The organism is Azospirillum sp. A29 (genome assembly GCF_042604625.1).
GTDB classification, from domain to species: domain Bacteria; phylum Pseudomonadota; class Alphaproteobacteria; order Azospirillales; family Azospirillaceae; genus Azospirillum; species Azospirillum palustre.
In genome coordinates this window covers 173,009-398,076 of sequence record NZ_CP170460.1, presented here as the reverse complement: position 1 = coordinate 398,076, position 225,068 = coordinate 173,009, and the positions used below count along the sequence as shown (strand labels likewise).

At 68.0% G+C, this 225,068-nt stretch carries 204 protein-coding genes (1 of these 204 cut by a window edge); 83 read left to right on the top strand and 121 right to left on the bottom strand.

Features of this window, described 5'->3' with window-relative positions:
• The 10 genes from ABNQ38_RS01725 to ABNQ38_RS01680 all read right to left on the bottom strand — a co-directional run.
• Window positions 1–444 carry the beginning of an AAA-associated domain-containing protein gene (locus ABNQ38_RS01725; protein WP_377805379.1) on the bottom strand. It extends 864 nt beyond the left edge of the window, so the window shows 444 of its 1,308 coding nt (coding positions 1–444); its start codon is at window positions 442–444; the stop codon falls past the left edge of the window.
• A 13-nt stretch (window positions 445–457) separates the two neighbouring features.
• Entirely contained in the window at window positions 458–2,218 is a 1,761-nt protein-coding gene (locus ABNQ38_RS01720; protein WP_377805378.1) for an ABC transporter permease, read from the bottom strand.
• A gap of 517 nt (window positions 2,219–2,735) precedes the next feature.
• The gene (locus ABNQ38_RS01715; protein ID WP_098736456.1) at window positions 2,736–3,434 is read right to left on the bottom strand and encodes a response regulator; all 699 of its coding nucleotides are present in this window, start codon (window positions 3,432–3,434) and stop codon (window positions 2,736–2,738) included.
• The gene (locus tag ABNQ38_RS01710) at window positions 3,431–6,172 is read right to left on the bottom strand and encodes a DUF4118 domain-containing protein (RefSeq protein WP_377805377.1); all 2,742 of its coding nucleotides are present in this window, start codon (window positions 6,170–6,172) and stop codon (window positions 3,431–3,433) included. Before ABNQ38_RS01710 ends, ABNQ38_RS01715 begins: the two co-directional genes overlap by 4 nt.
• Window positions 6,173–6,304: 132 nt before the next feature.
• The gene (locus ABNQ38_RS01705) at window positions 6,305–6,925 is read right to left on the bottom strand and encodes a K(+)-transporting ATPase subunit C (protein ID WP_377805376.1); all 621 of its coding nucleotides are present in this window, start codon (window positions 6,923–6,925) and stop codon (window positions 6,305–6,307) included.
• A gap of 10 nt (window positions 6,926–6,935) precedes the next feature.
• A complete protein-coding gene (gene kdpB, locus ABNQ38_RS01700) occupies window positions 6,936–9,044 on the bottom strand; it encodes a potassium-transporting ATPase subunit KdpB (protein ID WP_377805375.1) in 2,109 nt (702 codons plus the stop codon).
• A gap of 14 nt (window positions 9,045–9,058) precedes the next feature.
• Entirely contained in the window at window positions 9,059–10,768 is a 1,710-nt protein-coding gene (kdpA, locus tag ABNQ38_RS01695) for a potassium-transporting ATPase subunit KdpA (RefSeq protein ID WP_377805374.1), read from the bottom strand.
• Between the two features lie 13 nt (window positions 10,769–10,781).
• Window positions 10,782–10,871, bottom strand: coding sequence for a K(+)-transporting ATPase subunit F (locus ABNQ38_RS01690; RefSeq protein ID WP_109448108.1), 90 nt, complete (start codon window positions 10,869–10,871; stop codon window positions 10,782–10,784).
• A 270-nt stretch (window positions 10,872–11,141) separates the two neighbouring features.
• Window positions 11,142–11,351: a hypothetical protein gene (locus tag ABNQ38_RS01685; RefSeq protein ID WP_377805373.1), complete on the bottom strand. Its 210-nt coding sequence runs from the start codon at window positions 11,349–11,351 to the stop codon at window positions 11,142–11,144.
• Between the two features lie 198 nt (window positions 11,352–11,549).
• Window positions 11,550–12,149 carry a gamma carbonic anhydrase family protein gene (locus tag ABNQ38_RS01680; RefSeq protein WP_377805372.1) on the bottom strand — a complete coding sequence of 200 codons (600 nt, stop codon included), beginning with the start codon at window positions 12,147–12,149 and terminating at the stop codon, window positions 11,550–11,552.
• Window positions 12,150–12,415: 266 nt separating this feature from the next.
• Here ABNQ38_RS01680 and ABNQ38_RS01675 point away from each other — a divergent pair, with 266 nt between their 5' ends.
• Genes ABNQ38_RS01675 through ABNQ38_RS01665 form a run of 3 tightly spaced genes read left to right on the top strand, consistent with a single transcriptional unit; the run spans window position 12,416 to window position 14,602 of the window.
• On the top strand, window positions 12,416–12,742 hold the full coding sequence (locus ABNQ38_RS01675) for a hypothetical protein (protein ID WP_377805371.1): 327 nt from the start codon (window positions 12,416–12,418) through the stop codon (window positions 12,740–12,742).
• Window positions 12,739–14,310 (top strand): PepSY-associated TM helix domain-containing protein, encoded by a 1,572-nt coding sequence (locus tag ABNQ38_RS01670; protein ID WP_377805370.1) that lies wholly within the window; start codon window positions 12,739–12,741, stop codon window positions 14,308–14,310. The genes ABNQ38_RS01675 and ABNQ38_RS01670 overlap by 4 nt, the downstream gene beginning before the upstream one ends.
• A complete protein-coding gene (locus ABNQ38_RS01665) occupies window positions 14,303–14,602 on the top strand; it encodes a DUF3325 family protein (RefSeq protein WP_109050939.1) in 300 nt (99 codons plus the stop codon). The genes ABNQ38_RS01670 and ABNQ38_RS01665 overlap by 8 nt, the downstream gene beginning before the upstream one ends.
• A 29-nt stretch (window positions 14,603–14,631) precedes the next feature.
• Here ABNQ38_RS01665 and ABNQ38_RS01660 read toward each other — a convergent pair whose 3' ends face one another.
• Together ABNQ38_RS01660 and ABNQ38_RS01655 are read right to left on the bottom strand one after the other, a co-directional pair.
• Window positions 14,632–14,841, bottom strand: a complete 210-nt coding sequence (locus tag ABNQ38_RS01660) for a hypothetical protein (protein ID WP_377805369.1) — start codon at window positions 14,839–14,841, stop codon at window positions 14,632–14,634.
• Window positions 14,842–15,006: 165 nt separating this feature from the next.
• The gene (locus ABNQ38_RS01655; RefSeq protein WP_161958024.1) at window positions 15,007–15,858 is read right to left on the bottom strand and encodes a LysR family transcriptional regulator; all 852 of its coding nucleotides are present in this window, start codon (window positions 15,856–15,858) and stop codon (window positions 15,007–15,009) included.
• A gap of 311 nt (window positions 15,859–16,169) precedes the next feature.
• Between ABNQ38_RS01655 and ABNQ38_RS01650 the strand changes: the two genes are divergently transcribed.
• A complete protein-coding gene (locus ABNQ38_RS01650) occupies window positions 16,170–16,547 on the top strand; it encodes a cytochrome c family protein (protein WP_109050936.1) in 378 nt (125 codons plus the stop codon).
• Window positions 16,548–16,615: 68 nt separating this feature from the next.
• Here ABNQ38_RS01650 and ABNQ38_RS01645 read toward each other — a convergent pair whose 3' ends face one another.
• Window positions 16,616–17,212, bottom strand: a complete 597-nt coding sequence (locus ABNQ38_RS01645; protein ID WP_377805368.1) for a TetR/AcrR family transcriptional regulator — start codon at window positions 17,210–17,212, stop codon at window positions 16,616–16,618.
• Window positions 17,213–17,366: 154 nt separating this feature from the next.
• Here ABNQ38_RS01645 and ABNQ38_RS01640 point away from each other — a divergent pair, with 154 nt between their 5' ends.
• The 10 genes from ABNQ38_RS01640 (at window position 17,367) to ABNQ38_RS01595 (ending at window position 28,577) form a co-directional block, all read left to right on the top strand.
• Window positions 17,367–17,765, top strand: coding sequence for a RidA family protein (locus ABNQ38_RS01640; protein ID WP_377805367.1), 399 nt, complete (start codon window positions 17,367–17,369; stop codon window positions 17,763–17,765).
• 113 nt (window positions 17,766–17,878) lie between these two features.
• Window positions 17,879–18,214: a hypothetical protein gene (locus ABNQ38_RS01635; RefSeq protein WP_377805366.1), complete on the top strand. Its 336-nt coding sequence runs from the start codon at window positions 17,879–17,881 to the stop codon at window positions 18,212–18,214.
• Window positions 18,215–18,429: 215 nt separating this feature from the next.
• Window positions 18,430–18,864, top strand: a complete 435-nt coding sequence (locus ABNQ38_RS01630) for a DUF4399 domain-containing protein (RefSeq protein WP_377805365.1) — start codon at window positions 18,430–18,432, stop codon at window positions 18,862–18,864.
• A 38-nt stretch (window positions 18,865–18,902) separates the two neighbouring features.
• Window positions 18,903–19,484 carry a DUF4399 domain-containing protein gene (locus ABNQ38_RS01625; protein ID WP_377805364.1) on the top strand — a complete coding sequence of 194 codons (582 nt, stop codon included), beginning with the start codon at window positions 18,903–18,905 and terminating at the stop codon, window positions 19,482–19,484.
• 67 nt (window positions 19,485–19,551) lie between these two features.
• The gene (locus ABNQ38_RS01620) at window positions 19,552–21,111 is read left to right on the top strand and encodes a DUF4384 domain-containing protein (RefSeq protein WP_377805362.1); all 1,560 of its coding nucleotides are present in this window, start codon (window positions 19,552–19,554) and stop codon (window positions 21,109–21,111) included.
• 116 nt (window positions 21,112–21,227) lie between these two features.
• Entirely contained in the window at window positions 21,228–22,046 is an 819-nt protein-coding gene (locus tag ABNQ38_RS01615) for an OmpA family protein (protein ID WP_377805361.1), read from the top strand.
• Between the two features lie 26 nt (window positions 22,047–22,072).
• Window positions 22,073–22,450: a hypothetical protein gene (locus ABNQ38_RS01610; RefSeq protein ID WP_377805360.1), complete on the top strand. Its 378-nt coding sequence runs from the start codon at window positions 22,073–22,075 to the stop codon at window positions 22,448–22,450.
• 27 nt (window positions 22,451–22,477) lie between these two features.
• Window positions 22,478–23,599 carry a DUF4384 domain-containing protein gene (locus tag ABNQ38_RS01605; protein WP_377805359.1) on the top strand — a complete coding sequence of 374 codons (1,122 nt, stop codon included), beginning with the start codon at window positions 22,478–22,480 and terminating at the stop codon, window positions 23,597–23,599.
• A 7-nt stretch (window positions 23,600–23,606) separates the two neighbouring features.
• Window positions 23,607–25,526, top strand: coding sequence for a CHASE2 domain-containing protein (locus ABNQ38_RS01600; protein ID WP_377805358.1), 1,920 nt, complete (start codon window positions 23,607–23,609; stop codon window positions 25,524–25,526).
• A 261-nt stretch (window positions 25,527–25,787) separates the two neighbouring features.
• Complete coding sequence (locus ABNQ38_RS01595; protein WP_377805357.1) at window positions 25,788–28,577, top strand: SUMF1/EgtB/PvdO family nonheme iron enzyme; 2,790 nt, start codon at window positions 25,788–25,790, stop codon at window positions 28,575–28,577.
• Window positions 28,578–28,583: 6 nt separating this feature from the next.
• Here ABNQ38_RS01595 and ABNQ38_RS01590 read toward each other — a convergent pair whose 3' ends face one another.
• The 6 genes from ABNQ38_RS01590 to ABNQ38_RS01565 form a co-directional block, all read right to left on the bottom strand.
• Window positions 28,584–29,309, bottom strand: a complete 726-nt coding sequence (locus tag ABNQ38_RS01590) for a hypothetical protein (protein ID WP_377805356.1) — start codon at window positions 29,307–29,309, stop codon at window positions 28,584–28,586.
• Window positions 29,310–29,413: 104 nt separating this feature from the next.
• The gene (locus tag ABNQ38_RS01585) at window positions 29,414–30,124 is read right to left on the bottom strand and encodes a Crp/Fnr family transcriptional regulator (protein ID WP_377805355.1); all 711 of its coding nucleotides are present in this window, start codon (window positions 30,122–30,124) and stop codon (window positions 29,414–29,416) included.
• Between the two features lie 268 nt (window positions 30,125–30,392).
• Entirely contained in the window at window positions 30,393–30,740 is a 348-nt protein-coding gene (locus tag ABNQ38_RS01580) for a hypothetical protein (protein ID WP_377805354.1), read from the bottom strand.
• A 33-nt stretch (window positions 30,741–30,773) separates the two neighbouring features.
• Window positions 30,774–31,238, bottom strand: a complete 465-nt coding sequence (locus ABNQ38_RS01575) for a hypothetical protein (RefSeq protein WP_377805353.1) — start codon at window positions 31,236–31,238, stop codon at window positions 30,774–30,776.
• Window positions 31,239–31,454: 216 nt separating this feature from the next.
• Entirely contained in the window at window positions 31,455–31,997 is a 543-nt protein-coding gene (locus ABNQ38_RS01570; RefSeq protein ID WP_377805352.1) for a hypothetical protein, read from the bottom strand.
• Window positions 31,998–32,112: 115 nt separating this feature from the next.
• A complete protein-coding gene (locus ABNQ38_RS01565) occupies window positions 32,113–32,478 on the bottom strand; it encodes a hypothetical protein (RefSeq protein WP_377805351.1) in 366 nt (121 codons plus the stop codon).
• 104 nt (window positions 32,479–32,582) lie between these two features.
• On the opposite strand from ABNQ38_RS01565, the gene ABNQ38_RS01560 reads away from it, so the two are divergent.
• Window positions 32,583–33,485 carry a LysR family transcriptional regulator gene (locus ABNQ38_RS01560; protein WP_377805350.1) on the top strand — a complete coding sequence of 301 codons (903 nt, stop codon included), beginning with the start codon at window positions 32,583–32,585 and terminating at the stop codon, window positions 33,483–33,485.
• Between the two features lie 40 nt (window positions 33,486–33,525).
• Here ABNQ38_RS01560 and ABNQ38_RS01555 read toward each other — a convergent pair whose 3' ends face one another.
• Entirely contained in the window at window positions 33,526–33,933 is a 408-nt protein-coding gene (locus tag ABNQ38_RS01555; protein WP_377805349.1) for a hypothetical protein, read from the bottom strand.
• Window positions 33,934–34,282: 349 nt separating this feature from the next.
• On the opposite strand from ABNQ38_RS01555, the gene ABNQ38_RS01550 reads away from it, so the two are divergent.
• The 3 genes from ABNQ38_RS01550 (at window position 34,283) to ABNQ38_RS01540 (ending at window position 38,630) form a co-directional block, all read left to right on the top strand.
• The gene (locus ABNQ38_RS01550; protein WP_377805347.1) at window positions 34,283–36,154 is read left to right on the top strand and encodes a diguanylate cyclase; all 1,872 of its coding nucleotides are present in this window, start codon (window positions 34,283–34,285) and stop codon (window positions 36,152–36,154) included.
• A 172-nt stretch (window positions 36,155–36,326) separates the two neighbouring features.
• Entirely contained in the window at window positions 36,327–38,093 is a 1,767-nt protein-coding gene (locus tag ABNQ38_RS01545; RefSeq protein WP_377805346.1) for an SLC13 family permease, read from the top strand.
• A 105-nt stretch (window positions 38,094–38,198) separates the two neighbouring features.
• Window positions 38,199–38,630 carry a CBS domain-containing protein gene (locus ABNQ38_RS01540; RefSeq protein WP_244592406.1) on the top strand — a complete coding sequence of 144 codons (432 nt, stop codon included), beginning with the start codon at window positions 38,199–38,201 and terminating at the stop codon, window positions 38,628–38,630.
• A 28-nt stretch (window positions 38,631–38,658) separates the two neighbouring features.
• Here ABNQ38_RS01540 and ABNQ38_RS01535 read toward each other — a convergent pair whose 3' ends face one another.
• Genes ABNQ38_RS01535 through ABNQ38_RS01525 form a run of 3 tightly spaced genes read right to left on the bottom strand, consistent with a single transcriptional unit; the run spans window position 38,659 to window position 43,388 of the window.
• Window positions 38,659–39,243: a DUF533 domain-containing protein gene (locus ABNQ38_RS01535; protein WP_377805344.1), complete on the bottom strand. Its 585-nt coding sequence runs from the start codon at window positions 39,241–39,243 to the stop codon at window positions 38,659–38,661.
• Window positions 39,244–39,250: 7 nt separating this feature from the next.
• Window positions 39,251–39,637 (bottom strand): response regulator, encoded by a 387-nt coding sequence (locus ABNQ38_RS01530; RefSeq protein WP_377805343.1) that lies wholly within the window; start codon window positions 39,635–39,637, stop codon window positions 39,251–39,253.
• Window positions 39,630–43,388 (bottom strand): PAS domain-containing protein, encoded by a 3,759-nt coding sequence (locus ABNQ38_RS01525; protein ID WP_377805342.1) that lies wholly within the window; start codon window positions 43,386–43,388, stop codon window positions 39,630–39,632. Before ABNQ38_RS01525 ends, ABNQ38_RS01530 begins: the two co-directional genes overlap by 8 nt.
• 208 nt (window positions 43,389–43,596) lie before the next feature.
• On the opposite strand from ABNQ38_RS01525, the gene ABNQ38_RS01520 reads away from it, so the two are divergent.
• Complete coding sequence (locus tag ABNQ38_RS01520) at window positions 43,597–45,048, top strand: aldehyde dehydrogenase family protein (RefSeq protein ID WP_377805341.1); 1,452 nt, start codon at window positions 43,597–43,599, stop codon at window positions 45,046–45,048.
• Window positions 45,049–45,335: 287 nt separating this feature from the next.
• Here the strand turns inward: ABNQ38_RS01520 and ABNQ38_RS01515 are convergent, their stop codons facing one another.
• Window positions 45,336–46,328: a choline ABC transporter substrate-binding protein gene (locus tag ABNQ38_RS01515; protein ID WP_377805340.1), complete on the bottom strand. Its 993-nt coding sequence runs from the start codon at window positions 46,326–46,328 to the stop codon at window positions 45,336–45,338.
• Window positions 46,329–46,383: 55 nt separating this feature from the next.
• Window positions 46,384–47,925 carry a choline-sulfatase gene (betC, locus tag ABNQ38_RS01510; protein WP_377805338.1) on the bottom strand — a complete coding sequence of 514 codons (1,542 nt, stop codon included), beginning with the start codon at window positions 47,923–47,925 and terminating at the stop codon, window positions 46,384–46,386.
• 111 nt (window positions 47,926–48,036) lie between these two features.
• Here betC and ABNQ38_RS01505 point away from each other — a divergent pair, with 111 nt between their 5' ends.
• Window positions 48,037–48,975, top strand: coding sequence for a choline sulfate utilization transcriptional regulator (locus ABNQ38_RS01505; protein WP_377805337.1), 939 nt, complete (start codon window positions 48,037–48,039; stop codon window positions 48,973–48,975).
• Window positions 48,976–49,003: 28 nt separating this feature from the next.
• Here the strand turns inward: ABNQ38_RS01505 and ABNQ38_RS01500 are convergent, their stop codons facing one another.
• The 9 genes from ABNQ38_RS01500 to ABNQ38_RS01460 form a co-directional block, all read right to left on the bottom strand.
• Window positions 49,004–50,782, bottom strand: a complete 1,779-nt coding sequence (locus ABNQ38_RS01500; protein ID WP_377805336.1) for a chloride channel protein — start codon at window positions 50,780–50,782, stop codon at window positions 49,004–49,006.
• Window positions 50,783–50,830: 48 nt separating this feature from the next.
• On the bottom strand, window positions 50,831–51,754 hold the full coding sequence (locus ABNQ38_RS01495; RefSeq protein WP_377805335.1) for an aminotransferase class IV: 924 nt from the start codon (window positions 51,752–51,754) through the stop codon (window positions 50,831–50,833).
• An 80-nt stretch (window positions 51,755–51,834) separates the two neighbouring features.
• Window positions 51,835–52,662 (bottom strand): amino acid ABC transporter ATP-binding protein, encoded by an 828-nt coding sequence (locus ABNQ38_RS01490; RefSeq protein WP_377805334.1) that lies wholly within the window; start codon window positions 52,660–52,662, stop codon window positions 51,835–51,837.
• Window positions 52,663–52,688: 26 nt separating this feature from the next.
• Window positions 52,689–53,354 carry an amino acid ABC transporter permease gene (locus tag ABNQ38_RS01485; RefSeq protein ID WP_377805333.1) on the bottom strand — a complete coding sequence of 222 codons (666 nt, stop codon included), beginning with the start codon at window positions 53,352–53,354 and terminating at the stop codon, window positions 52,689–52,691.
• Window positions 53,355–53,366: 12 nt separating this feature from the next.
• Window positions 53,367–54,032: an amino acid ABC transporter permease gene (locus ABNQ38_RS01480; RefSeq protein ID WP_377805332.1), complete on the bottom strand. Its 666-nt coding sequence runs from the start codon at window positions 54,030–54,032 to the stop codon at window positions 53,367–53,369.
• 66 nt (window positions 54,033–54,098) lie between these two features.
• A complete protein-coding gene (locus tag ABNQ38_RS01475; RefSeq protein ID WP_377805331.1) occupies window positions 54,099–54,962 on the bottom strand; it encodes a transporter substrate-binding domain-containing protein in 864 nt (287 codons plus the stop codon).
• Between the two features lie 58 nt (window positions 54,963–55,020).
• Window positions 55,021–55,737: a GntR family transcriptional regulator gene (locus ABNQ38_RS01470; protein WP_377805330.1), complete on the bottom strand. Its 717-nt coding sequence runs from the start codon at window positions 55,735–55,737 to the stop codon at window positions 55,021–55,023.
• 136 nt (window positions 55,738–55,873) lie between these two features.
• The gene (locus ABNQ38_RS01465) at window positions 55,874–57,469 is read right to left on the bottom strand and encodes a gamma-glutamyltransferase family protein (RefSeq protein WP_377805329.1); all 1,596 of its coding nucleotides are present in this window, start codon (window positions 57,467–57,469) and stop codon (window positions 55,874–55,876) included.
• 136 nt (window positions 57,470–57,605) lie between these two features.
• Window positions 57,606–58,514 carry a LysR family transcriptional regulator gene (locus tag ABNQ38_RS01460; RefSeq protein ID WP_377805328.1) on the bottom strand — a complete coding sequence of 303 codons (909 nt, stop codon included), beginning with the start codon at window positions 58,512–58,514 and terminating at the stop codon, window positions 57,606–57,608.
• A gap of 164 nt (window positions 58,515–58,678) precedes the next feature.
• Between ABNQ38_RS01460 and ABNQ38_RS01455 the strand changes: the two genes are divergently transcribed.
• The 6 genes from ABNQ38_RS01455 to ABNQ38_RS01430 all read left to right on the top strand — a co-directional run bounded on the left by ABNQ38_RS01455 (window position 58,679) and on the right by ABNQ38_RS01430 (window position 64,540).
• Window positions 58,679–59,779, top strand: coding sequence for a PotD/PotF family extracellular solute-binding protein (locus ABNQ38_RS01455; protein ID WP_377805327.1), 1,101 nt, complete (start codon window positions 58,679–58,681; stop codon window positions 59,777–59,779).
• Between the two features lie 127 nt (window positions 59,780–59,906).
• Entirely contained in the window at window positions 59,907–60,980 is a 1,074-nt protein-coding gene (locus ABNQ38_RS01450) for an ABC transporter ATP-binding protein (RefSeq protein WP_377805326.1), read from the top strand.
• Complete coding sequence (locus ABNQ38_RS01445) at window positions 60,977–61,828, top strand: ABC transporter permease (protein ID WP_377805325.1); 852 nt, start codon at window positions 60,977–60,979, stop codon at window positions 61,826–61,828. Before ABNQ38_RS01450 ends, ABNQ38_RS01445 begins: the two co-directional genes overlap by 4 nt.
• Complete coding sequence (locus ABNQ38_RS01440; protein WP_377805324.1) at window positions 61,828–62,625, top strand: ABC transporter permease; 798 nt, start codon at window positions 61,828–61,830, stop codon at window positions 62,623–62,625. The genes ABNQ38_RS01445 and ABNQ38_RS01440 overlap by 1 nt, the downstream gene beginning before the upstream one ends.
• 50 nt (window positions 62,626–62,675) lie before the next feature.
• A complete protein-coding gene (speB, locus tag ABNQ38_RS01435) occupies window positions 62,676–63,728 on the top strand; it encodes an agmatinase (RefSeq protein ID WP_377805323.1) in 1,053 nt (350 codons plus the stop codon).
• 275 nt (window positions 63,729–64,003) lie between these two features.
• Window positions 64,004–64,540 (top strand): HD domain-containing protein, encoded by a 537-nt coding sequence (locus tag ABNQ38_RS01430; protein WP_377805322.1) that lies wholly within the window; start codon window positions 64,004–64,006, stop codon window positions 64,538–64,540.
• An 11-nt stretch (window positions 64,541–64,551) separates the two neighbouring features.
• On the opposite strand, the gene ABNQ38_RS01425 is transcribed toward ABNQ38_RS01430, so the two are convergent.
• Complete coding sequence (locus ABNQ38_RS01425) at window positions 64,552–64,929, bottom strand: hypothetical protein (RefSeq protein ID WP_109050894.1); 378 nt, start codon at window positions 64,927–64,929, stop codon at window positions 64,552–64,554.
• Between the two features lie 279 nt (window positions 64,930–65,208).
• On the opposite strand from ABNQ38_RS01425, the gene ABNQ38_RS01420 reads away from it, so the two are divergent.
• On the top strand, window positions 65,209–65,706 hold the full coding sequence (locus ABNQ38_RS01420; RefSeq protein WP_377805321.1) for a nuclear transport factor 2 family protein: 498 nt from the start codon (window positions 65,209–65,211) through the stop codon (window positions 65,704–65,706).
• Window positions 65,707–65,776: 70 nt separating this feature from the next.
• On the opposite strand, the gene ABNQ38_RS01415 is transcribed toward ABNQ38_RS01420, so the two are convergent.
• The 3 genes from ABNQ38_RS01415 to ABNQ38_RS01405 form a co-directional block, all read right to left on the bottom strand.
• Complete coding sequence (locus tag ABNQ38_RS01415; protein WP_377805320.1) at window positions 65,777–66,592, bottom strand: MetQ/NlpA family ABC transporter substrate-binding protein; 816 nt, start codon at window positions 66,590–66,592, stop codon at window positions 65,777–65,779.
• Between the two features lie 84 nt (window positions 66,593–66,676).
• Window positions 66,677–67,114, bottom strand: coding sequence for a hypothetical protein (locus tag ABNQ38_RS01410; protein WP_377805319.1), 438 nt, complete (start codon window positions 67,112–67,114; stop codon window positions 66,677–66,679).
• A 78-nt stretch (window positions 67,115–67,192) separates the two neighbouring features.
• Window positions 67,193–68,551: an Nramp family divalent metal transporter gene (locus ABNQ38_RS01405; RefSeq protein ID WP_377805317.1), complete on the bottom strand. Its 1,359-nt coding sequence runs from the start codon at window positions 68,549–68,551 to the stop codon at window positions 67,193–67,195.
• A gap of 114 nt (window positions 68,552–68,665) precedes the next feature.
• On the opposite strand from ABNQ38_RS01405, the gene mntR reads away from it, so the two are divergent.
• A complete protein-coding gene (gene mntR / locus ABNQ38_RS01400; RefSeq protein ID WP_109050890.1) occupies window positions 68,666–69,103 on the top strand; it encodes a manganese-binding transcriptional regulator MntR in 438 nt (145 codons plus the stop codon).
• A gap of 6 nt (window positions 69,104–69,109) precedes the next feature.
• Here the strand turns inward: mntR and ABNQ38_RS01395 are convergent, their stop codons facing one another.
• A complete protein-coding gene (locus ABNQ38_RS01395) occupies window positions 69,110–69,742 on the bottom strand; it encodes a response regulator (RefSeq protein ID WP_377805316.1) in 633 nt (210 codons plus the stop codon).
• On the bottom strand, window positions 69,739–71,073 hold the full coding sequence (locus tag ABNQ38_RS01390; protein ID WP_377805315.1) for an ATP-binding protein: 1,335 nt from the start codon (window positions 71,071–71,073) through the stop codon (window positions 69,739–69,741). The genes ABNQ38_RS01395 and ABNQ38_RS01390 overlap by 4 nt, the downstream gene beginning before the upstream one ends.
• Before the next feature lie 478 nt (window positions 71,074–71,551).
• Here ABNQ38_RS01390 and ABNQ38_RS01385 point away from each other — a divergent pair, with 478 nt between their 5' ends.
• Both ABNQ38_RS01385 and ABNQ38_RS01380 read left to right on the top strand, forming a co-directional pair.
• The gene (locus ABNQ38_RS01385) at window positions 71,552–73,468 is read left to right on the top strand and encodes a methanol/ethanol family PQQ-dependent dehydrogenase (protein WP_377805313.1); all 1,917 of its coding nucleotides are present in this window, start codon (window positions 71,552–71,554) and stop codon (window positions 73,466–73,468) included.
• A 73-nt stretch (window positions 73,469–73,541) separates the two neighbouring features.
• On the top strand, window positions 73,542–74,222 hold the full coding sequence (locus tag ABNQ38_RS01380) for a pentapeptide repeat-containing protein (protein WP_377805312.1): 681 nt from the start codon (window positions 73,542–73,544) through the stop codon (window positions 74,220–74,222).
• 16 nt (window positions 74,223–74,238) lie between these two features.
• Here ABNQ38_RS01380 and ABNQ38_RS01375 read toward each other — a convergent pair whose 3' ends face one another.
• The 4 genes from ABNQ38_RS01375 to ABNQ38_RS01360 all read right to left on the bottom strand — a co-directional run bounded on the left by ABNQ38_RS01375 (window position 74,239) and on the right by ABNQ38_RS01360 (window position 77,664).
• Window positions 74,239–74,436 (bottom strand): hypothetical protein, encoded by a 198-nt coding sequence (locus ABNQ38_RS01375; RefSeq protein ID WP_377805311.1) that lies wholly within the window; start codon window positions 74,434–74,436, stop codon window positions 74,239–74,241.
• Between the two features lie 3 nt (window positions 74,437–74,439).
• Window positions 74,440–76,362, bottom strand: coding sequence for a ferrous iron transporter B (locus ABNQ38_RS01370; RefSeq protein WP_377805310.1), 1,923 nt, complete (start codon window positions 76,360–76,362; stop codon window positions 74,440–74,442).
• Window positions 76,363–76,398: 36 nt separating this feature from the next.
• Entirely contained in the window at window positions 76,399–76,776 is a 378-nt protein-coding gene (locus ABNQ38_RS01365; protein WP_377805309.1) for a ferrous iron transport protein A, read from the bottom strand.
• A 696-nt stretch (window positions 76,777–77,472) separates the two neighbouring features.
• Window positions 77,473–77,664: a hypothetical protein gene (locus tag ABNQ38_RS01360; protein WP_377805308.1), complete on the bottom strand. Its 192-nt coding sequence runs from the start codon at window positions 77,662–77,664 to the stop codon at window positions 77,473–77,475.
• Between ABNQ38_RS01360 and ABNQ38_RS01355 the strand changes: the two genes are divergently transcribed.
• The 5 genes from ABNQ38_RS01355 (at window position 77,663) to ABNQ38_RS01335 (ending at window position 83,999) form a co-directional block, all read left to right on the top strand.
• Window positions 77,663–79,048, top strand: coding sequence for an MFS transporter (locus ABNQ38_RS01355; protein WP_377805307.1), 1,386 nt, complete (start codon window positions 77,663–77,665; stop codon window positions 79,046–79,048). The two genes, ABNQ38_RS01360 and ABNQ38_RS01355, sit on opposite strands and share 2 nt — an antisense overlap.
• Before the next feature lie 117 nt (window positions 79,049–79,165).
• The gene (locus tag ABNQ38_RS01350; protein WP_377805306.1) at window positions 79,166–80,320 is read left to right on the top strand and encodes an alpha/beta fold hydrolase; all 1,155 of its coding nucleotides are present in this window, start codon (window positions 79,166–79,168) and stop codon (window positions 80,318–80,320) included.
• A gap of 11 nt (window positions 80,321–80,331) precedes the next feature.
• Complete coding sequence (locus ABNQ38_RS01345) at window positions 80,332–80,964, top strand: histidine phosphatase family protein (protein WP_377805305.1); 633 nt, start codon at window positions 80,332–80,334, stop codon at window positions 80,962–80,964.
• Between the two features lie 85 nt (window positions 80,965–81,049).
• Window positions 81,050–82,726: a methyl-accepting chemotaxis protein gene (locus ABNQ38_RS01340; protein ID WP_377805304.1), complete on the top strand. Its 1,677-nt coding sequence runs from the start codon at window positions 81,050–81,052 to the stop codon at window positions 82,724–82,726.
• A 148-nt stretch (window positions 82,727–82,874) separates the two neighbouring features.
• Complete coding sequence (locus ABNQ38_RS01335; RefSeq protein WP_377805303.1) at window positions 82,875–83,999, top strand: malate/lactate/ureidoglycolate dehydrogenase; 1,125 nt, start codon at window positions 82,875–82,877, stop codon at window positions 83,997–83,999.
• A gap of 10 nt (window positions 84,000–84,009) precedes the next feature.
• Here the strand turns inward: ABNQ38_RS01335 and ABNQ38_RS01330 are convergent, their stop codons facing one another.
• Window positions 84,010–84,441 (bottom strand): DUF1810 domain-containing protein, encoded by a 432-nt coding sequence (locus tag ABNQ38_RS01330; protein ID WP_377805302.1) that lies wholly within the window; start codon window positions 84,439–84,441, stop codon window positions 84,010–84,012.
• A gap of 77 nt (window positions 84,442–84,518) precedes the next feature.
• Window positions 84,519–85,532, bottom strand: coding sequence for an NAD(P)-dependent alcohol dehydrogenase (locus ABNQ38_RS01325; RefSeq protein WP_377805301.1), 1,014 nt, complete (start codon window positions 85,530–85,532; stop codon window positions 84,519–84,521).
• A 79-nt stretch (window positions 85,533–85,611) separates the two neighbouring features.
• Here ABNQ38_RS01325 and ABNQ38_RS01320 point away from each other — a divergent pair, with 79 nt between their 5' ends.
• Window positions 85,612–86,589, top strand: a complete 978-nt coding sequence (locus ABNQ38_RS01320; RefSeq protein ID WP_377805300.1) for a LysR family transcriptional regulator — start codon at window positions 85,612–85,614, stop codon at window positions 86,587–86,589.
• A 12-nt stretch (window positions 86,590–86,601) separates the two neighbouring features.
• On the opposite strand, the gene ABNQ38_RS01315 is transcribed toward ABNQ38_RS01320, so the two are convergent.
• Together ABNQ38_RS01315 and ABNQ38_RS01310 are read right to left on the bottom strand one after the other, a co-directional pair.
• Window positions 86,602–87,747, bottom strand: a complete 1,146-nt coding sequence (locus ABNQ38_RS01315; RefSeq protein WP_377805299.1) for a hypothetical protein — start codon at window positions 87,745–87,747, stop codon at window positions 86,602–86,604.
• Between the two features lie 14 nt (window positions 87,748–87,761).
• A complete protein-coding gene (locus ABNQ38_RS01310; RefSeq protein ID WP_377805298.1) occupies window positions 87,762–89,015 on the bottom strand; it encodes a polysaccharide pyruvyl transferase family protein in 1,254 nt (417 codons plus the stop codon).
• Window positions 89,016–89,738: 723 nt separating this feature from the next.
• Between ABNQ38_RS01310 and rpoH the strand changes: the two genes are divergently transcribed.
• Complete coding sequence (gene rpoH / locus ABNQ38_RS01305) at window positions 89,739–90,686, top strand: RNA polymerase sigma factor RpoH (RefSeq protein ID WP_377805297.1); 948 nt, start codon at window positions 89,739–89,741, stop codon at window positions 90,684–90,686.
• Between the two features lie 38 nt (window positions 90,687–90,724).
• On the opposite strand, the gene ABNQ38_RS01300 is transcribed toward rpoH, so the two are convergent.
• The 3 genes from ABNQ38_RS01300 to ABNQ38_RS01290 all read right to left on the bottom strand — a co-directional run bounded on the left by ABNQ38_RS01300 (window position 90,725) and on the right by ABNQ38_RS01290 (window position 93,023).
• Window positions 90,725–91,180 (bottom strand): hypothetical protein, encoded by a 456-nt coding sequence (locus ABNQ38_RS01300; protein WP_174474757.1) that lies wholly within the window; start codon window positions 91,178–91,180, stop codon window positions 90,725–90,727.
• 155 nt (window positions 91,181–91,335) lie between these two features.
• Window positions 91,336–92,115 carry a class I SAM-dependent methyltransferase gene (locus ABNQ38_RS01295; protein WP_377805296.1) on the bottom strand — a complete coding sequence of 260 codons (780 nt, stop codon included), beginning with the start codon at window positions 92,113–92,115 and terminating at the stop codon, window positions 91,336–91,338.
• 44 nt (window positions 92,116–92,159) lie between these two features.
• Window positions 92,160–93,023 (bottom strand): MipA/OmpV family protein, encoded by an 864-nt coding sequence (locus ABNQ38_RS01290; protein WP_377805295.1) that lies wholly within the window; start codon window positions 93,021–93,023, stop codon window positions 92,160–92,162.
• Window positions 93,024–93,434: 411 nt separating this feature from the next.
• Between ABNQ38_RS01290 and ABNQ38_RS01285 the strand changes: the two genes are divergently transcribed.
• The 3 genes from ABNQ38_RS01285 to ABNQ38_RS01275 are packed head-to-tail and all read left to right on the top strand — an operon-like array spanning window position 93,435 to window position 96,261.
• Window positions 93,435–94,748, top strand: coding sequence for an NAD(P)/FAD-dependent oxidoreductase (locus tag ABNQ38_RS01285; protein WP_377805294.1), 1,314 nt, complete (start codon window positions 93,435–93,437; stop codon window positions 94,746–94,748).
• Entirely contained in the window at window positions 94,697–95,479 is a 783-nt protein-coding gene (locus ABNQ38_RS01280; RefSeq protein ID WP_377805293.1) for a lysophospholipid acyltransferase family protein, read from the top strand. Before ABNQ38_RS01285 ends, ABNQ38_RS01280 begins: the two co-directional genes overlap by 52 nt.
• Complete coding sequence (locus ABNQ38_RS01275; RefSeq protein WP_377805292.1) at window positions 95,476–96,261, top strand: glycosyltransferase family 2 protein; 786 nt, start codon at window positions 95,476–95,478, stop codon at window positions 96,259–96,261. The genes ABNQ38_RS01280 and ABNQ38_RS01275 overlap by 4 nt, the downstream gene beginning before the upstream one ends.
• Here ABNQ38_RS01275 and fabG read toward each other — a convergent pair.
• From fabG to ABNQ38_RS01175, 20 genes are all read right to left on the bottom strand, one after another.
• Entirely contained in the window at window positions 96,242–96,961 is a 720-nt protein-coding gene (fabG, locus tag ABNQ38_RS01270; protein ID WP_377805291.1) for a 3-oxoacyl-ACP reductase FabG, read from the bottom strand. The two genes, ABNQ38_RS01275 and fabG, sit on opposite strands and share 20 nt — an antisense overlap.
• Window positions 96,958–97,407, bottom strand: a complete 450-nt coding sequence (locus tag ABNQ38_RS01265; RefSeq protein ID WP_377805290.1) for a hypothetical protein — start codon at window positions 97,405–97,407, stop codon at window positions 96,958–96,960. The genes fabG and ABNQ38_RS01265 overlap by 4 nt, the downstream gene beginning before the upstream one ends.
• The gene (locus ABNQ38_RS01260; protein ID WP_377805289.1) at window positions 97,398–98,210 is read right to left on the bottom strand and encodes a beta-ketoacyl synthase chain length factor; all 813 of its coding nucleotides are present in this window, start codon (window positions 98,208–98,210) and stop codon (window positions 97,398–97,400) included. The genes ABNQ38_RS01265 and ABNQ38_RS01260 overlap by 10 nt, the downstream gene beginning before the upstream one ends.
• Window positions 98,210–99,403, bottom strand: coding sequence for a beta-ketoacyl-[acyl-carrier-protein] synthase family protein (locus ABNQ38_RS01255; RefSeq protein WP_377805288.1), 1,194 nt, complete (start codon window positions 99,401–99,403; stop codon window positions 98,210–98,212). Before ABNQ38_RS01255 ends, ABNQ38_RS01260 begins: the two co-directional genes overlap by 1 nt.
• Before the next feature lie 10 nt (window positions 99,404–99,413).
• Window positions 99,414–100,223, bottom strand: coding sequence for a class I SAM-dependent DNA methyltransferase (locus ABNQ38_RS01250; protein WP_377805287.1), 810 nt, complete (start codon window positions 100,221–100,223; stop codon window positions 99,414–99,416).
• Window positions 100,216–101,025 carry a polysaccharide deacetylase family protein gene (locus ABNQ38_RS01245; protein WP_377805286.1) on the bottom strand — a complete coding sequence of 270 codons (810 nt, stop codon included), beginning with the start codon at window positions 101,023–101,025 and terminating at the stop codon, window positions 100,216–100,218. Before ABNQ38_RS01245 ends, ABNQ38_RS01250 begins: the two co-directional genes overlap by 8 nt.
• Window positions 101,018–103,378, bottom strand: coding sequence for an MMPL family transporter (locus tag ABNQ38_RS01240; protein ID WP_377805285.1), 2,361 nt, complete (start codon window positions 103,376–103,378; stop codon window positions 101,018–101,020). The genes ABNQ38_RS01245 and ABNQ38_RS01240 overlap by 8 nt, the downstream gene beginning before the upstream one ends.
• The gene (locus tag ABNQ38_RS01235; RefSeq protein ID WP_377805284.1) at window positions 103,375–103,980 is read right to left on the bottom strand and encodes a LolA-related protein; all 606 of its coding nucleotides are present in this window, start codon (window positions 103,978–103,980) and stop codon (window positions 103,375–103,377) included. Before ABNQ38_RS01235 ends, ABNQ38_RS01240 begins: the two co-directional genes overlap by 4 nt.
• Window positions 103,964–104,941 carry a hypothetical protein gene (locus tag ABNQ38_RS01230; protein WP_377805283.1) on the bottom strand — a complete coding sequence of 326 codons (978 nt, stop codon included), beginning with the start codon at window positions 104,939–104,941 and terminating at the stop codon, window positions 103,964–103,966. The genes ABNQ38_RS01235 and ABNQ38_RS01230 overlap by 17 nt, the downstream gene beginning before the upstream one ends.
• A complete protein-coding gene (locus ABNQ38_RS01225) occupies window positions 104,938–105,273 on the bottom strand; it encodes a hypothetical protein (RefSeq protein ID WP_377805282.1) in 336 nt (111 codons plus the stop codon). The genes ABNQ38_RS01230 and ABNQ38_RS01225 overlap by 4 nt, the downstream gene beginning before the upstream one ends.
• A 12-nt stretch (window positions 105,274–105,285) precedes the next feature.
• Window positions 105,286–106,659, bottom strand: a complete 1,374-nt coding sequence (locus ABNQ38_RS01220; RefSeq protein ID WP_377805280.1) for an AMP-binding protein — start codon at window positions 106,657–106,659, stop codon at window positions 105,286–105,288.
• A gap of 10 nt (window positions 106,660–106,669) precedes the next feature.
• Window positions 106,670–107,314 (bottom strand): hypothetical protein, encoded by a 645-nt coding sequence (locus ABNQ38_RS01215; protein WP_377805279.1) that lies wholly within the window; start codon window positions 107,312–107,314, stop codon window positions 106,670–106,672.
• A complete protein-coding gene (locus ABNQ38_RS01210; protein ID WP_377805278.1) occupies window positions 107,314–107,589 on the bottom strand; it encodes a phosphopantetheine-binding protein in 276 nt (91 codons plus the stop codon). Before ABNQ38_RS01210 ends, ABNQ38_RS01215 begins: the two co-directional genes overlap by 1 nt.
• 432 nt (window positions 107,590–108,021) lie before the next feature.
• The gene (locus ABNQ38_RS01205; RefSeq protein ID WP_377805277.1) at window positions 108,022–108,996 is read right to left on the bottom strand and encodes a carbohydrate kinase; all 975 of its coding nucleotides are present in this window, start codon (window positions 108,994–108,996) and stop codon (window positions 108,022–108,024) included.
• A 14-nt stretch (window positions 108,997–109,010) separates the two neighbouring features.
• Window positions 109,011–110,486 (bottom strand): mannitol dehydrogenase family protein, encoded by a 1,476-nt coding sequence (locus tag ABNQ38_RS01200; protein ID WP_377805275.1) that lies wholly within the window; start codon window positions 110,484–110,486, stop codon window positions 109,011–109,013.
• Between the two features lie 189 nt (window positions 110,487–110,675).
• Entirely contained in the window at window positions 110,676–111,461 is a 786-nt protein-coding gene (locus ABNQ38_RS01195) for an L-iditol 2-dehydrogenase (protein ID WP_377805274.1), read from the bottom strand.
• Between the two features lie 14 nt (window positions 111,462–111,475).
• Window positions 111,476–112,504 (bottom strand): ABC transporter ATP-binding protein, encoded by a 1,029-nt coding sequence (locus ABNQ38_RS01190; RefSeq protein ID WP_377805273.1) that lies wholly within the window; start codon window positions 112,502–112,504, stop codon window positions 111,476–111,478.
• A 13-nt stretch (window positions 112,505–112,517) separates the two neighbouring features.
• Window positions 112,518–113,348 (bottom strand): carbohydrate ABC transporter permease, encoded by an 831-nt coding sequence (locus tag ABNQ38_RS01185; RefSeq protein WP_377805272.1) that lies wholly within the window; start codon window positions 113,346–113,348, stop codon window positions 112,518–112,520.
• 2 nt (window positions 113,349–113,350) lie between these two features.
• Window positions 113,351–114,223: a carbohydrate ABC transporter permease gene (locus tag ABNQ38_RS01180; protein ID WP_377805271.1), complete on the bottom strand. Its 873-nt coding sequence runs from the start codon at window positions 114,221–114,223 to the stop codon at window positions 113,351–113,353.
• A gap of 128 nt (window positions 114,224–114,351) precedes the next feature.
• Window positions 114,352–115,662, bottom strand: coding sequence for an ABC transporter substrate-binding protein (locus ABNQ38_RS01175; RefSeq protein WP_377805270.1), 1,311 nt, complete (start codon window positions 115,660–115,662; stop codon window positions 114,352–114,354).
• A gap of 451 nt (window positions 115,663–116,113) precedes the next feature.
• Here ABNQ38_RS01175 and ABNQ38_RS01170 point away from each other — a divergent pair, with 451 nt between their 5' ends.
• Window positions 116,114–117,319 (top strand): ROK family transcriptional regulator, encoded by a 1,206-nt coding sequence (locus tag ABNQ38_RS01170; RefSeq protein WP_377805269.1) that lies wholly within the window; start codon window positions 116,114–116,116, stop codon window positions 117,317–117,319.
• A gap of 10 nt (window positions 117,320–117,329) precedes the next feature.
• Here ABNQ38_RS01170 and ABNQ38_RS01165 read toward each other — a convergent pair whose 3' ends face one another.
• Window positions 117,330–118,826 carry a PLP-dependent aminotransferase family protein gene (locus ABNQ38_RS01165; protein WP_377805268.1) on the bottom strand — a complete coding sequence of 499 codons (1,497 nt, stop codon included), beginning with the start codon at window positions 118,824–118,826 and terminating at the stop codon, window positions 117,330–117,332.
• A gap of 131 nt (window positions 118,827–118,957) precedes the next feature.
• The gene (gene ccoG, locus ABNQ38_RS01160) at window positions 118,958–120,439 is read right to left on the bottom strand and encodes a cytochrome c oxidase accessory protein CcoG (protein ID WP_377805267.1); all 1,482 of its coding nucleotides are present in this window, start codon (window positions 120,437–120,439) and stop codon (window positions 118,958–118,960) included.
• Between the two features lie 310 nt (window positions 120,440–120,749).
• On the opposite strand from ccoG, the gene ABNQ38_RS01155 reads away from it, so the two are divergent.
• The 4 genes from ABNQ38_RS01155 to ABNQ38_RS01140 all read left to right on the top strand — a co-directional run bounded on the left by ABNQ38_RS01155 (window position 120,750) and on the right by ABNQ38_RS01140 (window position 125,452).
• Entirely contained in the window at window positions 120,750–121,115 is a 366-nt protein-coding gene (locus ABNQ38_RS01155) for a DUF1289 domain-containing protein (protein WP_377805266.1), read from the top strand.
• Window positions 121,116–121,204: 89 nt separating this feature from the next.
• Entirely contained in the window at window positions 121,205–123,148 is a 1,944-nt protein-coding gene (locus ABNQ38_RS01150) for a TonB-dependent receptor plug domain-containing protein (protein ID WP_377805265.1), read from the top strand.
• A gap of 2 nt (window positions 123,149–123,150) precedes the next feature.
• Entirely contained in the window at window positions 123,151–123,681 is a 531-nt protein-coding gene (locus ABNQ38_RS01145; RefSeq protein WP_377805264.1) for a YfiR family protein, read from the top strand.
• Window positions 123,682–123,700: 19 nt separating this feature from the next.
• Window positions 123,701–125,452 (top strand): ATP-binding protein, encoded by a 1,752-nt coding sequence (locus tag ABNQ38_RS01140; protein WP_377805263.1) that lies wholly within the window; start codon window positions 123,701–123,703, stop codon window positions 125,450–125,452.
• On the opposite strand, the gene ABNQ38_RS01135 is transcribed toward ABNQ38_RS01140, so the two are convergent.
• The 6 genes from ABNQ38_RS01135 to ABNQ38_RS01110 form a co-directional block, all read right to left on the bottom strand.
• Window positions 125,439–126,233 carry an alpha/beta fold hydrolase gene (locus ABNQ38_RS01135; RefSeq protein WP_377805262.1) on the bottom strand — a complete coding sequence of 265 codons (795 nt, stop codon included), beginning with the start codon at window positions 126,231–126,233 and terminating at the stop codon, window positions 125,439–125,441. The two genes, ABNQ38_RS01140 and ABNQ38_RS01135, sit on opposite strands and share 14 nt — an antisense overlap.
• 58 nt (window positions 126,234–126,291) lie before the next feature.
• Window positions 126,292–126,981, bottom strand: coding sequence for an ABC transporter permease (locus ABNQ38_RS01130; protein WP_377805261.1), 690 nt, complete (start codon window positions 126,979–126,981; stop codon window positions 126,292–126,294).
• A gap of 2 nt (window positions 126,982–126,983) precedes the next feature.
• Window positions 126,984–127,700 carry an ABC transporter permease gene (locus ABNQ38_RS01125; RefSeq protein WP_377805260.1) on the bottom strand — a complete coding sequence of 239 codons (717 nt, stop codon included), beginning with the start codon at window positions 127,698–127,700 and terminating at the stop codon, window positions 126,984–126,986.
• 5 nt (window positions 127,701–127,705) lie between these two features.
• Window positions 127,706–128,545 carry a transporter substrate-binding domain-containing protein gene (locus ABNQ38_RS01120; RefSeq protein WP_377805259.1) on the bottom strand — a complete coding sequence of 280 codons (840 nt, stop codon included), beginning with the start codon at window positions 128,543–128,545 and terminating at the stop codon, window positions 127,706–127,708.
• A 153-nt stretch (window positions 128,546–128,698) separates the two neighbouring features.
• Window positions 128,699–129,556 carry an ABC transporter ATP-binding protein gene (locus ABNQ38_RS01115; protein WP_377805258.1) on the bottom strand — a complete coding sequence of 286 codons (858 nt, stop codon included), beginning with the start codon at window positions 129,554–129,556 and terminating at the stop codon, window positions 128,699–128,701.
• Between the two features lie 138 nt (window positions 129,557–129,694).
• Complete coding sequence (locus tag ABNQ38_RS01110) at window positions 129,695–130,144, bottom strand: Lrp/AsnC family transcriptional regulator (protein ID WP_377805257.1); 450 nt, start codon at window positions 130,142–130,144, stop codon at window positions 129,695–129,697.
• A gap of 133 nt (window positions 130,145–130,277) precedes the next feature.
• On the opposite strand from ABNQ38_RS01110, the gene rocF reads away from it, so the two are divergent.
• Both rocF and ABNQ38_RS01100 read left to right on the top strand, forming a co-directional pair.
• Window positions 130,278–131,228, top strand: a complete 951-nt coding sequence (gene rocF / locus ABNQ38_RS01105; protein ID WP_377805256.1) for an arginase — start codon at window positions 130,278–130,280, stop codon at window positions 131,226–131,228.
• A gap of 13 nt (window positions 131,229–131,241) precedes the next feature.
• A complete protein-coding gene (locus tag ABNQ38_RS01100) occupies window positions 131,242–132,312 on the top strand; it encodes an ornithine cyclodeaminase (RefSeq protein ID WP_377806211.1) in 1,071 nt (356 codons plus the stop codon).
• Between the two features lie 50 nt (window positions 132,313–132,362).
• Here the strand turns inward: ABNQ38_RS01100 and ABNQ38_RS01095 are convergent, their stop codons facing one another.
• From ABNQ38_RS01095 to ABNQ38_RS01045, 11 genes are all read right to left on the bottom strand, one after another.
• Window positions 132,363–133,967 carry a Na+/H+ antiporter gene (locus ABNQ38_RS01095; RefSeq protein WP_377805255.1) on the bottom strand — a complete coding sequence of 535 codons (1,605 nt, stop codon included), beginning with the start codon at window positions 133,965–133,967 and terminating at the stop codon, window positions 132,363–132,365.
• Window positions 133,968–134,026: 59 nt separating this feature from the next.
• Window positions 134,027–134,473, bottom strand: a complete 447-nt coding sequence (locus ABNQ38_RS01090; protein ID WP_377805254.1) for a DoxX family protein — start codon at window positions 134,471–134,473, stop codon at window positions 134,027–134,029.
• Between the two features lie 89 nt (window positions 134,474–134,562).
• Window positions 134,563–136,452 (bottom strand): amidohydrolase, encoded by a 1,890-nt coding sequence (locus ABNQ38_RS01085; protein ID WP_377805253.1) that lies wholly within the window; start codon window positions 136,450–136,452, stop codon window positions 134,563–134,565.
• A gap of 107 nt (window positions 136,453–136,559) precedes the next feature.
• Window positions 136,560–136,841: a XapX domain-containing protein gene (locus tag ABNQ38_RS01080; RefSeq protein WP_377805252.1), complete on the bottom strand. Its 282-nt coding sequence runs from the start codon at window positions 136,839–136,841 to the stop codon at window positions 136,560–136,562.
• Between the two features lie 81 nt (window positions 136,842–136,922).
• Window positions 136,923–137,609 (bottom strand): hydrolase, encoded by a 687-nt coding sequence (locus ABNQ38_RS01075; protein WP_109447953.1) that lies wholly within the window; start codon window positions 137,607–137,609, stop codon window positions 136,923–136,925.
• A 157-nt stretch (window positions 137,610–137,766) separates the two neighbouring features.
• Window positions 137,767–138,603, bottom strand: coding sequence for an alpha/beta fold hydrolase (locus tag ABNQ38_RS01070; RefSeq protein ID WP_377806210.1), 837 nt, complete (start codon window positions 138,601–138,603; stop codon window positions 137,767–137,769).
• 456 nt (window positions 138,604–139,059) lie between these two features.
• Window positions 139,060–140,232: a Gfo/Idh/MocA family protein gene (locus ABNQ38_RS01065; protein ID WP_377805251.1), complete on the bottom strand. Its 1,173-nt coding sequence runs from the start codon at window positions 140,230–140,232 to the stop codon at window positions 139,060–139,062.
• Window positions 140,229–141,296 (bottom strand): sugar phosphate isomerase/epimerase family protein, encoded by a 1,068-nt coding sequence (locus ABNQ38_RS01060; RefSeq protein ID WP_377805250.1) that lies wholly within the window; start codon window positions 141,294–141,296, stop codon window positions 140,229–140,231. Before ABNQ38_RS01060 ends, ABNQ38_RS01065 begins: the two co-directional genes overlap by 4 nt.
• Before the next feature lie 97 nt (window positions 141,297–141,393).
• Complete coding sequence (locus tag ABNQ38_RS01055) at window positions 141,394–142,386, bottom strand: substrate-binding domain-containing protein (protein ID WP_377805249.1); 993 nt, start codon at window positions 142,384–142,386, stop codon at window positions 141,394–141,396.
• A gap of 24 nt (window positions 142,387–142,410) precedes the next feature.
• Window positions 142,411–143,436 carry an ABC transporter permease gene (locus ABNQ38_RS01050; RefSeq protein ID WP_377805248.1) on the bottom strand — a complete coding sequence of 342 codons (1,026 nt, stop codon included), beginning with the start codon at window positions 143,434–143,436 and terminating at the stop codon, window positions 142,411–142,413.
• Complete coding sequence (locus tag ABNQ38_RS01045; RefSeq protein WP_377805247.1) at window positions 143,396–144,898, bottom strand: sugar ABC transporter ATP-binding protein; 1,503 nt, start codon at window positions 144,896–144,898, stop codon at window positions 143,396–143,398. The genes ABNQ38_RS01050 and ABNQ38_RS01045 overlap by 41 nt, the downstream gene beginning before the upstream one ends.
• Before the next feature lie 256 nt (window positions 144,899–145,154).
• On the opposite strand from ABNQ38_RS01045, the gene ABNQ38_RS01040 reads away from it, so the two are divergent.
• Window positions 145,155–146,384 carry an ROK family protein gene (locus ABNQ38_RS01040; RefSeq protein WP_377805246.1) on the top strand — a complete coding sequence of 410 codons (1,230 nt, stop codon included), beginning with the start codon at window positions 145,155–145,157 and terminating at the stop codon, window positions 146,382–146,384.
• Here ABNQ38_RS01040 and ABNQ38_RS01035 read toward each other — a convergent pair.
• The 3 genes from ABNQ38_RS01035 to ABNQ38_RS01025 form a co-directional block, all read right to left on the bottom strand.
• Complete coding sequence (locus ABNQ38_RS01035; protein WP_377805245.1) at window positions 146,362–148,464, bottom strand: methyl-accepting chemotaxis protein; 2,103 nt, start codon at window positions 148,462–148,464, stop codon at window positions 146,362–146,364. The genes ABNQ38_RS01040 and ABNQ38_RS01035 overlap by 23 nt on opposite strands.
• 379 nt (window positions 148,465–148,843) lie before the next feature.
• A complete protein-coding gene (locus tag ABNQ38_RS01030) occupies window positions 148,844–150,256 on the bottom strand; it encodes a DUF5666 domain-containing protein (protein WP_377805244.1) in 1,413 nt (470 codons plus the stop codon).
• Window positions 150,253–151,161 (bottom strand): DUF6502 family protein, encoded by a 909-nt coding sequence (locus ABNQ38_RS01025; RefSeq protein ID WP_377805243.1) that lies wholly within the window; start codon window positions 151,159–151,161, stop codon window positions 150,253–150,255. The genes ABNQ38_RS01030 and ABNQ38_RS01025 overlap by 4 nt, the downstream gene beginning before the upstream one ends.
• A gap of 221 nt (window positions 151,162–151,382) precedes the next feature.
• On the opposite strand from ABNQ38_RS01025, the gene ABNQ38_RS01020 reads away from it, so the two are divergent.
• Complete coding sequence (locus tag ABNQ38_RS01020) at window positions 151,383–152,213, top strand: hypothetical protein (RefSeq protein WP_377805242.1); 831 nt, start codon at window positions 151,383–151,385, stop codon at window positions 152,211–152,213.
• 72 nt (window positions 152,214–152,285) lie between these two features.
• Here ABNQ38_RS01020 and ptsP read toward each other — a convergent pair whose 3' ends face one another.
• Window positions 152,286–154,889, bottom strand: a complete 2,604-nt coding sequence (ptsP, locus tag ABNQ38_RS01015) for a phosphoenolpyruvate--protein phosphotransferase (protein ID WP_377805241.1) — start codon at window positions 154,887–154,889, stop codon at window positions 152,286–152,288.
• A gap of 331 nt (window positions 154,890–155,220) precedes the next feature.
• Here ptsP and ptsG point away from each other — a divergent pair, with 331 nt between their 5' ends.
• The 3 genes from ptsG (at window position 155,221) to nagA (ending at window position 159,406) form a co-directional block, all read left to right on the top strand.
• On the top strand, window positions 155,221–157,005 hold the full coding sequence (gene ptsG, locus ABNQ38_RS01010; RefSeq protein ID WP_109048750.1) for a PTS glucose transporter subunit IIBC: 1,785 nt from the start codon (window positions 155,221–155,223) through the stop codon (window positions 157,003–157,005).
• A 179-nt stretch (window positions 157,006–157,184) separates the two neighbouring features.
• Window positions 157,185–158,246 carry an SIS domain-containing protein gene (locus tag ABNQ38_RS01005; protein WP_377805240.1) on the top strand — a complete coding sequence of 354 codons (1,062 nt, stop codon included), beginning with the start codon at window positions 157,185–157,187 and terminating at the stop codon, window positions 158,244–158,246.
• The gene (nagA, locus tag ABNQ38_RS01000; protein ID WP_377805239.1) at window positions 158,246–159,406 is read left to right on the top strand and encodes an N-acetylglucosamine-6-phosphate deacetylase; all 1,161 of its coding nucleotides are present in this window, start codon (window positions 158,246–158,248) and stop codon (window positions 159,404–159,406) included. The genes ABNQ38_RS01005 and nagA overlap by 1 nt, the downstream gene beginning before the upstream one ends.
• Before the next feature lie 76 nt (window positions 159,407–159,482).
• On the opposite strand, the gene ABNQ38_RS00995 is transcribed toward nagA, so the two are convergent.
• Together ABNQ38_RS00995 and ABNQ38_RS00990 are read right to left on the bottom strand one after the other, a co-directional pair.
• Window positions 159,483–160,151 (bottom strand): HAD-IA family hydrolase, encoded by a 669-nt coding sequence (locus ABNQ38_RS00995; RefSeq protein WP_377805238.1) that lies wholly within the window; start codon window positions 160,149–160,151, stop codon window positions 159,483–159,485.
• A 51-nt stretch (window positions 160,152–160,202) separates the two neighbouring features.
• Window positions 160,203–160,961 (bottom strand): GntR family transcriptional regulator, encoded by a 759-nt coding sequence (locus ABNQ38_RS00990; RefSeq protein WP_377805237.1) that lies wholly within the window; start codon window positions 160,959–160,961, stop codon window positions 160,203–160,205.
• A 219-nt stretch (window positions 160,962–161,180) separates the two neighbouring features.
• Between ABNQ38_RS00990 and ABNQ38_RS00985 the strand changes: the two genes are divergently transcribed.
• Both ABNQ38_RS00985 and nagE read left to right on the top strand, forming a co-directional pair.
• Window positions 161,181–162,089, top strand: a complete 909-nt coding sequence (locus tag ABNQ38_RS00985; protein ID WP_377805236.1) for an N-acetylmuramic acid 6-phosphate etherase — start codon at window positions 161,181–161,183, stop codon at window positions 162,087–162,089.
• Window positions 162,090–162,147: 58 nt separating this feature from the next.
• Window positions 162,148–163,623 (top strand): N-acetylglucosamine-specific PTS transporter subunit IIBC, encoded by a 1,476-nt coding sequence (gene nagE / locus ABNQ38_RS00980; protein WP_377805235.1) that lies wholly within the window; start codon window positions 162,148–162,150, stop codon window positions 163,621–163,623.
• Window positions 163,624–163,706: 83 nt separating this feature from the next.
• On the opposite strand, the gene ABNQ38_RS00975 is transcribed toward nagE, so the two are convergent.
• On the bottom strand, window positions 163,707–164,462 hold the full coding sequence (locus ABNQ38_RS00975) for a GntR family transcriptional regulator (RefSeq protein WP_377805234.1): 756 nt from the start codon (window positions 164,460–164,462) through the stop codon (window positions 163,707–163,709).
• Between the two features lie 291 nt (window positions 164,463–164,753).
• On the opposite strand from ABNQ38_RS00975, the gene ABNQ38_RS00970 reads away from it, so the two are divergent.
• From ABNQ38_RS00970 to ABNQ38_RS00950, 5 genes are all read left to right on the top strand, one after another.
• Window positions 164,754–165,758, top strand: a complete 1,005-nt coding sequence (locus tag ABNQ38_RS00970) for an ABC transporter ATP-binding protein (RefSeq protein WP_377805233.1) — start codon at window positions 164,754–164,756, stop codon at window positions 165,756–165,758.
• A gap of 59 nt (window positions 165,759–165,817) precedes the next feature.
• On the top strand, window positions 165,818–167,131 hold the full coding sequence (locus ABNQ38_RS00965; RefSeq protein WP_098736328.1) for a PotD/PotF family extracellular solute-binding protein: 1,314 nt from the start codon (window positions 165,818–165,820) through the stop codon (window positions 167,129–167,131).
• A 208-nt stretch (window positions 167,132–167,339) separates the two neighbouring features.
• Window positions 167,340–168,257, top strand: a complete 918-nt coding sequence (locus ABNQ38_RS00960) for an ABC transporter permease (protein ID WP_377805232.1) — start codon at window positions 167,340–167,342, stop codon at window positions 168,255–168,257.
• A gap of 3 nt (window positions 168,258–168,260) precedes the next feature.
• Complete coding sequence (locus ABNQ38_RS00955) at window positions 168,261–169,088, top strand: ABC transporter permease (protein ID WP_377805231.1); 828 nt, start codon at window positions 168,261–168,263, stop codon at window positions 169,086–169,088.
• Between the two features lie 13 nt (window positions 169,089–169,101).
• Entirely contained in the window at window positions 169,102–169,806 is a 705-nt protein-coding gene (locus ABNQ38_RS00950; RefSeq protein WP_377805230.1) for an aspartate/glutamate racemase family protein, read from the top strand.
• 13 nt (window positions 169,807–169,819) lie between these two features.
• Here the strand turns inward: ABNQ38_RS00950 and ABNQ38_RS00945 are convergent, their stop codons facing one another.
• Window positions 169,820–171,367 carry an FAD/NAD(P)-binding protein gene (locus ABNQ38_RS00945; protein ID WP_377805229.1) on the bottom strand — a complete coding sequence of 516 codons (1,548 nt, stop codon included), beginning with the start codon at window positions 171,365–171,367 and terminating at the stop codon, window positions 169,820–169,822.
• A gap of 327 nt (window positions 171,368–171,694) precedes the next feature.
• Here ABNQ38_RS00945 and ABNQ38_RS00940 point away from each other — a divergent pair, with 327 nt between their 5' ends.
• Together ABNQ38_RS00940 and ABNQ38_RS00935 are read left to right on the top strand one after the other, a co-directional pair.
• Complete coding sequence (locus ABNQ38_RS00940; RefSeq protein WP_377805228.1) at window positions 171,695–173,017, top strand: amidase; 1,323 nt, start codon at window positions 171,695–171,697, stop codon at window positions 173,015–173,017.
• 367 nt (window positions 173,018–173,384) lie between these two features.
• Entirely contained in the window at window positions 173,385–174,305 is a 921-nt protein-coding gene (locus ABNQ38_RS00935; protein ID WP_377805227.1) for a hypothetical protein, read from the top strand.
• Between the two features lie 42 nt (window positions 174,306–174,347).
• Here ABNQ38_RS00935 and ABNQ38_RS00930 read toward each other — a convergent pair whose 3' ends face one another.
• The 5 genes from ABNQ38_RS00930 to ABNQ38_RS00910 all read right to left on the bottom strand — a co-directional run bounded on the left by ABNQ38_RS00930 (window position 174,348) and on the right by ABNQ38_RS00910 (window position 181,362).
• Window positions 174,348–175,703: a sigma-54-dependent transcriptional regulator gene (locus tag ABNQ38_RS00930; RefSeq protein ID WP_377805226.1), complete on the bottom strand. Its 1,356-nt coding sequence runs from the start codon at window positions 175,701–175,703 to the stop codon at window positions 174,348–174,350.
• Window positions 175,639–177,564: an ATP-binding protein gene (locus tag ABNQ38_RS00925; RefSeq protein ID WP_377805225.1), complete on the bottom strand. Its 1,926-nt coding sequence runs from the start codon at window positions 177,562–177,564 to the stop codon at window positions 175,639–175,641. Before ABNQ38_RS00925 ends, ABNQ38_RS00930 begins: the two co-directional genes overlap by 65 nt.
• Before the next feature lie 75 nt (window positions 177,565–177,639).
• On the bottom strand, window positions 177,640–178,920 hold the full coding sequence (locus ABNQ38_RS00920; protein WP_377805224.1) for a dicarboxylate/amino acid:cation symporter: 1,281 nt from the start codon (window positions 178,918–178,920) through the stop codon (window positions 177,640–177,642).
• Between the two features lie 113 nt (window positions 178,921–179,033).
• A complete protein-coding gene (aspA, locus tag ABNQ38_RS00915) occupies window positions 179,034–180,449 on the bottom strand; it encodes an aspartate ammonia-lyase (protein ID WP_377805223.1) in 1,416 nt (471 codons plus the stop codon).
• A gap of 223 nt (window positions 180,450–180,672) precedes the next feature.
• Window positions 180,673–181,362: an MOSC domain-containing protein gene (locus tag ABNQ38_RS00910; RefSeq protein ID WP_377805222.1), complete on the bottom strand. Its 690-nt coding sequence runs from the start codon at window positions 181,360–181,362 to the stop codon at window positions 180,673–180,675.
• Between the two features lie 232 nt (window positions 181,363–181,594).
• On the opposite strand from ABNQ38_RS00910, the gene otnI reads away from it, so the two are divergent.
• Window positions 181,595–182,377 carry a 2-oxo-tetronate isomerase gene (gene otnI / locus ABNQ38_RS00905; protein ID WP_377806209.1) on the top strand — a complete coding sequence of 261 codons (783 nt, stop codon included), beginning with the start codon at window positions 181,595–181,597 and terminating at the stop codon, window positions 182,375–182,377.
• A gap of 13 nt (window positions 182,378–182,390) precedes the next feature.
• On the opposite strand, the gene ABNQ38_RS00900 is transcribed toward otnI, so the two are convergent.
• Both ABNQ38_RS00900 and ABNQ38_RS00895 read right to left on the bottom strand, forming a co-directional pair.
• The gene (locus tag ABNQ38_RS00900) at window positions 182,391–182,831 is read right to left on the bottom strand and encodes a GNAT family N-acetyltransferase (RefSeq protein ID WP_377805221.1); all 441 of its coding nucleotides are present in this window, start codon (window positions 182,829–182,831) and stop codon (window positions 182,391–182,393) included.
• Window positions 182,832–182,981: 150 nt separating this feature from the next.
• Entirely contained in the window at window positions 182,982–184,001 is a 1,020-nt protein-coding gene (locus ABNQ38_RS00895; RefSeq protein WP_377805220.1) for an NADP-dependent oxidoreductase, read from the bottom strand.
• Between the two features lie 90 nt (window positions 184,002–184,091).
• On the opposite strand from ABNQ38_RS00895, the gene ABNQ38_RS00890 reads away from it, so the two are divergent.
• Complete coding sequence (locus ABNQ38_RS00890) at window positions 184,092–185,042, top strand: LysR substrate-binding domain-containing protein (protein WP_377805219.1); 951 nt, start codon at window positions 184,092–184,094, stop codon at window positions 185,040–185,042.
• Here the strand turns inward: ABNQ38_RS00890 and ABNQ38_RS00885 are convergent.
• From ABNQ38_RS00885 to ABNQ38_RS00875, 3 genes are all read right to left on the bottom strand, one after another.
• Window positions 184,991–186,241, bottom strand: coding sequence for a YbfB/YjiJ family MFS transporter (locus tag ABNQ38_RS00885; protein WP_377805218.1), 1,251 nt, complete (start codon window positions 186,239–186,241; stop codon window positions 184,991–184,993). The two genes, ABNQ38_RS00890 and ABNQ38_RS00885, sit on opposite strands and share 52 nt — an antisense overlap.
• 85 nt (window positions 186,242–186,326) lie before the next feature.
• Entirely contained in the window at window positions 186,327–186,929 is a 603-nt protein-coding gene (locus tag ABNQ38_RS00880) for a TetR/AcrR family transcriptional regulator (protein WP_377805217.1), read from the bottom strand.
• A 178-nt stretch (window positions 186,930–187,107) separates the two neighbouring features.
• Entirely contained in the window at window positions 187,108–188,478 is a 1,371-nt protein-coding gene (locus ABNQ38_RS00875; RefSeq protein ID WP_377805216.1) for an FAD-containing oxidoreductase, read from the bottom strand.
• 214 nt (window positions 188,479–188,692) lie between these two features.
• Between ABNQ38_RS00875 and ABNQ38_RS00870 the strand changes: the two genes are divergently transcribed.
• From ABNQ38_RS00870 to ABNQ38_RS00845, 6 genes are all read left to right on the top strand, one after another.
• Complete coding sequence (locus tag ABNQ38_RS00870; protein ID WP_377805215.1) at window positions 188,693–190,378, top strand: ATP-binding protein; 1,686 nt, start codon at window positions 188,693–188,695, stop codon at window positions 190,376–190,378.
• Between the two features lie 5 nt (window positions 190,379–190,383).
• Window positions 190,384–191,043 carry a response regulator transcription factor gene (locus ABNQ38_RS00865; RefSeq protein WP_377805214.1) on the top strand — a complete coding sequence of 220 codons (660 nt, stop codon included), beginning with the start codon at window positions 190,384–190,386 and terminating at the stop codon, window positions 191,041–191,043.
• 157 nt (window positions 191,044–191,200) lie between these two features.
• Window positions 191,201–191,575: a response regulator transcription factor gene (locus ABNQ38_RS00860; protein WP_377805213.1), complete on the top strand. Its 375-nt coding sequence runs from the start codon at window positions 191,201–191,203 to the stop codon at window positions 191,573–191,575.
• A 138-nt stretch (window positions 191,576–191,713) separates the two neighbouring features.
• Window positions 191,714–194,347: an ATP-binding protein gene (locus tag ABNQ38_RS00855; protein WP_377805212.1), complete on the top strand. Its 2,634-nt coding sequence runs from the start codon at window positions 191,714–191,716 to the stop codon at window positions 194,345–194,347.
• Between the two features lie 92 nt (window positions 194,348–194,439).
• A complete protein-coding gene (locus tag ABNQ38_RS00850) occupies window positions 194,440–195,933 on the top strand; it encodes an ATPase domain-containing protein (protein WP_377805211.1) in 1,494 nt (497 codons plus the stop codon).
• Window positions 195,934–195,990: 57 nt separating this feature from the next.
• A complete protein-coding gene (locus ABNQ38_RS00845) occupies window positions 195,991–197,574 on the top strand; it encodes a response regulator (RefSeq protein ID WP_377805210.1) in 1,584 nt (527 codons plus the stop codon).
• Between the two features lie 7 nt (window positions 197,575–197,581).
• Here the strand turns inward: ABNQ38_RS00845 and ABNQ38_RS00840 are convergent, their stop codons facing one another.
• Window positions 197,582–198,487, bottom strand: coding sequence for a LysR substrate-binding domain-containing protein (locus ABNQ38_RS00840; protein ID WP_377805209.1), 906 nt, complete (start codon window positions 198,485–198,487; stop codon window positions 197,582–197,584).
• 92 nt (window positions 198,488–198,579) lie between these two features.
• On the opposite strand from ABNQ38_RS00840, the gene ABNQ38_RS00835 reads away from it, so the two are divergent.
• On the top strand, window positions 198,580–199,470 hold the full coding sequence (locus tag ABNQ38_RS00835) for an aldo/keto reductase family oxidoreductase (RefSeq protein ID WP_377805208.1): 891 nt from the start codon (window positions 198,580–198,582) through the stop codon (window positions 199,468–199,470).
• A 52-nt stretch (window positions 199,471–199,522) separates the two neighbouring features.
• On the opposite strand, the gene ABNQ38_RS00830 is transcribed toward ABNQ38_RS00835, so the two are convergent.
• Window positions 199,523–200,719 carry an MFS transporter gene (locus tag ABNQ38_RS00830; protein WP_282187170.1) on the bottom strand — a complete coding sequence of 399 codons (1,197 nt, stop codon included), beginning with the start codon at window positions 200,717–200,719 and terminating at the stop codon, window positions 199,523–199,525.
• A 153-nt stretch (window positions 200,720–200,872) separates the two neighbouring features.
• Here ABNQ38_RS00830 and ABNQ38_RS00825 point away from each other — a divergent pair, with 153 nt between their 5' ends.
• Window positions 200,873–201,649 (top strand): AraC family transcriptional regulator, encoded by a 777-nt coding sequence (locus ABNQ38_RS00825; protein ID WP_377805207.1) that lies wholly within the window; start codon window positions 200,873–200,875, stop codon window positions 201,647–201,649.
• A gap of 12 nt (window positions 201,650–201,661) precedes the next feature.
• Here ABNQ38_RS00825 and ABNQ38_RS00820 read toward each other — a convergent pair whose 3' ends face one another.
• The gene (locus ABNQ38_RS00820) at window positions 201,662–202,549 is read right to left on the bottom strand and encodes an SDR family oxidoreductase (RefSeq protein WP_377805206.1); all 888 of its coding nucleotides are present in this window, start codon (window positions 202,547–202,549) and stop codon (window positions 201,662–201,664) included.
• Window positions 202,550–202,652: 103 nt separating this feature from the next.
• Here ABNQ38_RS00820 and ABNQ38_RS00815 point away from each other — a divergent pair, with 103 nt between their 5' ends.
• Both ABNQ38_RS00815 and ABNQ38_RS00810 read left to right on the top strand, forming a co-directional pair.
• Entirely contained in the window at window positions 202,653–203,510 is an 858-nt protein-coding gene (locus ABNQ38_RS00815; RefSeq protein WP_377805205.1) for a helix-turn-helix transcriptional regulator, read from the top strand.
• Between the two features lie 25 nt (window positions 203,511–203,535).
• The gene (locus ABNQ38_RS00810) at window positions 203,536–205,053 is read left to right on the top strand and encodes an AMP-binding protein (protein WP_377805204.1); all 1,518 of its coding nucleotides are present in this window, start codon (window positions 203,536–203,538) and stop codon (window positions 205,051–205,053) included.
• A 22-nt stretch (window positions 205,054–205,075) separates the two neighbouring features.
• Here ABNQ38_RS00810 and ABNQ38_RS00805 read toward each other — a convergent pair whose 3' ends face one another.
• Window positions 205,076–205,501 carry a PAS domain-containing protein gene (locus ABNQ38_RS00805; RefSeq protein WP_377805203.1) on the bottom strand — a complete coding sequence of 142 codons (426 nt, stop codon included), beginning with the start codon at window positions 205,499–205,501 and terminating at the stop codon, window positions 205,076–205,078.
• Window positions 205,502–205,535: 34 nt separating this feature from the next.
• Entirely contained in the window at window positions 205,536–206,456 is a 921-nt protein-coding gene (locus ABNQ38_RS00800) for a PDR/VanB family oxidoreductase (protein ID WP_377805202.1), read from the bottom strand.
• Window positions 206,457–206,698: 242 nt separating this feature from the next.
• Here ABNQ38_RS00800 and ABNQ38_RS00795 point away from each other — a divergent pair, with 242 nt between their 5' ends.
• Complete coding sequence (locus tag ABNQ38_RS00795) at window positions 206,699–207,334, top strand: SH3 domain-containing protein (protein WP_377805201.1); 636 nt, start codon at window positions 206,699–206,701, stop codon at window positions 207,332–207,334.
• 62 nt (window positions 207,335–207,396) lie between these two features.
• Here ABNQ38_RS00795 and ABNQ38_RS00790 read toward each other — a convergent pair whose 3' ends face one another.
• From ABNQ38_RS00790 to ABNQ38_RS00775, 4 genes are all read right to left on the bottom strand, one after another.
• A complete protein-coding gene (locus ABNQ38_RS00790) occupies window positions 207,397–208,968 on the bottom strand; it encodes a GMC family oxidoreductase (RefSeq protein WP_377805200.1) in 1,572 nt (523 codons plus the stop codon).
• 77 nt (window positions 208,969–209,045) lie between these two features.
• The gene (locus ABNQ38_RS00785) at window positions 209,046–209,600 is read right to left on the bottom strand and encodes a twin-arginine translocation signal domain-containing protein (RefSeq protein WP_377805199.1); all 555 of its coding nucleotides are present in this window, start codon (window positions 209,598–209,600) and stop codon (window positions 209,046–209,048) included.
• 51 nt (window positions 209,601–209,651) lie between these two features.
• Window positions 209,652–210,047: a VOC family protein gene (locus tag ABNQ38_RS00780; protein WP_377805198.1), complete on the bottom strand. Its 396-nt coding sequence runs from the start codon at window positions 210,045–210,047 to the stop codon at window positions 209,652–209,654.
• A gap of 33 nt (window positions 210,048–210,080) precedes the next feature.
• Entirely contained in the window at window positions 210,081–210,488 is a 408-nt protein-coding gene (locus ABNQ38_RS00775; protein WP_377805197.1) for a c-type cytochrome, read from the bottom strand.
• A 525-nt stretch (window positions 210,489–211,013) separates the two neighbouring features.
• Between ABNQ38_RS00775 and ABNQ38_RS00770 the strand changes: the two genes are divergently transcribed.
• The 7 genes from ABNQ38_RS00770 (at window position 211,014) to ABNQ38_RS00740 (ending at window position 219,951) form a co-directional block, all read left to right on the top strand.
• On the top strand, window positions 211,014–212,678 hold the full coding sequence (locus ABNQ38_RS00770) for an aromatic/alkene/methane monooxygenase hydroxylase/oxygenase subunit alpha (protein ID WP_377805196.1): 1,665 nt from the start codon (window positions 211,014–211,016) through the stop codon (window positions 212,676–212,678).
• Window positions 212,679–212,771: 93 nt separating this feature from the next.
• Window positions 212,772–213,830, top strand: a complete 1,059-nt coding sequence (locus ABNQ38_RS00765) for an NADH:ubiquinone reductase (Na(+)-transporting) subunit F (protein ID WP_377805195.1) — start codon at window positions 212,772–212,774, stop codon at window positions 213,828–213,830.
• Between the two features lie 45 nt (window positions 213,831–213,875).
• Entirely contained in the window at window positions 213,876–215,015 is a 1,140-nt protein-coding gene (locus ABNQ38_RS00760) for an aromatic/alkene monooxygenase hydroxylase subunit beta (RefSeq protein ID WP_377805194.1), read from the top strand.
• A gap of 45 nt (window positions 215,016–215,060) precedes the next feature.
• The gene (locus ABNQ38_RS00755; RefSeq protein WP_085086548.1) at window positions 215,061–215,417 is read left to right on the top strand and encodes an MmoB/DmpM family protein; all 357 of its coding nucleotides are present in this window, start codon (window positions 215,061–215,063) and stop codon (window positions 215,415–215,417) included.
• Between the two features lie 130 nt (window positions 215,418–215,547).
• The gene (locus ABNQ38_RS00750; RefSeq protein ID WP_377805193.1) at window positions 215,548–217,188 is read left to right on the top strand and encodes a molecular chaperone GroEL; all 1,641 of its coding nucleotides are present in this window, start codon (window positions 215,548–215,550) and stop codon (window positions 217,186–217,188) included.
• A gap of 225 nt (window positions 217,189–217,413) precedes the next feature.
• Entirely contained in the window at window positions 217,414–219,507 is a 2,094-nt protein-coding gene (locus tag ABNQ38_RS00745) for a sigma-54-dependent Fis family transcriptional regulator (RefSeq protein ID WP_377805192.1), read from the top strand.
• A gap of 63 nt (window positions 219,508–219,570) precedes the next feature.
• Window positions 219,571–219,951: a ribbon-helix-helix domain-containing protein gene (locus tag ABNQ38_RS00740; protein ID WP_377805191.1), complete on the top strand. Its 381-nt coding sequence runs from the start codon at window positions 219,571–219,573 to the stop codon at window positions 219,949–219,951.
• 14 nt (window positions 219,952–219,965) lie between these two features.
• On the opposite strand, the gene ABNQ38_RS00735 is transcribed toward ABNQ38_RS00740, so the two are convergent.
• Complete coding sequence (locus tag ABNQ38_RS00735) at window positions 219,966–220,856, bottom strand: LysR family transcriptional regulator (protein WP_376964766.1); 891 nt, start codon at window positions 220,854–220,856, stop codon at window positions 219,966–219,968.
• Window positions 220,857–221,040: 184 nt separating this feature from the next.
• Here ABNQ38_RS00735 and ABNQ38_RS00730 point away from each other — a divergent pair, with 184 nt between their 5' ends.
• Window positions 221,041–222,147 carry a 4-oxalomesaconate tautomerase gene (locus ABNQ38_RS00730; RefSeq protein WP_377805190.1) on the top strand — a complete coding sequence of 369 codons (1,107 nt, stop codon included), beginning with the start codon at window positions 221,041–221,043 and terminating at the stop codon, window positions 222,145–222,147.
• A 29-nt stretch (window positions 222,148–222,176) separates the two neighbouring features.
• On the top strand, window positions 222,177–223,556 hold the full coding sequence (gene dctA / locus ABNQ38_RS00725) for a C4-dicarboxylate transporter DctA (RefSeq protein WP_109048803.1): 1,380 nt from the start codon (window positions 222,177–222,179) through the stop codon (window positions 223,554–223,556).
• A gap of 73 nt (window positions 223,557–223,629) precedes the next feature.
• Here dctA and ABNQ38_RS00720 read toward each other — a convergent pair whose 3' ends face one another.
• From ABNQ38_RS00720 to ABNQ38_RS00710, 3 genes are read right to left on the bottom strand one after another with little or no spacing between them, the layout of a single operon-like run.
• A complete protein-coding gene (locus tag ABNQ38_RS00720) occupies window positions 223,630–224,292 on the bottom strand; it encodes an HAD family hydrolase (RefSeq protein WP_377805189.1) in 663 nt (220 codons plus the stop codon).
• 43 nt (window positions 224,293–224,335) lie between these two features.
• On the bottom strand, window positions 224,336–224,695 hold the full coding sequence (locus ABNQ38_RS00715; protein WP_377805188.1) for a type II toxin-antitoxin system RelE/ParE family toxin: 360 nt from the start codon (window positions 224,693–224,695) through the stop codon (window positions 224,336–224,338).
• On the bottom strand, window positions 224,692–224,946 hold the full coding sequence (locus ABNQ38_RS00710; RefSeq protein WP_098738398.1) for a type II toxin-antitoxin system ParD family antitoxin: 255 nt from the start codon (window positions 224,944–224,946) through the stop codon (window positions 224,692–224,694). The genes ABNQ38_RS00715 and ABNQ38_RS00710 overlap by 4 nt, the downstream gene beginning before the upstream one ends.
• Window positions 224,947–225,068: the final 122 nt, after the last annotated feature.

Here is a 225,068-nt window from a genome sequence, read left to right as displayed (position 1 = left end):
CTGGCGCATGCCGCCGGACAGCTCCTTGGGATAGGCGGATTCGAAGCCGGACAGGCCGATCAGGTCGATGGCCTCCTCGGTCCGCGCCTCGGCCTCGCGGGCCGGAACTCCCTTGGCCTTCAGGCCGGCCATGACGTTCTCCCACACCGTCAGCCAGGGGAAGAGCGCGAAGGTCTGGAAGACCATCGCCACCCCGTCGGTGGGGCCGGCGACCGGTTTGCCATGATGGTGGACGGAGCCGCCGGTCGGCTTGACCAAGCCGGCGACGATGCGCAGCAGAGTCGACTTGCCAGAGCCGGAGCGGCCGAGCAGCCCGACGATCTCGCCGTCGCGCAGGGTCAGATCGACGTTGTCGAGCACGAGGTAATCCTGCCCCGACGGCTTGGCATAGGCCTGACGGACGCCGCTCAGTTCGAAGATGGTGGTGTTGCGGGTGTTCAGCATGGCAGGGTCCCCCTCAGGCGAGGCGCAGGCGGCGCTCGGCGAACGCATAGAGCGGACGCCACAGCAGACGGTTGAACAGGATGACGAACAGCGACATGACGGCGATGCCCAGCACGATGCGGGGGTAATCACCGGCCTCGGTGGCCCGGGCGATGTAGCTGCCCAAGCCATGGGCGGTCAGCCGGGTGTCGCCCCAGTTCACCGCCTCTGCCACGATGCTGGCGTTCCACGACCCGCCGGACGCGGTGACCGCCCCGGTGACGTAGTAGGGGAAGACGCCCGGCAGCATGACATCGCGCCACCATTGCCAGCCGCGGATGCGGAAATTGGCCGCCGCCTCCTTCAGGTCGCCGGGAAAGGCGGTGGCCCCGGCGATGACGTTGAACAGGATGTACCACTGGGTGCCGAGGATCATCAGCGGGCTGAGCCAGACATCCGGGTTCAGGTCGAAGCGGACGATGGCGACCACCGCCACCGGGAACAGCAGGTTGGCCGGGAAGGCGGCGAGGAACTGGGCGGCCGGCTGGACCTTTTCTGCCAGCCGGGGGCGCAGCCCGATCAGCACCCCCAGCGGGACCCAGACCAGCGTCGCCACCGCGATCAGCACGATCACCCGCAGCAGCGTGGCGCCGCCGAGCAGAAGCACGGTGCCGACATCGCCCCAGTCGACGCCGGACGAGACGAAGGCGATCATCGACCAGCCGGCCCACAGGCCCACCACCGTCAGCAGCAGGTACCAGACCACGTCGACGGCCCGCGCCGGCACCCGGTCGAGCAGCCCGCCGACCGTCCGCAGGCCGCCTGCCGCACCGCGGCGCGCACCGCCCACCGGCAGGCGCAGCCAGACCAGCCGGCCGAACAGGCGGTCGAGCGGTGCGAAGACGGCGCGGAAGAAGCGGGTGCGCTGGAACAGGGTGAGCAGCCAGGACTCCGGGACCTCCTGCGCTCCGGTCAACTCGACCCTGAACTTGTCGGCCCAGGCGACCAGCGGACGGAACAGCAGCTGGTCATAGGCTAGGATGACCAGCAGCATCGCCAGCACTGCCCAGCCGACGGCGTCCAGCCGCTGCCCGTCGATGGCCTTGGCGAGGTAGGAGCCGATGCCGGGCAGAGTGATGGTGTGGTCGCCGACGGTGATCGCCTCCGATGCGACGACGAAGAACCAGCCGCCGGACATCGACATCATCATGTTCCACACCAGCCCAGGGGCCGCATAGGGCGCCTCCAGCGTCCAGAAGCGCTGCCAGCCGGAAAAGCCGAAGCCGGTCGCCGCCTCGTCCAGGTCGCGCGGAACGGTGCGCAGCGACTGGTAGAAGCTGAAGGCCATGTTCCAGGCCTGGCTGGTGAAGATGGCGAAGATCGCCGCGCATTCTGCTCCCAGCACGCTGCCCGGGAAAAGCCCCAGGAAGAAGACGACGGTGAAGGAGATGTAGCCGAGCACGGGCACCGACTGGAGCACATCCAGCACCGGGATGAGCAGCATGCCGGCCCGCCGGCTCTTGGCCGCCAGCGTGGCATAGGTGAAGGTGAACAGCAGCGACGCCACCATCGCCGCCAGCATCCGCAGGGTCGACCGCAGGGCGTATTCCGGCAGCATCCAGGGGTCCAGCGTGACCGGCACCTCCTCGACGCTGTTCAGCGGCAGGGCCATCTGATGGCCGCCGATGGCGAGCAGGGCCAGCAGGCCGATGACCAGCGGCAAGGCGACAACGTCCCACCGGTTCGGCGCGGCGTCGGTCGCCTTCACCGAAACATTCGTGTTGATCCAGACCATGACTATCCATCCTGCGGTCCCGTCGCGGGATCGGCCGGCAAGGAAAACGGTGGCGGCGCGGCAGAGGCGCCGGTGCGGATTTTCAGGAGGAGTGGCGTGGAGTCAGCGACTTGGCGGGCGCAGGTCGCCCGTCACGGAAAAGCACACGCGCCCGTCGGGGCGGCGGCGCATGGAAACCGGGATGGTGAGGAGCTTCACCATGGTCCACCTCTGATCGGCCCGAAGACGACGGGCCGCGGGTGGACCCCTTCAAGAGGTCAGCCCGCGAACGGCGTCGTCAGGGGAATGTGAGTAGATCGACTACTGGGGCTGTCCATCTCTTGCCTTTTCGATCCGGCCGCTGGCCCGGCGGGTGGGGCGGAGGGAACGATCATGCGGTGACGATGCCGCCCCTCTACTCCCCTGGCCGGCCAAGGTCAAGAGCGGGAATCGACCTGCAATCACCCGTCATCGAATCGTCATGAAACCATGTGCCGGCGGCCGTCGCGGGGCGGTCGGCGGGGAAAGCGCGGTCGCTTCAATCGGGTGCGCGCAGACGGTATCCGACCCCCGTCTCGGTCAGGATGTGGTGGGGCCGCTCGGGGTCGGGCTCGATCTTCTGCCGCAACTGACGGATGTAGATCCGCAGATACTGGATGTCGGTTTCGCCGCCCCACACCTCCTTGAGGATGAAGCGGTGGGTCAGCACCTTGCCGGCATGCGCCACCAGTAGCCGCAGCAGGTCGTATTCGCGCGGCGACAGCTTCACATCCTCGCCGCGCACGGTGACGATGCGCCGGACCAGATCGACCGTCAGGTCGCCGCTGCGGAACAGCGGCCGTTCCCCCTGCTGTTGCAGCTTGTGGCGCATGGCCGTGCGGATACGGGCCAGCAGTTCCTCCACCCCGAACGGCTTGGTCACATAATCGTCGGCTCCGAGATCGAGCGCCTCGACCTTTCCGGCCTCGTCGACCCGGCTGGACAGCACGATGATCGGCAGGGTCACGCCGCTTCCGCGCAGGCGACGGATGACCTCCAGCCCGTCGATGCCCGGCAGCCCGAGATCGAGGACCAGCAGATCGGGGGAGCGCCGCCGCACCTCCTCCAGCGCCTTGGTCCCGTCCTCCGCCTCGACGATGTCGTATCCCTGGGCGGTCAGGCTGGTGCGCAGAAAGCGCCGGATCGGCGGTTCGTCATCGACGACGAGCACGCGCAGCGGGATGGAGTCCGATTTCATGCCGCGGCTTCCTCTTCATATCCGGACATGTCGGCTGCCTTGGGGAGGGTCAGGGTGAAGACGGCGCCGCTCCGGTCGCGGCGGTTGCCGGCCGTGACCGTCCCGCCCATCGCCTCGACGAAGCCCCGGCAGATCGCCAGCCCCAGCCCAGTGCCGGCGCGCTGCCGGTCCTGGGCATGGACACGGTAGAACTTGTCGAAGATGCGCTCCACATCCTCGGGCGGTATGCCGCCGCCCTCGTCCAGCACCTCGATGCGGACGAAGGCGGCGTCCTGCCGTCCGCGCACCGTGATCGTCGAGCCGGCCGGCGCGTATTTGCCGGCATTGTCGAGCAGGTTGAACAGCGCCTGCTCGATCAGCACGGCATCGATGTCCACCATCGGCAGGCCGGCGGCTAGATCGACCTCGACCCGATGGCCGGCGAGGATGCGGGACACCCGCTCCAGCGCGCTGCCGACCACCTCGGACAGGTCGACCGCACCGGTGCGCGGCCGGATGGCCCCGGATTCCAGCCGGGTCATGTCGAGCAGGTTGGCGATGAAACGGTTGAGACGCTCCGCCTCCTCCTGGATGGTCGCCGCGAGGTCGCGCCGGTCCTCCTCGTCCATCATCGGTCCATAGCCGACGAGGCTGGTCGCCGAGCCCAGGATGGAGGCCAGCGGCGTGCGCAGGTCGTGTGAGATCGAGGTGAGGAGGGCCGAGCGCAGCCGTTCGGTTTCCGCCGCCAGCTTGCTGCGGTCGACATCCTCGGCCAGCGTCACCCGTTCGATCGCCAGGGCGGCCTGATCGATCAGCGCGTCGAGAAGCCGGCGCTCATCCGGCGTCAGGTAACCGCCGGTCCGCCCCTTTCCGCCGCCGGTGTCGATGCCGACCACCCCGACGACGCCCCGCCCGGTGCGCATCGGCAGGAACAGCCACTTGGCGCCGGGCAGCGTGTCCGCGCCCTTGCCGGTCGGCCGGTTGTTCTCCCAGGCCCACACCGCCGCGGCCAGATCGGCATCCTCGATGACATCCTCCGGCGGATAGCCGGCCCGGACCGCCACGCTCCCGTCCTCGGGCAGCAGCAGGACGACATGGACCTTCAGCATGGCGGCGATCTGGTAGGCGGTGGCCCACAGCAGATCGTCCATGGTCACCACGCCGGCCAGCTTGCGGCTGAACTGGTAGAGGTCTTCCGTCGTCTTGGCGCGCAGCCTCGCGGTCACCGCCTGGGCGCGGACACGGGCGGTCAGGTTGCTGGCGATCACCGAGACGACGGCGAAGACCAGCAAGGCGACGATGTTCTCCGGATCGGAAATGGTGAAGGTGTAGAGCGGCGGCAGGAAGAAATAGTTGAAGGCGAGAACACTGATCACGCTGGCATAGAGCGACGGGGCCAGCCCGCCGGTGACGGCGCTTGCCAGCACGGCGGTCAGGAAGACCAGCGCCATGTTGTTGAGCGCCAGCACCCGATGCAGCACATGCCCGGCGCCCAGCGCCGCCGCGACATAGCCCGTGCTGGCGACGTAGGGCCACCATGCGAAGGCCCGCTGCCGGGCCGCCTCCGTCCTGACCGTTCTGGCGGGAAGCGGGGTGCCGGAACTGGCAGCGATGACGTGCACGCTGATGTCGCCCGCCCGGCGGATCAGGCTGTGCGCCACGGACCCGTGCAGCAGTTCCGACCAGCGCGGACGGGTGGATTTGGCGATGACGATGTGCGTGACGTTGTTGGTCAGCGCATAGTCGACGACGGTGTCGGCGATATCGCTGCCGGGCAGCGTGACCGCCTCGCCGCCCAGCCGCTCCACCAGGCGCAGCGTGTCGGCGATGCGGTCGCGGTCGGCTTCGCTCAGGCGCAGCGCCCGGCTCGTCTCGACATGGATGGCGCCCCAGCGGGCGCGCAGCCGCTCTGCCTGACGGCGGGCGTAGCGCACCAGGGCGCCGCCGCTGGCGTCCTCGTTGATGCAGACCAGCAGCCGCTCGCCGGCAGCCCAGGGGCCGGAGATGGCGTGCGCCTGCATGTGGGTCAGCAGTTGCTCGTCGACGCGGTCGGCGGTGCGCCGCAGTGCCAGTTCGCGGAGTGCCGTCAGGTTTCCGGGCGAGAAATAATGCCGGATCGCCCGCTCGGCCGTGCGCGGGACATAGACCTTGCCCTGCTGGAGGCGCTGGATCAGGTCGTCGGGCGCGATGTCGATGACCTCGATGTCGTCGGCCCGGTCGAGGATCGAGTCCGGCACCGTCTCGCGGACGCGGACGCGGGTGATCTTGGCGACGACGTCGTTCAGGCTCTCGACATGCTGGATGTTCAGGGTGGTGTAGACGTCGATGCCGGCGGCCAGCAGTTCCTCGACGTCGAGATACCGCTTCGGATGGCGACCGCCGGCGGCGTTGGTGTGGGCCAGCTCGTCGACCAGCACGATCTTCGGGCGGCGGGCGAGGATGGCGTCCACATCCATCTCGGTCAGGACATGGCTTTTGTGCTCGATGGTGCGGCGCGGAACCACCTCCAGCCCGGCGACCAGCGCCTCCGTCTCGCGCCGGCCGTGGGTTTCGACCACCCCGATGACGATGTCGACGCCATCGCGGCGCTTGGCCTGGGCGGTTTGCAGCATCTCGAAGGTCTTGCCGACGCCGGGGGCGGCACCAAGAAAGATCTTGAGCCGTCCCTGCGCCTCCTTCGCCGCCTGGCGCAGCAGCGCGTCGGGAGATGGCCGGCCGGCGCGGTCGCCCTGAATGCGGTCGCCCTGTTCGTCGGTCATGGCATCGTCCCCTTCCCCTCCCCCCGCTCCAGAAGCGGTCCCAAACCCGGCCGCAAGCCCGGCTATGGCTTACTCCGCCGGCCGTTGCGGGGATAGCCGATTCCGACAGTCCCGTTGCACTGCCCCCGCCGGTTACTTGCCTCCTGCTGTTTTGCCGGCCGTCCGATCCAGGGCGAGGTTGAGCGCCAGGACGTTGACGGTCGGCTCGCCCAGGAAGCCGAGCGGGCGCGGGGTGGTGGTATCGGCGACCAGCTTGCGTACCGCATCTTCCGTCAGGCCGCGGGCCTTGGCGACGCGCGGCACCTGGAAGTCGGCGGCGGCCGGCGACAGGTCGGGGTCGAGACCGCTGCCCGATGTGGTCACCAGTTCCACCGGGACCGGGACGCCGGGATGTTCGGCCTTCAGCTTTTCGGCGTCGGCCTGCACGCGGTCGACCAGCGTCCTGCTCGTCGGGCCGAGGTTGGAGCCCATCGAGTTCGCCGCGTTGTAGGGGGCCGGCACGGTCTTGGCCGGATCGGCGGGGTCGGCGCCGGTGGTGGCCGAGGGGCGCGGGTGGAAATAGCCCGCGCCGGTGAAATCCTGCCCGATCAGGCTGGAGCCGACGATTGTCCCGTTCTGCTCGATCAGGCTGCCGTTGGCCTGATGCGGAAACAGGACTTGCGCGGCGCCGGTGACGGCCAGCGGATAGGCAAGCCCGGTGATTGCCGTCAGGGCGACGGTCATCACCAGGGCGGGACGCAGATCCTTCAACATGACAGGCTCCTCAAACAAGGCCGGCGGCGGTGACGATCAGGTCGATCGCCTTGATGCCGGCGAAGGGCACCACGAGGCCGCCCAGGCCGTAGATCAGCAGGTTGCGGCGCAGCAGCGAGGCGGCACCGACGGCGCGGTAGCGCACGCCGCGCAGGGCCAGCGGGATCAGCGCCACGATGATCAGCGCGTTGAAGATGATTGCCGACAGGATGGCGCTTTCCGGGCTGTGCAGCCCCATCACGTTCAGCGCCTGGAGCTGCGGGTAGAAGGCGAGGAACATCGCCGGGATGATGGCGAAATACTTCGCCACGTCGTTGGCGATGGAGAAGGTGGTGAGCGCCCCGCGGGTCATCAGCAGCTGCTTGCCGATCTCGACGATCTCGATCAGCTTCGTCGGGTCGCTGTCGAGATCGACCATGTTGCCGGCCTCGCGTGCCGCCACCGTGCCGGTGTTCATCGCCACCCCGACATCGGCCTGGGCCAGCGCCGGCGCGTCGTTGGTGCCGTCGCCGCACATGGCGACCAGCTTGCCCTTCGCCTGTTCGTCGCGGATCAGCTGGAGCTTGGCTTCGGGCGTCGCCTGGGCGAGGAAATCGTCCACCCCGGCCTCGGCGGCGATGGCGGCGGCGGTCATCGGGTTGTCGCCGGTGATCATCACCGTGCGGATGCCCATCTGGCGCAGGGCGGCGAAGCGTTCGCGGATGCCGCCCTTGACGATGTCCTTCAGGTGGATGATGCCGAGCAGCCGTCCGTCGCGCGCCACCGCCAGCGGCGTGCCGCCGGCCTTGGCAACCCGTTCCGCGATGGCGAGGATCTCGCGCTCCGCCGGGCCGGCGGCCGGGTGCAGCGTGGTGACCCCGCGCCCGCCGGCCACGGCGACGCGCTGCGCCCCGTTGACGTGGGCCAGAACCGCGTCCACCGCACCCTTGCGGATCACCGTGCCGTCGGTGTCGATGCCGCTGATGCGGGTCTGGGCGGTGAAGGGGACGAAGTAGGCGTGCATTTCCTCCATCCTGCGGGCCCGGATGCCGTAGTCCTCCTTGGCGAGCACGACGATGGAGCGGCCTTCCGGCGTCTCGTCGGCCAGCGAGGCCAGTTGGGCGGCGTCGGCCAGTTCCTCCTCGCCGACGCCGGCGACCGGCAGGAACTCGGCCGCCTGGCGGTTGCCCAGCGTGATGGTGCCGGTCTTGTCGAGCAGCAGCGTATCCACGTCGCCCGCCGCCTCCACCGCCCGGCCGGACATGGCGAGCACGTTGAAGCGGACCAGACGGTCCATGCCGGCGATGCCGATGGCCGACAGCAGAGCGCCGATGGTGGTCGGGATCAGCGTGACGAACAGCGCCACCAGCACCAGCACGCCGACCGAACCGCCAGCATAGGCGGCGAAGCTGGGGATCGTCGCCACCGCGATGACGAAGACGATGGTCAGCCCGGCCAGCAGGATGTTCAGCGCGATCTCGTTGGGGGTCTTCTGGCGCTGGGCGCCCTCCACCAGCGAGATCATGCGGTCGAGAAAGGTCGAGCCGGGGGCGGCGGTGATGCGCACCTTGATCTGGTCGGACAGCACCTGGGTCCCGCCGGTGACGGCCGAGCGGTCGCCGCCGCTCTCGCGGATGACCGGAGCGGATTCGCCGGTAATGGCGGCCTCGTTGACCGAGGCGACGCCCTCCACCACCTCACCGTCGGACGGGATGATGTCGCCGACCTCGACCAGCACGAGGTCGCCGGGCTTGAGGGCGGTGGCGGGCACCGTGCGGACGGTGCCGTTTTCCAGCTTTTTGGCGCTGGTCTCGGTCCGGGTCTTGCGCAGGCTGGCGGCCTGGGCCTTGCCGCGTCCTTCCGCCACCGCCTCGGCGAAGTTGGCGAAGATCAGCGTGAACCACAGCCAGACGACGATCTGGATGGCGAAGCCGGAGACGCCGGCACCGCTCACCGCGTCGCGCAGGACCAGCAGGGTGGTGAGCGCCGCCACCACCTCGACGCAGAACATCACCGGGTTGCGGATCATCTGGCGCGGGGAAAGCTTGGCGATGGAGCCGCCGATGGCCGGCACCAGGATGGCGGGATCCAGCAGGGTGCTGGCTGAAGACCGGCCCAACCGTTTGCTTTTGGCATGCATGGGAGCGTTCCCGATCAGAAGAGGGTGCCGGCGGTCATCGCCAGATGCTCGACCACCGGGCCGAGGGCGAGAGCCGGGAAGAAGGTGAGGCCGCCGACGATCAGGATGACGCCGACCAGCAGCCCGACGAACAGACCGTCATGGGTGGGGAAGGTGCCGGCCGAAACGGGCGCACGGGCCTTGGACGCCAGCGAGCCGGCAATCGCCATCATCGGCACGATGACCAGGAAGCGGCCGACCAGCATGGCGATGGCCAGCGTGACGTTGTACCAGGGCGTGTTGCCGGTCAGTCCGCCGAAGGCGCTGCCGTTGTTGGCTGCACCCGAGACATAGGAGTAGAGCGCTTCGGAGAAGCCGTGCGGCCCGGCATTGGCCATCGACGCGGTGCCGGTGTCGAGCACCACCGCCACGGCGGTGAAGCCCAGCATCATCAGCGGCAGGCAAAGGATGGCGAGCATGGTCATCTTGACCTCCTTCGCCTCCAGCTTCTTGCCGAGATATTCCGGCGTGCGGCCCACCATCAGTCCGGCGACGAACAGCGCCACGATGGCGAACAGCAGCATGCCGTAGAGGCCGGCGCCGACGCCGCCGACGATGATCTCGCCCAGCATCATGTTGATCATCGGCACCATGCCGCCCAGCGGCATGAAGCTGTCATGCATGGCGTTCACCGCACCGCAGGAGGCGGCGGTGGTGACGGTGGCGAAGAGCGCCGTCGCGGCGATGCCGAAGCGGGTCTCCTTGCCCTCCATGTTGCCGGCGCTGCCGTCGATGCCGAAGGACGTGAAGGCCGGGTTGCCCTGCGCCTCGGCCCAGTAGGCGACGCCGACGCCGGCGACGAACAGCAGGCCCATGGCGGCCAGGATCGCCCAGCCCTGGCGCTCGTCGCCGACCATCCGGCCGAACAGGTTGGTCAGCCCGGCGCCCAGCGCGAAGATCGACAGCATCTGGACGAGGTTGGTCAGCGCGTTGGGGTTCTCGAAGGGGTGGGCGGAGTTGGCGTTGAAGAAGCCGCCGCCGTTGGTCCCCAGCATCTTGATCGCCTCCTGCGAGGCGACGGGGCCGAGCGAGATGGTCTGCTTCGCCCCTTCCAGCGTGGTGGCGTCGACAGCACCCACCAGCGTCTGCGGCACGCCCTGCCAGACCAGGAACAGCGCATAGACGATGCACAGCGGCAGCAGGACATAGAGGGTGGCGCGCGTCAGATCGACCCAGAAATTGCCAACCGTGCGGGCAGAGCTGCGGGCGAAGCCGCGGACCAGCGCCACCGCCAATGCGATGCCGGTGGCGGCCGAAACGTAATTGTGGAAGGTCAGCCCGGCCATCTGCACCAAATGGCCCATGGTGGTCTCGCCGCCGTAATTCTGCCAGTTGGTGTTGGTGGTGAAGCTGGCCGCGGTGTTGAAGGCGAGATCGGCGGGCACCGCCGCCATGTCCTGCGGGTTCAGCGGCAGGACATCCTGGAGGCGTTGCAGGGCATAGAGCAGCAGCATACCGGCGGCGCTGAACAGCAGCATCGACACGGCGTAGGTCACCCAATGCTGCTCGGTGCGCTCGTCGACGCCTGCCAGACGGTAGAGGGAGCGTTCGACGGGTCCCAGGATGGGGGAGAGCAGTGTGCGCTCGCCGGCGAAGACGCGCGTCATGAAGCCGCCCAGGGGCCGCGTCATCGCGACGACCAGGGCGAGGAAGACCAGGATCTGGATCCAGCCGTTGACGGTCATGGGATGGGTCTCCTCAGAACCGTTCGGGGCGGATCAGGGCATAGACCAGATAGACCAGCAGTCCGGCGGTCACGAGGCCGGCCAAGGCATAATCGAGAGACATGGCGCCGCTCCCCTCACAGCCGGTCGCAGGCATGGACATAGGCGACCGCCGCGGCGAAGAAGCCGACGGTGAGCGCAAGAAACAGCAGGTCGAGCATCGTAGGGGTCTCCGGAATTGCGTCCCCCTCGCCTTGACGGTGGCGGGGAGGTCCGACCCTGTGAGGGTGCGCCGGAGCCGCGTATAGATTCGATGGGGGACGGCAGGGCCGGAAAATATACGGCCCGTATATGCCGCTGGCCGTCCGGGCATCCGCGCGACCGCCTTCGCCGGTCAGGCCCCGATCCACAAGGCCAGCACCTGCAGGGCAAAAGCGATCAGCAGGAATGCGGCGACGGTGACCGCCGCCTCGCCCAGCACTGCGCGTGGGGAAGGGAATGCCTCATGGGAGGGGGCGGCCGATGTCCGCGGATCGCAGTCTTCCATGCGCGCCGGGGCAGGCATGGTCCGGTCGAGCAGCGCGAGAGGCGATTTTCCTTGCATGACAGCCTCGCAGTCCAGAGGCGGCCAATGGCCGCTATCCCACTGAGAAGAAGGCCACGGGGCATATAAATGCGATGGGGGGCGTGACGTCTGGAAATATACGGCCGCGCTATACGCGGGCTCGGTCAGGGCTGTCGGCGGTGCCGCAACGGGCAGGTGGGGCGACGTCCGTTCGGATCGAACGCCGCCCCGGCCCTGTCATCCGCGTCCCGACGCAGCCCGTGCCAGGCCGGCATAGTGGCGCACGTCGAAGGCGATGAACTCCACCTCGGCGTCGGTGACGTCGCGCAGATGCCTGGCCGGACTGCCCGCCCAAAGCTGGCGGGCGGGGATGCGCTTGCGCGGGGTCAGCACCGCGCCGGCCGCCAGCATGGCGCCGCTTTCCACGACCGCCCCGTCCAGCACGATTGCGCCGATGCCGACCAGACAACCATCCGCCAGCGTGCAGCCGTGCATCCGCACGCCATGGCCGATCACCACATCGGCGCCGATGACGGTCGGATACTCGTTCAGCATGACATGGATGATGGTGCCGTCCTGGATGTTGGTGCGTGGCCCCACCGTGATGCTGTGGTCGTCGCCGCGAAGCACGCAGCCGTACCAGACGCTGGCCTCCGCCCCGATGGTGACGTCGCCGACCACCACCGCGCCGGGGGCGATGTAGGCGTCGGCGGCGATGCGCGGCCATACTCCCTTGACGGGCTGGATGATGGCGCCGGGGTGACGGGCGAGCAGAGCCTCCCCGGTTTCGAAGGCCCCGGTTTCGAAGGTCGCTTCGGTTACACTCTCGGTGGTCATTGGTTCTTGTCCTTTTTGGCCCTGCCGGGTCTTGGATCCGGTCGGGAAACAGCCGGTCGATGTCGGCCCGAGTGTAGCCCAGTCCGGCCGGCAGCGTCGCGCCCCTGCGCGGTTCCAGTTGGCGGTCGCAGGCTGTCCGTCTTTCTCCCCCGGAAAGAGAAGAATCTTGCAAATGAGAATCAGTATCATTATCAAGGTTAGGGCTGCGTGGACCGCGTCGGGGGCGTTGGAACTTTGGCAGGCACAATGGCGGGGGGACCATCGCGATGAAGACTGCCGGGCAGTCCGGACAGGTTGAGGGACGGGCTGCGCTGCCGCGCCTGCGCACCGCCGCGCGCGTAGCGGCGGCGATGTTCGGCGCCTATGGCTTCGCCTGGGGCCTTGCCGCCTTCGGGGCGGAGTTGGGGGCGCTCGCGGGCATGGCGCCGGCGGAGGCGGTCACCGCCTCCAGCCTGCTGGCCCTGGTGGTGCTGCCGGTGGCGTCGCTGTGGGCCTTCGCGGTGCCGAGGGTTACGGTCGGCTGGGCGGTGCTGGGCGGCGGCGGGGTGCTGCTTATCGCGGTCTCGCAGTTTGACGGTCTCGCCGGGCCATGACGACGAAGAAACGCAAGCTGATCAGCCCGGCGTTGCGTGCCGCCATGCTGTGGCCGCACACCTGGGCGGGGGTGACGCTCGGCGGCCTGCTGATGCTGATCTTCTTCATGGGATCGCTGGCGGTTTTCGCGTCGGAGATCGACCGCTGGATGATGCCCGCCACCCGCGTCGGTGCGGTGGAGACCGGGCCGGCCTCGCTCGACCATGGGGTGCTGCCGGCGGTGGAGAAGCTCGCCGCCGGGCGGGCGGTGCGCGACTGGTATGTGCAGTTGCCGGACGAGCGGCGGCCGGTGATGGCGCTTCAGCTTCGGACCGAGACCGGCAATGCCGGCGGCATGGCGACCAGCGATGGCCAGTTGCTACCGCCGGTCGGGACGCTGGGAGGCACCTATTTCTTCTATCCACTGCACTACAGCCTGCATCTGCGGGCGGGCTTCATCGGCTATTGGATCGTCTGCTTCGCGTCGGTAGCGATGCTGGCCGGACTGATTTCCGGCGTCATCATCCATGCGCGGATCTTCAAGGATTTCTTCACCTTCCGCAGCTGGGGGCAGTTCCGCCGCTCCCTGCTCGACCTGCACAATCTGACGGGCGTGCTGGTCCTGCCCTTCCATCTGATGATCACGATCACCGGGATCGTCATCGTCCTGCCCATCGTGCTGCCGGCTGGCGTCCAGGCGCTGTATGGCGGCGATGTGCGGCGCTTCTACGACGATGCGCTGGGCAACTACAGCCGTCCGCGCAGCGGCATCGCCGCCCCGCTGGCGCCGCTCGATCCGATGGTAGCGGAGGCCTGCCGGCTGTGGGGCGGGGGCGAGCCGGCCGTGGTGTTCGTCTACAATGCCGGCGATGCCGCGTCGGTCGTCCGCATCAACCGTGCTCTGCGAGACCGCATCAGCCTGGATGTCCAGCCGGTCTTCTTCGACGGCGTCACCGGACAGGTGCTGAAATACCAGCGGCCGGGGCCGGTGGTGGCGACCCACCGGGTCCTGTCGGGGCTGCATTTCGCCGCATTCGACCATTGGCCGCTGCGCTGGCTGTATTTCCTGTTCGGGCTGTCCGGCTGCGTGCTGATCGGCACCGGCATGCTGTACTGGATGGAGAAGCGGCGGGTCGCCCATGGGGTGAGGCCCGGCGTCGGCTGGCGCAGCGTCGCCGCCATCGCCTGCGGCAGCACCTCCGGTATGCTGATCGCCACGCTGGCGATGATGGCGGCCAACCGGCTGCTGCCGGCCGGCATCCCGTCGCGGGAGTTGGTGGAGGTCGGCCTCTTCTTCCTGATCTGGATCGGGAGCGCCGTCCATGCCGCCGTCCGCACCCGGACGGACCCGCCCTGGAGCGAACAATGCACCGCGGTCGCCCTGCTGGCCGCGTCCTGCGTGGCGCTGAACTGGATCACGACGGGGGAGCATCCCATCCGTGCCGTAGCCTCCGCCGACTGGGCGGTGCTGGGCGTCGATGCGGTGCTGGCGCTGACCGCCTTCGCCGCGTGGCGGGTGTCGCGGCGGCTGGCCCAGCGGCCCGATCCCGAACTCTCAACCCTGGCGAAGGTGACCGACCATGCCTGATGCCCTGATGCTGCCCGGCCTGTTCGGGCTCTGCTACGTCGCCTTCGCCGCCCTTGCCCTGTCGGTGGAGCGGCATTGGCGCGACCTTGTCGAGTCCAGGCGGGGGCCGCCGCGCCGCACGGTGTTCCGGCTGCGGCTGGCGGCGCTGCTGTGCCTGGCGGCGGCGCTGTCGGTCGCGGTCCGCCATGACGGGACGGGCTTCGGCCTCCTGCTCTGGGCGCTGGCCTTGAGCGCCGGTGCGCTGGCGGTCGCCGCCACTGTCACTTGGAGGACACGGTCCGCCCGCGGCTGAACGTCTTAGTAGCGGCGGGGGCGCCGGACTTACATGCGCATCATGCGGAAAATGGCGATGAACATCACGACCACGCCCACCTCGGCGGCGGTGGCGAGCCAGGCCGGGTGAAAGAGGATGCCGAACGGCATGATCAGCAGCAGGATCAGCGACGGAAACACGATGTAGGGGGACTCGAACCGGCGGAACTTTGTATCCGCCGCGGTGCCTTCTTCTTCGAGCAGGGACGGCTGCGCCAATTGCGTGGACATCGGATCGGGACCTTCGGTCTTCGGTTTGGATGAGCGGGCATCCGGGACCCCCGGCAGCGATGCCGGATGGGGTCCAAATGCCCGCGAAGCCGATCCTAGGCAGCGCCATTCATCGCAAAAAGCGAAATAAACCGATAGATTACATCGGTTTTATCAAAGTGAATCGCGGGCGCCGGCCGGTTCGCCCAGGATGGCCTTCAACCCGGTGAGGGCCGGGTCGATGATGGCGTCGTCGGCATCGGTCGGGTAGGCGGCATAGATGGGAAGGCTGAGCGGCCGGGCTTCCGGCAGGATTTCCCCCTTGCCGGCATCGATCAGCGGCTGGACCAGCTGGCGGGGGAAATGCCCGGTGCCGCCGCACTGCTTGACATAGTCGAGCCCGAGCGTGCCGACGCCGATCGATACCGGGGCGGCCTGCACGTCCGGGCGATGCAGCTGCACATTGCGGCGAAAATCGTCGCCCCAGTCGATGTGGACATAGGGTTCCTCCAGGTAATCCTCGACCGCCGGCATGCGGAAGAGAACGAGCTCCTCCTCGAGCAGCAGGCGGATCGACAGACCTGGCAGGGCACGCGGCGAATAGAGGACGGCGACGTCCAGCGTCCCGTCCTGAAGACCTTGCAACAGCCCGTTCGGCAGGCCGACGTCGCAGCGCAGGGCGATGTCGTTGGCGTTGCGCCGCATCCAGGGAATCCAGCGGTACAGCAGGCGGTTCCACAGGCCGGCCTCGCTGCCGATGCGCAGCAGCGCCTTGTGGCCGGCGGGCAGGGTGGCCTCCTGCCGGGCCTGCTCCCACAGGCGGAGGATCGCCGCGGCATGACGCTGGAAACGCAGGCCGGCGCTGGTCAGCGTGGCGCCGGTCTTGTTGCGCACGAACAGCCGGCAGCCAAGCTGCTGCTCCAGCTGCTGAATGCGCGTGCTGACCGTCGACTGGGTCACATGGAGCCGGTCGGCCGCCGCCATGAAGCTGCCTGCCGCCGTGACCTCCAGAAATGTCCGGGCCATTTCCGTATCCATGATACCTCGCTCGAAACCCCGCCTCCACGGACGGGGAGCAAGACCTACGCCATCGGCAGCTTGATCGCGACCAGCCGGTGTGAGACGATTCGTCGCATCCACTGGATGCAGCCGCGACCGGCGGTTCCCCTAATGCGGCAGGATGGTATCGGAAAAACCGATGACAACCATCGGGTAAATTCGCTTCCTGGCCTCATTGGCCGCCATTAGCTTCCGCTTGCTCGCCGGAAGGAAGCCCGACCAATTTTCTCGGTTGGCCGGAGACAACGTTGAGAAATGGGAGTTTCGCTGTGTCCGTCATGCGCAAGATTCTGTTGGCCTCCGTCATTCTGATTTCCGGTGGAACCGCTGCCGCGCAGGCCGCGGACGGCGATGCCGCGGCGGGCAAGTCGGTGTTCAACACCTGCAAGGCCTGCCACACCATCGAGGCCGGCGGCCCCAACCGCGTCGGCCCGAACCTGCATGGCATCGTCGGCCGCAAGGCGGGCAGCGTCGATGGATTCAGCTATTCCGCGGCGGTGAAGGATGCTGGCTATGACTGGGACGAGCAGAAGCTCGATACCTATCTGAAGGATCCGAAGGCGGCGCTTCCCGGCAACAAGATGGCCTTCGCCGGCGTCAAGGACGACGCCAAGCGCGCGGACCTGATCGCCTATCTGAAGAGCGAATCCAAGTAACCGCTGATCTGGCTGAAACATCGTCCTGTCTGTCGCCGCAGCCCCGCCGATGCGGGGCTGCGGCTGTTTCAGGATGGGCGTGCCAGCAGCCCTTCCGCCAGGGCGCGGAACGCCTCGACCGCCTTGGCGAGAACAATCTGCGGATCGGGGCTGGCGGCCACCCAGAGTGCGGCATTCAATGCCGCCCCATTCAAGAGCCGGGCGGCCGCTTCGGGGTCGATGGGTCTGACGACCCCCTGCGCGATCAGCCGTTCCACCGTTTGCCGCGTCATTTGAAGGCAGCCGTTCTGGCTTGGCCATTGCGAGGGGTCGCCCAGGAAGGCCGGTCCATCGAGCAGGACGATGCGCTGGACCTCGGGCTCCAGCGCCATCTCGATGTAGGCCACACCTTCGGCCAGCAATCCGTCCCAGCCGGTTCCTGCCTGGGCGCCGATGTCGTGCGCACGCTGTGCCATCTCCGTGTCGAGTTGGTCGACCACCGCCTGGAGCAGCCCGCGCTTGTCGCCGAAATTGTGATAAAGGGCGCCCCGCGTCAGCCCGGCCTCGGCCGTCAGATCGTCCATCGATGCGGCGGCGAACCCCTGTTCGGCGAAGGCCTTGCGCGCGGACGCGATCAGCTTGGCGCGGGTTTCCTCCATCATCTCGGATCGCTTTTTGGCGGCCATGGGCCTTCTCCGGAAATTTCCGCATACGGTGCGTATGTGAATTGACATACGCACCGTATGCGTGTTGTGGTTCGCATACGCGGCGTATATCAACTTGCGACCGCGCTGTGAAGCCCGATGCCGGATATTCCGGCAGTCAAGGAGGACCACGACCATGGCCAAACGCGACGCGATCACTCCGGCCAACCGGCACGCGCTCTACGAAAAGCACCGCTACTCGGCGGCGATACGCTCGAGCGATCTCCTGTTCGTATCGGGGCAGGTCGGCAGCCGCGCGGACGGTTCGCCGGAACCCGACTTCGAGCAGCAGGTGCGGCTGGCCTTCGACAATCTCGCCAATGTATTGAAGGCCGCCGGTTGCACCTTCGACGATGTCGTCGACGTCACCACCTTCCACACCGATCCGGCCAAGCAGTTGGAGGCCGTCATGAAGGTGCGGGAGACGGCGATCGGAGATGCTCCCTATCCCAACTGGACTGCGGTCGGGGTGACCTGGCTGGCGGGATTCGATTTCGAAATCAAGGTCATCGCCCGTATTCCCGAGCAGGCATGAGCCTTCGCAGCTTTTTTGCCCGCCGTTGTGGCCCTGCTCACAGCGGCGGGCGGATGGCCTGCGGCAGGATGGGGCCATGCCGCCCCTGGCCCCGTTCGCGGAGGAAAGCCCCGATGCGCAGCCTTGCCGCCGTTACCCTTTGCCTTTCCGCTCTCGTCGCGATCACCGCCATTGTCCGGCCGGCCGCCGCTTTCGAGGTGCAGTCCGGTGGCGTGCCGCTTTCGGCCGCGGCGGTTTCCCTGTTGGGGAACCGGGTCGGCAACGCGCCGCCCAATGTGGCCGGTCCCGTTGGCGCTTTCCCGCCCTGGATGGGGAACGGCCGGACGAACGGCCCCTCCCTGGCGAACGGCGCGATGGGCGGCGGACTGCAGTTGCCGGGGCGGGCCGGCGGTGTGGCAACTGCGGACCGGGCGGCGATGAACGAGCAACTGTTCGGGATCAAGCGCTGAAAAGGTCGCCTGTCTGTCTTCCCTGAGCCGTCCTCACCCGCAATGGTGGGGATGGAGAAGACGATTATCCGCCAATTCGGAAGGGTGTGGCGCAGGAGCGGGTTGTTTTCCAACGGGATGGGATTACCCAAGAATTCGGGGGAACCCTGCTTCGCGGTCGAAGACTAAGATCGATGGCATCCGACAAAGGGCAATGAAGAAAACAGGGGGAAATCATGCTGCGGACTGCCGTGATCGCAGTCGGCACCCTGCTGCTTCTGCCGCTGTTTCTGGCTGGGCAGGGAATGGCTGACCGGGCGAAAGCGCCCGATGACGCGCGTGCCTACATCCTGTGGCCTCCCAACGGGACGGTCATCAATGGCGGGAAATTCTGGGTGCGCATGGGGCTCCAGAACATGGGGATTGCACCGGCCGGCATAAGCCATGCCGACACCGGGCACCATCACCTGCTGATCGACACCGAACTGACGAACCCGGACGAGCCGATCCCCAACGACAAGCAGCACCTTCATTTCGGTGCCGGCCAGACCGAAGCGCGGCTGGAGCTTCCGCCCGGAACCCACACGCTTCAGATGGTCCTGGGCGACGCCGACCACATTCCGCACAACCCGCCGGTGATGTCCGAGAAGGTGACCATCACCGTCCGCTGACCGGAGCCGTTCGCTTCGTCCCTGCCAGGGAGGGCACCATGACATCGAATTCGTGCGCGCTTACGACCGCTCGCCGCCTGCAACCGGTTCTGGGCGCGGTGTCCTGCGCGGTGCTGTGGGGAGTGCTGTCGCTCGCGCTGGTGACGGTCACGGCGACGCCCGCGGCTGCGGCGGACGCATCCGCCCAGCAGAAGGCCGGCCAGAAGGACAGCCAGAGCGACTCTGGCGCCGCGCCGCGGACGCCCGGCCGAAAGGATGCATGGCTCTACATCGGCTGGCCCAACAACGGCCAGGTGGTGGGGACGCGCTTCAAGGTGTGGTTCGGGCTGCGCAATTTCGGCGTCGCGCCGGCCGGCATCCACAAGGACGGCACCGGCCACCATCATCTTCTGATCGACACTGACCTCAAGAATTTCAACGAGCCGATCCCCAGCGACAAGCAGCACCTTCATTTCGGCAAGGGCCAGACCGAAACGATCCTAGAACTGCCGCCCGGCCGCCACACGCTGCAACTGGTCCTGGCCGACGCCGACCATGTGCCGCACGACCCGCCGATCATGTCGAAGAAGATCACCATCACGGTCCGCGCCGACCGCAGCCCGCAACTGTCGGCGCGGTGACCGGTCCTGAGCCGGCCTGACGGCGCAGGCAGCAAGCCGGACCACAAACCCACAGGAGACAGCGCCGATGAGCATGGTCCGGTTCCTTGGTTCCGCCGTGGTTTCCGTCGGCCTGACGCTGGCGCTCGGCGGCTGCTTCACCTCCGGCGAGATGGCCCGCGTGGTGCAGCAGCCGAAGACCCCGGCCGTCCGCACCATCAGCAGCTTCAGCGAGGCGCTGCGCTGCATGGACACGCTGCTGTGGACCCATGGCAAGCACGACATCTACATCACCGCCAACGGCCTGCCCGACGCCACCGGCCGGGTCGCCGGCGGCACGAAGGAAATGCTGATCACCGCCGTCTCGCGGATGTCGGAAACCTCCAACGCCTTCCGCTTCGTGGATTTCGAGCCGGCGCTGGACGACGTCAACGCGCTGTACTGGATGATCGGGGTGCAGCCGAACTTCCGCGCGCCCTCCTACTACATCCGCGGCGCCATCACCCAGCTGGACGACAATGTGGTCAGCGAGGCGGCGGGAGCCGGACTGTCGCTGCCCAAGCTGGACATCGGCGTGTCGGCCGATCAGGTGGTGTCGATGGTCTCGGTCGACCTCAATGTCGGTGAACTGGTGACGCGCCAGATCATCCCCGGCATGTCGGCGTCCAACACGCTGGCGGTGGTGTCGTCCGGGCGCGGTGCGGATACCGGTGGCGTCATCGGCAAGGCCGGCCTGTCCTTCAACATCTCGCTGAACCGGTCGGAGGGGCTGCACCAGGGGGTGCGCACGCTGGTCGAACTCAGCACCATCGAGGTGCTGGGCAAGCTGACCCGCGTGCCCTATTGGCAATGCCTGGGCATCGACCAGACCAACCCCGCCTTCATGGCGGAGGCGCGCGGCTGGTTCGACGGCATGGCTCCGTCGGAGCGCGTGACCTTCACCCAGCGCGCGCTGTCGGCGCAGGGCTATTACGACGGGCCGGTCAACGGGCAGCTCGACCAGCGGACCGCCGAAGCGGTCGGCCGTTTCCAGGCGGACAGCGACCTGATCGCCACCGGCCGCATCGATTTCGACCTCTACCAGCGCCTGCTCGCCAAGCCGCCCGGCCAGGGTGGGGCGTCGCCGGCTAGGCTACAGAGCGTCAGCAATGCCGGGGGCGAAGGGTTGCCCCGCGCCCAGCCGTCGCCGTCCCGGCTCGACCTGCTGCTGTCGTCGGACCGCGGGCCGGCACCGCGCTACCGCGCCGGCGAGGCGCTGGTGGTGCGGATGCAGCCGACGGCGGACGGCTTCGTCTATTGCTACTACCGCGATGCCGCCGGCACGGTGTCCCGTATCTTCCCCAACCGCTTCCAGCCCGACGCTTTCGTCGAGGCCGGCCGGCAGGTGGAAATCCCGCCGGGGGTGCAGAAGCCCTTCAACCTGCGCATGGACCGGCCCAACGCCGAGGAGATGGTCGCCTGCGTCCTGTCGCACGACGAGATCGGCGTGCGGATCCCCGAGGCGTTCAAGAGCGAGGATTTGCAGCCCATACCCGGTGCCGCCCTGGATGACGTGATCAATGCCTTCGCGACCGCCAAGGGCAGCGATGCCCGCGCCAAGCGGCTGACGGTGAAGGTGCTGCCCGGCACGCTGGCACAGGGGGAGTAACCTCGGGCGAACCGCCGGAATCGGGGGTCGACTGTTGTCCGGCTCACAGCGCGGGGCAGGGTGGTGGCGATAGAACCAGGGCAACGCCGTTCCTTCTCCTGCCCATGGAGCCTGACATGACCAAGTCCATCCTGTCCCATACCCTGGCCCATACGCTGGTCGCCACCCTGCCGATGCTGGCCGCCGCCTGGGCCGGTCCGGTGTTCGCCCAAACGGTGGAAGGGTCGGGCTCGTCGAAGGTGATGATGTTCGACCGGCCGCCCAGCGTGGAGGAACTGCGCGAGGTGGTGGCGCCGGAACCCAAAATCCGCACCCGCAGCATCGAGATCATCGGCGGTGCGGCCGGTGCCGCCGCCAAGCGGCCCCGGCCCATCGACGAGATCAACTACGGCACGGCGCCGATCCCTTCCGCAGCGCAGCCGGCTCCGCAGCCCGAGGTGCAGCCCGTTGCCCAACCGGCGCCCCAACCTGCTCCGCAAGCCGCACCCAGCCGCCCGGTCCACAAGCAGCGCCGGCAGGAGGTGCGCACGGAGGCCCCGGCTGCCCAGATGGCCACCGCCGAGCCGCCCACCGCTCCTGTCGCTCAGGAGCAGGGCGCCGCACCGCAGGCCTTCGGCTTCCGCATCAACTTCGCGCTCAACTCCGCCGAAATCCCGGCCGAGTCCGCCTCCTACATCGACGCCGTCGGGGCGCTGATGAAGGAGGATCCGACCCTTGGGTTAACGGTGGAGGGTCACACCGACGCCAGCGGCAGCCTTTCCCACAACATGCTGCTGTCGCAGCGCCGCGCGGTGTCGGTCGGCGAATATCTGGTCCGCGTCCATCGGATCGACCCCAAGCGCATCACGGTGGACGGCAAGGGCCCGACGGCGCCGATCGCTGCCAACCCCTATGACGGCCGCAACCGGCGCGTCGAATTCAAGCCGACCCATTGAATGCGGCCCGAACGGAGGGGAATGCCATGAAACACGCTCTGCTCCTCGCGGCCTGCCTCGGTCTTGCCGCCCTATGGCTCGCCGGTGCTGCCGATGCCACGGTTGTCCGCAAGAAGGGGGCCGACACGTCGGGCGCCACCAGCGGCGGTGTTGCGGGCGGCGTGGATGTCGCCCCATCCGGCAAGCGGGTCCGTGTCCAGTGCTGGCAGGACGGCCACAAGATCATCGACGAGGAGGACCTTGCCGTCGTCTCGCTCAGCATCGCCAGCCAGATGAACGGGCTGCGCTTCCGCCGCAACGGCGGGACGGACGGAGCGGTGTCGGTGGTGACGCAATCCCGCACTGCCTGCCTGCTCGCGCCCGATGACGGGGCCGCCACCGGCAAGAGCCGGAACCGCGACTGATCCTTTCAAATCCAGGAGGTGACCATCATGCCGAAGAGACGCTTTTCTTCTTTGCTGGGAGCCGCCGCCGTCCTCGCCCTCGGCTTCGGCCAGGAGGCCGCGGCGGAGGGCGTGGTCGTGGCGTCGAGCGCGCCCGGCTATGTCCAGGGCCAGCTCGTCGCCGACGGGCAGGCGGTCAGGCTTCCCGACGGGGCGAATGCGACGCTGCTGTTTGCCAACGGGCGCCTTCTGCGGCTGCGCGGTCCCTATGACGGGGTTCCCGGCCAGACGGCGGACGGTGCCGTGTCGGCCCGTGCCGGTCCCGGCGATGACCGGTTCATGCAGAGCGACCTCGGTGCCGCGCGTGCACTGGGAAATCCGCTGGATGCGGCGCTGGAGAAGGCGCTGGCCATCGACCCGTCGGCATCCGGCACGCAATGCGTCAAGGCCGGCAGTTCCCCCCTGCTGCGGCGCCCGGCTGAGCCGGGACTGGACCGGTTGACGTTGCAGGCCGGTGGAGAGCGCGCGGCGGTCGAATGGACGAACGGCAGCCCGGCCCCCTGGCCGCGGAGCCTGCCGCTCGCGGACGGAACGGACATCGGCATGCTGCGGCCGGATGGCACACCGGTCGGCACCCTGCATCTCCGCATGGTGGAGGCCGCGGGCGGCGCGGCGCTGGCGGTCGGCCTGGCATCGGCCGGCTGCGCCGGGCAGAGCGGGGCGGCGATGGCATCCCTGCGCGACGCGATGGTGCCGCTCGACGTCTTTCTGTCAGCCGATCCGGCCGGCAATGCCGCCTACCGGCCGGGCGAGGACATCCGCCTGCTGGTGCAGACCGACCGTGACGCCCATCTATATTGCTATCTGCGCAACGCGCGCGGCCAGCTGATCCCGATCTTCCCGTCCGGTGCCACGATGAGCGCCCGGGTGATGGGCAATGTGCCAATCAGCCTGTCCGGCGATCGCATGCCGCTGCGCGCCGGGGATACACCCGCCGATCTGGAGGTGCGCTGCATCGCCACCAGCCGCAATCTGGACGGCGAGATTCCCGGCCGCGATGCCGCCTTCCGCCCTTTGGCCGAGGATGCCGCCGGCCAGCTCGACCGCGCGGTGTCCCGCCTGCGCGAGACGGAGGTGGCCTCCGCGCAGCTGATCCTGAAGGTTCGGTGAGGAGCGGATGGACGGCCCGCCGGCGAACCCCAGGGAAGGGCCGCAGCCTCCCGCCGTTGCGAAACCGGCGGTGCGCGACCCGCCGCCGGACCGTCGCGGCTGGTCGCGCCGCTGGCTGCCGGTGGCCGTCATGCTGGCGGGTGCGGTGCTGGCGCTTGCCGCCACGCGGCTGGTGCCGCCGCTGCGCACCGCCGACGAGAGCTTGAGCGACCGGCTGATCGCCGCCGCCGCCCCGGCGCAGCCACAGCATCCGGCCGTCGCGCTGGTGCTGTTCGGCGAGGACAGCTTCGCCGGTCTTGCCTGTCGGTCGCCGGTGGATCGCGGCATGCTCGCCGACATCGTCGGCGTGTTGGCGGCGGCCGGGGTCCGCGCCATCGGCATCGACGTGCTGTTCGACCAGCCGAGCCTTCCGGCCTTGGACGACCGGCTGCGCCGTACCATGCTGGGCGCTCCGGTTCCGGTGGTGGCGATCACGGCGCTGGAGCAGACGCCGCTGACCGAGCGGCAGCGCCGTTTCCTCGACGGCTTCACCGACGGGATGCCGCGCGGCCATGCCAATCTGGCGAAGGACCGGCTGGATGCCGCTGTGCGCTGGCATGTCCCCTTTGGCGGCGACGGCACGCCGAGCCTGCCGGTTCAGCTTGCCCGCCTGGGCGGTGTGTCGGTTGTGCCGGGCGAACCCTTCCGCATCGACTGGCATGGCCGACCGGACGGCTCGACCGCCCCGTTTCCGATCTATCCCGCGGAGACTGTCGCCGTTCTGCCGAAAAGCTGGCTGGCCGGGCGGACGGTGCTGGTGGGCACGGCGCTGGCCGGTATCGATCAGCATCGGACGCCGCTGTCGTCGGCCGGTGCGTCGACCCCGGGGGTGGAGATCGAGGCGCATGTGCTGGCCCAGCTTCTCGATGGGCGGAGCAGCCCGCGCCTGCCGTTCGCGGGCGAAGCGGCGCTGGCGCTGCTGATGGCGGCGGCCGGGGTGGCGGTGGCGCTGGCCGGATTACCCTTGTGGCTGGTGGCGGCGGCCGGGTTGCTTGTGCCGGCTGCCGCCTGGACCGGTGCCAATGCGCTGTTCGCGGCGGGCGGGCCGCTGGTGCCGCTGGTGGCGCCGTCGCTGGCCTGGGGGGCGGGGCTTGCGGCCATGACCGTGCAGATGTCGCTGCGAGAACGGGCGGACCGGCGCGTCATGATGCAGCTGTTCGCCAACCATGTCTCCCAGCCGGTTGCGGAGGAGATCTGGCGCGAACGTGCAACCTTCATGACCGGCAACCGCCCGCGCCCGCAGCAATTGACCGCCACCGTGCTGTTTTCCGATATCGAGGGCTTCACCACCATCTGCGAGGCACTGGAGCCGGAACCGCTGATCCGCTGGCTGGAGGGCTATCTGGATGCGATGGTCCACATCGTCACCGCCAATGACGGGGTGGTTCTGCGCTTCGTCGGCGATGCGATTCTGGCGGTGTTCGGCGCGCCGGTCGCCCGCAGCACGCAGGACGAGATCGACGCCGACGCCCGCCGTGCGGTCTGTTGCGCCTTGCAGATGGGCCGGGAGCTGGTGGCATTGAACCGGCGGTGGCAGGCGGAAGGACTGCCGCCGGTCGGCATCCGGGTCGGCGTCCACACCGGCCCGCTCGTCGCCGGCAGCCTTGGCGGGTTGCGGCACAGCGAATACTCGCTACTCGGCGACACCGCGAACACCGCCGCCCGCCTGGAGGCCTACGGCAAGCTGGTCGATGCCTGCACGTCGCGCCATTGCCGGATCATCGTCGGCGATCCGACTTGGCAGGCGGTGCGGCAAGGGGGGCAGCAGGCGGCGGGCGTCCGCTGCACGGCGCTGCCGGTGGGGGAGGTCGCGCTGAAGGGCAAGGTGAAGGCGGTGCGGATCTGGCTGTTGATCGATGATGAAGACGCCGATAGCCGTCGGCGATAATCATCAGCATTAATCCTCGATACATGAAGTAATCACTTCGGCCTGCCACCCCCTCTTTTGCCGGGTTCGGGCTCAAGGGGCGGCTTGGAATGGGTTTGAGCCATGGTATGCTTCCTTCCATCCATGGCGGGCTGCCGGCAATTTCCGAAATCGATTCGAACAGCCATCCGCTATGCGCCGCAAGCTTCGCCGGTGAGCCTACAGGTCGCATGCGACCGACCACGGAGTGCGGCGCCTCTTTGCACGGGTACGGAGGCGGGGATGGTGAAACCGGTCGGACCCTGCCGGACGATGGTCGCGGTGCTGCTCCTATTGCTGGCGGCTGGGCTGCTGGCGCTCATGGGCCTCGGCGGGGGAGCGCTTGCGGCCGGTCCGGCCACCACCGGACAGACGCCGGCCGGTGCCGCGGCGGAAAGCCGGCTGGCGCTGGTGATTGGGGTCAGCAATTACCGCAATGCGCCGGAACTGGTGAACCCGCGCAACGATGCGAAAGCCATCGGCGACGCGTTGCGGGCACTGAACTTCACGGTGGACGAGCAGTACGATCTGGATGCCCGCGGTTTCGCCACCGCCTTGCGCCAGTTCGGCCTGAAGGCTTCGCAGGCCGACGTGGCGGTGATCTTTTACGCCGGGCACGGCATCCAGGTGAACGGCGTCAACTATCTGTTACCAGCCGACGCCCAGCTGGAACGCGAGCGCGATCTGGTCTATGAGGCGATCCCGCTGAACCTGCCGATGGGCGAACTGGCGGGAGCGCGCAAGCTCGGCATCCTCATCCTCGACGCCTGCCGCAACAATCCCTTCGTCGACCGCCTGACCCGCAGCGGCTCGAACCGCAACCAGGCGCATCCCGGCTTCGGCAGCGTCGACGACACGCCGAGCGACACGCTGGTGGCGATGGCGACCCGCGCCGACCAGCTGGCGGAGGACGGCACCGGCGACCACAGCCCCTTCAGCGCGGCGCTGCTCCAGCATCTCCAGACGCCGGGGCTGGAACTGAGCCTGTTCTTCCGCAATGTGCGCGATACGGTGAAGCAGGCCACCAACGGGCGGCAGGAGCCGTTCGTCTACGGGTCGCTCGGCGCAACGCCCTTCTACTTCAACCCGCGCCCGCCCAACCGGCCGCCGGTGCTGGGGGAGTTGCGGGCGCTGACCGTGCTCGACCGTGCCGGCGCGGAGCCACTGGGGGCCGGCAAGCCGACCGATCCCGACGACGACCAGATGTATGCCCGCATCACCGGACTGCCGCGCGGCGGCACCGTCCGCGTCGGGGAGCGCAGCGTGCTGATCGGCGACTACCTGACAGTGGAACAGCTGGCGGCCACCAGCTTCAAGCCGGACGGCAGCTTCCGCGGCGATGCCGGCGCCTTCGAGTTCCTGGTGGCCGACGGGCGCGGTGGCATGACCACCGGTGCCATCCCGGTTACCATCAAGCCGAGCAACCAGCCCCCGGCGGTGGTGGCGGAGCGCAAGCTGCGCGTCGCCGGCAACCCGATGGGGATCGACGCCCCGTCCGACCCGGATGGCGACCCGCTGACCGTCACCGTCACCGCCGTGCCGGAGCGCGGCAGCGTCCACAATGGTGCGGCGGTGGTGAAGTCGGGCGACCGGTTGACCGTCCAGGCGCTGACCGGCCTGACCTTCGACCCGGAGGCCGCCGCTCCCGGTCCCGCCGGCACCTTGCGCTACAGCGTCGATGACGGGCGTGGCGGCACCGCCGCGGCGAGCGTGAGCGTGGAGATCGCGGCGCCCGGCACCGCGCCGGTGGCCGAGCTGGAGGACAGTGTGTGGAAACGCATCCAGTCCAGCAAGGAGCCCGGCGACTATCAGGCCTTCCTGCAACTGTTCGGCAGCGGCAATTACGCGCCGTTGGCCCGTCGGCAGCTTGAGGCGCTGAAGATCGCCGGCAAACCGGCGGAGCCGCCGCCAAAGGCGGAAGCCAAGCCGGAAACGGCGATGGGACCGGGGCTGGAGCCGGCCGAACCCGGACGCTACACCGTCACGGCGGACGGCATCCTGCGGGCGACGCCGGCCAATGGCGGGGCGCGGGTCGGCCGGGTGGCGCGCGGGGCGGCGGTGCAGGTGCTCGGCCGCGTGTTGGAGGGCGGGTGGTACCGCATCGCGCTGGAGGACGGCACCCAGGGCTTCGTCGCCGCCGCGCTCTTGAAGCGTGAAGCGCCACCGGCGCCGGCAGCGGCCCAGGTCGCCGCTCCACCGCCGGCCGAGCCGCAGGTGGCGGCGACCGCGCCGCCGGCAGCGCCACAGCCTGCGCCGCCAGCTGCGCCGTCAACTGCGCCATCCGGGCCGACGAACGGCACGGCGCGCAATCATGGCTCGGGCAACAGCTTCCAGGATTGTCCGACCTGCCCGGTGCTGGTGCGCGTGCCGGCCGGCAATTTCATGATGGGGAACGACAAGGGCGACCCGTCGGAACGGCCGGTCCACCGCGTCACCATCGCCAAGCCCTTCGCGCTCGGCATGTATGAGGTAACGGTCGGCGAATGGCGCGCCTGCATCCAGGAGGGCGGCTGCACCGACATGCCGCGCATGACCAACCCGACCGATGGAACCCCCGTCCACAATCTACATTGGCAGGATGCGCAGGCCTATGTGGCCTGGCTCAGCCGCAAGACCGGGCAGCGCTATCGCCTGCCGAGCGAGGCGGAATGGGAATTCGCCGAGCGGGCGGGCACCGCCACACCCTTCTGGTGGGGGGCGGAGGAGGGGAACCATGCCGACTGCGACGATTGTGGCGGTCCGCACGAGCATCTGACTCCGGCCGCCGCCGGCAGCTACAAGGCCAACCCGTTCGGGCTGCACGATATGAACGGTGGCGTGGCGGAATGGGTGGCCGACTGCTGGAACAAGAACTACCAGGGCGCCCCGGCCGACGGCAGCGCCTGGACGCAAGGAAACTGCCGCAAGCGGGTTCTGCGCGGCGGGTCCTGGCGCGACAAGCTGGAGGCCATCAATGGAACGATGCGCAACAGCTATGACATCGACGTGCGCTATCTCACCAACGGCTTCCGGGTGGCGCGGGAGGTGAACTGACGGGGATCAGCGCTGGACCGTGACCGTCGTCTGGGTCGCCCGGTTGCCCTTGCCGACGGCGGTGTTGGTGGTGGTGTTCACGTTGTTGAACTGGACGCCGCCATGGGCCAGCGCCGCGGGCAGATGCGGCAGCGGTCCGGCTGTGCTCATCAGCATATCGAGCGTCGAAGGCCCGGCCGGCTTGGCGGTTGGAGCGGGGGCCGGAGCGGGGAGCGGGGCCGGTTCGGGCGCCGGTGCCGGGGCGGCGGTCTCCACCGGGCCGGCGCCGGCCGCTGCGGTGCCGTCGCCGAGCTGCTGCTGGCTGATGTTGCCGTCGCCGAAGGCGAAGTTCAGCGCGCTGTTGAAATTGTTCACGATGAAGGGCGCATCGATGATGGTGAAGCTGGGATCGACCGGCTGCACCGGCGGCTGACGGCTGGCGGCCAGCGGCTGCCCCTTGTTGAAGCCGGCGAGATAGCCGGCATCGCCGCGGATGCGGGTGATCGCCTGCTGGTTCACGGAAGACCGGCGCACGGACGGGTTGGTGACCATCGCGCCGGGAGGGGCGCCGCGGGGCGTCGGATTCACCGACACCGGCAGCCGAGGTGTCTGGGCGAAGGCCTGCGCCATCGCCGCGCCGGGGATCGGACCGGGCGGAAAGGCGATGCCGCCGGTGACCTGTGCCGCGGCCGTCCCGGCGGTCAGCAGCAGGGCAGCGAATGCAGGCAGAAAGACGGTGCGGGACGACATCATTGCTGGGCTCCCTCAGTGGCTGACGGCCGGGTGTGGGGAGCATCTTGAGGCTGATCGTAAAAGCGCGCTGTGGCGCGGCTCACAAGCGGCGCCGGATTGGCGTATCAGCCGCAGCAGTCTGCGATGTCGTCCAGGGCGTCGGTGTCGCGGATGACGATATAGCCGGCGTCCATCTCGATCACTCCGGCACGCTGCCACTCGTTCAGCAGCTTGTTGACGCTTTCGCGCGAGACGCCGACGAGGCAGCCCAGCTGCTGCTGCGACAGCTTGATGTCCAGACGCAGCCCCTCCGGCCCCAACTTGCCGAAGGCATCGCCCAGCCGTTTCAGGGCGCGGGCGAAGCGGGACGGTGCTTCGAGGAAGAGGGTGTCTTCGAGATGCTCGCTGGTCTGGCGCAGCCGTTGGCACAGCACGCTGATGATGCGGAAGGCCAAATCCGGCCTTGCCGTCAGCATCGGCATCAGCTGCGACCGGTCCAGAACCAGAAGGTCGGTTTCCTCCAGAGCCACCGCGTCGGCGGTGCGCGGCTCGCCATCCAGCAGGGCGATCTCGCCGAACAGGCCGCCCTTGTTGATGATGCTCAGCACCAGTTCCTTGCCGTCCATGGAATGGCAGCAGATCTTCACCCGGCCGCGGATGACCGCCATCATGCTGTCGCCGGGATCGCCCTTCTGGAAGATCATGGCGCCGCGCGCGTGGTGGGACAGCCGCGCGGCGGTCGCCAGACGGTGCCTTTCCTCCCGCTCCAGATGCTTGAGCAGGAAATGTCCGGCAAGGACGAGATCCTTGTCGAAGTTGATCCGTATCGCGGTCATGGCGGCCTCTTGGCTGAGCTTCGGCTGACGGCGCGGGGGTGACTACTTCGGTCGTATCGATGCGGGGAATGGTACGCCGGCAACCGACCCGACCCCCGCCGTCAAAGGCGGTACGCCGTCGTTGGCGCTTCTGCCCCGTTCGTGCACGGGTCGGATACGAAAAGGGCGACCGGCGTCTGCCGGCCGCCCTTCGATTGCGGGGGGTGCGGTGGATCGTCTTTAGCGGAAGATTTCCTTCGGCTTCTCCGGTTTCGCGGCTCGGCGGGGATCAGTCGATGTCCGGATCGTCATCGTCCTCCAGGATCAGGGAGTGGGCCCGATGGTCGAAGGGGAACCCCCGGCGCTCGAGCAGGCTGTGCAGATCGGGAGCGATCGGGCGGGGAAGCCGTTGGATTTCCGCATCCGGAACGGCTTCCGACTGCGGGTCGGACGGGGTGGCCGAACAGCGGGTCCGGCCGTTGTGCGTCACGCAGCTGAGCGTCCCCGAACCTCGCATGCAGACGGTCTTGCCGTTGACCGTCTGGCAGGAGAGGGAGTCGGCCTGCACCGAGGCCGAAACGGCCAGGACCAGCAGGGCGGGTGCGGCGAGAGCTAGGAGTGTCGGGAGCTTCGGCATCGGTGGCCTCCGGGATTGGAGGGAAAGGAGCGCTCAGCGGCGAAGGCCGGTCAGCGATTGGGCGGCGCTGTTGCCGATCCCGGCGGTGACGTTGGTGCCGACCCCGACATTGGTGCTGACCAGGGGGCCGCGGCCGCTGAAGTTCAGCCCGACCTGCACACCGCTGCCCTGGATGCCCAGCAGCCTCTGACCGGCGTTGTTGCCGATGCCGGCGGCGACGTTGGTGGCGGTGCCGACATTGGTGCTGACCAGCGGGCTGACGCCGCGGATGGGAGCGCCGCCCCCGCCCTGAAGGAAAACGCCCTGCTGCTGTGCCGAGTTGCCGATGCCGGCGCCGACATTGGTGGCGTTGCCGACGTTGGTGCTGACCAGTCCGGGTACCGCCATCATCGACGGCATGCCGGGGCCGGTCATGGGGCCGACGGGCTTGTTTTGCGCCAGGGCGGGAGTGGCGAGCAGCATGGCGGCGAGGGTGCCCAGAACACAGGTGCGGATCATGGTGGGATTTCCTTCGGTTGGAGATGGGGTTCGGTGGCGTCCTTGTGGAGAGCTTAAGTGAAGTGCCCGAACGGCTTCTGTGAGTTGCCCCACAACGGCCGGCGGATTTCCCTCTGAAGTGCGGAGCGGGCCTCCGGGGCTGACGGCGGGCAAAAAAATGCTCCAGCCGTTGCCGGCCGGAGCGAGGTCAGGGAGGAAGCCGGGAGGCGGGGGTGGTCAGCGCTGCTTAACCAGGGCGCTCTGTCCGGCGAAGTTGCCGACGCCGGCCGACAGGTTCTGCATGTTGCTGCGGTTGGAGGGCCCGAGCAGCCCGCCCGAACGCTGAAGCACCGTGCCGCTCTGCAGGGCGGTGTTACCGATGCCGGCCGCGGTGTTGCCGACGTTGGCGGCGCTACCGCCGCTCAGCAGGCCGCCGCTCCGCTGCATCACCGTCGCCATCTGGCCGGCGTTGTTGCCGATGCCCGCCGCGGTGTTGCCGATGGTGGCTGCCGAGCCGCCGTTGAACAGGCCGCCGCTGCGCTGCTTCACGAAGGCTTCCTGGTTGGCCGTGTTGCCGATGCCGGCGGCGAGGTTGGACACGGTGGCGCTGTTCGGGCCGGCGAAGGGGCCCTTGGACTTCTGCATGACCAGCGCGCTCTGGTTGGCAGTGTTGCCGATGCCGGCCGCGGTGTTGGAGATGTCGGAGATGTTCTGGGCCATCGCCGGGGCGGCGAACAGGGCGAGCGAAGCGAAGCCGGTCAGCAGGGCGGTGCGGATCATGGTCTGTCTCCTGTTTTCGGGGCCGCGGGGTGCAGCGTGTTGCCGATGGACAGACCCTACCCAAGCGCCGGATTCCCGGATGTGAGCCGCACCACAAACATCGGCGTTTTGTCGATCAGCGCTGTTTTGTGCCGGGAAGCGCCTCCTGCCAGTGCGGATGGGTGACATAGGCGGTGAGGGCGCCCTGCGCGTGCGAGCGGATGGTGACGGATGACCCCTTGGGCATATAGACGATCTCGCCCGTACCGGCGGTGACCGTACCGGCGTCGGAGGTGACGGAGATTCGGCCTTCCAGCACCACCATCACGTCGTCGACGGCGATTTGCTCGTCGATGCTCTGGTCGGGTGCGTAACGGCCATAGCCGATGGTGACAGGCCCGCCATGGCGCTGGTCGACTGCGTTGCCGACGAACACGTCGGCCTGCTGGCCGGGCGTGCGTTCAAGCTGGATATCGGTGACGGCGAATTTGCGGACGGTCATTTGCATTTCCCTGGAATGGTGGGTCCGATCACCCTCAGCTAGTATCCAGGGCGCTCCGTCATAAGGCGGCTGCGGTGCAACAGGGTGGTGGGTGGCATTCAGCAATGCGAAGGCGATTGAAGCCGGGGGAATATGCGGAGGTGCGGGCCTTCGTCGCGGTGGCGGAAGCGTGCAGCTTTCGCCGGGCGGCGGCCGAACTGGGGCTGACGCCGTCGACGCTGAGCCATGCGATCCGCGCCTTCGAGGATCGGCTGGGCCTGCGGTTGCTGAACCGGACCACGCGGGCCGTGACGGTGACGGAAGCCGGTGCCAAGCTGTTGCAGGATCTGCGTCCGGCGCTGGCGCTGCTGGACGAGGCCGTCGCTGCGGCCGGCATTCCGGAGGACGCGCCGGTCGGGACCGTGCGGCTTGCGGCACCCCGGCTGGCGATCCAGATGCTGGTGGGGCCGGCGATCCGCCGGCTTGCGCGCGAGTTTCCGCATGTCACGCTGGACGTGCGCACGGTCGAATGGCCGGGCGACCTGACCGACGGGTTCGATCTGGGCATCCAATATGGCAACGAGGTGGCGCAGGACATGGTCGCGGTGGCGCTGACCAAGCCCTTCACCACCGCGGTCGTCGGTTCGCCCGGCTATTTCGCCGATCGTCCGGCCCCGCTCCATCCCTCCGATCTGGTGCGTCACCGTTGCATCGGCTGCCTCAGTGGTCCCGGCGGAGCGCTCTATCGCTGGGCCTTCGAGCGCGACGGGGAAATGGTGGTGCTCGACGTCGACGGCACGCTGGTCACCGACGATGCCGACCTGATGCTGGATGCTGCAATCGGCGGCGTCGGCCTGTGGCACGGCATTGATCAGGTCGTGCAGCCGATGATCGATGACGGGCGGTTGCTGCGGGTGCTGGCCGACTGGTCGCCGACCTTTGCCGGCTTCCACCTCTATTACGCGGCGGGCGCGCCGCTGTCTCCAGCCGTGCGCGCCGTCGTGGATGCGTTGCGGCGCAAATGCTGAGCGCCGTCCGGGCCTGGAACAGTCCGGAAGCGCCGCGGGCTCACTCTGCCGCGGTCATTGCCCGCGCCGTCGGTTGCGGCAGCTTGCCGGACCGGAAGACCAGGACGGAGAACAGCCCAAGCGAGCCGAGCAGGAGCAGCGCGCTGACTGCGGCGACCGGCTCGAACGCGGCATAGCCGAGATGCAGCGCCGCGACCGCGACCGTGAGGAAGGCGGTGCCGACACTCCAGACGACGATCTGGGTCATCGCAAGACGGCTGGTTTCCAATGCCGGATGCAGGCGGTAAAAGACGCCGAACAGGAACAGCGACACCCAGCCCAGAAGATTGAGGTGCGCATGGGCCGGCATCAGGGTGTGATCCTGCGATGCCGCCATTCCGATGCCCATGCTGAGGCCGGCGATTGCGAACAGGCAAGCCACCTTGAAACTTGTGGATGAAGTTTTCATTGCCCTGACTCCGATTTCCTGCCCCGTAAAGGTTCGTATTCGAACGATGTCAGAGCACGAATCGGGAGTCCATGGAAAATCTTATGATAACCATTTAGATATCGTGAGCGGTTATTTTAAAAAATCCCGAATATCATCCAGGATACTACGCTCTCTCAAGTTATGGCTCGCCACAACAACTTGTGCCATGGGGCCGGATGGACAGTAAGCCGATACCGTGAAACGAATGCTTGGCGGCACCGGACGATTGCCGAGGGCCGGGCGTTCGGCGACTGCGGTTGGTCCCAATTGCGTGCCCAGCCTATCGGCGGGCATGGTTCCCTCCGAACGCTGTGCGATACGGGGCGCCATGAAGCGGGTATGGGTCGCCACGACCCTCGGACTGATCATCCTGTTGAACGGCGTGCTGGGTGGCCTGCTCTCGGCGGAGCGCAGCGCCAGCATCCAGTCCATGGTGGATTTGGCCTCGCTCACCACGGCCCACAGTGCCGAGCATATGGACGAGGTGCTGGAGATCGCGGACCGCACCATTTTCGTCGTGTCGGAGTTCATGCGGGTTTCCGAACGGATCGCGGACCTCGAAGAGTTCGACATCCATCGTCTTCTGGTCCATCAGCACCGGATCACACCGATCCTGCGAAGCCTTTTCGTCGTCAAACCGGACGGGCGCCTGACCCACGACTCCCGCACGCCGCACCCCGTTGGCGTCGATCTGCATGACCGCGATTATGTCCAGTATCATTTGAACGGCGGTGCGGACATCCTGTTCATCGGAAAGCCGGTCATCAGCCGGACCGACGGCCAATGGATGGTGCCGGTCAGCCGCCGGGTCGAGGACCGGTTCGGCCGCCTCGTCGGAATCGTCTCCGCAGCGCTCGACCCGGAAATCTTCTCCGCGATGCTGAAGGCATATCCGCTGCCAGAGGGCATGCAGGCGGCAATCGTTTCGCCGTCCGGTTTCGTGTTCGGATGCCTGCCCAGCATGGACTGCCTCGGCCGCTCGGCCGGCGACTGGCCGCTGTTCCTCCACCATGGGCAGGAACCGGGAACGACCACCAGCACGACGCGAGGCTCCATCCTGCCGGGTGTGGCCGGCCCCGGCGCCTATCAGGTCAGTCCCCGCTACGGCATCATCGCGGCGGCGAACATCGAAACCCGGGAGGCGATCGGCGGCTGGCTCGGACGCCTGCCGGTCTTTTTCCTGCTGGATCTGGTGCTGAGCGGCGGCGGAGCGGCACTGTCCGCCATTCTCTACCGTCAGGTCACCCGGCGGCGGCGGGCGATGCTCCAACTGGCCGAAGCCAACGCCCGGCTGGAGCAGCGTGTGGTGGAGCGCACGGCCGCCCTACAGCGCAGCGAAGAGCGGCTGACCGCCTTCGTCTCCACCGCGCGCGATGCGATGCTGGTGGTGGACGGCTCCGGCATCATCCAGTTTCTCAACCCTGCCGCAACGACCCTGTTCGGCTATGCCGCCGAGGATCTGATCGGCCGGGCCATCGACCTGCTGCTGCCATGCCAATTGCGCGACCTGCAGGACCCCGCTCATTTCGCGCGCCACGGACTGGGAGAAAAGGCTGGTGTCCGTGAACTGATGGCGCGCCATCGCAGCGGCGTGGAGTTTCCGGTCGAACTCACGCTCGGCGCGTCGCACAGCGAGGGAGAGGCGATCTATGTCGGCGTGCTGCGCGACATCCGCGAGCGCAAGCTGCAGGAAGAGAGGCTGTGGGAGCTGGCCAACCTGGATCCGCTGACCGGGCTGCTGAACCGTCGTGCCTTCATGGGACGCGGCGCCGAGTTGCTGGAGGAGGTCTGGCGGCAGAGCCGGCCGGTCAGCGTCCTGATGATCGACGCCGACCATTTCAAATCGATCAACGACGGCTTCGGGCATCAGGCCGGCGACGACGTGCTGCGTATGCTGGCCGACATCCTCCAGGCGGCGGTGCGCGGCGACGATCTGCTTGGGCGGCTGGGCGGCGAGGAATTTGCCATCATCCTGCCGGGCGCCGACGGTCCCGACGCCGACCGCATCGCCGAGCGGCTGCTGGCGGACGTCCGTCAGGCGCGGGTGGCCGTGCCGGGCTGTATGCTGGCCATCACCGTCAGCATCGGCATCAGCGTGATGCGGCGGCGCAGCACGCTGGACGACCTTTTGGCGGCGGCGGATCAGGCGCTGTATGCGGCCAAGACCGCGGGGCGGGACCGGCGGGCCATCGCCGCCTGAGGGGCCGCACGAGGGTGCTGTGCGGGGGGCCGTCCCAAGAGGCAACCTGAAAGTGCAGTCCGAAGCGACGGACGATGCGCATCCTGGTCATCAGGGCCTGAGCGCAGGCTTTGCGGGAACGCCGGTGGGGGGCGCGGGGTTACCCTCGGGCACCTCAACGAACGGACCCCAGATGACCCTTCAGCAGTTCATGTCCTTCGCGCTGGTGGGCATCGTGGTGGCGATGCTGATCTGGAACAGGTGGCGGTTCGACGTGGTTGCGGTGCTGGCCCTGCTGGCCGGCGTGTTCCTGGGGCTGATCCCCGCGAAGGACGCCTTTTCCGGCTTTGCCGACGACATCGTCATCATCATTGCCTCCGCCCTGATCGTCAGCGCCGGGATCGCCCGGTCCGGGGTGATCGACGCGCTGGTGCGTCCGGTGGCGGCGAAGCTCAGCACGCCGACGCGTCAGATCGCCTTCCTGTGCGGATCGGTGGCATTCATGTCGGCGCTGATGAAGAACATCGGCGCGCTCGCTATCTTCCTGCCGATCACCATGCAGCTGGCGCGGCGGCATCGGACGGGTGCGCACCGGGTGCTGATGCCGATGGCTTTCGCCTCGCTGATGGGCGGGCTGATGACGTTGGTCGGCACCTCGCCCAACATCATCGTCTCGCGGGTGCGGACCGAAATTGTCGGCCAGCCATTTTCCATGTTCGACTACCTGCCGGTCGGGCTGGGCATCACGGTCGTCGGGCTGCTGTTTCTGACGGTCGGCTGGCGCCTACTGCCTCAGGACCGCAGTGGCGCCCGCTCGGCGGAGGAGACCTTCGCGGTCGAGAATTACGCCAGCGAAATGAGGCTGCCGGCCGGGTCCTCCTTCGTCGGGCGCACCGTCCGCGACGTGGAAGCCCTGGCGGAGGGCGAGGCGCAGGTAATCGGCCTGATCCGCGAACGCTTCCGCCGCTATGTGCCGGACAAGCACTGGACCCTGATGGCCGACGATGTGCTGGTCCTGGAGGGCGACGCTCCCGCCCTGCAACGCCTCGTCCAGGGTGCATCGCTGGAGCCGCTGGGCATTCTTGAGGGGTCGGAGGGCGAACTGCTGGCGGTGGAGGCGGTGGTGACGCCGGACTCGCCGCTGGCCGGCAAATCGGACCGCTATCTGGATCTGCGCCGGCGTTTCGGCGTCAGTCTGCTGGCGGTCAGCCGGACCGGCGAGCGGCTCGCCCGGCGCCTGCATCATGTGACGTTCAGGGAGGGCGACCTGCTGCTGTTGCAGGTGCCGGCGGAGCGCTATCCGGATGCGCTGGCCGATGCCGGCCTGATTCCGCTGGCGGAGCGCAGGCTGCAACTCGGCCGGCGACGTCCGGTCTGGGTGCCGGTCGGCATCCTGGTCGTCACGATGCTGGTCCTCGCCTTCCATCTGGCACCGCTGGCGGTCACCTTCCTGGCGGCGGCGGCGGCGATGATCGTCACCGGCGTGCTGAGCGTCGAGGATGCCTACCATGCGGTGGAATGGCCGATCATCGTCCTAATGGCGGCGCTGATCCCGGTCAGCGGTACGCTGGAGAGCACCGGGGCGACACAGGTGATCTCCACGCTGCTGGCCGACGCCGCGCGTGGTCTGCCGGCGGTGGCCTGCGTGGCGCTGATCATGGCGGCGGCGATGGCGGTGACCCCGTTCCTGAACAACGCCGCGACGGTTCTGGTGATGGCGCCCATCGGCGCGGGCATGGCGCAGCAGCTGGGACTCAGCCCCGACCCGTTCCTGATGGCGGTTGCAGTCGGCGCCGGCAGCGATTTCCTGACGCCCATCGGCCACCAGTGCAACACGCTGGTCATGGGTCCGGGCGGCTACCGGTTCGGCGATTATCCGCGGCTGGGCGTGCCGCTGTCGCTGATCATCCTGGCGCTCGGCACCTGGCTGATCGTCATGGTCTGGCCGCTGGGCGGCTGAGAGGAGCGGCTGAGCGGGGCGGGGAACAACGGGAAGCGGGCTCCGTTGCCCAAGCCCGGCCCCAGGTCAAATGTCCGGATGGCCCGAACAACGAGGATCACGACCGTGCTGGTTTCCGAGATCATGGCGAAGGCGCTGGAGTTCATTTCGCCCGACGCCACCGTGCAGGACGCCGCGACTCTGATGGGGGAACTGGATGTCGGCGCCCTGCCGGTCGGATCGGCCGACGACCTCGTCGGCATCCTGACCGACCGCGACATCCTGTTCCGCGTGGTGGCGGAAGGCGGCGACAACACGCGGGTGCGGGTGCGCGACGTGATGTCGAGCGCGCTGTTCAGCTGCCGCGACACCGACACGCTGGCCACCGCCATGGACATCATGGGTGCCTATCATGTGCGCCGCCTGCCGGTGCTGGACGAGGGCGGGGTGGTCGTCGGCTGGCTGACGCTGAGCGATATCTCGCGCCGCATGCTGCTGGACACCGACACCATCCGCGAGGCGCTGAGCGAACTCAGCGCCAGCGGGCAGGATGTGTGAGGGAAGGACGAAAGTCCTGCTATTCCCTTTACAGCCGCAGCCCCATCTGCCGGTTCAGCCGGACAACCAGATCGGCGGGCAGGCCCAGGCGCTGGGCGAGATAGCGCAGGTAGGAGCGGTTGATCGGCGCGTTCTTGTCGACTGTCGCCAGGGACACGGCGTAGAAACGCGCGGCCAGCCGCGGGGTGTCGATCCGGCGGACCAGCTCCTCCAGGCATTGCGGTTCGTCCACCAACTGCTCCAGCCGGCTCCGGGCCTCCTCGTCGAGGCTGCTGGTGCCGAGCCTGCTCCTGATCCGGCCACGTTCAATCGCATCCAGCTCACCGTCGGCCTGGGCGGCGGCCGACATGGCAAGGACCAGCAGATGGGTCTCGTCCGCGTCGGCGGTCCGGAAGTCGGTGGGCGCGCGGTCGAGCAGCTGGTGGCGGTTGCGCAGATGGGCGTCGAGGATCTGCCGGCCCAGCATCGCATGCAGCGCCGGCTCGTGGCCCAGGCGGGACGTCGGCGGAGCGGGATCGGCCCCGAGTGTGGCGTCCGGGGCAGCATCCGGGGCGGGCGCCTCCGGCGCTCCGGCGAAGAGGCGCTTCAGCAGGCCGAGGGGGGCTTGGGTCATTCCACGGTCACTCCCCGGCCGTTTGCGGGCGGCGCTGTATGGCGGTGTCGATCTGGGTCAGCAGGCGGGAGAAATCGACCGGCTTGGGGTGATAGTCGTCGCAGCCGGCCTGCAAGGTCTTCTCGCGGTCGCCGGACATGGCGTGGGCGGTCAGCGCGATGATCGGGATGCCGGCGGTCTCCTGCCCCGCCTTCAACTCACGGGCGGCGGTCCAGCCGTCGATGATGGGCAGGTTCATGTCGAGCAGGATGACGTCCGGCCGCTCGCAGCGTGCCATGTCCACCCCCTGCCGTCCGTCGAAGGCGAGAACGACGTTGAACCCACGCCGCTTCAGCCGGCGCGACAGGAAGTCCCAGATTTCCTCATGATCCTCGACCAGCAGCAGCTTAGCCATCGGTACCTCCTGTTCCGTTCGTCGCGCCGGTTTCCATACTCCGTTCCTGGGGGCCCCGGTCGGGGGGAGCGGGCCGCAGGCGGGTGATCGCTTCCTTCAACTCCTCGATCACTCCATCCGCTCCGTCCTCTGCCATCGGGATGATGTCCTGCACCCGGCCGCGCAGTTCCTCCGTCTCGTCGCGTCCGATTGGCTGGGCGACGACGACGATGACGGGGATGTCCCGCCAGTCCGGGTTGCGGTCCAGCGCCTTGAGGAAGGCGAAGCCGTCCAGTCCGGCCATGACGGGATCGAGCAGGATCACGGTCGGGACGGCAGCGGCAAGGTGTCGAAAAGCCTCCTCCTCCGTTTCGGCCTCGCCGATCTGCCAGCCGTCGCGGCTCAGCTCCGCGGCCAGGAGTATACGGGTCTCGTCCGCTTCCATCATTACCAGCGCCGTGCCGGGCGCCTGCCCGCTGAGGCCGCTCAGCACCCGGTGCAGGCGCTGCCAGTCCACCGGCTTGGTGAAATAGTCGGCAGCGCCCAGCGACAGGGCCAGCCCCTTTTCCCGGCGCGACGAGATGATGATGACGGGAATGTCGGCAAGGTCGGGTTCGGCCTTCAGCACCGACAGCACCGACCAGCCGTCGGTCCGCGGCATCATCACGTCCAGCAGGATGGCGCGCGGGCGGATTTGCCGGGCAATCGACAAGCCGGTCTGCCCGTCGGCGGCCAGAGCCACGCCGAACCCCTCGCGGTGCAGGAAACGGGCGAGCAGCTCGCGCATCGCCTGTTCGTCGTCGATGATCAGGATCGTCTCGCGGGCGGCCTGGGACGGCGTGACCTCCTCCATGCTCAACGGGTCGGCATCGGCCGCGCCGGCCAGACGGCCGTGCCGCAGGTCGGTCGGGAGGCGGAGCGTGAAGCTCGTGCCCTGGCCCGCCGCGGTGTCGACCGAAATCTCACCGCCCAGCATGTCGGCGAAGGCCTTGGTGATCGCCAGTCCGAGCCCGGTCCCGCCGAAGCGCCGGGTGGTGGAGCTGTCGGCCTGCATGAAGCGTTCGAACAGCCGGCGGACCTGTTCCGGCGTCATGCCGATCCCGGTGTCGGTGACGCGGAAGACGACCATGTCGGCGGTCGTGTCGTCATTCGCGTCCTGCGGGCTGGGGGCCGCCCGCTCGACCGACAGGGTGATCGTGCCTTCTTCCGTGAATTTCGCCGCGTTGCTCAACAGGTTGAACAGGCATTGGCGCACCTTCACCACGTCGGTGTGCATGGTGCCGAGCCCGTCCGCCACCTCCACGGCCAGCCGGTTGCCTTTCTTCGAAACCAGCGCCTCCACCGTCGCGGCGACCTCGCGCGTCAGGTCGGCGATGTCGGCGTCTTCGCCGTGCACCTCCATCTTGCCGGCCTCGATCTTCGAGATGTCGAGGACGCCGTTGATCAGGTTCAGCAGGTGGCGGGCATTCGCCTCGATCTTCTCCAGATCGGGAAGCATGCTGTCGATGCCGAGGTCGGCCAGCTCCTCCTCCAGCATTTCGGTGTAACCGATGACCGCGCTGAGTGGCGTGCGAAGCTCGTGGCTCATGTTGGCGATGAACAGGCTCTTGGCCCGGTTGGCCTCCTCGGCGGCGAGGCGGGCAGCCTCCAACTCCTCCTCCACCCGCTTGCGCACGCTGATGTCCTGCATGGCGCCGATCATCCGCAGGGGCTGGCCGATGGGACTGCGCAGGACGAAGCCGCGGTCGAGGATGCTGGCATAGCTGCCGTCGGCGCGGCGGAAGCGGTATTCGTCGTTCCAGCGCGTGCCGCCGCCGTCGATCACCGCATGGATGCCGGTCACCACATGGTCCTGGTCGTCGGGATGGATGTGGTCCATCCACCAGGAGGCGGAGGTCTCGCCGGTGTCCGCGCCGTAGCCGAAGAGGGTGCGCACCGCCTCGTTCCAGTGGATGCGGTCGGACGACAGGTTCCAGTCCCAGATGGCGTCGTTGGTGGCCTGCGCCGCCAGCCGGTAGCGTTCCTCCGTCTCGCGCAGCGCCTCCTCGGCGCGGCGGCGGGTGGTGATGTCGGTATGGACGCCCACCCATTCCTGAACCGCGCCACCGGCGTCGAGCAGCGGCACGGCGCGGACCAGCATGTCGCGGTAGACGCCGTCATAGCGGCGCAGGCGGTGTTCGGCCTTGTAAAGGGTTCGTCCGGTCCGCGCGGCCCGCCAGGCCTCCGAGGTGTGGGGGCGGTCGTCGGGATGGATGGCCTCGACCCAGCCGGTGCCTTTCAGCTCGTCGAAGGTCTGGCCGGTGAAGCTGCTCCAGCTCGGTTGCGGGGTCTCGAAGCGGCCGGCGCCGGACGTGTTCCAGACGATGGCGGCGGTCGCCTCCACCAGCGAGCGGAAGCGCTCCTCGCTGAGGCGAAGCTGTTCCTCCGCCCGCTTGGCATCGGTGGTGTCCCAGGTCACGCCGATCAGCGTCAGGCTGCGTTCCGGCGTGCTGTCGGTCACCACCCCGCGCGCCACCGCCCAGCGGACCTCGCCGGACGGCAGCAGGATGCGGAATTCGGCGTCGTATTCGCCGCGTTCCCGCCGGGCGGTGTCGATGATCCCGCCGATCCGCGGCTGGTCGTCGGGATGGACGCGACCGGTCACGTCGGAGCCGCCGATCGGCTGGTCCGCGGTGAAGTCGAAGATCTCGCGCAGCCGGCCGTCGGCTTCGATGCGGTCCTCCTCCAAATTCCACGACCATGCGCCGATCCGCGCGGCGCGCAGCGCCAGTTGCAGCCGGCGTTCCGCCTCCATGATCCGGGATTCGGCTTTGCGCTGCTCGGTCACGTCGGTGTTGGTGCCCAGCCAGCGCAGGATGCGCCCATCCGGTCCGCTCACCGGGACGGCGCGCGACAGGAACCAGCGGTACCGGCCGTCCCTGCCGCGCAGGGGGAAGGTGTCCTCCCAAGGCTCGCCGGTGCGGATGGCGCGGAAGAAACCGTCGGAGGCCCGTTCGACATGGTCGGGGTGGTGGACGCTGCGCCAGTTCCAGCCCTCCGTCTCGCCCGGCCTGGCGCCGGTATAGTCGTACCAGCGCCGGTTGTACCAATAGATCGCGCCGCTGGCATCGGCCATCCAGGTCAGCTGCGGAATCAGGTCGGCGAGGCCACGGAACTGGGCTTCGTTTTCGCGCAGCAGGGCTTCGGTGCGGCGGCGCTCGGCGGCATCGGTGGCGCGGTCGATGGCGCCGCCCAGCAGGTTGGCGACCCCCTGGAGGAAGGCGGCATCGGCGGCGTCGAAGCGGCCCTCCCGGCTGCTGTCGACCTCCAGCACGCCGAAGGGTGCGCCCTCGCCGCGGATGATGACGTCGATGGTGCGCGTCACCCCATGTTCGGCCAGCAGGTCGGGGCAGCGGAAACGGGACTCGGCGCCGAGGTCGTTGGCGATGACCGGCTCGCCGGTTTTCAGCGCATAGCCGGCGGGGGAGGCGAGGCCGGTGCCGACCGACCGCTTGCCGACCACGCCGGGATGCCAGCCGACACCGGCGCGGACCAGCAGGCGCTCGGTGCCATCCGCCTCCTTCACCCATTCCAGCGCCTTGCAAAGCTCAGCCTCCAGCGCTTCGGCGCAGAGGGATGTGGCCTGCTGCAGCAGGTCGGCGAGGTCGGTGCTTTTCAGGGCGACCATGCCGAAACGGGCCAACAGGTCGTGCTGTCTCTCCCTGCGGGTGAGGCTGGCGGCAAGCTGGCTGCTGGACGGGGTGTCGGTCTGGGACGCTCGGTCGGGGGGCATGAACCATGGACTGGCGGGGATGGACAGCAATGGAAACAGCCGGCGGCGCCATTCGTTCACGGCGGCGTGCTGGGTACCCCTGACCGGAACGGCGTGTTGCGGCTTCCGGTCCGTTGTGCAGAAGGTTATTTTCCTTCGACCTGCGGAGCGGCTGCTCCGGTCCCTGGTCAGGCAGCCGTTCCCGCCACTGTACGAACACGAGGCATGGATGTCGAACAGCCTGAAATTCTACATCGACGGCGCCTGGGTGGATCCGGCGAACGGGCCCGCGACCGGGACGGCGGGCGGCGCGACGCTCGACGTGATCGATCCGGCGACGGAGGAGGCCTTCGCCACCATCGCGATGGGCACGGTGGAGGATGTCGACCGGGCGGTCGCCGCGGCCCGTGCCGCCTTCCCGGCCTTCGCCGCCACCTCGCGCGAGGAGCGGCTCGCCCTGATGCGGCGTCTGCTGGAGTGCTACAAGGCGCGCTACGACGCCGTCGCGGACATCCTGTCGCGTGAGATGGGAGCGCCGAAAACGCTGGCCCATCGCTCGCAGGCCGCCATGGGAACCGCCCATCTTTCCCGGATGATCGAGACGCTGGAAGGCTTCGCGTTCGAGGAATTGCGCGGCTCCACCCTGATCGGCAAGGAGCCGATCGGCGTCATCGGCATGATCACGCCGTGGAACTGGCCGATCAACCAGATCATGTGCAAGGTGGCGCCCGCGCTGGCCGCCGGCTGCACCATGGTGCTGAAGCCGAGCGAGATCGCCCCGCTCAACGCCATCCTCTTCGCCGAAGCCATGCATGAGGCCGGCGTGCCGAAGGGCGTCTTCAACCTCGTCAACGGCGACGGCCCGACGGTGGGCGAGGCCATCGCCCGCCACCCGGGCGTCGACATGGTGTCCTTCACCGGATCGACGCGGGCCGGCATCCTCGTCGCCAAGGCGGCGGCCGACACGGTCAAGCGCGTGCATCAGGAGTTGGGCGGCAAGTCCGCCAACATCATCCTGGACGATGCCGACCTGAACCGCGCCGTGAAGCTGGGCGTCGAGGGCTGCATGAACAACAGCGGCCAGTCGTGCAACGCGCCGACCCGGATGTTCGTGCCGGCCGCCCTCCATGACCAGGCGGTGGAGATCGCCAGGACCACGGCCGAGCGGCTGAAGGTCGGTGCGCCGTCTGCCGCCGACACCCGGCTCGGTCCGGTCGTCAGCCAGGTCCAGTACGATAAGATCCAGCGCCTGATCGAGACCGGCATCGCCGAGGGCGCCGACCTCGTCACCGGCGGCCCCGGCCGTCCCGAGGGGCTGAACCGTGGCTATTATGTCCGGCCGACGGTCTTCGCCAACGTCACCGACGACATGACCATCGCGCGCGAGGAGATCTTCGGCCCGGTGCTGGCGATCCTCCCCTATGGCAGCGAGGAAGAGGCGATCCGCCGCGCCAACGACACGCCCTATGGGCTCGCCTCCTATGTGCAGTCGGGCTCGCTGGAGCGTGCCCGCAAGGTGGCGGCGCAGATGCGCAGCGGGAACGTCTACATCAACCACCCGGCCTGGGACGCCGGCGCGCCCTTCGGCGGATACAAGCAGTCCGGGAACGGTCGGGAATATGCCGATTTCGGGCTGGAGGAGTTCCTGGAGATCAAGGGAACCGTCGGTTACGCGCCCTGAAATCCATCCGTGATGGAGCCGTGTGCTCCATCCAATACCGGTGAGGCCGGCCGCCCATGGTTTGGGTGGCCGGCCAGGGTGGCGCTGCGCCTCAGAACGACCAGACCATAGAATCGAGCATCCTTTGTACGCTCCGGCCTCATCGTCGGCCGGAGGGGCCTCGCATGTAATGGCGTTCGGGCCGGTAGGACGGACGGAACCAGGACGGGAAGCGGGCCCGGACCCATGCACGCAACGCGGCGAGCATATCGTTCATCTCCTTATCGTTTTCATCTCATTTGGTTGCATCACTTCAGGCCCAGCGCCGTGCGCACGGCGGCGGCGCCATCCTTGCCGTCGCGGGTAGACACGCCGGCCAGCCAGGGGCCGAGCAGGTCGGGATGCGCCTTCAGATAGGTGGCCGCAGCGTCCTTGGGTGCCTTCTTGTCGTCCGTGATGGCGGCCATGATCTCGTTCTCCATCCCGACGGTGAAGGCGAGCTGGCTGAACAGGCGGTAGGCATTCGTGCAGTCGGCGCCGTAGCCGCGCCGGGACAGGGTGTTGACCGTGGTGCTGCCATAGTTCGGGCCGAAATAGGCATCGCCGCCGCTGAGATAGGTCATGTCTATCCGGGTGTTCATCGGGTGCGGTTGCCAGCCGAGGAAGACCACCCAATCCTTGCTGCGCGTCCGGCGCACCGCCTGCGCCAGCATGGCCTGCTCGCTCGATTCGACCAGGGTCCAGCCCTCCAGCCCGAAATCCTTCTTGTCGAGCATGCGCTGGATGTTCTGGTTCGCCGGCGCCCCCGGCTCGATCCCGTAAATCTTCTTTTCGAACCGGTCGCCGAATTTGGCGAGGTCGGCGAAGCTGTGCACGCCGGCATCGGCCACCGCCTTCGGCACCGCCAGGGTGAATTTGGCGTTCTCCAGGTTCGGGCGCACGATTTCGACGGATTTCTCAGCGATCAGCTTGTCGAGGAAGGTGGATTGGGCCGGCATCCAGTTGCCGAGGAAGACATCGATCTGCGCGGTCTTCAGCCCCTGGAAAATGATCGGCACGGCGACCGTCTCGATCTTCTGCTGGTAGCCCAGCGCGCTCAGCAGCGTGCCCGCCACCGCGTTGGTCGCGGTGATGTCGGTCCAGCCGGGATCCGCCATCCTCACCGTCTGGCAGCTTGCGGGTTCCGCCGCCGCCACCGGAGACGGCAGCGAGCCGGCCGCCAGCCCGAACACGGCCATCAGGCCGGCCAGCGCTACACGCCCTGCCGTCAAACCGCCCATTGCAACCCCGGGTCCATGCATGCTGCTTTCCCTCTTGTCGGTTGACGGTCGAGGTCCGACGCGCCGTCGCGCCGTCCTACTGCGCAGGGGCGCCGAGACGCGGGAAGCGCGCCATGGCTTCCAGATCGTCGAGATCCAGATGATTGCGCATATAGCTGGTGCCTGCATCGGTGAAAGGCTGGAAATCCCAGGAGTGGTGCTGCCCCTGCCGCAGTGCATCGGCCACCAGAAGGCGCAGTTGCTGGCTGGCGATGACCTCGTCATGCAGGCGCGTCAGATTCCAGCGCTGCTCCACCTCGGCGCGGTAGCCTTGCAGGGCATCGGCCGCTGCCGAGCCTGCGGCAGGCTGCTCCGCCCGGTTGGTCAGCTCGTCCGGGTCGTCGGACAGGTCGTAGAGCTGGTCGGGGTCGGCCGGCGAGTGGATGAATTTTTCGCTGCCGCGCCGGATCATCACAATCGGGGCCACAGCGCCTTCGCCCAGATATTCGCCGATCACCTCGTCGTGGCCGCCGCTGCGCTGAAGGTGCGGCAGCAGGCTGCGCCCGTCGATGGGCGTCCGCAGGCTCGGCGCCGCCCCGTCATGGGCGAAGTCGACCAGGGTCGGCAGCAGATCCATCGACGAGACCGAGGCGGCGACCCGCCCGGCCTGGAACCAGCCCGGCGCCCGGACGATCAGCGGGATGCGGCAGGCGGACTCGAAGAAGCTCATCTTGTACCACAGGCCACGTTCGCCCAGCATGTCGCCATGGTCGGACAGCAGGACGACGATGGTGTCCTCGGCCAGCCCGGTTTCCTCCAGCACGGTCATGAGCCGGCCGATCTGGTCGTCGACATAGGCGACGGACCCGTAATAGGCGCGGCGGGCATTGCGGATCTGCCGTTCGCTGAGCGGCATCTCGTCCATGGCGCAGACGTGGCGCAAGCGCCGCGAATGCGGGTCCATCGCCTCCGGCGCCAGGGTGACGCGCGGCAGCGGCACCTCCGCGTCGGTGTGGCGGTTCCAGTAGCGCTCGGTGATGGCGTAGGGGTCGTGCGGGTGGGTCAGCGACACCACGAAGCAGAAGGGTCGTTCCCGCCGGCCGCGGGCGATGTCGTACAGCTTGCGCTCCGAGGTGAAGACCACCTCCTCGTCGAAGTCGAGCTGGTTGGTGCGCAGGCAGGGGCCGGCATCGCGCACCGAACTCATGTTGTGATACCAGCTCGGCCGTTCATCGGGCCGGGTCCAGTCCGGCGTCCAGCCGAAATCGGCCGGATAGATGTCGGTGGTTAGCCGTTCCTCGAAGCCGTGAAGCTGGTCGGCCCCGCAGAAATGCATCTTGCCGGACAGGATCGTCCGGTAGCCCGCCAGCCGCAGATAATGGGCGAAGGTGGGGACGGTCGACGGGAATTCGGCGGCGTTGTCGTAGGCGCCGATGGCCGAGGGCAGCCGTCCCGACAGGAAGACATAGCGCGATGGCGCACAGAGCGGGCTGTTGCAGTAGGCGCTGTCGAACACCACGCCGCCTTCCGCCAGCCGGTCGATGTTCGGCGTCCGCACCGTCGGGTTGCCGTAGGCGCCGAGCGCCTGCGGGATCATCTGGTCGGCCATGAGAATGAGGATGTTGGGACGCCGCGCCATATCCGCCTGCTTCATACCGTCTGTGGACAGATCGTTCGAGGAGGATAGAATTGACGAAGCTGGCAGGGAGCGTGAAGCCCCTGTCTGATCATGCTGGCATGAAGGGTGTTCATGGGAAAGGACCGTCTGCCGCCGCTGCGCACCCTGCTTTTCTTCGAGGCCGCCGGCCGGCTGCTCAGCTTCAGCGCCGCCGCCCGCGAGCTTGCCTGCACCCAGTCGGCCGTCAGCCACCAGATCGGCTGGCTGGAGGCCGATCTGGGAACGCCGCTGTTCCGCCGCCTGCACCGCGGGGTGGCACTGACGCCGGACGGCGTGCGGCTCTACGAGGCGACGCGCGACGCGCTGGACGGCATCGGCGATGCGGTGACCCGCATCCGTGACCGGCGCCGGCCGGGCGTGCTGAACGTCGCCACCGATTTCGGCTTCGCCGCCGGCTGGCTGCTGCCGCGTCTCAGTGCTCTGCGCCAGCTTCTGCCCGAGCTGGACGTGCGGATCGTGACGATGCAGACCGCAATCGACCTGCGCCGCGAGGCGGCGGACATCGCCATCACCTTCGGGCACGGCCATTGGCCCGGCTGCGAGGCGGAACTGCTGTTCCCGGAACGGGTCCTGCCGGTCTGCAGCCCGGCCTTCCGGGCGAGCCGCGCTCCGCTTGCCGCCGGGGGAGCCGGTAACCCGGCCGATCTGGTGTCGCTGCCGCTCCTGCATCTGGAAAGCGTCGGGCCGGCCGCGTGGCTGTCCTGGGGCGACTGGTTCACCCTGCACGGGCTGCCGATGCCGGCCGGCGGCCAGGAGCTGACCTTCAACAACTATCCGCTGGTCTTGCAGGCCGCCCTGATGGGCCAGGGGGTGGCGCTGGGATGGAGCCCGCTGATCGACGACCTGATGCGGGACGGGCATCTGGTCTCGCTGCTCGACCGGCCGATCCAGACGGAGAGGGGTTATTTTCTCGTCGTTCCCAGCCGGCGTGGGACGGATGAGCGCCACGACCGCTTCCGCCGCTGGGTGGTCGAGGAAAGCCGGCGGGACGGAGCCGCAGCCGGTCCGTGATCGCGGGCATCTGGTTGCGCTGCGCTCCTCATAGCAGGCCGCCCTCGCGCAGCCGCCCGTCCAGCTCCTCGTTGTAGCGCTTCAGCGCGTGCTGTTCGGTGAGCAGCCCGATCACCCGCATCCGGTCTGGGCCGTCCACCACCGCCAGCACGTCGCTCTCCGCCGTGGCGAAGCTCTTCATCGCCTCGCGGATGTTGACGTTGGGCAGCAGCACCTTGGTCTTCAGGCGGATGAGGTCGGCGAGTTCGGCCGTCTCCGCCGTCTCGCGGTGGGCATCGGAGACGAAGACGATCCCGGCATAGCGGTCGGCCTGATCGACGACGATCACCCTCTGGGTCGCCCCCAGCGGGAAGGCGCGGCGGAACTGGGCGAGCGTCTGGTCGTCCCGGACGGTGCGGACATCCTTGCGCATCATGCGGCCGACCGTCAGGTCGCGGATCCAGCCGACGTCGGCGGCGCTGCGGATCGACTCGCCGCGCAGATGGAAGCGCCAGGTGGCGAAGGAATAGCCGAAGACCCGCCGGACGGTGATCGACGACACCACCGCGGCGGCCAGCACCGCGATGGTCAGGGGCAGGCTGCCGGTGACCTCCAGGGCGAGGAAGGCCATGGTCAGCGGCGCGCCGAGCACCGCGGTGGCCATGGCGCACATGCCGACGATGCCGATCACCACCGCCGGGATGGACAGCCCGACCGCCAGCATCCAGCCGATGGCGACCAGCTTGCCCAGCATCGCTCCCAGGAACAGCGAGGCGAAGAACAGGCCGCCGCGGAAGCCGGACCCGATGGAGATCGCCGAGGCCAGCGCCTTCAGCCCGATCAGCGCCAGTAGGACCGGGGCGGTGTAATAGGCGTTGAAGCCGACATGCAGCGCCCCATGGCCAGACGACAGCACCGCCGGCGTGGCGAGCGCCAGCAGCCCGATGCAGCATCCGCCGACGATGGGCCGCGCCCAGACCGGAACGCGGCTGCGGTTGAAGACCGTCTCCACCAGCGCGACCGTCCGCATCATGGCGATGCCGAGCAGAGCGCACAGCACGCCCATCAGGCAGACCAGCGCGTAATCGGCCGCCCCGAGACTGCCGGCGAAGCCGACCTGCAAGGACGGCTGCGGCAGGATCAGCCGCATGACGCCGACGCCGGTCATGGCGGCGACGCCGACCGGGGCCAGGGTGGAGATCGAGTAGCTGGCGATCACCAGCTCGAAGGCATAGAAGGCGCCGGTCAGCGGCGCGTCGAAGGCCGCCGCGATTGCCGCCGCGGTGCCGCAGCCGACCAGCGTGCGCAGATCGCCGCGCCGGACATGGAAGATGCGGCCGAGCTTCGATGCCACCATCGCGCCGGCCTGGGCATAGCCGGCCTCCATGCCGACCGAGGCGCCGAAGCCGTTGGACAGCATGGTTTGCAGGACCAGCAGCAGGCTGCCGTGGATAGGGATGCGCCCGCCGTGCAGCGCATTCGCCTCCACCGGATCGATGATCGACAGGCGGGGAAGCCGGGCGAGCAGCCAGCCGAGCCCCGCCATCAGGCAGCCCCCGGCGACCGGGACCAGCATCGCCCGCCAGGGATCGACGGCGGCGGCCCCGCTGACGTCATGGCCCTCCACCGCGAACAGGATGTGATGGAGCGACTGCACCGCCGTGACGATGGCGGCAACCAGGCAGGCGGCGACGATGCCGATGCCGGCCGCCAGCACCGCCAGCCAGATCTCGTCGCCGCGCACGAAGGCGCGCAGCCAGGCCGGGGCCCGGATCCCCGGATCCTGCTGTTCCGGACGGGACAGCCTGGCTTTCAGCGATTGGAACATGCGACGGCGCGCCGCCTCCGGCATTAGGGTGCGTGGACGGCCCAGCCGTCAGCCGAGCATCGCCCGGGCATACAGCTCGGCGATGTGCGCGGTGACCGGCCCCGGCTTGCCGTCGCCGATCTGGCGGCCGTCGATCCGCACAACCGGCGTGATTCCGCCCAGCGTGCCGGTGACGAAGGCTTCGTCCGCACCATACACTTCCGCCAGGGTGAAGTCGTGCTCGCGCACCGTGCGGCCGTCCTTGCGATAGAGATCGATGGTCTTGGCGCGGGTGATGCCCTTAAAGTTGAAGCGGCCGGTGGAGGTCCAGAGTTCGCCCTTGCGGACGATGAAGAAGTTGGTCGAGTTGCAGCTCGCCACGAAGCCATGGGGGTCGAGCATCAGCGCCTCGTCGGCGCCGGCATTGATCGCCTGGATCAGCGCCTGGATGAAGTTGAGCCGGCTGTGTGAGTTGAGTCGCAGGTCGAAGACGTCGGGGCCGCTGCACCGGATGGTCGAGGTGAACAGCGTCAGTCCCTTGGCCTTCGATTCCGGCTTCGGCGCCTTGTATTCGGCGATGATGACGATGGTCGCCTGCCCCAGCGCGAAGCGCGGATCCTGGTTGGGCGTTTTCTTGCGGCCGCGGGTGACCATCAGGCGGATGTGGGCGCCGTCGGTCATGCCGTTGCAGTCCAGCGTGGCCTGGATCGCCGCGACCAGTTCCTGGCGCGTCATGCCGATGTCGAGCTGGATGGCGTTGGCGCCCTCGTACAGCCGGTCCATATGGTCGTCCAGCGCCAGGATGCGGCCCTTGACCAGCCGCAGTCCCTCCCACACCCCGTCGCCCAGCACGAAGCCGGCGTCGAAGACCGAGATCTTCGCCTCGTCGCGCCGGAAGAACGCGCCGTTCACATAGATCAGCACCTCGTCGTTGCGGCTGTCGTCGACATAGCCCTGCGAACTCGTCTGGCTGACCGTGCTGTTGGAAACCATCGTATGTACCCTTTCCCGGCGGCGGCCGGCCTGTCCGGCCGGCGCTGCGCCGCCTGTTTCTCGGATGCCCAGAAGAAAGATCAGAAAGAAAATTCGGTGAAGCGCTCCAGGAAGGCGCGCGTGCGCTCCTGTCTGGGATGCTTCAGCACCTCGTCCGGTGTCCCGACCTCGTGGAAGACGCCATCGGCGAGGAAGATCACCTTGGTGGCGAAATGGTAGGCGAAGCCGAGCTCGTGGGTGACGAGCAGCATGGTCCGCCCTTCCTCCGCCAGTTGCCGGATGACACGCAGAACCTCGCCCACCAGTTCGGGGTCGAGCGAGGAGGTCGGTTCGTCGAACAGCAGGATCTCCGGCTCCATGGCGAGCGCGCGGGCGATGGCCACCCGCTGCTGCTGGCCGCCGGACAGCCGTCCGGGATAGACGTCGGTCTTGCCGCCCAGCCCGACCTTGTCCAGCTCGCGCAGAGCCCGCTCGCGCGCCTCCGCCTTCTTCATCCGCTTGACGGTGACCAGCCCTTCCATGGCGTTCTCCAGCACGGTCATGTGCGGGAACAGATTGAACTGCTGGAACACCATGCCGACGCGCTCGCGGACCCGGCACAGCTCGCTTTCGGGATAGCGCACCTCGTCGGGCTTGCCGGCGGATGCGCGGCCGAGCGGCGTGCCGTCGAGCGCGATCCGGCCGGCGGTCGGCATCTCCATGAAATTGAGGCAGCGCAGAAAGGTGCTCTTCCCCGACCCGCTGCCGCCGATGATGGCGACGCGTTCGCCGGCGGCCACGGAGAAATCGATGCCCTGCAGCACATGCAGCGCACCGAACCATTTGTGAAGGCCGGACACTTGGAGGATCGGCGGTGCCGGGACCTGCGAGGCCGGCGGGATCGACATCGGCATTATGGGATCTGGCATGGACGGAGTCTCCGCTTGCATGACGGTCAGCCCTTGCCGGCCATGCGGCGTTCGAGGGTCATCGACAGGAAGGTGGCCGGATAGATCAGGACGAAATAGACGACCGCCACGGTCGTGAGGATTTCGAAGGGACGGTAGTAGGTCGAACTCAGCAGCCGGCCTTGATACATCAGCTCATGGACCGACAGCACGGAGGCCAGCGACGACATCTTCGCCACCTCCACCGCGCGGTTGGTGAAGGCCGGCAGCATCAGCTTGAAGACCTGCGGCAGGATGATCCGGCGCAGCACGTCGGCGTGCCGCATGCCCAGCGCCTTCGCCCCTTCCCACTGGCCGCGGGCGATGGACTGGATGCCGCCGCGGAAGATCTCCGCCCCATAGGCCGAGGTGTTCAGCGCCAGCCCGAGCAGCGCCGCCGTGAAGGGCGACAGCTGCACCCCGATCAGGATGGGGAAGGCATAGTAGAACCAGATCAGCTGGATCAGCACCGGCGTGTCGCGGAACAGCTCGATGTAGACGAGGCTGCCGCCGCGCAGCAGCCGGCTGCGCGAAAGCCGGGCGAGCGCCAGGACGAGCCCGGCGGCCAGCCCGATGGCGAGGCTGGGCAGCCAAAGCTCCAGCGTCACCACGAAGCCGCGCATCAGGATCGGGAAGGTCTCCACCACCAGGGCGAAGTCGAAGGCGTAGTCCATCTCTTCGTCTCCTCAGCGGTAGGCGGTCAGCCGCGCTTCGGCGACCCGGGCCAGCGCGCTGCACGAGACCAGCAGCACGAGATAGAGCAGGGCGACGGCGGTGTAGACTTCCAGCGGCCGGAAGGTTTCGCTGTTCACCATCATCGCCTGATAGAGCAGCTCCCCATAGGCAAGCGTGGAGGCGAGCGCCGTGGTCTTGATCAATTCGAAGGAGCGCTCGACGAATGGGGCGACCATGCGCGTCGCCGCCTGCGGCACCACGATGCGCCGCATCAGCTGCGTGTGGGTCATGCCCAGTGCCTTGGCTCCTTCCCACTGGCCGCGCTCGATGGAGCGGATGCCACCGCGGAACACCTCGGCATAGAAGGCGCCGGACTGGGTGGACAGGGCGAGCACGGCAGCGACCAGCGGATCGAGGCTGATGTTCAGCACCACCGGCAGGGCATAGAAGAACCAGAAGAAATGCACGATGGGCGGCGTGTTCCGGTAGAACTCGACGAAGACCGCCGCCGGCAGACGCAGAGCCCGGCGCGGCGACAGCCGCAGCAGAGCCAGGACCAGCCCGACGAGGACACCGAAGACGATGGCGATTGCGGCGATCTTCACCGTGTTGAGCAGACCGTCGAGCAGCAGCGGCCATCTCGTCAGGACCGGCGAGAAATCCCATTGGTAGCTCATGCGGCGTCCTCGGTATTGCCCTCTCCCGGGGCGGGAGAGGGTGTAATTTCCAATGGCCTCGGGCTGTCAGTGCCAGGCTTCCTTGATCAGACCCGGAATCTTCGAGGCATCGACGTTCTTCGACTTCAGATAGCCGGCGAACAGCTGGTCGGGGACGCCGTCGGCATAGAGCGTCTTCAGCTGTCCATCCAGCCAGTAGCGGAAGGCCGGGTTCTCCTCCTTGCGCAGGCCGACGCTGGTGGCCACCGGCTCCACCGGTTCGGGCAGGATGACCTTGCCCAGCCGCAGGCGGGTCTGCTGGACGACGAGCGCCGGGTGGAACTGGACGGCGACGTCGATGCGCTTGGCGGCGAAGGCGGCGATGGTCTCGTCATTGTTGGAGAAGCGGTTGATCGCCGCCTGCTTCACCATCGCCGTCACGTTCTTGTCCAGCGAGGTGCCGAGCGTCACGCCGATGCGCAGGCCCGGCTTGTCGATGTCCGACCAGCTCTTGATGGTGGAATCGCCGGCCACCAGCGCGCCCATGGCATAGTAGAACAGCGGGGCATCGGGGAAGTCGATGGCCTTGCGCCGCTCCTCGGTCGGGTCAAGGACGAACATCAGGTCGATCTGGTCGGCCTGGAGCGCGCCCACCGCGTTGGCCCAGGTCGTTTCCACCGGAACCAGGGTGGCGCCGAGGCTGGCGGCCAGCCGCTGCCCCATCGCCACGCCGACGCCGGTCCAGGTCTCGGTCATCGGATCCTTGAAGAACCAGGGCTCGGCCGAGGTCACGCCGATGCGCAGGCGCTTGCTCTCCTTGACCCTGTCGAGCGTGGAGGGCGAGGCCGCGAGCGCCGGCAGAGCCGACAGTCCGACGGCAGCGCCAGCTGCGGCACCGGCAGCAAGGCCGAGCAGGGTCCTGCGGCCGATTTTTCCCTGGTCGATGGTCATCTCAAAGCCTCCTCTGTCTGGTCGTCGTCTTTTTGTCGGTCCGGTCGGCGGCGGTCGGTCAGGGACCCTGGACAGCGCGGTTGTCGCGGCCCCGCAGGAACTCTTCGGTCTGCCGGCCGCCACGGGCCATGTGGTCGGTGATCTCGGACTTCAGTGCCTCGAAATCGTCGGAGAGCGCCATCTCCACATAGCGGTCATGGCCGTCGCGGCGCGGACCGCGGATGCCGTGCGCCCGGTGGTGCGCCGCCCAATAGAGCTGCAAGCGTCCACGGATGCTGTCCCAGGTCCGGATCAGCAGCTTGTGCCCGGTCGCCTCATAGACGAAGCCGTGCAGTTGCAGCTCAGCGACGATGCTGGCGGCATCGTCCTCGGCGTCGATGCAGGCGGTGAGCGCATCGCGCCGGGCGACGAGGCCCTGGCGGAAGGATTGGTCCCGGCGCGCCCATATCTGCTCGAAGGCGAAGATCTCCAGGGTGACACGCATCGAATAGATCTCGCGCACGTCATCGACCGACAGGCCGACGACGTGGGTGCCGGTGTAGGGCACGGCGATCAGCAGCCCTTCGTCGATCAGCTGCCGCATGGCTTCGCGCAAGGGGCCGCGGCTGACCCCGAACTGGTCGGCGAGCACGGTTTCGACAAGCTGTGCGCCGGGCTCGATGTCGCCGTTCAGGATCGCGGCCCGCAACCCGTCCGCGATGTGGGCGCGGAAGGTCGCTTTCGGCACGCGTGCCAGGACCGATCCCGCAGCCTTGCCCTTCGCTCCGTCGGACATGCGCCCTCGCCGTAGACAGTCGATTGTTGACAATGTGAGCCGCAACGACGGACCTGTCAATCGACATTGCTTCGTAGTCGAAGGACCATGGTGTGGCGACCATGGTCCTTTGCACGGTATCGCCGTCGATGAACCGTCAGTAGCCCAGCGCGCACCCGTCCTTCCGGTGGTCGGAGCCGCCCAGCAGGGTGCCGCGCTCCCAGTCGATGGCGATGGCCTGGGCGCCGCCGATGGCCCCGGTGGGAGCCGTCACGGTGAAGCCCCGGCGGGTCAGCTCGGCCCCCGCCCTGCTGCGGATTGTCGTCTCCGCTTCCACGGTGAGTGTGCCGGGCAGGGGGAACAGACGTGGCAGGTCGATGGCGCTCTGAACGTCCAGCCCATGGTCGAACAGCTTGGACAGGAAATGGGCATGGCCCATCGCCTGGTAATGCCCGCCCATGACGCCGAAGGTCAGGCTGACGCGCCCGTTTTCGCTGACCATGCCGGGAATGATCGTGTGCATCGGCCGCTTGCGCGGCGCCACCATGTTGGGATGCCCGTCGACCATGGAGAAGCTCTGGCCCCGGTTGTGGAACAGCACGCCAGAGCGCGGCGTCATCAGCCCGCTGCCATAGGGATGGAAGATCGAGCTGATGAAGCTGATGGCGGTGCGCTGCTTGTCGACCACGGCGATGTAGACGGTGTCCTTGTGCTCGACAGCGTCGAACACTCTGCCGATCTCCAGCGCGCGGGCGGTGTCGATGCGGGCGGCCAGTTCGTCGGCCAGCGCATCGGACAGCAGATGCTCCACCATCGACGGTCCGCTCTGCGCGGGATCGGCCAGGAAGGCGTCGCGCGCGGCATAGGCGAGCCGCGTCGCCTCGATCTCCACATGCAGGCCGTCGGCGTCGAGCGGATCGCCGGTGGGGCGGAAGCGCTTGAGGATGTTCAGGATCATCAAGGCGATGATGCCCTGTCCGTTCGGCGGGCATTCATGGATTGTGCGGCCGCGATAGTCGGTCCGGATCGGCGTCACATACTCGCCCCTGACCTCGGCGAAATCCTCCAGGCTGTGGAAGCCGCCCGCCGCCCGCAGGGTCTCCACCATGTCGTCGGCGACGGCACCGCGGTAGAAGGCGTCCGGCCCTTCGCGCCCGATGGCCTCCAGCGTGTCGGCCAGCAGCGGCTGGGTCTGGACGGTGCCGGCGGCGGGGGCCTCTCCATCCACCAGGAAGGTGGCGGCGGCCGCCGGGTTCCGGCGAAGCAGATCGGTCTGCTGGGCGAGGTCGTGCGATACCCGCGGGGTGATGGCGTAGCCCTCGCGCGCCATGGCGATTGCCGGGGCGAAGATCTCGCTCAGGGGCAGGCGGCCATGGTCGGCGACCAGCCGCGCCCAGGCATCCACCGCGCCCGGCACCGTGACCGCGTGGGGGGAGTGGCGGTCGATGGCGGTGACGCCCGCCGCCCGCAGGCGCTCCAGCGTCATCGCCGCCGGGGTGCGGCCGGAGCCGTTGTAGGTGCGGATGTCGGTCCCGCCGTGTGGAGCGATCATGGCGAAGCAGTCGCCGCCGATCCCGGTCGAACCGGCTTCGACCACGCTCTGGACTGCGCAGGCCGCGACCGCGGCATCGATTGCCGTGCCGCCGGCCTTGAGGATTTCGACCGCCGTCAGGGTTGCCGCCGGGTGCGAGGTGGCGGCCATGCCGTTGCGCCCCATGGCGAGCGACCGGCCCGGTTCTTCGAAGTTGCGCATGGTCTCCGTCGACTCCCCGATGTTGGCTTTTTGCGGTGAAGGGCCGGATGCGCGGGCATCCTCAACCGTTCCAAATCAATGGTATACCAAATCCCACCATGGTGAGCAGATCTGAAGGGGCATCGGCGGCGGCCAATCAGCGGCTGGCGATCTCCTCCCGCGTCAGGGTCATGAACAGATCGACCACCGGCGTCCTGGCGCGGTCGCTGTGGACGGCGATCTGGAAGGGCGAGTGGTAGGACAGCACCCGTGGCAGCAGGGCGCGCAGCCGTCCGGACTGGACGAAGGGGGCGGCATAATGGTCGGGCAGATAGCCGAGATAGCGGCCGGACAGGATCAGCCGGGCGGCACCTTCCATGTCGCCGACGGTCGCATGCGGGGCGCTGATGGCGAAGATCTTGATGTCGCGCGCCCCCCAATAGCTGCGGGCGACCAGCCGGTGACGGCGCACCTCGTCCAGATCGACCATGTCGTCCGGACGGTCGAACAGCGGATGGCCGGCCCCGCAATAGAACAGGTTGGTCTCCGTATAGAGGTCGATGTAGGAGAGGCCGGGCACGATCCGCGGAAAGCTGGCGATGGCGAGGTGCAGCTCGCCGCCGACCACGTCGCGCAGCAGTTCGTTGGGCGGTCGGGTGGCGATCGCGAGGTTGACCTCGGGGGCGGCGTCGGCGAAGCGGGTGATCACGCGCTCCAGCGGGAAATTGGCGTCGGTCAGCGTGTTGTCCACCAGCCCGATGCTGAGGGTTCCGGTCAGGCGGTCACGCAGCCCCCGCACGCGGGCGCCAAACCGGTCCAGTGTGTCGAACACCCGCCGCAGCTCGTCATAGACCGCCTGCCCCTCCTCCGTCAGCTTGAAGCCGGAGCGGCCGCGCCGGCACAGCCGCACCCCAAGCCGCCCTTCCAGTTCGGCGAAATGGGTGGAGATGGTGGAAAGCGACAGGTTCAGTTCGCCTTGCGCCGCAGTAAAGCCGCCGGCCTCGACCACCGTCATGAACAGGCGAAAGAGCCGCAGATCGGCGGTCTCGATGGTCATCCGGCTCATGGTGTCGGAAGTCCTCCGGCCTGGATGGGGTCTGGGCCGGACTTACTTCGGCTCCTGTCGAAGTAAGATACAAAAAATTCCGGATGTGTGGGAACGCAAAGTCGCCGTCTACTTCCGTCATGCACTTCCATCGGGGCTGACCAACGACGAGAGGGAGACACGCTATGACGATCGGCGCGGGACTGGGCAGGGGATTGGGCAGGCGGGCGGTGCTGGCGGGGGCGGGCGCAGCTGCGGCGGTGGGGGTGGTGGGGTTTCCCTCCATCGTCCGGGCCCAATCGAAGTCGCTGAAGGTCGGGGTGTATGGCGGCTATTTCAAGGACAGCTTCGACAAGCACATCTTCCCGGACTTCACCAAGGCGACCGGCATCGCGGTGGAGGCGGTGGCCGAACCGACGGGCGAGGCGTGGCTGATCCAGCTTGAGCAGGCGGCCCGTGCGAAGCAGGCTCCGGCCGACGTGTCGATGATGTCCCAGGTGGCGATGCTGAAGGGCATGGCCGCCGAGCTGTGGGCTCCGCTCGACCCCGCCAGGCTGCCGAACGCCGCCAAGGTCAAGCCGGCACTGATGAACAAGTATCCCGACGGCCGGCTTTCCGGCATCGGCGCGGTGTCCTGGTACATCACCCTGGTGACCAACACCAAGAGCTACCCCCAGGCTCCGGAAAGCTGGGCGGCGCTGTGGGACCCGGCCAACAAGGACAAGCTCGGCCTGCTGGCGCTGGTCTCCAATTCCTTCCTGCTGGACGTGACTGCCGCCACCTTCTTCGGCGGCCCCAAGCATCTCGACAGCGAGCAGGGCCAGTTGGAGTGCTTCAAGAAGCTGGCCGAGCTGAAGAACAATGTGAAGCTCTGGTATCGCGACGAGGCGCAGTTCGAGGCGGCGCTGAAGTCGGGCGAAGTGCCGATGGGGCAATATTACCACGACGTCACCGGCCTTGCCGCCGCCGATGGCCATCCGGTGCGCTCGACCTTCCCCAAGGAGGGCGGCATCCTCGATTCCGGCAGCTGGGCGGTGTCCAAGGCGTCCAAAGCCGGCGATCTGGCCCACGTTTTCATCGACTACATGTGCCAGCCGCAAATCCAGGCGCTGCTGTCGCGCAAAGTCGGCACCTCGCCGACCATCGACCGGTCGGCCACCGACCTGACCGACAAGGAGTTCGCCGCGGTCTCCTCCGATCTGGCGCCCATCGTTCCGCGCTATGACCTCTATGTGTCGAAGGCCGACTGGCTGAACCAGAAATGGACGGAAATGATCGTGGGCTGATCCGCGAGCACCCTTCTCCCCCGAGTGCGGTCGCTTCAGACGGACTCGTCTGAAGCGTGAATCGCACGGAAATCCAAAAGGCCGGGGGAAGGGCTCCGTCCTTTCCGAACGATCCGAAGGCCCGCCCATGTCCGCCCTCGTTCTCGACGGTCTCACCAAGCGTTACGGCAGCTTCACCGCGGTGCACGGGGCGAGCCTGCGCATCCCGCACGGTCAGTTCGTCTGCCTGCTGGGGCCCTCCGGCTGCGGCAAGACCACGCTTCTGCGGATGATCGCCGGGCTGGAGGAACCCTCCGGCGGCCAACTGCTGATCGACGACCGCGACATCACCGCGACCCCGGCCCACAAGCGGGATTTCGGCATGGTGTTCCAGTCGCTGGCCCTGTTCCCTCATCTCAGCGCCGGGGAGAACATCGCCTATCCCCTGCGCATCCGCGGCGTTCCCGCCGATGAGCGCCGCCGCAAAGCGGACAGCCTGCTGGAACTGGTGCGCCTGCCCGGCATGGCCGACCGGCCGGTGTCGCGGCTGTCGGGCGGCCAGCGCCAGCGCGTCGCCATTGCCCGCGCCCTGGCGCTGGAGCCGAAGCTGTTCCTGCTCGACGAGCCGCTGTCGGCGCTCGACGCCAAGCTGCGCGAGGCGATGCAGATCGAACTGAAGCAGCTTCAACGCCGGCTGGGCATCACCACCATCGTCGTCACCCACGACCAGCGGGAGGCGATGACCATGGCCGATCTGGTGGTGGTGATGTCGGAAGGGCGGATCCGTCAGGCCGCCCCGCCGATGGAGGTCTACCGCCGGCCCGCCGACGCCTTCGTCGCCGACTTCATCGGCATGACCAACCTGCTGGAAGGCGAGGTGACGGCCCCCGGCCGCGCCAGCGTGCCGGGGGGCGAACTGGTCCTGGCCGGACTGCCGCCGCATGGCCGCGCCCTGCTGTCGGTCAGGCCGGAGGAGGTGCTGCTGCATCCGGCGGCTGCACCCGGCGGGCAGGGGGATGCTGCCAACCGGCTGGCCGGGACCCTGTCCTTCGTCCGCGATCTCGGCGCCAGCGTCGAATTCCGTATCGATGTCGCCGGGCGGGAGATCGTGGCGCTGACCCGGCCGCAGGACCGCCCGGCGGTCGAACCGGGCGCCGCCGTCATCGTCGAGATTCCGGCCGAGGCCTGCGTCGTCCTGCCGCCGGAGGGGAGGGCGTCATGATCCGCCGCGCCCCCCGCAGCCTGGGCGAGCACGCGCCGATCCTGTTTCCGGCGCTGATGCTGGTCGTCTTCTTCGTAATTCCCTTCGGCCTGATGATCGCGGTCAGCGTCGCCCGCCGGATCCCCAGCGGCTTCTACGAGCCTGATCTCGTGCTGGCCAATTACGAGCGCTTCCTCAGCGCCTTCTTCGGTGGGGTCCTGTCCTTCTCGCTGGAGCTGGCGGCGCTGGTGGCGGTGGTGGCGGTCGGCATCGGTTTCCCCTTCACCTACCGGCTGGCGCGGCTGCCGCGGGCGGCACAGGTGCGCTGGCTGGTCTTCCTGCTGTCGATCCTGTCGCTGTCGGAGGTGATCATCGGTTTTGCTTGGTCGACCCTGCTGTCGCGCACCGCCGGCATCACCAACCTGCTGGTGGCGGTGGGGCTGATGGCGGAGCCGCAATCGCTATCGCCCAGCTTCGGCGCGCTGCTGGCGGGCATGGTCTATCAGGCCTTCCCCTACACCGTGCTGGTGCTCTATCCGGCGCTGGCCCGGCTCGACCCGGCGCTGGTGGAGGCGTCGCGGACGCTGGGGGCATCACCGCTCAAGGCCTTCTTCACCGTGGTGGTGCCGGCCCAGCGCAACACCATCGTCGCAACCCTGATCATGGCCTTCGTCTTCGCGCTCGGCAGCTACCTGCTGCCGCAGCTTCTGGGACGGCCGCAGCACTGGACCCTATCGGTGCTGATCACCGATCAGGCGATCTACCAGTCCAACATGCCGTTCGCGGCAGCAATGGCGGTCTTTCTGGTGCTGGTCAGTCTGGCGCTGGTCGGGCTGTCCCTGCTGTTCGGACGCAAGGAGGAGGCGTGATGCTGCGCTGGCTCAACAGCCTGATGGCCGGTCTGATCGGCCTCGTCCTGGCGGCGCCGATCCTGGTGGTGGCGGGGGTGTCGCTCAACGCCAAACGCTCGCTCGACTTCCCGCCCAAGGGCCTGTCGCTGGCATGGTATGCCGAAATCTTCACCGATCCTGGCTGGCGCGGGGCGCTGATCGCCAGCCTCGTGGTGGCGGCGTCGTCGGCAGCGCTGGCGGTCGCCATCGCCTTTCCGCTGGCGTGGTTCATCTGGCGCTGGCGGGCGCCCTGGGCGCGGGCGTTCGAGGTGCTGGGCATGGCTCCCTTTATCCTGCCGCCGGTCATCACCGCGCTGGGGTTCCTCAGCTTCTGGTCCACCTTCGGGCAGTATGGCGAGCCGTGGACCGTGGTGGTCAGCCACGCCGTCTTCTTCGTTACCCTGCCGCTGGTCACGCTGTCGCTGGGCTTCGGCGCGGTGGACCGCAGCTTTGTCGAGGCCGCCTCGACCATGGGAGCCGACGACCGCACCGTGCTGCGGACGGTGGTGATGCCGCTGGTGCGGCCCTACATGATTTCGGGCTTCGCCTTCGCCTTCGTGCTGTCGCTCAACGAATACATCGTCGCCTACATGGTCGCCGGCTTCACGCTGGAAACGCTGCCGATCAAGATCTTCAACGCCCTGCGCTATGGCTACACGCCGACCATGGCCGCCGTCACCGTGCTGTTCGTGCTGCTGACCGCGGCCATCTTCGGGCTGATCGCCCGCTTCGGCGACCTGCCGCGTCTGCTTGGCGCCTGGATCAAAGCCGACTGATCGGCCCGACCGACCGGCCCGACCGACCTTCCGACAGGAGACTTTCCAAAATGATCGATCCAGACAAGCTCAACCGTCTGCGCGAGAAATACAGCGGCAGCGGCGGCGCCGACATCCACTCTCCCGAGTTCCAGCGTGTCGCCGCCCTGCAATTTTCCGCCGGAGGACGGCGGACCCAGCCCTTCGCCGGGGTCTCCACCCTGCTCGATGCGCCATACCGTCCGGATGCGCCCGAACTGCCCGATTTCGGCGGGCTGGAGGTTGCGCTGATCGGCGTGCCGATGGATCTGGGGGTGACCAACCGCGCCGGCGCCCGCTTCGGTCCGCGGGCGGTGCGGACCATCGAGCGGATCGGTCCTTACGAATATGTGCTGAAAATGGTGCCGTCGGCGGCCTGCCGGATGGCCGATGTCGGCGATGTGCCGCTGTCCAGCCGCTTCAACCTAGAGGCCTGCCATCACGACATCGAGAGCTTCTACAACAAGGTGATGGATGCCGGGGTGATCCCGCTGTCGGTGGGCGGCGACCATTCGATCAGCCAGTCGATCCTAAAGGCGGTGGGACGGGACCGGCCGGTCGGCATGATCCATTTCGATGCCCATTGCGACACCGGCGGCCCCTACGAAGGGTCCAAGTTCCACCATGGCGGCCCCTTCCGCCAGGCGGTGCTGGACGGCGTGCTCGACCCGGAGCGCACGGTGCAGATCGGTATCCGCGGCAGCACCGAGTTCCTCTGGGAGTTCTCCTACGAATCCGGCATGACGGTGATCCATGCCGAGGAGGTGGCGCAGCGTGGCATTCCTGCCGTGATCGAGCAGGCCCGCCGGGTGGTCGGCGACGGGCCGGTCTATGTCTCGTTCGATGTGGACTGCCTCGACCCGGTGTTCGCGCCGGGCACCGGCACGCCGGAGGTCGGCGGGCTGAGCACGCGCGAGGCCATCGAGCTTCTGCGTGGGCTGGCCGGGCTCGACGTCATCGGTGGCGACGTGGTGGAGGTGGCACCACAGTATGACGCCAACACAACCACTGCCCAGGCCGGTGCGCAGATGCTGTTCGAGATCCTGTGCCTCGCCGTCAAGGCGCTGGAGCAGCGGCGGGGCTGAGGCTGGCTGCCGAGGATGCGCGTGCAACGGGCCAAGGCGGTTTCCGCCTTGTTCCGCTAACCCTGGAGGTCAGGCCGCGGCGATGTGCCGCCGGCCGAGGGCCTGGACTTCGGCCGCACGAGGGCGGACCATCTCCCTACCCGGTTGCGAACATTCGGGATCGGTCGCCACCGCGCCTTCACTGCGGGCGCCGCCCGACCGGGCATCCTTGCGGACTGTCGCCGCCGGGACGGGCCATGGCCTTCGCCGCCCGCCCGCGGCGCGGAGGAGAGCACATGTCTATGGACAAGGAAGTGGTCATCGCGGCGCTGCGCTATGCGGCGGAACTGCATGACGGCACCTATCGGCCCGACCGGGCGCGCACACCCTTCGTCACCCATTTGTCGGAGACGGCGGAACTCGTGGCGCAGGCCGGCGGCACGCCCGCCGAGATCGCCGCGGCTTGGCTGCACGACGCGGTGGAGGATGGGCTGACCAATGTCGCCGATCTGGCCCGGCGGTTCGGGCAGGAGGTCGCCGACCTCGTCGCCGCGGTCAGCGATGCACCGGAGGATGTCGGCAAGGCGATTGCCGAGCGCAAGGCGATCCAGGCCGCCCGCCTCGCCGCCGCGCCCGAAGGGGCCAAGCGCATCAAGCTTGCCGAGCAGATCTCCATCCTGCAGGCGCTGGCGGTCGAACGCCCGCTGTCCTGGAGCGTCGAGCGGGCCGACGCCTATGTCCAGGGCTCCCGCCTCGTGGCGGAGGCCTGTGCCGCCGCCAGCCCGCTGCTGGCCGAACGCTACGCCGCGGCGCTGGCCGGGGCGACGCATTGAGCGCGGCGATGTCAGAGGGCTGACGACCGCCAGAGCCAGACCAGACCGGCGACTGCACCCGCCGCCAGAAGCACCAGCACCAGGATGATGGCGAAGGCGGTGCGCCGGTCCTTCGCCTCGCGCTGTTCGGCCTCGCGCCGCTTCTTCAGCAGAAATTGCTGTTCCGGGCTGAGGAAGCGGCCGGCAGCGGCATCCGGCGTGGGCACATAGCGCACCCGGCCGCGGCCCTTGGCCGCCATGCCCGCGGTCGCCGCGGTCCCCCGGATGGCCGTCGTCAAACCACCCTGGGACGGCCGCCCGGTGTTGACCGGCTCCCCCGCCGACCCGCGAACCGCGGTCGCCTGCCGGCCCTTGCGCTTGCGCGGCAGCTTTCGCCGTCTGGTCGTCATGCCCCTCTCCCCCGCTCTCAAATCCGTCTCCGCGGCCGGGAGCATAGCCGCCTGCCCGGTCCGGCGCAGCCAATCACAAGATGATCTCCGGAAAGTCACATAACCCATGCGGATGGGGGCATGCCAACCGGAAATCCATGGCAAGGCCAATCCGTTCCTCTGCGGCGAACCGGCGCACACCCCAACGGTTTGTGGCACTGACGTGGATACTAGTATATTACATTGCGAGCCCGCCGACGTTCCGGGTGGGCGTGACTGTAATCGAATGGGAGGGTCACCATGCTCAAGAAGACTGCGTTCAAATCCGGCCACATCCGCTCGCGCCGCACTCTGCTTGCCGCCGCTGCCGCCGGGCTGGCGATGCCCGCCGCCATAGCACCACTGGGCGGTGCGTTTGCCGCCGATGACGACCAGCAAGCGGTGACGAAGGCGGTGAATGCGCTTCGCGACGCCATGCTGGCGGGCGACGGTGCCACGCTGCGGGCGATGACGATGGACCAGTTGACCTACGGCCATTCGAACAGCCGGCTGGAGGACAAGGCCGCTTTCATCAGCAGCCTCGATGGCAAGAACGCCTTCAAGGCGCTGGACCTCAGCGACCATGCGATCCACGTGGTCGGCGATATCGCGGTCGCCCGCCACACCTTCGATTCGGTCAACAACCTGCCGGACGGCAAGACCAACACCGCCCACATCAAGGTGTTGCAGGTCTGGAAGAAGGTCGACGGAGCCTGGAAGTTGCTTGCCCGCCAGGCCTCGCCGCTTCCGGCCGCCTGATCGCCCGACCGCCTGATCGGGGCTTCTGCCGCCTCCCACCCGCAAAGGTGGGGAGGCGGCAGGGCATCGGTCACCAAGCCGGCAGGATCGCGCCCTTGAACCGGGTCTCCAGGAAGTCGCGGACCTCCTTGGACTGGAAGGAGTCGACCAGCGTCTTCAGGACGGGGCGGTCCTTGTCCTTTTCCCGCGCGGCAATGAAGTTGCCGTAGGGGTTGCCTTCGCGCGGCTCCTGGATCAGCGCGTCCTTCGACGGGGTCAGGCCGGAATTCACCGCATAGTCGGTGTTGATGATCGCCGCGTCGAAGTCTTCCAAGGCGCGCGGCAGCTGCGCCGCCTCCAGTTCCACCAGCTTGAGCGCCTTCGGATTCTCGGCGATGTCGAGGATGCTCGGCGACAGGCCCTTGCCGGGCGCCAGCTTGATCAGGCCGTTGGCCGCCAGCAGGTTGAGCGCGCGGCCGCCGTTGCTGGGGTCGTTCGGAATGCCGATGCTGGAGCCGGGCTTCAGGTCGCCGACGGATTTGATCTTGCGGGAATAGAGCCCCATCGGCTCGACGATGGTGAAGCCGATGGGCACGATCTTATAGCCGCGGGCGGCGATCTGGGCGTCCAGATAAGGCTTGTGCTGGAAGGCGTTGGCGTCGAGGTCGCCGGCATCCAGCGCCGCGTTGGGGATGTTGTAGTCGGAGAAGGTGATCAGTTCGACGGTCAGACCCTTGCCGGCCGCCACAGTCTTCGCCACCTCGGCGATCTCCTCCTCCGCACCGCCCATGACGCCGAGCTTCACGGTCTCGGCCGCGGATTCGGCAATCTGGGCCGCGAAGAGGGCCAGCGCAATTCCGCCGGCCAGTCCGGCCCGGCGCAGCCATGACGTTGTATTGCCTTGCATGTCGACTCCTTTATCTTTGGCTCGGCGGCCCCCGGTCGTTGCCGGGATGCCGAGAGGCCGCCAGATAGCCCGACCGGCCGGCGCCTAGCGCATGCAATTTCCGACGATCTGGTAGCACAGCGTGGGATCGCGCCTGTCGTTGTAGCGCACCGCGGTGACCCGGCCGCCATGCAGTTCGAAGGTCGCTTCGCAACTGTAGGTCCGTGACCAGGTCGTCACGTCGGGTTGCCACAGCAGCGGTCCGCGCGGGCCGAGCCAGGGGCTGGGTTCCCAATCCACGTCGCGGTCGACCAGGGTCTGCCGGCGGGTGTAGACCAGATACTCCGCATCGCCGTTGACGGCGGAGCGTTCCGGCACGCCGGCGCAGGACAGCAGGCTGCCCTTGTTCATCCCGACCATCGCCTCGGGCGCTCGCAGCGCCAGTTCGGCCTGCGGGTTGGCGCAGGAGGCGGACAGCAGGGTGGCCGCGGCAAGAAGCCCGCCGCGCCAAGCCCATATCATTCGCTGACGGCCGATGGTCATGTCCGATCCTCCGCGGCGATGCGCAACCGTTTGGGACAGTCTTTCACATAAAGCGTCCCGCCCGATGCACAACAGCGCTCAGCCCAGAACGGTGTCGTACAACAGTTTGAGGTTCAACACGACGATCAGGCCGGCGACGGCCCAGGACATCCCGGCGACCCAGCCGGGCACGACGAAGCGGCCCATCTTGCCGCGGTCGGTGACGAAGCGGACCAGCGGGATGACCGCGAAGGGGAGCTGCATCGACAGCACGACTTGGCTGAACACCAGAAGCTGGGCCGTGCCGCTTTCGCCGTAGAGCGCGGTCACCACCACCACCGGGATGATGGCGAGGCTGCGGGTCAGCAGCCGGCGCATCCAGTGCGGCAGCCGCAGCCGCAGGAACCCTTCCATGACGATCTGCCCGGCCAGTGTCGCCGTGACGGTGGAATTGAGGCCCGACGCCAGCAGCGCCACCGCGAACAGGGTGGACGCGATGCCCAGCCCGAGCAGGGGCGACAGCAGTTCGAACGCTTCGCCGATCTCCGCCACCTCGGTATGGCCGCTGCCGTGGAAGACGCTGGCCGCCAAGATCAGGATCGCCGCGTTGACGAACAGGGCCAGCATCAGCGCGATGGTGCTGTCGACGGTGGCCCAGGTGATGGCGTCGCGCCGCCCCTCGTCCGTGCGCGGATATGCCCGTGTCTGCACGATGGAAGAGTGGAGGTAGAGATTGTGCGGCATCACCGTCGCCCCCAGGATGCCGATGGCGACATAGAGCATGCCGGGATTGGTCACCACCTGGGTCGTTGGCACGAAGCCATGCAGCACGGCGGCAACCGGCGGGGCTGCCGCGATGATCTGCACCAGGAAGCAGCCGGCGATCACCGTCAGCAGGGCCACCACGAAGGCCTCCAGATAGCGGAAGCCCCGTTGCATCAGCAGAAGCACCAGAAAGGCGTCGAGCGCGGTTATCAACGCGCCGCCGATCAGCGGAATCCCGAACAGCAGGTTCAGCGCGATGGCGGTGCCGATGACCTCGGCAAGGTCGCAGGCGATGATCGCCGCCTCGCACGCCACCCACAGCATCAGGTTGACCGGGCGCGGGTAATGATCGCGGCAGGCCTGCGCGAGATCGCGCCCGGTGACGATGCCCAGCCGGGCCGACAGCGATTGCAGCAGGATCGCCATCAGGTTCGACAGCATGATGACCGACAGCAGCGTGTAGCCGAACTGCGACCCGCCGGCGAGGTCGGTCGCCCAGTTGCCGGGGTCCATGTAGCCGACCGACACCATATAGCCCGGCCCGGCGAAGGCCAGCAGCCGGCGCAGCCACAGGCCACCCTGCGGCACCGCGACGGAGGCATGGACCTCCGGCAGGCTCGGCCGGACTTCCCCGTCCGGGCTGGAATATCTCCAGGCCCGGTGGGGCGGCACGGCGGCTTCGGCTTCCGACATCGGCGTGACTCCCGGCCAAGATGCGAACTGGTATCAATCAAGTATGTACCGGGACAACGAGTATGCAAGGTGCTATACTTTCAGCATCCGAACATTTTTCCGGGCGGGTGGGGCGTGACTGACAGCGATGCGGACCTTCCCGATGCCGAACTTCATGCCGAGGGCTTCCGCAAGACGCGGGAGGCCCAGCGGACCGCCCTGGCCGAGGATTACGTGGAGCTGATCGCCGACCTGATCGAAAGCGGGCAGGAGGCCCGGCAGGTCGACATCGCCGCAAGGCTGGGGGTGGCGCAGCCCACCGTCGCCCGCATGCTGGACCGGCTTGCGGCCGACGGGCTGGTCTATCGCAAGCCTTACCGGGCAGTGTTCCTGACCGATGCCGGCCGGCGGATCGCCGAGGAAAGCCGGGAGCGGCACCGGACGGTCGTGGCCTTCCTCCGCTCCCTTGGCGTCAGCGCCGACACGGCGCGCATCGACGCCGAAGGCATCGAACACCATGTCAGCGCCGAGACGCTGGACGCCTTCCGCCGCGCGCTGGCCCAGGGCGGCTGACGCCGTTCAGTCGGCGAGACCGTTGTCGATGGCGATGCGGATCAGGGCGCGGGCACTGTCGGCGCCCAGCTTGTCCTTGATCTGGGTGCAGCTGTTGGCCACCGTCTTCTGGCTGATTCCCAGCCGCTCCGCGATGGCCGCCGCGGTCATCCCGCGTCCGACCAGAGCCAGGATTTCCCGCTCCCGCTGGGTCAGGGCGGCCAGCGGATCGGACGGCGGCGACAGGCTCATCAGCGCCAGATCGCGGGCGAGCCCACTGTCCAGATGGATACGGCCGGCCAGCACCGTGCCGATGGCGGAGGCCAGGCTGTCCGGCGCATCGTTCTTGGTGACATAGCCGCGTGCGCCAGCCTTCAGCGCGCGGGCGGCGATGGCCGGATCCTCGTGCATGCTGAAAATCAGGACGGGCACCGCCGGGCTTTCCTCGCGGATGGTGCGCAGCACGGCCATGCCGCCGCCGTCGCCAGGAATATTGAGGTCGAGAACGACGACGTCCGGCCGTTCGGACCGCCACAGCTCCAACGCGCTGCCGACATCCTCCGCCTCCACCACGTGGCCGAGCGCCGCTTCGGCCAGCAGGCGCTGGCAGCCGGCCCGGACGATGGGATGGTCGTCGACCAGAAGAATGGTGCGGGTCACGCCATGCGCTCCAATGCAGCCGGCGAGGCGGGCGACAGGCCGGGCCGGGGCAGGCGGGCTGACACACGGGTGCCGCCGCCGCCCGCAGTTCCGATCGACAGGCTGCCGCCTAGAGTGTGCACCCGTTCCGCCATGCCGGAAATCCCGAAGCCGTTCCTTGCCGGTTCGTCGCTGTCCGGCAGGCCGGGTCCGTCATCGGCGACGACGATCTCCACCGCCTCGGGATCGACCCGGAGGTTGACGGCGACCGCCGACGGTTTGGCATGGCGAAAGGCGTTGAGCAACGATTCCTGCACCAGCCGGTAGACGGTCAGCCGCAGCACGTCGTCGGAGCCATCCAACTCCGCCACCGTTGCGGCCGGCTCGATGGCAAGGGTGAGGGCGACGTCGGGCTGACGCCGCATCCAGTCGCCGGCCAACTCGGCCAGCGCCTCGCTCAGCGGCAACTGGTCCAGCAGGGCGGGGCGCAGGCGGGCCAGGAGCCGGCGGCTCAGCCGGTGGACCTCCGCCGCGGTGTCCAGGATCTTGCCGGCGCGTTCGGCCGCTTCGCTGAAGGCGTCTCCGTCGCTTCGACCTTCCCGCAGGCGCAGGATGCGGCCGGCATCCACCTTGATCGCGAAGAGGGCGGCGCCGAGTTCGTCGTGGATTTCGCGGGCGATCTCCCGCCTTTCGGCATCCTGCGCCGCGACGATGCGCTGGCCGGCCCGCCGGTTCTCCGCCTCCGCCGCTGCCAGCCCATGGGCCAGCGCGGCGATTCCGGTCCCCAGCCGGTCGAGTTCGGGAACGCCGCGGCCATCGAAGGAAAAGGCGTAATTGCCGGCGCGCAGCCTTTCCACCCCGGCTTCCAGCCGCGCCAGCGGGACCAGGGCACGTCCGACCGCCAGATAGGCGCCCCCCATCAGCAGCAGGCCGACCGTCAGCGTCGCGGCGGCGAGATCGGTCATGTCCTCCCAGACCTCGGCGATCTCGTCCCAGGGCTCGGCAACGATGCGCAGCTTGCCCGCCGCCAGCTGCCGTTCCTGCAAATCCACGCCGATCAGCGCGGCGAACCAGTCCGGTGCGCGCCGTTCGGCCGGCTCCGGCCTCGGCAGGCCGTCGGCCCCGATGAAGCGCAGGTGGCGCAGCCCCAGCCCGTTCAGCATGGCGATGCCGCCGGGGAGGTCACCGCGCTCGGCCACCGCGAGACTGAGCGCGCCGCCGAGTTCGAGGGCGGAGGCCATTTCCGCGCGGACGGCATCGCGGGCATTCGCGACCATCACCGCCCCGCCGGCGGTTGCCATCAGCAGAAGGAAAAGCCCGATCAGGGCCAGGATGCGCATCCTCAGCGACACCGACGCCCACTCCGAAATACGACCATCGACGGAATGCTAACCCATCCACCGGTTCAGTCGCCATCCGCCCTTCGCACAATCGGGCCACAGTGTGGATGCCAATCCTGGCCGTGTACGGCATCGGACGGGAAAAAATCCCGGCCGATCCGGGATGTCGTCATGGGATCGGGTCAAGAAATTCTTCCCCGGATTGTCGAATGGAACCATGGCCCCGACCGGAAGACTATTGGAGCCGGCAAGACATGGTGCTGTGTGCCGGGCGGGATGCACAGACCGGCCTGAAAAGGGTCCTGCCATTCAGGAAGCAACGGCTTTCTGGCGCGATATCGTCACGCTCGCCTCATCCCGCTACCGGGGGCGGCATCGCCTCCCGCCGCCCGCAGGAACGGGATCGAGCCGGCGTGACGCCATCGCCGGCACGGCTTCGCAAGGCCGTGTTCGCAACTGCCGCTTCGCGGCCAATCATCGGGGGAAACGCATGACACTTTCGTCCTACAGCACGATAGCGGCCGTCACCGGCGGCAAGCCGCAACACCGCTTCCGCGGGGCCTGTCTGGCCGGGATCGCGGCCGTGGCCGCCGCGCTGTTCCTGGCTACGGCGCCTGCCGGTCCGGCGCTGGCGTCCGACGTCACCTGGGATGCCATCGCCAACGATGCGAAGAATCCCGGCGACGTGCTGATGTACGGGATGGGGGTGGAAGGCAAGCGTTTCAGCACCCTGAAGCAGATCAACACCGAAAGCGTGTCGCGTCTGGTCCCCGCCTGGTCCTTCTCCTTCGGCGACGAGAAGCAGCGCGGGCAGGAAACCCAGGCGCTGGTCCATGACGGGGTGATCTACGTCACCGGCTCCTACTCGCGGATGTTCGCGCTGGACGCCAAGACCGGCAAGCGGCTGTGGAGCTATTCCCATCGGCTGCCCGACGACATCCGGCCCTGCTGCGACGTGGTCAACCGCGGTGCCGCGATCTATGGCGACAAGGTCTTCTTCGGCACGCTCGACGCCTCCGTCGTCGCGCTGAACAAGGATACCGGCAAGGTCGTCTGGAAGAAGAAATTCGCCGATCACAAGGTCGGCTACACCATGACCGGCGCGCCGACCATCGTGAAGGACCAGAAGACCGGCAAGGTTCTGCTGATCCACGGGTCTTCGGGCGACGAGTTCGGCGTGGTCGGGCGGCTGTTCGCCCGCGATCCCGACACCGGCGACGAGATCTGGATGCGTCCGCTGGTCGAGGGCCATATGGGCCGGCTGAACGGCAAGGACAGCACGCCGACCGGCAGCGACAAGGCCCCCTCCTGGCCGCGCGACAAGGACGGCAATCTGGTGGAGGCGTGGAACCATGGCGGCGGCGCGCCCTGGCAGAGCGCTACCTTCGACGTGGAGACCAACACCATCGTCATCGGCACCGGCAACCCGGCGCCCTGGAACGGCTGGGCCCGCTGGCCGGGCGACAGCCTCTACACCTCCGGCCAGGCCTATGTCGATCCGACCACCGGCGAGCTGAAGGGCTTCTACCAGCACACGCCGAACGACACCTGGGACTTCTCCGGCAACAACGAACTGGTGCTGTTCGACTATACCGACGCGTCGGGCAAGACGGTGAAGGCGACGGCGCATGCCGACCGCAACGGCTTCTTCTACGTCACCGACCGCACCAAGCTGGCGACGGCCGGCGGCGAGGCGAACAAGCCCAACAGCGTGCTGGCGGCCTATCCCTTCGTCGACGGCATCACCTGGGCCAAGGGCATCGACCTGAAGACCGGCCGTCCGATCGAGAATGAGGGCCAGCGCCCGCCGCTGCCGCCCGAAGGCGAGAAGCGCGGCAAGCCGGTCGAGGTGTCGCCGCCGTTCCTGGGCGGCAAGAACTGGAACCCGATGTCCTACAGCGAGGACACCAAGCTGTTCTACATCGCCGCCAACCATTGGAAGGAGGATTACTGGACCGAGCATGTCGGCTACAACCCCGGATCGGCCTATCTCGGCATGGGGTTCCGCATCCACAAGATGTTCGACGATCATGTCGGCAGCCTGCGGGCGCTGGATCCGAAGACCGGCAAGATCGTCTGGGAGCATAAGGAGGAGCTGCCGCTGTGGGCCGGCACGCTGGCGACCGCCGGTAATCTGGTCTTCACCGGCACCGGCGACGGCTTCGTCAAGGCCTTCGACGCCAAGAGCGGCCAGGAGCTGTGGCATTTCCAGACCGGGTCGGGAATCGTCTCCTCCCCGATCACCTGGGAGCAGGACGGGGTGCAATATGTCGGCATCACCACCGGCTATGGCGGCGCGGTGCCGCTGTGGGGCGGCGATCTGGCCGACCTGACCACCCGCGTGACCCAGGGCGGTTCCTTTTGGGTGTTCAAGCTGGCCGACGTGAAGGTCTCCAGCAACAAGTGACCGGCTCCGCGAAACCGGAGCATGGAGCGCCGGGGCGGTTGCCGCCCCGGTCCTTTTCATCGGAGGCATCATCATGACGTCGCACAGCAAGGCCGCGCTGCCGAGAAAACTCTGCCGGATCCTGGCCCTGAACGCCCTGGCCGTCTGCCTTGCCGCGCCGGTCCCCGCCGTCCTGGCGGCGGAAATGGAGACGGCGGCGATTCCGGCGGCCGTAGAGGAGGCCGGACAGCCGGTCGGCGGCGGCGAGGAGGAGCGGGCGAGCGTCGTCAACGGATGCACGCTCGGGCCCCGCATCGTCTGCCCCAACCTGGATCTGCGGCATCGCAATCTGCGCGGGCTGTCGCTGGCCGGGGCCGATCTGCATGGGGCCAACCTGATGCGGGCCGACCTGCGCAAGGCGGACCTGCGCGGCGCCGACCTGACCGGCGCGATTCTGGACGGCGCCGATCTGCGCACCGCCTTTCTCCAGGGAGCGCGCCTGTCCGGTGCGCGGTTGCGGGGTGCCAATCTGGAATTCGCCCGTGCCACCGGTGCAGACTTCACCGGCAGCGACCTGACCGCCGCCAATCTGGAGGCGATCCGCGCCGACAAGATCAATCTTGCCGGCGCCAGCCTGGAAGGGGCCAACCTTCAGGAGGCGAAGATGGCCCTGTCCAACCTGTCCGGTGCGAACATGGACGGGGCCAAGCTGCGCTTCGCCATCTTCCAGGACGCGCTGATGACCGGCTGCCGGTCCTGTCCGACCGGCTGGTGACGGTGCGGCGGGACCGTCAGCAGCGCTTGCCGCGTTTCGGTCCCGCCGCCTCGCAGCCGCAGCAACCGCCGGAGCAGCCGCCCGCCTGCGAGGGGACCGGCCGTCCCGCCAGACGGCGCAGGCGGTTGCGCAAGGGGGCGGGCAGCAGGATAGTCCAGGCCACCCAGGCGAAGGCGGCGACGACGATCAGGCCAACGATTAGGCTTTCCATCATGGCTCACCCTCCCAGCAGGGCGCTGGACAGGTGGAAGGTGACGAAGGCGGCGCCATAGGCGAGCGCCGTCATGTAGACGATCATCACCAGCATCCAGACCCAGCTGTTGGTTTCCCGCTTCACCACCGACAGGGTGGAGACGCATTGCGGGGCGAACACGAACCATGCCAGCAGCGACAGTGCCGTCGGCAGGCTCCAGTCTGCCGCCAGCACGCCGGCCAGCGAGCCCGAGAGTGCGTCGCCCGTCTCGCTCAGGGCATAGACGGTGCCGAGTGCCGCCACCGCCACCTCGCGTGCCGCCATGCCCGGCACCAGGGCGATGGCGATCTGCCAGGTGAAACCGATGGGGGCGAGAAGCGGGGCCAGCGCATGGCCGAGCATCCCGGCGAAGCTGTAGTCGATGGCCGGTCCGGTCGCGCCGTCGGGCGCCGCCGGGAAGCTGCCGAGGAACCACAGCAGGATCATGATGGCGAAGATCACCGTGCCGGCGCGGGCCAGGAAGATGCGTGCCCGCTCCAGCAGCCCCAGCAGGATGTCGCGCGGGCTGGGCAGCCGGTAGGACGGCAGTTCCATCAGCAGCGGTTCGCGGGCGCCCTTGAAGATCGTTCGCTTCAACACGAAGGCTGCCGCCAGCGCCGACAGGATGCCGGCGGCGTAGAGGGTGAACATCACCAGCCCCTGCAACCCGATCATGCCGCCGGCCACGGTCCGGTCGGGGACGAAGGCGGCGATGATCAGCGTATAGACCGGCAGCCGGGCCGAGCAGGTCATCAGCGGGGCGATCATGATCGTGGCCAGCCGGTCGGCGCGGTTCTCGATGGTGCGGGCCGCCATGATACCGGGGACGGCGCAGGCGAAGCTCGACAGCAGCGGGATGAAGGCCCGGCCATGCAGCCCGACCCCGCCCATCAGCCGGTCGAGCAGGAAGGCCGCCCGCGCCATGTAGCCGGTGGATTCAAGCATCAGGATGAAGAAGAACAACACCAGGATCTGCGGCAGGAAGATCACCACGCTGCCCACGCCGGCGATGATGCCGTCGGTCAGCAGGCTTTTCAGCAGGCCGTCGGGCAGGGCCGCTCCGGCGCCGGCCTGAATCCAGCCCAGTCCCTTATCGATCATGTCCATCGGCACGGAGGCCCAGGCGAACACCGCCTGGAACATCAGGAACAGAACCAGGAACAGGAAGGGCAGGCCGATGGCCGGATGTAGCAGGGCGGCGTCGATGCGGCGGGTGGCAAGCGACGGCCGGCCTGCATCGCGCAATGCGGCGGCCAGGATGGTTTCGACCTCCTGATGATAGGCGCGCAGGTCGAGGGCGGAGGGTTCGCTCCAGCCGCAGGAGGTGGTGCCGGGGGAGGGGGCCAGGGCAGCGGCCATCGCGATCATGCTGCGGTCGATCTGGTCGAGCAGTCCGGCCACGCCGGTGCGCTTGATTGCCACTGTCGGCACCACTGGCACGCCCAGCGCCGCCGACAGGGCCGCCGCATCGACGCGGCAGCCCCGCGCCTCCGCCACGTCCATCATATTGAGCGCGAGGATGATCGGACGGCCGAGCTTCTTCAGCTCGAGCACCAGCCGCAGATGCAGGCGGAGGTTGGCGGCGTCGGCGACGCAGACCATCACGTCCGGCGGGGCCTCGTGCTGGAAGCGGCCCAGCACCACGTCGCGCGTCACCTCCTCGTCGGGAGAGCGGGCGCGCAGGCTGTAGGTTCCGGGCAGGTCGACGAGCTGCACGCGGGTGCCGGCCGGGCTGAGGAACTCGCCGATCTTGCGCTCGACTGTCACGCCGGGATAGTTCGCCACTTTCTGGCGGGCGCCGGTCAAGGCGTTGAACAGGGCGGTCTTGCCGCAGTTGGGATTGCCGACCAGGGCGATGCGCGGCGGGATGCCGGTGAAGGCCGGGGTGGATAGAACGGTATCGGACATCGCGGAAACCTTCCCGCAGGAAGAGGAGGTGATGGCTCAGCCGAGCGTCACCAGGACGGCGTGCGCCTCCGCCCGGCGCAGGGCCAGGGTGTGGTCGTTGATGCGCACGGCAAGCGGATCGGCGCCGGGGAATCCCTCATGCAGGATTTCCACGCGGGCACCTTCGATCAGGCCCATCTCGATCATGCGGCGTTCCAGTTCGCCGGGCGGCAGCGGGGTCACGACGGCGGAGTCGTCCAGACCGGTCACAACCGCGCGCTGGCCCTTGCGCAACGCGCCGAGACGGCAGCAATCGCCACCGGCGGGGGGATCGGAATTGGTGCCGGGTGCGGGACCGGGAGCTGGGCCAAGTGCTGGGTGGGTGGCGGGAGACGGAGAGGTGGCGTGAGCGGGGCCGGATAGCGGCGGAATCATGGTGTGGCACCTGTGGGCGGCACGCCGGAAAGGACGTGCGCATCGGCGGCAAGGGCCGCAGACCCGACAATGATGCGAATCATTTGCATTTGCGATGTGGCGAAGCGCCGCGGAGCGGTCCCGTCCTCGGGGCATAGCGTTGGAAGGGGCGAGGCGCGCCTCCCATGGACGGCAATTTTTTCGATTTTCTCCGAAAAAAAACGAAGGAGCGGGGTGCGTTTTCGCAATCTCACTCTCATTATATGTGAAAATCAAAAAGCGATTCCAATTCGAAATAGCAAAGCTCAGCCTTTGCTGCACTGCAACCAGCGTGTGTATTCCGTTCCCCAGCGTCGCGGATTTTTCGGCATCGGCTGCCTGTACCGCCAAAAAACATTGAAATTCACATAAAAAGCCTATCAGAAATATGTATCAAGAGACGTGTGTTTGCATTTGTCTGAATATTTACAGTATCCGTATCTCAAACAAAAAGCATACCCAGGTATGGTGTTCGGAATCCAGAGCTTTTATTTTCGAAGCAATTTCGATTTACCAATTCTTTGGAGTTAGGATTTAGCCTCCGAAACACTTCTGCGCAGCGGTTGTGTGTCTGGAGCTAACAATGCAATCGAAATCAGTCACACGCTCGCACGTGATTCTGCCAGTTCTGACGATGATTGGAATCGCACTGTTTTCTTGTCTGATTTGTGCAAAATTTTATGGAATTAATGCAGCGGATTCCCCCTTTTCTGCTATGCGGATTTCGCTCGATTCCGCACGCAACCATATGGCGATCCTGGCGGCTGCAATTCCGGCGATCCTGTGGTCAGCAGGTTTGCTGCTGCCTTCTTTCCCACGGTTGGCCGGCGCCACGCCCCTGCGGGGGCTGATGGTGGTGGCGGCGGCCATGCTTGCCTTCTGTGCCATGACTTTGCCGGGGCTCGCGGGTCTGTTGCCGGCCGAGGCGGTGCGCGGCTTCTTCTATGACGCTGCCGTGCTGCTGGTCGTCTGCCTTCTTCTGGTGTTCGAAGGGCTGCTCCTGCTCGCCGCCCGCCCAGGCCGCGGGGAGGCGGAGCCGGTATCGGCGGTGGGCCGCATGCGGGCCGCCCTGTTCCTGTTCATGCTGGCGGAGGAACTGTCGCGGTCCTTCCTGCCGCTCTATGCCCGCGAACTCTACACCCCGGTTCCCGGCCTGTCCGAGACCGTGATGATGGGGCTGCCAATCGGGCTGTTCATGGCTCTGGTCGCCGTCTTCACGCCCTTCGCCGGCCATTGGGCCGACCGGTTCGGCAGCCGCCGCACGCTGCTGCTCAGCACCCTGCCGGCGGTGGCGGGATTCATCGGAACGGCGACGGCCGGGTCGATGGCGGAGCTTCTGTTGTGGCGCGGGGCCTGCGCGCTCGGCTATGCGGTGATGTTCATCGGCGCGCAGGGCTTCGTCGCCCGCCACACCCCGGCGGACCGGCGCGCGCGCGGCATGGCGCAATTCGTCGCCGCGGTGATCGTCGCCGGCCTGTGCGGCGCGCCGCTGGGCGGCATTCTCGCCGATCAGTTCGGCTATCGCGCCACCTTCGCGGTTTCGGCGCTGCTGGCGCTGGCGGCCGCGGCGGCGGTGACGCTTCTTCCGGCCGACCGGACGGAGCGGGTGCAACGCCGCCCCTTCCGCATGGGCGATGCGACCGCACTGCTTGCCAATCCCCGCTTCCTGGCATTGCTGCTGTTCTCGTCGGTGCCGACGAAGCTGATGCTGACCGGATACCTGTTCTATCTCGTCCCGGTGTCCCTGCATGCGGCCGGTGAGACGCCGGCCGGGATCGGCCGCCTGATGATGACCTATGGGCTGATCATCGTCCTGCTCGGCCCATGGGTGTCGAAGGTCGCCGACCGCACCGGCCGCCATGCCCTGTTCGCCGGGCTGGGCGGGCTGATCGGCGGGGCCGGCACGCTCGCGATCCTGCAGGAACAGGGCGTCGCGGGAATCCTGATCGGCATCGCCGCTCTCGGCGTCGCCCATGCTCTCAACAACGCCACCCAACTGGCCCTGGTCCCCGAGATCTGCCGCGCGGACTGTGCCCGCATGGGCGATTCCAGCGTCTTCGCGGTCTACCGCCTGCTGGAGCGCGGCGGTTCGGTGATCGGTCCGTTGCTGGCTGCGGCGCTTGCCGACCGCTTCGGAATGCAGGCTGCGTTGGTGGCTCTCGGCGCGCTCGGCATGCTGTGCGGCACGGCCTTCTGCGTCGTCTTCCTGCTGGTTCCGTCCGCCTCGCCGGCAGCGGAAGAGGCCGTCCGATGAATTCCCTCGCCCCCCGCCCCCGCTATCAGCCCCGTACGTCATCCGTCGATGTCGCAAACCCCGACAGCCTTATGTCCATCGCCCCCACACCCATCGATCACGGAGGCTTCGACGCCCATGCCTGACCAGATGCTCGTGGAGCCTGTTCTGACGATGCCTTGCCCCTCCTTCGCCGGGGAAACCCTTCCTGTCCATGGCCGCCACGACGGCGCGATGGAGACCCTGCGCGTCACCCTGGAGGCGCTCGGGATCGGATCCGTCGAGGAGATGACCTGGAAGAACTATGAAACCATCATGCGGGTGGTCGAGCCGCTGATCGGTGCCGGCCATCGCCTGCGCCATTTCGACTATACCCACAGCGCGGCACTGCAACTCGGCACGGTGGAGCGGCTGCGCACCGACTACACCATCCGCCTCGCCTACACGGAATGGGGCAGTCCGCAGAATCCGGCGCTGCTGTGCCTGGGGGGCATCGCGAATTCGGCCCGGCGCTTCGACTATGTCGCCCGCGCCCTGTCGCACCGCTACAATGTGCTGTGCCTCGATTGGGCCGGCCGCGGCCGCAGCGGCTGGCTGGCCGACCAGTCGGACTACAGCTTCGACGGAACCGTCGCCCAGGTGCTGGCCCTGATCCGCCACAAGCAGTTGGGCCCGGTCACCCTGCTAGGCTCCTCGCTCGGCGGCAGCGTGGCGATGCGGGTGGCGGCGGAGGCTCCGGATCTGGTGGAACGCCTCATCCTGAACGACATCGGCCCCTTCATCCCGACCGAGCGGCGGCGGCGCCGCGCCGAGTCCGTCGCCCGCCACTATGTCTTCCGCCATCCGGCCCAGCTGTTCCACCGCACCGGAGCGGCCCAGAAGAACGACGGGCCGGTGGACGACACCGTTCTCCTGCACAACAGTTTCCACCAGACCCGCTGGTCGGAGGAAAATGGCGGCCGGGTTTACCGCCACGACATCCGGGCGCTGCAATGCTACCGCGACGGCGCCATCCAGGACCACGACCAGTGGGACGACTGGCAGCGCATCGACTGCCCGGTGCTGCTGGTGCACGGCATGATGAGCGACGCCCTGCAGGAGGCGACCATTGCCCGGATGATGGGCAAGCCGGGGTTGAGCGTCCTGCATGTGCCGGATGTCGGCCATACCCCGACGCTGAGCGATCCTCTGCACATCGACGCCGTGGCCCGCTGGATGTCGGCCCCCCATACCCTGCCGGCGGAAAGCACCATCGGCTGGACCGCGGGCGCCGCCCGCATCCTGTTCCGGTGAGAGGGCCGGCGATGACGGACGGCTTCCATTTCGTGCGCCACGGCGAGACGGACGACAACCTCCGGGGCGTGCGCTGCGGCGGCGACCGCGACATTCCGTTGACCGAACGCGGGGTCGAGCAGGCCCGCCAAGCGGCGGGGCGGCTCCGCCGGTCCGGCCGGATCTGCGGTCTGGTGATCGCCGGTCCGCTGGATCGCACCGCCGTGACCGGCGCCGTGTTCGCCGAGACACTGGGCGTTCCGCTGCTCAGGCGGGACTGGCTGCGCGAGCGCAGCCTGGGGGATTGGAACGGCCTGCCGATCGAACTGACGCGCCCCTGGTTCGCCGCCGGAGAGACGCCGCCGGGCGGGGAAAGCGAAGGCGCCTTCGCCGCCCGTGTCCTGGATGGTGTCGACGAACTGGCGAACGGACCCGCCGGACTGCTGGAGCACCGGCCGCTGCTGGTCGGCAGCAAGGGCGTAGCCCGCATTCTGCTGCACCGGCTCGCCGGGCGGCCGGGTGTGGAACTGGGAAATTGCGAGGTCGTGGCCTTCACCCGCCTGTCCGCCCCGCCGGGCGGGCCGGGATGGTGGCGCTGCGACCCGCTGGCAACTCCACTGGAGACTCCGCTGGAGGCGAAAGCCGGGGCCTGCTGCCCGGCCTGACTGGAGAACCGGTCAGAAGTCCAATCGAAAATCGATGCGTGGATACCGCGCGATGCCGCGTGGATCAGGAGTAAGGAGAAGGGCGATGAAGCTCAAGATTGGTACGCGGCTCATGCTGCTGGTGTTCGGCGTGGCGCTGCTCAGCACGCTCGCCGGGGCCACCGTCCACCTGACGGGAACGCGCACGAACCTGATCGAGCAGCGCAAGGCCAAGGTCAAGGAGATGGTCGATGCGGCCGCGTCCGTCATCGCGCTGTATGGCGAGCAGGAGAAGTCCGGCAAGCTGCCGCGCGCGGAGGCGCAGGAGCGTGCCCGGGATGCCGTGCGCGCCATGCGCTATGGCAATGGCGAGTATTTCTTCGTCTACGACTATGCCGGTGTCAGCATGGTTCATGGCCTGCGTCCGCAGGTCGAGGGCAAGAACCTGCTGAACCTGAAGGACCCCGACGGCGTCCCCTTTAACGTTCAGATGACCGAGGCGGCCAAGGCCGGCGGCGGTTTCGTCGCCTTCCGCCACAAGCGTACCGACGACGCCGAGCCGACTCCGAAGATCGCCTATGCCACCGGCTACCAGCCCTGGCAGTGGATGGTCGGCACCGGTGTCTACACCGATGATGTCGATGCGGAATTCCGCGCCCGCATCTGGCGCGAGCTTGAGGTCTCGCTGCTGCTTCTGGCGGTCAGCGTCGGCATCGGCATCTGGGTGTCGCGCGGTATGTCGCGTCCGCTGCTGGCGATCCGCGACGTGCTGGGCCGCATCGGCGGCGGCGACCTGACGGCTGCGGTGCCCCATGCCGACCGGCCCGACGAGATCGGCGACATGGCCCGCGCCGTCGCCGGGCTCGCCACCACATTGCAGGGTGCCCGTGACGAGAGCCAGCGCGCCGACCTGGAGCGTGCCGCCCGCGACCTTCAGCGCGAGCGCCTGTCCGTCCGTGCCGCCGAGTTCGCCCGCGCGATGGACGAGGTCGTTGCGACGCTCAGCACCACCACCGTGGCCCTGCACGAGCGCACCGCCGCCCTGACCAACGACGCCGCCAGCACGACCGACGAGGCGCATGCCGCCGCAGGAGCCGCGCAGGGTGCCTCCGACAGCGTCGAATCCGCCGCCCAGGCCAGCGAGGAACTGCGCGGCTCTATCGCCGCGATCAGCCGTCAGGTGGAAAGCGCCGCCCAGACCGCGTCCCGCGCGGTGACGGAGACCTCCAACACCACCGGGATCGTCACCGGCCTCGCGTCGGCCGCCGAGCAGATCGGCGCGGTGGTGGAGCTGATCAACTCGATTGCCGGCCAGACCAACCTGCTGGCGCTCAACGCCACCATCGAGGCGGCGCGTGCCGGCGAGGCCGGCAAGGGCTTCGCCGTGGTGGCGAGCGAGGTGAAGAGCCTCGCCACCCAGACGGCGAAGGCCACCGAGGACATCCAGTCGCAGGTGGGCGCGATCCGGGCGGCGACCGCGAACGCCATCGGCGCCATCGAAAGCATTGCCAGCCTGATCACCAACCTCAGCGCGCTGAACGGCGAGGTGGCGTCGGCCGTGCAGCAGCAGGAGGCGGCGACCCACCAGATCTTCGCCAACGCCCGCGCCGCCGCCGACAACTCCCGCCGCGTCACCAGCAGCGTCGGTTCGCTGTCGTCCACCATGACCACCACCAGCGAGCGGATGCGCCTCGTCTCCACCAGCGTCGAGAGCGTCTCGGAGCAGTCCGAGCGGCTGAAGGACGAAGTCCGGCGCTTCGTGGCGGAGGTCAACGCCGCCTGACCGGACGGTCTGATCGGCTGAAGCGGGGCGGATTTCCGGCGGTCCAGGCTGCCGGGATCCGCCCTCTTGCTTTTTCGGCAACAACTCAGCCCTTGCCCCGCCTTGGGAGCGGCAACCAAATAGGGGCCATCGAACGGGAAGGCAGACGATGACGGAAACACAAAAGGATCCCTTCGCCGCGGCGGCGTCCTTCACTGCCGGCGTCTATGGCACCGGATTGCGGCCGGTCCGGGCGGAGCGGCTGACGGAGGCTGCGCGGCGTCTGCTGCAAGCGGCAGGAAGCGAGGCTTCGGAAGCGGCGGTCGTTGCCGACCATCTGGTCGAAGCCAATCTGCGCGGGCACGACAGCCACGGTGTCGGCATGCTGGCGATGTACATGCCGGCGATTGCCGCAGGGCTGCTGCGGCCCAACCGGCATGCGGCGGTAATCGGCCGGTCCGGCCCCTTCCTGGCGGTCGGCGGCGGCAGCGGCTATGGGCAGGTCATTGCGCGCGAGGCGACGCAGCTTGCCATCGAGCAGGCGCGGCAGGACGGTTTGGCCGTGCTGTCCCTGCGCGACAGCCACCATATCGGCCGCGTCGGTTCCTATGGCGAGCAGTGCAGCGGTGCCGGGATGGTCATGCTCGCCTTCGTCAATGTCGTCACCCGCCCGGCGGTGGCGCCGCATGACGGCACCCGGCCGCGGCTGGGCACCAACCCGATCTGCATCGCGGTTCCGGCCACGCAGGCGACGCCGGCCTTGATCCTGGATTTCGCCACCAGCGCCGTCGCCGTCGGCAAATGCCGCGTCGCCATGGGCAAGGGGCAGGAGATGGCGCCGGGCCTGCTGCTCGACCAGCAGGGCGCCCCCACGCGCGATCCCGGCGTGATGTTCCAGGATCCTTCGGGCGCCTTGCTGCCGCTGGGTGGGCACAAGGGATTCGGGCTGGCGCTGATGTGCGACGTGCTGGCGGGGGCTTTGGCCTCGGCGATGCCGGGGACGCCGTCCCACCAGGATTCCGGCCGGGTCATGAACAACATGTTCGCCATCGTCTTCGACCCGGCGCGCGGCGGCAACGCGCAATGGGCAGCCGATCTCGACGATCTGGTGGCCTATGTCCGCGACACGCCCACGGCGCCCGGAGCCGATGCCATCCAGATGCCGGGCGAGCCGGAAACCCGCACCCGCCGGCAACGTCTGGCCGACGGCATCCCGCTGGACGGCGCCACCCTGGCGATGCTGGACAGTCTGGGGCGGGAGCGCGGGCTGGCGCTTGGCGACTTGCTGGCCTGACGGCCGGCTGTCAGGCCAGCAGCCTCGAGGTCGCGTCGTCCGGCTGGCCGTTGCAGAATCGGTCGAGTGCCTTGCGGTAGAGGTCTCCCCCTTCTGCCGCCGCCTCGGCGAACAGGGTCATGGAGGAGCGGAACTTCAAATCGTCGGGTGAGCCGAAGATCTCATGAAGCGTTCGCCCCTGCACGGCCAGCACGGTTTCGGTCGCCTGTGCCAGCCGGCCGCCCAGGACGGGGTGCGCCAGATAGGCCCGCGCCTCGTCCAGGACGGCGATGCCGTAGAACCGTGCGGTGGGCGAACGGCCGAGGTCGCGCAGCTGCGGGAAGATGAACCACATCCAATGGCTGCGCTTGCGGCCGTCGCTCAGTTCCGTCAGCACGGTCGCATAGACCGGGGCCTGAGCCTCGACGAAGCGCTGGAGATCAAAGGGATCGCTGTCCGGCATGGCGCCACTCCTCGTTCCTGGGTCCATGCCGAGACATCGGTCGCAGGCCAACGCTTCGCAACGGCTATCAGCCGCTATCAGCCGCCGTTGCCGAGCGCAATGGCGATCTTGCCGAAATGGCTGCCGCGCGACAGGGCGGCATAGGCGCCGGCCGCATCCTCGAAGTCATGGACACGGTCGACCACCGGCCGGAGCTTGCCGGTTTCGATGGCACGGACCGCCTCGCGCAGGTCCGCCACCGATCCGGTGTTGCTGCCGACCACCTTCAGCATCTTCATGATGATCGGGAACAGCGACGTCCGGAGGTCGGCGCCGCTCAGGAAGCCGATGACGAAAACCGTCCCTTCCTCCGCGGTGGCGTTGAGCGAGCGGGGGAAGGTCCCCGCACCGCCGGTCTCGACCACCAGATCGACGCCGGCCCCGCCGGTCAGCTCAAGAACCCGGACATCCCAGTCGGGGGTTGTCGTGTAGTTGATCGTCTCGTCGGCGCCGAGCGCCTTCGCCCGGTCCAGTTTCGCGTCGGAGGAGGAGGTGATGATGACCCGGGCGCTGGCCGCCTTGGCGAATTGCAGGGCGAACAGGCTGACGCCGCCGGTGCCGAGCAGCAGAACCGTGCTGCCCGGACGGACGGCACCGGTGCGGATTGCCCGCCAGGCGGTGGTGGCGGCTATCGGCAGGGTGGCCGCTTCGGTGAAGGACAGATGTTGCGGCACCGGGACAAGGCTGGCGGCCGGAACCACGGCATAATCGGCGAGCGAACCGGGCATGGTGATGCCGCGCATCCTCCGTCCCGCGACCGGCGGCAGGGCTCCCGCCGACCAGTCCGGCAGGAAATGCGGGATGACGCGATCCCTCTCCGCCAACCCGGTCACCCCGGAACCGGTTTCCACCACCTCCCCCGCGCCGTCGGCGACGGGGATCAGCGGCAGCGACGGCACCGGGAAGGTACCGGTGGCCACGGCGAGATCGACGTAGTTGAGGCTGGCGGCGCGCAGGCGGACCAGCACCTCGCCGGCGCCCGGCGTGGGGCGCGGCAGTTCGGCGATGCGGAAGGCGTCGAGACGGGGGGCTTCGAGCTGATAGGCGCGCATCGGGCAGTTCCTCGCTTGCTGTGATCGTGTGATGCGAGGCTATGCCGTTGCGCTCGATCCTTTAATCGGTCGCCTTTGCATGATATTGCTGCACACCATGCACGAATTGAGCGATCAGGGCTTGGAGGAGATCGCCGCCTTCCTGGCGGTTCTCGACACCGGCGGCTTCGCCCCGGCGGCGCGGGTGCTGAACCGCGACGCCTCGGTGCTGTCGCGCCGGGTCTCGTCCCTGGAGCGTCGGCTGGGGGTGCGGCTGCTGGAGCGCACGACACGGCGGGTGACGGCGACGGAGGCCGGGCGCCGGTTCGCCGACCGTGCGCGCATGGCCCTAACCCTGCTGGCCGATGCCGAGCGGGAGGCCGCCGATGCCGGGGCCGTTCCGCAGGGCACGCTGCGGCTGTCGCTGCCGGAAGCCTTCGGGCGGCTGTGGGTGGCGCCGCTCCTGCTCGACTTCCTCACCGCGTTCCCCCGCGTGCGGATCGAGGCCTTCTACAGCGACCGTTTCGTCGATCTGGTGGGGGAAGGGTTCGACCTTGCAATCCGCATCGGCCGGTTGCCCGACAGTTCTCTGGTGGCGCGCAGGTTGGCGGTCGACCGGCGGCTGATCTGCGCCGCGCCCTCCTACCTCGTGTTGCGCGGAGTCCCGAAGGAACCTGCCGATCTGTCCGGCCATGACGCGCTGCTGTTCGCCCTGTTCGCCTCGCCGTCGGAATGGCGTTTCGCCCGGGGGCGCGAGCGGGTGCGGGTTCGGGTTGCCGGGCCGCTGCTGACCGACAATGCCGAAAGCCTGCTTCACGCCGCCGTGGCCGGGAAAGGCTTGATGATGTGTTCGGAATGGCTGGCCGGGCGGGAATTGACCGACGGGCGTCTGGTGCCCGTTCTGCCGGATTGGACGGTCGAGAGCGGTGCCAGGGGCGGTATCGGTGGCGACGCCGACGGGGAGACTGCGATCCATCTGATCCGGCCGTCCGGCCGTTTCATCGCCGGCAAGACCCGGGCTTTCGCCGACTGGATCACCGACAGGCTGTCGCCGCCGCCCTGGAGCCGGCAGCCGTGATCGCCGCCCCGTTCAGCCTCCGTCGATCTCCACCCGCACGCGGACGAGGTCGCGGTTCCAAGTGATCCTGCATTTGTCGAGGTTCAGCCGCGTCATGTAGACGTAGGCGGTCTCGCCGACATCCTCGAAATTGCGGCTCTGGCTGTCTGGGTCGAGCAGAGCCGGATAGTCGAAGGCCGCCGCATCGCCGCAGCCATAGCGGAACAGCAGGGAGGCGGCCCATAGAAGCTCCGGTTTCGACCAATTGACCAGATCGGGGGAGGTGGTGGTCCAGACGCCGGTGCGGCCGTCGCGGGTCATCGCCACGGTGGCGATGAACAGGCCGCTGGCGCGGTGGCGAACGATGCTGCGCACGGTGCCCTGCAACACATTGGGGGCGACCGGGGCGCAGACATGGTTCTCCGGCGCATCGCCGCTCTGGCCGTCGCGGACGAAGCGCACGGAATAGGATTTGCCGTCCCACCCGCGCCAGCTTTGCGGATCGGCGAGATTGTCGGTGCGCATCAGGCAGGCGCCACGCTGCTGCGCGCCGAACCGCTCGGCCCACAGGAAGGCGTACCAGTGGTCGCCGTTGCGGACGATGTTGCTGGGCGCGAAATAGCCGGTGCGCTGGCCGACGTCGCCGCTGTAGGGATAGGGCAGCGTTGCGACAGTGTGGTTGGGCGGGGCGGCGCTCAGCCGGAAGCTGGACCCGCCGTCGCTGGAAACCGCCGCGGTGATGCTGTTGCGCCAGCAGCGCATGTACTCGCCGGACGGGCAGAGCGCTCGCCGCTTCTGCGCATGGAATTCGTTGCTGACCAGGGCGAAGACCGTGCTGCCGTCCGGCGTGTAGAAGGACGAAATCCAACTGCGGTCGTCATGCAGGCGCGGATCGTCCTGCCCATGACCCTGGAAGATCACCGCGCAGTTCGGCCGCACGGCATTCAGCGACGGGCCGGTCAGGGCCCGTGCGGTGGAATGCGAGGCGATCAGATGCACCGTGCCGCCGGCGTCCCGGAAGGCGCGCGCCGGGGTGTCCGGCGCGTCGCTTTCGGCACAGGCGTCGCGTTGCCAGGAGGTGACCGTTTCCGGTTCTCCCGTCTTCCTGATCGTCAGTGCGTGGGCCTGTGCAGCGACCATGCCCAGCGTGAGCGCCAGTGCCGCGGTCCGGCGGAGCATGGCGGTCTTCACCGTCACTTGCCGTTCGCGATGGACTTCAGGAAGGGCGCCGGCTGAAGCCGGTTGGCAATCAGGAAGTCCAGGTACCGGGCTGCCGACTCGGCACGGTGGCGGTCGTAGGCGTCCGGATCGAAATTGATTAGCGATTTCAGGCGGCTGCGCGTCAACGGCATCGTCAGGTCGGCGGCGTCGGCATAGGGTACGCCGGTGTTCTCGCAAAGCTCGCGCGTGCGGGAATCGATGGTGACCGTCAGGCCCATCCGTTCCGCCTGGATCGCCAGGGCGACGCCGTGATAGCGGCAGCCGATGGTCAGATCCTGTTGGCGCAGAGTGTCCATCCAGGCCGGCACGTCATAGTAGGAGCGCATATAGTTTCGGCACCAAGCCTTGAACTCCTCGAAGGAGTAATGCGGCACGGTGTGGCGGTGGATTTCCTTCAGCGCATGCGGATCGATGCTGTCGAACAGCCCGCGCGAGGCACGGATCATCTCGCCCATCGACTGGACGATGTACTGGCCGGGCGCAATGGGGTCCATCATCAGGGCGATCAGCTGGTGCTCGATTTCCCGCGTCTTCACCCAGGCCTGATGGCCGCCGGCCACGGTGATCGAGCGCGGCAGGTCGAGAGCCGACCAGTTCGCATGGATCTTCCGGCCCAGGCCCGGCGCCTGGTTGAGGAAATGCGACGGGCAGCCGCCGGGCAGCGAACCGGCGATGCCCAGCTTGTCCAACTGCGCCGTCGTGTAGGCCCCGCGGGTGTAGATGTTGGGCGAGGTCATGGAGGACGGGTTGGAGGCCGCGATCACCTGCGCCCAGCGCAGCGTGCCGGGGCTGAGTTCGATGTCGTGCTCATAGCTGTTCGCCTGGGCGCCGAGGCCGATGGCGACGACGGGAAGCCCGGATTTCTCCAGATTCTCCGCCATCTGGCCGTAATCGGTGTGGCGGCCCAGCTGGTTGGCGCAGGGAATGACGATGATGTCGGCGTTGTTCCGCAGCGTCTCCGCCGACGAGCCCCAGCTGAAATGCTTCATCGGATTGTTGATGTGGCTGCAGATCGAATGCACGAAGGCGAGGTTGCCGTTGTTGTGCCCGATTCCGTTGTACAGATCGTCGAAGGGGGCGTTCGAATAGAGGCCGAGATTCGGCGTCTTCCACAGCACCGCGACGCGCAGAGGCTGGGACGGCGCATGGCCGGAAATCCGTTCAGACGTCTTGCCGGAATTGTGCGGCCGGTCGACAGGGGTGTCGATCACGATGTCTTCAAGCATGTCGGCTCTAGCCTCGGGTCGGTGGATGCTGGAAACAGGACAACGGTAAGCGCAGAAGAGGTAAGACTGCAAGTGACAACCTAAAAATAACACGGCCTGATCATTGGAAGACAGTATTTAGACTTTCTAACGAAATCTCATTTTGGAGTTTGTTTTGTATAATTTGACCGATGATCGGTTGATCATCTTATGAAGGTCCATCGAAATTCGAAAGATCATCGATTTTGCGGCAGGGGGTTGAAAGTGGCGGTGGCGTGTCCCATTTCCGAAAACGTTCCGCCAAGACAGACGCGGGAACCAAGCTTCAGTTGGGGTGCCAGGGAAATTCGCCTGGGCGCCCCTTTTATGCGTTGTGAAAATTCCTATATAGTGTCTGTTGCGCCGCTGATGGCGCCGGCTCCGACAGAATGGCTTTCGCCCCGATGATCCTTAAGCTTCCCCCGGTTCGGTCGCGCTGATCGCGTGGCCCAGCCGCTCCTCTCCGGCCCTCGTGGCGTGCCGGCTGCGGCGACCTCCTTCCCCGGTCGCGGCGCCGCCCGCGGGGCTGGAGAGGACCTCTTCTCCGACCTTTCCAGCACCGAGACCCGGTGCACGCCGTCCGGCAGCGTCGAATGCCGGTAACGCAACGAACCAAAAATCGACCTTTCAACAGGACCGACCCGAACAACGCCGGGGCCTTTGCCCGCGGCGCCGCTCCCGTCGGATGGGAGAAAAAGAGACACCATGCAGCGAAACGCTGAAACCCGCACGACCCAGACCACCCCCACCGCCCAAACCCGTCCTGCCGAACCCCGCTCCGCCGAGCCGATGCAACTCTATCTGCAGGATGCCCGCAAGTATCAGTATCTGACGCCTGAACAGGAACATGATCTGGCGGTCCGCTGGCACGACCACCAGGACCCATCGGCACTCGACAAGCTGGTCGGCAGCCATCTGCGGCTCGTCGTCAAGATGGCGCGCGGCTATCTCGGCTATGGCCTGCCGCTGTCCGATCTTGTGGCGGAGGGCAATGTCGGCGTGATGCAGGCGGCGCAGAAGTTCGATCCCGGCAAGGGGTTCCGCTTCGCCACCTATGCCTCGTGGTGGGTGCGTGCCGCTATCCAGGAATATGTCCTGCACAACTGGTCGCTGGTGAAGATCGGCACCACCGCCGGGCAGAAGAAGCTGTTCTTCAGCCTGCGCCGCCTGAAGGCACGGATGCAGGAACTGGAGAGCGGCGACCTGTCGCCGGAAGCGGTGGAAAGCATCGCCACCGAACTGAACGTGTCGAAGGCCGAGGTGGTGGAGATGAACCGCCGCCTGGGCAACGACCGCTCGCTGAATGTCGGCCTGTCGGAGGATGGCGATGCCGAGTGGCAGGACCTGCTGGCCGATGACCGTCCGGACCAGGAGACGACGCTTGCCGACTCAGAGGAGCGCCGCCGGCGCCAGCAGTTCCTGAAGCTCGGGCTGGGCGTGCTGGACGACCGCGAGCGCAAGATCCTGATCGCCCGCCGCCTGCGCGACGAGCCACTGACGCTGGAGGAATTGAGCCAAACCTTCCACGTCTCGCGCGAGCGCGTGCGCCAGTTGGAGGTGCGTGCCTTCGAGAAGCTCCAGAAGGCGGTGATCGCCACCGCCAAGACGGAAAAGGTGACGATGGAAAAGAACCGCCTTCTGATCGATGCCTGAGCGGGGTGGGACCGCCCCTGCTTTGGCCCGCCGGCGGCTTACGTGTCCAGGCAGCCGCCCTTCGGCGCGACGGTGATGCGGATCAGCTCCGACCCGCCGCCGCCGAAGACATTGCCGCCGGTGTAGGTCAGGCAGCCTTCGTTGCGGTAGATGACCTGAAGCCGCTGGGCGTCGTTGCCGAAATAGAACGGGATCCAGCGCTTGCCGGTCTCGTGCCGGATCATGTTGTCGGGCGCGCCGATCAGGGTGGAGACCTCCTCCATCGTCATGCCGATCTGCAACTTTGCGAAACGGCTGCCGGGGGCAGGGGTGCCGATCACCTCGCCCTCATAGCGCCCGTCGCGCGACTTTACCATTCTTCCTCCCGGCGTCGACGGTGCGGCCGAGGCGGTGGCGCCTGTCCCGTCGCCGGTCGCCGCCCCCTGTTGTTGCCCGGCACAGCCGACCAGCAAAGCCGCCACCGACAATGCCGCCCAAGTCGTTTTACCCAGCATGTCTTTCCTCACCGAATCTGTTCTGGTTGTTGCCCTGTAGGGACAACTATGAGTGCGATAACCCCATGAAGGCATCGGCAAAGGCGGGTGAAGAACCCCTAAGAGGGGTAGTAACAACAGGCGGATCGCCGGTCGTCAGCTTTTCATTCAGCCCTTCACACCGTGGCTTCGGCTTGGCGCTTGCCGATATAGTTCTTGAACAGGTCATAATCGGTGTCGCAGCGTACCTGCGCCAGTCCGGCCGTCGCCATCGCGGCGGTGATGATCTCCGGTTCCACGCAGCGGTCGATCGTCTCCCAATAATAGCGCATCAGCGTCCGTCCGCTCTCGCCGCCACCGCTGAGGCGCGAGACTGCCGGCACCACAATGCCGAGATAGGCGTTCATCAGGTGCCGGGTGACCGGGCGGCGCGGCCGGCCGATCTCCATCACCAGCACGGTCCCGCCCGGACGCAGCACGCGGCGGAACTCGCGGAAGGTGGCGGTCAGGTCGCCGACATGGCGCAGCGCATAGCCGATGGTGACGAGGTCCATACTGCTATCGGCCAACGGCAGGGCATCGGCCACGCCCTGGATCAGCGGGATGGGAAGGCTGCGCCGTGCCTCCGCCAGCATCGCTTCGCTGAGATCCAGGCCGATGACATCGCCGGGATTGCCGCAGAGCGACACGGCCTCCCGCGCCACGAGGCCGGTGCCGATGGCGACGTCCAGCACCCGCATGCCCGGCTGCAGACCCGCCCGCCGCAGGCATTGCGACCGGTACCAGGAGCCGGACCCAAGCGCGAAGATGGCATTGATGCGGTCGTAATGATGGGCAGTGCGGTTGAACAGCCCGCGGACGAAGCGCTGCCGCTGCGTCCTGTCGCCATAATAGGTGTCCAGAACGGGATGCGGTTCGACGGCGGTGCCGACGCGGGGCGTGGATTCGGTCGGCACGGCGTTGTCTCCTTCGAAAGGGAGCGGGCCAATGGGAGTTGAGATCAGTCTAGAATGTCGCTCACCGCGCCGCTCCGGCTGTCCGACCGGTAGAGCGAGACGGTAAAGCCGGCCCCAATCGACAGGTTGACGGTTCGCTTGTAAAGCGGGCTGTCGTCGTTCGCAGCACCGGAGAACAGCTCGCCACGGACGGCGCCGAAGGCGGAAATCCGCTCCGTCACCGGCATGACGAGCGAACTGTGCAGGCGCAGGCCGAGATAGCCGGCCTTTGCGTCGTAAGCCGGGCGGCCGGGCCGCACATATTGCGGCTCCACCTGATAGAAATAGTCCATCAGATGGCTGGAGGCGAAGATCGGTCCCATGCTGAAGCGGAACTGGTCGTCACCGGATATCAGGCCCGCCTTGCTGTAGGCGACATCGGGCGCGAAGACGAGGCCGCGGTACTTGATGCGGCTGAAATCGGTGGAGAAGACGCTGCGCACCAGCAGAGTCAGGTCGATCCGGTCGCGCCTGTCGCTGTCACGGTGCAGGTTGATCTTCAGTGCCGGGCCGATCTCTCCCAGAAGATCGATATCCGGCATGCCCTCCCGCGCCCGGTTGTGATCGGCGGAGGAGCCCAGGGCGCCTTCCAGGCTGACCTCGAAGGTCACGCGGTCGGAGCGGTAGAGCCGGCCCTGGATTCCGTTGCGGTCGGCGCGGAAAACGTCGCCACGGTAAATGACGTAGGGCAGGGCGGCGGCCTGGACATGGTTCTGGTCGGCGGCCGGATAATCGGGGATGTAGCCGGCACCGCCGCCGATGCCGATCTCGAACAGCGGCTTTCCCGCATCCTGCGCGCCGGCCCGGTCCGGCATGCAGAGGATGATCGCCGACAGGGTGCAGGCGGCAACGGCAAGCGTCGTTGGCAAGACACGCACCATGCATCCCCGGTTGAGTTGGTCGTTTTCAGGTCGTCGGCATCTTGTGGGTGCGGAACCCGGCAGGCAAGTGGGTTTCCATGTCACCAAATGGGTAACCAATCAAGACGGTTGCATTGGCTCAAGTGCATCGGTCGGATTGGACCGCGGCATGCAGTGGCTTTGAAATCAATCCGAAACATTGCTTGTCGGAATGTTGAGAACAGCAAGCGCTAATATCAGAGTCGAGCGGATATATCCTTTCGGCTAGTCCCCGGATAAAGGGCAGTGTCAGGGTTTTGTCCCTGGATTGCGCGGGATGGGCTGCGGTAAATTTTGGCGAGAGTGACCGGTCAAAAAGCCAGAAACGGGTATCCACCTCGAACACCCCAAAGCGGGACAAGCGGGAGAGCGGCAAAGCCCATGGTGTCGAACGGTTCCGATTACGATTGCGATGTCCTGGTGGTGGGTGGCGGACCGGCCGGTTCGTCCGCCGCGGCTCTGTTGGCCGGGAAAGGCCATCGGGTGGTTCTGCTGGAAAAGGACCATCACCCGCGGTTCCACATCGGCGAATCCCTTCTTCCCTGCAACCTGCCTCTGCTGGAACGGCTGGGCGTGCTGGAGGAGGTGGAGCGGATCGGCATGCTGAAATATGGGGCGGAATTCGTTTCGCCTTATCATGGCAAGGCCGTCACCTTCGACTTCGCCAATGCCTGGGACAAGACCAAGCCCTATGCCTTTCAGGTCCGGCGGTCGGAATTCGACCATATCCTGATCCGCAATGCCGCGGCGAAGGGGGCGACGGTCATCGAAGGCTGCAAGGTGACGGATGTCGACATTCGGGGAACGGACGGCAGCAACGTCACCGCCCGGCAGGAGGACGGCACGACCCGCACCCTGCGCACGCGCTTTCTGGTCGATGCTTCGGGCCGCGACACGCTGCTGGCATCCCGCTTCGGCATCAAGCGGCGCAACGCCAAGCACAACAGTGCGGCGATGTTCGGCCATTTCACCGGCGCCAAGCGGCTGCTGGGCAAGGCCGAAGGCAACATCACCGTCTTCTGGTTCGACCATGGCTGGTTCTGGTTCATCCCGCTTGCGGACGGCACCACAAGTGTCGGGGCGGTCTGCTGGCCCTATTACTTCAAGACGCGCAAGACCGACCAGACCCGCTTCTTCCTCGACACCATCGCCCTGTGCCCGGCGCTGGCGGAGCGGCTGGAAGGGGCGGAACTGACCGGACCGGTGACGGGGACCGGCAACTTCTCCTATCAGGCCGACCGCATGTCGGGCCCCGGCTATGTCATGCTGGGCGATGCCTTCGCCTTCATCGATCCGGTTTTTTCCACCGGCGTCTATCTGGCGATGACCAGCGCCTTCGAAGGGGCCGAGGCGGTCGACGCCTGTCTGCGCGAACCGGCCCGCCAGGAACAGGTGCTGAAGCGTTTCGAGCAGACCGTCCGTCAGGGCATCGGCACCTTCTCATGGTACATCTACCGGGTGACGACGCCGGCCCTGCGCAACCTGTTCATGGGACCACGCAATGTCTTCCGGGTGGAGGAGGCGTTGCTTTCGCTTCTGGCCGGCGACGTCTTCCGCCCGTCGCCGATCAAGGCGCGGCTGAAGATATTCAAGGCGATCTACTACATGAACGCCCTGCTGGACTTGAAAAGGAACTACATGGCATGGCGGAAACGGCGGCAGAACGTGCGCACCCCCGTGGGCGACGCGGTCTAGGCATTCTCGGCGCGGTCCGGCGGGCCTGGGACTATCCCCTGTTCTACGGCCTGCTGTTCCTGTTCGGCCTGATGTCGCTGGCCTGGAGCCTGACGGCGGCGCTGCTCAACCCGCTTCTGCCGCGGCGGATCGCCGGTCCGCTCGGGCGGCAGGCGATCAGGACGGGATTCGGCCTCTATCTGGACACGCTGCGGGCCTGCGGGGTGCTGAGGACCGACCTGTCGGCGCTGGATTCGCTGAAGGACGACGGCGGCCTGCTGATCTGCCCGAACCATCCGTCGATCCTGGATGCCGTGCTGCTGATCTCGCGGATGCCGGACCTCGTCTGCATCGCCAAGGCCCCGGTTTACGACAACCTCCTCTTCGGCGGCGGGGCGCGGATGGCCGGTTACATCCGCAACGATGCGCCCAACTCGCTGATCAAGATGGCGGCGCAGCGTGTGCGCGCCGGCCATCAACTGCTGATCTTCCCCGAAGGCACGCGGACCGAGCGGCCGCCGGTCAACCCGCTGAAGGGCGGCTTCGCGCTGATCGCCAAAACGGCGGGCGTGCCGGTGCAGACCGTGTTCATCGAGGCCAACACCAACTTCCTCGGCAAGGGCTGGCCGTTGTTCCGCAAGCCGGAGTTCCCCCTGGTCTACACCGTCCGCCTCGGCCGCCGTTTCGATCCGCCGATCGATGTGCGCGGGCTGGTCGGGGATGTGGAACGCCATTACAGGGCAGAGCTTTGATCACCGACGCCTCCACCAGCCATCTTGTCCTGATCCCCAGCTACAACACCGGGCCGAAGCTGTTCGAAACGGTGCGGGCGGCCCGCGCGCATTGGGCGCCGGTCTGGGTCGTCATCGACGGCAGCACCGACGGCACGGGCGAGAAGTTGCGGGCGATGGCGGAGGACGATCCGCACCTGCGCGTGCTGGAACTGCCGGTCAACCGCGGCAAGGGTGCCGCCGTGCTGCACGGGCTGGAGGAGGCGGAGCGCAGCGGCTTCACCCATGCGCTGACCATGGATGCCGACGGCCAGCACCCGGCCGACCGCATTCCGCAGTTCCAGGGCGTGTCGCTGGCAAACCCCGATGCGCTGGTGCTGGGCAGGCCGGTGTTCGACGCCGGGGCGCCGCGGCTGCGCGTCGGCGGTCGCAAAGTCTCCAACTGGTGGGCCAATCTGGAGACGCTGTGGGGTGGGATCGGCGACTCCCTGTTCGGCTTCCGGGTTTACCCGATCAAGCCGCTGCGCGCGGTGATGCGGCGCAATCCGTGGATGCGCCGCTTCGACTTCGATCCGGAGGCGGCCGTGCGGCTGTGCTGGGCCAACCTGCCGATCCTCAACGTCCCGGCCCCCGTCCGCTATTTCAAGGCGGAGGAGGGCGGCGTTTCCCACTTCAAGTATGTCCGCGACAATGCCCTGCTGACCTGGATGCACACGCGGTTGATGCTGGGCTTCGTCGGCCGGCTGCCGATGCTGGCGGTCCGGCGGGTGCGGTCCCGGCAGATCAGATCATTCCTCCGTTGATCGACACGATCTGGCCGGAGATGTAGGCGGCGCGGTCGGAGGCCAGGAAGGCCACGAGGTCGGCCACCTCCTCCGGCCGGCCGGCGCGCTTCATCGGCACCATCCGCTTGACCATCTCGGCATCAAAGGCGGCGTCGGCCATGGGCGAGGCGATGATGCCCGGCGCCACCGCGTTGACGGTGATGCCGCGTGGCGCCAGTTCCAGCGCCAGCGACCTGGTCGCACCATGCAGACCGGCTTTGGCGGCGGCATAGTTGGTCTGGCCGCGGTTGCCGGCGATGGCCGCCACCGACGACACCGAGACGATCCGGCCCCAGCGCATGCCGATCATCGGCATCAGCAGCGGTTGCGTCACGTTGAAGAAGCCGTTCAGCGACACGTCGATGACGCGGCCCCACTGTTCCCGCCGCATCGCCGGCATCACCGCGTCATCGTGAATGCCGGCATTGTTGACCAGGATCTGAACAGGTCCCGATTCCAGAACCCGCTCCAGCGCCTCGGCGGTCGCTTCGGCATTGGTCACGTCGAAGGCCACCGCTTCCGCCGATCCGCCGGACGTGGCGATCTCCGCCGCCAGCGCTTCGGCGCGAGCGATGGAACCGTTGGCGTGGACCAGCACATGATTGCCGCCGGCGGCCAGCGCCTTGCAGATCGCGGCGCCCAGCGCCCCACTGCCGCCCGTGACGAGTGCGCGTTTCATGCCGCCCCCAAATCCGTGACGCCGGCGTCGATCACCACAGCCGCCCGGCCGCTCAGCAACTCGCGGTCGCCGGCCGTGATGGAGAAGGCGTAGATCACGCGGCTGCCCTCGCCGGTCAGGTTCTCGGCGTCGATGACCAGATCCTCCGCAATGTCGTCGAGCCGCGCGACCTGACAGGACAGGTCGCGCAGGCTGGCGAGGTAGCCCGCGGCGGGGCGCCCGCCGTCGGCGGTCAGCCCGCCATGCACCGCCATCGCCTGGGACGCGTATTCGACTCCGCACAGCGCGGCGAGCCGCCCGGCGTGGCGCAGCGGGTTGTCGGCGGCACGGTGGCTGCGGGCGATGCAGCGGATGCGGCTGCGGTCCCAGGACAGCACGCCGTCGAGCAGGCACATGGTCCCGGCATGCGGGATCAGGGCGGCAAGCTCATCGTGCGTCATCGGCATGGCGCGCCCACCCGGATCACTACCCGTCCGCCCGGCGGCAGGTCGAGCACGACCGCTTCCGGCGCGCCGCCTGCACCGACCCGCGCAAGGGCGGCCAGCAGCGGCAGGGAGCGGGCTGTCGGATTGCCTGTGCGCAGTGCCTCCAGGCCGATGTCGACCATGCGGTTGACCGGCTCGTCCCTGCGCGACAGCTCGATGTCCAGGCTGGCAAGGCAACGCCCGGTCGGTTGCGGCGTCAGGACCAGAGCCATGCCGAAGGCCCCGGCGATGGGTCGGACCTTGTTCAGCGGCTCCGGATAGGGGAGGTCGTAGGCGATCAGCGCGACGGTCCAGCCATCCGCCGAAACCTCCGCCGCCGCTTCCAGCAAGCCGGTCTGGAAACTTTCGTCATGGGCGGACAGGCTGGTGGAGGGCTCGCGGCAGCGGGTGGCGATGCTCCAGTAGCCGGCCGGCGCATTGTGGACGGAGTTGTGGAAGCGCGTCGGCGAGATGTCGCGCTCCTCCGACGCCAGGGAGTCCAGAATCTGGTGCAGCGTGTCGGGATCGCCGCTGGAGGAGGTGAAAACGGTGGCGACGGTGGCTGCATCTCGTCCGGCCTGCGCCAGCGCCTCGGCCCCCACCGCCATGGCGAGCTTCACCGTCGGCACGCTGCGGCGCCGTTCGGCGGGCGGCAGGAGCGGGCTGGCGGTCAGCACGGCTGGCGCGGCCACATAGGCAGCCTCGCCCGTCAGGATCGCGCGCGACTGCTCCCAGCCGGGAAGTCCCGGACCGAGCAGGCCGATCCCCTCGACATAGGCGCGCATCAGGCCGCCCACCCGAAGATCAGGCTGCTGTTGCTGCCGCCGAAGCCAAAGGAGTTGGTCATCACGCGGTCCAGCCGGCCTTTTTCGTTGGCCTGTAGATAGCGGCTGCGCAGGACAGGGTCGAGGGTCAGGGTCTGCGGGCTGCCGGGGAGCAATCCGGTGCGGAGTGCCAGCACGCTGATGATCGCCTCGACGATGCCGGCGGCACCCAGCATGTGGCCGGTGTAGCCCTTGGTCGAGCTGACCGGGGTGCAGGTGCCGAGCAGGCCGGTGATCGCCTGATCCTCCGCCGCGTCGCCATAGGTGGTGGCGGTGCCGTGCAGGTTGACATAGTCGATGTCTGCCGGGCGCAGGCCGGCGCTGGTCAGCGCCCGCTCCATCGCCAGCCGGGCGCCCAGCCCTTCCGGATGGGGGGTCGACATGTGGTGCGCATCGTTGCTTTCGCCGGTGCCCAGCAGGTGGATGGTGCCGGGGGTGGGTTTGGCGGCGGCTCGCTCCAGCAGGGCGAAGCCGGCGGCCTCGCCCAGCGAGACACCGCTGCGGTCCGCATCGAACGGCCGGCAGGGGGCGGGGGAAACCAGTTCCAGCGAGTGGAAGCCGTAGAGCGTCGTCAGGCACAGGCTGTCGGCACCGCCGACCACCGCCGCATCGCACAGGCCGGCAGCGATCATGCGGGCGGCGTTGGCGAAAACCTTCGATGTGGTGGCACAGGCGGAGGAAACCACGAAGGCCGGTCCCGTCAACCCCAGGCGCAGGCGGACGAAATCGGCCAGCGAACCGGTGCTGTGGGTGGTGGCAAAGCTGAAGGCAGATGGCAGGGCTCCGGTCTGCGGATCGCGCGCCCGGAAGGCCAGTTCGGCCGACAGGATGCCGGAGGTGCTGGTGCCCAGGAAGACGCCGATCCGGTCGGCGCCATAGCGCTCGCGGGCGTCGGCGACAGCCGCGGCGAAACCGTCGGTATGCAGAGCCATCTCGGCAAGCCGGTTGTTGCGGCAGTCGAAATCGGCAAGATCGTCCGGAATGCGGGTGTCTTCCACCCCCGCCACCTCGCCGATGTGCGTGTCCAGTGTAGCCGTCTCGAACCTACAAGGTTTCAGGCCACCCCGGCCGGTGAGCAGAGCATCCAGGGTTGCATCCTGGCCAGCGCCAAGGCTGCTGACGATGCTCATATGGCTTAGGGAAAGTGGCTGCACGATAGACTTCTTATGAATTTTGGACGGTGTTGGTGGTCGGTTGCGGTTTCATTGCCGATGGAATGCTAACACCGGCAGAATCATACAAGGAAGGGCAAATTTGGACTGAGGCTTTGCTTTGCCGGGCTATGAACAAGGTGTTGGCAAAGGGTGTTCCCTGGCTCATCGGTCGAGCCTCGGTTGCGAATCCAAGGCTGTTCAGCAGGTCCGACCACTCCGCCGCCGGGCGGTAGGTCAGAGGCTGGCGCCAGCGGCCCCGTGCGGCGCAGGCGATTTGTTCGGCCCAGCGGGTGATCCGGAACGGCAGTCCGCCGCCGGCGTCGGCTTCCCGCAGGATCAGAACCCCGCCTGGGTTCAGCGCCTGGGCGCAACGGGCCAGCACTGCCGCCTGTTCCTCACGGTGGAGATAGAGCAGCACGTCCAGGATGACGATGGCATCGCAGCGGGGCAGGTCGGTGTCGCGGATGTCGCCCTGGGTGACGGCGTCGTCGCCCAACGCCGCCCTGGCGATCCGCACCCGCTTGGGCGACAGTTCGACGCCCCTGGTGGCGAGGGCAGCCGGTGGAGCAGGCCACTCCGCCGGCCATTCGCCGCCGGCATGCTGGTCGGCGGCGGCGCGCAGCAATGCCGTCAGCACCCCCTGGCCGCAGCCGAGGTCGAGCAGACGCCCGCGGGGGGGCAGCAGCGGGTGACGCAACAGGTGACGGAAGACGGGGTCGCCGGCCAGCTTGCCCTTGGCGAAATGCCAGGCATGGCGGCCACAGGGGCGATAGGGGCGGGCGGCGGCGGCGACCAGTTCGCGGAAGACGGCGTCAGTCATCGGCCACCACCTCCAGCGAAACCGCCGTCAACCCGCGGACGGCCAGGGTATCGAGCAGGCGCGGCAGCACGGTTAGCACCACGGGCCGTCCATCGCCATCGCGGGCGGCGGAGCCGTCGTGGAGCATCAACAGGTCACCGGCGGCGAGACCGTGGGTCAAACGCCGCTCCACCGCCAAAGGATCGCGCCGAACCGCGTCGTAGCCGCGCCGGGTCCAGGTCGCCAGATGCAGGCCAAGACCGGCGAGCACGGGGTCGAGCAGGGGATTGCGCAGGCCGGCGGGCGGCTTGAAGAAGCGCGGCGGGCAGCCGGCGAGAGCGGTCAGGATCTGTTGCGCTTCCCCCACCTCGCGGCGGATGGCGCCGATGCCCATGGCGGCGAAGCGGTGGGAATGGTGCCAGCTGTGGTTCTCCACCGTATGGCCGCGGCGGACGATGGCCTCGATCAGGCCGGGATGGCGGGCGGCGTGGGCGGCAATGCAGAAGAAGCTCGCCTTGGCCTTCGCGCGGTCGAGCTGGTCGAGGACGGCGGGTGTCACCGCCGGATCGGGGCCGTCGTCGAAGCAGAGCCCGACCTGCCCGAGCCGGGCATTCTCTGTCGGCAGGCGGCGCAGGTTGGGGCCGAGCAGGCTGCTGCGCGGCCAAAGCCCGATGGCGCCGAGCAGAGCATGGTTTCCCATCAGCGCAGCCAGCGCCCAGGGCCAGGCCGCGGGCACCACCGCCACACCGGCCGCAGCGGCGACATGCAGGGCGGCCGACGCACGCAGCACTGGCGGCGGGGTCCAGCGCCGAGGCTTAGCCATGGCCGGCATCCTCCGGTTCGGCAGGCTGTTGGCGGCCGAGAACCGCAGCGAAGGCAAGGCAGAGGAAGGCGCCGATGGCCACGGTCATGCCGATGCCGTGCAGAACCGGGATGCTGGAAAAGGCCAGCGTGCCGAAGCCGATGACGGTGCAGAGATTGGCGATGACGACGGAGGCGACGGTGCGCTCGCGCAAGGCAGGCGAAGGCTCCGGCCGCTCGAACAGCAGGGAGTAGTTGGAGCCGACACCGACCACCAGCAGCAGCCCCACCAGATGGAAGATCGTCAGCGTCTGGCCCAGGGCGGTCACCAGCGCCATGGTGATCACCACTGCGGCCGCCAGCGGCATCACCGCCGCGACCAGCGAGCGGACTGACCGCAAGGCAAGGGCGAGCAGCAGCGTGATGGCGACGGCTCCCAGCAGGGCGAGCGTCAGCGCCTCCTGCCGGTAGGTGCGATAAAGGCTGTCGGACTCCTCCTTCAGGTTCAGCAGGGTGGCGCCTCGTGCCGCAGGATCGCCGGCCAGCCGGGCGGCAAGCGCCTGCGGGTCGGTCACGCCGCGCAGGGGCAGCATGGCGGTCCAGCCGGTGCCGCTGCGGACCAGCAGCGAATCGACTTTCAGCTTGAGGCTGGTGCCGTCCAGGCTGGCCGGGGTCAGCAGCGGCATGGTCCGGGCCTTCTCCGCGTCGGCCAGGAACGGAGCGAAGGCGTCAGGTCGGAACGGTAGTCCTTGCAGCGCCTCGGTCAGCGATGCACGCAATCGGTCGGGTGGAGGCAGGGCATCCTGCCGGGCACGCTGGGCGGCTTGGCTCGGCAGGGTATGGGCGGGGGAGTCATAGCCGGCGATCAGGCGGTCGCGGGTCAGCGTCTCCAGCGGCACGGCCAGCCGTTCGGCGGCGGCGAGCGCCTCCTCTACCGTGGCGGCGCCGGTCACCAGCAGATGGCCGGCGTCGGGGGCGCCGAGGTCGCGGCGCAGCGCCTCGTCCAGCCGCTGCTCGGCCTCCGTCACCGGGCTGAGGCTGGACAGCTCTGCCGACCAGATGGCCGGGCCCAGATAGGCCAGCCATGCCAGGGACAGCAGCGTCGCCGCGGCCAGCGGCAGGCGCAGGGCGGGAGCGCCGCGGGTCAGGGCGGTCAGAACCGGCGCCAGCCGCGCCGGTCGTTCGGTCGCATAGCCGTCCGGCAATAGGGACGGCAGCACCCAACGGGTGACGGCCAGCGCCACAACCAGCCCGGTGATGGAAAACAGGCCCAACTGCGCCAATCCGCTGAAACTGGAGAACAGCATCGTGCCGAACCCGACGACCGAGGTCGCCATGCCCAGCAGCACAGTCGGCCAGATGCGCCGAAGGGTGCGGTGCGCCGGGCTTCCCGGCTGCGTCTGGGTGAACAGGTAGATGGCGTAATCGACGCTCTCGCCCAGCAGGGTGACGCCGAAGCCCAGCGTGATGCCATGCACCGTGCCGAAGCCAAGCCCGACCGCCGCGATGCCGGCCAGCGTTCCGGTCGCCGCCGGCAGCAGCGACAGGGCGAGCACGCGCAAGGAGCGGTAGACCAGCAGCAGAATGCCGGCCACCAGAGCGGTGGCGACGATGGAGGACAGGGTGGCATCCGCCTCGATGCGGTCGCGGGTCTGGACCGAGAAGACCGCCGGTCCGGTCATCGCCAGTTGGGCGGAGCCGGCCGTTCCGCGTGCCTCGTCGAAGGCGCCCCGAATCAGATCCAGCGTCTTCTGCTGGGCGTCCATGTCGAAACCCGGGGCGGCGGTCTGGACCAGCAGCAGCGCCCGCGCCCCGTCGGCCGAGACCCAAACGCCGTCGCGGCTGGCCGGGCCGGCGGTGTCGCCCAGCATCCGGTCGGTCAGGCGCAGGATCTCGGCGGTGGGGTCGGCGGGCAGGGCCTGCTTCAGGGCCATGCCCGCCGGCGACTGGAGAAGGCGGAGGTCGTTCTGCAAGGCTGCCTGCAGCCCCTCAACCGTGAAGCGGTCGGGGGTGACGCCGGGGCTCAGCAGATAGCGGTTGGTCCAGAGATAGGCGCCGTCGGCACTGCGCCCCGTCCGCTCGCCATTCTCCACCGCGGCGACCAGCGGATTGCCGCGCAGCCGGGCGGCGAGCGCACGGCTGAGGCCGGTCAGGCGATCCGGTGCGTCGCCCTCGACGGCAACCAGGATCAGGCGCGAAACGACGCCGTCGCGCAGCTGGTCGACCAGCAGCTGCTGGGTGGCCGAGGGCGAGCGGGGCAGGAAGGCGGAGAGGTCGGCGGTGACGGAGGTGCGCGCCACCAGCAGGCCGCAGACAACCAGCCCGGCCAGCCACAGCACGATGTTCCACCCGCCCCGTCTCGCCGCAGCGGTCATGCCGGGTCAGGCTGGATGGTCATGACGGAGCGGTCGCCGTCGGCCTGGAGAAGCTCGATCCGGCGGATGCTGGCGTCGCGGCCGGCGATGTCGATGCGCTGGACAATCCTGCGCGCCTCTTCCGCCCGCGGCGTCAGCTGCATGCGCCAGTCCTGCAACGTGCCTTCCAGAACCACCTCGTAGAAGCGCATGACGGTCGGCACGTCGCCGCGCAGGGTGGAGCGGATGCTCTCCACATAGGTCTGGATTTCCGGCATCGATGAGACCGACAGCGTGCGAGAGGCACCGTCGGCCTGGGTCAGCGTCAGCCGGTCGCCGTCCAGCCGCAGGCTTTCGGCTTGCGGTTGCAGGGTGCGCTTTTCCAGAAAGTCGGGGCGGCGGTAGGTCAGTGTGCCGCTGCTCTCCAGCGGTGCCGTCAGCAGGCCGACCTCGCGGGTTTCCGTGAAGCGGGCGCTGGAACTGCCGACCTGCTTGAGGCGGGCGAACAGATCCTCCAGCCCCCAGGGCTCGGCCGCCAGCGACGGCGTGGCGGCGCCGGCCAGCAGGAGGGTCGCCAGAGCCGCCAGGATCGGGCGGCGGGCCGGTCTATTTCCAGAAATCATAGAAATTGAACCAGTTGTAGGGGGAGGACAGGGCGTAATGCTCCAGCCGGTCGGCGAAGCGCCCGGCCGCCCAGCGCACGAGGCCCGACCGCTCCTGAACGGGCCAGTCCTGCTTCTTCAGGTCGGAGAAGTCGGCGATGCGCTCGAAATGGACGTCGTAGCGCCGCCCGCCCTGATAGATGCCGACCATCAGCACCACCGGCCGCTTCAGCATCGCCGCCAACTGGAAGGGGCCGAGCGCGAAGCCGGCGGGCTGGCCGAGGAAGGGCAGGCGGACCTCCACTTCTCCATCGAGGGTGCGGTCGGCGAGCATGCCGACGAAATGGCCCTGGTCCAGCCTTTCGCGCACGCGCAGCATCGAATCCGGGCGGCCCAGCGCGATCACCTCCATCGACAGCAGCGGGTTGATGGCGTTGAGGACCGAGTTGATCTTGCGGGCGTTCTCCTCATACATCACCAGACTGACGCGCAGGTCGTGCTGGCGGTGGCCCAGCATGCGGATCGCCTCGAAGCTGCCCATATGAGCGCCGATCAGCAGGCAACCCTCCCCCCGCTGCATCAGGTCGATGACGATGTCCTCGCCATGGACGCGGACGTCGAAATCGTCGGACTGGTCGTTCAGGAAGAAGACGCGGTCGAGCAGGCAGGCGGCGAAGACGTGATAGTGGCGGAACAGGTCGCCGAATCCCGGCGGGTGGCCCAGCGCCTTCGACAGGAACAGCGCCGATGCCCGGCGCGGCTTGCGCGAGAACAGGACGAAATAGAGGCAGATCGGATAGAGCAGCAGCCGTGCCGCCCGCCGGCCGAGCCGCAGGGCGACCCAGACGATGAATTTGATGGCGGCGGTCGTGCTGCGCTCCGGCCGGTTCATCCATTCCCGGCGACGGCGCCGCGGTGACGGCGGAGCGATGGGGGAGGACGCGGCGTCGGCCGTCCGCTTGGCGCGCAGGGGAAGCTTCATCGGGTCACGCTGCCGGCCATGAAGGGGCCGGCCATGAGGGCGCCGGTCATCACCGGACGGCCGGCCACGCTGCCGGTGAAGGCGATGCCGCCGGCAGGGGTGGCCTGCCATTCGACCTGCATGCGGTCGCCGGGGCGGACCGGGTGCAGAAACTTGGCGGAGCGCAGGTGGCAGGGGCCGAGGCTGGGTCCGGGGACCGACCCTTCGGCCGCGGCGATGGCGGTGAGGGCGGTGTCGAGCAGGACCGCGCCCGGAATGATCGGGTTGCCGGGGAAATGGCCGGCGGCGGTGGGATGGTCGGCGGGGAACTGAATGTCGGTCTGGTTCGGCACGGGAGGCGGCACCTAGTCGCGCTGGCTGTTGTCGAGCATCCGCAGCAGAGCCTCGCGCGGCAGCTTGCCGGTCGGGTTGCGCGGCAGTGCTTCGACGAAGCGCAGGGGACGCGGCAGGAAGACCGGGTCGATCCGCTCGCGCAGGCGGGCCAGCAGCGTTTCTGCGGTCAGGCCGGGCGCCACCACCAGGGCGGCGAGGCGGGTGGTTCCGCTCTCCCCCTCCTGCGGCATGAAGAAGACGCCGTCCTTCACGCCCTCCACCGAATTCAGATGGTGGTTCAGGAAGGCGAGCGAACTGCGCTTGCCGGCGATGTTGACCTGATCGGCGGAGCGCCCGTGCAGGATGAAGCGGGTGTCGCTCTTCAGCTCGATCACGTCGGCCAGCAGGGTCTCGCCGTCGAGGAAGTCGCCGGATGCCCAGGTACCCTGCTCGTCCTGGCGCAGCCGGATGCCGTCGATGCACAGCCACTCCGCCGTGGCGCTGGTGCGGCGGACGGCGAGCTGGCCGGTTTCCGAACAGCCGTAGATCTCGTGCAGCGGGGCGCTCAGCTTCGCCTCCGCGTCGATAGCGAGCTGCGGGGCGAGCGGGGCGGTGGCGCAGAGGATGAAGTCGAGCGGCAGCAGCTTGGTGCCGTCGGCCAGCAGGGCCTGGAGATGCACCGGCGTGGTCACCAGCATGCGGCGGCCGGGCAGATCGGCGAGGCAGGCGGCGATGTCGGCAGGGAAGAGCGGACGGCTGCCGTGCAGGACCAGACCGTGCTGGAGCGCCAGCAGGATGACCGATTCAAGGCCGTACATGTGCTGGTGCGGCACGGTGCCCACGAGTCCACAGGTGGAATGGCCGGCAGGGCCGAGGCCGGCGATCCCAAGCGCGGTGCCGGCGCCATGGACGCTGCGGACCAGGGTACCCCAGCTTTTCACCTGCGGCATCGGCCGGCCGGTGGAGCCGGAGGTGAAGGCGATGGCGGCCACCTGATCTGCCGGGAAGGCGATGTCGGCATCGAAGGGCGAGCCGCTCAGGCTGTCGAGGCCATCGGCAGGAAGCGCCGCGACGCAGGTCATGCCGGGATAGTGCGCCCCGGCATCGGTCAGGCAGATCAGGCCGGGATAGCTCTCGTCGAGCTGGCGCAGCGTCGCCGGCGTGTCGTTGGGGGGATGCAGGCTGATCTGCCGGCGCAGCAGGGCGGCACCGAGGGCAACGGCGAAGCCCAGCCGGTCGCCGCACAGGTTCAGCAGATAGGCGCCGTCCGGCAGGCGGCGGGCCAGATCGCGCACGGCGGCGAGGTAGCTGCGCACCGTCACCGGCTTGCCGTCATGCCAGGCGAACAGGTCGTCGGGACTGCCATGGCGCAGCAGCGGCAGGCGGGTGGTGGACAGCATCGTCATTGCGAAACCATCATGGATTTGGCCGCTTCGAAAAGACGCGGACGACGTCGGCGATGGAGCCGTGGGAGTGGTTCCAGAACTTGCGCAGGCGGTAGGCATATTCCGTCAGGAACATCGCGGCGACCAGCGGCAGGTCGAGGACATTGATGAAGAAGGACCAGATTGCCGGCGGCGCGACGCAGCACAGCAGGGCCGACATCGCCAGCTGACCGGCGAAGAACAGGCACCAGGCGATGGTGACGCGGCGGGTGTAGACCAGCATCTCGTCGGTCAGGCTGCCGCGGATTCGCCGCGCGATCCAGGTGATCAGCGGCTCGCGCCCGGCCAGCAAAGTGCGGCCGAACAGGACGAGCAGGCCGACATAGATCGCGGCGTGGCTGATCGCGGAAGCCGCCAGCAGCCCGTCGCGGGCGGAGCGCCAGGACAGGCCGAACAGGGCGATGGCGCCGGCCAGTGCCATCCAGCGGAAGCGCGGCGCCGCCCGGCCGATCACCAGCCCGGTCACCCCCGCCTGCACCAGCGCCAGGGCGAGAGCGGCGTCGGCATCGAGGTCGGATACGATGGCGCCATGGACCAGCAGGGGATACAGCGCGAAGAGCGACAGGCCGGCACCCACCGCGACTCCACCCCTGGTGCAGGCGGCGGCGGACGGCATCAGGCGGCTTTGAGCTGCTGGATGTGGCTGTTCAGTGTGCGCAGAGAGCTGAAGATCTTCGTGTTGTTCTCGTCGTCGGCCCGCAGCTTCACCCCGTAGGTCTTGGAGACGGCGAGCGCCACCTCCAGGATGTCGATGGAATCGAGGCCCAGCCCTTCGCCATAGAGGGGGGCGTCCGGGTCGATGTTTTCCGGGTCGGCTTCCAGGGTGAGGGTGTTCACGATCAGCGTCGCCAGATCGAGTTCGCTCGACGACAGGGCCTTCAAGTCACTCATCATGCCTCACTAAAGCAACGCCTGTTACTCCTGGGGTATTCTATCCCTTTGGATATAACCATTAGGTATAGAAAGCCGTATTGGGGCGACAGGATTCGCAATTTCAGGCGTCACGATAGCTAGGCACCCGAGGCGACGCCATCATTATTTTGGAGTGATCAGTTTGTTTTGTTAAAGATTGAGTTTCTTTGCGTCTGTGTGGGTTAGAGATAGGTTCGCGCCTGGAATGGAACGTTTGGAACGCTGTGGAACGGTTTTCGGCGTGGTGTTCAGTGTTTCATTCGGCCAAACGGAAACGCCCTCTCCCATTGCGGGAAAGGGCGTTCGGTGCAGGTGCAGATGAGAGACGCGGTGACCGGGAAAGCTTAGCTCCGGGCCGGGGCGCGGACCACCGAAAGCTTCAAAAATGAAAGCTTCAAAACATGTCCGGTTTCAGCGGTCCAGCAGCCGGTTGACCGCGGCGCGGTCGGGCAGGGAGGGGATGGCGCCGGGGGCGGTGGTGGTCAGCGCCCCGGCGGCGTTGGCGAACCGGCAGATTTCGCGCAGCCGGTCCGGGGTGAAGGCGGTCCCGGCATCTTCGAGGATGCCGGCCAGGAGAGCGGCGACGAAGGCGTCGCCGGCACCGGTGGTGTCGACGGTGGTAACGGTCATCCCCGGCACATGGCCGGACGCATCGGCGGTCAGGAAGGTGCAGCCGTTGCGGCCATGCGTCACCACCAGCAGGCGCAGGCCCGCATGCCACAGGCTGCGGCCGGCGGTGTCCGGATCGGCGCTGCCGGTCAGGAACTCCAGTTCCTCGTCGCTCAGCTTGACGATGGAGGCGGCGGCGATGCCCTGGCGGATCAGGCGTTCCGCGGTGTCGCGGTCGGGCCACAGGGCGAGGCGCAGGTTGGCGTCGAAGGACACCAGACGGCCATGGCGGCGCGCCGTCTCCACCGCCAGCAGGCTGGCCTCGCGGGCGGCCGGGTCAATCAGGCCGATGGAGCCGGAGTGCAGCAGGCGGGCCGCCGCGATGGCATCGAGATCGAGGTCGGTTGAGGAGAAGCCGGCCATCGGCTCGCCATAGAACAGGAACTCCCGCTCCCCATCCTCGTCGAGCGAGACGAAGGCAACCGGGGTCCGGGCGTCCGGCACGCGGCGCAGGTGGGACACATCGACCCCGGCATCGGCCAGCGCCCGCGCCAGGAAGCGGCCGAAGCCATCCGTCGCGGTCCGGCCCATGAAGGCGCTGCGCACTCCCAGCCGGGCCAGACCGACCGCGACATTGGCCGGCGCCCCACCCGGCGCCGGATCGAAGGCGCCGATCACTCCGGGCTGCGCCGGGCCGGCGGGCATGAAGTCGATCAGCACCTCTCCCAGGCACAGCACGTCGAGGGGTTGCGATGCGTCGGGCGGCATAGCGGTCATGGCGGGCAAGTCCTTCAGTTGGATCCGCCGGCATAGCGGGTGAGCACGGCGCGGGTGCCGTCCGTCCACAGTGCGCGCAGGGCAGCGGAGAAGGCGTCGCGGAAGATTTGCGACTTGCCAACCTCGCCGTAGATGTCCTCCTGGTCGAGCCAGGCCGTTGGTTCGGTGCGGGCCTTGGCGGCGACCTGGGTCAGGCGGTCCCAGTTGGGATCGTTCGGCTCGATCGGCTGGCCGTCGTCGGTCGTCCCGAAGCAGTAGCGGCACCACAGCGCCGATTCCAGAGCCAGCCCCTCGATGCCGGCCCCGGCCTTCAGCCGGTCGGCGATGGACGGGACGATGAATTTCGGCTGGCGGTTGGAGCCGTCGAGGCAGAGCCGGCGGATGGTGTCCTTGATCTTGGGGTTGGCGAAGCGGCGCTCGATGATGCCGAAATAGGAGTGCAGGTCGGTGCCGGGCACCGGCGGCACGGTCGGGATGATCTCCTCCCGCTCGACCTTCTGCAGGAAGGCGCGGATCAGCGGGCTTTCCATCGCCTCATGCGCGTAGGTGATGCCGAGCAGACCGGCCGGATAGGCGATCACCGCGTGGCCGCCGTTGAGGATGCGGATCTTCATCGTCTCGAAGGGCGTCACGTCGGGAACGAACTGCACGCCCACGGCCTCCAGCGCTGGACGGCCGGCGGAGAAGCGGTCCTCCAGCACCCATTGGGTGAAGTCCTCGCAGAAGACCGGCCAGTTGTCGGCGATGCCGAAATCGCGGTCGAGGGTCTCGCGCTCCTGCACGCCGGTGGCCGGCGTGATGCGGTCGACCATGCCGTTGGGGAAGGCGACTTCGGTTTCGATCCAGGCGGCGAGGTCGGCGTCGATGGCCTTGGCGATGCCCAGCACGGCGTTGCGGGTGACGATGCCGTTGTGGGGGATGTTGTCGCAGGACATGACGGTGAAAGGCACCGTGCCGTCGCTGCGTCGGCGGGCCAGACCGGCGACGATCAGGCCGAAGATTGTGGTCGGGCGGGAGGGCACGGCGATGTCGTCGCGGATCGCCGGATGGCTGGCGTCGAACCTGCCGGCGGCGTCGATGTAATAGCCGCCTTCCGTCACCGTCAGCGAGACGATGCGGATCGCCGGGTCGGCCAGCTTGGCGATGATGGCGTCGCTGTCGCCGACCGGCAGCATGCCGATCATCGCGCCGGTGACGCGGGCGAGGCTCTGCGCGCCGGATTGCTCGACCACTGTGGTCAGCCAGTCCTGGCCCTCAAGCGCGTCGCGCATGCGCTGGTCCGACGGCATCACGCCTGCGCCGAGGATCGCCCAGTCATGATCGCGGCCCTGGGCGAACAGGCTGTCGAGATAGACCGCCTGATGGGCGCGGTGGAAGTTGCCGACGCCGAAATGCAGGATCCCGGCGGACAGGGCGGAACGGTCATAAGCCGGCACCGATGCCCGCGCAGCGATGTCCGGGAGGGTGGCGGCGGAAAGGGCGATGGTCATGATGGGGGTCCTGCGGGGGATCCTCCCTCTCCCCCCCGGGGAGAGGGTCGGGGTGAGGGGGATGCATGGCGTGGATTTGGTGGGGTGCGCGGGGCGTTCGATTCTTGAGAGTCCTCGCGGTGCTTCCCCCTCACCCTAACCCTCTCCCCGGGGGGGAGAGGGGATCCAAGGGCGGGAGAGGGAGGTTTCTCAACTCATCCAGTTGCCGCCGTCGACGTTGTAGGTCTGGGCGACGATGTAGTCGGCCTCAGGGCTCGCCAGGAAAATCGCCATGCCGGTCAGGTCCTCCGCCCGACCCATGCGGCCGAAGGGAACCGCTTCGCCGACCATGCGCTTCTTCTCGCCGGGCTGGAGGCCCTCATGTTTTGCAAACAGGGCGTCGACGCCGTCCCAATGTTCGCCGTCGACGACGCCGGGGGCGATGGCGTTGACGTTGATGCCGTGCTTAATGAGATCGAGGCCGGCCGACTGGGTCAGGCTGATCACCGCCGCCTTGGTGGCGCAATAGACGCCGACCAGCGCTTCGCCGCGCCGTCCGGCCTGGGAAGCCATATTGATGATCTTGCCGCCGCGGCCCTGCGCGATCATCCGCTTCGCCACCGCCTGCATGGTGAACAGCGTGCCGGCGACGTTGATCGAGAACAGGCGGTCGTAGCTATCGCGGGTGATCTCGACGATGGGGGCGAGGTCGAACAGGGCGGCGTTGTTGATCAGGATGTCGATGCCGCCGGCCCGCTCCACCACCTTGGCGATCGCGGCGTCGATGGAGGACTGGCTGGTCACGTCGAGCGCCACGGCATAGGCGCCGGGGCCGATCTCCGCCGCCGCCTTCTCCGCCGCCGCGAGGTTGATGTCGGCGATGGCGACGGTGGCCCCCTCCGCGACATAGGCGGCGGCGAAGGCGCGGCCGATGCCGCGGGCGGCGCCGGTGACGATGGCCGATTTGCCGTCGAGACGCTTCATGGGACTGGTCATCGGAATGGACCCTTTCATGCCACTTTCGCACCGGCGGCGACGGAGGACTGCGCGTTGCCCTGGGCGTCGAAGCGGTGGAGCTTTTCGGTTTGCGGCGTCAGCCAGACGCGGTCGCCGTGATGCACCGGGAACTCGCCGCCGGCCCGTGCCAGCATCGTGCCGATGCCGTCCACCTGCACATAGACGAAGGTGTCGGATCCCAGATGTTCGGACACGGTGACGGTGCCGGACCACAGGCCGGAGTCGGTCGACAGCGCCAGATGTTCGGGACGGATGCCGATGCAGTCGGCGCCGGCGCCGCGCGCGATCTCGCCTTCGATGAAGTTCATGCGCGGGGAGCCGATGAAGCCGGCGACGAAGCGGTTGCGCGGGCGGCTGTAGAGGTCGATGGGGGAACCGACCTGCTCGATCCGGCCGGCATTGAGCACCACGATCTTATCGGCCATGGTCATGGCCTCCACCTGATCGTGGGTCACATAGATCATGGTGGTGCCGAGGCTGGCGTGCAGCTCGGAGATTTCCAGCCGCATGTTGACGCGCAGCGCCGCGTCCAGGTTCGACAGCGGTTCGTCGAACAGGAAGGCGGTCGGCTCGCGGACGATGGCGCGGCCGATGGCGACGCGCTGGCGCTGGCCGCCGGAGAGCTGGCCGGGGCGGCGGTCGAGATAGTTGGTGAGGTTCAGCACCTTGGCCGCCGCCTCCACCTTGCGGTCGATGGCGGCCTTGTCGAGCCGGGCCATCTTCAGCGGGAAGGCGATGTTGTTGCGCACGGTCATGTGCGGATAGAGCGCGTAGGACTGGAACACCATCGCCAGCCCGCGCTGGGCGGGCGGCAGGGCGGTGGCGTCCTTGCCGTCGATGCGGATGCTTCCGGACGACACATCCTCCAGCCCGGCGATCAGGCGCAGCAGCGTGGACTTGCCGCAGCCGGACGGGCCGACGAACACCACGAACTCGCCGTTGCCGATGGAGAGATCCAGCGGCGGGATGACGTCGATGTCGCCGAAGCTTTTGGTGACGCGGTCGAGCGTGATCTGACCCATAGCGGGTTCCCCCCTACTTCACGGCGCCGAAGGTCAGGCCGCGCACAAGCTGCTTCTGGCTGAACCAGCCGAGAACCAGGATCGGCGCGACCGCCATGGTCGAGGCGGCCGACAGTTTCGCGTAGAATAGCCCTTCCGGGCTGGAGTAGCTGGCAATGAAGGCGGTCAGCGGCGCCGACTGCGAGGCGGACAGGTTCAGCGTCCAGAAGGCCTCGTTCCACGCCAGAATGATGTTGAGCAGCAGGGTGGAGGCGATGCCGGGCACCGCCATCGGCAGCAGGACGAACAGGATTTCGTCGCGCAGGCCGGCGCCGTCCATCCGGGACGCTTCCAGGATCTCGCCCGGAATTTCCCGGAAGTAGGTGAACAGCATCCAGACGATGATCGGCAGGTTGATCAGCGTCAGCACGATGACCAGACCGATGCGGCTGTCGAGCAGCCCGAAATCGCGGAACAGCAGATAGATCGGGATCAGCACGCCGACCGGCGGCAGCATCTTGGTCGACAGCATCCACATCAGCACGTCGCGGGTGCGCTTGCCGGGGACGAAGGCCATCGACCAGGCGGCGGGAACGGCGACCAGCAGGCCGAGCAGCGTCGAGCCGACCGAGATGACGACCGAGTTCCAGAAATGGAGGAAATAGTCGGAACGCTGCTGGACCTCGGTGTAGTTCTCCAGCGTCCAATGGAAGGCGAGGAAGGTCGGCGGTGTCGCCACCGCCTCGGCCTCGGTCTTGAAGCTGGTCAGGACGGTCCACAGGATGGGGAAGAAGATCACGATCCCGACGGTCCAGGCGATCAGGGTCACGACCAGTTTCTTGCGGTTGGTTGCGGCGCGCGCCATGGTCAGATGTCCAGGTTGCGGCCGATCATCCTCATCAGGAAGACGGCGACGATGTTGGCGAGGACGACGGCGACGATGCCGCCCGCGGAGCCGCCGCCGACATCGAACTGCAGCAGCGACTGGGCATAGACGAGGTAGGTGATGTTGGTGGTGGCGGTGCCGGGGCCGCCGTTGGTCGTCACCAGAATCTCGGCGAAGACCGACAGCAGGAAGATGGTCTGAATCAGCGTCACCACCGTCATCGCACGCGCCAGATGGGGCAGGATGATGTGGATGAAGCGGTCGACCGCACCGGCACCGTCCATCTCCGCCGCCTCCAGCCGTTCGCTGTCGAGCGACTGGAGGGCGGTCAGCAGGATCAGCGTGGCGAAGGGCAGCCACTGCCACGTCACGATCAGGATGATCGAGGACAGCGGCGCCTCGGCCAGGAAGTCGAAGGGCTGGAGACCCAGCCCCTTGGCGATGGCGGCGAACAGGCCGTTCACCGGGTTCATCAGCATGTTCTTCCACACCAGCGCCGAGACGGTGGGCATGACGAAGAAGGGCGCGATGACCAGAAGGCGGACGATGCCCCGGCCCCAGAAGGGCTGGTCGAGCAGCAGGGCCAGCCCGATCCCGCCGGCGATGGTCAGCACCAGCACCCCGCCGACGAGCGCCAACGTGTTGAAGAGTGCGGCGAAGAAGGCCGGATCGGTGAGGAAATACTGGTAGTTCAGCGTGCCGATGAACTCCTCCGTCCCCGGCATCAGCAGATTGTAGCGCAGGAAGGAGAAGTAGAGCGTCATCACGAGCGGGATCAGCATCCAGCCGAGCAGCAGGATGACGGCCGGAGACATCGTCAGGCGCGCGGCGGCACGCGAATGTGCGGTGGCCATGGCTCGACCCTTGGGTAACGGCGTTGTGGAGCGCGGCCTTCTTCCGCCGACATCCCGGCGAAGGCGGGGACGACGGCGGAAAGAGGTTTTGCCGTGATCTGACCGGACGGAAGGTCAGGCGTGACCGCTTACTTGATGTAGCCGGCCTTGGTCATCTCGCGGGTGGCGAGAGTCTGGGCGGTCTGCAATGCCTGATCGGCGGTCGTCTGGCCGGCGAGCGCTGCGGAGAAAGCCTGACCCACGGCGGTGCCGATGCCCTGGAACTCGGGGATGGCGACGAACTGCACGCCGGTGTAGGGGACCTGCTGCACCGTCGGGTGCAGCGGATCGGCGGCCTGGATCGACTTCAGCGTCAGGTCGGCGAAGGGAGCGGCCTTGCGGTACTCGGGATTGGCGTAGAGCGACGTGCGGGTGCCCGGCGGCACGTTGGCCCAGCCCTCTTCCTTGGCGACGAGATCCAGATACTCCTTGGAGGTCGCCCAGGAAATGAAGGCCTGCGCGGCGTCGCCCTTCTTGCTGCTGGCGGGGATCGCGAGGTTCCAGGCCCACAGCCAGTTGGAGCGCTTGCCGAGCCCGGTGTCGGGAGCCAGCGCATAGCCGACCTTGTCCGCCACCTTGCTCTGCGCCGGGTTGGAGACGAAGGAGGCGGCGACGGTGGCGTCGATCCACATCGCGCATTTCCCGGACTGGAACAGCGCCAGATTCTCGTTGAAGCCGTTGGAGGAGGCGCCCGGCGGGCCGGCGTCCTTCATCAGCCCGAGATAGGTCGTCAGCGTCTGCTTCCAGGGGTCGGTGTTGAACTGCGGCTTCCAGTTCATGTCGAACCAGCTGGCGCCGAAGGAGTTCGCCATGGCGCTGAGGAAGGCCATGTTCTCGCCCCAGCCGGCCTTGCCGCGCAGGCAGATGCCGTAGATTTCGGCCTTCTTGTCGGTCAGCTTGCGTGCCGCGTCGGAGACGAAGGCCCAAGTCGGCGCCTCCGGCATGGTCAGGCCGGCCTTCTCGAACAGGTCCTTGCGGTACATGACCATCGAGCTTTCGCCGTAGAACGGCGCGGCATAGAGCGTGCCGTCGGTGGTCAGGCCGCTGCGGATGGAGGGCAGCAGATCCTCGACGTCATAGTTGGCGCCGAGCTTGGTCAGCGGCATCAGCCACTTCTGCTTGGTCCAGATCGGAACCTCGTAGGTGCCGATGGTCAGGATGTCGTACTGGCCGCCCTTGGCGGCGATGTCGGTGGTGACGCGCTGGCGCAGCACATTCTCTTCCAGCGTCACCCAGTTCAGCGTGATGTCGGGATGCGCCTTGGTGAAATGCTCCGACAGCTTCTGCATGCGGATCATGTCGCCGTTGTTCACCGTGGCGATGGACAGCGTTTCCGCCTGGACGGAGCTGCCGAGAAACGCGGCGACGGCCGCGCCGATCAAGGAAAGCGCACGCTTCATTCCTGTTTTCCTCCCCAAAATCCTGTCCGGCCGCGCCCTGGCTTTCGTCCCGCCGGCCCTTTGCGACTGGTCGCCCGACACCCGGATGCGGTTGCGGCATTCGGTTTGTAGGGCACACCAACACTATGGCGCAGGCAGCCGTGGGCCGCAATAGATAAATCACATTGATTTTGATATTCGGAGGCGTATGGCCCGGTCTTTCTGCGGGACAGGGCGGGGAGGCGGCTCGGACAGCGGGGCTGATGACGCAGCGGAGTTAAGGATTAAGCCGGATTTGCCGCCGGCCTTGCTCCCTTGGGGTGCTGCTTGCTACGGTGGCGAAGTTTCAAAGTCGATCGATCCAACAGCCATGATTGTGGTCAGGCTGGATTAAATAAATCACTTTGATTTTGTTATGATTGGTTGATATACGGACTGTTGTCGAGTTCAAGGGCTGGGAGGCGGCGGAAGGATGCGGGGCGGCGATACCACCGGGCTGCGCGCCTACAACGAGCGGCTGGTCATGCATGCGCTGTTGCAGGCCGGCATGCTGTCCAAGGCGGAAATCGCGCGGGAGACCGGGCTGAGCGGACAGGCGGCGTCGGTGATCGTCAACCGGCTGCTGGAGGACGGGCTGCTGGTCAAGCTGGACAAGGTGCGCGGGCAGGTCGGGCAGCCGTCCACCCCGATCGCGCCGAATCCGGACGGCGCCTATGCGCTGGGGGTGAAGATCGGCCGGCGCAGCGTCGAGGCCATCCTGATCAACCTGCTGGGGGAAGAGCTGGGAGCGAGCCGCGTGCGCTACGACGCGCCGTTGCCGGAGCCGACGATCTCCACCGCCATCGCCCAGGCGGTGGGACTGCTGGCGCATCTGTCGCCGGCGGCGCGGGCTCGGGTGGTCGGGCTGGGGGTCGCCATGCCGGACGAAATCCATGCCTGGTCGGCGGAGCTGGGACTGGCGCCGGGGGCGCTGGACGGCTGGCGCGATGCCGACATCGCCGGCGCCTTCGCGCGCGAGACCGGGCTGCCGGTGACGCTCTACAACGACGCCGCGGCGGCCTGCGCGGCGGAGATGATCGCCGGCCATGCCATCGTCAGCCGCAGCGCGCTCTACATCTATCTCGGCACCTTCATCGGCGGCGGGGTGGTGATCGACGGCCGGCTCTATCGCGGAGAGCAAGGCAATGCCGGGGCCATCGGCTCGATGCCGACCCGCCCGGCCGGGCCGGGCACGCCGCCGGGGCAGCTGATCCACGCCGCCTCGATCTTCCTGCTGGAACGCGAACTGGAGGCCGCCGGCATCGACCCGACGGCGGCGCTGTCGGCAGCGCTGGCAGACGGCAGCGGCGAGCGGGCGGACGCCATCTTCGACGCCTGGGCCGAAGCGGCGTGCGCGGAGCTGTCGCGCGCGGTCGTGTCTGCGCTCAGCGTCATCGATTTCCAGGAGGTGGTGGTCGACGGCTTCCTGCCGCCGTCCTGGCGCGACCGCTTCACTCAGAGGCTGACGGCGGCGGTGGACCGCTTCAACCGGTCGGGCCTGAAAGCCGCTCCGGTGATGGCGGGCTCCATCGGTCCGATGGCCCGCGTGCTGGGGGCGGCGATGCTGCCGCTGAAGGCGCGCTTCTCGCCCGACACCGACCTGCTGGTCCGGTCAGGCATGGCGCGGGATCTGGTCTGAAGGTTCAGGTTTAGATCACGATGCCGGCCAGGGCGGGGCTCTGGTCGAGAGCGTCGGCGAGCACCTCCAGCATGCGGCGGCAGTCGGCGCGGGTCACCGGGGCGCCGAGGCAGATGCGCAGGGCTTCCGGCACCGCGCCGGCGGTCAGGAAGGTGTCACTGACGGCGGCGGCGATGCCGTGGCTGCGCAGATGGGCCGCGAACTCCCCACGGGTCCAGGCCGCCGGCAGGGTCAGCCACAGATGGAACCCCTCGGGGTGGGCGGTTTGCGCGGCGGGCGGAAGCAGGTCGCGGGCAATGCGCTGGCGGGCCGACGCCTCGGCACGGATGGCGGTCAGCAGCGCATCGGCGGTGCCGTCGGCGATCCATTGGGTGGCGACGGCAGCCGGGACCGGCGGCGTGCCGAGGATGGTGGCGCGCTGGGCGGCGGCCAGCCGCATGGCCTGACGGGCGTCGGGGGCGGCGACATAGGTGACGCGCAGGCCGGGCGCCACGCACTTGGCGAGGCCGACGACGTGGAAGGTCACGTCGGGCGCCAATGCTGCGATGGGCGGCGGGGCGTCCTGCGGCAGCACGCCGTAGATGTCGTCCTCGATGATCGGGAAGCCGTGCTCGCGGGCGATGGCCGCGATGGCGGCACGGCGTTCGGCCGGAAGGGTCGCCGTCGTCGGGTTGTGCAGGGTGGGGGTGCAGTAGAGCGCCTTCGGGGAATGGGCCCGCACCGCAGCGCGCAGGGCGTCGGGGTCGAGGCCGTCTTTGTCCATCGCCACCCCGACCACCCGCAGGCCGAGCTGCCGGGCGATGGCCTTGAAGCCGGGATAGGTCAGCTCCTCCGTACAGACGGTATCGCCGGGGCTGGTCAGCATGCACAGCAGGGCCAGGAGGGCGCTCTGCGTGCCGGGGCAAACGACGATGCGGCTGTGATCGCCGAGCGGGGACTCGTCCAGATCGGGCAGACGCTTGGCGAGCCAGCGGGCTCCGGCGGCGCAATCCTCTTCCCCGGCGCGGAAGCCGGCGCCGGCTTCCGGGTAGCGCAGCAGCGTTTGCGGGTCGAGCCGCAGCATCGCCTGCGACAGGCTGCGGCGCACCCGGTCCAGCAGCTCCGGCGCGTCGGGCAGCGGCGGCTGATTCATGGTCATGTCGATGACCGCGGGCGGGGCGGCGGCCTCCCGGCGGGGCCGGGCGGTCTCGGGATGAGGGCGGTCCGGCGCAACGTCCTGCGCGCTGACGAAGGTGCCCTGGCCGACGCGGGCGTCGAGCAGGCCGCGGCGGCGGGCCTCGCTGTAGGCGCGGCTGACCGTGGTCAGGTCCACGCCCAGCCGGTCGGCGAGCAGGCGCTGTGGCGGCAGCCGCTGCCCGGCCGCCAGCCGGCCGGCGGCGATGTCGTCGGCCAGGGCATCGGCGATGGCGAGATAGACCGGCTTGGCGCGGTTGGTCAGGTCGGGCTGCCAGACGGCGGTGTCCGACGGGTCGGCCGGGCCGGTGTGTTCTGGGTTGTCGGATTGCATGGATGTCCTGGCCGTTCCCTTGCCCAATTGCGGCGGCACCGTCGGCATCATATGCGCGCTCCGATCATAGTGCTGCAAGCGTCCAGTGCCCCTCTCCCCGACGGGAGAGGGGCAGTCCTCCGGCGGGAGGGTCACGGTGCCAGGAAGACGCTGTCGTGCCGGGCCGGCTGGCCGGCGCCGCTGTCGGGCGTCAGGACGACGGTCACCGGGGTGGAGGACTCCGGCAGGGCGGACTGCGGCACGCGGACCTGGATGCGGTAGGTTTCCACCGCGTTGGCGCGGGCCGACAGCGACAGCTCGCCGGTCTCGGTGCCGTCGCCGGACAGGCTGAGGCTCGCCTGCGGAAGGCCGGACAGGCTGAGGCGGTAGTGGCGGTCCGTCAGCGACATGTTGGCGATCTTGATGGTGTAGGCGTTCTGGATGCGGCCGTCGGTGAGCGTGACGAACAGCGGCGCCCGGTCGCGCAGGACGGAGACGTCGTTGCTGGACTTCATCGCCAGCGCGATTGCCATTACACCGCCGACAACGACCAGCATCAGGCCATAGACGATGGTGCGCGGCCGGATCAGCCGGTAGCGGGGCGGCGGGGTGCCGGCCGCCTTCGCCGCCTGCGCCGTCAGGGTGTCGAAGCGGATCAGGTCGCCGGGCCGGCCGATGCGCGCCATCACGTCGTTGCAGGCGTCGACGCACAGGCCGCAGCCGATGCATTCCATTTGGATGCCGTCGCGGATGTCGATGCCGGTCGGGCAGACATGGACGCACTGGCCGCAGTCGATGCAGTCGCCGAACCCCTTGTGGGTGCGGGTGTCCCAGCCCTCGCTCTTGCGCAGGGGCGCGCGCCCTTCGCCGCGCCAGTCCTGATAGGTGACGACCTGGCTTTCCTCGTCCAGCATGGCGGCCTGGATGCGCGGCCAGGGGCAGACGTAGAAGCACATCTGTTCACGCATGAAGCCGGCCATGGCATAGGTGCAGGCGGCGATGAACAGGACGGAGCCGGCGGCGAGCGCCGAGGCGTCGAAGCGCAGCAGATCGGTCGCCAGGGACGGCGCATCGGTCAGGTAGGCGATGCCGATGAAGCCGGTGACCAGGGAGATCGCCAGCCATCCTGCGTGCTTGACCGTCTTCTTCGCCAGCCAGCCGGCGGTCCAGGGATGCTTGTCCAGCCGGATGCGGTCGCCGCGGTCGCCTTCCACCCGCCGTTCGACCCAGACGAACAGGTCGGTCCACACCGTCTGCGGACAGGTGAAGCCGCACCAGACCCGGCCGCCCAGCGCCGTCGCCAGGAACAGGCCGATGGACGCGATGATCATCACGCCGGTGATGTAATAGACATGCTGCGGCCACAGCTGCAGGGCGAAGATGTAGAAGCGCTGGCTGCCCAGATCGAACAGCACCGCCTGATCGGGCAGCCCCGGTCCGCGGTCCCAGCGCAGCCAGGGCAGGATGGCGAACAGCGCCAGCAGGACCACGCCCAGCCATGTCTTCAGCCGCCGGTACCGCCCGCGCACCGCCTTGGGATGGATTTTGCGGTGGGAGGCGTAGGCCGATGGCGGGTCCGGAGTGTCCGCCGCATGGTCGGGGCGGCGGGTGATGATGGGCGCATCGCTGGGCATGGATCACCTGGCACGAAGAAGCCGTCCGGGCGCCCGTCCATGCTCTTTGGCGTATGGAGAAGCGGCCATTCGGCGATGGGGTTTGTATGGATCATTTGTACGGATGCGGCAAGGCGATTGTAGGGTGAATTCGGCTCCTGAAGTCGTCGTGCGGCGGTGTGTCGCATCTTTGTATGGATTTCTTTTCGAGGGATCCATGCATTCGGACGATTTGTCGAAGCGCTTCCGGGTTGCAGGCATGCCAGCCTTCCGCCGGCCGCCATTGCCGGACGGCAATAACGCCGCACATTGTCGACGACCGGAGACGACCATGTGGCAGGCCCCCTTGAGCCGAAAGCAGAGCGACAGGACAGAGAAAATCGACAGCGGGAACCCGTGCATCGGCCTCTGCCGCTTCGGCGGCGACGGCAATTGCCTGGGCTGCCACCGCACCAAGGCGGAGGTGAAGGGGTGGAAGCGGCTGAGCGATGCTGCCAAGGCAGCGGTCAATGCCAGAATTGGGGCCAACGCCCGGCAGGGCAGCGAAGCCGGATCGGCCGAGGAAAAGACGCCGCGCAAGCGGCTGCGCAAGCTCGACAGGAAGATCAGCAAGCTGGAGGCGAAACTCGCTCTGCTGCGGGCGGAGCGTGACCGGCTGTCCGGCCGTCCTGGTCAGACGCCCGAAAGCTCTAGGTAGAGTTCGGCCGTTCCGCCTAGCGCGATGCCACGCTCAAGACTGCTATAAAGCTCGTTCGTGCAGACACTGAACAGAGCAACCAAGCGTCGATGCCATGGGCAGCCCTCCGTCGTGAAAGCCGGTGCAAGAGAACCGGGGGAGCCGTTGGTCCCGCCCGCAGGCTGGGCGCCCTCCTGACGCTGTCTCTGGTTCTGACCCCGCATGCGGCGCCGGCCCAGACGGTCGAGGATCTCTCGACCCTGTCGCTCGAAGAACTGGGGACGATCAGGGTCACCTCCATTTCCAAGCGGCCGGAGCCGCTGAGCGACGCGGCGGCGGCGGTCTATGTCATCACGGCCGAGGAGATCCGGCGGTCCGGCGCCACCAGCCTGCCCGAAGCGCTGCGGCTGGCGCCGAACCTGGAGGTGGCCCGGCTGAACACCGCCGGATATACGATCTCCGCGCGCGGCTTCAACTCGCCGGAAGCCGCCAACAAGCTTCAGGTGATGGTCGACGGCCGCAGCGTCTATTCGCCGGTCGCCTCCACCGTCTTCTGGGAAGCGATCAACGTCCCGCTGTCGGAGATCGAGCGGATCGAGGTGGTCAGCGGCCCCGGCGGCACGCTGTGGGGCGCCAACGCGGTCAACGGCGTCGTCAACGTCATCACCCGGCCCGCCGCGGACAGCCAGGGCGGTTTCGCCGAAATCGGCGCCGGCTCCGGCGAGCGGAACGGCACCCTGCGTTACGGCGTCAAGGCCGCGGATGGCGGACTGGCATTGCGCGGCTATCTGACCGGCTTCGACCGGCGCAGCAGCTTCGCGGCGGTGCGGGGCGACGTGACCACCGACGCCTTCGACGGCTCCCAGGCCGGGTTCCGGTTGGATGGCACCGCGGCGGGCGGCGCGGCCTCCTACACCATGCAAGGCGATCTCTTCCACAACCATACGGAGTGGCTCGACACCTCGCTGCATGGCGGGAACCTGCTCGGGCGGTGGACGCACAGGCTGGGCGACGGGTCGTCGGTACAGCTGCAGGCCTATTACGACCAGCAGACCCGCGATTATGCGGTCGCCACCGACCGGTTGGAGACCGTCGACGTTCAGGCCCAGCACAATGTGGCGCTGGGCAGCCGGCACCAGCTGGTCTGGGGCGCGCAGTACCGTGTGTGGCAGTCGGCCTTCCGCTCGCGGGTGTCCCTCGGTTTCCCGGAGGATAACGCGACGATCTCGCTGGGAAGCCTGTTCGCCCAGGATGAGGTCACGCTGGCGCCGAAGCTGAAGCTGACGGTCGGGATGAAGGCGGAATACAACAGCTACTCCGGCTTCGACATCCTGCCCAACCTGCGGCTCGCCTGGCGGCTGTCGGACGACCACATGCTGTGGACGGCTGTCAGCCGCTCGGTGCGCACGCCGTCGCGGGTCGACCGCGAACTGTCGGGGGCCGGCGTCCTGGCCCCCTCTCCCGATTTCCAGTCGGAGCGGCTGGTAGCCTATGAGGTCGGCTATCGCGGCCGGCCCGTGGCGAACAGCCGGGTGGCGCTGTCGGCCTTCTACAATGTCTATGACGACCTGCGCACCACCAGCCTGACCAGCGGCGGCCTGCCGATCATGCTGCGCAACGATATGGAGGGAAACACCTACGGCGTCGAAGGCTGGGGCAGCTATGGCTTGACCGGCTGGTGGACCCTGCATGCCGGCGCCAACTGGCTGCACAAGAACCTGCGGCTGAAGCCGGGGGCGAACGACCTGTCCAACTTCCAGGCCGCCGGCCAGGATCCGGCCTATCAGCTTCAATTGCGCTCGCAGATGAACCTGACGCCGGAGGTGGAGTTCGACGCCACCCTGCGCCGGGTCGGCCGGGTCGCGGTGTCGAAAGTCCCGGCCTATACCGAGGCCGACCTGCATCTGGGCTGGCACGTCACCCCGGCCCTGGAGCTGTCGCTGTTCGGCCAGAACCTGCTGCATGCCCGGCATCTGGAGGCCTACGACCCGTCCAGCACCACGCCGCGCGCCATCGGACGGAGCGTCTATGCGCGCATGCGGGTGGGGTTTTGAGCATGGAGGAGCGGCCCATCCGCTGGTGCAGTCCGCTGGCGCTGAGCCTGCTGCTGGTGCTGGCAGGCGCGCCGGTGTCGATTGCATCAGCAGAGCCGCTGGAAGCGGCGGTGAAGGCGACCTTCCTCTACAAATTCATCGCCTTCGTGGCCTGGCCGCCGGGTGCCTTCGCCACGGCGGACAGCCCGTTCCGCCTTTGCGTGGAAGGGCCGGACCCGTTCGGCGAAGTGCTGGACCGGGCTGTCGCCGGACAGAGCGCCGGCGGACGGCCGATCGAACTGATGCGCCGGCCGCAGTTCGAAAAAGGGTCGGGCTGCCATCTGCTGTATGGGACAATGGCGATGGACCGGCTGCGCGGCGAGCCTGTTCTGACGGTCAGCGATGCCGATGCGCCGGGCGGATCGGCCGCCGGGGCGGTTATCACCTTCGTGTTGCAGGAGGACCGGGTCCGTTTCGTCATCGATGCGGCGGCGGCCCAGGACAACCGGCTGGCGATCAGTTCCAAGCTGATGAGTCTGGCGGTTCGGCCATGAGGAAGCAGGAGAGCGGAACGTGACCGATCTGGCCGGATTCTGGCGGCACACGCCGCGCCTGACCGCGCTGGCGGTGATTGTCCTGCTGGTGGCCGGCGGGCTGATGGCGCTGGCCAGCGAAAATGCCTATCGCGACGAGCGGACGGGCGACGTGGAGGTGCAGACGCGGATCCTGGCGGCGACCGTCACCGCGGCGTTGAGCTTCAACGACCGGACCTCCGCCAGCGAGTATCTGGCGGCGCTGTCCGCCAGCCCGGAGTTCGAGGCGGCCGGCGTCTATGACGGCAGCGGCGCGCTGTTCGCCGCCTACACCGCCGGCGGCATGGCGCCGATGCAGGCGACCGCGGAGCCGCCGGGGCATCATTTCGACGGCGACCATCTGACGGTGACCGTCATGGTTGTGCAGGACGGCCGCGCCATCGGCAGCGTGTCGCTGCGCACGCAGGTGGAACCCTTCGCCCGCCGGGCCGAACGCTATGTCGGCATGGCGCTGCTGCTGGCGATGACTCTGCTGATCGTGCTGGTGCTCGGTGCGGCGCAGGCGGCGCTGGCGCGGGCGAACCACGATCTGGCGGAACGGGCGCGCGACCTGTCCGCCGCCAACAGGGCGCTGAACGCCGAAATCGCCGAGCGCGAGAGGGTTGAGGCCGCCCTGCGCCAGAGCCAGAAGATGGAGGCGATGGGGCAGTTGACCGGCGGCATCGCCCATGACTTCAACAACCTGCTCCAGGCGCTGTCCAGCTGCCTCCAACTGGTCGGGCGGCGGGCGAAGGAGCCGTCGATCCAGCCGTTGCTGGAAACCGGCCAGCAGGCCATCGACCGCGGCGCCAAGCTGGTGCAGCAGCTGATGGCCTTCGCCCGCCGGCAGACCCTGCGGCCGGAGCCGATGGATGTCCGCGACCGGCTGCTGGGCATGGCCGACCTGCTGACCCGCGCCATCCGCGCCGACATCACGCTGGAGACGCAGGTGGAACCGGGGCTGTGGCCGGTGGAGGTCGATCCGACCCAGTTCGAGCTGGCGATCCTGAACCTCGCCGTCAATGCGCGCGATGCGATGCCCGAAGGGGGCCGGCTGCGCGTCACCGCCCGCAACCGGCCGGCGGATGGAGCAAGCGGGGATCTGGTACAGGTGACGGTCAGCGACACCGGCACCGGGATGGAGGCGGAGGTGAAAGCCCGCGTCTTCGAACCCTTCTTCACCACCAAGGAGGTCGGCAAGGGCTCCGGCCTCGGGCTGGCGCAGGTGTATGGCTTCACCCGCCAGTCGTCGGGCCGGGTGGAGATCGACAGCGCGCCCGGTCAGGGCACCGCCGTCTCGCTGTTCCTGCCACGGACGGTCAAGCCGGTGGCCGCACACGCAAAGGAACGGTTGCTGGACACCGCGCGCGGGGCCGGCCGGCGACTGCTGCTGGTGGAGGACGACCCCATCGTCGGCAGCATGGTGGCGGCGGCGCTCGACGAGTTGGGCTATGCCGTTCTGCGCGCCGGCAATGCGGAGGAGGCGCTGGGGCTGCTGAACGACCGGGCCCTGCGGATCGACATCCTGTTCAGCGACGTGGTGATGCCGGGGGCGATGAACGGCATCGATCTGGCCCACACCGCCCGGCGCCTGCGCCCCGGGCTGCCGGTGGTGCTGACCACCGGCTACAGCGAGGACATCGCCCGCATCGACGGGGTGCGGGTGCTGCCGAAGCCCTACCGGGTCGGGGAGCTTGCGGAACTGCTGGAGTCAGCGCTGGGAGCGGACGGGGCGGGCGTCAGGGTTCGCTGAGGAAAGACCGGATCGCCTCGACAACCTCCTCCTCGCATTCGCGGTGCGGGACGTGGCCGGTGTCGGGCAGCAGGCGGACGGTTCCGCGACCGGCGGCGATGCGGGCCGGGTGCTCGGCCGAGCCGTATTCGTCGCGGTCGCCATGCAGGGCCAGAACCGGGCAGCGGACATTCGCCAGGGCGGCGTCCAGGGTCCAGTCGGCGAAGGCCGACGACAGCCAGCTTTCGGTCCAGGCGTCGACCGTCCAGCGCGCCTTGTCGCCCTGGTATCTCGCCAGACGGGCCAGCTGGGCCGGATCCTGGAAGCCCTGCTTCGCCTCGCGGATGCCGTCCAGCGTGCGCTCCTCGACGAAGGCCTGGGCTGCGATGGTCACCAGCGCGCGGCAGCGGGAGGGGAAGCGCGCCGCCGTCTCCACCGCCATGCCGCCGCCGACGCTGTGGCCGCAGACGACGAAATCGCCGATGCCGAAACTGTCGAGCAGGAGAGGGACGGCGTCCCGCGCCTCCGCGGCGACGAAATCGCGGGGGAGGGTGCCGGGGTGGGGATCGGAGCGGCCGAATCCCAGCCGGTCATAGGCGATCACCCGCCTTCCAGTCGCGGCGGCAAGGCGGGCCGGGAAGCTGCGCCAGAGATCGACGCAGCCGAGCGAATCGTGGAACAGCAGGATCGGCGGCAGCCCGCCGGCCGCGGCGGGCGTCCAGTCCTTCACGTAAAGGCGGCCGATGCCTGCGCCGGTAGGGGTGGAAATCAGGCGGTCCTGGTCGCTGACGGCGGTGGTCATGTCGTCCGGTTATTGTTTTAGTCTGGGCCGGACGACAGGATAGCATGAATGCCGCGCGTCAGGCCCGCGCCCGCAGATAGGGGGTCATGCGCCATTCCGCGTGTTTGATCAGGCGGGTGGCGACGAAGTTGATCAGCAGGTAGAGGATGCCGGCGACGATGAAGATCTCGAAGACCGCGAAGGTCTGGGCGATCATCCGCCGCGCGACGCCGGTGATCTCCATCATCGTGATGGTGCTGGCGAGCGAGCTGGCCTTCACCATCAGGATCACCTCGTTGCCGTAGGCCGGCAGCATCTGGCGGATCGCCACCGGCAGGACGATGCGGCGGAACAGCCGCACCCGCGACATGCCGCAGGCCCGCGCCGCTTCCACCTGCCCCTGCGGCACCGTCTCGATGGCGCCGCGCAGGATCTCGGAAGTATAGGCTCCGGTGTTGAGCGCCAGTGCCAGGATGGCGCACCACATCGGCTGGCTGAGGATTGGCCAGAGGAAACTGTCGCGGATGAGGTCGATCTGGCTGAGGCCGTAATAGATCAGGAAGATCTGCACCAGCAGCGGCGTGCCGCGGAAAATGAAGGTGTAGGCCGAGGTCAGGGCCACCGCCACCCGGTTGCCGGACAGGCGCAGAAGGGCGGTGGCGAAGGCCAGAACGGCCCCGAAGGCGAGCGCCAGCGCCACCAGTTCGAGAGTCAGGGGCAGGGCCGCCAGCAGGCGCGGCAGGCTGTCCCACATCAGGGTCCAGTTCATCGTCAGGCCCTCCGCACGCCGCGGCTCGCATAACGCTCGGCCTGCTGGAACGCCGTCGTCGAGACGGTGGTCAGCGCGAGGTACAGCAGTGCGGCGACGCTGTAGAACAGGAAGGATTGCCGGGTGGAGCCGGCGGCGGTGTGGGCGACGCGCATGATCTCGGCCAGGGCGGTGACGGAGATGAGCGCGGTGTCCTTCAGCGTCAGCTGCCAGACATTGCCGAGGCCGGGCAGGGCGAAGCGCAGGGTCTGCGGCACCAGAACCCGGCGCAGGATGCGCCAGCGCCCCATGCCGCAGGCTCGCGCCGCCTCGATCTGGCCGTAGGGCACCGATTTGACGGCGCCGCGGATGACCTCGGTCGAATAGGCGCCGGAAATCAGGCCGACGGCGGCGACGCCGATGGAGAAGGCGTTCAGTTCGATGAGGCCGCCGTAGCCGAAGAGTCCGGCCACCGTCATGATCATGCCCGAACCGCCGAAGAACAGCAGGTAGATCACCAGCAGTTCGGGCACGCCGCGGACGGCAGTGGTGTAAAGCTCCGCCAGCCCCCTCAACACCAGGCTGTCGCTGAGCTTGGCGGCGGCGCCGGCGGCGCCGAAGGCGAGACCCAGCAGGAAGGCCGACAGCGCCACCGCGACGGTCATCGCCGTTCCGGAGAGGAGCTGCGGCCCCCAGCCGTGCAGCCCGGAGGTTAGCCCGGAGTCGAGGAGGTCCAGCATCGGGGTCACCGCACCGAAACGTCGTAGCCGAAATGCTTCTGGCTCAGGGTCGCGATGGTGCCGTCCTTGTTGGCATCGGCGATGGCCTTGTCGAGACGGCCCTTCAGGTCCGCATCGGCCTTGCGCAGGCCGACGCCCATGCCCTCGCCCAGCACGCCGCGCGTCATCGCCGGGCCGAACAGCGTCATCTTGTCAGTGCCCGCGGCCCGCATCAGCGCCTCGACCGGCGAACGGTCGCCGAAGATCGCATCGACGCGGCCGGCGGCCAGATCGATGGCGGCGTTGTCGATCTTGTCGTAATTGCGCACGGTCACGTCCGGCAGATATTTCTCCAGGAAATCGACCTGGATGGTCGAGGTCTGGACGCCCACCGTCTTGCCCTTCAGCAGCTCCGCCAGCTTGGCGACCGCCGGCTTGGCAGCAGCCTCGTCGGCGAGGTCGACGCGCTCGGCGCCGACGCCGGCACCGGCCAGCTTGGAGGATTTCAGGGTGGCGAAGGTGGATTGCTCGGTGCCGTAGGGGCCGGCGAAGGCGATGACCTTCTTGCGCTCGTCGGTGATGGTCATGCCGGCCATGATGGCGTCGATCTTGCCCTGCTGCAGCGACGGGATCATGCCGTCCCAATCCATGGCGACCAGTTCGCAATCGGCTTCGATGCGCTTGCACAGGTCCCAGGCAAGGTCGATCTCGAAGCCGACCAGCTTGCCCGACGAATCCATGCCGTTCCACGGCGCGAAGGCGCCTTCGGACGCGATGCGGATCTTCTTTGCATCCTTCGCCATCGCCGGAACGGCGCTGCCGGCGGCCAGGGCGCCCAGCACCAGGGCCAAAAGGATCTTCTTCATTGGTTGGTATCCTGTGTTCGTTTGTCCGCTCGGGTCCGGCTGTTGCGATCCGTGCCGGCCGCGGGACGGCGGACTTTGGCACAGGCGTCCGTCGGCCGTCATCGTCGCGAAAGCCGGGAGGCCTGCGCTTGTGTGGCGCACCCCCTCCTTTATTCAGGCGGCGGAGAGGTGGCGGGAGAGGAACTGTCGCACGCGGTCGGATTCGGGATTGGTCAGTACCATGTCGGGTGCTCCTTCCTCCTCGATGCGGCCCTGGTGGAGGAAGACGACCTTGGACGAGACCTCGCGGGCGAAGTCCATCTCGTGCGTCACCAGGATCATGGTGCGGCCCTCGTCCGCCAGCTGGCGGATGACGCGCAGCACCTCACCGACCAGTTCGGGATCGAGCGCCGAGGTCGGTTCGTCGAACAGCATCACCTTGGGCTGCATGGCAAGGGCGCGGGCGATGGCCGCGCGCTGCTGCTGGCCACCCGACAGCTGGATCGGGTAGCAATCGGCCTTGCCCAGGATGCCGACCTTGTCCAGCAGGCTGCGCGCGAGGTCGATGGCCTCGGCCTTCGGCACGCCCAGCACATGGACCGGCGCCTCAATCACGTTCTCCAGAATGGTCATGTGGCTCCAGAGGTTGAAGTTCTGGAACACCATGCCGAGGCTGATGCGGATGCGGTCGACCTGACGGGAGTTGGCCGGCAGGGTCCGTCCGCGCGCCGTCTTCATCGCGATGGTCTCGCCGCAGATGGTGACGCGTCCTTCATCAGGGACTTCCAGCATGTTGATGCAGCGCAACAACGTACTCTTGCCGGACCCTGAGGAGCCGATCAGCGTGATGACGTCACCTTCGCGGGCGGTCAGCGACACGCCCTTCAACACCTCCAGCGATCCGAACCGCTTGTGCAGGCCGTCCGCCTGGACGGCAACCGTCGCGGCGGGGTTGGAGGGAGGGTGGCGGTGGGCCGGAACGTTCCGGCCGACGCTGGCGATAGGATCGGTGGCGATGCGATGCTGGTCCATGCGGCGTCCCGAATTCGTTGGTGGGGCGGAGCATCAGCGAAGCAGACGGCGGCCGGAAGAGGGAAAAGTGACAGGAAAATCGGCCAAACTTGCCAGAATGGAAGCTTGGACTGCGCGGATTGGCAAGTTGCGGGTGGCCTACAGCCGGGCGCGCGTGCTGCGCGGGGTGTTCAGCAGCAGGTTGGTCTCGCTGGTGGTGATGCCGGGGATCAGGCGGATGCGGCGCAGCACCCCGTCGAATTCCGGCAGGCTGCCGGCCGACAGCTCGACGATCAGGTCCCAGCGTCCGTTGGTGCTGTGGATCTCCATGATCTCGGGGAAGCCGCTGAGCGTGCGAACCACTCGGTCGGTCGCCTGTCCCTCCACCTCGATCAGCATGATGCCGCGCACCGGCGCCTCCACCGTGTCGGCGCGCAGGATCACCGTGTAGCCGGTGATGATGCCGGAGCTTTCCAGCCGTTCCATCCGCGAGCGCACCGTCGCCCGCGAGACGCCGAGTTCGATGGCGAGGTCGGAAATGCTGCGGCGGCCGTCATGGCGCAGCAGGGTGATGAGCTTCTCGTCGAGCTGGTCGAGCGTCATGGTCATGAGCCTTCCGACATTCTGGCAAGCTTGGCTGTTCAGTTTGGTAGGCAGATTGTCGACATTTGTCAAATTGCCCTGTCCGTTCCGCCGGACGCCTGTGGTTTGCTGGTGAGAGGAACAGGCAAGAGACCAAACAATGTCCTACCACAAGACCAAAACGAAGCAGTGCCGGCTGGTCGGCGTGCCGGTGCAGGATGGGGCGGGCCGGCTTGGCTGCGAAATGGGACCCAGCGCCTACCGCACCGCCGGCATCGCCAAGGCGCTGGCGGACCTGGGCCACAGCGTGACCGACCTGGGCAACGTCGCGCCGCTGCCGCAGCGGCCGCCGGCGCATGGCAACGCCGCGCTGAAATTCCTGCCGGAAGTGGCCGGTTGGACCGCGGCGCTGACCCAGGTGGCGTACGAGGCGAGCGCCGGGCAGGACGCCATGCCGATCTTCCTGGGCGGCGACCACAGCCTCGCCGCCGGCACTCTGACCGGGCTGGCGCAGCGTGCCGCCGGGATGCGGCGCCCGCTGTTCGTGCTGTGGCTGGACGCGCATCCGGATTTCCATACGCTGGAGACGACGGAGAGCGGCAACCTGCATGGCGTGCCGATGGCCTACGCCACCGGGCTGGCCGGCTTCGACGGCTATTTCCCGCCGGCGCCGGCACGGCTCGATCCGCACAATGTCTGCATGATGGGCATCCGCAGCGTCGATCCGGCCGAGCGGCGGGCGCTGGAGACCTCGGGCATCACCGTCCATGACATGCGCAAGATCGACGAACACGGCATCGTCGCCCTGCTGCGCCCGTTCCTCGAGCGGGTGGTGGAGGCGGACGGACTGCTGCATGTCAGCCTGGACGTGGATTTCCTCGATCCCGGCATCGCGCCCGGCGTCGGCACCACGGTTCCCGGCGGCGCCACCTTCCGCGAAGCCCATCTGATCATGGAGATGCTGCACGACACCGGTCTGGTCAGCAGCGTCGATCTGGTCGAGCTGAACCCCTTCCTGGACGAGCGCGGCCGCACCGCGACCCTGATGGTGGAACTGCTGGCGAGCCTGATGGGGCGCCGCGTTCTCGACTACCCCACCCGCAGCTTCTGAGCGAATGGAGCGTTTGACCATGATCCCGAACCTGAACCTCGTTCCCTTCGTCAGCGTCGACCACATGATGAAGCTGGTGCTGCACATCGGCGTGGAACGCTTCCTGACCGAGCTGTCGGCTTATGTCGAGGAGGATTTCCGCCGCTGGGAGAGCTTCGACAAGACGCCGCGGGTCGCCTCGCACAGCGCGGAGGGCGTGATCGAACTGATGCCGACCAGCGACGGCCGCACCTATGGCTTCAAGTACGTCAACGGCCATCCGAAGAACACGCGGGAGGGGCGGCAGACCGTCACCGCCTTCGGCGTGCTGGCCGATGTCGGCAACGGCTATCCGGTGCTGATGACGGAGATGACCATCCTGACGGCGTTGCGCACCGCTGCCACGTCGGCGGTGGCGGCGAAGCATCTGGCGCCGAAGGATGCCTCCTGCATGGCGATCATCGGCAACGGGGCGCAGGCGGAATTCCAGGCGCTGGCCTTCAAGGCGCTGCTGGGCATCCGGAAACTGCGGCTCTACGACATCGACCCGGTGGCGACGCAGAAATGCGTGCGCAACCTGCGCGACCAGGGCTTCGAAATCACCGCCTGCAAATCGACCGAGGAGGCGGTGGAGGGTGCGCAGATCATCACCACCGTCACCGCCGACAAGCAGTATGCCACGATCCTGACCGACAACATGGTCGGGGCCGGGGTCCACATCAACGCGGTTGGCGGCGACTGCCCCGGCAAGACGGAGTTGCACCGCGACATCCTGCTGCGGTCGGACATTTTCGTCGAATATCCGCCGCAGACGCGGATCGAGGGCGAAATCCAGCAGCTCGCCCCCGACCATCCGGTGACGGAGCTGTGGACGGTGATGACCGGCCAGGCGGTCGGCCGGCGCGATGCGCGGCAGATCACGCTGTTCGATTCGGTGGGATTCGCGACGGAGGACTTCTCCGCCCTGCGCTATGTCCGGGACAAGGTGGCAGGGACGGGATTCTTCGAGAATCTCGACATGCTGGCCGATCCCGACGAGCCGCGCGATCTGTTCGGCATGATCCTGCGCGCGGCGAAGCCGGCCTCGGTGGGCGAGGCGGCTTGAGGGGGACAGTTAATCGCCCTCTCCCGGGGCCGGAGAGGGAACTGGTCAGCTCACCCCGCAGCCTCCCCCTCCGCAAGCGCCTGCTCCGCGCCCAGTTCCTCCAGATCCAGTTCCGCCTCCAGCCGGTGGAGCACCGTGTCGTGGATGCGGCCGCCGCGGTGCAGGCCGAGGATTTCCGTGCGGGCGGCGCGGTTGGCGGCCAGGACAGCGGCGAAATGCTCGCGCCGGTCCTCCGTCAGCATGCCTTCGCTCTCGTGGAAGCGCTCGGCCATCGTCGCCCGGTGTCCGTATTGTTCGAGCAGGCGCGGGTGTCGCTGCCGGCCGTCGGCCGTGTCCGACCGCTTGCGCACCGCGTCCAGTGCCGCGCGGGCCATGCGGATGCGGGCTTCCGATTCCGACAGGGTCGGGCGGCGCTCCAGCGTGAAACCGCCCAGCCGCATCCTGCGGATCAGCGGGGCGAGCGTGGTCGCCTGTCCCAGGATCGACACCAGGATCACCGCCCAGGTGGTCGCCAGGATGATGTCGCGGCCGGGAAACTCCACCGGAACCGACAGGGCGACGGCAAGGCTGACCACACCGCGGATCGCCGCCCAGCCCATGATCACCGGCACAGCCACCGATGGGTAAGGGTCGCGCCGCCGCAAGCTCGGGAACAGGAAGCGGGGCAGGTAGGTCGAGGGGAAGAGCCAGGCGAAGCGCGACAGGATCATCGCCAGGGTGACGGCGACGATCATCGGCAACAGGTCGGTCAGGCCGGTGCCGGCGGCCTCCAGCCGGCCCAGCACGCCGCGTAGCGACAGGCCGATGATGATGAAGACCATCGATTCCATGAGGAACACCGCCACCGCCCACACCGCGTTGGCGTGGGTGCGCAGCTGCGCGGTGAACAGGTCGTGCTGGCGCCGGCCCATCACCAGACCGCAGCCGACGGTGGCGAGCACGCCCGACACCTCCAGCGCCTCGCCGCCCAGATAGCTGCCCCAGGCGGCGAGGAAGCCGCCGACGATGCTGAGCGGCACGTCGCGCAGGCGACCCAGCAGCAGTGCCGCGATGTGGCCGAAGACCACGCCGGCTGCGACACCGCCGATGGCGAGCCACAGGAACTCCAGCGAGGCATGGCCGGCCTCGAAGGTGCCGGTCATCCCGGCGGCGATGGCGATGCGGAACAGCACCAGCCCGGTGGCGTCGTTCACCAGGCTTTCGCCTTCCAGCAGGGTGACGATGCGCGGCGGCAGCGGCAAACCCTTCAGCGCCGCCTTGGCGGCGACCGCGTCGGGCGGCGACAGGATGGCGCCCAGCGTGAAGCAGGCCGCCCAGGGCAGCGACGGCATCACCAGATGGGCGGCCACCCCGACCGCCAGCGTGGTGAAGGCGACCGCCCCGACGGCCAGTTGCAGGATGATGCGCAGGTTGGCGCGGAAGTCGCTCCACACCGTGAAATAGGCGCTGGCGAACAGCAGCGGCGGCAAAAACAGCAGCAGGGTCAGATCGGGATCGGGCGTGATCTCCGGCAGGCCGGGGATCAGGGCGAGCGCAATGCCGCCCAGCACCAGCACGGCCGAGGGCGGCATGCGCAGCCGCTTGGCCGCAAGTTCCAGCACGATGATCGCCGCCATCAGGCCGAGGACGAGTTCGAACTGACCGGATGGCGACATGCTGGGGTCCGCTGTTCTGTTATCGTGGAGGGCGATGAGGGCGGGGCGTTTTCCTTCGCTTACCGGTTCATGCCCAAGCGGCGGCGCATCCGCGAGACGATCGCGGCAAGCGCAAAGCCGCCGACCAGCCCGATATGCTCGAAGAAGGCGTTGGTCGCCATGAAGCGCTCCTGACCGGCCATCATCCAGAAATCATTGGCGATCAGGGCGGCGAGAACGGTGAAGACGCCGAGCGCGCCGGCACCGAGCCACAGCGCCCGGTCCAGCAGGATCAGCAGCGGGCCGACCAGCTCGACCAGGATGGTCAGGGCCGCCCAAAGGGCCGGTGGGGTGAGGCCGAAATGCGCCTGCTCGGCGACGGCGCCCGGCCAGTCGGTGAGCTTGACCAAGCCGCCGAGCAGATAGGCGCCGACCAGGGCCAACCGGGCAAGCAGCCATGTGCCGTCCCAGTCGAGGATGCGGTCGACGATGCGTTCCGCTGGGCGTTCGAAGGAGCGGAGGGTCATGGCGGGTTTCCCGGTTTGGGAGAAGGTGGGAATCCCCCTCTCCCCGGGAGGGAGAGGGGATCCGCTTCAGGAGAGAGGGAAGAGTGGGATCAAACCGCCCAGCAGCCGCAGCCGAGCGCACCCCAGAAGGACTGCACGTCGGCGGCCGGCACGTCGGCGGCGTAGGCGGCGGCATGGTCGTGGCCATGGACGCCGCAGCCGGTGGCGCAGCCGCAGGCCGAGGCCAGCGCCTGACGCTGGTCGCCCGCTCCCCTGTCGGCCGACTTGTAATATCCGCCGAAGGTCCGCACCGGCGACCAGTCCGGCATCGGCTTGGGCAGTTGCGGCGCCAGCGGGCCGTAATCGCCCTCGCCATGGACCACGGCACCGCCGAGCATGGTCAGCACCGAGGTCAGGTGGACGATGCGGTCCTCCGGCACCGAGAAGAAGTCATCGGACAGCACGGCGAGGTCGGCGAGCTGTCCGGCCTTGATCTGGCCCTTCTTGCCCTGCTCGTTGGAGAACCAGGTGTTGGCCTCCGTCCACAGCCGCAGCGCCGTCTCGCGGTCCAGCAGGTTGGCGCGCGGATAGAGGCTGAGGCCGCCCACCGTCCGGCCGGTCACCAGCCAGGACAGCGAGACCCACGGGTTGTAGCTGGCGACGCGGGTGGCGTCGGTGCCGCCGCCGACCGGCAGGCCGGCCGCCATCATCTTGGCGATGGGCGGGGTCTGTTCCGCGGCCTTCGCGCCATAGCGCTCGACGAAATACTCGCCCTGGTAGGCCATGCGGTGCTGGACGGCGATGCCGCCGCCGAGTGCGGCGATGCGGTCGATGTTGCGGTCGCTGATCGTCTCCGCATGGTCGAAGAACCAGTGCAGCCCGTCGAAGGGAACGTCGCGGTTGACCTTCTCGAACACGTCGAGCGCGCGGCTGATGGTCTGGTCGTAGGTGGCGTGCAGGCGCCAGGGCCAGCGGTTCTCGGCCAGCAGGCGGATCACCGGCTCCAGATCGCCTTCCATGTTGGGCGGCATGTCGGGGCGGGCGACCCGGAAATCCTCGAAGTCGGCGGCGGAATAGACCAGCATCTCGCCGGCGCCGTTGTGGCGGTAGCTGTCGTCGCCGTCGCCGGGCTTCACCTTCGACGCCCAGCCGGCGAAATCGGCCAGCTCCTCCTTCGGCTTCTGGGTGAACAGGTTGTAGCTGATGCGCAGCGTCAGCTCGCCGTCGGCATGCAGCTTTTCGACGATGGCGTAGTCGTCGGGATAGTTCTGGTAGCCGCCGCCGGCGTCGATCACCCCGGTCACGCCCAGCCGGTTCATCTCGCGCATGAAATGGCGGGTCGAGTTCAGCTGGTACTCGGGCGGCAGCTTCGGCCCCTTCGCCAGCGTCGAATAGAGGATCGTCGCATTCGGCTGGGCCAGCAGCAGGCCGGTCGGGTTGCCGGCGGCATCATGGACTATCTCGCCGCCCGGCGGGTTCGGCGTGTCCTTGGTGTAGCCGACGGCACGCAGGGCCGCGGCGTTCAGCAGGGCGCGGTCGTAGAGATGCAGGATGAAGACCGGCGTGTCGGGGGCGGCGGCGTTCAGCTCCTCGATGGTCGGCAGGCGCTTCTCGGCGAACTGGTGCTCGGTGAAGCCGCCGACGACGCGGACCCATTGCGGCGCCGGGGTGATGGCCGCCTGCTGCTTCAGCATCGCCATGGCGTCGGCGAGGCTCGGCACGCCGTCCCAGCGCAGCTCCATGTTGTAGTTCAGGCCGCCGCGGATGATGTGCATGTGGCTGTCGATCAGCCCGGGGATCACCCGCCGGCCCTTGGCGTCGATCACCGTCGCCTGGGGAGCCGCGGCGCGTACCTCCGCCTCCGTGCCGACGGCGAGGAAGCGGCCGTCGCGGATGGCGATGGCGCTGGCCTGCGGGTTGGCGCGGTCGAGCGTGGTGACCTTGGCGTTGACGAGGATCAGATCGCCGGCGGCTTGATTCGGGGCGGCAGTGTTCGGCATGGCGGCATTCCCGGGTCTGGACGCGAGGGTGGACAGCAGCGGTGATGCTAGCAGGGATGCGGCGGCAGTTCCCGCCATCGCTTTCCGGCGGTCGATGGGGGGAGGCGTCATGCCTTTCCTCCCTTGCCAGCCGGATCGGACTCCACCTGCGGTGCGGCGACGCCGGCATGCGGACCCAGCACGTGGCGCGCGCAGTCGGTCTGGATGAAGGCGACGACCGGCTCGCCGGCGATCAACCGCTTGACGACGGGCACCACCTGTTCGCCGACCAGCATGCCGAGCAGTCCGATCAGCGCGATGGTCGGCGGGGCCGGCGAACGGACGCCGATCAGCGCATAGATGACACCGACCAGGATGCCGGCGCCGGCCGAAAGGAGATAGGGCATCATGGGTCCGGACTCCCGGTCTGAAGCTGTTCCGTCAAATGGGGGCCGGTGCCCGGCCGGAACCGGGCACCGGACAACGTTGGATCAGGCGTGCTCGTGCTTGAGGCCGCCGACCACCTTGTGCGGGAATTCGCCGCGCTGCGGGGCCTTGTGGACCATGGTGTAGGCGTAATCGACGCCCATGCCGTAGGCGCCGAAATGCTCGCGGACGATGTTCATCACGCCGTCGTAGCTCTCGCGCTTGGCCCAGTCGCGCTGGATTTCCAGCAAGACGTTGATCGCGGTGATGGAATGGGCGCCGGCCTGCTCCATACGGCGGACCGCGGCGTCATGGGCCTCCTTGGAGGTGCCGCCCGAGCAATCGGTGACGATGTAGACCTCGAAGCCTTCCTCGATGGCGCACAGGGTCGGGTAGAGCAGGCAGGCCTCGGTCCACAGCGCGGCGATGACCAGCTTCTTCTTGCCGGTCGCCTTGACCGCGGCCACCAGCTCTTCGGAGTCCCAGCTGTTCATCGAGGTGCGCTCGATGGGGTCCTGCTTCAGGACGTCCATCAGTTCCGGCCAGATGTAGCCGGAGAAGCTCTCGGTCTCCACGGCGGTCACGATGGTCGAGGCGCCGAACAGCTTGGCGGTCTTGGCCAGGGCGATGGTGTTGTTCTTCAGCTGCTGGCGGTCGATGTTGACCACGCCGAAGGACATCTGCGGCTGGTGATCGATGAAGATGAAGACGGTGTCATCGGCGTTGATGAGCGACTTGGCGTTGAAGGTCATGATCGTTTCCTGTTCCGTGTGGATTTTTAAGGGGTTGGCTGCCGTTTTCGGCGGCGCCGCCGTCTGAAGGGACAATGGCACGGGGTGGCTCTGCGGGACAATCCGATGGGTCGGAATATAATTGTTGCCGCCAGAAGGACAGTATCCCGCAGACCGGTCAGGCGCGGATGAAGGCCAGCAATTCCTCGTTCACGAGGTCCTTCTGCGTGGTGCACATGCCGTGCGAACCGCCGGAGACGACCTTGAGGGTGCCCTTCGGCAGCAGCGCGGCGGCGGCCTTGCCGGTGGTGGCGAGCGGGACAACCTGATCGTCGTCGCCGTGCAGGACCAGCGTCGGGACGATCATCTTCTTCAGATCGTCGCGCTGGTCGGTCTCTGAGAAGGCCTTGATGCACTCATATTCGGCCTGAAGACCGCCCATCATGCCCTGAAGCCAGAAGCTGTCGATGACGCCCTGCGAGACCTTGGCGCCCGGCCGGTTGTAGCCGTAGAAGGGGATGGTCAGGTCCTTGAAGAACTGCGACCGGTCGGCCTTCACGCTGGCGCGGATGCCGTCGAACACCTCCATCGGCACGCCGTCCGGATTCCAGTCGGTCTTCACCATGATCGGCGTGATGGCGCCGATCAGCACCGCCTTGGCGACGCGCGACACGCCATGGCGGCCGATGTAGCGGGCGACCTCGCCGCCGCCGGTGGAGTGGCCGACATGGACGGCGTTCTTCAGGTCCAGCGCCTCGGTCACCGCGGCCAGATCATCGGCGTAATGGTCGAGATCGTTGCCGAAGCCCGGCTGCGACGACCGGCCATGGCCGCGGCGGTCATGGGCGATGGTGCGGTAGCCGTGCTGGGCCAGGAACATCATCTGGTCTTCGAAGGCGTCGCCGGTCAGCGGCCAGCCATGGCTGAAGACCACCGGCTGGCCGGTCTGCGGACCCCACTGCTTGACGTAGATCTGGACGCCGTCCTTGGTGGTGACGTGGCTGCCCTGGAGCATGGGTTTCGTTCCTTTGGTCTGGTCTGGACGGGTAGCCGTCTTTTCGGCGGCGACGGCGGTGCCGGCGACCGCGGTCAGCAGGCCGCTACCCGCGACGGCAAGGGCGGTGCCGCCGGAAAGGACCGTCCGGCGGGACGGATGGAAATCCTGGGTGGTCATGCGAAGTCCGTTCGGGGCCGGGCCGGCAGACCGGCACCGGCTGTCTTGGTGAACGGATGTTAGGGAAATGGCCGGGCGGGGGATTGCCTCTTCGGAACGGCTTTTGCCGGTTCTGCGCATTATCCCCTCTCCCCCCGGGGAGAGGGTTAGGGTGAGGGGGTTGCGCAGCGAGGATCATGGGGATGAGCGGCGCCTTGCACACTTTGCAAAGCCAAGCGATGCATCCCCTCCCCCCGACCCTCTCCCCGGGGGGAGAGGGGGATTCTGGTAGGCTACGGGTCGGTGGAACTCGGAGAACTATCCCGCCAGGGACACCCAGGCAGCATCGCGGCGGCTGGACTCGACGGCGCCATGGATGAAGCGCACGCCGCGCAGCCCGTCCTCCACTGTCGGCAGCGGCACGTCGGCCGGGGCCGGGCGGCCGTCGATCCGGGCGGCGATGCGGTCGGCGGCGTCGCGGTAGATCTGGGCGAATCCTTCCAGATAGCCTTCCGGATGGCCGGCGGGGGTGCGCGAGATGCCGCTGGCCTCAGGCAGGCTTCCCGCACCGGCGCGCAGCAGGGTGCGGGTCGGCTCGCCCAGCGGGGTGAAGCGCAGCTCGTTGGGCTGTTCCTGCTGCCACTCCAGCCCGCCGGCCTCGCCGAAGACGCGCAGGCGCAGGCCGTTGGTGGTGCCGGGGGAGACCTGGCTGGCCCACAGCATGCCGCGGGCGCCGCCGTCGAAGCGCATCATGATGTGGGCATTGTCGTCCAGCCGCCGGCCGGGCACGAAGGCGGTCAGGTCGGCGGCCAAGGCGGTGCAGGTGAGGCCGGTGACAAACTCCGCCAGATGGAAGGCGTGGGTGCCGATGTCGCCGATGCAGCCGGCGATACCGCTCTGCGCCGGATCGGTGCGCCAGGAGGCCTGTTTCTGGCCGCTGGCCTCAAGGTCGGTCGCCAGCCAGTCCTGGGCATATTCGGCCTGAACCACTCGGACTTTGCCCAGCATGCCCGACGCCACCATGGAGCGCGCCTGCCGGATCATCGGATAGCCGCTGTAATTGTGGGTCAGGACGAAGACGAGGCCGCGGCTGCGCACCAATGCGGCCAGCTCCTCCGCTTCCGCCACCGTGTGGACCAGCGGCTTGTCGCAGATGACGTGGATGCCGGCCTCGAGGAAGGCCTTGGCCGCAGGGTAATGCAGATGGTTCGGCGTGACGATGGCGACTGCGTCGATGCCGTCGGGGCGGGCGGCCTCGGCCGCCGCCATTGTGTGGAAATCGTCGTAGCAGCGGTCGGGCGCCAGGAACAGCTCCGCTCCGCTGGCCTGGGCCCGCTCAGGATTGGAGGACAGGGCGCCGGCCACCAGTTCGTAACGGTCGTCGATGCGGGCGGCGATGCGGTGGACGGCGCCGATGAAGGCACCCTGGCCGCCACCGACCATGCCGAGCCTCAAGCGTCTCGACGACGCCGGTGCGTGATCCGGGCTCATGATGCCCCTTTCCCCAGACCGAGAATCCGGCGGTTGGCCGCCTCGTCGGTGCCGGCATCGGCGAAATCGTCGAAGGCGCGGTCGGTGACGCGGATGATATGGTCCCGGATGAAGCGGGCGCCCTCGGCGGCTCCCTGCTCGGGATGCTTGATGCAGCATTCCCATTCCAGCACCGCCCAGCCGTCGAAGCCGTATTGGGTCAGCTTGGCGAAGATGCCGCTGAAATCGACCTGCCCGTCGCCCAGCGAGCGGAAGCGCCCGGCGCGGTCCTTCCACGGCGCATAGCCGGAATAGACGCCCTGCCAGGGGGTCGGATTGAACTCCGCATCCTTGACGTGGAACATGCGGATGCGGTCGCTGAACACGTCGATGTAGCCGAGATAGTCCAGTTGCTGGAGCACGAAGTGGCTGGGATCGAACAGGATGTTGCAGCGCTCATGCCCGCCGACCCGGTCGAGAAACATCTGAAACGTGGTTCCGTCGAACAGGTCCTCGCCGGGATGGATCTCATAGCAGAGATCGCAGCCGGCCTCGTCGAAGGCGTCGAGGATCGGCCGCCAGCGCTTCGCCAGCTCGTCGAAAGCGGTTTCGATCAGGCCGGGCGGACGCTGTGGCCACGGATAGAGATAGGGCCAGGCCAGCGCGCCGGAGAAGGTGGCATGCGCGGTCAGGCCGAGATTGGCCGACGCCTTGGCGGCGAGGTGCAGCTGTTCCACCGCCCAGGCCTGCCGGGCGTTGGGACGGCCATGGACCTCCGCCGGGGCGAAGCCGTCGTAAAGCGCGTCGTAGGCGGGGTGGACGGCGACGAGCTGGCCTTGTAAGTGGGTGGACAGCTCTGTCAGTTCGACGCCGGCGTCGGCCAGCGTGCCCTTGACCTCGTCGCAGTAGGTTTGACTGGTCGCGGCCTTGTGCAGATCGAACAGGCGGCGGTCCCAGCTCGGGATCTGCACGCCCTTGAAGCCCAGGCCGGCAGCCCAGCGGGCGATGCCGTCCAGCGAGTCGAACGGGGCGGCGTCGCCTGCGAACTGGGCGAGGAAGATCGCGGGGCCCTTGATGGTCTTCATGGGTCTGGCTCCCTGATGGGGGAGGTGTCGGCCACCCTCCCCCCTCAACCTCCCCCGAGAGGGGGGAGGTTAGGTGCGTGTCTGGCTTCGCCCGAAATCAGTACGGCGAATCCGGGAAGTAGAACTCCTTGGCGTTCTCCTTGGTGATCAGCGCCGACGGGATGATGTAGGTCGCCGGCAGCTTGTCGCCCTTCAGACGCGCCTCGGCGGTCATCTTGATGGCGTCGTAGATGAACTTCGGCGAATAGGACACGTCGGCGCGGATCAGCGGGTTGGAGCCGTCGAGGATGGTCTTCACCATCGTCTTGGACCCGGCACCGCCGAACACCTCCTTGATGTCGGTGCGCTTGGCCTGCTCGATGGCCTTCAGCACGCCGAAGGCCATGTCGTCGTCGGCGGCCCAGACGACGTCGATGTCCTTGAAGCGGGTCAGGAAGTCCTGCGTCACCTTGAAGGCGTCGTCACGGTTCCAGTTGGCGTATTTGCCGTCGAGGATCTTGATGTCGGGATACTGCTTCAGCACGCCGGTGAAGGCCTCCCACCGCTCGTTGTCGAGCGTGGTCGGGATGCCGCGCAGCGCCACGATGTTGGCCTTGCCGTTGTATTTCTTGGCGATGTATTCGGCTGGAATGCGGCCGAAGGCGGTGTTGTCGCCGGCGATGTAGGCGTCCTGCGCGCTCGGATCCGTCAGGCCGCGGTCGACGACGGTGACATAGACGTTCTTCTTCTTCGCCTGCATCACCGGCTGGGTCAGGGCGGCGGATTCGAAGGGGAAGATGACCAGCGAGTCGATCTTGGTCACCGTCACCAGATCCTGAAGCTGGTTCGCCTGTTCCGGCGCGCCGCTGGCGGTCTTGACGGTGATCTTCAGGTTGGGATGGGCCTTCTCCAGCTCCGCCTTCGCCTGGTTGGCCCACCAGACGATGCCGCCGGTGAAGCCGTGGGTGGCGGCCGGGATGCTGACGCCCAGCTTCACCGTGTCCGCCGCGAAGGCGGCACCGCCGAGAGCGCCGCCGAGGGCGACCGTCGCCGTCATGGCAAGGCCGGCGCCCAGGACGAGACGGCGGGTGTAACGCGCAACTTCCGACATGACGTTTCTCCTCCTCTTGATTTTTTAAGGACGCCGGCGCTGCAGGAAGGCGACGGCGATGATGACGCAGCCCTGCACCGCCGCGTTCAGGTAGACGCTGATGATGCTGGTCAGGTTCAGGATGTTGCTGATGACCGACAGCAGAACCGCACCGATCACCGTTCCGGCGATCCGGCCCTCGCCTCCCTTGAAGGAGGTGCCGCCGACGATCACCGCGGCGATGGCCTCCAGCTCCCACAGCAGCCCGGTGGTGGGGGAGGCGGAACCCAGGCGCGGCACATACAGCACCGTGGCGATGCCGACGCAGACGCCGAGCAGTCCGTAGGTCAGCAGCTTTACCCGGTCGACATCCACCGCGGCGAAGCGGGCGACCTGCTCGTTGGAGCCGATGGCCTGGACATAGCGGCCGAAGGCGGTCCGGTTCAGCAGGACGGCACCGGCGACCGACACCACCAGGAAGACCCAGACCGGCACCGGGATGCCGAGCAGGCTGCCGTAATAGACCGGGCCGTAGGCGTCCGACAGGTTGTTGTCCAGCGTGATGGCGCCGCCGTCGGCCAGCCAGGTCAGCACGGCGCGGAAGATGCCGAGCGTGCCCAGCGTGACGATGAAGGGCTCGATCCGCCCGCGCGTGATCAGATAGCCGTGCGCCAGCCCGAAGCCGCCGCCCAGCAGCAGGGCGAACAGCATGCCGAGCATGACCACTGCGACCGGCGAACCGACCGACCCAGCCAGCGCATTCATCAGCAGGATCATGCCGCCGGCGATCAACGCCGCCATCGACCCCACCGACAGGTCGATGCCGCCGGAGATGATGACGAAGCACATGCCGATGGAGATGATTCCGATGAAGGCCGTGCGGGTCAGCACGTTCATCATGTTGTCCCAGGTGGCGAAATCCGGGTTCAGCGCCGTGCCGACGACCAGCAGCAGGACCAGCCCGACGACCGGACCGAAGCGGTGCGGATCGAAGCGGCGGCCCGCCTTGCGGGCGGACACGGCGCCGGCCTCAGTGGCGGGCGTGGGTGCCGACGTTGGTCCCGATGGCATGGGCAATCAACTCCTCTTCGCTGAGCCGGTCGGCGGGCACGGTCGCGGTCACCCGGCGCCCGCGCATCACGATCACCCGGTGGCAGAGCCCGATCAGTTCGATCAGTTCCGATGAAATGACGATCACGCCGCGCCCTTCGGCGGCCAGCCGCGCGATCAGGAAATAGATGTCCCGCTTGGCGCCGACATCGACGCCGCGGGTCGGCTCGTCCAGCACGAAGACGCGCGGATCCGGTTCCAGGAACTTGGCGATGGCCAGCTTCTGCTGGTTGCCGCCGGACAGCGACGATGCCGTGCCCTGCGGGTTGCCGCGGATGCCGAAATTCGCGACGGCATGCTCCAGCGCCCGATCCTCCGATGCCGGCGACAGCAGCGGCTGGGCATGGTGGCGCAGCGTCATCAGGGTCAGGTTGTCGCGCAACCCCATGCCGACATGCAGGCCCTTGCCCTTGCGGTCCTCGCTGAGATAGGTCAGGCCGTTGCGCATCGCCTCGCGCGGGTTGCGCAAGCGAACCGGGCGGCCTTCGATCTCGACCGTGCCGCCGCTACGCGGGCGCAAGCCCAGGATGCCTTCGAACAGCTCGGTACGGCCGGCGCCGACCAGACCGGCGAAGCCCAGGATCTCGCCGGGATGGAGGTCGAAGCTCACATCCTCCGCCCAGCCGGGCACGCTCAGGCCGTGCACCGCCATCAGCGGCTTGCCGAGGACCGGCATATGCTTGTCCGGGAACATGTCGGTCAGTTCGCGCCCGACCATCAGCGTCGCCATGCGCTGGCGCGGCGTCTCGGCGGTGGGAGCGCGGGCGACGAAACGGCCGTCGCGCATCACGATCACCTCGTCGGTGATGCGCTCCACCTCGTCCAGCTTGTGGGAGATGTAGACGATGGTCACGCCGTCCCGCCGCAGCCGGTCGATCAGCCCGAAAAGCCGGTCGCATTCCGACGGCGTCAGGCTGGCCGTCGGCTCGTCCATGATCAGCAGGCGGGCGTTGCGCAGCTGCGCCTTGGCGATCTCCACCAGCTGCTTCTCGGCGACGATCAGGTCGCGGACCTTGGTGTCGGGATCGCGGTCGAAGCCGACCTGATGCAGGGCGTTGGCCGCCTGCTCGCGCATCTTGCGGTCGTCGAGCAGCCAGCCGCGCTTGATTTCGTGGCCGAGGAACATGTTCTGGGCGACGGTTAGGTCGTCGGCGAGGCTGAGTTCCTGGTGGATCAGCACGATGCCGCGCTTTTCGGCGTCGCGGGAGTTCCGGAAGGTCGCCGCTTCGCCGTCGATGCGGAGCGTGCCGGAGGTCGGTGCGTGATAGCCGGCGAGGATCTTCATCAGCGTCGATTTGCCGGCGCCATTCTCGCCCAGCAGTCCATGCACCCGGCCCGGATGCAGGTCGAAGCTGACGCCGTGCAGCACGCGCACGGGTCCGAATTCCTTGGTGATGCCGTCGAAGGCGACATGCAGGCTCATGGCTCCGCACCCCCTGACGGCCTCTCCACCAACCGCAAGCCTGCGGCCGGGCGGATACCGTCCATGACGTTTCTCCCACTGCGAGGCGTGTCGTCCCTATGTCGGCTCGAAAGCCGGGAGACGCCGCTTCGTTCGTTGGGCTGATGGTAAGCCTGCCGCTTTGGACAGACAATGGCCGACTTCGAACATAATTTGGCAAAAGTGGGTGGGGTGTGATAGGGAGGGAGGCACTCGTCGTTCGGAAAGGCACTCGTCGATGGTTGACTGGCAGCGTCTGTCGGAGGGCGAGCGTGCCCTGCTGGAGCGGCTGTTCTGGGCGGGCGGGCTGTCGCGCGGCGAACTGGCGGCGTCGGTCGATTTTTCCAAGAGCAAGGCCAACCTTGCGATCTCCAGCCTGATCGGGCGCGAGTTGATCGAGGAAGGCGGGGTGCAGCCTTCGTCGGGCGGCCGGCGGCCGGAGGTGCTGCGGCTGAGCCATCGGATGGGGGTGCTGGCGGGAATCGACATCGGTGCCACCAGCATCGACGTGGCACTGCTCGCCCCCGACATGACGGTGCTGGACCATCGGTCGGAAGCGGCGGACGTGCGCGACGGTCCGGCGGCGGTGTTCGGGCGGGTGCGGGATTTGCTGCGCGAGGCGCGGGAGCGGATGGGGATCGGGCCGGCGCGGGTGCTGGGCATCGGCGTCGGCGTGCCGGGGCCGGTCGCCTTCGACAGTGGCATGCTGGTCAACCCGCCGCTGCTGCCGGGGTGGGAGACCTTCTCGATCCGTGAATTCCTTGCGGAGGAGTATGCCGCCCCGGTCTTCGTCGACAATGATGTGAACATCATGGCGCTGGGCACGCACTGGCGTCTGCGCGGCCAGCTTCAGAACTTCCTGGTGATCAAGGTCGGCACCGGCATCGGCTGTGGCATCATCTGCCACGGCCTGGTCTATCGCGGGCGCGACGGCTCGGCGGGCGACGTCGGCCATATCTGCGTCGATCCGCAGGGGCCGGTCTGCCATTGCGGCAATGCCGGCTGCGTCGAGGCGATGGCGGCCGGGCCGGCCATCGCGCGCATGGCGGAGGAAGCGGCACGGGGCGGGGAAAGCCCGCGGCTGATGGAATTGCTGGAGCGCAACGGCGCGCTGACGACGGTCGATCTCGGCAACGCCAGCCGGGCGGGGGATGCAGCGGCCACCGCCATCGTCCAGCAGGCCGGCGGCCATATCGGGCGGATGCTGGCCGCTGTGGTGAACTTCTTCAATCCGTCGCACATCTTCATCGGCGGCGGCGTGGCGCGGATCGGGCCGCTGCTGCTGGCCTCGATCCGGCAGAGCGTCTATCGGCGCTCGCTCGCCCTCTCCACCCGGCATCTCGACATCCAGTATGTGCCGGAGGTCGAAAGCGCCGGGGTGATCGGCGCCGCGGTGATGGCGGTGCAGGAAACCATGCTGGCCGGACCGACGACGGGAACTGGCGTCACGCCGCCCGCACGGCGGTGATGAAGGAGGTCACCTCGCCGCGCAGGGTTTCGGCCTCGCGGGCAAGGCTGCTGGCGGCGTCCAGCACCTCGGTGGCGGCGGAGCCGGTCTCCAGCACCGCGTGGTTGACGCCGACGATGGTGGAGGAAACCTCCGTGGTGCCGCGCGCGGCCTCCGTCACGTTGCCGGCGATGTCGCGGGTGGCGGCGCCCTGCTCCTCGATGGCGGCGGCGATGGTGGTGGTGATCTCGCTGATGCGGCCGATGGTCTGGCCGATGCCGTGGATGGCGTCCTGGGCGCCGCCGGTGGCCTGCTGAATCTCCTTCACCTTGGCCTGGATCTCGTCGGTGGCGCGGGCGGTCTGGCTGGCAAGCGCCTTCACCTCGCCGGCGACGACGGCGAAGCCCTTGCCGGCCTCCCCGGCGCGGGCCGCTTCGATGGTGGCGTTGAGCGCCAGCAGGTTGGTTTGCGCTGCGATGCTGTTGATCATCTCCACCACATGGCCGATCTGGTCGGCCGCCTCCACCAGCGTGCGCATGGTGCTGTTGGTCCGTTCGGCCTGGGTCACCGCCTCGCCCGAGATGCGGGTGGAGGCGGCGATCTGCCGGCCGATCTCCAGGATGGAGGCCGACAGCTCCTCGGTCGCCGACGCCACGGTCTGGACGTTGACGGACGCCTGTTCGGAGGCCGCGGCGACGGCGGTCGCCTGGGCGCTGGCCTGCGAGGCGGTGGTCGACATGGCGCCGGCTGTGCCCTGCATCTCGGTGGCGGCCGACGCCACCGTCTCGACGATGTGCATCGCCTTGGCGTCGAAATCGCGCATCAACGCTTCCAGCCGGGCGGCCCGCGCCTCCTTGGCGGCCTGGTCGCGGGCCTGCTCTGCCGCCAGACGGTCGGCGGTCAACATGCTGTCGCGGAAGACGGTGACGGTCGCCGCCATGCCGCCGATCTCGTCGGCGCGGCCCAGGCCGGGGATGGCGACGGCCATGTCGCGGTCGGCCAGACGCCGCATCGCCTCGGTCATCGAGCGGATCGGATCGCTGACCCGGCGCTTGGCGACGACCATGCCGATGACGGTCAGCAACACGGCGGCCACCACCAGCAGGCCGGCGATGACGGCATCCTGCGTCGCACGCGCGGCCTGCGCATCGGAACGGACGACCATGCGGTCCACCGCCGCCAGGGCGGCGTCGACGATGTAGCCCTGGCTGGCGGTGTCCTGCTGGCGCAGGGTGCCGATCTCGACCGGAGACTTGCGGCCTTCGGCCAGGGCGGCGAGCACCGCCTTGCGCTGGTCGACCAGCGGGCCTTCGAAATTCACCTTGGCCTTTTCGACCGCCTCGCGAATCTGGTCCGGCGTATCGGAGCGGGACGCCGATTCCCGGACCAGGGCCCAGGCCTGACCGGTGCGGCCGATAGCCTCCGCCACCGCATGCGCATCCGCCGGCGTCCAGGCCTGGCCGGTGGCGACCGCGGTCTGGATGCGCAGCGCCATGCCGCCGGCATTCAGCCGGGTGTTCCAGGCGGCACGCTTGATGCCGAGCAGATGGTCGATCATCGGATCGGCCAGTTTCAGCGATCCGTCCAGCAGATCGGTCGCGGCGGTCAGCGCGTCGAGATAGGCGACTGGCGCCCTCGCCCAGGCATCCGCCACCGCCGGATCGCGGGCGGGTTTGCGCTGGCGCAGCGCGCCATCGGCCTGTCGGCGCAAGGTCGCCAGCGTGTCGTGGGTGGCGCGCAGCGTTGCGGCCGCCGCCGGCAGGCCGGGCAGGTCGAGTGCGTCCAGCTTGGCGGCGATGGCGGCATAACCGCTTTCCGCCACCGCGCGGTTGGCGTCGATGTCGCGCAGTTCGGCGTCGCCGGCCGGCTCCTCCGCCCCCAGCGCCGGGCCGACCAGTCCGCGCTCCAGCCGGATCGCCAGCAGCGTGCGCAGCAGGTCGCGGCTGGTCTCGCTGAGGGTGGCGACACGCTGGGCGTTGCGGGTGCGGTCGACGACGTCGATCAGCGTGACACTGCTGGTGGCGATCAGCAACAGCCCCAGCGCAGCGACGACGAGTCCAAGGGTGGCGCGGATCGACAGCCGCGAAAGGAGCGAGATCATGGTCTGGTCCTGTCTGTGCGAAGAGTTGGAGCCGTTGCGGATGGCGCGACACCGTTCCCCCTGCCAGGGCGGGCCGGTCGAACGGGCGGGTCTTGGAAACCGGTCAGGGCCTAAACCGAAGACGATAATGGAAACCGACTGTGCGGTTTCGGTTCAGCCCCGATTGACAATGGCGCCGGTCTTCCGCGACGGCTTTCCTCCGACGTTGATATATTAATATGCTAATGCGGATAGGGTCGGGAATGCAGGCAAAATCCAAATGTGGATCAAAATGCCGCAGCGCCTTGAGAGCGCGGTTAAAGGCGTCTTTCAGGCTTTTAAAATAAATCCTTAAGTCCAGGGCGCGGTGTTATTTGCACGCATCGGTCGCTGTGCTTGATCAAAAATGCCCGCCGCGACCCCCATCCGGCCCACCACCGAACCCTCCGCCAAATCCTCCTCTCGGGCCGCCGTGGGGCGAGCCGCCATCGCCCGGCATGGAGCCCCGTCCCCGGCCGGGACCGCCGAATCCTCCCCCGAACCCGCCGCCAGTCGGGGCGGCGGTGGAGTCCGGCGAGGCGCCCGTGGAAGAGGGCGGACTGGCCGCACGGGTGGCGCCGGAGGCGGAGGTGCCGTCCGGGCCGGAATTGGGGCCGGCAGCGGGCCGCTGACCGGAGGCCGGGCCGCCATAGGGGCCGCCATAAGGGCTGGGTGGCGCCCCCCATCCTGGATGGGTGCGCACGCCGTCGACCGGTCCTTCCGGCCCCTCCATGCCCGGTGCGTCCTGACCCTGCGGGCCGTCGGGGCGCATGCCTGCCCGAGCCAGCCCGGCCGCACGGGCGGCAGGATCGGCGCCGTCGAGCGAGCGGCCGCCCAGGCGTTGGGCGCCGAAGGACCGGCTGCGGTCGATTCCGCCGCCGGACGTCACCACGCTGTCGATCACCACGCGGGCGGCTGCGGCTCCGCCGTCGGGCCGGCCGATGCGCGGGCCGCCCGGACTCGTCGTCTGCCCGGAGGCATCGACATAGGTTTCGATCGACAGGGCGCTGACCGTGCTGCCGAAGGGGTTGAAGGGATCGGCCTCCACCGCGAGCGCCGCAGCGGGATCGGGCTTGCCGGCGACGCGCACAATGCTACCCACCGCCGGGAGGGCACTGGTCAGGCTCCGGCCGCGGGACAGCGTCAGCCCGGCAACGGTCAGCGTCTTCGGTGTCACGGAGTCCAGCCGCCCGCGCAGGACCCAGCCGCGCGCCGGCTCCCAGGGATCGACGCGGCTGGCGTCGATCACCCCATCCGGCCGGCGCAGGCCCGAGATCGCGACCCAGCGTCCGGGGGTGAGCGCCGTGGTGCCCTCCGCCTCGGCGAGATCGATGCGCTGTCCCAACACCACGGCGCCGGGGACGCCGCCGGCCGTCGCCCGTTCCACCGGACCGGCGACGGCGAAGCGCACCTCCAGCGTCTGCGCCGTCAGGCCGGTCGGCCCACCCGGGGCGGCGGTCATGGCGACCGTCTGGCCGATCCGCACGTCGCCGGGCTGGGCCGGCCGGCCTTCGATCCGCACCTGGGTCGTCGGCGGCAGATCGACCCGCAGGCCGTTGACCCAGACGCTGCCGAAGGCGGTGACAGTTCCGACGATGCCGGTGCTGGTTATGCCGGTGCCGCCGATGCCGCGGTCGGCGACGGAAACGCCGGTGCCGCCGATCCCCCGGTCTGCTACCCCGCCGTCGCGATCCAGGGAGGGACCGCATCCGGCGGCGGCCAGCATCAGCGTCAGCAGCAGCGTGCGAGCCAGGGGGGTGGGCTTGCGGATCACGATGCCGCCGCTCCCTCGCCGGACCCGGCATCGTGCCGCGCAGGATCGGCCCCCTCGTCCTCGTCATAGAGGTAGAGGCCGGCGGTGAAGCGGTGGCCGGCGTCGTCGCGGCCGGCGTCGCCATCGGCGAGATCGGCCGCCAAGCGGTTCAGCTCGACCAGCATCGCCATGCCCAGCCGGTCGGCCTCCCGCCGCAGGACGGCGACCGAGTCGGGGCTGAGCCGGTCATAGGCGAGCGCCCGCTCCAGGAACGGCGGCGTGCCGCCCGCCAGATTGTGACCGGACGCCGCCAGATGGTCGGCAAGGTTGCGGCCGTAATAATAGGCGAGCTTGTCGAGATCGCCGCGCGGCACATGCGCCGCCTTGGCAAGATCGAGCAGCCCGTCCGGCCGCACTGTCACCAGCCCGGCATGCAGAAGCTCGTCCAGCAGGGCGCGCGGGCGGATGTCCTTGCTGATGCCGGTCACCAGCGTTTCGAAGCCGGCTTCGCCATCGGAAACGCGCGGCAGGGGGCGGGGGCGGCCGTCGGCGTCGAGGAAGGCGGCTTCGGTCAGCCAGCGGCTCAGCACCTGCGCGCCCAGCGACGGGGCGGCGGCGGCGGCGGCCTCCGCGACCGGCGGCGCGCTGCGGATCTGGCTGACATCCTTGCGGTGGACGCCGGTCAGCAGGGTGATGCGGCTGTCGGTCATCGGTTTTCCGGGCAGCGCGAAGCCGCGCTCCGCCACCTCGACATACACCGACTTCAGAAGGTTCACCAGCATCGGCCAGGAAATGCCGAAGCTGATCAGCGTCCGCACCAGCGGGACCAGCAGCCGGCGCACCGCCGTCAGCAGCGCCGGGGGCGGTGCCGCCCCGGTGCTGTCGGCCACTGTCGGGCGGTCTGGTTCGGGGCTGCGGATAGGCACGCGCCTGACACTCCGGCGATTGGGGACTGGGTCCGGCGTCGATCTGAGGACCGTCGTGACAATAGCGCGGCGGAGGGGAAAGGGAATCACCTTTTCGCTTGATGTGGGAAATTTTCCCACGCATCATGCCAGACATGCGACGGTCGCCGTGGCTGCGCAGTGTCACGAGGACCGCCAAGGTCCGCCAAGGTTTAAGGAGCGGCCGTCCGGCCGTAGCCCGCATGAGCCTGTCATCGTTCGATCATCAGCCCGCCCACCAGCACGCCGGCCGGGACTGTCCATCCCCCGCCATGGCGCGCGGGGCGCAGAGCCTGCCGCCGGTCCTTCCCTTCCGAACGCGAGCGTCCGACATGGCGTCGTCCATCGCCCGTCACGCGGTCACCAACCGGTCCGCTTTGATCCGCAGCTGCCTGTTCGGGGTGGCGGCCAACCTGCTGGTGGCCGGCAGCGCGCTGTATGCCCGGCCGTTGCAGGACGCCCTGTGGGTGGGGGGCGACGACGGCAGCCTTCTTCTGCTGGTGGCCGTGGCGCTGAGCCTGTTCGCCCTGCATGCGATGCTGGAGTTCGCGCAATCGCGGGAACTGGCGCGGCTGGTGCCGTCGGGAGCCGCCACCGGATGGTTGCAGCGTCTGTGGGTGCTGGAGGCGGCATGGGCGCCGGTCCATCTGGCGGTGCTGGCGTTGGTGATTCCGCCGATGGGTGCCATGGCGCTGGCCGGAGTCGCGGCGCTGGCGGCGATGATCGCGGTGGGGGCGACCGGGCCGGCGAACGCTGCGGGCGGGCAGTCACAGCTCGCCCGGCTGGCCGGTGCCGACAGCTTCGGCTGCACCGACGGCTTCCTTGCCGGGCTGGGCTTCTGCGAAACGGTCTATCGTGTGCTGATCGTCGGGCTGGGGGCGGCGCTGCTGATGCGCGGCGACCTGACGCCGGGGCTGTTCGTCGCCGCATCGCTGATCGGTATCGCCGCGATGCGCGCCGCCGCCCGGAGCGCCGCCCGATGGCATGGCGGCCGGCAGGCGGCAGCGGTGCTGCTGGTGGCCGGGCGGGTGTGACGGTTCTTCGATAACGCATCGAAAAGCCGGCACGCCCAGCGATGGGCGGCCGGCTTTTTCCGTTTCAGGATCTCAAAGCGCCGGCCAGCTCTCCGCGACCAGCCGGCGGACCTCGTCGGCGCTGTCGGTGCCGAGAGCGGCTTCGGCGACGCGGCGGCAATCCTCCATGCGCAGGGTGCGGATGAACGCCTTCAGGTCGGCGATCACCGCCGGGGTGGCCGACAGTTCGGTGACGCCCAGCCCGATCAGCAGCGGCGCCGCCATCGGGTCGGAGGCGGAGCCGCCGCACACCGCGACCACCCGGTCGTGGGTCTTCGCCCCCATCACCGCAAGGCGGATCAGCCGCAGCACGCCCGGATGCAGCGCGTCGAGCTGGGCCGCCACATGCGGGTTGCCGCGGTCCATCGCTAGCACATACTGGGTCAGGTCGTTGGTGCCGATGGACAGGAAGTCGGCCACCGCGCCGATGCGGTCGGCGATCAGGGCGGCGGCCGGCACCTCGATCATCGCCCCCAGCTCGATGGGTTCGGCCCGGCCGAGCTTTGCCCGCTCCTCGTCCACCATCGCCCGCACCGTCTGGAGTTCGGACGGCGAGGCGATCATCGGCACCATGATGCGGCAGACGCCGGCCGGCTTCACCCGCAGGATGGCGCGGATCTGCGCCCGCAGAAGCTCCGGCTCGCGCAGGCCGACGCGGACGCCGCGCAGGCCGAGCACCGGGTTCTCTTCCTTCGGCAAGGGGAGGTAGGACAGCGGCTTGTCGCCGCCGACATCCAGCGTGCGGATCACCAGCGGCCGGCCTTCCAGCGCGTCGGCGATCTGCTGGTATTGCTGGTACTGCTCGTCCTCCGTCGGGGCGGACTGGCGTTCCAGGAACAGGAACTCGGTGCGCAGCAGGCCGCAGCCCTCGGCACCCTCCACCACCGCGCCGGGAGCATCGCTGACCCGGCCCAGATTGGCGAACACCTCGATCCGCGTGCCGTCGGCCATCCGGCACTCCTCGCGGGAGGACCGGCGGTTCTCCTCGCGGCGCGCCGTGCGGGCGGCGACGGCGGTCCGGGTTGCCGCCAGCGTGTCCTCCGGCGGGAAGACCAGCAGCTCGCCGCGGTTGCCGTCGATCACGACGGGGGCGCCGTCCGGCACCCGCTCCGCCTGCCGGCCCAGCGCCACCACGGTCGGCACGCCCAGCGCCGCCGCCAGGATGACGGCATGGGAGGTCGGGCCGCCATGCGCCATGCCGATCCCGGCCAGCCGTCCGGCCGGAACCCCGGCGAGGTCGGAGGGCAGGATCTCGTCGGCCAAAACGATGCTGCCCGCCGGCAGGTCGGCCAGCCCGACGGCGGGGCCCTTGCCGGACAGGGCGGTCAGCACCTGCTGTTCAAGGTCGCGCAGGTCGGCGGCGCGTTCGGCCATGCGGGGATCGGCGAGGGCGGCCAGGGCGTCGGCCTGGAGGCGCGCCGTGCGCTGCCAGGACCATTCGGCGCTCTTGCCGGCCCGGATGTCGGCGAGCGCGCCGTCCAGCAGTTCCGGATCGTCCAGAAGCTCCCGGTGGGCCTGGAAGATGGCGGCATGTTCGGGCATCCGCTGCGCGGAGTGGGCCAGACCGGCGACGACCCGTTCCAGCGCCTGACGCAGGCGCGGCTCCTCGATATCCGGGCCGGCGCCCTGTTCGACCACGCGCACGGCGCTGCGGAACCGGCGGACGACGGCGCCGACCGCCTGTCCCGGCACGGCGATGGTGCCCTTCAGCAGCACCTCCTCGCCATGGGCGAAGGGCGGGCCGACCTCTTCCTCGGCGGCCGGCTGGGCTGCGGTGGCGACGGCGGGGGGGGCGGCCGGCGCGGCCTGCGAACCGGCACCGGCGGCGGCACCGGCCGCCACGGTGGAGACGACCGGATCGCCCAGCCCGCCCTCGATCAGCACGGCGATGCTCTCCGCCATGTCCTGGGCGCCGGGGCCGGCGGCGCGCACCGTCAGCCGGTCGCCGAGCATTGTGCCGAGCCCCATCAGGGCGACCACGCTCTTGGCGTTGGCGCGGCGGTCGCGGCAGTGGATGGTGACGGTGCCGGGATAGGCCTTGGTCGCGGCGACCAGGGCCGCGGCCGGCCGGGCATGCAGCCCGCTGGCGATGGGCAGCACGACGCTCCGCTCGCCGGTTTCTCCGTTGCCGTCTTCTCCCGAGTCGGGGTCGGCGACGTGGGGACCGGCATCGGCGCCGCTGCCGCCATGGACGGTCATCGCCGCGTCGCCGGCGGCGATCTCGCGATCCACCGACAGGCCGTCGACGGTGTAACCGTCATTCACCACGACCATCATACTGACCAGGCTCTGCGCCCGGCTTCCCACCAGATCCATGTCGAAGCTGATCAGGCAGTCGCCGGTCTTCACCGATTGCCCGTCCTGGACATGGGCGGTGAAGCCCTCGCCGTTCAGGCCGACGGTGTCGACCCCCAGATGCAGCAGAACCTCCGCCCCGCTGGCGGTGCGGACGGTGCAGGCATGGCGTGCCCGGTGGACCGACAGCACGGTGCCGTCGCAGGGGCTGCGCAACTCGTTCACCGTGGGGTCGATGGCCATGCCGGTTCCGACCAGCCCCTGGGCGAAAGCGGGATCGGGCACCTCGGACAGCGGCATGGCCCATCCGGCCAGCGGAGCTGCAAGCGTGATCGCGGTCATGTGGTTCGGTCCTCTTTTCTTATCGCCAGACCGCAGCGGGCGTCCCCCGGCAGGCGTCTCCTGTATCGGACGCCGTCTGTGCGCAGACGCCGCATAGCCCAAGCGCAATTCTCGTCATATGTTATCGAAAGATCCCGTCCGGGAAAGGCGGAAGCCTGCGGCCAATCCGCGCCCCGCATGGCGCATCGGGGATAAGCCGCAAGCTTGCCCGGGACGCTATGTCGCCTATGTCGTGAAACCCGGGCATGGGTCAGGTTGTATTCCCACCCAGGGCCGACCCATCCGGAACCCAGGATGTCGCCGCTGCCGGACAACTTGCGGGAGAGCCGCCATGGCAATGAACCCCTTTGCGTTTCTACAGAAAATCGGCAAGTCGCTGATGTTGCCGGTGGCGGTTCTTCCCGTCGCCGGTCTGCTGCTGGGTATCGGCGCGGCGAACTTCGAATGGATGCCGCCGCTGCTGTCGATGCTGATGAAGAATTCCGGCGACGTGATCTTCGGCAATCTGCCGCTGATCTTCGCCATCGGCGTGGCGCTGGGCTACACCGAGAATGACGGCGTGTCGGCCATCGCGGCCACCATCGGCTATATCGTGATGCTCGCCACGCTGGGCGTGATGACCGGGGTCTGGGGCATGGAGCCGAAGACCATCATGGGCATCAAGTCGATGGAAACCGGCGTGTTCGGCGGCATCCTGGCCGGCGGGCTGGCGGCAGCGATGTTCAACCGCTTCTACAAGATCGCGCTTCCGGCCTATCTCGGCTTCTTCGCCGGCAAGCGCTTCGTGCCGATCATCACGGCGCTGGCCGCCATCGTGCTCGGCATCGTGCTGTCGGTGGTCTGGCCGCCGGTGCAGGAGGGCATCAACAGCTTCTCGCGCTGGGCGGCGGTGAACGATCCGCGTCTGGCCGCGACCATCTACGGCTTCGTCGAACGCCTGCTGATCCCCTTCGGCCTGCACCACATCTGGAACGTGCCCTTCTTCTTCGAGATCGGGTCCTTCCAGAACGCCGCCGGGCAGGTGGTCCATGGCGACATCGCCCGCTATTTCGCCGGCGACCCGACCGCCGGCATCCTGTCCGGCGCCTTCCTGTTCAAGATGTTCGGCCTGCCGGCCGCGGCCATCGCCATGTGGCACACCGCCAAGCCGGAGAACCGGGTGCGCGTCGGCGGCATCATGGTGTCCGCGGCGCTGACCTCCTTCCTGACCGGCATCACCGAACCCATCGAGTTCAGCTTCCTGTTCCTGGCGCCGGTGCTGTACCTGATCCACGCGATGCTGGCGGCGACCTCGCAGTTCATCATGAACTCGCTGGGCGCCCATATGGGCTTCACCTTCTCGCAGGGCGGCATCGACTTCGTGCTGTTCAACGCGCTGAGTCCGCTGTCGCAGAAATGGTGGCTGGTGCTGATCCTGGGGCCGGTCTATGCGGCGATCTACTATGTCGTGTTCCGCTACACCATCCTGGCGCTGAACCTGAAGACCCCCGGCCGCGAGGACGCGACGGAGGAAAGCGTCAGCACCGCCACCGGCAGCGAGCGGGCGCGCGACCTCGTGCTGGCCTTTGGCGGGCGGGGCAACATCAGCAATCTGGACGCCTGCATCACCCGCCTGCGGGTGGTGGTGAAGGACCCGGCCCGCGTCGATGACGGCAAGCTGCGCGGCATGGGCGCGTCCGGCGTCCTGCGGGTGCGCGACAGCGTGCAGGCGGTGTTCGGCACCCTGTCGGAGAATCTGAAGACGGAGATGCAGGAGTATCTGCACAGCGCCGGCGCGGAGGCCGACGGTCCCGCTGCCGTGGCGGCTCCGGTCGCGGCCAAGCCGGTATCCGCTCCGGCCGCGGCGGCGGTCCCGACCGACCGTGCCGCCCGCATCGCCGAGGCGCTGGGCGGCGCCGGCAACATCAAGGAACTGGCCGCCTTCGCCACCACCCGTCTGCGGGTCGAGTTGAGCGATGCCGGCAAGGCGAATGCCGAGGCGCTGAAGCGGGCCGGCGTGCGTGCGGTGATGGGGCTGGGCGCCAACGGCCTGGACCTGATCGTCGGCAACGACGCCGACGCGCTGGCCGGTGCGATGACCGGCATGCTGCCGGGCGGACGGCGCGCTGCGGAATAGAAGGTATCCTGTCTGGTATTTGAGTGGTTTTATCGTGCGGCGCGACCTTTCCCGGGTCGCGCCGCTTTTCTTTTCCGCATTGCGGCGGCTGTCGTAATGAGATTCCACCAATGGACGCTGGCCTCCGGCGCAAGAAGGTCTTACATTGGTATCTATACCAGTCAATCGCGAGCGCCGCCATGACCGATCAGGGCATTCCAGAGTTCAACGCCTCCCGCTCCACCCCGCTGATGGCGGCGGAGGCGGCGGAGGCTCCCGCCGCGGTGGCCCGGCAGATCGAGCGGTGTGGCGCCGGATTCGCCGAGCTGGGCGAACGGCTGCGCCGCGAGCCGCCGCGCTTCGTCGTCACCTGCGCCCGCGGCAGTTCCGACCATGCCTCGGCCTACGGCAAATATCTGATCGAGACGCGGATCGGGCGGGCGGTGGCCTCCATCGGGCCGTCCATCGCCTCGGTCTATGGCGGGCATCTCAGCCTGGAGGGGGCGCTGTTCATCGCCGTTTCGCAGTCGGGGCGCAGCCCGGACCTGCTGCGGCTGGTGGAGGCGGCGAAGGCCGGCGGGGCGCGGGTGGTCGGCTTCGTCAATGCCGAGGACTCGCCGCTGGCGGAGATGTGCGACCATTTCCTGCCGCTGGCGGCCGGGCCAGAACGCAGCGTCGCCGCGACCAAGTCCTGCATCGCCTCGCTGGCCGCCTATCTGCAGCTGGTGGCGCACTGGCAGGACGAACCGGCGCTGAAAGCGACGCTGGCGGCCCTGCCCGATACGCTGGAGGCGGCGAAGGGGCTGGACTGGAAGCCGGCGCTGATGCCGCTCGCCACCGCGCAGAACCTGTATGTGCTGGGGCGCGGAGTCGGTTTCGGCGCGGCGCTGGAGATGGCGCTGAAATTCAAGGAAACCTGCCGCCTGCATGCCGAGGCCTTCAGCGCGGCGGAGGTGGTCCATGGTCCGCTGGCTCTGGTCGGCTCCGGCTTCCCGGTCCTCGCCCTGACCCAGCCCGATGCGGCGGAGCCCCACACCCGCGCGGTGGTGGAGCGCATCGTCGGGCTGGGCGCCGCGGTCGCCACCACCGAAGCGGGACTTGCGGGAACCACGCTGCTGCCAAGCCTGCCGGGGATTGCGCCGGAGGCGGCGCCGCTGGCGGCATTGCAGAGCTTCTACGGTGCGGTCTATGAACTGGCGCTGGCCCGCGGCATCGACCCCGACAGCCCGCCCAACCTTGCCAAAGTGACGAAGACCGTCTGATGCGACAGCTCCTGACCGGCGCCCGGATTTTCACGGGCGAGACCATCCTCGACGGCCGCAGCCTGCTGGTCGCCGATGGCCGCATCCTCGACATCGTGGCGCCCGGCCGCACGCCGCCGGGGGTCGAGCGGACGGTGGCGCTGGAGGCCGGCGATCTGCTGGCGCCCGGCTTCCTCGACATCCAGGTCAACGGTGGCGGCGGCGTGCTGTTCAACGAGCAGCCGACGGCGGACGCGACGCTCGCCATCGCCGCGGCGCACCGGCGCTTCGGCACCACCGGGTTGTTGCCGACCATCATCACCGACACCCCCGACTGCCACCGTGCCGCCGCCGAGGCGGCGGTGACGGCGGTGGCCCAGCCGGGCAGCGGTGTGCTGGGCATCCATTTCGAAGGCCCCTTCATCAGCCCGCAGCGGGTCGGCGCCCATGACCCGCGCTTCGTGCGCACACCGGACGAGGGCGATCTCGACTTCATCGGCGGGCTGCCGGCACGGATGCCGGGCGGCCGGGTGCTGCTGACCCTGGCGCCGGAATGCGTGGAGGACGTGGCGCTGTCCCGGCTGATGGCCGCCGGGGTGATCCTGTCGGTCGGTCATACCATGGCGAGCGCCGAGCGGATGGTGGAGGCCTTCGACCTCGGCGTGCGCGGGGTGACGCACCTCTACAACGCCATGCCCGGCATCGCCAACCGCCAGCCCGGCCCGGCCGGGGCGGCGCTGGGCGACGGGCGGCCCTGGTGCGGGCTGATTGCCGACGGGCATCACGTTCATCCGCTGATGATGCGCGCGGCACTGGCCGCCCGACCGCGGGGCCGGATGATGCTGGTGACCGACGCCATGCCGCCGACCGGCACCGACGCGGATCGCTTCGAGTTGAACGGCCGGACGATCTACCGACGCGACGGGCGGCTGGTGCTGGCCGACGGCACTCTGGCGGGGGCCGACCTCGACATGGCGACGGCGGTGCGCAATGCCGGGACGCTGATCGGCCTGCCACTGGAGGAATCGCTGCGGATGGCGTCGCTCTATCCGGCCGAATTCCTGGGAATGGATGGCGAGCGCGGCCGGATCGCGCCGGGCTGGCGGGCCGATCTGGTGCTGCTGCGGCCGGACCTGACGGTGCGCGGGACGTGGGTCGAGGGGGAATGGCGGGAGGCGTGAGAAGTCTGCTTCGATTGCCCCCGCCAAACCTCCCCTGCTGGGTGGGGAAGTTTGGCGGGGGGTGGCCTCGCAAGGATCAGCCGCCCACCGCCACGATCTCCAGCCCATCCTCGTCGACGCGCACCCGTAGCGCCGTCAGGTCGGGCAGGGACAGGTTGCCGTCCAGCTCATGAGCCGGCAGCGTCGTGGTCAGTCCGATCACCCAGGCGCCTGCCGCGTTGCCGGCGGCCAGTCCTGCCGGGGCATCCTCGAACACGACGGTGTCGCGCGGGTCGAAGCCCAGCTTCTCGGCGGCGGTGCGGTAGCCTTCCGGGTGCGGCTTGCCCTGGGTGACATTGTCGGCGCCGATCAGCAGATCGGGCAGCGGCAGGCCAGCCTGGGCGATGCGCTTCCGCGCCATGTCGTGCGGGGCGGAGGTCACCACCGCCCAGCGGTGGCGCGGCAGCGATTGCAGTAGCTCCAGCGCGCCGGGAACCGCGCGCACCCCTTCGGTATCGCTGGTGTAGCACTCCTCCACCAGACGCACCTCCTCGTCGATGTCGGCACCGGCGGGGGCGAAGCGGCGGACGGTCTCGATGCTGCGGACGCCGTGGCAGACGGCAAGGATCGCCTCTGGATCGAGATCGTGCCGGGCGGCCCAGGCGCGCCAGGAGCGTTCAACCGGACCCTTGGTGTCGATCAGGGTGCCGTCCATGTCGAACAGGATGGCGCGGACGCGGAACCGGGTATCAAGGGCAGGCTTCATCGCTCGCTCTCGTTGGGATCGTCTGTGTGGAAAGGAATGGTCCGGTAGGGATCAGACCAGCGACAGCTCCACGACGAAGTCATAGGCGTCGCCGCGGTAGTGGGAACGGACGAACTCCAGCGGGGTTCCGTTTTCCAGGAAGGTGCGGCGCTCAATGTAGAGGGCGGGGGCGCCGTCGGGAACCCCCAGAAGCGTCGCCTGATCCGCCGGCAGGCGAATGGCAGACAAGCGTTGCAGCGCACGGAAGGGCGCATGGCCGCGCCCGCGCAGGGTCTCGTACAGGGACCCCTGCACCAGATCGGGATCGGGCAGAAAATTGGTCGGCAGGGCGCTGAGTTCGATGGCGAGCGGAGTGCCGTCGGCCAGACGCAGCCGGTGCAGCCGCACCACCTCCGCCCCCGGACGCAGGCCCAGCGCCATCGCCTCCTCCGGCGTCGCGGTGGCAACCGAGCGGCTGAGCCAGCGCGAATCCGGCTTCAGCCCGCGTCCGCCGATGTCCTCGGTGAAGCTGGTCAGGGCGGACAGCCGCTGTTCCACATGGGGGCTGCGGTTGATGAAGGTGCCGGCCCCCTGGCGCTGGTGCAGCAGCCCCTCCGCGATCAGTTCGCGCAGGGCCTTGCGCACGGTGACGCGCGACACGCCGAAGGTCTCCGCCAGCTCCCGCTCGCCGGGAAGGGCGTCCTGGTCGGTCAGCCTGCCTTCGACGATCAGCGTCCGCAGATGCCGCGCCAATTGCAGGTACAACGGCAGGGGCAGGGCATCCGACAGGGCGGTCGGGTCGAACGGGGCCGCGGCGGCGGCAGTGGACATCGGCAACCACTCCAGTGCTCCGGGACCGGCATGATACCACTGAAAGGCCTTTGGGCAACAGGCACCGGCGGGATGCAGCGGTGCAAGCACGATTGCAACCAGTTTCAGATTGCGGAATGTCCGGATTTTGGTATTCTGCGCATACAGTCCAATCTAATACCACCAATCAGACATCACCACCCCCAGGCTTGGCGCCGGGGCGACAGCGGAGCCGGAACGATGGCGGGCGGCACGGAAGATGCGGCGAACCGGTACAGCCGGCTGGACGTGTGGCCGGCCGCCGAGCTGATGACGGCCTTGTGGGAAGGGCAGACGCGCGCGCTCGCCGCCTGCGCTCCCGCTTTGCCGCTGGTCGCCGCCACCGTGGAGGCGGCTGCGGAGCGTCTGGCCGCTGGACGCGGACGGCTGGTCTATGCCGGAGCCGGATCGTCGGCGATGGTTGCGGCCCTCGACGGGCTGGATCTGGGGCCGACCTTCGACTGGCCGGCGGAGCGGCTGGTGCTGTTGATCGCCGGCGGGCTCGATCTGTCGCGCGGGCTGGCCGGGGCGGCGGAGGATGACGAGGGGGCAGGACGGGCCGATGCCGGACGGGCAGGGATTTGCGTCGACGACGTGGTGGTCGGCCTGTCCGCCAGCGGCGCCAGCGCCTACACCGTCGGCGTTTTGCGCGCGGCGCGGGGGGCGGGGGCGCTGACCATGGGCATCGCCAGCAGCGCCGGTTCCCCCCTGCTGGATGCGGTGGAGCATCCCGTGCTGACCGCGACGGGGGCCGAAGTGATCGCCGGATCGACCCGGCTCGGTGCCGGCACCGCGCAGAAGGTGGTGCTGAACCTGTTTTCGACCGGCGTCATGACGGCGCTCGGCAATGTCTACGACAACCTGATGATCAATGTCCGGCCGGAGAACGCCAAGCTCCGCCGCCGCTGCACCGCCATGGTCGCCCGCATCGCCGGCGTGGATGAGGATGCTGCCGGTGCGGCGCTGGAACGCCATGGCGACGTCCGCCGCGCCGTGCTGGGGCTGGCCGGGCTGGAAGCGCCGGAGATCGACCGGCTGCTGATCGCAACCGGCGGCAACCTGCGCCGCGCGATGGAACAGGCCCGGCCGGGGTCGAACACGCAAGAATGACCAACATGTGAGGCCCGGCCCCGTGAGGCCGGAGCCCGTTGCACTGGGAGACGTCCGAATGTCTGCTGATCGTTTGTCGGGCGACCGTTTTTCGGGCGTCCAGAGGCTGGGGCGGGCGCTGATGCTGCCGATCGCCGTGCTGCCCATCGCCGGGCTGCTGCTGCGCATCGGCCAGCCCGACCTGCTGAACATCGCCTTCATCGCCGCGGCGGGCGACGCCGTCTTCTCCAACCTGGGCGTCCTGTTCGCCGTCGGCATCGCCATCGGCTTTGCCCGTGAGAACCACGGTGCCGCCGGGTTGGCCGGCGCCGTCGGCTATTTCGTGGCGGTGAAGGGCGCGGTGGTGCTGAGCGGTGTCGCGCCGGAGCTGGTGGCGAAGATGTCCAGCCGCATCAGCATCCCGGTCGGCATCCTGATCGGCATCATCGCCGGCCAGCTCTACAACAAATACAAGGACATCAAGCTGCCGGACTATCTCGCCTTCTTCGGCGGGCGGCGCTTCGTGCCCATCGTCACCGGTCTGGCGGCGCTGGGGATCGCGCTGATCTTCGGCTATGGCTGGCCCGTCGTCGATTCCGGACTGACCGCGCTGACCACCGGCGTGCTGGGGCTCGGCAAGATCGGCCTGTTCCTCTATGGCGTGCTCAACCGCATCCTCATCATCACCGGCCTGCACCACATCATCAACAACATCGCCTGGTTCCTGCTGGGCGATTACCAGGGCGTCACCGGCGACCTGAACCGCTTCTTCAAGGGCGATCCGACCGCCGGCGCCTTCATGTCCGGCTTCTTCCCGGTGATGATGTTCGGCCTGCCGGCCGCCTGCCTCGCCATGTACCACACCGCCAAGCCGGAGAACCGGGCGGCGGTCGGCGGCGTGCTGCTGTCGATGGCGCTGACCGCCTTCCTGACCGGTGTGACGGAACCGGTGGAGTTCGCCTTCATCTTCCTGGCGCCCGCGCTGTTCGCCGTCCATGCCCTGCTGACCGGCCTGTCGATGGTGCTGATGGACGTGCTGAACGTGAAGCTGGGATTCGGCTTCTCGGCGGGCCTGTTCGATTATGTGCTGAACTACGGCAAGGCCACCAACCCGATCCTGCTCCTGCCGGTGGGCGCCGCTTACTTCGCCGTCTATTACGGGCTGTTCCGCTTCGTCATCCAGCGCTTCGACCTGAAGACGCTGGGCCGCGACGACATCGCCATCCCCGCCGGTCAGGCACCGGCCGCCTCCGGTATCCGCCCCGCCACCGTATCGGCCGCGTCGGCCCCGGCGGTCAGCGACCGTGCCGGTGCCTATGTCGCGGCCCTCGGCGGGGCCGGCAATCTGCGCTCGGTGGAGGCCTGCACCACGCGCCTGCGCCTGAACGTCGCCGATGCCAGCCGGGTGAACGAGGTGGAGTTGAAGCGCATCGGCGCCCGCGGCGTGGTGAAGCCGTCGGCCAATTCGGTCCAGGTCATCGTCGGTCCGATTGCCGACCAGTTGGCGGGCGAGATCCAGGACTCGCTGAACGCGTCGGCGGGCTTGCGAGTCTGATCGAAAGCACCCCGGTCGCAACATTGGAAAGCCCCGGTTCCTCGTGGAACCGGGGCTTTCCGTTTTTTGTGGCCGTTGTACCGTCAGGCGGGTTCCGGTTCATCGGCGAAGATCGCCTTCAGGTCGATGCGGGTGTCGGTCTTCGCCTCAAGGTCCAGCTGGCGCTCGACCTCGTCGAGATGCTCGATCATCAGGGTGGTCGCCTCGCCGGGGCGGTTGCCGATCAGGGCGGCGATCAGGCGGCGGTGATCGTCGGCGGAGCAGGTGTGCGACGAGCGCCGCTCGAACGCCGCGATGGCAAGGCTGGAGCGGTCGATCAGGTCGGTCAGGATGCCGGCCAGCGTCGCGTTTCCGGCGAACTCGGCCAGCAGCAGGTGAAACTGGCCGGACAGGCGGATCATAGCCTTGCGGTCGGCGGCGCGTTCCGCTGCGTCCTCCAACGCGCCATGGCCGCGCAATTTCTCCAGCATGTCGTTGGACAGCGGGCGGGGCAGCCGCTCCAGCCGTTCCATGATCGCGCGTTCGATCACCCGGCGTGCTTCGAACACCTCGCGCGCCTCTTTCGGCGACGGCTTGGCGACGAAGGCGCCACGGTTGGGGATCAGCGTCACCACCCGCCGCTGCGCCAGCAGAAGCAGCACCTTCCGCACCCGTTCGCGGCTGACGCCGAAGGCTTCGGCTAGGCTTTCCTCCGTCAGCTTGGTGCCGGGCGGCAGGCGGCGGTCGGCGATGGCCTCCCCGATGCTGCGGACGATGCGGGATTCCGCGCTGCCGCGCGGCGCGCCGGTGCGGGAGAGAGGAGTGCGGCGGGCTGGCTTGGCGGGGGCGGCGGTGGTCATGGGCGGGGAAGGTGCTTTTGCCGGTGTGCGGGAAATGTACCGAAGATTGTGCACAAAGCGGGCCAGCGAGGGAACTGCAATCGCTTGAGCAGGATGCCGGTGATCGCCATGACCGGAAGTGCCTAAAACCGCGCCACTGCGCCGAGCTGCTGCACAAATGCCGCGTCTTTGCGCAATGAGCGGCCATGGGACCGGCGGATTTCCGCCATTTGGCCATTGGCACGCAGGATGCAAAGGGCGGAACGGTCACAAACGACCGAGCAGATTGTGCACAATTCTGGAGGCCCTCCGATGACGGCAGGTTCGACGGTCGAGCTGGTGAAGCTGCGCAAGGCCTATGGAGCGACCGTGGCGGTGGACGGCATCGATCTGCGGATCGCCGCCGGGTCCTATTGCTGCCTGCTGGGGCCGAGCGGCTGCGGCAAGACCTCCACCCTGCGGATGATCGCCGGGCACGAGGACATCACCGACGGCGACCTGCTGATCGGCGACACGGTGGTCAATGACGACCCGCCGGCCAAGCGCGGCACCGCGATGATGTTCCAGAGCTATGCCTTGTTCCCCCATCTCGACTGCACCGACAACGTCGCCTTCAGCCTGAAGATGAAAGGTGTTGCGAAGGAGGAGAGGCGGCGCCGGGCGGCCGGGATGCTCGACCTCGTCGACATGGGCAAATATGCCGGCCGCCTGCCGTCGCAGCTGTCGGGCGGGCAGCAGCAGCGCGTGGCGCTGGCCCGCGCGCTGATCACCCGGCCGGGCGTGCTTCTGCTGGACGAACCGCTGTCGGCGCTGGACCCCTTCCTGCGGGTGCGCATGCGGGAGGAACTTAAGCGGCTTCACCGCGACATCGGCATCACCTTCATCCACGTCACCCACAGCCAGACCGAGGCGATGGCGCTGGCCGACCTTGCCGTGGTGATGAACCAGGGCCGGATCGAACAGGCCGGGCCGCCGCGCGAGCTGTTCAACCAGCCGCGCACCGCCTTCGTCGCCCGCTTCATCGGCGGCCACAACGTCATCGAGGGCGGAGTTGTGGGCGACGCCGGCCGCTGTGCCGTCCGGACCGACCGCATCCAGCTCGGCGGGGCCGATATGCCGAGCGAAATCCAGGTGGAGGGCACGGTGCGCTCGCTGGAGTATCACGGTGCCTCGGTCCATCTCAGCCTCGATGTCGCCGGTGCCGACGAGTTCGCCGTCGTGCTGGACGAGGCCCGCTATTTCGATGCCCCCGTCGGCGTGGGCGACCGCGTGCGGGCCGGCTGGAGCCGCCGCGACATCCACCCGCTGGTGGCCTGATCCCTTTTCAAAAACCGCCCATCAAAAAACAACACGACGAACAGACTGGAGGCTCAGCGATGACCGACACCCGTACTCCTTCGAAGTCCGCGACGCTGTCGACCGGCGTCAGCCGCCGCACCCTGCTGAAGGGCACCGCCGCCGTGGCCGGTGCCGCCGTCGGTTCGGGCGCCATCACCGGCTTTCCGACCATCTGGGCGCAGAACATCAAGAACGTCACGCTGCGCCAGTTCGGCACCGGCGTGTCGAACCTGAACGCCGTCGCCGACAAGGTGAAGGAGGATCTGGGCTTCACCCTGCAGATGACGGCGCTGGATTCGGACGCGGTGACGCAGCGCGCGGTGACCCAGCCGAAGTCCTACGACATCGCCGACATCGAATACTGGATCGGCAAGAAGGTGTTCCCGGCCGGCGTCATGCAGCCGATGGACGTGAAGAAGATCAAGAACTTCGACAAGATCGTCCCGATCTTCATCACCGGCAAGCTGACGCCCGACAGCGCCATCGCCCAGGGCACCGCCCCCCACACCGTCGGCTTCGTCGAGGGCAAGGACAGCACCAAGTTCGCCAAGGCGCCGACCGAGTGGATGACGCTGATCCCGACCATCTACAACGCCGACACGCTGGGCATCCGCCCCGATCTGGTCGGCCGGCCGATCTCCAGCTGGAAGGATCTGCTGGACCCCGCCTTCAAGGGCAAGGCGTCGCTGCTGAACATCCCGTCCATCGGCATCATGGACGCCGCCATGGTCTGCGAGGCGATGGGCGAGGTCAAATACGGCGACAAGGGCAACATGACCAAGGAGGAGATCGACAAGACCCTCAAGATCATGACCGACGCCAAGAAGGCCGGCCAGTTCCGCGCCTTCTGGAAGACCTTCGACGAGAGCGTCAACCTGATGTCGTCGGGCGAGGTCATCATCCAGTCGATGTGGTCGCCGGCCGTCGCCGCCGTGCGCGCCAAGGGCATCCAGTGCGTCTATCAGCCGCTGAAGGAAGGCTATCGCGCCTGGGGCGGCGGTCTCGGCATCGCCAAGCATCTGAGCGGGCTGGAGCTGGACGCGGCCTATGAATACATCAACTGGTATCTGTCGGGCTGGGTCGGCGCCTATCTGAACCGCCAGGGCTATTATTCGGCCGTGCTCGACACCGCCAAGCAGCACATGTCGCCGGAGGAGTGGGCCTTCTGGATGGAGGGCCAGCCTGCCAAGGCCGACATCCTCAGCCCCGAAGGCAAGGTGATGGAAAAGGCCGGCGCGGTGCGCGACGGCGGATCGTTCCAGGACCGCATGGGCCGCGTCGCCTGCTGGAACGCGGTGATGGACGAGGACCGCTACATGGTCCGCAAGTGGAACGAGTTCATCGCGGCGTAACCGAAGTTCCCTCTCCCGTCCCGGGAGAGGGAAAGGGTCCCATGCGGAGCATGGGAAGGGTGAGGGGCAGAGCAAGAAACCGCATGGTTCCTTGCCTCACCCCTCACCCCTCACCCTCCCCACGCCTGACAGCGTGGGTCCCCTCCCTCTCCCGGGGCGGGAGAGGGCAATGGTCGCAGATACCACTTCAAGCGCAGGACCCACGCCGATGACCCTGACCGCCGAAACGTCCCGACCGTCCGTCACGGCCGCCGCCGGCAGGGTGCGTCGTCGCCGCCTGCTGCCGCGCGTCGCCCCCTATCTCCAGGCGGCACCGCTGACCGTCACGCTGCTGCTGTTCCTGCTGGTGCCGATTCTGACCATCGTCGTCGTCAGCTTTTGGGATTACGACAGCGTCCGCTTCTACCCGGACTTCGTGCTGACCAACTACACGGAGCTGCTGACCTCGCCGGTCACCTGGAAGACCTACCTGAACACGCTGAAATATGCGGCGCTGACCTGGGCGATCACGCTCGGCATCGGCTTCACGGTGGCGTATTTCCTGGCCTTCCATGTGCGGTCGACCACCTGGCAGATGGTGCTGTTCCTGGTCTGCACCATCCCGTTCTGGACCTCCAACATCATCCGCATGATCTCGTGGATCCCGTTCCTGGGGCGCAACGGGCTGCTCAATTCCGGCCTGATCTCCGCCGGGATCATCGACCAGCCGCTGGAGTTCCTGCTGTTCTCCGACTTCTCGGTCGTGCTGGCCTTCGTTCACCTCTATGCGCTGTTCATGGTGGTGCCGATCTTCAATTCGATGATGCGCATCGACCGCGCTCTGATCGAGGCGGCGCGCGACGGTGGCGCCAGCGCGGCGCAGACGCTGTGGAACGTCATCCTGCCGCTGACCAAGCCCGGCATCGCTATCGGCTCCATCTTCGTCGTCACGCTGGTGATGGGTGACTTCATCACCGTGCGGCTGATGAGCGGCGGGCAGAGCGCCTCCATCGGGCTGATGATCGCCAACGAGATCTCGCTGCTGCAATACCCGGCCGCCGCCGCCAACGCCGTGGTCCTGCTGGCCGTCGTCCTGATCATGGTGGTGGCGATGCTGCGCATCGTCGACATCCGCAAGGAGCTGTGAGAGATGAACACCTCCCGCCGCGGCCTGTCCTTCTACCTGCTGGGGGCCTTCTTCGCGCTGTTCGTGCTGTTCCTCTATGGCCCGACCGCGACCATCCTGATCCTGTCCTTCCAGGGGCCGGAGGGCGGGCTGACCTTCCCGATGAACGGGGTGTCGCTGCACTGGTTCCGCAACCTGTTCGAACAGCAGGCTGTGGGCGATTTCGGCGGGTCCTTCCGCCGCTCCATCGCGCTCGGGCTGATGGTGATGGTGCTGACCGTGCTGTTCTCGGTGCTGGCCGGCTTCGCCTTCCGCCGCCGTTTCCGCGGCAGCGGGGCGATCTTCTATCTCGCCGTCGCCAGCCTGATCGTGCCGTCGATCCTAGTCAGCCTGGGCATCGGCCTGTTCTTCAACATCCTGGGGCTGGAGCCGTCCTGGTACAGCTCGGCGCTGGGCGCGCACCTGACCTGGACGCTGCCCTTCGGCCTGCTGATCGTCTTCGCCATCTTCAACCGCTTCAACCCGGCTTATGAGGAGGCGGCGCGCGACCTGGGCGCCACGCCCTGGCAGACGGTGCGCCATGTGGTGCTGCCGATCCTGCTGCCCAGCCTGATCGGCGTCGGGCTGTTCGGCTTCACCCTGTCCTACGACGAGTTCGCCCGCACGCTGATGACCGCCGGCAGCTTCAACACGCTGCCGCTGGAGATCTACGGCATGACCACCAACGTCACCACGCCGGTGCTCTATGCGCTGGGGTCGCTGACGACGGTCTTCTCCTTCACCGTGATCGGCCTGTTCTTCCTGGGCCTGATCGCGCTGCGCCGCCGCCGCCTGCGCCATAGCGGCCACTGAGGACTTTCAAGAAATGCGCATCCTGGTCGTCAACCCGAACAGCACCGCCTCGATGACCGCGCGGATCGGTGCCGCCGCCCGCACCGTGGCGGCCTCCGGCACCGAGATCGTCGCCACCAACCCTTCGGGCGGCCCGGCCAGCATCGAGGGCTATTACGACGAGGCGCTGGCGGTTCCCGGCATGCTGGCCGAGATCGAGCGGCAGCAGCGCGACGGCGTCCTCGCCGGCACGGTGATCGCCTGCTTCGACGATGTCGGGCTGGATGCGGCGCGCAGCCTCGCCACCGCACCGGTCGTCGGCATCTGCGAGGCGGCGATGCAGACCGCCGGGCTGCTGGGCGGCCGGTTCAGCGTGGTGACGACGCTGGCCCGTTCCGTCCCGGCGCTGGAGCGGCTGGCCCAGCGTTACGGCATGGCCGGGCGCTGCACCATCCGGGCGGCCGGCGTGCCGGTGCTGGCGCTGGAGGATCCGGCGTCCGGGGCCGTCGAGCGCGTGCGGGCGGAGATCCGCCGGGCGGTGGAGCAGGATGGCGCCGAGACCATCGTGCTGGGCTGCGCCGGCATGGCCGACCTCGCCCGCAACTTGAGCGATGAGATGGGCCTGCCGGTTGTGGACGGGGTCACCGCCGCCGTGAAGCTGGTGGAGGGGTTGGCCGCCCTGGGGCTGCGGACCAGCAAGGTCGGCGGCTATGCGCCGCCGTTGCCCAAGGCGCGGTGATCCCTCCGCCGTCCTACAACGGCAGCGGCTCCGGGAAGTCCGGCGTGCCGATGCCGGGCAACCCCGTCTGGGTTGAAATCGCTCCGCCCGCCAGTCCGCCGGCCAGGATACGGCGGGCGGCTTCGGCGCATTGGCTGCGCAGTTCCGGCACGGCCGTCATTTCCCAGAAGGGCGCCTTGGCGACCGGCCCGAATGCCAGCAGGCGCGGCGACGGCGTGCCGTCCGCGGCGATCACCGCTCCGCCTTCCGTCACGTCCAGCCCCAGCCGCAATTCGTCCGGACGGGCAAGGCCGCGGTCGAGCAGCGAGCGCACCAGCGGGTGGCGGATGCGGGTGTAGTCGCAGTTGGTGCCGGTGGCATTGATCAGCGCGCCGGCCGTCAGCCGCCGCTCCGCCCCGCCGCCCCGCTCGGCGACGGTCAGTTCCAGGCCGCGCGCGGTCAGCGCGGCGTCCTTCAGGCGGCCGGGCAGGATGCTCAGCTGGCCGCTGTCGCGGGCCGCGGCGATGCGGTCGGCGACCTGCGGGGCCATGCGGTGGCGATGCACCTCCCAGAAGGGACGGGCGTGGCGCAGGAAGCGGCGGCGCTCTTCCATCGGCAGATGCGCCCAGATGCGGTGATGGTGCGGCCGCAGCGCGTCGAAGGCCGACCGCCAGTCATAGCCGGCCGCGGTCGCCCGGCGGGCATCGGCCTTCAGGGCGATCAGCACGTCGAGGACCGTGCTGGGCAGCACATCGGGATGCAGGAAGGAGGTGTAGGGCCGCGTCTCCTCATGGCGCAGCGGCAGCAGGCCGCGGCGCGACACCGCGGTGACCGGCCCGCGATGCCCCTGGTCGAGCAGCGACAGCACCGTGTCCACCATGGTCAGTCCGGTGCCGAGGATGGCAACGGGAGCATTCCGGTCGATGGTGCCGATGGCGGCTGCATCCCACGGGTCGCCGATGAAGCGGTCCGATGCGAAAGCCTCGTCCGCGGTCGGGGACGCCAGACAGGGCGGGGAGGGCGGAAAATTGCCGATGCAGAGGGCGGCGGTGTCGGCGCTGACCACCCGGCCATCGCCGAGCCGCACATGCACCGCCGGCCGGCTGCCCGACGGGGTTTCGGTGCGGACATCCACCGCTTCGGCCCGGATCAGGTTCAGCCGGGCATGGGCGGGCGCCTCCGCCTGGGCCTCCGCCAGAACGTCCTGGATGTAGGCGCCGTAGAGCGCGCGGGAGGCGAAGGCATGGCCGCTGGGCGGCATCGGCTCGTCCGGCGTCGGCCCGTCCGCGCGGCTCCACAGCCAGCGCAGGAAATGGCGCGGATCGTCGGGGTAGGCACTCATGTTGTAGGCGCGGACGTTCAGCACATGCGTGCCGTTCGGTGTGGAATAGGCGACGCCGGTGCCCGGCCGGTGCCCGTATTCGATCAGATGCACCACCAGCGGCGCCTGGGCCCCGCGCAGCAGGTGGGCGGCCAGCAGGCTTCCGGTGAAGCCGGCGCCGACGATGGCAATCTGGCGGGGTTGTTGGAAAGCATTGGGCGGGCTGCCGCCGGGGGGAGGGAAGTGAGGCGTTGCAGGCATCGAAGTCCGTCCTTCCGTGAGTCATTCCGGAAAAGGCCGGCCGTTGGCGTCTGTTCCCCGAACCCGTCAGGCTATCGCTGAAAGAGGGAACTCGCGTCGGCCGTGTGTCTGCTCGGTCTGCTTCATTCTGCCCTGAATATCACAGCGCCGGGGACACGCGCCATCGGCCGAAGGGCAAACACTATTCCAAAAGTAGGGATTTGCCGGTTTTTTACGCATATTGTCCTTCATCATCGCTGTCGCCAAGCCCGCGCCGATATGGCACATGCGTTCGAGCACCGCCGCCACCGCGCAGCCGTGCTGCAAGACCGATCAGGAGCACGCCCGATGTCCATGCTGTCCGTCCAGCCCGCCCCCCACGCTTCCGCTTGCGACCGGCTGGAAGCGGCGCTTTCCCGGATTGCCGATCCCGAACGGCAGGGTGCCATGGTGTTCACCGAGATCTATGCGGAGGAGGCGCGCACAGCGGCGGCTGCCAGCGACCGCCGGGCGGCGGCGGGTCGCCCGCTGGGGCCGCTCGACGGGCGGATCGTCTCGGTGAAGGCGCTGTTCGACGTGGCGGGCGATGCCACGGCGGCCGGTTCCGCCATCCTGCGCGGCCGTCCGGCGGCCGGGCGCGATGCCAGGGCGGTGGCCCGGCTGCGCGCCGCCGGGGCGGTCATCGTCGGCCGGACCCACATGACCGAATTCGCCTTCTCCGCGGTCGGCATCAATCCGCATTACGGCAATCCCGGAAATCCGCATGACCGCTCGCGGGTGCCGGGCGGCTCCTCGTCCGGGGCGGCGATCTCGGTGGTCGATGGCATGGCGGAGATCGCGCTGGGCAGCGACACCGGCGGGTCGCTGCGCATTCCGGCGGCGCTGTCGGGTGCGGTCGGCTTCAAGCCATCCGCCGGGCGCCTGCCGTCGGATGGGGCCTTTCCGCTGTCGCCGACGCTGGATGTGATCGGGCCGATTGCCGCCACTGTCGCGGATGCCGCGCTGCTGGACAGCATCCTTTCCGATGGCGATTTGGCGCCGCTGGCGCCGCTGTCCCTTGCCGGGCAATCCTTCCTGGTGGCGCGCGGGCGGCTGTTCGACGGGACCGAGCCTGCCGTCGCCGCCGCGTTCGAGGCGGCGCTCGACCGGTTGCGGGCGGCCGGGGCGCAGGTCGTCGACGGATCCATCGAGGCGGAACTCGACGCGCTGGCGGAACTGGACCGCATCGGCGTCTTCACCGCCATCGAGCTGGCGGCGACCCTTGCCGATCTCGGCATCGCGGCGCTCGATGGCATCGACCCGAAGACCCGCGCGCGGATCGAGGCCGGTGGCAAGGCGCCCGCCGCCGATTATGTCCGCATGCAGAACCGCCGTGCCGCGTTGATCCGCCTGATGGACGAGCGGCTGACCCGCCATCCCGTCCTGCTGCTGCCGACGGTGCCGATGACGGCGCCCACCATCGCCGACGTGCTGGACGATGCGGCCTTCCACCGCGTCAATCTGGCCCTGCTGCGAAACACCCGTGTCGCCAACCTGTTCGACCTGCCGGCCATTTCCCTGCCTGTTCCGGCTGATGGGTTGCCGGTCGGCCTGATGGCGATGGGCCGGCGCGGCAGCGACCGCAACCTGCTGGGCATCGCCGCCGGGATCGAAGCAGCGCTGTTGGGATAAGCCTGCGTCAGGAGTGCTGTGACCATGATGGGGCCGTGAATTTTCCGCGCAGGAATCGCGGCCCCATGCGTATCACCCATGTGGACGTACGCCATGTCCAAAGAGTAGATGTGAATGGTTATAAATAACCGATTCCTGACTCCCAAATGACCACTCATCGTCACAAGCGGTGTCAAAGAGTGGTGGCAGACAGAATCCGGTTCAATTTGGGGAAAACTCGCACTTATTGTCTGCCGGCGGTCGGATGACGACTGCAGACGAGAGCCGACGATCATCATGCGTGATGGTCGGATGCCATCCGCTGGCGCCGGGAATATTGGCGCGAGAATGCCGGGTGGCGATCGGCTGAAATGCTTGGAGACTTCCTATGGCTACCAACTTCGCCACTGATACGCTCAAGTCCGTGACGTCCAAAGCCACTGCGCCGACCTCATCCGTCACGACCACCGACAGCGCAGTCGCCGAGTTCCGGGACCACCAGCTTCAGCACCAGCACGTCCAGGGCGATGCCGCCACCAACGGCACGAATGGGAACACGACGGCCGACACCATTGTCGGGCACAGCGCTCCGACGCTGTCGGACAGCGACGTCGCCGAATTGAAGGCCGCCTATGTCGCGGTCGAAAAGGCCATTGCCGACGCCAAGAGCGGCAGCACGGCGACGGATACGGCGACGACCGACAGCACGGCAAACGATACCTCGACAAGCGATAGCTCCGCGACGGACAAGGCCACCAGCGGCAAGACCACCGACACCACCGACACGGCCACGCATCATCAGCCGGCCGATCCGCTGGTGAAGGTCCTGGCCGACGCCACCGGCGAAAGCACCGCCACCGTTCAGGGCGTGTTGCAGCAGGTCCGCACTGTGCTGCACCAGGAACACCTGACCGACGCCACCGGCCACACGGGGACGGCCGATGCGACGACGGACACCGGGACCACCTCCACCACCACGGCGAACGACGACGCCAAGACCGGCACCGGCGACGCACCGCATTGGCACGACCGCCTGATCGCACAGCATGACGGCTCGGGCACCGCCGGTTCGGCCGACGCCGGTACCGGTCAGGCCGCGGCTGATGGCGGCAGCGCCATCTGGCAGCATTTCCTGAACCACTATGCTTCCGGCGACAGTGCGGTCACCGGCAATGCCGAGGTGGCGGCGGCGGTCGACGAGTTCGTCGATACCGTCCAGTCGCTGCACCTCGACCCCGGCCACGGGCAGATGCATGGCGAGACCCATGGCCATGGCACCGGCGGCGTTCCTCTCGACACCGCCGCCTGACCGGTTCTGCGCCCTCCCGTTCGACGGGAGGGCGCAGCCCTTTCACGACAGTCCGTATTTCCTGATCTTGTCGTGCAGCGTGGTCTTGGCGACCTGCAACTCCTCCGCGGCGCGGGCGAGGCTGTGGTCGGTGCGGCGCAGAGTGTCGGCGATCAGGGCGCGTTCGAAAGCCTCCACTGCCTGGGCCAACGGGCGGTTGGCGGCGGGATGGGCGGTCGCGAAGGGGGGAAAGCCCTGTTCGATGCCCAGAACGCACCGGTCGGCGACGTTGTGCAGTTCGCGCACGTTGCCCGGCCAGTCGTAGGCCATCAGGCGGCGCATGCGCTCGGCGTCCGGCGGCGGGACCGGGCGGCCGTGGCGGGCGGCGGCCTGGAGCGTGAACTGCTCGAACAGCAGCGGGATGTCCTCGCGCCGGTCGCGCAGGGGCGGCAGCGGCAGATTGGCGACATTCAGGCGGTAATAGAGGTCGGCGCGGAACTGCCCACGGTCGGCAAGCTCGCGCAGATCCACCTTGGTCGCGGCGATCACCCGGCAATCGACATGGACGGGGGTGTTGGAGCCCAGCCGCTCCAGCGTGCGCTCCTGGAGCACGCGCAGGAACTTGATCTGCACCGGCATCGGCATGCTCTCGATCTCGTCGAGGAACAGGGTGCCGCCGCTGGCATGCTCCACCTTGCCGACGCGCCGTTTGCCGGCCCCGGTGAAGGCCCCGGCCTCGTGGCCGAAGATCTCGCTGTCGATCAGGCTTTCCGGCAGGCCGCCGCAGTTGATCGCGACGAAGTTGCCGCCGCGCCGCGGGCTGGCGTCGTGCAGGCAGCGGGCTGCCAGCTCCTTGCCGGAACCGGTTTCACCATGGATCAGCACGTCGGCCGCCGAACTGGCGAGGTCGCCGATCAGCCGGCGCACCCGCGCCATCTGCGGCGATCCGCCGACCAGCCGCGCCTCGATGCTGTCGCGGTTCTGCAGGCGGGCGCGCAGGTCGCGCACCTCCAGGGTCAGGCGGCGCTTGTCCAGGGCGCGGCGCACCACCTCGACCAGATAGTCGGGGGAGAAAGGCTTTTCGATGAAGTCATGGGCGCCCAGCTTCATCGCCTGCACCGCCATCGCCACGTCGCCATGGCCGGTCATCAGCACCACCGGCAGATCCTGGTCGGTGGCGAGCAGGTCGGCCAGCAGCGCCATCCCATCCATGCCCGGCAGGCGGATGTCGGTGACGACGATGCCGGGAAAGCCCTCCGCCACCAGCCGACGGGCCTTCTCCGCGCTGTCCACCGCCTCGGTCGGGATATCCTCCAACTCCAGCGCCTGCTGGCAGCCGAGGCTGACGTTGGGGTCATCCTCGACGATGAGGACCTTCAGGGGAGGGCCCTTCAGGGCGGTGGCGGCAGGGTCGGACATGTGAATTCTCCGGCCTGGACGGCGGCAAGGATTGAGGCCGGGTCGGTGGGCAGGGTGGCGCAGCGGGAAGGTCGATGGTGAAGACCGCTCCGCCATCCGGACCGTTCGCCCCGGTCAGGGCGCCGCCGAAGTCACGCACGATCCCGGCCGAGATGGCAAGCCCCAAGCCGAGCCCGCCGCTTCCCTCCTTGGTTCCATCCTTCACCGCGTCCTTGGTGGTGAAGAAGGGCTCGAAGAGGCGGGGCAGCACGTCGGCGGGCAGGCCGGGGCCGTTGTCGGCGACCTCGATACGCACCCGGTCGCCCTCCGTCCGGGCGGTCAGCATCAGCCTGCCCCCCGTCCGGCCGGTCAGCGCATCGAGACCATTGGCGAGCAGATTGACCAACACCTGCTCCAGCCGATTGGGATCGCAGAGTGCCGCGACATCGTCCGGCGCATCGACCTCCACGGCGACACCCGACCGCCGCAGCCGCTGCTCCAGCAGGAACAGCGCATTGTCGATGGGCCGGCGCACCGCGACCGGGCGGGGGGCGCCGGAGGATTTGCGGGCAAAGGATTTCAGCTGGCTGGTCAGGGCCCCCATGCTGTCCACCAGATGGGCAATGCGCTCCAGGTTGCCCTGCGCCGCCTCCAGATTGCCGCGCTGGAGGAACTTGACCGTGTTGCCCGACAGGGTGCGGAGCGCCGCCAGCGGCTGGTTCAGCTCGTGCGCCAGGCCGGCGGAGAGCTGGCCGATCACCGCCAGCTTGCCGGCATGGACCAGCTCGTCCTGGGCGGCGCGCAGGTTGCGGGTGCGTTCCTCCACCTTGCGTTCCAGCTCATGCAGGTGACGGCGGCGCTGCACCCACATCAGCAGCAGGATTCCGGGGACGGCGCTGCCCATTGCGGCGAGGGCGGCACGGGTCCAGGCCATACCGGTCACCTGATCGACCGGCGACAGCACGGTCATCGTCCAACCGGTGCCTTGCAGGGGAGCCGTCTGGGCCAGGAACCCGCCGGACACCGGGAAGACCGTCTCCTCCGGCTGTCCGTCGGCCGGGCGGGAGAGGCGCACCAGTTCGGCATCGCTGGCGATGCGCTCCTGCCGCATCAGCCCCAGCGGCGAAAGCGGGCGGGCGTTGTATTGCAGGGTCCGGTCGAAATGGCGGCGGGTCGGCTCGTCCATCGGCAGCCGGGTGGTGAATTTCCAAGAGGGGACGGAGGCAAGGATCACCACGCCGTTCTCGTCGGCGACCAGCACCGGCGCCTCGACCGTCGACCAGGATTGCTCCAGCTGCTCCAGGCTGACCTTCACCACCGCCACCCCGACGATGGCGCCATCCTCCGTGAGAGGGGAGGACAGGTAATAGCCGGCCTCCCCCCGCGTGGTGCCGACCCCGAAGAAACGGCCCTGGCGGCCGGCGGCGGCCTCGATGAAATAAGGGCGGTAGGACAGATCCTCGTTGATGAAGCTGTCCGGGCGGTTCCAGTTGCTGGCGGCCAGCACTCGGCCCTGGCGGTTCAGCACATAGATCGACAGGGTGCCGGCCCGCTCGTTCAGCCGCTCCAGATAGCGGTTCAGCCCCCAGGCCAGCGGCGCCCGTCCGGTGACGAGGTCGAGGACGTCGCGCTCCAGCCCTAGCGTCGCCGGGAAATAGGCGTATTTGTCGATCTCGCGCTCAAGGCTCTCGGCATAGAGGTCGAGCCGGTGGTGCCCGGTCTCCTGCAACGCGGCGAGGCCCATCCCCTCGCTGATGCGGAAGCCCACGAGGCCGGCGAGCAGGGCCAGCCCGGCGAGCGCCGGCAGGAGAAGGCCGATGGTGCGGAGGCGTCTGGCGGCGGGCATGAAAAAGGCGGGCAGGGACAGGGACCCCTGCATCATAGCAGAAGCCCTCGTCCCATTGCCCGCCTGTCTTCCGGACCGGCCCGTCAGGATGTCGGCCAGACTAGTGGCCCTTTACTCGGCAGCAGCCGGGGAGGGGAGGACGGCGCCGGCCTCTTCCTCCTCGTTCTCTTCCGTGCCGATGGCGTTCTCCCACTTGGCAACCACCGTGGTGGCGATGCCGTTGCCCAGCACGTTGGTGGCGGTGCGGCCCATGTCGAGGAAGTGGTCGATGCCCATGATCAGCAGCACGCCGGCCTCCGGCAGGTGGAACATCGGCAGCACCGCGGCCACCACCACCAGCGAGGAGCGCGGAACGCCGGCGATGCCTTTGCTCGACACCATCAGCACCAGCAGCATGACGATCTGCTGTTCCAGCGTCAGCGGGATGCCATAGGCCTGGGCGATGAACAGCGACGCGAAGGCCGTGTAGATCATCGAGCCGTCGAGGTTGAAGGAATAGCCCAGCGGCAGGACGAAGCCGATCACCCGCTCGCGCACGCCGAGCGTCTTCAGCTCTTCCATGACCCGCGGATAGGCGGATTCGCTGGACGCGGTGGAGAAGCCCAGCAGCATCGGCTGGCGCATGGCCTTGACCACGCGGAACACGTCGCCCTTCAGCACGACGAAGCCGGCGAAGACCAGCACCGCCCACAGCACCGCCAGCGCCACGTAGAAGCTGCCCATGAACTTGCCGTAGACCAGCAGCACGCCCAGCCCCTGAGTGGTCACCACGTTGGCGACGGCGGCGAAGACGCCGATGGGGGCGAAGCGCATCACATAGTCGGTGACCTTCAGCATCACCGGCACGACCTCTTCGATCGAGCGGGCGAGCAGGCCGGCCTTGGTGTCGCGCAGCTGGCCAATGGCGAGACCGACGAAGACCGAGAAGATCAGGATCTGCAGGATCTCGTTGTTCGCCATCGCCTCGAAGAAGTTGCGCGGGAAGACGTGGGTCAGGAAATCCTTCAGGTTCAGGGCGGAGGTCTTCAGGCCGGCGCTGGCCGCCACGTCGGGCAGCGGCACGCCGACATTGGCGCCCGGATGCAGCAGATTGGCGAAGATCAGCCCGATGAACAGCGACACGAAGGACGCCATCAGGAACCAGCCCACCGCCTTGCCGCCGATGCGGCCGACGGTGCGGGCGTCGCCCATGCCGGCCATGCCCGCGACCAGGGTGGCGAAGATCAGGGGGGCGATGATCATCTTGATCAGCCGCAGGAAGATGTCCGTCACCATCGCGAAATAGCCCGCGATCTCCTTGGCGGTGGCCGCGTCGAACAGGCTGTTGCAGACATAGCCGGTGACGATGCCCAGCAGCATGGCGACGATGATCAGCGTCGTCTGTTTGTTCATGGTGTTACCTCACCTTGTCCCGCCCGCCTGTCAGCGCCGGCCGGGTTGCGGTCGATGGGAGCCGGCCCCCTGGCTCTTTTGGAGCCGGAAACGGGGCCGGGTGGCGGAAAGGGTCAGCCGGCGGTCGCCAGCAGCCGCGGCTGGGTCAGCACCTCCGGCCGCAGAACCTCGGCCAGGGCGGCGGCGGTCATCAGGCCGCGCGCCTCCACCAGCTCGGCGACACCCTTGCCGGTGCGGTGGGCCTCGGCGGCCACCTCGCTGGCGTTGGCGTAGCCGATGTAAGGGTTCAGCGCGGTGACGATGCCGATGGAGTTGCGCACGCCCGCTTCCAGATAGTCGCGGTTGGCGGTGATGCCGTCGACGCAGCGGTCGGCCAGCACCAAGCAGCCCTGGCGCAGGTGGGTGATGCTCTTGAACAGGCTGTGCGCGATGATCGGCTCGAAGGCGTTCAGCTGGAGCTGACCGGCTTCGGCGGCGAAGGTGACGGTCATGTCGTTGCCGATCACCTCGAAGGCGATCTGGTTGACCACCTCCGGGATCACCGGGTTGACCTTGCCCGGCATGATCGACGAGCCGGCCTGACGAGCCGGCAGGTTGATCTCGCCGAAGCCGGCGCGCGGGCCGCTGGACAGCAGGCGCAGGTCGTTGCAGGTCTTGGACAGCTTCACCGCCACCCGCTTCAGCACGCCCGACAGTTGGACGAAGCTGCCGCAATCCTGCGTCGCCTCCACCAGATTGGGGGCGGTGACCACGGGCACGCCGCTGATCTCGGCCAGACGGCGGCAGACCAGGGCGGCGTATTGGGGATGGGCGTTGATGCCGGTGCCGATGGCGGTGGCGCCCAGGTTGATCTCGCGGATCAGCAGGGCGGCCTCCTTCAGCCGCTCCTCATCCTCGGCCAGCATGACGGCGTAGGTCGAGAATTCCTGGCCCAGCGTCATCGGCACGGCATCCTGCAACTGGGTACGGCCCATCTTCAGGATGTCGCGGAACTCGTCGGCCTTGCGCTGGAAGGCGGCGCGCAGATAGCCCATCGCCTCCACCAGCCGGAAGATGCCGGTGTAGGTCGCCAGCTTCAGCGCCGTCGGATAGACGTCGTTGGTCGACTGGCTCATGTTAACATGTTCGTTGGGGTGCAGGTGGGAGTAGTCGCCCCGGCCATGCCCCAGGATCTCCAGCGCCAGATTGGCGATCACCTCGTTGGCGTTCATGTTGGTCGAGGTGCCGGCGCCGCCCTGGATCACGTCGACGACGAACTGGTCGTGCAGCTTGCCCGAGCGGATTTCGCGGCAGGCGGCGGCGATGGCGTCGGCCCGCTCGGCGTTCAGCAGGCCTAGTTCATGGTTGGCGCGGGCGGCCGCCATCTTGATCTCGGCCAGAGCACGGACCAGATCGGGGTAGTGGGAGATCGGCGTGCCGGTGATCGGGAAATTCTCGACAGCGCGCAGGGTGTGGACGCCGTAATAGGCATCGGCCGGGACTTCGCGGTCGCCCAGCAGGTCGTGTTCGGTGCGCGTTGTGGCAGGCATCGTACGTTTCGCTCCCTTGATTGAGACCGTCCCGTCTGCGCGGGACGCAACCAATCAGGAGCAACCGCCATGCCAGCGCGGGCTGACATAGCGTCGCGGTCTAAGCCATTGATCTTTCTGGATAGGATTGCTGGTCAGAACCGCTGATGTTCGGATTTCCGAATGCGGCCCGCGCTCGGGCATTCGGAAATCCGAACGGGTCGGGCGGGCTGCCCGCGCCTGACTATTCGCCGAGGCGGCCGGACCAGTCCTCCACCTTGCCGCTCTCCACCCGGCGCCGGGCCAGCGTGCGCCAGCCGGTGGCGAGCGGCTCCAGCTCCGCAATGCCGGCGAGCGTGGGGAGGTCGCCGGTGTCGTGGTAGAAGGCGCGCAGGATGCGGGCCAGCGGCCAGTCGGGCAGCGGACGCCCGATCAGAGCGATCCCGTCGCCGGCAGTGACGATGCCCGGCTCAAGCACGCGATAATACCAGCCGGTCCGCCCGGTGGATTGTACCCGCCGCGCCATGTCCTTAACCCCGAAACGGTGGTTCAGCTTCCAGCAGGGTTGGCGCCCCTGGCTGACCTGCACCGTCGCCGTGCCGATGCGGAAGATGTCGCCGACGCAGACCGTCTCTTCCGTCAGGCCGAGCGTCGAGAGGTTCTCGCCGAAGGCACCGACGGACTCCAGCAGCGCGCAGGGGGCTGGCAGGTCGTCGCGCCATGCCGCGTAATGGTCGAAGGGGTAATGGTGGATCGCCTTGTCCGGACCGCCATGGTTGCGGCGGTCGGCCTGCTCGTCGCCCTCGAGGCCGGCCGGACCGATGGCGATGGCGGCATCGACCGGATGCTTGCCGATGGCGCTGAGCGTGTCCGGCCGGCCGAACGGGACCGCCTTGCCGGTCAGGACTGCGTTCAGCATGGTGGACTTGGTCATCGGCCTTTCTCCGTTTTGGTGGTCTGCCGCTTGGCTGGGGCTTCAGGCGTGCGTTTCCTTATCGCTGCCCAGCCGGCGCCAGCCAAGGCGTCGCCTTGGCAGGTCAGCATTGCGGCGCGCACGCGTAAGAAAACGGAGAGGCTGTCCGGCGGAAAGCCGGCGGTTGTCCGGAAGCTGGGGTATGATGCAGGATCCGTACACGACCAGCAGCCTGTGGGAGTTCACCACCGCCATGCCCGCCTTCGCCGCGAACCTGACGATGATGTTCACGGAGTGGCCGTTCTTGGACCGATTCGCCGCCGCCGCCGCCGCCGGGTTCCGGGCGGTCGAATATCTCTTTCCCTACGAGCATGCGGCGGACGCGGTGGCGCAGCGGCTGGAGCGCAACGGCCTGACCCAGGCGCTGTTCAACATGCCGCCCGGTGACTGGGCGGCCGGGGAGCGCGGGCTTGCCGCCCTGCCGGGCCGGTTCGACGAGTTCCGTGCTGCGGTCGCCAGGGCGTTGGACTATGCCGGGGCGACCGGCTGCCGGCGTCTCCACATGATGGCCGGGCTGGCCGATTCCGCCGATCCGGCGGCGCTCGACGCCTATCGGCGGGCCGTCCGCCATGCCGGAGAGGCGCTGGCGGAGCGCGGGATCGAACTGCTGCTGGAGCCGATCAACGGGCGCGACATGCCGGGTTATTTCCTGAACGATTTCGGCCTCGCCGAACGGCTGATCGCCGAGGCCGGGCTGCCCAACGTCCTGCTCCAGTTCGACTTCTACCACCGTCAGATCCTGCATGGCGACGTGACCATGGCGCTGCGCCGGTTGATGCCGCTGGTCGGGCATGTGCAGGTCGCCTCCGTCCCGTCGCGCAACGAACCGGATGGGGAGGAGTTGAACTGGCCCTTCCTGCTTGGCGAGTTGGACCGGCTCGGCTACGGCGGTTTCGTCGGCTGCGAATACCGGCCGCGCGCCGCCACGCTCGACGGGCTCGGCTGGTTCGCCCCGTATCGCGTAGCGGCCCGGTGACGGTCCCGCGGGGCTAGCCCAGCTTGTGCACGAAGTGGTGGCAGGCGATCTGGTAGCGCTTGCCCATATAGACGCGGTGGGCGCTGCTGCGCTCCGGACCGACGGCGGAGTCGAGATGCAACGCCTTGCAGTCCAGCCGTTCGGCCTCCGCTTTCACCCAGTCGAGGATGAGGGCGGCATAGCCGCGGCCGCGATAGTCCGGCAGCGTCGCCATGTCGACGATGTAGAGGGACTTCCCCAGCCACAGCGAATGTTGCAGGCGGAAGCCCACGACACAGGCCGCCGGGCCGCCCGCTTCGGGAATGATGCCGGCGAGGCGGTAGCCGTTCGGCCGCAACTCCGTGTCGATGATGCGGGTCATCTCCGCCGCATCGTATTTCGGCCACAGAACCTGCAGGGCCGGCACGGCCGCTTCGGTGTGTCCTTCGGAAATCTCAACAATCTCTGACTGCACGTCGGGTCCTCTCGGTGTCCGCATTCTCATGCCTGCTGCGGTCACAGAATGGTGTGTGTGTGAAGCATGTTGCAAGCCTGGGTTTGAGCTTAGAGATTGATTGGGTTGGCTATGCGCATCCGGCGGGCAATGCGCAGCGTGAACGCCCGGTCAGACCGCGGTGAGCACGATCTTGCCCTGAACATGGCCCTTCGCGGCACGCTCGTGCGCAAGACAGGCGTCCGCGAGGGGGAAGACGCTGTCGATGACGACGCGGAGGGTGCCGTTGTCGAGGAGCCCGGCGATCTCCGTCAGTTGTGCGCCGTTGGAGCGGACCTGCGTCGCCGAAACCGTGACGCCCCGCTCCGCCGCCTCGGCCGCGGCGTCGAGGCCCAACGGGAAAATCGGGAACAGGGCGCCGCCGCGCGTCAACGTCTTCAGGAACCGGGCGGAGGACGGACCGCCGACTGCATCGACGACGAGGTCGACCCCGCGCACCATCTCCTCGGCCTTGACCTTGGTGTAATCGATGACCTCGTCGGCGCCGAGGTCGCGCAGAAGCGCCTCATGCCGGGTGGAGGCGACGGCGATGACGCGTGCGCCCCGCCATTTCGCAAGCTGAAGCGCAAGATGCCCGACACCGCCGGCGGCCCCGTTCACCAGCACGGTCCTGCCGTCGAGCGGCACCGGCCGGTGCTGGTGCGGCTGGAGCGGGTTCGGTTCGTCGTGGCCCAGATCGATCAGGAACTGCCATGCGGTCAACAGCGACATCGGGGCCGCGGCAGCCTGCAGATGGTCGATGCCGGCCGGCTTGCGGCCGACATCCGTCGTCGGCGCGGTGACATATTCCGCATAGGCCCGGCTGTCCCCGGCGAGACCGGCGGGAAAACGGATCATCGCATAGACCTCGTCGCCAGGCGCCAGCGTGCGCACATCGTCGGCGACGGCCTCGACAACGCCGGAAACGTCCGTTCCGACGATGACGGGGAAGGAGACCTGCGGCTGCCATTCGGGCGGAAGCATTCGATAGCCGTCACGCAGATACCAGTCGGGAGGATTGATGCCGACCGCATGGACGCGGATCAGGACCTCGCCCGGCTTCGGCACCGGCTTCGGCGCGTCTTCGTAAACCAGAACCTCCGGACCGCCGAAGGCATGCAGCCGGACCGCCTTCATCGTCTCGCTCATCATGGTCTCCTTTCCAGGGTTTCAGGACCGGAAGACCATATGGCAGACGGTTTTGGGATTGATAATCGGTCTCGATATCGCTTCACTCATGCCATGAAGGAACAAATTGTCCTTGAGCGGCTGACCGGCCTGATCGCTTTCGCCCGTGCCGGGACGCTGGGCAGCTTCACCGCCGCCGCCCATTCGCTGTCGGTCTCGCCCTCGGCCGTCAGCAAGAGCGTGCAGCGGCTGGAGCAGCGGCTCGGGGTGTCCCTGTTCACCCGGACGACACGTTCGCTGACGCTGACGGCCGAGGGCAGGGACCTGCACGAGCGGGCGCTGAGGCTGCTGCGCGACGCGGAGGAGATCGAGCAGGCGGCGATGGCGGCCCGCTCGGAGCCTTCGGGCACGCTGCGGGTCGCGGCATCGCTGCCGATCGGCGTCCATGTCATCGCACCGGCGCTGCCGGCCTTCCGGCGGCTCCATCCCAAGCTGTCGGTCGATCTGCGCCTAAACGACCGGATGGTTGACCTCATCGAGGAGGGGATCGACGTTGCGGTGCGGATCGGCGAGCTTGCGGACTCACGGCTGCTGTCGCGCCGGCTGGCGCCGCACCGGCTCTGCTGCTTCGCCTCGCCCGCCTATCTGGCGGCCCGCGGCACGCCGGTGCACCCGGACGGGCTGGACGGGCACGACACCGTCAGCCTGCGTTTCCAGAGCACGGGGCAGACGCTGCGCTGGCCCTTCCGGATCGGCGAGCGTCTGGTCGAAGTCGTGCCGCCCTCCGGCATCGTCGTCGATGTCAGCGACGCACTGGTTGCCGCACTGGCCGCCGGCGGCGGCATCGGCATCGCCGCCACCTTCATCGCCGCCCCCTATGTGGCGCGCGGCGAGCTGGTCCCGGTGCTGTCGGACTTCGCCGTCGAGCGGCACAACATCACCGCGCTCTGGCCGGAGAGCCGCCGCACCAACCCGGCGGTGCGCGCCTTCCTGGCCCTGTTGCAGGAGGAGTTTCAGGAGCGGATGACGGCGGCGGCCCGCTTTTCGGCCCGGGTTCCGGAGTGACTGCGGCGGGCGTTGACGAGGATGTCGGCGCCCAGCGCGACCGTCAGGGCGACGGCGCCGCACAGGAAGACGGCGGCATAGCTTTGCCCGCTGTGGGTGAAGAGATAGGAGTATCCGTAGCCGGCCAGCGCCTGGAACAGGGCGAAGGCGGTGGTGGCCCGGCTCCAGGCCGCGCGCTGTTCGGTCTGGCTGTGCGGCAGCAGCTCGTGGATGCGGCCCAGCACCAGGGGGACCACGCCCGGCGTCAGGGCGCCGAGGACCAGTGTCGCGGCCCCAACCACCAGCGGATTGCCGCTGACCGCCAGGGCGGCAACGGATACAGCCTGGAGCAGCAGGGCGATGCGGTAGGCTGCGGCATAGCCGACCCGGTCGGCCAGTGATCCGGCGGCGACCGGCCCGGCCACCGATGCGACGCCATAGAGGACCCAATAGAAAGCGCCGGTGTCCGCGCCATGGCCCAGCCCGCGGGCGACGTAATCGACCAGCAGCAGCATCACCGGCACCAGCCCGAGGGCGTTCAGCGCATATTCGCCGTAGAGGGTGCGCAGGATGCCTCCCTCATGCTTCGGGGCATGCTCGACTGCCGGGGCAGCGATTCCCTGCGGCGGCGCCGAGGCCGGCCAGCCGAACCAGGACAGGGCGGTCAGCAGCAGCGACAGCCCGCCCAGCCCGAGCCACGTCTCGTGCAGACCGAGCCGCATCAGCGCCGGCACGGCGGTTCCCGACGCGGCGATGCCCAGGCCGATGCCGAGGAAGATCATGCCGCTGACGAAGCCGCGCCGCGAGGCGGGGATGTGGGGCAGGATGCTGGTTGCGACCAGGACCATGATGGCGCCCCCGGCGAGGCCGGAAACGAAGCGCCAGCCGAAGAACCAGGCCAGCGACAACGGATAGGCGCAGGCGATGAAGGCGAGGGACGTCGCCAGCATCAGCAGCCGCAGCAACGCCCGGTTCGGCAGCAGCCCAGCCAGCGGCCGGCCGAGCAGCGCGCCCGCCAGATAGCCGGCGAAATTCGCCGCCCCCAGCGTCACGGCATCGCCGGCGGAGAACCAGTGCGCCTCGATCAGCGACGGGACCAGCGGGGAGTAGGCGAAGCGTGCCAGACCGACGGCGACGAGGCTTCCCGCCATGCCGGCAAACGTCGCCTTCCAGGCGGAACTGTCGAGGCGATCCTTTGCACCAACGGAGGTCGTGCTCATGGGCGTGCGTCCCTGTTGACGGCGCCGCGGCTGCGGCCCGCCCGGTTGATCGGGAAATCTCGGGAATGAAGGTCGGAGGGTGGGATCAGATGTCTGGCATCGGCGGCAGGCCAAGGGTGGCGAGGGCGGCGCGGGCCGCCCCCTCCAGCAGGCTGCGTTCGGGGCGGACGCGGGCCAGCACCCGGATGCCCAGCAGGCAGGAGAAGAGCAGGCGGGCCGCGTCCTCGGCGTCGATGCCGGTGGGAATTTCGCCGCTCTGCCGTCCCTTGACGATGCAGCGGCGGAAGAAGTCCTCGATGGTCGCCAGTTCCGCGTTCAGATAATCACGCATCTCCGGATCGGCCGGCGTGACCTCCAGCGCCGAGTTGACCAGCAGGCAGCCGCGCCGGCAGCCGTCGCCGAGCGAGCGCTCGATGCTTTCCCGAAGGAAGCCGGCGATGGCCGCGGCCGGGGAGGCTGCCGCCTCGTGCCGGGCGATGCGGGCGCGCAGGGAACCGTCCAGGTAATGCTCCAGCGAGCGGCGGAACAGCGCCCGCTTGTCACCGAAGGCGTTGTGCATGCTGGCGAGAGTCATCTGCATGCTCTCCGCCAGTTCCCGGGTGGACGTCGCCTCGAAGCCTTGGGTCCAGAAGCGGTCCACCGCCGCGTCCAGAACCGCCGTCTCGTCGAACTTTCGCGGCCGAGCCATCGCTTCCGCCTCCCGAATCCATTTTAGATCGTGTGATCTAAAATCAGGGCGGGACGGTCCGGGGTCAAGGAGTTTCGGTGTTGCGCAAACGCTGCTCTGCCCTGCGCCCAGCCGTGCCGCCACCGTTTCCGGCACCTGCCACATGCCCGCTTCGAACAAAACCCGCTTTCGGCTCTTCCTATTCCAGCGGCTTCAGTTCGCCCAGCAGTGTCGGCAGCAGTTCGGCGACGGTGGGGTGGATGTGGACGGCGCGTTGCAGGGTGGGGTAGGGGGCCTTGGCGTACATCATGTCGAGCACGCCGTGGATCGCCTCGTCGCCGCCGGGGCCGACGATGGCGGCTCCCAGGATCTCCTGGCTGTCGGCATCGACGACGATCCGCATGAAGCCCTGGGCCTCGCCCTTTTCCACCGCACGGCCGACGCGGGTCATCGCCCGCTGGCCGACCAGCGCCCGCCGGCCGGAGCGGCGGACCGCCTCGTCGGTCATGCCGACGCGCGCCAGCGGCGGATCGGTGTAGAGCGCATAGGCCTGGATGCGGTCGTCCACGCTGCGCGGGTCGCCGTCCAGCAGGTTGGCCGCGACGATTTCGAAATCATTGTAGGCGGTGTGGGTGAAGGCGCCCCGCCCGTTGCAGTCGCCCATCGCCCAGATGCCCGGCACATTGGTGCGCAGCGTGTTGTCCACCGTGATAAAGCCGCGGGAATCCGTCACCACGCCCGCACGGTCGAGGCAGAGATCGTCGGTGTTGGGCGTGCGGCCGACGGCCAGCAGCACATGGCTTCCCACCACCGATGGGGGGCCGGACGTGCAGTTCACCCCTACCTCCACCCCGTCGGCATGGCGGGCGAAGCGGATGCAGTTGGCCGACAGCCGGACGGTCACCCCTTCCTTCTCCAGCAACTCCCTGATCGCGTCGGACACGTCGGGGTCCTCGCGGCCGATCAGCCGTTCCCCCTTCTCCACCACCGTCACCTCGGCACCGAAGCGGCGGTACATCTGGGCGAATTCGAGGCCGATGTAGCTGCCGCCGACCACCACCAGATGACGGGGAACATGGTCGAGGTCCAGGATCGTGCCGCTGGTCAGCAGGTTGACATCGCGCACCCCCGGCATGTCCGGGATCGCGGCACGGGCGCCGACATTGAGGAAGATGCGCTCCGCCGTCAGCAACTCGTCGCCGACGTTCACGCTGCCCGGCGATTCGAAGCGGGCATGGCCCTGCAACACCCGGCAGTTGGGCATGCCGCGCAGCCAGCGTTCGACATTCTGGCGCGAACGGCCGGAAACCTCGTCCTTGCGTGCCTTGACCCGGGCCATGTCGATGCGCACCGGCCCGTCGAGCACCACGCCATACTCGGCGGCGCGCCGGGCCATTTGGGCGACGCGGGCACTGGCTATCAGCGTCTTGGTCGGGGTGCAGCCGGTGTTGACGCAGGTGCCGCCGAACAGCTTGCGCTCGACCACCGCTACGCTCATGCCGGCGGCGGTGAGGCGTTGGGCGAGCGGCGGCCCGGCTTGGCCGGCTCCGATGATGATGGCGTCGACCATGGCAGACTCCTGCGGCCGGTTGCGTTCTTCGGGGAAATGGCGTGGGGCAGGATGGTAGCGCCGGTGCCGGGCGTCTTCCAAGCAAACCAAGGTATGGCTGGCGGCAAGCCGTGCCGATCGTTCACATGATCGTCAGATCGTTCAAGAACCGGACGGCGCCCGCTGGCAAGCTGCCGGAACCGGAACGGTACGGCGCGGGGTTGGAGACGGGCGTATGGGCGGCGCGGAAGGGGGTGCGAAGGGCGTTGCGGCATGGGGCGGTTCGCCGGCCAGCGGGCAGCCGATGGAGCGCCGTCTCGGCCTTCTGTCGATTCCGCTCGCCCTGGCGGTGTTCTTCGTCGACACCTTCACCGACATCGAAAGCGCCATCGCCGTCCTCTATGTGCTGGTGCTGCTGCTGGCCGCCACCGCTCTGTCGCGGCGGGGCATCCTGCGGGTGGCCGCCGGCTGTTCGCTGCTGGCGGTGCTGTCCTTCTTCCTGTCGCACTGGCAGGACATGGACCTGTCTTCGGTCCTGCGCTGCGGCGTGTCGCTGGCGGCCATTCTGATCACCGGCGCGCTGCTAGTGCGGGACCATGAGTCGCGCGCGTTGCTTCTGCGGGCCAACGGTGCGCTGGCGCGCAGCGAAAAACGCCACCGCGGCATGTTCGAGCAGGCGCGGATTTCCCTGTGGGAGCAGGACTTCACCGCGGTGACGGCGGCGCTCGACGCCCTGCGGGCGCGCGGGGTGACCGACCTTGCCGCCCATGCGCAGGCCGATCCCGGCTGGGCGCGCGGGATGGGCGCGCTGATCCGCACCACCAACGTCAACGACGCCACGGTGGAGTTGCTGGGTGCGGCCAGCCGGCCGGCGGTGCTGGGGCCGCTCGACCGCTATCTGCCGGCCGAGGATCCGGCGATGCTTCAGGTCCTGCTGGCGCTCTGGGAGAAGCGCGACCGCTTCGAAGGGCGGGCGGAGCTGATCGCGGCGGACGGGCGCACCCTGACGGTGCTGCTGGGCATCAGCTTTCCCGACGATTGCGTCGGCTTCGATCAGGTGGTGGTCGGCGTCGTCGACATCACCCAGCGCGAACGCACCCAGGAGGCGCTGCTGGCGGCCCAGGCAGAGCTTGCGCGCGCCGCACGCGCCGCCACGCTGGGCGCGCTGTCCGCCTCCATCGCCCACGAGCTGAACCAGCCGCTGGGCGCCATCGTGCTGAATGCGCAGGCCTGCCTGCGCTGGCTGCGCCGCGACCAGCCCGACATCGAAACGGCCGCGAAGGCGGCCGACCGCATCGTCCGCGACGGGCGTCGCGCCGCCGACATCGTGCAGCGGACACGCGGCATGCTGGTCAAGGACACCCGCTGCGACGACACCATCGACCTGCCTCAGCTGGTGACCGAGGTGGCGCTGCTGCTGGAGCGCGAACTGTTGGGCGCCGGGGCCGTTCTGGTCACCGACTTCGCTCCCGTCCCGCCGGTGCGGGGCAGCCGGGTCGGCTTGCAGCAGGTGCTGGTCAACCTCGTGACCAACGGTCTGCACGCCATGGCGGAGGCGAACAGCCCCCGGCGCGAACTGACCGTCGCCATCGGCAGCCTGGAAGGCGGGGCACAGGTCAGGGTTGCCGTGCGCGACCGCGGCAGGGGCATCGACGAGGCCAGCCATGCCCGCCTGTTCGACCCCTTCTTCACCACCCGGCCAGACGGGATGGGGATGGGCCTCGCCATCTGCCGGTCCACCATCGAGTCCTGCGGCGGTACGCTGACCGCCCACAACCATGCGGACGGCGGGGCGGTGTTCGAGTTCACCATACCCGCGGCGTCCCCGCCATCCATCGAATCACTGGCCGAAAAATTACCGACCGAAAAATCATTGGCCGAACCGCCAGCCGTCCCGCTGGCCGCGGCACGAGAGGACTGACCGCCATGGCCCAGAAAGCCGCCCCGTCGCCCGAGCCTGCCGCCGCTCTTGCCAAGGACGATCCGCTGGTTCTGATCGTCGATGACGATGCCGGCATGCGGGAGGCGGTGGTCGACCTTCTGCAATCGGTCGGCATCGAAGGCCGTGCCTTCGGCAGCACGGCGGAGCTGCTGGCGGCGGCGGTTCCCGACCGGCTGGGCTGCCTGATCCTCGACGTGCGGCTTCCCGGCCTGGGCGGGCTGGAGTTCCAGACGAGGCTGGACAGCCTGGGCATCGCGCTACCCATCGTCTTTATGACCGGCTTCGCCGACGTGCCGATGTCGGTCCGGGCGATGAAGGCCGGGGCGACCGATTTCCTCATCAAACCCTTTCGCGACCAGGACATGCTGGATGCGGTCGATGCCGCGATTGCCCGCGACCGGTCGCGACGGAGCCAGCGGGCCGCCACGATGACGGTGGAATCGCTGGCGGCGACGCTGACCCCGCGCGAGCGCGAGGTGATGGCGGAGGTGGTTAAGGGCCGGCTCAACAAGCAGATCGCCGGCGACCTCGGCATCAGCGAGGTGACGGTCAAGCTCCACCGCGGCAAGGTGATGCGGAAGATGCAGGTGCGCTCCGTCGCCGACCTCGTCCGCAAGGTGGAGGTGCTCGACCACGGGGAGTGACGGCTACGGTTCCAGCGCGCCGGTCCAGCGTCCGGCCCCGCCGTCCGCCTCTAGACCTAGGTGTGGTATCTGCCGCCTGCCCCATCCGGATAGGATGCGTGTAACGCCAGTGACTGGCGCTCTCATTCAGTCCCCGATCCGGTCAAGGCATCACGACGTGTCCAACGCACCCCTGATAGCGGTGGTCGATGACGACGAGGCGATCCGCGAGGCGCTGGACGACCTGCTGCGGTCGGTCGGCTTCCGCTGCCGGCCCTTCGTCTCCGCCGAGGATTTCCTGGCGTTGGCCGACCGGACCGGGATCGCCTGCATCATCCTGGACGTGCGCATGCCCGGCCTGTCGGGGCTGGAGTTGCAGGAGCGGCTGAATGCCGAGGGCGGCCGGCATCCGCCGATCCTGTTCATGACCTCCTATGCCGACGAGACCACACGGCTGCGCGCGCTGGGCGGCGGTGCCCGCGACGTGCTCGGCAAGCCGGTCGACGCCCATGTCCTGATCGCCTCCCTGAACCGTGCCATCGCCGCAGGGTAACGCCAGAGAGCGGCAGCAATCGGCCTCCCGAACGGTTATGTATGCAGCAGGGCCGGTCGGGAGACGGGGCATGACTGTTGCAACCGACAGAGAAATCGCCGGGATCGGAGCGGGAATGGGGATCGGGATGGGAGCGCCATGAGCTTCCTGATCCGCCTGTTGCTGCTCGTGACGCTGGCCCTGGTGCCGATCTGCGCGCTGGAGGTGTGGAACCAGATCGATCTGCGCCGCCAGCGCTCCGATGAGATCCACGAGCATGCGCAGCAGCTTCTCAGCTTGCTGGGCGGCGAGCAGCAGCGGCTGGTCGAAGGCGTGCGGCAGATGCTGGAGCTGCTGGCGGAAACAACGTCGGCGCAGACCCTCGACGCGGCGGGATGCCAGACGCTGCTGACGCGCACCGCCACTCGGATCCCGGATTACCTGACGATCAACCTGACCGGCGAAAACGGGGTCATTCTCTGTTCCACCGATCAGCTTCTGCGCGGGCGGGCCATTGCCGACCGGATGCATGTGCGCTCCGCATTGGAAAGCGGCGGTTTCACCGTCGGCGAGTTCATCCGGCAGCGGCACAGCGGCAAGCCAGCGATGCCGTTCGCCCTGCCGATCCGCCGCACCGGTGAAGACGGCCGCACCATCGGCGTGGTCACGGCGCTGATCGATCTCGGCTGGCTCGAACGCTACCTCTCGGAACACCCGCTTCCCGACAATGCCGCGCTGATGATCGCCGACGGCAACGGCATCGTGCTGGCCCACGCCCCTGCGAGGCCGGGGGCTGTCGGCACCGCTCTGCCGCCGCGATTCCGTCCTCTGCTCGATGCCGATGCGGTCGGGACCGCCCAGTTGATGGGGATCGACGGGGTGGATCGGGTGTTTGCCTATGTTCCGCTGTCCGCCGGAGTCCGGCACATCTTTGTCGCGGTCGGCATCGACCATGACGCGGCGATGAGAGGCATCGACGAGGCGCTGACGCGGTCGCTGGTGTGGATCGCCGCCACGCTGCTGCTGGGCCTGCTGGCGGCGTTCCTGATCGCCAGGAGGCACCTGTATCAACCGGTTGCGGCGCTGATTTCGGCGACCGAGCGCTGGCGTGCCGGCGACCGTTCCGTCCGCGTGGGGGCAGTGGACGGGCCGGAGATGAGCCGGCTGGGGCTGGCGTTCGACGGGCTGGTCGAGGATCTCGACCGGCAGATGCAGGCCAAGGAGGAGGCATCCGCCGCGTTGCGGGCCAGCGAGGAGCGGTCGCGCGCGCTGGTGGAGAACGCCCCGCACATGATGTGGGTGAACCGCCCCGACGGCAGCTTGGAATACGTCAATGCCGCGTTCCGGGCCTACACCGGCCGCATGACGAATGAAGAGAACCGGATGGGAGATCTGCACCCGGAGGACGTCGAGCGCATCCAGGCGGTCCGGAGAGCGGCCATCCCCGCCGGTGCGGCGCATGCCTATGAGCTGCGCCTGCGCCGGGCCGACGGAGCCTACAGATGGCATCTCAGCCGGACCCACCCGATCCACCATGGCGGGCGGATCGTCGCGTGGTTCGGCGGGGCCGTCGACATCCACGACATCCATCGCGCGCGGGATGCAGCGGAGGAGGCCGGACGGTCCAAGAGCCGTTTCCTCGCCGCCGCCAGCCACGATCTGCGCCAGCCGATGCAGTCGATCCTGCTGTTCGCCGAGGTGCTCCGCCCGCATCTGGGCGACGGGCCCGGTCTCCATGCGCTCGGGCGGCTCCAGCACGGGCTTGAGATTCTCAAGGGGCTGCTGGACGGTCTGCTCGACATCTCCCGCCTCGACGCCGGCATCGTGGCGCCGCAGTTCGAGGAGTTCCACGTGTCGGACCTGTTGAGGAGCATGGACGACGCCTATGCCCCGGTCGCGCATGAAAAGGGCCTGGACTGGCGGGTTCAGCCCTGCCATGCCGCCATCCGCAGCGACCGGGTCCTGCTCGGCCGCATGGTGCGCAATCTGGTGGAGAATGCCATCCGCTATACCGACAGCGGCGGGATTTCTGTCGAATGCAGCATGGAGGCCAACCACCTTATGATCGGTGTCCGCGACACCGGCCGCGGCATCCCGGCCGACCAGATCGACCGCGTGTTCGAGGAACTCTATCAGGTCGACAACCCCGAGCGCGACCGCAACCAGGGCCTCGGCCTTGGGCTCGCCATCGTCCGCCGCCTCTCCGACCTGCTGGACCATCCCGTCACCGTACGCTCGGACCCGGGCCAGGGCTCGCTGTTCCGCATCGCGGTGCCGCTGGCGGCGGAGGCTTGCGCCTTCACCCCGTCATCCGGGGAGACCGCCCCTGTGGAAATGACTCCGGCACCGCCGGAGCGGAAGGAACAGAGACTGGCGGTGGTGGTGGACGACGATCCCATCGTGCTGGCCGGGATGGAAAGCCTGCTGCGCGCCTGGAAATTCGACGTGATCACTGCGGATTCGACCGACCTTGCGGTGGAGCGTCTGACGCTGGACGGCCGCCGGCCGGACATCCTCGTCGTCGACTACCGGCTGCGGGACAAGCGCATCGGAACGGAGGCGATCCTCCGCATCTGGGACATGCACGATGCGGACATTCCCGGCCTGATCGTCACCGGGGAGATCGGCACGGAGCCGCAGAACGATGCGCTCACCCATGGCTTCGACCTGCTGCACAAGCCGGTCACCCCCCGCAGCCTCGCCGCGGCGCTCGGCCGCCGTCTGGCGATGGCGGAAGGGGGCGCCCGCATCCCGGTTGCCGGCACTGCCGAGCCACCTGCGGCGACTCTTTGATCCACACCAATTTTTAAGCCACGCCCAAGCTCCGACGGAACATTTCCGCTGCGCCGTGTTTGTCTGATGACATGGACCTTAAGGAGCAATTGGTGCCCACGCCGATCCCGATTGAGAAAGTACAGACCGGAATTCCCGAATTCGATCTGATTTTGCGCGGCGGTCTGCCGCGCGGTCGAATACATCTTCTGGAGGGCGCACCCGGTACGGGCAAGACCACCATCGCTTTGCAGCTCTTAATCCAGACGCGCGGCGACGGCAGGAAAGGCCTGTACATCACCCTGTCGGAAAGTGCCAAGGAGCTGGAATCGGCCGCCGCCAGCCATGGCTGGTCGCTCGACGGCATTGCGGTCTTCGACATCGTACCCATCGAAGCGCAGCTGGATCGCCAGCAGAGTGTGCTCTACCCGTCGGAGGTGGAGCTTGGCGAGACCGTGCGTCTGATCATCGAGCGGATCGAGCGTGAAAATCCGGAAGTGCTGGTGATCGACACGGTGTCGGAACTGCGATTGCTTGCCCAGGACCAGCTCGGCTACCGCCGTCAGATCCTGGCCTTGAAGCAGTTTCTGCAAGGGCGCCACTGCACCACCCTGATCCTCGACGATCTGACCCATCAGGACGGCGCAAGCGATCTGCATAGCATGGCCCACAGCGTGATCGTGCTGGAGCAGATCGAACGCACCTATGGCGCGGCGCGGCGGCGGCTGCGCATCGCCAAGATGCGAGGTGCGGAATACCAGAGCGGCTGGCATGATTTTGCGATCACGAAGACCGATGTGCTGGTCTTTCCCAGCCTGATCGCCGAAGAGCACAGCAGCGATTTCGAGCAGACCGCCATGGAAAGCGGCCTGCCCGCCCTGGACGAGCTGATGGGTGGCGGACTGACGCTCGGCACCACAACCATGCTGGTGGGACCCTCAGGCGTCGGCAAATCGTCCATTGCGCTGCAATACGTCACCGCCGCGGTCAAGCGCGGCGAGCATGCCGCCTATTTCTCATTCGATGAAAACTTCAAAACCCTGGGGCTGCGCAGCATTGCGCTGGGAATAGACATCGAGGACGCGGTGGAGCAGGACCTTGTCGGCTGGCAGCGCGCCAACCCGTCCCGCCTGTCGCCCGGCCAATTCGTCTGGCAGGTCCGCCGCGAGGTCGAGGACCGCAATGCCCGCATCGTGGTGATCGACAGCCTGAACTCCTACCTCAGCACCATGCCCGAGGAGAAGGCGCTGACGCTCCAGATGCACGAGCTGCTGACCTACCTGAGCAACAAGGGCGTGGTGACCATCCTGGTCCTGGCGCAGCAGGGCATCATCGGCGATGTGCAGAATCCGGTCGATCTGTCCTTCATGAGCGACACCGTGGTCCTTCTGCGCTTCTTCGAAGCCGAGGGCGAGGTGCGCAAGGCCATATCGGTGGTCAAGAAGCGTACCGGTGTCCATGAACTGTCGATCCGCGAGTTCCGGCTGTTCCCGCACGGGATGCAGGTCGGGCCGCAGCTGATGGATTTCCGCGGCGTGCTGACCGGGGTGCCGGAATATCAAGGCTCGGCCGAGCCTCTGCTCAACAGTCAGGGCGAAGCCGGGTGAACGATGCCGATGCACGGGTCCATCCTTGTCCTGGCTCCTGAAGGCCGGGATGCCCAGGTGATCGGTTCCGTCCTGGCGGAAATCGGTCTGGCGATGCAGCCCTGTGCCGATTTGCCGGAGCTTTGCCGCAGCCTTGGCGACGATGTCGGGGCGCTGATGCTCTCCGAAGGGGGGCTGACCGACATCGGACCGCTGACCGCGTGGTTGGAGGCGCAGCCGCGCTGGTCGGACCTGCCCATCGTGATCCTGACGTCAAGGCGAAGCCGGCAGGCCGGGCGGGGCAGGCAGGCGTTCTTCCAGTCGCTCGGCAATGTCACGCTGCTTGACCGGCCGCTGCACCGCGAGGCGTTGCAGAGTGCCGCCCAGGCGGCGGTGCGTAGCAGGAAGCGCCAGTACCGGACCCGCAGCCATCTTCAGGAGATCACCCAGGCATCGAGCCGGTTGGAGGAGCGTGTCGCTGAGCGGACACAGGCACTGCAGGCCGAAATGGCCGACCGCCGGCGGGCTGAGGAGCAACTGCATCAGGCGCAGAAGATGGAGGCGCTGGGGCAGCTGACCGGCGGCGTGGCGCATGACTTCAACAATCTGCTCCAGGGCATCGTCAGCTGCCTTGCCGTGCTGGCTCCCACGGTGCCCGACGGCACCCCGCGCGAGCTGTTCGAGGCGGCCAACCGCTCCATCGAGCGTGGCGCGCGGCTGACCCAGTCGCTGCTGTCCTTCGCACGGCGCCAGACGCTGATGCCGGAGCCGACCGACCTCGGCGACCTGCTCACCGGGATGAGTTCCCTTCTGGAACGCTCCCTTGGCGGCCAGATCAGCGTCACGATCGAGGTGCCGCCCGGACTTCCGGCGGCGCTGATCGACCGGGCGCAGCTCGAATCCGCCATCCTGAATCTTGCGATCAATGCCCGCGACGCCATGCCGGGCGGCGGGCGGCTGTCCCTGACCGCCGCCGTTGCCGAAATCGCCGACGGAGAAACGGGCAGCTCCGTGGCCGGGCCGGCAGAGTTGCGGCCCGGGGCCTATGTTGCGATCCGGGTGGCGGATACCGGCACCGGCATCGATCCGTCGGTGTTGCCGCATGTCTTCGAGCCATTCTTCACCACCAAGCCGCTTGACAAGGGATCGGGGCTGGGACTGTCGATGGTCCAGGGCATGGCGACCCAGTCCGGCGGCAGTGTCCAAATCGACAGCAGCCTTGGCGGCGGAACCGCGATCACTCTCTACCTGCCGAGCGTGGCGGCCGTCACCGGCCGGCCGGCACGGATGGCTGCCGACGTCGAGCGCGGCAAAGGCCGCACCGTCCTGCTGGTGGAGGACGACGCCATCGTGCGGATGGGGACGATGGCGCTGCTGGAAAGCCAGGGCCATCACGTCATTGAGGCGGAGAGCGGGGAAACTGCCCTGGCTCTGCTGCAAGACGGTGCGGAGATCGATGCCCTGGTCACCGACTTTGCCATGCCCGGCATGAACGGGGCCGAGGTGGTGCGCACTGTGCGAACCATGCGCCCCGGATTGCCGGCGCTGATCGTCACCGGCTATGCCGACACGCCTGATCTGGGCGAGGCCGTGCGCCTGCTGCGCAAGCCCTTCTCGCCGAACCAGATCGCCGAGCAGCTGGCGGCCATGCTGGCAGAGTGACGGTTTGTCAGGTTGCGGGCATGGTTCTGATGAAATCCAGGAAAGCCCGAAGCGGGGCCGGCACCAGACGCCGGCCGGGGTAATAGAGGAACGGGCCGGAAAAGGATGGCCACCAGGATTCGAGAACGGGTTCAAGCGCGCCGCTGTCCAGATGCGGGCGTAGCCACTGCTCGAACAGCTGAAAGACCCCGACGCCCGCAACCGCCGCATCGATGGCGAGGTCCATGATGCCGCCCGGTCCGACCACCAGCGGTCCGGTCGGGTCGAGGCGGATCGCTTCGCCGTCGCGTTCGAATTCCCAGAGCGGCATCGCACCGCTGGCGAAACGTCCGCGCACACAGCTGTGGGCCATCAGGTCGCGGGGATGCTCCGGCCGGCCGCGTGCATCGAGGTAGGCGGGGGAGGCCGCAGTCGCGAAGCGCTGGCAGCGGGGACCGATGGGAACGGCGATCATGTCCTGTTCCAACCGGTCGTCGTAGCGGATGCCGGCGTCGCATCCGGCGGCGAGGACATCGACGAAGCTGTCCTCGCCCATCACCTCCACCCGGATCTCGGGATAGGCGGCGTGGAAGGCCGGCAGGATCGTGGGCAGGACCAGCCGTGCCACGCTGACCGGTACATTCAGTTTGAGGGTGCCCGCCACCCGGTCGCGGAAGCCGTTCACCACATCGAGGGCGGCATCGACCTCGCGCAGGGCGGGCTCCAGCCGGGCCAGCAGGCGTTCGCCGGCTTCCGTCGGGACCACGCTGCGGGTGGTCCGGTTGAACAGCCTGACGCCGAGCTGTCCTTCCAGCCGCCGCACGGCTTCGCTGAGGGACGAGGCGCTGACGTTGCCGGCCTTCGCCGCTTCGCGGAAACCACGGGCGCGGGCCACCGCGACGAAGGCGTTCAGGTCCCCCAGATCATGCTGCATTGTTCGGAATTCCGCACGGGCTGTCCTGATTGTGCAGACTAATCGGACAGGCGGACGGTGGCTAGATTGGTGAAGCCATCAAGGAGATCATCGTGTCAAACCCCACCCAGACCAAAATCGACAAATCCGGCAGCTTTACCCTCGGCGGCAAGGCCGTCCGCCGACTCGGCTATGGCGCCATGCAACTGGCCGGTCCCGGTGTCTTCGGTCCGCCGAAGGACCGCGACGCGGCCATCGCCGTGCTGCGCCATGCCGTCGAGGCCGGCGTCAATCACATCGACACCAGCGACTTCTACGGTCCGCATGTCACCAACCAACTGATCCGCGAGGCGCTGGCGCCCTATCCGGACGATCTGCTGATCGTGACCAAGGTCGGCGCCCGGCGCGGAGCGGACGCCTCCTGGCTTCAGGCGTCTTCACCGGAAGAGTTGCGGCAAGCGGTGCATGACAATCTGCGCAATCTCGGCCTTGATGTGCTCGACGTCGTCAATATGCGGCTGTGGGGCGACCATGGTCATGCTCCGGCGGAAGGGCCGGTCGAGCGGGAACTGAGTGTGCTTGCCGAACTCCAGCAGCAGGGGCTTATCCGCCATATCGGGCTCAGCAACGCCACGGCGCGGCAGGTCGAGGAAGGCCGCCGCGTCTGCGAGATCGTCTGCGTGCAGAACCACTACAATCTGGTGCATCGTGCGGACGATGCGCTGATCGACGATCTCGCCGCCGAGGGGATCGCCTATGTGCCCTTCTTCCCGCTCGGCGGCTTCTCGCCGATCCAGTCCGGCCTGCTGTCCGATGTCGCCAATTGGCTCGGGGCGACGCCGATGCAGGTGGCGCTCGCCTGGCTGCTGAACCGGGCGCCCAACATCCTGCTGATTCCTGGAACCTCGTCGGTCAAGCATCTGCAGGAGAATCTGGCGGCGGCGGATCTGGTTCTGCCCGCCGATGCCCTGGAGGCACTGGACAAGCTGGGCAAAGACGCCTGAGGGGCGCGATGGACAAAGGGGAGCCTGCGCACTCCCCTCGTCCCGGTGCCGTTTACCGGCGTTCCACATTCGGCAGGAAGATTGTCAGCAGGCCCAGGAGCGGCAGGAAGGAGCAGGCGGTGTAGACGAAGCCGATGCCCTTCCAGTCCGCCACGACGCCCAGACCGGCCGCGCCGATGCCGGCGACACCGAAGGCCAGCCCGAAGAACAGGCCCGACACCATGCCGACCCGGCCGGGCAGCAGTTCCTGCGCATAGACCACGATGGCCGGGAAGGCCGAAGCCAGGGCCAGCCCGATCACCGCGCTGAGAACCACCGTCGTCGTCAGGCCGACATAGGGCAGGGCCAGGGTGAAGGGCAGGATGCCGAGGATCGAGACCCAGATCACCGTCTTGCGGCCGATGCGGTCGCCCACCGGGCCGCCGATCACCGTACCGGCTGCGACGGCAGCCAGGAAGACGAACAGGCAGAGCTGCGCGTCGCCGGTGGACAGGCCGAAGCGGTCGATCAGGTAGAAGATGTAGTAGCTGGTGATGCTGGCGAGATAGACGTATTTCGACACGATCAGCGCGATCAGGATGGCGACGGCCCGGCCGACCTGACCCGCCGGCAGATCGGCATGGCGCGCCGCCGCCGGGCCGCCGGCCTTGCGCGGCTTGGCGTTCCGGCGCTGCCAGCTTCCCAGCCGCACCATCACCACCATGCCGGCCAGCGCGGCGAAGGCGAACCAGCTGAGGCTGCCCTGCCCGCGGGGCAGGATGATGAAGGCCGCCAGCAACGGGCCGAGCGCGGAGCCGAGATTGCCGCCGACCTGGAACAGCGACTGGGCCAACCCATGGGCGCCGCCGGATGCCTGGCGGGCGATGCGTGACGCTTCCGGATGGAAGATGGACGAGCCGAAGCCCAGCAGCATCCCGCCAGCCAGCAGGGCCGGAAAGCCGGGCGCCCAGGCCAGGGTGAGAAGGCCGAGCAGGGTGGAGCCCATGCCGAAGACCAGCGAGTAGGGCATCGGCTTGCGGTCGGTGAAAAGTCCGACCAGCGGCTGAAGAAGCGATGCGGTCAGCTGATAGACGAAGGTCAGCAGACCGAGCTGGGCGAAGCTGAGGCCGAACTCGTCCTTCAGGATCGGATAGACCGCCGGCAGCAGCGACTGGATCATGTCGTTGAGCAGGTGGCAGGCGCTGATCGCGGCCAGGATGGAAAAGGCCGTCGAGCCGGCGTTGGGCCGGCTCATGGTGGTGTCGGTCACGGGGGCATGCCCTCTTCTCTCCGCCTCAGGCGTCCGGACCCCATGTCGGGGGCCCGGTTGGCCCGGCACTGTTGCGTTGAATGCACCGTAAGCCTACGGTCGGTTGAGAAGGCCCGCCACCGCGGTCAGGCCAGTTTTCTACGAGTCCGGGCCATGGTGAGGAATGTCCGTGTCGACGAAATCGATGCCGTGGAGCGGCCGCTGCTCGCCACCACCCACGACTATCCGGACGGCGGAACGCTGCCGCTGCACTGGCACCGGCGGGGGCAGCTGATCTCCGGCATCACCGGGGTGCTGATCATGTCGACGCCCCAGGGCCGCTGGGTGGTGCCGCCCGATTTCGGCCTGTGGATCCCGCCCGGCGTCATGCATGAGGTGCGCATGCTCGGGGCGGTGACCACCCACAGCCTGTTTCTGGACCCGGACCTGACCGGCGGAATGCCGGACCGCTGTCAGGTCGTCGGGCTGTCCCCCTTCATCCGCAGCCTGATCGCCCGCGCCGTGGATGTACCGGCGGACTATGATCCAGACAGCCACGACGGCGCGGTGATGGCGCTGATCCGCTACGAGATGCTGCATCTGCCGGCCCAACCGCTGACCGTCCCGTTTCCGACCAGTCCGGCGTTGGCCGAGCGTTGCCGGCGCTTTCTGCGGCAGCCGGCGGTGCATGAGACCATCGAGCACTGGTGCGACGAGCTGGGCGTCAGCCGGCGGGCCTTCACCCGCCTGTTCCGGCGCGAGACCGGGCTGAGCTTTCTGGATTGGCGCCAGCAGGCCTGCCTTGCCGCCGCCCTGCCGCGGCTGGTGGCGGGCGAAGCAGTCACCGCCGTCGCCATCGACCTCGGCTATGACAACCCCGCCGCCTTCACCGCGATGTTCAAGCGCGTTCTTGGCTCGTCGCCGCGCGCCTATCTGAAAGGCGCCGAATGACCTCCTGTCCCGTCAGGAATAGCGCATCGCCTCCAGATCGGCGATGAGGCCGGGACCTTCCGGATGCCAGCCGAGCTTCGCCTGCGTCTGGGCGCTGGACGCTGCCATGTCGATGCCCGCGAACATCGCCATCCAGCCGAAATGCTCGGCCGCCTTGTCCTGCGGGATGGAAACCGCCGGGATCTTCAGGCCACGGGCCAAAGTCTCGACGATCTCGCGGGTTCCGACGCCCTCCTCTCCGACCGCATGGTAGCGGGCACCGGCCTCCGCCTTCTCGATGGCCAGACGATAGAGGCGGGCAACATCGCCCAGATGGCCGGCGGACCAGCGGTTTTGCCCCTCGCCGATATAGGCGGCGACACCCTTCGCGCGGAAGATTTCGATCAGCGGGGTGATCAGCCCCTGCTTCTCGGTGTTGTGGACCTGCGGCAACCGCATCACCGCGACGTTGACGCCGGCGTCCAACAGCTCGTTGCCGGCCCGTTCCGATGCGATGCGCGGATTGGGGTGACTGTCGTCGAAGACATCTTCGCGGGCAAGCCGGCCATGGCCGGCACCCCCCATGCCGACCCCTGACGTGATCAGCAGCGGACGGTTCGAGCCCGTCAGCACCGCGCCCAAGGCACCGATCACCCGGCTGTCCTTTGCGCAATTCTCTGCGAAGCGCGAGAAGTCATGGTCGAAGGCGGTGTGGATCACGGCGTCGGCCTTCTCGGCACCGCTGCGGATGCTCGCCAGATCCTCCAGCGTGCCCAGATGCGGCTCGGCGCCGGCGGACTCCAGCGCGCGGGCGCCGTCCCCGGACCGGGTCATGCCGATGACCCGATGGCCGGCCTGGAGCAGTTCGGACAGCACGGCCCGACCGATGAAGCCGGTGGCGCCGGTGAGGAAAATACGCATGGGAAAATCACCTTTCAAATTCCGTCGCCCCCACTCTGTCCCGCCATGATATCCTGTTAAAGTAGTGACGTTTTCCTAGTATAGCGGCTACCAGGATCAGCCAATGCAGACCGAAACCAGACAGATCAGTCCGGCCGGCACGCTCGCCGCCTTCCTGCGCGACCGCCGGACGCGGCTGGACCCAGCGGCTTTCGGATTCTCAGGACGCCGCCGCACACCGGGCCTGCGCCGGGAGGAAGTGGCGCAGCGCGCCAATATCAGCCCGACCTGGTACACGTGGCTGGAGCAGGGGCGGGGCGGAGCGCCGTCGGCCGACGTGCTGGACCGGATTGCCGGCAGCCTGATGCTGACCGATCTGGAGCGGGAGCATCTGTTCATCCTGGCGCTCGGCCGGCCGCCGGAGATGCGCTACAGGCCGGCTCAAGGAGTCAGCCCGCGGCTGCAACGGCTGCTGGAGTCCTTCGACGCCTGTCCGGCCTTCATCAAGACCGCGACCTGGGACGTGCTGGCCTGGAATCGTGCCGCTGCCGTGGTGCTGACCGATTACGGCACGCTTCCGCCCGATCAGCGGAACATCCTGCGGCTGGTGTTCGGCAATCCGGCGATCCGGGCCAAGCAGAAGGATTGGGAGGGTATGGCGCGGCATCTGGTCGGCGCCTTCCGCGTCGATGCAGCGCGGGCCGGAGCGGTTAAGGAGATCGCCGATTTTGTCGACGAACTGTGCCGGATGAGCACCGAGTTCGCCCGGTTCTGGAACGAGAATGACGTGTACGCGCCGAGCGAGGGGTTCAAACGGCTCCTGCACCCGGAACTCGGCAGCATCGAGATGGAATATTCGGCCTTCGCTGTCGATGGACGCCCCGATCTCGGTCTTCTGGTCTACAATCCGCTGGACGAACAGGTTAAAGAACGCATCCGGGCCCTGGCCGGTCGAAGGACCGCGGTGGCGCCTGGCGGATGAGCGGTGGCAGGAAGGAACAGCGCCGGTGAATCTCTTCTCTCTTCTCGATCAGGCGGCGGCCCGTTTCCCCGCCCGCGGTGCGGTGTTCCGCGGCACCGAGCAGCTTCACAGCTTTGCCGAACTTCGCTCCCGCGCGCTGCGGATCGCCGCCGGCCTGCGCGCTTCCGGACGGCCGGGCGACCGCATCGCCATCGCGACGGAGAATGTGCCCGAGTATGTCGAGCTGTTCTTCGCCATCTGGGCCGCCGGCATGGCGGCGACGCCGGTGAACGCCAAGCTGCATCCGCGCGAGCTGGTGCAGATCCTGGAGGATTCCGGAGCGTCCACCGTCTTCGTCTCGCCCAAACTGGCCGCCGGGCTGGAACAGGCGCTGGACGGGTCGCCTGCGGCGTCCTGCCGCCGGATCGTCATCGGCGGGGCCGGCTATGCGGCGCTGACGGAGGGTGACGAATGGGACGGACCGATCGATCCCGATCCGCAGGCGTTGGGCTGGCTGTTCTACACCAGCGGCACCACCGGTCGGTCGAAGGGGGCGATGCTGTCACACCGCAATCTGCTGGCCATGACCGTCGCCCATCTGGCCGATGTCGAGGCGGTGGACGAGGATTGCAGCCTGTTGCACGCGGCGCCGATGTCGCACGGCTCCGGCCTCTATATGGCGGCCTATGTCGCCCGCGGCGCCCGGCAGGTGGTCCCGGCCTCCTCCGCCTTCGAGCCGGCGGAGTTCCTCGATCTCTGCGACCGTCACCCCGGCTGCGGCGCCTTCCTGGCCCCGACGATGGTGCAGAGGCTGCGGTTGGAGGCGGAACGCGGCGGCCGGCGGCCGGCCAATCTGCGTTCCATCGTCTATGGCGGCGGCCCGATGTATGTGGAGGAGCTGCGCCGTTCGCTGGCGGTTTTCGGGCCGGTTTTCGCCCAGATCTACGGCCAGGGCGAGGCGCCGATGACCATCGCGTCGCTGCGGCGCCGCGACCATGCAAGCGACGACGATGCGGTGCTGGGGTCGGTCGGTTTCGCCCGCAGCGGCGTCGAAGTGGCGGTGGTGGATGCCGACGGCCGGTCGTTGCCCACCGGGGAGGTGGGAGAGATCGTCTGCCGCGGCGACGTAGTGATGGCCGGATACTGGAACAATGCCGCGGCGACGGCCGAAGCCCTGCGCGGCGGCTGGCTGTTCACCGGCGACATGGGGTCCTTCGATGGGCAAGGCTATCTGACGCTGCGCGACCGGTCGAAGGACGTCATCATCAGCGGCGGCAGCAACATCTATCCGCGCGAGGTGGAGGAGGTGCTGCTGCGCCACCCCGACGTCGCCGAGGTCTGTGTCACCGGGCAGCCCGATCCGGAATGGGGCGAGATCGTCGTCGCCTTCATCGTCGCCGAACCGGGGCGCGAAATCTCGCCCGGCGGCCTCGACGAGCATTGCAACGCCAGCATCGCCCGATTCAAGCGGCCCAAGCGTTACCTGTTCGTCGAAGACCTGCCGAAGAACAACTATGGCAAGGTGGTGAAGCGCGAACTGCGCGCCCGTCTGGCCGGCGGGTAGGGCCAGGTGGGGACGGGAGGCATCAACGCCCGGCCGCCTGACGGCGCAGGGTCTTCAACTCCTCGAAGCGGGCGGACACGTCGCGCATGACGGAGGCCATCCCGAGCATGGCGCCGTCCGCGTCCTTCAAGGGCACGATGGTGAACTCCACCGAGATGCGGCTGCCGTCCTTGCGCAATGCCGGAACTGACAGCAGGTCGCCGCTGCCATAGCGGCTCACCCCCGACTTCATCACCTCGTCATAGCCTTCCCAATGACGCTGGCGCTGCCGTTCGGGGATGATGATGTCGAGCGATTGGCCCAGCGCCTCTTCGGCGGTGAAGCCGAACACGCGTTCCGCCCCCGCATTCCAGAACCGGATGAGACCCTCCCGGTCGGAATAGACGATGGCCTCCGCCGGGCTGTGCAGGAGCCCCAGCCCCAGTTGTCGCAACTCTTCTTCGGTCATCGAATCCTCCCAATGGTCGTTTCGTGATGAAGTGTCAGACATCCAAGACCAATCTTGCGCTCCGCGCCCGTGAGACGCACAGCATCATCGTCTTGCCGGCAGCGCGCTCCGCGTCGGACAGGACGCTGTCGCGGTGGTCGGGCTCGCCCTCCAGCACCGCCGTCTCGCAGGTGCCGCAGATGCCCTGTTCGCAGGACGAGTCGACTTCGACGCCTGCGGCGTAGAGCGCTTCCAGAATGCTGGTTCCCGCCGGAACCGTGACGGTGACGCCGGACCGCGCGCAGACCACCTCGAAGCTGTCGTCTGCGGCGCCCCGACGGACCGGCTCCGGACGCGGCGTGAACCATTCGAAGCGGACATCCTGGTCCGGTCGGGCGGCTGCTGCCACCGCTTCCATCAGCCGCTGCGGACCGCAGCAATAGATCGGGACATCGACGGGGGTGGACGCCAGCAACTCGTCGACCGCCAGCCGTCGGCCGTCGTCGGTGGCATGCAGATCGGCGCGGCCATGGGGCAGGGCGCGGAGATCGTCGAGGAAGGGGGCCGCCGCGGCGTTGCGCACGCAATAATGCAGGGCCCAGTCGGCGCCCCGCTCCGCCGCCCTTCGGATCATCGGCAACAGCGGCGTGATGCCGATGCCGCCGGCGATGAACAGGTAGCGCTCTGCGTCTTCGAAGCGGAAATTGTTGCGCGGCGGGGAGATGGCCAGGTCGGCGCCAAGCACCAGTTCGCCATGCACGAAGCCCGATCCCCGCCCGCCCGACACGTTCAGGACGGCGATGCGGTAGGCGTGGCGGTCCGCCGGATCGCCGCACAGCGAATAGGACCGCACTGCCCCGTCCGGCAGATGGAGGTCGATGTGGGCGCCGGGCTCGGCCGGCGGTAGCCCCCGCCCGTCCGGATCGCGCAACTCGACCAGCCGGACCTGCGGTGTGATCCGGTCCAGGCGGTGCACGCGCAACGTCCATGGTGCCTTGGCTGAGGGCTGCGGCGTTTCAGGCTGCGTACTGCTCATCGTCCTGCCTGCGAGTGTCGTCGGCGGGTCTGGTATGCCAGATCCAATGCAGGCAGCCTAAAACCTCAAGTTAACTTCAGGTCAAGGGAAAATGTGGCATCCCGGTTCGGCGGATCATCCGGCGGTCGCCATGCGTTGTTCGCGAAACGGTGCGCGGGGCACCCCCAACGGGAGGAACTGTCATGTCACGGTCGACGATCATGGTCCTGGTTGCAGTGCTTGGGTTGGCGGGAACCGCGTCGGTGCCGGCGCTGGCGGCGTCGGGCGACATCCATGCGGTGACGGGCGAGAAGGTCAATCTGCGTGCCGGTCCGTCCGACGATGCGGCGGTCCGCTCCACGATCATGCGCGGCGAGGACGTGGTCGAATTGCGGCGGGAGGGCAGCTGGATGGGTGTCCGCGTCCTGCGCACCGGGGAGGAGGGCTGGCTGTTCTCCGACCTCGTCAAGCGGCAGAGCGCCAGCACGCTGGGCAGCGGCGAAAGCGCTCCGGCGCCGGCCGGGTTCGGCAAGCTTTCGCCGGGCTTCGACGGGCTGGTCGCCGGCATCGGCGAGCAACTCGGCTACCGCTTCGCCGACAAGGTGGAGCAGGGCGCCAATGGCATGCTGAGGGTCATTCCGACCCAGGAATGGCTGTACAACACCGGCCGCGACGCCAAGATGTTCGCGGCGCTGGCGCTCTACCAGATGTGGAAGAACTACAACAACGGCAAGCCGGTGACGGTCACGCTGGGCGCGCAGGGACCGGCCGCCATCACCATCGCCGACGCTGCGAAGGGGCCGGAGCTTACCGGACCGGCCTTCAGCCCGGCACGCTGATAGGGGAAGGACCGCAAGTCCCCGGCTCGTTCATACCGGGGGCTTGCGGTCTTTGCGGATCGTCAGATTTCCCGCTTGCTCATCTGGTCGGCGATGTAGTCGGCCTGCCGGATCGCCAGCGCGACGATGGTCAGGGTCGGATTCTCCGACGCCCCGCTGGTGAACTGGCTGCCGTCCGACACGAACAGGTTCTTCACGTCATGCGCCTGCCCCCACTTGTTGACGACGCCGTCGCGGGCGTTGGCGCTCATCCGGTTGGTGCCGAGATTGTGGGTGGACGGGTAGGGCGGGGTGTGGATGGTCCTGACCGCGCCCACCGCGTCATAGACGGCCGACCCGCGGCCATAGGCGTGGGTGCGCATGGCGATGTCGTTGGGATGGTCGTCGAAATTGACGTTGGGAATCGGCAGGCCGAACTTGTCCTTCTCCGTCGCGTGCAGGGTGATGCGGTTGGTCTCGCGCGGCATGTCCTCGCCGACCAGCCACATGCCGGCGATGTGGTCGTAGGCGTCCAGCGCCGAGCTGAAGTCGCGACCCCAGGCTCCCGGATCGAGGAAGGCCGCCATGAAGGGCACGCCGAGCGACAGCGTCTCCATCTCGTAGCCGCCGACGAAGCCGCGCCGCGGGTCGAAGCGGGATTCGTCGCGGATGATCCCGGCCATGGTGGTGCCGCGGTACATGTGCACCGGCCGGTCGAACACCCCATAAACCGAGCCGGTCATGTGCCGCATGTAGTTGCGCCCGACCTGACCTGACGAGTTCGCCAGCCCGTCCGGAAACATCGTCGACGCCGAGTTCAGCAGCAGGCGCGGGCTTTCGATCGAGTTACCGGCGACCGCGACGATGCGGGCCTTCTGGCGGTGCATGGCGCCGGTGGCGTCGGCATAGAGCACGGCATTGACCTTGCCCTTCGCGTCATGCTCGATCTTCAGGACCTGGGAGTTCGGCCGGACTTCCAGATTGCCGGTGGCCTCGCCCTTGGGGATCTCGGTGTAGAGGGTCGACCATTTCGCCCCCGACTTGCAGCCCTGGAAACAGAAGCCGATCTGCTGGCAGGCGCCGCGGCCGTCGCGCGGCTTGCTGTTGATCGACATGTTGCCGGTGTGGAACTCGCTATAGCCCAGCTTCTTGGCGCCGGCCGCCAGCACCTTGTAATTGTTGTTGCCGGGCAGGCGCGGGATGCCGTTGGTGCCGGTCGTCCCCATCTTGAACTCGGCCTTGTCGTAATAGGGCTCCATCTCCGCCAGCGTCACCGGCCAGTCGAGCAGGTTGGCTCCCTCCACCGCGCCGTAGGTCGTGCGCGTCTTGAACTCGTGCTCCTGGAAGCGGAGCGAGGCGCCGGCCCAATGAACGGTGGAGCCGCCGACCGCCTTGACGATCCAGGCCGGCAGATTGGGGAAGTCCTTCGCCACCCGCCAACTGCCGGATGTGGTGCGCTTGTCCAGCCAGGAGATCTGCGAGAAGCTCTTCCACTCGTCGTTCACGAAATCCTGGATCTCGTGGCGCCCGCCGGCCTCCAGGCAGACGACCTTGACGCCCTTCTGGGCCAGCTCGTTCGCCAGGGTGCCGCCGCCGGCCCCCGATCCGATCACCACCACGACGTTGTCGTCATCCATCGCGAATTTCGCAACCATGTCTCGGTCCTCCCCATTTTTTCGGGCATTCGGTGCGCGTTCGATGCGGCAAGCATTGATGCGAGCCGGTGGGGCCGTCAGGCGTCCTTGATCCAGTCCAGATCGTCGAAGCCGCGGTGGATGTAGCCGCCATATTCGGCCGACGCCCCTTCGTAGCCGAGCTTCGCCCACACCTCCGGCTGGTTGTAGAGGGCGACCACCATGTCGCCGCGGACCTTGCGGAAGAAGGGCGTGGTCTCGATGGATTTGAGCACCGCGACGCGGTCCGCCTCCGCCTTGATGGCGGCGTAGGGAGCGTTGCGCAGCTTGCGCGCGGCGGTATCCAGCGCCACCGCCCCTTCGTTGAGCTGGCCCGCCAGGGTGGCGTCCTTCGCCGCCTCCTGATCCATCGAGGCCAGTGCCTTCTCGTAATAGGCGTCGCCCAGCCGGTCGTGCGGATAGAGGTCGCGCACCATCGCCAGCAGGGTCTTGGCCGCGTCGGGCTTGATGGCGGTTAGCCCTTCGGCCCAGGCCGGCATCGCGGTGATCGACACCATGCCGCCGGAAACCGCACCGGCCGCCGCCACCGATGCGGCGGAGGTCTTCAGAAAATTCCGCCGGTTGAACCGTGTCCGTTTGTCGAGAATGCGCATGATCGACGTCTCCTTCCCATGGCTCGGTTATTGTTGGATTGAGGTTTGGTCTTACCGGTAGCGGCCGTGGCATTGCAGGACCTCGGTCTTGTAGCCGTCCGGATCGGTGACGAAGAAGAAGCGGGCCAGCAGCGTGCCGCCGGGGGCGAACTCCTTCACCGGCGTCACCGGGACGCCCAGGGCCGACAGCCGGGCGTGTTCGCCGTCCAGATCGTCCACCGCCACCGCCATGTGGCCGTAGCCGTCGCCATGGGTGTAGGGCGCAGTCCGGTCATGGTTGACGGTCAGCTCCAGCTCCATGTCGTTTTCGGCGTTGCGCAGATAGATCAGCGTGAAGCCGTCGAAGCCCAGCCGCTCGGCCGGTTCCAGCCCGAAGGCCTTGGCGTAGAAGTCCAGCGACCGCTGTTCGTCGAGGACGCGCACCATCATGTGGATGATCTTGGCCATGGTGCTTCCCATGAGGTCGTTTGAGGGAGGTCGTTACCGTTTGGCGCTGGTTTCCAGGAACTGGACGATGCTCTTGCGGACGCTGTCGTCGTCCTGCCGGTAGTTCATGTAGCTGCCGGGAACGAACTGGTTGGAGTTGGCCAGCCAGTTCTCCAGATGCCCGGCATCCCAGGCGAAGCCGGCACCGCGCAGGGCGTCCGAATAGTCGAAGCCGTCGACCGTGCCGGCCTTGCGACCGATGACGCCGTACAGCGGTGGCCCGGCGCGCGGCCCGTCGTCCTTCTTCACCGAATGGCAGGTTCCGCATTGCTGGCGGAACAGCGTCTCGCCGTCCGCCGCCGCGGATTTTTTCGTAAAGGGCGAGAAGGGTATGGACAGGAAGGGTATGGACAGAAGGAGCAGCAACATCACCCAGCGGTGCGGCGACATCCTCGCGTGCATCGCATGCCTCATCGTTTAAAGTTCCTCCCGAAATCTTGGCCGAAATCTTGGCCGAAGCCTTTGGGCGCCGCGACTTCGGACCAGCCGGTGCGGCACCGTCGATGAGACTGGAGCAAGGGGCGTGCCACGCTAGGCAAAGCCGCGTTCGATAAGGGGAAGGGCGGGTTTTGTGCGGTGTCGCGGGGGATGGCTGTCCCAACTGTTTCATTATGGGACACCCATGGTGCGACAGATCGTCCCATGATGAGACAGTGCGTTAAGCGAACATTCTTTAAAATCACTTGCCCGGCGGCCTCTGGCGTTCTGGCACGCCGGTTGCTTTATGGATTGGGCATTGCAGCCGCCCCGCTTCGGCGGTCGCAAAAAGCCTGAAGCTGCGGACCATCTTCGCCGCGCTGCTGTGCGGCCCCGGTCCAGCCGATGATCCCGCCCATAAGGCTGCCGGTGTCCCGTCATCCGGCATAAGCGGCCGACGCGATCCTTCAGGCCCGGATCAACATCATCAAAATCATGGGGAGAGACGACATGCCGGATGGATTGACGCTGAACAAGATCACCAGCCAGAAAGGCATCGGCATCACCGAGGCGGCCCGCCGCGTCGCCGATCTCGGCTGGACACCGTCCTACGTCAAGGAGGCGATGAGCTTCCCGACCGACTACAAGATCTCCAAGGCGCCGCGCGACCCGATGAAGCAGGTCCTGCGCTCCTACTTCCCGATGCAGGAGGAGAAGGACAACCGCGTCTATGGTGCGCTGGACGCCGCGCTGCGCGGCGACATGTTCCGCAATGTCGAGCCGCGCTGGATCGAGTGGATGAAGCTGTTCCTGGCGATCATCCCCTTCCCGGAAATCTCGGCGGCGCGGTCGATGGCGACGCTGGGCCAGCTGGCGCCGGGCGACGATTTGCGCACCGGCTTCACCATGCAGATGATCGACGAGTTCCGGCACTCGACGATCCAGATGAACCTCAAGAAATGGTACATGGAGAACTACATCGACCCGGCCGGGTTCGACATCACCGAGAAGGCGTTCGGCAAATGCTACGCCACCACCATCGGCCGGCAGTTCGGTGAGGCTTTCCTGACCGGCGACGCCATCACCGCGTCCAACATCTATTTGCAGGTCGTGGCGGAGACCGCCTTCACCAACACCCTGTTCGTCGCCATGCCGTCGGAGGCAGCGCGCAACGGCGACTATGCCCTGCCCACCGTCTTCCTTTCGGTGCAGAGCGACGAATCCCGCCACATAGGCAACGGCCATTCCATGCTGATGTCGGTGCTGAAGGAGCCGGACAACCACCTGCTGCTGGAACGCGACATCCGCTATTCCTTCTGGCAGAACCACATGATCGTCGATGCCGCCATCGGCACGATCATCGAATACGGCACCAAGCACCGCGACAAGAACAAGGAATCCTACGCCGAACTGTGGCACCGCTGGATCTTCGAGGATTACTACCGCACCTACCTGCTGCCGCTGGAGAAGTACGGCATCAAGATCCACCACGACGACGTCCACGAGGCCTTCGACAGCATCGTCAAGAAGAACTACGTCCACAAGATCGCCCAATTCTTCTCCGCCGGCTGGTGGGCCAACTTCTGGCGCATCGAGGCGATGACCGAACGCGACTTCGAATGGTTCGAAAGCAAGTATCCGGGCTGGTACGACGAGTTCGGCGTCTGGTGGGAGAATTACGCCAAGCTGAGCAAGCCCGGCAGCGTGCCGATCACCTTCGCCGACACCGGCTATGTCTATCCGCACCGCTGCTGGTCGAGCCTGGTGCCCTGCGTGATCCGCGAGGATTTCACGACCGACGAGGTGGACGGCGAACTCTTCACCTACGCCTCCGAAGTCGACCGCTGGACCCACAAGGAGGCGTTCGCCGCCGAGTACCAGGGCCGCCCGACCCCGGCGATGGGCCGCTTCTCCGGCCGGCGCCAGTGGGAGGAGGTCTATGACGGCTGGGACCTCGCCGACGCCATCCAGGACATGGGCTTCGTCCGTCCCGACGGGAAGACGCTGATCGCCCAGCCGCATCTGTCCTTCGAGGAGAAGGATATGTGGACGCTGGACCATGTGCGCGGCCACACCATCCGTAGCCCGCTGCTGGCGCTCCGCGAAATGACGCCGCAACAGCGTCAGGCGCATGTCGAGGAATACCGCAAGGGCTTCAAAATCCGCCGGGTCTGATCCCAGGGCTATTCATTCGGGCCCGCCCCCCTTTCCAGACGGAAAGGGGGAACGGGGATCCCATGCGGACATCACCGCGGAGATCGACAGACCATGACCGCACAAGCGCTACAGAACAGCCCGGCCGTCCACACCGTCCGGCTGGAGCCGGTCGGCATCGAAATGGAGGTGGCGGAAGGGGAAACCATCCTCGACGCCGCCTTCCGCCAGGGCGTCTCGCTGATGCATGGCTGCAAGGAGGGGCAATGCTCCGCCTGCAAATGCCTGCTGATCGACGGCGACGTCGAGATGCTGAAATACTCCACCTTCGCGCTCTCCGATCCGGAGCGCGACAGCAACCACATCCTGCTCTGCCGCTCGCTGGCCTACAGCGACGTGGCGGTGGAATTGCTGAACTATGACGAGGATCTGCTGTCCCGCTCCATTCCGGTGAAGGACTTCAACGCGCGGCTGGCGGCGGTGGCGCCGCTGACCCACGACATCGTCGCCATTGCGCTGGACCTCGACCAGCCGATGAAGTTCTGGGCCGGGCAATATGCCGACATCACGCTGCCCGGCATCGGCCTGACGCGGTCCTTCTCGATGGGAAACCCGCCGGCGGACGGCAGCCGGTTGGAGTTCATCATCAAGAAATACCCGGACGGCGCCTTCTCCCGCCAGCTCGATGGCGGGCTGTCGGTCGGCGACCGGGTGAGCGTCCGCGGCCCCTACGGCAGCTGCTTCCGCCGCGAGGGGCGGGAGGGGCCGATGATCCTGGTCGGCGGCGGGTCGGGCATGGCACCGCTGCTGTCGATCCTGCGCGATCAGGCCGCCAGCGGCGAGACGCGGCCGGTGCGTTTCTTCTACGGCGCCCGCAGCCGCCGGGACCTGTTCCACCTCGACCAGTTCGAGGAGTTCGCCCGCAGCCTGCCGGACTTCGCCTTTATCCCAGCCCTGTCGCATGCCGAGGAGGGCGACGGCTGGACCGGTGAGACCGGCTTCATCCACGAGGTGCTGCGCCGGCACCTGTCCGGGATGGATGAGGTGGAGGAGGCCGACGTCTTCTCCTGCGGGCCGCCGCCGATGATCGACGCGGTGTTGCCGGTCCTGCAAATGGCCGGCGTCGATTCCGCGCGCGTCTATTTCGACAAATTCACCCCCGCGACCCGCTGAGACGGGCCACTGAGGCGGGCTTATGCAAACACGGGAGGAACGACAATGACCATGCAGGAAACCGCATCCGCAGCCGCCGGGGCTAAGGTCTTTCCGGGCTCCGACAGCCGCCGCTACAATTACTTCGAGCCGAAGGGCCGCAAGGCGACCCATTACGAGGACGTGACGGTCGACGTCCAGCCCGATCCGGAGCGCTATCTGCTCCAGAATTGGATCATTTCCTTCGGCGACGGCACGCCCACCTATTCCAAGGACTGGACCGCGCTGAAATGCACGGACTGGCACGGCTTCCGGGCGCCCGACCAGGAATGGGAACGCACCCATTACCAGCGCCAGTCCACCATCGTCGGCATGATCCAGAATGTGGTGGAGAACGCACGCCGCGCCGGGGCGCCCCAGCGCTTCGACAAGGCCTGGGTCGCCGTGCTCCAGAACCATGTCGGCGCCTTCAAGCATGCCGAATATGGCTTGGGCACCGCGCTGATGCGGGCGCAGCGCTACGGCTACACCCAGATGGTCAACAACGCCATCCTGACCAACGCCTCCTACAAGCTGCGTTTCGCCCAGGACCTGACGCTCTATCTGGCGGAGGTCGGCAGCGATATCGGCGGTTTCGACCTGGATGCCGGCAAGGCGCACTGGCTGGACGACCCGATCTGGCAGCCCTGCCGCGAGGCGGTGGAGCATATCCGCGCCGCCACCGACTTCCTGGAGCAGTATTTCGCCGTCAACCTCGTCTTCGAACCGCTGGTCGGCGAGCTGTTCCGTAGCGGCTTCGTCATGCAGGTGGCCGCGGCGCAGAACGATTTCTCCACCCCGTCGGTCATCTCGGCGGCCGAAGCCGACTATGAACGGAACCTCGCCAACGCGGTTGAACTGTTCGCCCTGCTGCTGTGCGATCCGGCCCATGGCGAGGACAACCGGACCATGCTGCAAAGCTGGTTCACCCATCATGGCGGGCTGGCGGTGAAGGCGGCCTTGCAGCTTCAGCCGCTGTGGTCGCTGCCCAGGGTCAAGGCGGCCAACTTCGTCGAAGCGTTCGAGCGGGCGCGCGGCCGCGTCGCCGCCATCGGGCGGGAGATCGGCATCGACGCCGACCTGCCGGCCCTGCCGCCGGTCGAGGTCGGGCAGGACGCAACTCCGGCTGCCGCTGCGGCCGCAGTCACCGACGCTGCGGCCGAGTGAGCTTTCCCGCATCTCCGCCAGCTTCCGCCACAAGAGGACAAGACCATGAGCGTCACCACCGTGCAGCAGCTTTTCAAGCCGCTGAAGGACATCACCCAGGACGGCACCATCTCGCACCAGTGCGGCGTGACGATGAACGACAGCGTCGAGGCGCGCTGCATCGCCGAGGTGATGGAGAGCAAGCCCGGCATCACCGTCACCTACCTGCCGGCGATGATCCGCATCGATGGCGAAGGCAAGATCGAGTTCAAAATGAGCGAGATCGGTGAAGCGCTGGGCCGCGAGATGACCCCGCACATCTTCGAGATCTCCACCTCCACCCACTATGGCCGCATGGTCATGATCGACGAGGACACCGTCGTCCTCTTCGGCAACATGGACGATGCGCTGGCCTACGAGTGATCTCGGGCCAGTGAACTCCGGCCAATGATCTCGGGCCAATGATCTCGGGAAGGCGGGGCCTGCTTCAGGTCCGGCGGGCTCCGCCTCTTTTTTCAAATCCGCAAAATCAACAATGGGAGGGAAAGACGCCATGCCGAAGATGATGCTGCACCGTGCCGAAGCGCGGGCCGCGCTTGCCCGTGGGGTGGGCAAGCTGGCGCTGGCGGTGCGCGGCACGCTGGGGCCGAAGGGAACCAACGCGATCATCGACCGCCCCATCGGCACGCCGATGATCTCCCGCGACGGCGTCAGCATCGCCGCCGAGATCGAGCTGCCCTGCCGCTTCGAGAATATGGGCGCCCAGGTGGTGCGCGAGGTGTCGAAACAGACCAACGACGTGGCCGGCGACGGCACCACCACAGCCACCGTTCTGGCCGACGCGCTGATCCAGGACGGTGTCGCCGTGCTTGCCGACGGGCATGGTTCGGTGGAGTTGGTGGAGGGGATGGAGCGCGCCTGCGGCTTGGTCGTCGACCGGCTCCGCCACATCGCCCGGCCCTTGGAAAGCCATGCCCAACTGGAGCAGGTGGCGACGGTCGCGGCGACCGATCCCGCACTCGGCCGGCTGGTGGCGGACGCGCTGCGCCGGGTCGGGGTGGAAGGGGTGATCGACATCGAATATGGCCAGCCGGGCGCGCCGACGGCGCTGCATGTGCTGGAGGGCATGGTGCTCGACCGCGGGTTCCTGTCCCACCATATGGCGACCGAACCGACCGGCCAGAGCGCGGTGCTGGAACGGCCCTATATCCTGATGACCGACCACAAGATCACCGATCCGGAACCGATCCTGCGTCTGGTCGACCGCATCGCCGCCGGGCACCGCCCGCTGCTGATCATCGCCGACAGCGTGGCGCCGGAGGTGGTGGCGGCGCTGATGGCTCTGCGCCGCGAAGGGCGCGCCACGGTGGTGGCGATCAACCCGCCGGAATTCGGCCACTGGCGTCAGGCGACGATGGAGGACATTGCGATCCTGACCGGCGGGCGGGTGATCGCCCGCGACCTGGGCGGACGTCTTGACAGCGTGGCGGCGGAGGATCTGGGGGGCGCCGAGCGCATCGAGGTGTCCGCCGGCCGGACCACCATCCTGCGCGGCCATGGCAATCCGGACGCGCTGGCGGCCCGCCGCGCCCTGGTGCAGCGCCAGTGGGAGGAGGCTCCCCCCAACATCGAGCGGGACAAGCTGTCCCAGCGGCTGGCGAAGCTGACGCACGGCACCGCCTTGATCGAGGTCGGCGGCGCCACGCCGGTGGAGCAGAAGCGCACCGCCCAGCTTCTGGAGGATTCGCTGGCTGCCGCCCGCGCCGCGCTGGCGGAGGGAGTGGTCCCCGGCGGCGGCACCGCGCTGGCCCGCGTCGCCCCGCTGCTCGACCGGCTGGCCGAGGATGTGGGGGAGGGCGAGAGGGCCGGGGTGCGGCTGGTGCGACGGGCGATGGTGCAGCCTTTGATCTGCATCGCGGAGAATGGCGGGCTGGACGGGGCCGGCGTCGCCGCGCGCGTCGCCACGCTTCCCGACGGGTCCGGCTTCGACGCCCGCAGCGGCCGGTTCGGCGACCTGTTCGCTGCCGGAATCATCGATCCGGTCAAGGTCACCACGTTGGCATTGCTGAACGCGGTGTCGGTCGCCAAGCTGGTGCTGACCACCCACACCCTGATCGCGGACATCCCCGACGACGTCGATCCTACCGCCGGCCCGGCCCGCGGCGGCGGAATGGAACGGTACGGGCGGACCTGATCCTTTTCGGCCGTAACACCCCACCTCCCCCTTCGGAGAGAAAGGCAGGAAAAAAGCCATAGAGTAATCCGCTACTACCGCTCCCGCTTCGGTTCGGCTTATGGTTTATTATACAAACAATCATTGATGCGGAGCGTATCCGGGTAAGCCTCCGCATCCCTTGTCCAAAGACAATCGGCGCATCGGAAACATTCCACAGAAGACGCCGGGAAGCAGGGAGGGACAATGTTGGCCAACGAACAGGCTGGCGCCGGCCGTCTGGCCGTCGCTTCGCCGGCACCGGCGCTCCACGCTCTGGTGGATGGCGAAACGGCCACGATGAAGGCATGGGAGGATTTCGTTTCCGGCTCGCGCCGGGACAATCTACCCGTGCGCGACGTGGTCATCCGATCCTGGGCGCGATGTCAAAGCTTCCTGGTCGATGCGCGGGCGGATGCAGCCCCGGTGGTTGGCCGCGATCATATCGAGGCCCTGCGCCGCGACAACCGCGACCTGCTCCAGGCGGCGGCCACGACCCTGGCGGAGGCGGCGGACCTGCTGTCCGGCACCCGCACGGTGATGCTGATCACCGATGCCAACGGCGTGGTGCTGGAGGCGGCCGGCGACCGTGCCACCTTGAGCGTGGCGCGGGATATCAGCCTGGCCTGCGGCGGCCAATGGGGCGAGACCTTTGCCGGCACCAACGGCATCGGCACGGCATTGGCGTCCAAGCAGCCGGTGCTTGTCCAGGCGGCGGAGCATTATTGTGCCGGCATCAAGGGATGGAGCTGTGCCGGGGCGCCGATCCACGACCCCGTCGACGGATCGGTCGTCGGCCTGCTCGACATCTCCGGCCTGAAGCAGAGTTTCACCGGGCAGGCCCTGGCCCTGGCGGTGGTCGCCGCCCGGCAGGTGGAATGGAACCTCGCCCGCCAGACCGAGGCCGAACATGTCCGGCTGCTGGAGGCCTGCCTGGAGGACAGCCAGAAATATTCCGGCGAAGGGCTGATCGCACTCGATGCTCGCGGGCGCCTGCTTTATGCCAGTCGCAAGGCGGCGCATCTGCTGAAGGCCAGTTTCGGATCGGATCTGCCGCAGCTGAATCGGGGGACGAGGCTGCCGATAGCTGGGATCGGGGCTGGAATCGGAGGTGGGGCAGGGGACCGGTTGCCGGTTCCGGCCGACTGGGTCCGGCCGCTGATTCTGGATGGGGAGCGGCGGGGAACGCTGCTGGTCATCCCCGCTGCGGCATCGGGCCGCCCATCCGTCGGCCGTCGCGCGGTGCCTGACGAGTCCGACCACAGCCGTTCGCGCTTCGCCGACATCGTCGGCGATAGCGACAGCCTGCGCATGGTGATCGGGCAGGGGGAACGTCTGGCGCCGCTGCCGGTCCCCATCCTGATCGAGGGAGAGACCGGCGTCGGCAAGGAGCTGTTCGCCCGCGCCGTCCACGGCCACAGTGCTGCGGCAGGCGGCCCCTTCGTGCCGTTCAACTGCGGTGCCGTCTCGCGCGAGATGCTGGGCAGCGAGCTGTTCGGCTATGTGCGGGGTGCCTTCACCGGCGCGGCGGCGGAAGGGCGCATCGGCCGCTTCGAACTGGCGGACGGCGGCACCCTGTGCCTCGACGAGATCGGCGAGTTGCCGCTCGACCTTCAGCCCTATCTGCTGCGGGTTCTGGAGGAAGGCGTGCTGTACCGCATCGGCGACAACGTACCGCGCCGGGTGTCGGTGCGGCTGCTCGCCATGACCAACCGGAACCTCCGGCAGGAGGTCGCCGCCGGCCGCTTCCGCCGCGACCTATATCACCGCCTCGCCGTGACCGCCCTGCGCGTGCCGCCCCTGCGCGACCGCCATGGCGATGTTCCCCGCCTGATCTCCCACTTCAACGGCCTGCTGGCGCAACGGCACGGCCGGGCGCCCGTCCGCTTCACCGCGGCGGCGCTGGATCTCCTGCAACGCTACGACTGGCCGGGCAATGTCCGGGAGCTGCGCAATGCGGTCGAACGGGCGGTCCTGCTGTCCACCAGCGGCAGCATCGACATCGGCGACCTGCCGGACGAACTGCGCGATGCCTGCGGCTGCGCGGCGGCCGACGGGTGGCCATTGCTGGGATCCCCGGCCCCGCCCATCGTGGCGCCCGGCGCCATCGCATCGACTCCAGTGTCACCTCCAACGGCGATGGCGCTGACGGAGACCGAACAGAGAACCATCAAAGATGTGATTGTGGCAACCGGCGGGAACCTGTCCGACGCGGCGGCTGTCCTCGGCATCTCGCGCAGCACGCTGTATCGGAAAATGAGCCAGCACGGCATTCAGCGCACGTCCGCCGGAAAGGCGTAAAAGCCGCTCCGTCCAAAGCAACGGCAGCCGGGTTTGAAACCGCGTTCAAGGAAGGATGGGCGCATGTGCCAGATCTTCGTCAATGCCGATCCGATCCTGTACGAGGCGCGGTCACGGTCGGTGCGCATCCACGGCATGGTCACCAGCATCCGGTTGGAGAACCTGTTCTGGAACGTCCTTGCCGACATCGCCGCGGAACAGGGGACGACGACGAACAGGCTGATCCTGTCTCTGTACGACGAGGTTCTGGAGGCCCATGGGGCCGTGCAGAACCTCGCCTCCTTCCTGCGGGTCAGCTGTGTGCGTTACCTGACCATGAAGCCACAGATGCTTCTGCCCGGACAGTCCGGCGGCCTTCTGGAGGGTGCGGACACGTTGCCCGCCGCTGACGGCGCATCGGTCGTCTCGCTGCGGCGGGACGGACGGCAGCAGGACAGGGCGTGACGGTGGACTGCCGGTCACAGCCGCCAGGAGCCGAGCAGGACTTCGAGAAAGCGCGCCGCCATCGGTGAGAGGATGGCGCCATGCCGCCGGACGACGCCGATCGTCCGGGAGATCTTCGGATGGCCCAGGGGGAGGGTCAGGATGATGGGATGGCCGGAGGACGGCGTGGCGAGCTTGGGGAGCACGGCGACGCCGAGCCCAGCCTCCACCAGACCGAGCGAACTTGCGAGATGCGTGATCTCGTAGGACCAGTTGAGCTTCAGGCCGTGTTGCGCCAGCGCATTGTCGATCAGCGCCCGGTTGCCGCTGGTCCGGCCCACGGTGATGACCCGGTGCGCGGCCAACTCGTCCCAGTTCACCACCGTGTGGGCCGCCAGCGGATGATCGTGCCGGCAGGCGACGACGAAGGGATCCTCGGCCAACGGCGTGAATTCGATGTCCGGGTGCGAGGTGCCGATGAAGTTGATGCCGAAATCGGCCTCGCCGCGCGCCACCGCCTCCAGCCCCTCGTTGGCGCCGAGATCGAGGATGCGGATACGGATCCGCGGGAACGCGATGCTGAAGCGGCTGATCGCGTTGGGGAGGAAATAGAACACCGCCGTCGGGACGGAGGCGATGGTGATCTGGCCGCCGCTCCGTGCGCCGAGATCGCTGATCCCCAGCAGCGACGTTTCGAACTCATCCAGGAAGCGGCGGACCTTGGGCATGAAATCACGCCCCACCATCGTCAGCGCGACATGGCGGGTGGAACGCTCGAACAGCGCCACGCCCAGCGTGTCCTCCAGCTTTTGAATGCGGCGGCTGAGCGCCGGCTGCGACAGGTTCAGAAGCTCGGCGGCGCGGTTGAAGCTGCCCAGTTCCGCCACCGCGATGAACGCCTTCAGATCGACCAGTTCGAAATTCATGCCCAGCTCCGCAGGATTTATGCCCGGCTCCGCAGGAATTTTGCCCAGCTTCGCTGGCGGCACATTGATGCGTAAAATGGAATAATACTGCGAATCAATGCATTTCACAAATATCGTTCGCGGTCAGAATATCGGCGCATCGGCTTTCTTCGCCCACCGGCGAACCCAAGAGAAACCAAGCGCCATGACAAATTCGATGAACCGCCAGATCGGCATTCCCTGCGTGATGATGCGCGGCGGGACCTCTCGCGGCCCCTTCTTTCTGGCGTCCGACCTTCCTGCCCTTCCGGCGGAGCGCGACGCCCTCCTGCTCTCGGTGATGGGGGCGGGGAACGATCTGGGGATCGACGGCATCGGCGGCGGCAACCCGCTGACCAGCAAGGTGGCCATCGTCGGTCCCGCCACAAGGGCCGGAGCCGATGTGGATTACCTGTTCGCCCAGGTGCGGGTGCAGGAAGGGGTGGTCGACACCTCGCCCAACTGCGGCAACATGCTGGCCGCGGTCGGCCCCTTCGCCATCGAGTCCGGACTTGTCCCGGCGGCGAATGGCGTCACGGTGGTGCGCATCCACAACGTCAACACCGGCAAACTGATCGAGGCCCGCATCCAGACCCCCGGCGGTCAGGTGGCTTATGAGGGCGAGGCCGTCATCGACGGCGTGCCCGGCACCGCCGCCCCCATCCATCTTGCCTTTCTCGACGCCGCCGGCGCCAACACCGGCCGGCTGCTGCCCACCGGATCGCCGGTCGACCTGATCGACGGGATCCCGGTGTCCTGCGTCGATGCCGCCATCCCGGTGATGCTGGTTCGTGCCGCCGACCTCAGCAAGACGGGGTACGAGCCGGTGGACAGCTTCCGGTCCGACCGGGAATTCATGGCCCGGCTGGAGGCGCTGCGCGTCGAGGCCGGCCGCCGCATGGGCTTTCCCAACGCGGCCGGCATGGTGATCCCCAAGCCGGTCCTGCTGGCCCCGCCGACGCGCGGCAGCACACTGACCGTCCGGTATTTCATGCCGCACGATTGCCATCGGGCGATGGCCATCACCGGCGCCGTCGCCACCGCCACCGCCTGCACCATTCCGGAAACCGTGGCCGCCGCCCTGGTGGGGCGGTTCACCATGCCCGGCGACATCACCTTCGAACATCCAGCCGGCCGTCTGACTGTTCGCCTGGAGACTGGCGCCGGGCAATCCGCGCCGACCGCCAGCATCCTGCGCACCGCGCGGCGCCTGTTCGAGGGAACCGTGTTCGCCCGCCCATCGACCCCGTCGCGGACCGCCTTGGCGGCCTGACGCCACAGCATCAGAGAGGAGGAAACACCATGCGTCCACAAACGGGGACCGATACCCTGACGCCGAGCAAGCCCAAGGCCATCTACAAGGCGCTCTATTTCCAAGTCGTCGTCGGCCTGACCCTGGGCATCCTGGCCGGTCATTTCTGGCCCGATTTCGGCGCGGGCCTGAAGCCGTTGGGCGACGGGTTCGTCAAGCTGGTCAAGATGATGATCGCGCCGGTGGTCTTCTGCACCATCGTCAGTGGCATCACCAGCCTGAACGACACCCGCGAGATCGGCAAGACGCTGGTCAAGTCGATGGCGCTGTTCTACGCGCTGACGGCGGCGGCGCTGCTCATCGGGCTGGCCGCGGTCATGATCATCGAGCCCGGCGTCGGCATGCATGTGTCGCCGTCGTCGCTCGACCCGGCGGTGGCCGCGCGCTATGCCAAGCAGGCCGCCCCGGTCGGCTTCACCGACTTCCTGCTGCACATCATCCCGCATTCCTTCTTCGGCGCCTTCGCCGAGGGCGAGGTGCTGCCGGTGCTGCTCATCTCCGTGCTGGTCGGCTTCGGCCTGACGCGGGTCGGCAAGGCCGGCGAGCCGGTGGTACAGGGTATCGAGTCCTTCTCCCACGTGCTGTTCGCCGCCTTCGGCTTCATCATGAAGCTGGCCCCGATCGGCGCCTTCGGCGCGATGGCCTTCACCGTCGGCAAATACGGCATCGACAGCATCGGCTCGCTCGGCCTGCTGATCCTCACCTTCTATGTCGCCTGCGGCGTCTTCCTGGTGGCGATCATCGGCACCCTGGCCCGGCTGCATGGCTTCAGCCTGTGGAAGGTCCTGCGCTATTTCCGCGAGGAACTGCTGATCGTGCTCGGCACCTCCTCCTCCGAGCCGGTCCTGCCGCGCGTCTTGCAGAAGCTGGAAGCGCTGGGCTGCAAGAAGGGCGTCTCCGGGCTGGTTCTGCCGATGGGCTATTCCTTCAACCTCGACGGCACCGCGATCTACCTGACCCTCGCCTCGCTGTTCATTGCCCAGGCCTGCGACATCCACCTGTCGGCCGGTCAGATCGTCGCCATGCTCGGCGTCATGCTGCTGACCTCCAAGGGTGCCGCCGGCGTCACCGGCAGTGGCTTCGTCGCCCTGGTCGCCACGCTGACGGTGATGCCGGACCTGCCGGTGGCCGGCGTCGCGCTGCTGGTCGGCATCGACCGCTTCATGTCGGAAGCCCGCGCCCTGACCAGCATCATCAGCAACTGCGTCGTCAGCATCGTGGTGTCGATCTGGGAGGACGCGTGCGACCGTGAGGTTCTGCATCGCGAACTGAACCAGAGCAGCGCCGGCACCGAGCGCGTCCTGGAGGGGATGGGCGACATCCCGGTCATGCCGCTGGCCGCCCGGGCTCCCGCACATCCGTCGCACTGAACGCTCGACAGCGGCCCGACGATGGGTGCGGAGAACCGGTCGCGAACCGGTCTTCCGCACCCATCGAGCGGTTTCAAAGCGTGGCAAGGGCTGCGGGCAATTCACGCAGATCGGCGATGGTCAGCGTTCCGTCGGGGAAGGGGTGGCGGCCGTCGGCATCGCGCACCCCGACGAAGTGCAGATTGAGGGCCGTTGCCGCCGCATAGTCCTGAACGGCATCGCCGACGAAGGCAACGCGGTCGGGACGCAGGCCGTGGCGGGCGATCAGCATGGATGCCGTCTCCGCTTTGCTTGGCGGGCTGCCGTGGACGGACACGAACCGGCCGGTCATGCCCCGTCTCTCGGCGATGCGCAGCATTTCCTCATGCGGCGTCGCAGAAATGATGAACAGGGCGGACCGGCCGGCATGGGTGGCCAGGAAGTCCGTCGCGCCGGGAATTTCGGCGCAGGCGATCACCGCCTCCTCCACCGCGGCGGCGAAACCGGCGACCATCCGGTCCAGTCGCTCTTCGTCCAGGGCGCGGCCGAGAATATCGCGTTCGAAGCGCGCCAGCTTTTCCCGCCGCGGCATGCCGCCGTTGTCCCGGTGATAGGCGCGGATGGCGTCCTGAACCTCCGGCCCCTCATGGGCATACAGCGTGGCGAAGGTTTCACCCTTCAGGTCGTTGGAATCGCACAGCACGCCGTCGAAATCGAAGATGATGGCGTCCCACCGTTCCTGAAGCCTGCCGTCCATCCCCTATTGTCTCCTGATCTCGATTGTTGAAGAGCGATGCCGGTCACGAGAGGCCGGTCAAGGATCGGGCCACCTTGCGCCGCGGTTCCATGCCTTCATGAAGCACACGCAGGATGATCGTGCCGATTGTCCCATCGGGCAGGAGCCCGGTCGTGTAATAGAGGCAGTGCGCGGCAGCACCGCGCCGGCCTGCTGCCAGTTCCAGATGGAACAGACGAACGTCTGGACCAAGTTCCGGACGCGGCAGCATTCCCGGCCGGTCAGGGGCCTCGGCAACCATCTGGATTGCCTTTTCGATCAGCGTTGCATAGGTGCGCAGTTGGGCGGTTCCAAACCGTGTCCGCGTCGTGCGCAGGATATCCAGGATGTCGCGCTCGGCTGGAGCGGTGAGCCGGTGGCTCATTCCCGAGCGACCTGCTCGGCAATATCCAGGGCTGATCGGGAGGAGAAATCGCCTTGCGCCGCCGCCGCAAGCCCGGCAGCGACCTCGCGCCGCAGGATGGCTATCTTCTCCTGCTCCTGCGCGCGATCCCGTTGCAGCAGGCGCAATGCTTCGCGCACCACTTCACTCGACGACGCATACCCACCTGTCGCCACTTCATGCTCGACGAAATCGACCATCTCGGACGGAAGACTGACATTCATCGTCGCCATGGGTGGCTCCTCGTCATGACCGGCTGTCATTATGGAGAGTATGGCAAAATTTGTCAAAGTATCACCCTCTTTGAGGGCGGGGCACCATACGCGAGGTTCTGTTACAAAGTCCGACAGCAAGC

Coding starts and splice junctions, on each gene's coding strand:
- ABNQ38_RS01720 (WP_377805378.1), bottom strand. CDS start 2,218: ATGGTCTGGATCAACACGAATGTTTCGGTGAAGGCGACCGACGCCGCG.
- ABNQ38_RS01715 (WP_098736456.1), bottom strand. CDS start 3,434: ATGAAATCGGACTCCATCCCGCTGCGCGTGCTCGTCGTCGATGACGAA.
- ABNQ38_RS01710 (WP_377805377.1), bottom strand. CDS start 6,172: ATGACCGACGAACAGGGCGACCGCATTCAGGGCGACCGCGCCGGCCGG.
- ABNQ38_RS01705 (WP_377805376.1), bottom strand. CDS start 6,925: ATGTTGAAGGATCTGCGTCCCGCCCTGGTGATGACCGTCGCCCTGACG.
- kdpB (WP_377805375.1), bottom strand. CDS start 9,044: ATGCATGCCAAAAGCAAACGGTTGGGCCGGTCTTCAGCCAGCACCCTG.
- kdpA (WP_377805374.1), bottom strand. CDS start 10,768: ATGACCGTCAACGGCTGGATCCAGATCCTGGTCTTCCTCGCCCTGGTC.
- ABNQ38_RS01690 (WP_109448108.1), bottom strand. CDS start 10,871: ATGTCTCTCGATTATGCCTTGGCCGGCCTCGTGACCGCCGGACTGCTG.
- ABNQ38_RS01685 (WP_377805373.1), bottom strand. CDS start 11,351: ATGCAAGGAAAATCGCCTCTCGCGCTGCTCGACCGGACCATGCCTGCC.
- ABNQ38_RS01680 (WP_377805372.1), bottom strand. CDS start 12,149: ATGACCACCGAGAGTGTAACCGAAGCGACCTTCGAAACCGGGGCCTTC.
- ABNQ38_RS01675 (WP_377805371.1), top strand. CDS start 12,416: ATGAAGACTGCCGGGCAGTCCGGACAGGTTGAGGGACGGGCTGCGCTG.
- ABNQ38_RS01670 (WP_377805370.1), top strand. CDS start 12,739: ATGACGACGAAGAAACGCAAGCTGATCAGCCCGGCGTTGCGTGCCGCC.
- ABNQ38_RS01665 (WP_109050939.1), top strand. CDS start 14,303: ATGCCTGATGCCCTGATGCTGCCCGGCCTGTTCGGGCTCTGCTACGTC.
- ABNQ38_RS01655 (WP_161958024.1), bottom strand. CDS start 15,858: ATGGCCCGGACATTTCTGGAGGTCACGGCGGCAGGCAGCTTCATGGCG.
- ABNQ38_RS01650 (WP_109050936.1), top strand. CDS start 16,170: ATGCGCAAGATTCTGTTGGCCTCCGTCATTCTGATTTCCGGTGGAACC.
- ABNQ38_RS01645 (WP_377805368.1), bottom strand. CDS start 17,212: ATGGCCGCCAAAAAGCGATCCGAGATGATGGAGGAAACCCGCGCCAAG.
- ABNQ38_RS01640 (WP_377805367.1), top strand. CDS start 17,367: ATGGCCAAACGCGACGCGATCACTCCGGCCAACCGGCACGCGCTCTAC.
- ABNQ38_RS01635 (WP_377805366.1), top strand. CDS start 17,879: ATGCGCAGCCTTGCCGCCGTTACCCTTTGCCTTTCCGCTCTCGTCGCG.
- ABNQ38_RS01630 (WP_377805365.1), top strand. CDS start 18,430: ATGCTGCGGACTGCCGTGATCGCAGTCGGCACCCTGCTGCTTCTGCCG.
- ABNQ38_RS01625 (WP_377805364.1), top strand. CDS start 18,903: ATGACATCGAATTCGTGCGCGCTTACGACCGCTCGCCGCCTGCAACCG.
- ABNQ38_RS01620 (WP_377805362.1), top strand. CDS start 19,552: ATGAGCATGGTCCGGTTCCTTGGTTCCGCCGTGGTTTCCGTCGGCCTG.
- ABNQ38_RS01615 (WP_377805361.1), top strand. CDS start 21,228: ATGACCAAGTCCATCCTGTCCCATACCCTGGCCCATACGCTGGTCGCC.
- ABNQ38_RS01610 (WP_377805360.1), top strand. CDS start 22,073: ATGAAACACGCTCTGCTCCTCGCGGCCTGCCTCGGTCTTGCCGCCCTA.
- ABNQ38_RS01605 (WP_377805359.1), top strand. CDS start 22,478: ATGCCGAAGAGACGCTTTTCTTCTTTGCTGGGAGCCGCCGCCGTCCTC.
- ABNQ38_RS01600 (WP_377805358.1), top strand. CDS start 23,607: ATGGACGGCCCGCCGGCGAACCCCAGGGAAGGGCCGCAGCCTCCCGCC.
- ABNQ38_RS01595 (WP_377805357.1), top strand. CDS start 25,788: ATGGTGAAACCGGTCGGACCCTGCCGGACGATGGTCGCGGTGCTGCTC.
- ABNQ38_RS01590 (WP_377805356.1), bottom strand. CDS start 29,309: ATGATGTCGTCCCGCACCGTCTTTCTGCCTGCATTCGCTGCCCTGCTG.
- ABNQ38_RS01585 (WP_377805355.1), bottom strand. CDS start 30,124: ATGACCGCGATACGGATCAACTTCGACAAGGATCTCGTCCTTGCCGGA.
- ABNQ38_RS01580 (WP_377805354.1), bottom strand. CDS start 30,740: ATGCCGAAGCTCCCGACACTCCTAGCTCTCGCCGCACCCGCCCTGCTG.
- ABNQ38_RS01575 (WP_377805353.1), bottom strand. CDS start 31,238: ATGATCCGCACCTGTGTTCTGGGCACCCTCGCCGCCATGCTGCTCGCC.
- ABNQ38_RS01570 (WP_377805352.1), bottom strand. CDS start 31,997: ATGATCCGCACCGCCCTGCTGACCGGCTTCGCTTCGCTCGCCCTGTTC.
- ABNQ38_RS01565 (WP_377805351.1), bottom strand. CDS start 32,478: ATGACCGTCCGCAAATTCGCCGTCACCGATATCCAGCTTGAACGCACG.
- ABNQ38_RS01560 (WP_377805350.1), top strand. CDS start 32,583: ATGCGAAGGCGATTGAAGCCGGGGGAATATGCGGAGGTGCGGGCCTTC.
- ABNQ38_RS01555 (WP_377805349.1), bottom strand. CDS start 33,933: ATGAAAACTTCATCCACAAGTTTCAAGGTGGCTTGCCTGTTCGCAATC.
- ABNQ38_RS01550 (WP_377805347.1), top strand. CDS start 34,283: ATGAAGCGGGTATGGGTCGCCACGACCCTCGGACTGATCATCCTGTTG.
- ABNQ38_RS01545 (WP_377805346.1), top strand. CDS start 36,327: ATGACCCTTCAGCAGTTCATGTCCTTCGCGCTGGTGGGCATCGTGGTG.
- ABNQ38_RS01535 (WP_377805344.1), bottom strand. CDS start 39,243: ATGACCCAAGCCCCCCTCGGCCTGCTGAAGCGCCTCTTCGCCGGAGCG.
- ABNQ38_RS01530 (WP_377805343.1), bottom strand. CDS start 39,637: ATGGCTAAGCTGCTGCTGGTCGAGGATCATGAGGAAATCTGGGACTTC.
- ABNQ38_RS01525 (WP_377805342.1), bottom strand. CDS start 43,388: ATGCCCCCCGACCGAGCGTCCCAGACCGACACCCCGTCCAGCAGCCAG.
- ABNQ38_RS01520 (WP_377805341.1), top strand. CDS start 43,597: ATGTCGAACAGCCTGAAATTCTACATCGACGGCGCCTGGGTGGATCCG.
- ABNQ38_RS01515 (WP_377805340.1), bottom strand. CDS start 46,328: ATGCATGGACCCGGGGTTGCAATGGGCGGTTTGACGGCAGGGCGTGTA.
- betC (WP_377805338.1), bottom strand. CDS start 47,925: ATGGCGCGGCGTCCCAACATCCTCATTCTCATGGCCGACCAGATGATC.
- ABNQ38_RS01505 (WP_377805337.1), top strand. CDS start 48,037: ATGGGAAAGGACCGTCTGCCGCCGCTGCGCACCCTGCTTTTCTTCGAG.
- ABNQ38_RS01500 (WP_377805336.1), bottom strand. CDS start 50,782: ATGTTCCAATCGCTGAAAGCCAGGCTGTCCCGTCCGGAACAGCAGGAT.
- ABNQ38_RS01495 (WP_377805335.1), bottom strand. CDS start 51,754: ATGGTTTCCAACAGCACGGTCAGCCAGACGAGTTCGCAGGGCTATGTC.
- ABNQ38_RS01490 (WP_377805334.1), bottom strand. CDS start 52,662: ATGCCAGATCCCATAATGCCGATGTCGATCCCGCCGGCCTCGCAGGTC.
- ABNQ38_RS01485 (WP_377805333.1), bottom strand. CDS start 53,354: ATGGACTACGCCTTCGACTTCGCCCTGGTGGTGGAGACCTTCCCGATC.
- ABNQ38_RS01480 (WP_377805332.1), bottom strand. CDS start 54,032: ATGAGCTACCAATGGGATTTCTCGCCGGTCCTGACGAGATGGCCGCTG.
- ABNQ38_RS01475 (WP_377805331.1), bottom strand. CDS start 54,962: ATGACCATCGACCAGGGAAAAATCGGCCGCAGGACCCTGCTCGGCCTT.
- ABNQ38_RS01470 (WP_377805330.1), bottom strand. CDS start 55,737: ATGTCCGACGGAGCGAAGGGCAAGGCTGCGGGATCGGTCCTGGCACGC.
- ABNQ38_RS01465 (WP_377805329.1), bottom strand. CDS start 57,469: ATGCGCAACTTCGAAGAACCGGGCCGGTCGCTCGCCATGGGGCGCAAC.
- ABNQ38_RS01460 (WP_377805328.1), bottom strand. CDS start 58,514: ATGAGCCGGATGACCATCGAGACCGCCGATCTGCGGCTCTTTCGCCTG.
- ABNQ38_RS01455 (WP_377805327.1), top strand. CDS start 58,679: ATGACGATCGGCGCGGGACTGGGCAGGGGATTGGGCAGGCGGGCGGTG.
- ABNQ38_RS01450 (WP_377805326.1), top strand. CDS start 59,907: ATGTCCGCCCTCGTTCTCGACGGTCTCACCAAGCGTTACGGCAGCTTC.
- ABNQ38_RS01445 (WP_377805325.1), top strand. CDS start 60,977: ATGATCCGCCGCGCCCCCCGCAGCCTGGGCGAGCACGCGCCGATCCTG.
- ABNQ38_RS01440 (WP_377805324.1), top strand. CDS start 61,828: ATGCTGCGCTGGCTCAACAGCCTGATGGCCGGTCTGATCGGCCTCGTC.
- speB (WP_377805323.1), top strand. CDS start 62,676: ATGATCGATCCAGACAAGCTCAACCGTCTGCGCGAGAAATACAGCGGC.
- ABNQ38_RS01430 (WP_377805322.1), top strand. CDS start 64,004: ATGTCTATGGACAAGGAAGTGGTCATCGCGGCGCTGCGCTATGCGGCG.
- ABNQ38_RS01425 (WP_109050894.1), bottom strand. CDS start 64,929: ATGACGACCAGACGGCGAAAGCTGCCGCGCAAGCGCAAGGGCCGGCAG.
- ABNQ38_RS01420 (WP_377805321.1), top strand. CDS start 65,209: ATGCTCAAGAAGACTGCGTTCAAATCCGGCCACATCCGCTCGCGCCGC.
- ABNQ38_RS01415 (WP_377805320.1), bottom strand. CDS start 66,592: ATGCAAGGCAATACAACGTCATGGCTGCGCCGGGCCGGACTGGCCGGC.
- ABNQ38_RS01410 (WP_377805319.1), bottom strand. CDS start 67,114: ATGACCATCGGCCGTCAGCGAATGATATGGGCTTGGCGCGGCGGGCTT.
- ABNQ38_RS01405 (WP_377805317.1), bottom strand. CDS start 68,551: ATGTCGGAAGCCGAAGCCGCCGTGCCGCCCCACCGGGCCTGGAGATAT.
- ABNQ38_RS01385 (WP_377805313.1), top strand. CDS start 71,552: ATGACACTTTCGTCCTACAGCACGATAGCGGCCGTCACCGGCGGCAAG.
- ABNQ38_RS01380 (WP_377805312.1), top strand. CDS start 73,542: ATGACGTCGCACAGCAAGGCCGCGCTGCCGAGAAAACTCTGCCGGATC.
- ABNQ38_RS01375 (WP_377805311.1), bottom strand. CDS start 74,436: ATGATGGAAAGCCTAATCGTTGGCCTGATCGTCGTCGCCGCCTTCGCC.
- ABNQ38_RS01370 (WP_377805310.1), bottom strand. CDS start 76,362: ATGTCCGATACCGTTCTATCCACCCCGGCCTTCACCGGCATCCCGCCG.
- ABNQ38_RS01365 (WP_377805309.1), bottom strand. CDS start 76,776: ATGATTCCGCCGCTATCCGGCCCCGCTCACGCCACCTCTCCGTCTCCC.
- ABNQ38_RS01355 (WP_377805307.1), top strand. CDS start 77,663: ATGCTTGCCTTCTGTGCCATGACTTTGCCGGGGCTCGCGGGTCTGTTG.
- ABNQ38_RS01360 (WP_377805308.1), bottom strand. CDS start 77,664: ATGGCCGCCGCCACCACCATCAGCCCCCGCAGGGGCGTGGCGCCGGCC.
- ABNQ38_RS01350 (WP_377805306.1), top strand. CDS start 79,166: ATGCCTGACCAGATGCTCGTGGAGCCTGTTCTGACGATGCCTTGCCCC.
- ABNQ38_RS01345 (WP_377805305.1), top strand. CDS start 80,332: ATGACGGACGGCTTCCATTTCGTGCGCCACGGCGAGACGGACGACAAC.
- ABNQ38_RS01340 (WP_377805304.1), top strand. CDS start 81,050: ATGAAGCTCAAGATTGGTACGCGGCTCATGCTGCTGGTGTTCGGCGTG.
- ABNQ38_RS01335 (WP_377805303.1), top strand. CDS start 82,875: ATGACGGAAACACAAAAGGATCCCTTCGCCGCGGCGGCGTCCTTCACT.
- ABNQ38_RS01330 (WP_377805302.1), bottom strand. CDS start 84,441: ATGCCGGACAGCGATCCCTTTGATCTCCAGCGCTTCGTCGAGGCTCAG.
- ABNQ38_RS01325 (WP_377805301.1), bottom strand. CDS start 85,532: ATGCGCGCCTATCAGCTCGAAGCCCCCCGTCTCGACGCCTTCCGCATC.
- ABNQ38_RS01320 (WP_377805300.1), top strand. CDS start 85,612: ATGATATTGCTGCACACCATGCACGAATTGAGCGATCAGGGCTTGGAG.
- ABNQ38_RS01315 (WP_377805299.1), bottom strand. CDS start 87,747: ATGCTCCGCCGGACCGCGGCACTGGCGCTCACGCTGGGCATGGTCGCT.
- ABNQ38_RS01310 (WP_377805298.1), bottom strand. CDS start 89,015: ATGCTTGAAGACATCGTGATCGACACCCCTGTCGACCGGCCGCACAAT.
- rpoH (WP_377805297.1), top strand. CDS start 89,739: ATGCAGCGAAACGCTGAAACCCGCACGACCCAGACCACCCCCACCGCC.
- ABNQ38_RS01300 (WP_174474757.1), bottom strand. CDS start 91,180: ATGCTGGGTAAAACGACTTGGGCGGCATTGTCGGTGGCGGCTTTGCTG.
- ABNQ38_RS01285 (WP_377805294.1), top strand. CDS start 93,435: ATGGTGTCGAACGGTTCCGATTACGATTGCGATGTCCTGGTGGTGGGT.
- ABNQ38_RS01280 (WP_377805293.1), top strand. CDS start 94,697: ATGGCGGAAACGGCGGCAGAACGTGCGCACCCCCGTGGGCGACGCGGT.
- fabG (WP_377805291.1), bottom strand. CDS start 96,961: ATGAAACGCGCACTCGTCACGGGCGGCAGTGGGGCGCTGGGCGCCGCG.
- ABNQ38_RS01265 (WP_377805290.1), bottom strand. CDS start 97,407: ATGCCGATGACGCACGATGAGCTTGCCGCCCTGATCCCGCATGCCGGG.
- ABNQ38_RS01260 (WP_377805289.1), bottom strand. CDS start 98,210: ATGCGCGCCTATGTCGAGGGGATCGGCCTGCTCGGTCCGGGACTTCCC.
- ABNQ38_RS01250 (WP_377805287.1), bottom strand. CDS start 100,223: ATGACTGACGCCGTCTTCCGCGAACTGGTCGCCGCCGCCGCCCGCCCC.
- ABNQ38_RS01245 (WP_377805286.1), bottom strand. CDS start 101,025: ATGGCTAAGCCTCGGCGCTGGACCCCGCCGCCAGTGCTGCGTGCGTCG.
- ABNQ38_RS01240 (WP_377805285.1), bottom strand. CDS start 103,378: ATGACCGCTGCGGCGAGACGGGGCGGGTGGAACATCGTGCTGTGGCTG.
- ABNQ38_RS01235 (WP_377805284.1), bottom strand. CDS start 103,980: ATGATTTCTGGAAATAGACCGGCCCGCCGCCCGATCCTGGCGGCTCTG.
- ABNQ38_RS01230 (WP_377805283.1), bottom strand. CDS start 104,941: ATGAAGCTTCCCCTGCGCGCCAAGCGGACGGCCGACGCCGCGTCCTCC.
- ABNQ38_RS01220 (WP_377805280.1), bottom strand. CDS start 106,659: ATGACGATGCTGTCCACCACCCGCCTGCCGCTGCTGCGCCATGGCAGT.
- ABNQ38_RS01215 (WP_377805279.1), bottom strand. CDS start 107,314: ATGCCGTCCGCCGCCGCCTGCACCAGGGGTGGAGTCGCGGTGGGTGCC.
- ABNQ38_RS01210 (WP_377805278.1), bottom strand. CDS start 107,589: ATGAGTGACTTGAAGGCCCTGTCGTCGAGCGAACTCGATCTGGCGACG.
- ABNQ38_RS01205 (WP_377805277.1), bottom strand. CDS start 108,996: ATGACCGCTATGCCGCCCGACGCATCGCAACCCCTCGACGTGCTGTGC.
- ABNQ38_RS01200 (WP_377805275.1), bottom strand. CDS start 110,486: ATGACCATCGCCCTTTCCGCCGCCACCCTCCCGGACATCGCTGCGCGG.
- ABNQ38_RS01195 (WP_377805274.1), bottom strand. CDS start 111,461: ATGACCAGTCCCATGAAGCGTCTCGACGGCAAATCGGCCATCGTCACC.
- ABNQ38_RS01190 (WP_377805273.1), bottom strand. CDS start 112,504: ATGGGTCAGATCACGCTCGACCGCGTCACCAAAAGCTTCGGCGACATC.
- ABNQ38_RS01185 (WP_377805272.1), bottom strand. CDS start 113,348: ATGGCGCGCGCCGCAACCAACCGCAAGAAACTGGTCGTGACCCTGATC.
- ABNQ38_RS01180 (WP_377805271.1), bottom strand. CDS start 114,223: ATGGCCACCGCACATTCGCGTGCCGCCGCGCGCCTGACGATGTCTCCG.
- ABNQ38_RS01175 (WP_377805270.1), bottom strand. CDS start 115,662: ATGAAGCGTGCGCTTTCCTTGATCGGCGCGGCCGTCGCCGCGTTTCTC.
- ABNQ38_RS01170 (WP_377805269.1), top strand. CDS start 116,114: ATGCGGGGCGGCGATACCACCGGGCTGCGCGCCTACAACGAGCGGCTG.
- ABNQ38_RS01165 (WP_377805268.1), bottom strand. CDS start 118,826: ATGCAATCCGACAACCCAGAACACACCGGCCCGGCCGACCCGTCGGAC.
- ccoG (WP_377805267.1), bottom strand. CDS start 120,439: ATGCCCAGCGATGCGCCCATCATCACCCGCCGCCCCGACCATGCGGCG.
- ABNQ38_RS01155 (WP_377805266.1), top strand. CDS start 120,750: ATGTGGCAGGCCCCCTTGAGCCGAAAGCAGAGCGACAGGACAGAGAAA.
- ABNQ38_RS01150 (WP_377805265.1), top strand. CDS start 121,205: ATGCCATGGGCAGCCCTCCGTCGTGAAAGCCGGTGCAAGAGAACCGGG.
- ABNQ38_RS01145 (WP_377805264.1), top strand. CDS start 123,151: ATGGAGGAGCGGCCCATCCGCTGGTGCAGTCCGCTGGCGCTGAGCCTG.
- ABNQ38_RS01135 (WP_377805262.1), bottom strand. CDS start 126,233: ATGACCACCGCCGTCAGCGACCAGGACCGCCTGATTTCCACCCCTACC.
- ABNQ38_RS01130 (WP_377805261.1), bottom strand. CDS start 126,981: ATGAACTGGACCCTGATGTGGGACAGCCTGCCGCGCCTGCTGGCGGCC.
- ABNQ38_RS01125 (WP_377805260.1), bottom strand. CDS start 127,700: ATGCTGGACCTCCTCGACTCCGGGCTAACCTCCGGGCTGCACGGCTGG.
- ABNQ38_RS01120 (WP_377805259.1), bottom strand. CDS start 128,545: ATGAAGAAGATCCTTTTGGCCCTGGTGCTGGGCGCCCTGGCCGCCGGC.
- ABNQ38_RS01115 (WP_377805258.1), bottom strand. CDS start 129,556: ATGGACCAGCATCGCATCGCCACCGATCCTATCGCCAGCGTCGGCCGG.
- ABNQ38_RS01110 (WP_377805257.1), bottom strand. CDS start 130,144: ATGACCATGACGCTCGACCAGCTCGACGAGAAGCTCATCACCCTGCTG.
- rocF (WP_377805256.1), top strand. CDS start 130,278: ATGTCCTACCACAAGACCAAAACGAAGCAGTGCCGGCTGGTCGGCGTG.
- ABNQ38_RS01095 (WP_377805255.1), bottom strand. CDS start 133,967: ATGTCGCCATCCGGTCAGTTCGAACTCGTCCTCGGCCTGATGGCGGCG.
- ABNQ38_RS01090 (WP_377805254.1), bottom strand. CDS start 134,473: ATGACCCTCCGCTCCTTCGAACGCCCAGCGGAACGCATCGTCGACCGC.
- ABNQ38_RS01085 (WP_377805253.1), bottom strand. CDS start 136,452: ATGCCGAACACTGCCGCCCCGAATCAAGCCGCCGGCGATCTGATCCTC.
- ABNQ38_RS01080 (WP_377805252.1), bottom strand. CDS start 136,841: ATGATGCCCTATCTCCTTTCGGCCGGCGCCGGCATCCTGGTCGGTGTC.
- ABNQ38_RS01075 (WP_109447953.1), bottom strand. CDS start 137,609: ATGACCTTCAACGCCAAGTCGCTCATCAACGCCGATGACACCGTCTTC.
- ABNQ38_RS01070 (WP_377806210.1), bottom strand. CDS start 138,603: ATGCTCCAGGGCAGCCACGTCACCACCAAGGACGGCGTCCAGATCTAC.
- ABNQ38_RS01065 (WP_377805251.1), bottom strand. CDS start 140,232: ATGAGCCCGGATCACGCACCGGCGTCGTCGAGACGCTTGAGGCTCGGC.
- ABNQ38_RS01060 (WP_377805250.1), bottom strand. CDS start 141,296: ATGAAGACCATCAAGGGCCCCGCGATCTTCCTCGCCCAGTTCGCAGGC.
- ABNQ38_RS01055 (WP_377805249.1), bottom strand. CDS start 142,386: ATGTCGGAAGTTGCGCGTTACACCCGCCGTCTCGTCCTGGGCGCCGGC.
- ABNQ38_RS01050 (WP_377805248.1), bottom strand. CDS start 143,436: ATGCCATCGGGACCAACGTCGGCACCCACGCCCGCCACTGAGGCCGGC.
- ABNQ38_RS01045 (WP_377805247.1), bottom strand. CDS start 144,898: ATGAGCCTGCATGTCGCCTTCGACGGCATCACCAAGGAATTCGGACCC.
- ABNQ38_RS01040 (WP_377805246.1), top strand. CDS start 145,155: ATGGTTGACTGGCAGCGTCTGTCGGAGGGCGAGCGTGCCCTGCTGGAG.
- ABNQ38_RS01035 (WP_377805245.1), bottom strand. CDS start 148,464: ATGATCTCGCTCCTTTCGCGGCTGTCGATCCGCGCCACCCTTGGACTC.
- ABNQ38_RS01020 (WP_377805242.1), top strand. CDS start 151,383: ATGAGCCTGTCATCGTTCGATCATCAGCCCGCCCACCAGCACGCCGGC.
- ptsP (WP_377805241.1), bottom strand. CDS start 154,889: ATGACCGCGATCACGCTTGCAGCTCCGCTGGCCGGATGGGCCATGCCG.
- ptsG (WP_109048750.1), top strand. CDS start 155,221: ATGGCAATGAACCCCTTTGCGTTTCTACAGAAAATCGGCAAGTCGCTG.
- ABNQ38_RS01005 (WP_377805240.1), top strand. CDS start 157,185: ATGACCGATCAGGGCATTCCAGAGTTCAACGCCTCCCGCTCCACCCCG.
- nagA (WP_377805239.1), top strand. CDS start 158,246: ATGCGACAGCTCCTGACCGGCGCCCGGATTTTCACGGGCGAGACCATC.
- ABNQ38_RS00995 (WP_377805238.1), bottom strand. CDS start 160,151: ATGAAGCCTGCCCTTGATACCCGGTTCCGCGTCCGCGCCATCCTGTTC.
- ABNQ38_RS00990 (WP_377805237.1), bottom strand. CDS start 160,961: ATGTCCACTGCCGCCGCCGCGGCCCCGTTCGACCCGACCGCCCTGTCG.
- ABNQ38_RS00985 (WP_377805236.1), top strand. CDS start 161,181: ATGGCGGGCGGCACGGAAGATGCGGCGAACCGGTACAGCCGGCTGGAC.
- nagE (WP_377805235.1), top strand. CDS start 162,148: ATGTCTGCTGATCGTTTGTCGGGCGACCGTTTTTCGGGCGTCCAGAGG.
- ABNQ38_RS00975 (WP_377805234.1), bottom strand. CDS start 164,462: ATGACCACCGCCGCCCCCGCCAAGCCAGCCCGCCGCACTCCTCTCTCC.
- ABNQ38_RS00970 (WP_377805233.1), top strand. CDS start 164,754: ATGACGGCAGGTTCGACGGTCGAGCTGGTGAAGCTGCGCAAGGCCTAT.
- ABNQ38_RS00965 (WP_098736328.1), top strand. CDS start 165,818: ATGACCGACACCCGTACTCCTTCGAAGTCCGCGACGCTGTCGACCGGC.
- ABNQ38_RS00960 (WP_377805232.1), top strand. CDS start 167,340: ATGACCCTGACCGCCGAAACGTCCCGACCGTCCGTCACGGCCGCCGCC.
- ABNQ38_RS00955 (WP_377805231.1), top strand. CDS start 168,261: ATGAACACCTCCCGCCGCGGCCTGTCCTTCTACCTGCTGGGGGCCTTC.
- ABNQ38_RS00950 (WP_377805230.1), top strand. CDS start 169,102: ATGCGCATCCTGGTCGTCAACCCGAACAGCACCGCCTCGATGACCGCG.
- ABNQ38_RS00945 (WP_377805229.1), bottom strand. CDS start 171,367: ATGCCTGCAACGCCTCACTTCCCTCCCCCCGGCGGCAGCCCGCCCAAT.
- ABNQ38_RS00940 (WP_377805228.1), top strand. CDS start 171,695: ATGTCCATGCTGTCCGTCCAGCCCGCCCCCCACGCTTCCGCTTGCGAC.
- ABNQ38_RS00935 (WP_377805227.1), top strand. CDS start 173,385: ATGGCTACCAACTTCGCCACTGATACGCTCAAGTCCGTGACGTCCAAA.
- ABNQ38_RS00930 (WP_377805226.1), bottom strand. CDS start 175,703: ATGTCCGACCCTGCCGCCACCGCCCTGAAGGGCCCTCCCCTGAAGGTC.
- ABNQ38_RS00925 (WP_377805225.1), bottom strand. CDS start 177,564: ATGATGCAGGGGTCCCTGTCCCTGCCCGCCTTTTTCATGCCCGCCGCC.
- ABNQ38_RS00920 (WP_377805224.1), bottom strand. CDS start 178,920: ATGAACAAACAGACGACGCTGATCATCGTCGCCATGCTGCTGGGCATC.
- aspA (WP_377805223.1), bottom strand. CDS start 180,449: ATGCCTGCCACAACGCGCACCGAACACGACCTGCTGGGCGACCGCGAA.
- ABNQ38_RS00910 (WP_377805222.1), bottom strand. CDS start 181,362: ATGACCAAGTCCACCATGCTGAACGCAGTCCTGACCGGCAAGGCGGTC.
- otnI (WP_377806209.1), top strand. CDS start 181,595: ATGCCCGCCTTCGCCGCGAACCTGACGATGATGTTCACGGAGTGGCCG.
- ABNQ38_RS00895 (WP_377805220.1), bottom strand. CDS start 184,001: ATGATGAGCGAGACGATGAAGGCGGTCCGGCTGCATGCCTTCGGCGGT.
- ABNQ38_RS00890 (WP_377805219.1), top strand. CDS start 184,092: ATGAAGGAACAAATTGTCCTTGAGCGGCTGACCGGCCTGATCGCTTTC.
- ABNQ38_RS00885 (WP_377805218.1), bottom strand. CDS start 186,241: ATGAGCACGACCTCCGTTGGTGCAAAGGATCGCCTCGACAGTTCCGCC.
- ABNQ38_RS00880 (WP_377805217.1), bottom strand. CDS start 186,929: ATGGCTCGGCCGCGAAAGTTCGACGAGACGGCGGTTCTGGACGCGGCG.
- ABNQ38_RS00875 (WP_377805216.1), bottom strand. CDS start 188,478: ATGGTCGACGCCATCATCATCGGAGCCGGCCAAGCCGGGCCGCCGCTC.
- ABNQ38_RS00870 (WP_377805215.1), top strand. CDS start 188,693: ATGGGCGGCGCGGAAGGGGGTGCGAAGGGCGTTGCGGCATGGGGCGGT.
- ABNQ38_RS00865 (WP_377805214.1), top strand. CDS start 190,384: ATGGCCCAGAAAGCCGCCCCGTCGCCCGAGCCTGCCGCCGCTCTTGCC.
- ABNQ38_RS00855 (WP_377805212.1), top strand. CDS start 191,714: ATGAGCTTCCTGATCCGCCTGTTGCTGCTCGTGACGCTGGCCCTGGTG.
- ABNQ38_RS00840 (WP_377805209.1), bottom strand. CDS start 198,487: ATGCAGCATGATCTGGGGGACCTGAACGCCTTCGTCGCGGTGGCCCGC.
- ABNQ38_RS00825 (WP_377805207.1), top strand. CDS start 200,873: ATGGTGAGGAATGTCCGTGTCGACGAAATCGATGCCGTGGAGCGGCCG.
- ABNQ38_RS00820 (WP_377805206.1), bottom strand. CDS start 202,549: ATGCGTATTTTCCTCACCGGCGCCACCGGCTTCATCGGTCGGGCCGTG.
- ABNQ38_RS00815 (WP_377805205.1), top strand. CDS start 202,653: ATGCAGACCGAAACCAGACAGATCAGTCCGGCCGGCACGCTCGCCGCC.
- ABNQ38_RS00805 (WP_377805203.1), bottom strand. CDS start 205,501: ATGACCGAAGAAGAGTTGCGACAACTGGGGCTGGGGCTCCTGCACAGC.
- ABNQ38_RS00795 (WP_377805201.1), top strand. CDS start 206,699: ATGTCACGGTCGACGATCATGGTCCTGGTTGCAGTGCTTGGGTTGGCG.
- ABNQ38_RS00790 (WP_377805200.1), bottom strand. CDS start 208,968: ATGGTTGCGAAATTCGCGATGGATGACGACAACGTCGTGGTGGTGATC.
- ABNQ38_RS00785 (WP_377805199.1), bottom strand. CDS start 209,600: ATGCGCATTCTCGACAAACGGACACGGTTCAACCGGCGGAATTTTCTG.
- ABNQ38_RS00780 (WP_377805198.1), bottom strand. CDS start 210,047: ATGGCCAAGATCATCCACATGATGGTGCGCGTCCTCGACGAACAGCGG.
- ABNQ38_RS00775 (WP_377805197.1), bottom strand. CDS start 210,488: ATGCACGCGAGGATGTCGCCGCACCGCTGGGTGATGTTGCTGCTCCTT.
- ABNQ38_RS00770 (WP_377805196.1), top strand. CDS start 211,014: ATGCCGGATGGATTGACGCTGAACAAGATCACCAGCCAGAAAGGCATC.
- ABNQ38_RS00765 (WP_377805195.1), top strand. CDS start 212,772: ATGACCGCACAAGCGCTACAGAACAGCCCGGCCGTCCACACCGTCCGG.
- ABNQ38_RS00760 (WP_377805194.1), top strand. CDS start 213,876: ATGACCATGCAGGAAACCGCATCCGCAGCCGCCGGGGCTAAGGTCTTT.
- ABNQ38_RS00755 (WP_085086548.1), top strand. CDS start 215,061: ATGAGCGTCACCACCGTGCAGCAGCTTTTCAAGCCGCTGAAGGACATC.
- ABNQ38_RS00750 (WP_377805193.1), top strand. CDS start 215,548: ATGCCGAAGATGATGCTGCACCGTGCCGAAGCGCGGGCCGCGCTTGCC.
- ABNQ38_RS00745 (WP_377805192.1), top strand. CDS start 217,414: ATGTTGGCCAACGAACAGGCTGGCGCCGGCCGTCTGGCCGTCGCTTCG.
- ABNQ38_RS00740 (WP_377805191.1), top strand. CDS start 219,571: ATGTGCCAGATCTTCGTCAATGCCGATCCGATCCTGTACGAGGCGCGG.
- ABNQ38_RS00735 (WP_376964766.1), bottom strand. CDS start 220,856: ATGAATTTCGAACTGGTCGATCTGAAGGCGTTCATCGCGGTGGCGGAA.
- ABNQ38_RS00730 (WP_377805190.1), top strand. CDS start 221,041: ATGACAAATTCGATGAACCGCCAGATCGGCATTCCCTGCGTGATGATG.
- dctA (WP_109048803.1), top strand. CDS start 222,177: ATGCGTCCACAAACGGGGACCGATACCCTGACGCCGAGCAAGCCCAAG.
- ABNQ38_RS00720 (WP_377805189.1), bottom strand. CDS start 224,292: ATGGACGGCAGGCTTCAGGAACGGTGGGACGCCATCATCTTCGATTTC.
- ABNQ38_RS00715 (WP_377805188.1), bottom strand. CDS start 224,695: ATGAGCCACCGGCTCACCGCTCCAGCCGAGCGCGACATCCTGGATATC.
- ABNQ38_RS00710 (WP_098738398.1), bottom strand. CDS start 224,946: ATGGCGACGATGAATGTCAGTCTTCCGTCCGAGATGGTCGATTTCGTC.